Below are 225,667 nucleotides of genomic sequence, written 5' to 3'. Positions count from 1 at the left end.
ATCCAGGGCACCCGGGCCGTGGATGGCGGTGAGACCGCGGCGGTGAAAGGCCTCCAGCAGCACCGTCAGGTCGGAATAGCCGATCAGCGGCCGGCCCTTGCTGCTGGACAGCCGCGACCAGTCCAGCCAGGGCAGCAGTTGCGCGGATCCGTAACCGCCGCGCAGGCACCAGACCGCATCCACGTCCGCCTGGCTGAAAGCCCAGTGCAGATCCGCGGCACGCTCCTCGGCGGTACCGGCGAGATAGCGATGGCGCTTGAGCGCCTGTTCGCCCAGCACCGCTTCGATGCCGGCGGCCTGCAGTTGCTCGATCGCCGCCGTGACCAGCTCTTCCTTGACCGCACCCGCCGGACTGACCAGCGCCACACGCCGCACGGGATTCATTCCAGCACCTCCACCGGCATGCCGGCTTCGATGGTGCCGCGTCCCAGGGGGATGACGTTCATGCCGAACAGCATGCGATTGTCCTGGAAGCGGTATTCGCGCAAGGCCGTGAGCGGCTGTCGATCCGGATCCTTTTCACCGGTCAGCGGATCCTGGGTGATGACGATGCAGCGCGAGCAGGGACAGGCAACGGCGAAGTCCACCGCGCCGATGCGCAGGCGCTTCCAGCCGTCTTCGGCGTATGCGGGTGTACCCGCCACCACCAGATTTGGCCGGAAGCGCAGCATTTCCAGCGGCTTGCCTACCCGCGCCACCAGATCGGCCAGGGAGGCCTCGCTGGTCAGCAGCAAGGGAAAGCCGTCGGCGAAATGCACCTTTTGCCCCGGTTCCGCGAAATCGGTATTGATCTGCCGGGCATGGCTTTCGGCGATGTGTACCAGGCGGCAGCGGCGACCGAGGAAATCGCTCAGCCAGGCATCCGCCGCGGCGGCGACCGGCGCCTGCAGGGTGTCGCGCCAGATGGTCACGCCCAGCTGTTCGCTGGCGACATCCGGCACCGCTACGTCGAGCGGCGTCCGCCCTGGCGCGCTCAGGCGCAACCGATCGGCGGCCAGCCAGCGCGCCTCGATGTGATTCATCTGCGCCAGCTGGCGCAGGGTCAGGAAGCGACCGGTGTCGGCATCCACCACCATCCAGCGGCGGTCACCCACCAGGCCCAGGGCATCCACCTCGGCCTGGACGAGGGATTCCACGGCCGTCGACTTGACGGGATAACGATAGAGGGCACTGAGGTGCGACATGGGCGCGGCTTCCTGGCGGCGGACAAAGGCCGCCAGTGTAAGGGAGCCGCCGGAGCGGCGAAACCGCGAGGTCAGCCCTCGGCCAGCACCAGGCGGCGCCGGACTTCCTCGACCAGCTGATCGGGCTGGAACTTGGAGAGGAAGGCGTTGCAGCCGACCTTCTTCACCATGGCTTCGTTGAAGCTGCCCGACAGCGAGGTGTGCAGCACCACATAGAGGTCGGCGAGCCGCGGATCCTGGCGGATCTCGGTGGTCAGGCGATAGCCGTCCATTTCCGGCATCTCGGCATCGGTCAGCACCATCAGCAGCTTCTCGGTCAGCACCACGCCATCATCGGCCCAGGCCTTGAGCTTGCGCAGGGCCTGCAGGCCATCGGTGGCGACGTGGAATTTCAGATCCAGTTGCACCAGGGTGTCGCGCAGCTGGCCGATGGCGGTGCTGGAGTCGTCCACCAGCAGCACCTCGCGACCGCGAGCCTTGGCCAGCAGCGGATCGTCCAGGCGTTCCTGGGAAACCTTGACGTTGTAGGGGGCGATCTCGGCCAGCACCTTTTCCACGTCGATCACCTCCACCAGGCGGTCTTCGATGCGGGTGATGGCGGTCAGGTAGTGCTGGCGTCCGGCGCCACCGGGCGGGGCCTGGATGCTGTCCCAGTTGAGGTTGATGATGCGATCGACGCTGCCGACCAGAAAAGCCTGCACCGAGCGGTTGTACTCGGTGACGATGATGGTGCTGTTCTCGTCGGGCGTGATGGGTCGCATGCCGATGGCGGCGGCCAGGTCGATCACCGGCAGGGTCTGACCCCGCAGGTGGACCACGCCGCAGATCATCGGGTGGCGCTTGGGCATCTGGGTCAGGCGCGGCAGCTTGAGGACTTCCTGCACCTTGAACACGTTGATGGCGAACATCTGCCGGCTGGACAGCTGGAACATGAGAATTTCCAGACGATTCTCGCCAACCAGCTGGGTGCGTTGATCGACGGTGTCGAGAATGCCGGCCATGGGAAGTCCACTCCAAAGATAAGTCAGGTCACAGGCTATCGGCGGCAGCGGTCGATTCTTGAGGCCCGGAAACAGCGAAGCCGCCCAACAGGCGGCTTCGCTGGAACAGCTGCGGATCAGGCGCGTGGCAGGGTCACGCCGCGCTGGCCCTGGTACTTGCCACCGCGATCCTTGTAGGAGACCTCGCAGGCCTCGTCGGACTGCAGGAACAGCATCTGGGCCACGCCCTCGTTGGCGTAGATCTTGGCCGGCAGGGTCGTGGTGTTGGAGAACTCCAGGGTCACGTGGCCTTCCCACTCGGGCTCCAGCGGGGTGACGTTGACGATGATGCCGCAGCGGGCATAGGTGCTCTTGCCCAGGCAGATGGTCAGGACGTCGCGCGGGATGCGGAAGTATTCCACGGTGCGGGCCAGGGCGAAGGAGTTCGGCGGAATGATGCAGACGTCGCTGACCACGTCGACGAAGCTCTTGTCGTCGAAGTTCTTCGGGTCCACCACCGCCGAATGGATGTTGGTGAACACCTTGAATTCGTTGGCGCAGCGCACGTCGTAGCCGTAGCTGGACACCCCGTAGGAGATCACCCGGCTGTCGTCCGCGCCGCGCATCTGGCGCTCGACGAAGGGCTCGATCATGCCGTGTTCCTGGGCCATGCGGCGAATCCACTTGTCCGATTTGATGCTCATGGCAGGTCTGGCTCCGGGGCGAAAAAATTGACCGCGCATTCTAGAGGATCGCAGCGCGGTCTCAAAGGCGAACGGACGAAATCAGTCGTCGCTGACGGTGATGGTGGGCATGCCGCCGCCGGCCTGGCCGCCCTGGGCGATGCGGGCGCCGACCTTGCGTGCCAGTTCCTGGTAGATCAGCGCGATCTGGCTGTCGGGATCGGCGATGGCGGTGGGACGTCCGGCGTCGGCCTGCTCGCGGATGGCCATGGCCAGCGGCAAGGAAGCCAGGAGATCCACGCCGTATTGCTCGGCCAGCTTGCTGCCGCCGCCTTCGCCGAACAGGTGCTCGGCATGGCCGCAGTTGGAGCAGATGTGCACCGCCATGTTCTCCACCACCCCGAGCACCGGGATGTTGACCTTCTGGAACATCTCCACGCCCTTCCTGGCGTCGAGCAGGGCCAGATCCTGGGGTGTGGTGACGATCACCGCGCCGGCCACCGGCACCTTCTGCGCCAGGGTCAGCTGGATGTCGCCGGTGCCGGGCGGCATGTCAATCACCAGGTAGTCGAGGTCGTTCCAGGCGGTCTGGGTGATCAGCTGGATCAGGGCGCCGGAGACCATCGGGCCACGCCAGGCCACCGGGGTCTTGTCGTTGGTGAGAAAGGCCATGGACATGACCTCGACACCATGGGCCTGCAGCGGGATGAACCACTTCTCGTCGCGCACCTCGGGACGGGTGCCCTCGACGAAACCGAACATGATGCCCTGGCTGGGGCCATAGATGTCGGCGTCCAGCACGCCGACCCGGGCGCCTTCGCGGGCCAGCGCCAGGGCCAGGTTGGCGGCGGTGGTGGACTTGCCCACCCCGCCCTTGCCCGAGGCCACGGCAATGATGTTCTTGACGTTGCCCATGGCCTCCAGCTGCGGCTGGGCGGCGTGAGGCGCGATGATGCAATCGACCTGGATCTCGGCGGTCTCGACCCCGGGCACGTTCTCCAACGCGGTCTTGAGCACCTGGGCCAGGCCACCCTTGAACAGTCCGGCGGCATAGCCCAGTTCGAAACGGGCGCGCACCCGGCCGCCGTCCAGCGCGAGGTCGCGCAGGGCGCCGGCGCTGAGCAGGTCCTGTTCGAGATAGGGATCGTGATACTGGCGCAGCGCGGCCTCGATGGCCTCGCGAGTCGGAGCGGTCATGCAGACTCCCGGAAACAGCGGATAGGAAAGAGCAGCTGCGGCCTATGCTACCCACTGTCCTTGCTAAAGCCTATCCACGCGGCGCTACACTCCCGGCTTTCCTCTCGCCCGTGGAGTCCTGCGTGAACGCCTCTTCCCTGCACATCAGTTCCACCTTCGACAGCGGCGCCGTCGAGGTGCTGTCCTTGGCCGATCACGCGGACATCCGCCTGCGCATCCGCCCGGACAGCGCCTCGCCCTTCACCCAGTGGTTCCATTTTCGCCTCGAAGGCGCCCGCGGCCTGCCCTGCCAGCTGAGCTTCGACAATGCCGGCGAGTGCGCCTACCCAGAGGGTTGGCGCGACTACGGCGTGGTCGCCAGCTATTGCGGCCAGGAGTGGTTCCGCATTCCCAGCCGCTATGACGGCAAGACCCTGAGCTGGAACGTCACCCCGGAACACGACAGCCTGTTCTTCGCCTATTTCGAACCTTATCCGGAGAGCCGTCACCTGGCCTTCATGGGCGAGGCGCAACGCCATCCCGCCGTCCGTCTGGAAACCGTCGGCCGTTCGTTGCTGGGACGTTCGCTGGACCTGCTGCGCATCGGCACGCCGGGCGCTGGCAAGAAGAACATCTGGATCATCGCCCGCCAGCACCCCGGCGAGCCCATGGCCGAGTGGTTCGTCGAAGGCCTGCTGCGCCGCCTGCTCGGCCTGGGCGAACACCAGGGCGACCCGGTCGGTGCCAAGCTGCTGGAGCATGCGGTACTGCACGTGGTGCCCAACATGAATCCCGATGGTTCGGCGCTGGGCAATCTGAGAACCAACGCGGCCGGTGCCAACCTCAACCGGGAATGGCTGGAGCCGGACGAGGGACGCAGTCCCGAGGTGCTGGCGGTACGCCGTGCCATCGCCGCGAGCGGCTGCGACCTGTTTCTCGACATCCACGGCGACGAGGCCCTGCCCTATGTCTTCGTCGACGGCTGCAACGGTCTGCCCACCTTCGGCGAGCGCGAGGAAGCCGAGCAGCTGGCCTTCCTGCAGCGCTTTCAGCGCGCCAGCCCGGATTTCCAGACCCGGTATGGCTATCCCCGCGGTCATTTCGGCAGCGAAACCCTCAAGCTCGCCACCAAGTACGTCGGCTATACCCATGGCTGCCTGGCCCTGACCCTGGAGCTGCCATTCAAGGACAACGCCAACGATCCCCGCCCGGACGTCGGCTGGAACGGTGCCCGCAGCGCCGCCCTGGGCGCGGCCATGGTCAGCGCTCTTTACTGGCAACTGGCCGATCTCTAGGCCAGCTCCAGTCCCCGCCCATCCCCACGGATGAAACCGACCGGCCATTTCGCTATGATGGTCGGTCAATTTATCAGCGCCGCGATCCAGCCAAGACCATGACCGAGCCCCGCAAGATTCTCGTCACCAGCGCCCTGCCCTATGCCAACGGCTCCATCCATCTCGGCCACATGGTCGAGTACATCCAGACCGACATCTGGGCCCGCTTCCAGCGGCTGCGCGGCAACCAGTGCCTCTATGTCTGCGCCGACGATGCCCACGGCTCGGCCATCATGCTGCGCGCCGAGCGCGAGGGCATCACGCCCGAGCAGCTGATCGACAACGTCAAGCGCGAGCACAGTGCCGACTTCGCCGACTTCGGCGTGGCCTTCGACAACTTCCACTCCACTCACGCGGAAGAGAATCGCGAGCTGTCGCGCGCCATCTATCTGAAGCTGCGCGAGAACGGCCATATCGCCACCCGGCCGGTCACCCAGTATTTCGACCCGGACAAGCAGATGTTCCTGGCCGACCGCTTTATCAAGGGCACCTGCCCCAAGTGCGGCAGCGCCGACCAGTACGGCGACAACTGCGAGAAGTGCGGCGCCACCTATGCGCCCACCGAGCTGAAGGATCCCAAGTCGGCCATCTCCGGCGCGACCCCGGTGCTGCGTGAATCCGAGCACTTCTTCTTCAAGCTTCCCGACTTCGCCGAGATGCTCAAGGGCTGGACCCGCAGCGGTGCCCTGCAGGAATCGGTGGCCAACAAGATCGCCGAATGGCTGGACGCCGGGCTGCAGGAATGGGACATCTCCCGGGATGCACCCTACTTCGGCTTCGAGATCCCCGACGCTCCGGGCAAGTACTTCTATGTCTGGCTGGACGCCCCCATCGGCTACATGGCCAGCTTCAAGAATCTCTGCGATCGTCGCGACGACCTGGACTTCGACGCCTACTGGAACAAGGACAGCAGCGCCGAGCTGTACCACTTCATCGGCAAGGACATCGTCAACTTCCATGCGCTTTTCTGGCCGGCCATGCTCGAAGGCGCCGGCTACCGCAAGCCGACCGCGCTGAGCGTCCACGGCTTCCTCACCGTCGACGGCCAGAAGATGTCCAAGTCCCGCGGCACCTTCATCAAGGCGCGCACCTACCTGGATCACCTGAATCCCGAGTACCTGCGCTACTACTTCGCCGCCAAGCTCTCGCGCCATGTCGAGGACATCGACCTGAACCTCGAGGACTTCGTGCAGAAGGTCAATTCCGACCTGGTGGGCAAGGTGGTCAACATCGCCAGCCGCTGCGCCGGCTTCATCCACAAGGGCAATGCCGGTCTGCTGGTGGACGCCCAGGCCGCGCCCGAACTGGAAGCCGCCTTCCGCGCCGCCACGCCGAGCATCGCCGAGGCCTACGAGACCCGTGACTTCGGCCGTGCCATGCGCGAGATCATGGCCCTGGCCGACCGCGCCAACGCCTGGATCGCCGACCAGGCGCCCTGGAGCCTGGCCAAGCAGGACGGCAAGGCCGACGAGGTCCAGGCCATCTGCGCCCAGGGCATCGAATTGTTCCGTCAGCTGGCGATCCTGCTCAAGCCGGTACTGCCCAACCTGACCGCCGCCGCCGAGGCCTTCCTCAACGTCGCCCCCCTGACCTGGGCCGACCTCGACACCCGCCTGGCCAATCATCAGCTCAACGCCTTCCAGCCCCTGCTTACCCGCATCGAACCCGCCAAGGTGCAGACCATGATCGACGCTTCCAAGGAAGACCTGGCTGCGCAGGCCGCCCCCCAGCCCGCCGGCAATGGCGAACTGAGCAAGGCCCCGCTGGCCGAGACCATCGACTTCGATACCTTTTCCAAGGTCGACCTGCGCATCGCCCTGATCGAAAAGGCCGAATTCGTCGAAGGTGCCGACAAGTTGCTGCGCCTGACCCTGGACATCGGCGATGCCAAGCGCAACGTCTTCTCCGGCATCAAGAGCGCCTACCCGGAGCCAAGCCAGCTCGAAGGCCGCCTGACCCTGTACGTCGCCAACCTGGCGCCGCGCAAGATGAAGTTCGGCGTCTCCGAAGGCATGGTGTTGGCCGCCGGCCCCGGCGGCAGCGAGATCCACCTGCTCAGTCCCGACAGCGGCGCCAAGCCCGGCCAGCGGGTGATGTGACAGCGACGGCGCCGAGAGCCTGCGCAAAGCCGAGCGAGCTAGCGACAAACAAGGCGAACATGGCTGAGGAAGCGGAGTTTACAAAGCGTAAATGAGCATTCCGAAGCCATTTTCAACGCAGTTTGGCCGACGCACAGCCGACTTTGAGCAGGCTCTCAGGGCGCCGTTCTTCCGCTAATCATGACCATGAAAGCCCAAGCCCAGCTCATCACCGCCATCGACGCCCTGCTGCCGCAGACCCAGTGCGGTAAGTGCGGCCACCCCGGTTGCCAGCCCTATGCGGCGGGCATCGCCGCGGGTGAGGCGCACAACAAGTGCCCGCCCGGGGGCGCGGCCACCATCCTCGAGCTCTCGACCCTGCTCCAGCGCCCGACGCTGCCCCTGGACTCGCCTTATCCGGTCACACCCAGCCAGCGCGCGGTGATCCGCGAGGATGAATGCATCGGCTGCACCAAGTGCATCCAGGTCTGCCCCACCGATGCCATCCTCGGCGCGGCCAAGCTGATGCACACGGTGATCGAAAACGAATGCAGCGGTTGCGAGTTGTGCCTGGCGCCCTGCCCGGTGGACTGTATCGATCTGGTGCCCGTACCCGCGCCGGTCGACCGCCAGGCGGAGCGTCAGCGCGCGCAGTACTTTCGGCGCCGCTTCGACGCCCGCCAGTCCCGCCTGCAACGGGACCGCGAACGGCTGGACACCGAGCGCCAGCGCCGTCAGGTGCCACCTGCGACCGCCACGGCTGCGGAGCCCCTCGCCACGGCGGAATCCTCGCTCAAGCCGCTGAAGATCGCGGCCGCCATGGCGCGTGTCGCCTTGCAGAAGGCCGAACGGCAATTGGTCCAGTACGGTACGGCCGCGCTGGAAACCCAGGTGCAGCAGTTGCGTGAAGCGGCCCGGCAGGCGCAGACGGCCCTCGACAGGGCGCAGCAGGGGCCCGCCACTGCCAGCGCGCCGGCCCTGGCGCAGCCGTCCGCCGACCCCGCTGCGCTCAGGCAGGCGCGGATCGCTGCCACCCTGGCACGCGCCCAGCTGACCAAGGCCGAGCGGGCCTTCGGTAGCGAGCCCACACCCCCGCAGAGCGCCCAGCTGGAAACCCTGCGCAGCGCCGCTCAGCAGGCGGCTCACCACCTCACGGCCCTGGAAGAGCGAACCGACCGATGAATGCCGCCAAACGCCTGGAGATCTTTCGCCGGCTGCACGAGGACAACCCCGATCCCAGGACGGAACTGGCCTACGCCTCGCCGTTCGAGCTGCTGATCGCGGTAATCCTCTCGGCTCAGGCCACCGACGTCAGCGTCAACAAGGCCACCGCCCGCCTCTATCCGGTGGCCAACACGCCCCAGGCCATCCTGGACCTGGGCGTGGCGGGATTGTCGGAGTACATCAAGACCATCGGGCTCTACAACAGCAAGGCCAAGAACGTCATCGAGACCTGCCGGCTGCTGCTGGAGCGCCATGGCGGCGCGGTGCCCGAGACCCGCGAGGAACTGGAAGCCCTGCCCGGGGTGGGGCGCAAGACCGCCAATGTGGTGCTCAACACCGCCTTCCGCCAGCTCGCCATGGCGGTGGATACCCATATCTTCCGCGTCAGCAACAGAACCAATCTGGCACCGGGCAAGAACGTGGTGGAGGTGGAGCTCAAGCTGCTCAAGGTGGTGCCGAAGGATTTCCTGCTGGATGCCCACCACTGGCTGATCCTGCACGGCCGCTATGTCTGCCAGGCGCGCAAGCCCCGCTGCGGTAGCTGCCGCATCGAGGATCTCTGCGAATACAAGGCAAAAACCTCTGACGATTGAAAAAGGGCGCACCAAAGCCCTTTGGCGATTGAAAAAATCTTTTTTACCGGCCCCTGCTTTGTCGCTATAAGGTGCGCGAAAAGGTCCACAGCCCCGTCGATGACTGGCGTGTGACCCTGTCCAGCCTTGCAGGAGTTACCCATGGCCGAAGACAAAAGCGACATCGACGTAGACGAAGATTTCGAGACCGATGGCGAGACGCCTGAAACCGTCGAGCCCATCGTCATCAGCAAGACCAATCTGACCAAGCGGCGCCTGATCGACGACATGCTTGAAGAGCGTCGCCTGAAGCGGCAGATCTCCGAGTACGACTTCGATCTGTAGCCCATGAAAAACCCCAGCCAAGGCTGGGGTTTTGCGTTGCGCGGCGACCCTTACAGCAGGGTACGACCCTTGCCGGCAGCGATGCGCATGCGCAGGGCGTTGAGCTTGATGAAGCCCGCCGCGTCGGCCTGGTTGTAGGCGCCGCCGTCTTCTTCGAAGGTGGCGATGTTGGCATCGAACAGCGACTCGTCGGACTTGCGGCCGACAACGATGACGTTGCCCTTGTACAGCTTCAGGCGTACCACGCCGTTCACACTGGCCTGGGAGGCGTCGATCATCTTTTGCAGCATCAGCCGCTCGGGGCTCCACCAGTAGCCGGTGTAGATCAGGCTGGCGTACTTGGGCATCAGCTCGTCCTTGAGGTGAGCCACCTCGCGGTCGAGGGTGATGGACTCGATGGCGCGGTGGGCCTTGAGCATGATGGTGCCGCCGGGCGTCTCGTAGCAGCCACGGGACTTCATGCCGACGTAGCGGTTCTCGACGATGTCCAGGCGACCGATGCCGTTCTCGCCGCCAATGCGGTTCAGTTCGGCCAGCACGGTGGCCGGGCTCAGCTCCTGGCCGTCGATGGCGACGATGTCACCATTGCGGTAGGTCAGCTCGAGGTAGGTCGGGGTGTCCGGCGCGGCTTCCGGAGACTTGGTCCAGCGCCACATGTCTTCTTCGTGCTCGGTCCAGGTGTCTTCCAGCACGCCGCCCTCGTAGGAGATGTGCAGCAGGTTGGCGTCCATGGAGTACGGCGACTTCTTCTTGCCGTGGCGCTCGATCGGGATCTGGTGCTTTTCGGCGTAGTCCATCAGCTTCTCGCGGGACAGCAGGTCCCACTCGCGCCAGGGTGCGATCACCTTGACGCCCGGCTTGAGCGCATAGGCACCCAGCTCGAAACGCACCTGGTCGTTGCCCTTGCCGGTGGCGCCATGGGAGATGGCGTCGGCGCCGGTCTCGTTGGCGATCTCGATCAGGCGCTTGGCGATCAGCGGACGGGCAATGGAGGTACCCAGCAGGTACTCGCCTTCGTAGACGGTGTTGGCACGGAACATCGGGTAGACGAAGTCGCGGACGAACTCTTCGCGCAGGTCGTCGATGTAGATTTCCTTGACGCCCATGGCCTTGGCCTTGGCGCGTGCCGGTTCGACTTCCTCGCCCTGGCCGAGGTCAGCGGTGAAGGTCACCACTTCGCAGTTATAGGTATCCTGCAGCCACTTGAGGATCACCGAGGTGTCCAGGCCGCCGGAATACGCCAGGACTACCTTCTTCACATCCGCCATGCCGTTCGCTCCCGTGTGTTGCGTTGAGTCGGAAAGCGACAATTCTACTGGTCGCCTCGCTGCTTTTACAGGGGCGCGACGCACTCTGATGTCTGGGCGACATGCGGTCGGGGCGGATCAGCCCTTGGGCTTGGCCGGCGGTGCCGGGGTGGGCGCCGGCGGTTCGGCCGGATTGGCCGCGGTGCTGGTGGTTGCCGCAGCCGGGGGCTCGGCGCTCGGCGGCACCCGCGAGAACACCAGGGTCACCCGGCGATTGAGCGCGCGATTGGCCTTGCTGCTGTTGGGCGCCACGGGGTACTGCTCGCCAAAGAAGCGCAATTCGATCTGCTCCGCGGCGAAGCCCTTGCTCTTGAGGTACTCCATCACCGCGATGGCCCGCAGCCGGGACTCCTGGCGGTTATCCAGGCGCGTGCCCTGGTTGTCGCTGTAGCCCGAGACGATGACGTGATTGACCGTCGGATCGGCCTTCAGGTACTCGTCGATGAGATCGAGCTTGGCCTTGGCCAGATCGTCCAGGGTATCCCCGCCGCCCGGAAAATTGACCTGGGAATGGCGGATCTGCTCGAAATTGACCGCCAGCAGCTTCTGGGTACAGGCCTGGAACTGCTGGTAGGCCGGTTCGAAGCGCACCGGCAGCAGCCGGACCTCGACCCGGTCGTCCAGGGCGCCCGCGCGACTGACCTGGGGCATGCGCCCTTCCATCAACCCCGCCAGCAGCCGCTGCGCCTGCTGCGCGCTGGTGGCCAGCGCCTGCTCGCCCTCGACGACCTTGACCGAGCCGAGGCTGATATCGCCCAGCCCCGGCTTCCAGGGCACCGCCGCCGCCTTCAGGCTGGCACTGCCCGCCGGCAGCCACTGCCCATTGGGCCGTAGCTCGAACACCGTGGACTCGCCCGCGCGACGCAGGAAGCCGCCGCTGCCGAAACGAGGAATGGGCTGCAGCAGGCGACAGGCGAAGATGTCGCCCTCGACCTTCCATTCCACGCTCTCGAGCCGGCTCTGGAAGGTCATCCCCCAGGCCGGCACGGCAAGCAGCAAAGAGGAAAGGAAGAGGTAACGCGGGCGCACGTCGGACTCCGGAAAGAAAAAGTACCTGGGCTTCTTATCGGTCGCAGGCGCGGAAAACTTGAGTACGGTCCCGCCGCACGGATGCCGGCTACCCCCTTTTCCGGTAGCATTTCCCCACTTTCCCGCAGCCTGGAATCCCGCATGACCGACCGGATCACCCTTGCCCGTCCCGATGACTGGCACATTCACCTGCGCGACGGCGCCGCCCTGCCGCAGACCGTCGCCGACGCTGCCCGGGAATTCGGTCGCGCCATCGTCATGCCCAACCTGGTGCCACCGGTGCGCAATGCCGAGCAGGCCGCTGCCTACCGCGCGCGTATCCTGGCCGCGCGCCCGGCCGGCAGCCGCTTCGAGCCGCTGATGGTGCTCTATCTCACCGACCGCACCAGCCCGGAAGAGGTACGCAGCGCCAAGGCCAGCGGCTTCGTGCACGCCGCCAAGCTCTATCCGGCCGGCGCCACCACCAATTCCGATTCCGGCGTGACCTCGCTGGACAACCTCTTTCCCACCCTGGAAGCCATGGCCGAGATCGGCCTGCCGCTGCTGGTGCACGGCGAGGTCACCCATGCCGAGGTGGACGTCTTCGACCGCGAGAAGAAATTCATCGACGAGCATCTGGTGCGTATCGTCCAGCGCTTCCCGACGCTGAAGGTGGTGTTCGAGCACATCACCACCGGTGATGCCGCTGCCTTCGTCCGCGAGGCCCCGGCCAACGTCGGTGCCACCATCACCGTCCACCACCTACTGTACAACCGCAACCACATGCTGGTGGGCGGGATCCGGCCGCACTTCTATTGCCTGCCGATCCTCAAGCGCAACACCCACCAGAGCGCCCTGCTGGACGCCGCCACCAGCGGCAATCCCAAGTTTTTCCTGGGCACCGATTCGGCACCCCATGCCCGCCACGCCAAGGAAGCGGCCTGCGGCTGCGCCGGCTGCTACACCGCCTATGGCGCCCTGGAGCTCTATGCCGAGGCCTTCGAGAGCCGCAATGCCCTCGACCGTCTGGAAGGCTTCGCCAGCCATTTCGGCGCCGATTTCTACGGCCTGCCGCGCAATACCGAGACCGTCACCCTGGTTCGCGAGGACTGGCAGGCCCCCGCCTCCCTGCCCTTCGGTGACCACGAGGTCATTCCGTTGCGCGCCGGCGAGACGCTGCGCTGGCGTCTGGAGGTAGGCGCATGAGCATGGACGAGACCTTCAGCGACGACCTGGACGCCAGCCAGCCGATGTCCGACTCGCGCATCCCCATGGCGCGCCGCTTTCGCGGCTACCTGCCGGTGGTGGTGGATGTCGAGACCGGTGGCTTCAATGCCGCGACCGATGCCCTGCTGGAAATCGCCGCCACCACGGTGGCCATGGACGAGGACGGAGTGCTCTATCCGGATCACACCTACTTCTTCCGCGTCGAACCCTTCGCCGGCGCCAATATCGAGGCGGCGGCGCTGGAGTTCACCGGCATCAAGCTCGACCATCCGCTGCGCATGGCGGTGGGCGAAGAGCAGGCGCTCAGCGAGATCTTCAAGGGGGTGCGCAAGTCGCTCAAGGCCAACGGCTGCAAGAGAGCCATCCTGGTCGGCCACAACAGCAGCTTCGACCTGGGCTTTCTCAATGCCGCGGTGCTGCGCTGCGGCCTGAAGCGCAATCCCTTCCACCCCTTCTCCAGCTTCGATACCGCCACCCTGGCCGGTCTGGCCTATGGTCAGACGGTGCTGGCCAAGGCCTGCCAGGCCGCCGGTATCGAATTCGATAATCGCGAAGCCCACTCGGCCCGTTACGACACCGAGAAGACCGCCGAGCTGTTCTGCGGCATCGTCAATCGCTGGCGGGAGATGGGCGGCTGGGTTGATCTGGACTGACCGTCCGTCGCCCGCCCTGCCGTTAATGAGATTTTGCCGCCTACAACTTTGACAATCATTCTCATTGTCATTAGCTTTGGCGGCACTTCCACTCATACAGCAGGCGATCCATGTACGTGTGTCTTTGCCGTGGCGTGACCGACAAGCAGATTCGCGAAGCCATCTATGAGGGCTGCTGCAGCTATCGGGAAGTACGGGAAAGCACCGGTTGCGCCACCCAGTGCGGCAAGTGCGCCTGCCTCGCCAAGCAGGTGGTCAAGGAAACCCTCGGTGAGCTGCACGGCGCCCAGCAGCTCGCCTATGCGCTGGACGTGCCGCGCGCCTGAGCGATACCCCTGCAAAAAAAGCCGGACCTTGGGTCCGGCTTTTTTATTGTCTAATCAAACGCTTACGGAAAGGATGGAAAAGCTTTCGATTACCGTTCGATTTTCGTCGATTTTTCAACAACTTAAGCTTTTGACAAAGGGCCCTCCCACGCTCAGACTGCCGGCAATCCCACCCGATTTGCAGGTCCGGCCATGAAAGGCGATATCACCGTCATCCAGCATTTGAACAAGATCCTCGGCAACGAACTGGTGGCCATCAACCAGTATTTCCTGCACTCGCGGATGTACAACGACTGGGGTATCCGCAAACTCGGCCATCACGAGTACAAGGAATCCATCGACGAGATGAAGCACGCCGATCGCCTGATCGAGCGCATCCTGTTCCTGGAAGGCCTGCCCAATCTCCAGGACCTGGGCAAGCTGATGATCGGCGAAAACACCCAGGAGATGATCCAGTGCGACCTGCGCCTGGAAATCAGCGCCGTGGCCGACCTGCGTGAAGCCATCACCTACTGCGAAAGCGTGCGGGACTACGTGAGCCGCGACATGCTCAAGAGCATCCTCGAATCCGAAGAAGAGCATATCGACTGGCTGGAGACCCAGCTAAGCCTGATCGCCAGCGTCGGGATTGAGAACTACATCCAGTCGCAGATGCATGACGACGACGATTGATCGGGCAGCCGCCCATAAAAAAGCCCGCACGCTGCGGGCTTTTTTTATGGGCCAGGGACTCAGGCGTCCTTGGTTTCCACGGCTTGCTTGATCAGGGTCTGCAACTCGCCCTTCTCATAGAGCTCGGCCAGGATGTCACTGCCGCCGACCAGCTCACCGCCGACCCACAGCTGGGGGAAGGTCGGCCAGTTGGCGTACTTGGGCAGATTGGCGCGGATTTCCGGATTCTGCAGGATGTCGACATAGGCGAATTTTTCGCCACAGGCCATCAGCACCTGAGCGGCGCGGGAAGAGAAGCCGCACTGAGGCGCGTTCGGCGAACCCTTCATGTAGAGCAGCACGGGATTGTTGGCAATCTGGTCTTTGATGGTATCGATGATTTCCACGATGCACCTCGCTAATACGGTGGGACGATTGTAACGGAAAGGCCGGTGGAACGCCGGGATTTCCGCGACGTCCAGCCCATGACAGGCGCGGCTCGACCTGCAAATCGACCACGCTCCGGCACCACCGTTCGCCGCCACGACGACGATCCGGCGCGCCGCCGAGCAAACTTTGCGGACGTAGCCGTGGTCAGGTTAAGGGTAGGCGCCGCTCGGTGCGCCTGATCCAAGCCCCCCAGGAGAACTCCATGAGCCTGTTCAGCACCATCTTATCCAAGCTCGGCATTGGTGAAGCCCACGCGGACACCTCTGCCGCCGCGCCCACTACCGGCGCCACCGAGACCACCACGCCCGCCGGTAGCACCGCCCCCGCAGGTGCTGGCAGCCATATGAGCCAGGTGGACGTCGCCGCCAAGCTTGACGGTCTGGCTGCCCAGAAAGGCGAACAGCTCAACTGGAAGACCTCCATCGTCGACCTGCTCAAGCTCCTCGACCTGGACAGCAGCCTGACCGCACGCCAGGAACTGGCCAAGGAACTGAACTGCCCCGCCGACAAGCTGGGCGACTCCGCCCAGATGAACATGTGGCTGCACAAGGCCGTTCTGCAGAAGCTGGCCGACAACGGCGGCAACGTCCCCGCCGACCTGCTGTAAGGCGTCTCTCCTCCACTATCCCCGCCCAGGCTAGCCGCCCGAAACGAAGGGCCTAGCCTGGGACGGTGGTAAAATGCGACATGAACTTATACCATTTCGCCTTTGGTCTTTCCGCCGTTTGAAACGGCATGCTCTCAGGTTCGCCGCGTCCTCCGTGGACGGCCGTTACCGGGACGGGACGCTAGGGTAACGAAATGACGGTTCGCCACTTTCTCTCTTTCATGGACTGTTCCCCCGCGGAACTCCGGCAACTCATCGCACGCGGCATCGAGCTCAAGGCCCTGCGCAACGGGGGTGTGCTGCACGAGCCCCTGCGCAATCGCGTCCTGGGCATGATCTTCGAGAAGGCCTCGACCCGTACCCGCCTCTCCTTCGAGGCCGGCATGATCCAGCTCGGCGGCCAGGCGATCTTCCTCTCTTCCCGTGATACCCAACTTGGTCGCGGCGAACCTGTCCCGGACAGCGCCCGCGTCATGTCGAGCATGCTCGACGGCGTGATGATCCGTACCTATGCCCACGAGATGCTCACCACCTTCGCCGCCCATTCCAGGGTGCCGGTAATCAATGGCCTGTCGGATGATTTGCACCCCTGCCAGCTGCTCGCCGACATGCAGACCTTCTTCGAGCATCGGGGCGATATCCGCGGCAAGACCGTGGCCTGGATCGGCGATGGCAACAACATGTGCAACAGTTACATCGAGGCGGCCGAGCAGCTCGACTTCAGCCTGCGCATCGCCTGCCCGGAAGGCTTCGAGCCCAATCCGCGCTTCCTCGAACGCGCTGGCGACCGCGTGCAGCTGACCCGGGATCCACGTGAGGCGGTGGCCCAGGCCCATCTGGTCAGTACCGACGTCTGGACCTCCATGGGCCAGGAAGAGGAAACCCGTCTGCGCCTGGCGGCCTTCAAGCCCTACCAGGTCACCGCTCAACTGCTGGATGGCGCCGCGCCCGATGTGCTGTTCATGCACTGCCTGCCGGCCCACCGCGGGGAAGAGATCAGCCACACCCTGCTGGACGATGCCCGCGCCGTGGTCTGGGACGAAGCCGAAAATCGCCTGCATGCGCAGAAGGCACTGCTCGAATTCCTCATCAAGCCGCCGCTGCACGCCTGAACCCGGCAGAAGCCTCGCCTGCATCAGGCAGTCGAGGCGCTTGCGCTACAGCAACAGCTGACCACGCAGCACCGTCACCGCCCGCCCGGCGATACTGACCCGGTCGCCCTCCAGTCGACATCTGAGCTGCCCACCCCGGGCCGAAAGCTGCTGGGCGGTGAGCATCCGCTTGGCCAGCCGGCGCGACCAGTAGGGAATCAGGCTGCAATGCGCCGATCCGGTGACGGGATCTTCATCCACGCCCACCGCCGGGGCGAAGAAACGCGAAACGAAGTCCACCTCCTGCCCCCGCGCGGTCACGATGACGCCTTGCCAGGGGAGCCGGGCGATGGCCGCCATATCCGGTTTGCAGTCACGCACCGCCTGCTCCGACTCCAGCAGTACCAGCAGCTTGTCTGCCGCCAGGGCATCCACTGGCGAGACCCGCAGGGCGCGTTCCAGCTCGGGAGTGACGCCCTGCTCCGTGGGCACCAGCGCGGGGAAATCCAGCGCCAGCAGCCCATCGGCTTCGCGAAACACCCGCAGGGCACCCGACTGACTGATGAACTCCAGGCGATCACCCGCTTCGCCATAGACCTCGAACAGGATGTGCGCGGCAGCCAGGGTGGCATGACCGCACAGGGGCACCTCGGTCCGCGGGGTAAACCAGCGGATGCGCCAGGTATCCCCTTCCCACACCACGAAGGCAGTCTCCGAAAGATTGTGCTCGGTGGCGATCCGCTGCAGCAGCTCGTCGGCTGGCCAGCTGTCCAGGCGGTAGACGGCGGCGGGATTGCCACGGAAGGGCTGATCGGTGAAGGCATCGACCTGATGGAATTCTAGGGGCATGCGCGCTACCTGAGCAGAAGAAGGGAAACAGCAAGCATCGACGTCGCGCGGGTATCCGGCCTCTGCTGATCCCTGGCCACGACGGCCACATCTTGAGACCTGCCAATCGGCCGGTTGTCGCCAGAAGTCCTATGACCAAAATAGCAGGCGGCGTCGCATCGGCAATGAATTGTCGAACGTCGTCACTGTTTTTGCGCTCAGGAGCTTTGACAGTTTTCATATTTGAAATTAGATTTTCGGTTGCGAACAAATGGCTCTCCGGCCACCTATAAATACAACAACCACGAGGCTCCTCCATGAGTACTCTTCCGGCTCCAACGCTACGCGGTCAATGCATCGCCGAATTCCTCGGCACAGCCCTCCTCATCTTTTTCGGTACCGGTTGCGTGGCGGCCGCGAAGGTCGGCGGCGCTACTCTCGGCCTCTGGGAGATCAGTATCATCTGGGGCGTCGGCGTCAGCATGGCGGTCTACCTGTCCGCCGGCGTCTCCGGCGCGCATCTCAGTCCGGCCGTCACCATCGCCCTCTGGCTGTTCGGTGGCTTCGAAAGACGCAAGGTCCCGGCTTACATCCTGGCCCAGGTGGCCGGCGCCTTCTGCGGTGCGGCGCTGGTCTACGGCCTCTACAGCAGCCTGTTTTTCGATTATGAACAGGCCCATCACATGGTCCGCGGCAGCCAGGCGAGCCTGGAGCTGGCCGGCGTCTTCTCCACCTATCCCCATCCGTCCCTGTCGGTTGGCCAGGCCTTCCTGGTCGAGGCCGTCATCACCGCCATCCTGCTGGCCATGATCATGGCCCTCACCGACGACGGCAACGGTCTGCCCCGTGGCCCGCTCGCACCCCTGCTGATCGGCCTGCTGATCGCCGTGATCGGTGGCTCCATGGGTCCGCTGACCGGCTTCGCCATGAACCCGGCTCGCGATTTCGGACCCAAGCTGATGACCTTCTTTGCCGGCTGGGGCGAGATCGCCTTCACCGGTGGCCGTGACATCCCCTACTTCCTAGTGCCCATCTTCGGCCCCATCGTCGGTGCCTGCCTGGGCGCCGCCGGTTACAAGGCGCTGATCTGCCGCCATCTTCCCGGCCTGGCTTCGGGTGCCTGCGACGTCCCGGCCAAGGCCGAGGACAGTGCCCGTACCGAAGTGACCTCCGCCTCCAAAGCGTCCTGATCGCCGCGAATCACAATAAGGAACAAGACCATGACCGACCAGAACAAGCAGTACATCGTCGCGCTCGACCAGGGCACCACCAGCTCGCGCGCCATCGTGCTGGACCGCAATGCCAACGTGGTGACCATCGCCCAGCGCGAATTCGCGCAGATCTACCCGCAGGCCGGCTGGGTCGAGCATGATCCCATGGAGATCTGGGCCACCCAGAGCGCGGTGTTCGTCGAGGCGCTGGCCCAGGCCAGCATCAGCAACGAGCAGATCGCCGCCATCGGCATCACCAACCAGCGCGAAACCGCCATCGTCTGGGACAGGACCACCGGTCGTCCCATCTACAACGCCATCGTCTGGCAGAGCCGCCAGAGCACCGCGATCTGCGACCAGCTCAAGCGCGACGGCATGGAAGACCATATCCGCAAGACCACCGGCCTGGTGATCGACCCCTACTTCTCGGGCACCAAGATCAAGTGGATCCTCGATCATGTCGAAGGCAGCCGTGAGCGCGCCCGCCGCGGTGAGCTGCTGTTCGGCACCGTCGACACCTGGCTGATCTGGAAGATGACCCAGGGTCAGGCCCACGTGACCGACTACACCAACGCCTCGCGCACCCTGCTGTTCGATATCCACAAGCGCGAGTGGGACGCCACCATGCTCGAGGTGCTGGACATCCCGCGCGAGATGCTGCCGGAAGTGAAGTCCTCCTCCGAAGTCTATGGCCACGCGCACCTGGGCAGCGGCCAGACCACCGGGATCCCCATCGCCGGTATCGCCGGCGACCAGCAGGCGGCGCTGTTCGGCCAGATGTGCGTGGAACCCGGCCAGGCCAAGAACACCTATGGCACCGGTTGCTTCCTGCTGATGAACACCGGCGAGAAGGCGGTACAGTCCCAGCACGGCCTGCTGACCACCATCGCCTGCGGTCCGCGCGGCGAGGTCAACTACGCCCTGGAAGGCGCCATCTTCAACGGTGGCTCCACCGTCCAGTGGCTGCGCGACGAACTCAAGGTGATCAACGACTCCCTGGACTCCGAGTACTTCGCCACCAAGGTGACCGACAGCAACGGCGTCTACCTGGTCCCGGCCTTCACCGGCCTGGGCGCGCCCTACTGGGATCCCTATGCCCGCGGCGCGCTGTTCGGCCTGACCCGTGGCGTCAAGGTGGACCACATCATCCGCGCCACCCTGGAATCCATCGCCTTCCAGACCCGCGATGTGCTGGATGCCATGCAGCAGGATGCCGGCGAAGCCCTGAAGTCCCTGCGGGTGGACGGTGGCGCCACCGCCAACAACTTCCTCATGCAGTTCCAGTCGGACGTGCTCGGCACCCGGGTCGAGCGGCCGGTAATGAAGGAGACCACCGCCCTTGGCGCGGCCTACCTGGCCGGTCTGGCCACCGGTTTCTGGAGCAGCCTGGACGAGTTGCGCAGCAAGAGCACCATCGAACGGGTCTTCGAACCGGCCTGCGACCCGACCAAGAGAGACACCCTGTACAAGGGCTGGAAAAAGGCCGTCGAGCGTACCCGCGGCTGGGCCCTGGACTGAGTGACTCCGTTGCGGAAGCTGCCGGCGATTGCCCGGCGGCCTTCCGGACGGCTCCCCATGAGACCGGCGTCTTCCGACGCCGGTCTTGCTTTGCGCGACAAGCGCTTTCCACCCGGAAAGACCTACGGCATCCTCTGTGAATTTACTCGATCACCTCAAGGAAGCCGCAATGAGCCTGGCGCCTCGCCAACAGCAGATTCTCGAACTGGTCCGTGAGCGCGGCTACGTCAGCATCGAAGAGCTGGCCCAGCATTTCTCCGTTACCCCGCAGACGATCCGCCGCGACATCAACCAGCTTGCCGAGGCCGGCCTGCTGCGGCGCTACCATGGCGGCGCTGCCCACGACTCCAGCGTGGAAAACACCGAATACAGCATGAGGGCCGGCCAGATGCGCGAGGAAAAGCGCCTGATCGCCGAAGCCGTGGCCGCCGCCGTACCCGACCATGCCTCGCTGTTCATCAACATCGGCACCACCACCGAGGCCATCGCCCATGCCCTGCTCGGGCATCGCAGCCTCAAGGTCATTACCAACAACCTCCACGTGGCCAACATCCTCAGTGCCAAGGACGACTTCGACGTCCTGATCGCCAGCGGCAAGGTGCGCAGCGACGGCGGCGTGGTGGGCCAGGCGACCGCCGACTTCATCAAGCAGTTCAAGGTCGACTACGCCCTGGTCGGCATCAGTGGCATCGACGAGGACGGCACCCTGCTCGACTTCGACTACCAGGAGGTCTGCGTCTCCCAGGCCATCATCCATAACGCCCGCCAGGTGTTTCTCGCCGCCGATTCCAGCAAGTTCGGCCGCAACGCCATGATCCGCCTGGGCAGCCTGGAGCAGATCGACCAGCTCTTCACCGAGCGCGAGCCGTCACCCGCCTTCGCCCGCTGCCTGCAGGAATGGCAGGTCAAGGTGGAAGTGGCGCGCCCGCGCTGACCCTCCATGGCGACGACCATTCGTCGCCTGGCTTCGCTCTATATTCGTTTTTTTTCGTTTTAGTGGTCTGAAGACACAGACCTGGCTAGAACCTGAGTTTTTGCTGGGCTATTATGTTCGAAACCGAATAATTATGTTCGTTTCACAGGAGGCACCATGGCCCAGGCACCCACTGCAACTCCCCGGACTTACGATCTCGCCGTCATCGGCGGTGGCATCAACGGCGTAGGCATCGCGGCCGATGCCGCCGGTCGGGGTCTGTCGGTGTTTCTCTGTGAACGCGACGACCTGGCGAGCCATACCTCGTCTGCCAGCAGCAAGCTGATCCACGGCGGCCTGCGCTACCTGGAACATCACGAATTCCGCCTGGTGCGCGAAGCCCTCGCCGAGCGTGAGGTGCTGCTGGCCAAGGCACCCCATATCGTTAAGCCGATGCGCTTCGTCCTGCCCCACCGCCCGCACCTGCGCCCGGCGTGGATGATCCGCGCCGGTCTCTTCCTTTATGACCACCTTGGCAAGCGCGAAAAGCTGCCGGGTTCCCGTGGCCTGAAGTTCGATGCCCAGGGGCCGCTCAAGGCCGAGATCAAGCGCGGCTTCGAATATTCCGACTGCTGGGTGGACGATGCCCGCCTGGTGGTGCTCAACGCCATGCAGGCGCGTGACAAGGGCGCCGACATCGTGACCCGCACCCGCTGCGTCAGCGCCCGTCGCGTCGAGGGTCACTGGGAGGTGGAGGTCGAAGGTCCTCAGGGTCGCCAGCAGATCCGTGCCAAGGGCCTGGTCAACGCCGCCGGTCCCTGGGTTGCCAGCTTCATTCGCCAGGACCTGCAGCAGAAGTCGCCCTACGGGATCCGCCTGATCCAGGGCAGCCATGTCATCGTGCCCAAGCTGTACGAAGGCGAGCAGGCCTACATCATGCAGAACGAGGACCGCCGCATCGTCTTCGCCATTCCCTATCTCGGCCAGTACACCATGGTCGGCACCACGGATCGCGAGTACCAGGGCGATCCGGCCAAGGTGACCATCACCGACCAGGAAATCGACTACGTGCTGGGCGTGGCCAATGCCCACTTCCGCAAGCAGCTCAGCCGCGACGATGTCCTGCATACCTTCTCCGGCGTACGCCCGCTGTGCGACGACGAATCGGACAACCCTTCCGCCATCACCCGCGACTACACCCTGTCGCTGGCCGAGGAGCAGGGTGTCCCGCTGCTGTCGGTGTTCGGTGGCAAGCTGACCACCTACCGCAAGCTCGCCGAGTCGGCGATGGCGCAGTTGCAGCCCTTCTTCCCGCAGCTGGGCAACAGCTGGACCGCATCGGCACCGCTGCCCGGTGGCGAGAACATGACCACACCCCAGGCGCTGACCCGCGAGTTGCTGGACAAGGTCAGTGGTCTGACGCCGGCCCTCGCGCAACGTTGGGCAACCACCTATGGCAGCCGGGTCTGGACCCTGCTCGGTGACGGACGCTCGGTGGAGACGCTGGGCAAGGTGATAGGTGCCGACCTGTACGCGCGGGAAGTCGAGTACCTGCAACGATACGAGTGGGTCACCAGTGCCGATGACGTGCTCTGGCGGCGGACCAAGCTGGGCCTGGTATTCAGCGATGCCGAACGGGCTGCGCTGGAAGACTTCCTGGCGCATTCGGAACCAGCCCAGGACAGCAAGGACAGCAACGCCGCCTGAGTGGGGTTCTGGTCTGTCCCCGGGCGGGCAATCTGGTCGGGGGCACTCGATTTATCAATCGCACTGGATTTCGCAACAGCCGGCGTGACGGAAGATGGCCAGCACCATGAAAAGTCTTCATGATGCGGCTTTATCTCCAGCGCCAGCGCCATGTTCGAACTCCGTCACCTGAAAACCCTGCATGCTCTCCGCGAATCCTCCAGCCTGGTGGAAGCGGCGGAGCGGCTGCACCTGACCCAGTCCGCCCTTTCCCATCAGTTCAAGGAACTGGAAGAGCGCCTGGGTACCCCACTGTTCATCCGCAAGACCAAGCCCATCCGCTTCACCAGTGCCGGCCTGCGGCTGCTGCAGACCGCGGACGCAGTATTGCCCCACTTGCGCAGTGCCGAGCGGGACCTGGCACGGCTGGTGGGCGGGACCGCGGGACGGCTGCACATGGCCATCGAATGCCACAGCTGCTTCCAGTGGCTGATGCCCACCATCGACCAATTCCGTGATTCCTGGCCGGAAGTGGAGCTGGACCTGGCCTCCGGTTTCTCCTTCGCGCCCTTGCCAGCCCTGGCCCGTGGCGATCTGGATCTGGTGGTGACAGCCGATCCGGTGGGCCTTTCGGGCGTCACCTACGTGCCACTGTTCACCTACGAGGCCCTGCTGGCAGTGGCCAACCAGCATCCGCTGGCACATCGCCCTTTCATCGTGCCCAAGGATCTCGCTCAGGAGACCCAGATCACCTATCCGGTGGAACGCGATCGACTGGATATCTTCACCCGCTTTCTCGATCCGGCCGACGTCGAGCCGTTGTCGATACGCACGGCGGAGATGACAGTGATGATGCTGCAGCTGGTGGCGTCGGGTCGTGGCGTCTGCTGCCTGCCCAACTGGGCGATTCACGAGTACAGCTCACGCGGCTATGTCACCGCGCGCCGACTCGGTGAGAAAGGCCTGTATGCGACGCTCTATGCGGCGATCCGCGAAGACATGCTGGAGGCGCCCTTCATGCAGGATTTCCTGCTGACCGCCAAGGACACCTCCTTCGCCACCCTGGAAGGGGTCAGCAGCGCGCGCTGAGTCGGCGCGCTGCTCGCGAGGGGCTTACTTGCTGTTGCCACCCGGGAAGCCGGCGAACTTCTTGTTGAAGCTCGAGACACGACCCTCGACCTTCATCTGGCGCTGCTCGCCGGTGTAGATCGGGTGGGAGGCGCTGGATACGTCCAGACTGATGTAGGGATATGTCTCCCCTTCGTATTCCTGGGTCCGATCGCTCTCGGCGGTGGAGCGGATCAGGAAGTAGGTGTCCGAGGTGGTGTCGTGGAACAGCACGGGACGGTAGTTGGGATGGATACCGGGTCTCATGAGGCGTCTCCTGGTCTGGGGCGTCGACGACGACAGGTCATCGCTGGGCCCAATAAAGATACATTATAACATAAACAAGCCAGTTTGACAGCCGCACCTGTGACGGTGGCGGCAGCCACGGGCTTTTCGATGGAACCATCCGCCGTGCCTGGGGCTCGTAACCTGAGGCCCTGACCGGCGGCATCCTACCCTCTCTGAGACCTGCTGTCGGTCGCTGCGTGCGTTCAGACCTGGAGCGCCAGACAGACGACCTGTCCGCCCCACGTCTCCCGCGCGCACAGCGCCCCCGCATTGGCTTCTCAAGGATCGCGAGAAGTCCACACGCATTGGATGCGCACGCCGAGTTCGGGACTGAACTCACCGCGCCGCATCCCAAGGATTCAAGAGGCACAGCACCATGTGCGGCATCGCCGGAGAGCTTCGTTTCGATCAACAACCCGCAGCCATCAGCGTGGTGGAGCGTATTACCCACCGCCTTGAACAGCGCGGACCTGATGCCTGGGGCTTCCACAGCCAGGGACCGGTCGCCCTGGGCCATCGCCGGCTGAAGATCATGGATCTGGCGGAAGCTTCGGGCCAACCCATGATCGAGCCGGAACTGGGTCTGTCCATGGTGTTCAACGGCGCCATCTACAACTATCCGGAACTGCGTACCGAGCTGGAAGCCAAGGGTTATAGCTTTTATTCCGGGGGTGACACCGAGATCCTGCTCAAGGCCTATCACGCCTGGGGCAAGGACATGCTGCCCAAGCTCAATGGCATGTTCGCCTTCGCCATCTGGGAGCGTGACAGTGGCCGGCTGTTCATCGCCCGGGATCGCCTGGGGATCAAGCCGCTGTATCTCTCGTTCACCGACAAGCGCCTGAGATTCGCTTCCAGCCTGCCCGCCCTGCTGGAAGCCGGTGACATCGACACCCGTATCGATCCGGTCGCGCTCAACCACTACCTGAATTTCCATGCCGTGGTGCCAGCACCGCGTACCATCCTGCAAGGCGTGCAGAAGCTGCCGCCGGCGACCTGGATGACCGTGGATGCGTCCGGCCAGCAGCACCAGGAGACCTGGTGGAACCTGGACTACGGCCCCCGTGAAGACGAGCGCCGCTATACCCTGGACGACTGGGCCGAGCGGGTCCTGCATGGTCTCAAGGACGCCGTGGCGATTCGCCAGCGTGCGGCGCGCGAGGTCGGGGTACTGCTTTCCGGCGGGGTGGATTCCAGTCTGCTGGTGGGCCTGCTGCACGATTCGGGAGTCAAGGACCTGCTGACCTTCTCCATCGGCTTCGAGGATGCCGGTGGCGAGCGCGGCGACGAATTCCAGTATTCCGATCTGATCGCCAACCACTACGGCACTCGCCACCATCAACTGCGCATCGCCGAAGACGAGATCATCCAGCAGCTGCCGCGTGCCTTCTCGGCCATGAGCGAGCCGATGGTCAGTCACGACTGCATCGCCTTCTATCTACTCTCGCGTGAGGTCTCCAAGCACTGCAAGGTGGTGCAAAGCGGTCAGGGTGCGGACGAACTCTTCGCCGGCTACCACTGGTATCCCCAGGTACATGGCGCCGCCGATCCCTTCGCCGCCTACCGCGCCGCCTTCTTCGATCGTGACTACGCCCAGTACGCCGCCACCGTGCAGGCGGGTGTACGCCTGGAGGAAGACGCCGCCGAAGCCTTCGTCCGTCAGCACTTCGCCAAGCCGGGCGCCAGCGCCGGGGTCGACAAGGCCCTGCGCCTGGACAGCACCGTGATGCTGGTGGATGACCCGGTCAAGCGGGTCGACAACATGACCATGGCCTGGGGCCTGGAAGCCCGGGTGCCCTTCCTCGACTATCGCCTGGCCGAACTTTCGGCGCGCATTCCCGCCGAATTCAAATTGGGCGATGGCGGCAAGCAGGTACTCAAGGCTGCCGCGCGCAAGGTCATTCCTCAGGAGGTGATCGACCGACCCAAGGGCTATTTCCCGGTGCCGGGCCTCAAGCACCTGGAAGGCAACACCCTGACCTGGGTACGCGAGTTGCTGCTGGATCCCAGCCAGGATCGCGGCCTGTTCGACACCGCCGAGATCGATCGCCTGCTGACCAATCCGGCCGATCGCATCACGCCTCTGCGCGGTTCCAAGCTCTGGCAACTCGCCGCGCTCAACCTCTGGATGAGCGAACACGGACTGTGAGGGTGCAAGACGCATGAAAGCGACCAGCTACAACCAGCGCCTCCAGCGTGCCCAGACGCCCTCCTACGAACGGCTGCAGGCGCGCCTTGCGGAAGGCGACCATCCGACCTCCCAGCCGCTCTGCCTCCATTGCGGCTGGGGACGGCTGCTCGTCGGTCACACCTATCCTGACCCCGCCAGTCTGGCCAAGGAATTGCTCACCGAAACGCCCGGCGAGCGCGACATCGCCCTCTACGTGGCCGCTCCGCATCAGGTGCTGGCCCAGGCGCCACAACAGCTGTTTCTCGACCCCAGCGATACCCTGCGGGTCTGGTTCAGCGACTATCGCCCGGCACGCCGGATCTATCGCGGCTTTCGTATCCGCCGCGCCTGCTCCGCGCAGGACTGGAGCGAGATCAATCGGCTCTATCAGCAGCGCCATATGCTGCCCGTCGACACCGAGCGGCTGACGCCGCGGCACAAGGGTGGTCCGGTCTACTGGCTGGCGGAAGACGACGACAGCGGCGCCATCATCGGCTCGGTGATGGGCCTCAATCACGTCAAGGCCTTCCGGGATCCCGATGGCGGCTCCTCGCTGTGGTGCTTGGCGGTCTCGCCCGAGTGCAGCCGGCCCGGTGTCGGCGAGGCGCTGGTTCGCCACCTGATCGAGCACTATGCCAGCCGCGGCCTGGCCTACCTGGACCTGTCGGTGCTGCATGACAACCTGCAGGCCAAGCGACTCTACGACAAGCTGGGTTTCCGCCCGCTGCAGACCTTCGCCATCAAGTGCAAGAACGGCATCAACCAGACGCTGTTCCTCGGCCCCGGCCCTGCCGCCGAGCTGAATCCCTATGCACGGATCATCGTCGACGAAGCCTTGCGGCGTGGCATCGAGGTGCAGGTGGACGATGCCGAAGGGGGTCTTTTCACCCTTATCCAGGGCAACCGCCGCATCCGCTGCCGCGAATCCCTCACCGATCTCACCTCCGCCGTGACCATGACCCTCTGCGCCGACAAGGTGCTGACCAGTCGCACCCTGGCCCGTGCCGGGTTGAAGGTCCCCGAGCAGCAGCTGGCGGGCAGCGACGAAGACAACACCGCCTTTCTGGAGAAGCACGGTGCCCTGGTGGTCAAGCCGGTTAATGGCGAACAGGGCAAGGGCGTGGCCGTGGACATCCGCGACGCCGAGCACCTTGCCACCGCCATCCAGGCGGCGCAACGCCATGACGATCGCGTGCTGCTGGAAAGCTTTCACCAGGGCCTCGATCTGCGGGTGGTGGTCATTGGTCATGAGGTGGTGGCCGCGGCCATTCGCCGGCCGGCGGAAATCGTCGGCGATGGCCAGCACAGCGTCCGGGACCTGATCGAAGCCCAGAGCCGCCGCCGTCAGGCCGCTACCGGCGGCGAGTCGCGCATCCCGATGGACGAGGAAACCGAACGTGCCATCCGCGGCGCCGGTCACGACTGGGACAGCGTGCTGCCCGCCGGCACCCATCTGGCCGTGCGCAAGACCGCCAACCTGCACACCGGCGGCATCCTGGAGGACGTCACCGACAGTCTGCATCCGGTGCTCGCCGACGCGGCCATCCAGGCAGCGCGCGCACTGGACATTCCCGTCACCGGCATGGACCTGCTGGTCCCAGCCGCCGACTCACCCGACTACGTCATCATCGAAGCCAACGAGCGACCGGGCCTGGCCAACCACGAGCCGCGTCCCACCGCCGAACGCTTCATCGACCTGCTGTTCCCGCTGTCCCGGGAGGTTCCGCTATGAATCGCTTGCCCGAGCCCGATCTGGATTACCTGCGCAAGGTCCTGCTGGACATGCTGGCGATCCCCAGCCCCACGGGCTTCACCGACACCATCGTCATGTACGTCGCCGAACGGCTCAACGAACTGGACATCCCCTTCGAACTGACCCGCCGCGGCACCATCCGCGCCACCATCAAGGGCCACAAGGAGAGTCCGGATCGCGCCGTCTCCGCGCATCTGGACACCATTGGCGCCATCGTCCGCGAGATCAAGGACAACGGCCGCCTGGGCCTGGCGGCCGTGGGCCACTGGTCGAGCCGCTTCGCCGAAGGCAGCCGCGTCAGCCTGTTCACCGATGACGGAACCCTGAGAGGCAGCGTGCTGCCGCTGCTGGCCTCCGGCCACGCCTTCAACACCGAAATCGACAAGATGCCGGTGACCTGGGACCACATCGAGTTGCGCCTGGACGCCGTGACCAAGAGTCGCCACGAGACCGAGCAGCTGGGTGTGCAGGTCGGCGACTTCGTCGCCTTCGATCCGCTGCCGGAGTTCACCGACAGCGGCTACATCAGTTCGCGCCATCTGGACGACAAGGCCGGCGTCGCCGCCCTGCTCACCGCCTTGAAGATGCTCAAGGAAACCGGCCAGACCCCGCCGATCGATTGTCACCCGCTGTTCACCATCACCGAGGAGGTGGGCTCGGGCGCCGCCGGTGCCCTGCCCTGGGACGTCAGCGAATTCGTCGGCATCGACATCGCCCCCGTGGCGCCCGGCCAGCGCTCCGACGAGCACCGCGTCAGCGTGGCCATGCAGGATTCCGCCGGCCCCTACGACTATCACCTGTCACGGCACCTGCTGCGCCTGGCGCAACGCAACGACATCCCGGTGCGCCGCGACCTGTTCCGCTACTACTACAGCGACGCCCACTCGGCGATCAGCTCCGGCCAGGACGTGCGGGTCGCCCTGCTGGCCTTCGGCTGCGATGCCACCCACGGCTACGAGCGCACCCATATCGTCAGCCTGGCGGCGCTCAGCCAGCTGCTGACCGGCTACATGCTCAGCCCGCCGGTGTTCGACAGCGATGCGCAACCGGCCGACAGCTCGCTGGATCGCTTCGGTCATCAGCTGCTGCCGGAAGACACCCAGATGGACAACCAGACGCACCTGCCGCCGCTGGAGGAGGTCGTCGGCGACGGCAGCAAATAGCGTTCGAACCAAGCGCCTGGGGTATCCTGGGCGCCTTTTTCCAGGCACCTCTCGATGATCATCCCCTACGACCAGCTCGCTGCCGCCACCCTGGACAACCTGCTGGAAGACTTCGTTACCCGCGACGGCACCGACAACGGTGACGAGACACCCCTGGCGACCCGTACCCAGCGCGCTCGCCGCGCCCTGGAAACCGGCGAGGCCGTCATCCTCTTCGATCCGGACAGCGCGCTGTGCCAACTGGTACTGCGCCGCGACGTGCCGCCCGAACTGCTGAACGACTAGCGCGTTTCGCGCCTGTCAGGCACTGCCGCGCGGCGCCAGCAGGATCACCAGCGCCCCGGCCACGCACAGCAGACCGCCCGCCAGATCCGTCCAGGTCGGCCGGGTGCGCTCGACCAGCGCCAGCCAGCCCAGCGAGGCCACCACATAGATGCCGCCATAGGCCGCATAGGCGCGCCCGGCGTAGGCCGACTCGATACGGGTCAGCAACAGGGCGAAGAGCACCAGGCTGGCAAGCCCGGGCGCTATCCACCAGGGACTGCGATCCAGCCGTAGCCAGAGCCAGAAGGCATAGCAGCCGGCGATCTCGAACAGCGCCGCCAGCAGGAACCAGAGATAGTTCAGCATGGCGCCGCGCCGTCTTCCTGGCGATAGGGCAAGGCCTCGGCGGCCCGCCGCGCATAGGCCTGGACGCCGTCGCGCTCCTGGTCGAGAAACTCCGCCACGGCCGCTCTCAGGCCTGGATGCACCAGATAGTGCCAGGAACGGGTCAGGGTCGGTTCGAAGCCGCGAATCAGCTTGTGTTCGCCCTGGGCGCCGGCATCGAAGCGCTGCAGCCCTTCGGCGATGGCGTATTCGATGCCCTGGTAGAAACAGGTCTCGAAATGCAGCTGGTCGAATTCCTGCAGGCAACCCCAGTAACGGCCATAGAGGGTGTCACCGTCCTTGAGATAGAAGGCCATGGCCACCGGCCGACTGCCCTGGCGGACCACCACTACCCGAATCGCCTCAGGCAGCCGTTCGGCCAGCAGACTGAAGAAGGCGCGGGTCAGATAGGGATCCTGGCCACGCACCTCGTAGGTGTTGGCGTAGCAGGCATAGACGAAGTCCCACTCCGCCTCGCTCAGCTCATCGCCCTTACGCCACTCGAAACTCACCCCCAGGCCGGCGACCTGGTCACGTTCCTTGCGCAGCTGCTTGCGCTTGCGCGAGGTCAGGGCGGCGAGGAAGTCGCCATAGTCGCGATAGCCACGGTTATGCCAGTGGAACTGGCAGCCAAGCCGCGCCAGCCAGCCCTCGCGATCCTGGAACAGGGCATCGGCCTTGGGATCGGTAAAGTTCACATGCAGGCTGGAGAGCTCCAGATCGGCCAGGCTGTGCGTGGTGGCGTCGAGCAGGGTCGCGCAGGCAGCCGGATCGCCCAGCAGGCGCGCGCCCTGCACCGGTGAAAAGGGCACGGCGGCCAGCAGCTTGGGATAGTAGTCGATCCCGGCACGGCGGCAGGCATCGGCCCAGGCCCAGTCGAAGACGTATTCGCCATAGGAATGCATCTTCAGATAGGCCGGCATCGCGGCTCGCAGATGCCCCTGGTCATCCTTGAGGATCTGGTGCGCCGGCTGCCAGCCGGTCCCCTGCCCCAGGCTGCCGCTGTCTTCCAGAGTGGCAAGGAATTCATGCCGCAGAAAGGGCTGGTCGTCCACCAGCAGCGCGTTCCACGCGGCGGCAGGCACCTGGGCCAGGCTGTAGAGATACTCGACGATCATCCCACTCCCCTTGCTTGGACTCGGCCTACAGGTCTAACACAGATGACTACCCGGACGGGCACCTGTGAAAGACTCTGGCGGCGGGCTTTCGTGCGGACGAAAAAAAACCGCCGTGAGGCGGTTTCTTTCGAGTGTGGCGTCCCCTAGGGGACTCGAACCCCTGTTACCGCCGTGAAAGGGCGGTGTCCTAGGCCACTAGACGAAGGGGACGTTACCCTGCTGCGATCCTTGCGGATCACGAATTTGGTGGAGCTAGACGGGATCGAACCGTCGACCTCTTGCATGCCATGCAAGCGCTCTCCCAGCTGAGCTATAGCCCCAAGTACAGCATCTTGCCACGCCTGGGCTGCGTGACCGATATGGCGTCCCCTAGGGGACTCGAACCCCTGTTACCGCCGTGAAAGGGCGGTGTCCTAGGCCACTAGACGAAGGGGACGTTACCCTGGTGCGACCCTTGCGGATCACGAAATTGGTGGAGCTAGACGGGATCGAACCGTCGACCTCTTGCATGCCATGCAAGCGCTCTCCCAGCTGAGCTATAGCCCCGCGTACAACGTTCGCCACGTCTGGGATACGTGACTGATATGGCGTCCCCTAGGGGACTCGAACCCCTGTTACCGCCGTGAAAGGGCGGTGTCCTAGGCCACTAGACGAAGGGGACGAAACCTTCTACCGATTTCCCCCAAGGGCGAAACCGAGATTTGGTGGAGCTAGACGGGATCGAACCGTCGACCTCTTGCATGCCATGCAAGCGCTCTCCCAGCTGAGCTATAGCCCCGTCGGTCAGGACGGGGCGCATGTTAAGAGGCTCGGCCTCCCCTGTCAACACCAATAAGAAAAAACCTGCTAGTAACAGACACTTAAGCCGCAAAACGGCTAGATCGCCCGCGCCAGGGCGGCACGCTGGGCGCGGGCCGCCAGCAGGTAGGTGAACTTGCCGTCGCTGGCGGAGAGCTTGCGCAGGACCTTCTTGTCCAGGGCGCGATAGCCACCCATCTCCAGCGCCGTACGCCCCGAACTGCCGATCAGCATGCCGGGGTTGGCCACCATCAGACGGGCGGCTTGCTCCACGGCCTTGGCGTAGCTCTTGCGATCATCGAGATCGTAGCCCTGCAGGGGCAGTAGCATGCGCAGCCACTCGGCCCAGTAGAACTCGAGGAATTCCGACGGCAGCACCCGACCGGCCGGGGTACGCGGCTTGTCATAGCCGATCTGGCGGGTGAAATACACCAGGGCGCGGTAGGGATCGTCGGCCATGGCGGTGAGCCCCAGGGATTCGGGCAGCTGCTCGGGCAGGATCGGGCGGCCCTGGGGGTCCTTGAGCCAGGCCTTGCGCTCGTCGAGCAGGCGGATCCAGAACTCAGCCATGCTCGCCGCGCCACTGAAGTCGTCGGTGACCCTGACCCACACCGAGGTCTCGGGGCCACCGCCGGGGTGTTCCCAGAAGGCGGAAAAGGTGTGGTGACCATCGGTGAGGTAGAGCTGCTGTCCTGGGCCGATGACCACGGTCTTCATTTCGTCTGGATAGGTGCCGGGCGGCTTGACGCCCAAGGCGTCGCCGGCCGAGCGGAGACTGGTGCTCGACTGGACGCCGCCACTCAAGTGCTGGCCGTTGGCTTCGCAGTAGTCGTCGAACAGCTTGCGCCGGTCGCAGGCGTACTTGCCAAGCTTGTACAGCACCTGGTCATGGCCGATCGCGGGCTGGGTGGGGCGCAGCTGGCGCAATTGCACCCTGAGCAGGCTTCCTGGCGACACGGGGTCTTCCTTTCTCGAGAGGTCTTCCCAGGTCCGACAACGGTCCTCCCGGGAAGACTCCTGCCGTCGATCAGACCTTGCGCAGCACCACGCTGCCGATGGAGTAACCGGCGCCGAAGGAGCTGAGCACGCCCAGGCTGCCACTGGCCAGATCCTCGTGGTGCAGATGCAGGGCAATGACCGAGCCGGCCGAGCTGGTGTTGCCGTAGGTATCGAGGATGACCGGCGCCTCGCCAGGCTCGGGTTCGCGCCCTAGCAGGCGCTTGACGATGAGGTGGTTCATCGCCAGGTTGGCCTGGTGCAGCCAGAAGCGCGAGACCCGCTCGACAGGAATATCCAGCTCGGCGAGGTGATTGGCGATCAGCTCGGCCACCAGCGGGCAGACCTCCTTGAACACCTTGCGCCCTTCCTGGACGAACAGCTTGTCCGGGTGGGTCATGCCCTCCTCCGCCGCGCGGTTGAGAAAGCCGAAGTTGTTGCGGATGTTATTGGAGAACTGGGTGAACAGCCGGGTCCCGAGGATCTCGAAGCGATGCGCCGAGGTCGCCTGGTCGGCGCGCTCCACCACCAGGGCAGTGGCCGCATCGCCAAAGATGAAATGGCTGTCGCGGTCGCGGAAATTCAAATGGCCGGTGCAGATCTCCGGATCTATCACCAGTACCGCCCGCGCCTGGCCCAGTTGCACGGCGTTGGCCGCGGTCTGCAGACCGAAGGTCGCCGAGGAGCAGGCGACGTTCATGTCGAACCCGTAGCCCTGGATGCCCAGTGCGGCCTGGATCTCGATGGCTACCGCCGGATAGGGGCGCTGCAGGTTGGAACAGGCGACGATGACGCCGTCGATGTCGGCGGCCGTCCGCCCGGCCCGTTCCAGGGCCTCGCGCGCCGCGGCGACCCCCATCTCGCAGAGGATCGACGGCTCGTCGTTGGAACGCTCGGGAATGCGCGGCACCATGCGCGCCGGATCGAGGATACCGGCCTTGTCGACCACATGGCGGCTGCGGATGCCGGAGGCCTTCTCGATGAAGGCGGCGCTGGATTCCGGCTGGGGCGCCAAGCTGCCCTGGGCGATGGCGTCGGCATGCTCGGCATTCCACTGGCCAGCCCACTGATTGAAGGACGCAACCAGCTCGTCGTTGGAAATGCTTTCGGGCGGCGTATAGAGCCCACTACCGCTGATGACCGCGTGCTGCACGGCTATTCCTCTTGTTGTCAGGATGACGCCGTGCCAGTTTGCCGCAAATCCGGGGTGGACGCCCGTGCAATCTCAGCGCCGATTGGCGGCCTCGGCGGCGCGCAGGACGTCGCTGCCCACTTCGCTTTCGTACCGCTTGATCAGGGGCGCCACCGCCTCGCGCCAGGCATCGCGCTCGGCAGCCGTTGGCACCAGGATCTTGCTGGTATTGGCCGCCACCACCCGCTCGCGCGCCTTGGCGTTGATGGCTTCGGCATCGCGATTCACCCCTTGGGACACCTCTTCGAGGATGGCCTCCAGCTCGCTGCGGATCTCGAAGGGCAGGCCGTTCCAGAACGTGGTGTTGGTGATGAGCATATAGGTGAGGAAGCTGTGGTTGTCCTCGATGATATAGGGCTGCACGGTATTGATCTTCTGCCCCAGGAGATTCGACCAGGGATTCTCCGCGCCCTGCACCTTGCCGGTGCGCAGGGCGTCGTAGACCTGGGCGAAGGGCAGCTTGACCGCCTGGGCACCCAGTTGCTGGTAGTAGGCCGCCAGCACATCGGAGGATTCGACGCGGAAGGTCAGGCCCTTGAGGTCGGCGGGGACGTGGATTTCCCGTGTGGCCGAGAGCTGCCGGCCACCGTTGTTCCAGTAGGCCAGCCCGGTAATGCCGTGGGGGACCAGGCTGCCCAGCAGTTCGCGGCTCTTGTCGCGGCGCTGGAAACGCTTCACCGCCTCGATGTTGTCGAACAGAAAGGGCAGATCGTAGACCCTGAGCGGCTTGGCCAGGGCGTTGAGCTTGGACACCGAGGGCGCCAGCAGCTGGACCCGATTGCTGCGCAGGGCCTCCAGCTCGTCGGCATCGCCCACCAGGCTGGAGTTGGGATAGACCTCGATCCGGACCTTGCCGGCCAGCCGCTCCTGCACCAACTTCTGCACCTGCAGGGCTCCGCGGCCCTTGGGCGTATCGTCCGTCACCACATGGGCGAACTTGATGACGATGGGCTCGGCCACGGCAAAGGGCATGGCCAAGGCAAAGAGTGAGCCGGCCACGGTGGCGAAGAAGGTCTTGATCATGGGATTCCCTGCGTTGAACGATCCATCGGATCGCCCGTGCGACCCCGGTCGCGGTGCGTGCGCGACGCCATTACCTTAGCAGTCGCGGCGGGAAAGGCTGGTCAACGGCGGAAAACGGCACGACGAGTGTGCAAGAAAGGCGGATCAGGGGTAGGGTCAGCGCCGCCGAAGCGGCGCCAGGAAACCATCAGGGCGAAATGGGATCGCTTGCGGGGAAGGTTTCCTCGACGGATTCGTCGAGCTGTTCCTCGCTCACCTCGTCTTCATCGTCGGCGACGGGCGGATCGTTGGGCTGCTGCTGGGCATGGACGGCATTCATAGCAAGTCTCCGGACAGGGAAGGGTCTGCAGGGCTGAACGCTTCCAGCCCTGTAGCTTTAGTCATGACTGTGCAGACGGACGTTCAGTTCGTCGACGATCGGTGCCCAGTCGGCGTCGCCCATGATCTCGTCCTTGAGGAAGGCCTTCTGCGCCGGCGACCAGAAGTCGGCTTCGGATACCTTGACCGCGTCGGGCAGCGGGGAGTGGCTGGCGATGAAGTCATCGATGGCAGCCGGATCGGAGTCCAGGCCCAGTTGCTCGAAGAGGGTCGTCAGATCGTGAACGGGAAGTTCCATGGGGGTCTCCAGGCGGTTATCGGTCGTTACGCTCAGGTATCTAGAAAGACGCCAGCCTTGAGGGGTTCCCCTGCCTTAATAAATCCTTCAGCGACGAGCCTTAAGGTACGCCCACGTTCCGCCAACCAGGGCCTCTGCCATGTCGCTTCCCGTCTCTTCCATTCAATTCACCGCCGCGCCGCGCCGCATCCTCGTTACCGGTGCCACCGGCTTTCTCGGCGGTGCCGTCACCCTGCGTCTGCTGGAACTGGGCCATGTCGAAGGGCTGAGCTTCCTGGTCCGTGCCGCCACCCCAGCGGAAGGCCTGGAGCGCCTGCTGCAGAATCTGCGCGTCCATGACATCGACGAGCGCCTGGCAGCCCTGCTCAAGCCCGAACAGATTCTCTGTGGCGACCTGCTCGACACCCACTGGATCGACGCCGCCAAGCCGCTCCTGCAGACCCTGGACGAGGTCATCAACTGCGCGGCGGTGGCCTCCTTCTCGCGCAATCCGAAAATCTGGCCGGTCAACGTCGAAGGCACCTTCGCCCTGGCCGAGGCGTGCGCCCAGTCGCGGCGCCTGAAGCGCTTCCTGCACGTCAGCACCGCCATGGCCTGCGGCCCGCAGCGCCAATCGCCGGTCGCCGAAACCTGGGATTTCCCCGAACCGGACCAGCAACTGGTGGACTACACCGCCTCCAAGGCCGCCATCGAACTCAAGCTGCGCAACGAGTTGCCGCTGCTGCCGCTGGTGGTGGCGCGCCCCTCCATCGTGGTAGGTCATCGCCGTTCGGGCTGTAAGGCGTCGGGCAGCATCTTCTGGGTGTTCCGCATGGGCTTCGCTCTGGAACGCTTCACCTGCGGCCTCGATGAGCAGATCGATGTCATCCCGGTGGACTACTGCGCCGAAGCCCTGGTGGAGCTGGCGCTCAAGCCCAAGCTGAACTACAGCCTGTACCACATCTCCGCGGGCAACGCTGGCGCCTGCACCTTCGGCGAAATCGACGAGGCCTATGCCGGCGCCATGGGCGACGCCCCGGTCGGCGAGCGCTATCGCCAGGTGGACAGCGCCGACCTCAAGGAGCTGGCCGCCGACTTCAACGAGCGCATCGGCCCGGCCAATCCGCGCCTGGTGCTGCGGGCGCTCAAGCTGTACGGCGGATTCGCCGATCTGAACTACCTGTTCGACAACCAGCGTCTGCTCGACGAAGGCATCGCCGCTCCGCCACGCTTCACCGACTACCTGGATGTCTGCGTGCATTCCTCGCGGGACATCAGCATTCCGGCGCAGATGCAGTGGGATTTCAAATGAAGCGCGTGCCCGGTGCCGGCGACCGCCAAGGCACCGGGCACTGCTCAGACGGAATCCCGCTCCGGTGAAGTCAGCCGCGAATCCCGGACGATATCGCTGACCGAGGCGTAGCCCCCGCGCGCATCGCGCAACATGGTCCGCAGGTTGCCTTCGATGGTGTTGCAGATGGTGCCCATGGTGATCTGGTGCCGACTGCGCTGGAAGGGATTCTGCAGATCGGTACCGACCTTCTCCATGGCCAGGAAGATGAAGCCCACCACGGTGGAGGCCAGCGGTGTGTACCACTGCAGGCTTTCCACCAGACCGATGGGCATGAGCACGCAGAACAGGAAGATGAACAGCCGCGGGAAGTTCACGTAGGGATAGGGCAAGGGCGTGTTGGCGATGCGCTCCATGCCACCCTGCCAGTTGGACATGTCGACGAAGGTGGCTTCGAGTCGCTCCAGGCGGATGCTGTCCAGGCGGCCGGCGCGGTATTCCAGGGCGATCAGGCTGGAGGAGCCACTGAGGATGGCATTGGCGAAGTTGTTGGTCTCCTTGCGCATCGACCACTCCTCCTTGCCCAGGTAGGTACGCACCTCCTTGGGTAGGGGATCGCCGCTGAGCTGGCAGGCCAGGCAGCGCACATAGGCGAGATGGCGCTCGATGAGCACCGTCTTGATCGCATTGAAATGCTCGTCACCGTCGTCGATGAGCGTCAGCACCTGGCGAGTGAAGCTGCGCGAGCTGTTGACCATGCCGCCCCAGAGGGTGCGTGCCTCCCACCAACGCTGATAGGCACTAGTGTTGCGGAAGCTGGTCAGCACGATCAACGCCGAGCCGATCAGCGTCAGCGGAATGTTGGGCAACTGCGCCCGTTGCTCGACCAGCAGCATATAGTCAGCGGTAACGGCGATGTCCCACAGCAGCAGCCAGAAAACCGACCAGCCGACGTAGGTGAAGGTTTGCCGAAGGAATGTCAGGATGCGGTGGAAATAGCCCACGGTGATAGTCCTTAGCGCGTGAAAGAAGGGGTGCCGCTATAGGAACCTGGGGTCGGAAACAGGTTCAAGGCAAGCGTCTGGAGCGCGGATCGCCGCCCACTTCACGTAATTGACCGGTGGCAATTCCATTTCCAGATATGAAGAGCTGTCCGGTCGCAGGCTGCGGCTCTTCGCGACCACAGGAGCTGACCGGGTACCAGATTGCCCAGGGATATCGGCAGCTTTACCGAACATCTGCGCCCAGGTGCGGTCCGACGGACACCATGCCCTTCCGGAGCACTGCCATGACCGCCACCCCGCGCGTTCGTCTGGATGTCTGGAGCGATTACGTCTGCCCCTTCTGCTACCTGGAGCTGCCCCAGCTGGCGCGTCTGCAGGAGGAATTCGGCGACCAGCTGGCCATCGAGTGGCATGCCTTCGAATTGCGTCCCGAGCCCACCCCTACCCTCGAACCTGCCGGCGATTACCTGCGCCGGACCTGGGATCGCGCCGTCTATCCCATGGCGGCGGAGTACGGCATGGTGCTGCGCCTACCGCCGGTACAACCGCGCAGTCGCCTGGCGCTAGAGGCGGCGGAATTCGCCCGCGAGCACGATCGCTTCGACGCCTTCCATCTGGCGGTTTTCCAGGCCTTCTTCGAAGAGGGTCGGGATATCGGTGAGCTGGACGTGCTGCTGGAGCTGGCGCGGCGCACGGGTCTGGACAGCGAGGCGCTGAAAGCCAGTCTCGCCCGTGGCGATCACACCGATCTGGTGCTGCATGCCGAGGATCGCGCCGAAGCCCTGGGCATCACCGCCGTGCCGACGCTGCTGCTGCGCTCCGCCGGGGCGCCCGTCGAAGCGGCTCGGGCACTGGATGGCGCGGTGCCCTTCGCCCAATTGGCGGCGGCCGTCAGGGCGCAGCTGGAGACGGCCGGCGCCTAGCGCTGGGCGTCCGGCGTCAGCTCGGGGAACAGCACCTCGGTAAAGCCGAAACGGGCGAAATCCTGGATCCGCGAAGGATAGAGGCGGCCGATGAGGTGATCGTATTCGTGCAGGACCACCCGTGCGTGAAAACCCTCGGCTTCTTGGTCGACGGCGCGGCCATCGCCATCCACGCCGCGGTAGCGGATCCGCCGTGGCCGCGGCACCTCGCCGCGCAGTCCGGGGATCGACAGACAGCCTTCCCAGCCGAGTTCTTCGCGGGCGTCCAGCACCTCGATCCGCGGATTGATCAGCACCTGCAGCGGCACCGGCGCCGCCTCGGGATAGCGGGCATTGCGCTCGAAGCCAAAAACCATCAGCTGCAGATCCTCGCCGATCTGCGGCGCCGCGAGGCCCACGCCACCGGCGGTGGCCATGGTGTCGAACATATCCTGGATAAGGCCGTGCAGCTCGGCCGAGCCGAAGCGCTCTGCCGCTACCGGCGGCGCCACCCGCAGCAGGCGCGGATCGCCCATCTTCAAAATGTCACGAATCATGCGAGGATTCCTCCCTTTGGCCGGTCCAACCGCCGGCGTTTCGCCAGGAGCTTAAACCAGATGTCTTCCCTACTGCTCGCCAGCGCACTCGGCCTCGGCCTGAGTACAAACCTAGCCCAGGCCGAGGACGCCACCCTCGCCGCCCGCCTGGATCCGATCCTGGAACGCGCCGTCGCCCAGCAGCGCATCGTCGGCACGGTGGTCATGGTCGCCCGCCAAGGCCGGGTGGTGTACCAGCACGCGGCCGGTTTCGCCGATCGCGAAGCCCAGCGGCCGATGCGCGAAGACCAGCTGTTTCGCTTCGCCTCCCTGACCAAGCCGCTGGTGGCCGTGGCGGCCTTGCGCCTGGCGGACCAGGGTCGCCTGGATCTGCAGGCGCCGGTCAGTCGCTACCTGCCCTACTTCACCCCGCGGCTGGCCGACGGCACCCCGGCCGTACCCACCCTGGCGCAGCTCCTCAGTCATACCGCCGGCCTGCACTACGGCTTCGGCGAAGATTCGAACGGACCCTATCATCGCGCCGGGGTATCCGACGGCCTGGATGGGGCTCCGCTGACCCTGGAAGAGAATCTGCGGCGCCTGGCGGGTGTGCCGCTGGACTTCAAGCCGGGCACCCAGTGGCGCTACTCCCTCGGGCTGGACGTGATGGGCGGCGTGCTGGCGGCCGCGACCGGGCAGCCCCTGCCCGAGGTCGTCCAGCAGCAGGTGGCCGCACCGCTGGGCCTGCACGACCTGAGCTTCCACGTCAGCGACGCCGAGCGCCTGGCCACCGCCTATCGCGACGGCTATCCGCGCCCCGAACCCATGAGCGAGCCCTATCTGCTGCCGATGCCCAAGGGCGGCATCCTCTATTCGCCGGCGCGCGCCCTTTCGGCGCAGGCCTTCGCCTCGGGCGGCGGTGGCATGCAGGGCAGCGCGGGCGACTATCTCGCCTTTCTGGAGGCACTCCGCCAGGGCAGGCTGCTCACGCCGGCCAGCCAGCGCCTGATCATGGAAGACCAGATCCCGGGGCTGCAACGCGACGATGCGCCGGGCTGGGGTTTCAGCCTGGGCGCGGCGGTACTGCGCGATGCCCGGCTGGCCAGGACCCCGCAGGCGCCCGGCACCCTGCAGTGGGGCGGCGTCTACGGCAATGCCTGGTTCATCGATCCGGCGCGGGAGCTCAGCGTGGTGATCCTGACCAACACCGCGATCGCCGGCATGAGCGGGCCCTTCCCGGAGGCCATCCTCGCCGCCCTCTACCGCGACTGAGCGGACTCCAGGCGGGCCTGGAGCGCCTGCAACTGCTCCTGCAGCGCGGCATGCTCGTGCTGCAGGGCCTGGTAGCTGTCGGTCACGGCATCGGTATCGATGAACACCTGCTCGATGAATTCCTTTTCCACCAGAGTCCGCGACAGCTTCGCCCGTTCTGCTTCGAGGCTTTCGCGCAGGGTCTCCAGCTCCTCCTGCAGGTGCCCATCCAGTTCCGGCGAGGCCGCAACGGCCGGGGTCGTCGGCTGCTGTCGCAGCCGCAGCAGGTCTTCGCCGAGTCGCTGGACCGTCGCCTTGAGCTGATCGCGCTCGCGACGCATTTCCAGCAGGGTGCCCTGGACCCGGTCATGCTCGAGACTCAGGCGCTGCAGCTTCGCCTCGGCGCCGCGCATCTCGCGATTCTGCACGTGCAGATTGGTGACCAGCTTGTGCGCCCGGTCCAGTTTGGACTTGAGATCGTCCAGCTTGAATTCGAGATTCTCGCGGTGGGCCAGCAGGTCGTCGATATAGGGCTGGTTGGTCTTTTTCCAGTCCGGATAGTCGTCGCCCTCGACCCCGTCGAGACGGCCCACCAGGTCCAGGCTATCGCTCATGGCCTGACCCAGGGGCTCGACATCCGCCTGCCGCGCCGCGTCGATCAGGCCGGCCGCGGTCTCGGCCTGGCTGGTGAGCGACTGCGGCTCACCGGGCTCGGGAGTCTCGCTTTTCTCGCCAGCCGCTTCAGGGCGCGGAAAGAGCCGCTGCCAGAGCAGCGTCAGGACCAGGGCGATGAGCAGCACGTTGGACAGGGTGACCAGCAGGAAACCCCATTCGACGAAGCGCGAGTCGTTCATTCCCTAGCTCAACAGGAAGGCGATGAAACCGTCGCCGAGCCCGGGAAAGGACAGGCTGAAGTCGGCGCGCCCATTGTTCTGCCGCCAAAGGCTGTAGAGCTTTTCGAAGGGCTTCTGCACCAGGTGACTGGTGCTCAGCACCAGCGGCGCCCCGTCCTTGCCGGTGGAGATCATGCCGCTGAGGTCGGCGAGGAAGGCGGTGGCGTTCTCGTAGATCTCGCGGCTCAGGGTCGCACTGGCGATGGCCGCATGGATGGCGGCGGGCGAGAGCCCGGCCAGAGCGCCACCGAGAATGCAGGCCGCATTGAGGTCCAGCAGGCAGACGGCCTCCAGCGCCTTGCTCTGCGGATGGCCATAGATGCCGATGACATAGGGCAAGGCCAGACGATCGACCGGGATCGGCGCCATGGGCTCGATCTGGCAGACGATGGAGGACAGACCGAGCAACTGGCGAATACACTGTGGATCGGGATTGAAGCGGGTCGGGATCGGCAGGCTCTCGCGACCGGAGGATTCGATGGCCTGTTCGGCACTGGCGCCGTCCTGCAGCACAGTGAGCACCGCCTGCTGCAGGGTCTCCTGGACGAAGGGCTTGGTCACGACGAAGGCCGCGCCGTTGCGGTAGGCCGCCTCGATGTTGCGCGCCGAGGACTCGGTGGTGACAAAGCCCACATGGATATCGGCGCCCACCCGCTGGCGGATCGCCTGGAGCAATTCCAGACCGGTCATCCCGGGCATGTGCCAGTCGGTGAGCACCAGGTTGGGGGTCCAGCTCTCCAGCAGCGCCACGGCTTCCTCGCCGGTGGACGCCACGCGCAATTCGATATCCCTGTAGCCGGTATTCGCCAGAATCCGCTTGATGATGGTCTGGACCGCTCGACTGTCGTCTACCACGAGGAACTTCATGTTCCATCCCTGAATTATGAACGCCGCGTTATCCCTCGGCGATTACTCGCCTCGGGCGCCAGTATGGATCACACATCAGATATCACATGGCCAGTATCAGCTGAACGGCGACCTTTTTGCGACAGTTTGTCATCGGTAACTGAAAGGTATTCGTCCAACGCAGGATACGGCAATTCGAGCACCGTACAATATAACCTTAGCAGCTCTAGCTCGGAGGTTTGGACGCGCTCGTCCGCCTTGACCAGGCACAGCAGGCCCTCCAGCACCAGGGTGCGCGCCGCGATGCTCAGCAGGCCAAGTCGCGCCAGGGCGCCGTCCAGCGCCGGACGCCAGGGGTGCGGGGGCTCATAGGCACAATGCAGGCCGGGAAAGGTGCTGGCGACGGCCAGCAGAAAGGCCCGCCGAGCGGCCTGGACGTCCCGGTGATTCTGTTCGGCGGCCACCGCATAGAGGGTGAGCACCGCGACCCGGGCCTGGGCCAGCGTTCCCCGCCCCGACAGTCGCTGACGCCCGGGCGCCAGACTGCCGATCAGCTGGCGCTGGATGATGCGCGCCAGACAGTAGCGCGAGAGATCCAGCTCAGGCGTAGCGGCGAAGCCTGTCTTGAGGTCGACGAGCAGCTGGCGTAGGACCGGCCGCGGCAGTTGGCGGATGGCCGGAAAGGTCAGCTGGGCAACCGGCAGGCGCAGCGACGGATGCAGGCTGTCGGCCCAGCGCTGCCCTGCCCCGCCGTCGGCTGCCGACGGGCTGGCGGCCAGCGCCAGCAGCAGCTCCGCCGCCTGCCGGGGTTGCCGCACGAAAGCCTGCAGGGTCGCGGGAATGTCCCGCCAGGGCGCGGGGGTAGCTACCGCCGCGAGCGGGGGCGCGGCGGACACCGGCGGCGGCGCAGCGAATGCCGGATTACCCGCGACATGGGCAACGCCCATGGGCAGCAGGGCCTCGGCCCGGAGTCGCTCGAGCTGCCACTCGTCAAAGTCCGGTTCCAGCTGCTGGATACGCTCCAGCACCGGGGGATGGGTGGCGAACCAGGAGGCGCCCGAATCGCCCAGCACCATGTGGGCGACGCTACGTGCCCGGCGGTGATAGAGCCGCCCCTGCAGCGGATGGGCGGCGATCTTCTTCAGGGCATTGGCCAGTCCCTGGGGCTGGCGGGTGAACTGCACGGCGGAGGCATCCGCCAGGCGCTCGCGCGAGCGCGCCGCCGCGGCCTGGATCAGATTGGCGAAGAACAGTCCGCAGCCGCCGATCACCAGCAGCAGGGTGCCCAGCAACCCGCCCAGCAGGGGGCTGCCACTGCCCCGGCCGGTGGTCGAGCTGCGATCGAAGAACAGTTCCCGCCCCAGGTCGGCGATCAGGCTGATGCCATGCAGCCAGCCCAGCAGACGCAGATTCAGGCGCATGTCGCCATTGAGCAGATGACTGAATTCGTGGGCGACCACCCCCTGCAATTCATCGCGGGTCAGCTGGTGAAGGGCGCCGCGAGTCAGGCACAGGGTCGCATCGGCCGGTCCGTAGCCGCTGATGAAGGCATTGATGGCCGGTTCGTCCGGCAGCAGGTAGAGGCGCGGCACCGGGATGCCGGCGGCCAGGGCCATCTCTGCCACCACGTTGTGCAACTGGCGCGTCGTGGGGTCGGCCTGATCGTCCAGGGGCAGCGCGCCCAGCCGCCTGACCACGGCCTCTCCACCCAGGCGGGCGAGTTGCCGGACCTTCCAGCAGGAGGCCGCGGCGATGACGCCGGTGAACGTCAGGCCGGTCTTCACCAGCGTCGCCTCGCGCCCGCCCAGATAGTCGATCACCTTCCGCGGCAGGAACACCAGGGCCAGGCCGGCGCTGGCCAGCGCCATGACCAGCACCACCAGGGCCAGCAAGACGAGACAAAGCCGGGTGCGCCGGCGCGCCGCGGCCTGGTCCTCGAGGAAACGCACGCGCTCAGCTCAGGCTGATCCGCGGTGCCTGACGCGCGTCTGCGTCCGGCAGGGCCAGCGGCTGCGCCAGGCGGAAGCCGAAGCGCCTGGCGACCAGCGAGCCGGGAAAGGTCTCGCAGCGATTGTTGTAGTCCATCACCGCGTCGTTATGGGCCTGGCGCGCATAGGCCAGGCGATTCTCCGTGGAGCTCAGCTCTTCCATCAGCTGCAGGACGGTCTCGTTGGCCTTGAGCTCAGGATAGGCTTCGCTGACGGCGAACAGCCGTCCGAGGGCGCTGCCGAGGCGCTGCTCGCCCTGCTCCAAGGCGGCCCGCGCGACGGGATCCTCCGGTCGGGTCTTGGCCTGGTGCAGACCGGATTGCGCCTGCTGCCGCGCCGCCATCACCGCCTGCAGTGTCTCGCGCTCGTGCTGCAGATAGCCCTTCACCGCTTCCACCAGATTGGGGATGAGGTCGTATCGGCGATTGAGCTGGACATCGATCTGGGCGAAGGCGTTGCGATAGGCGTTGCGCGCCGTGATCAGGGCGTTGTAGAGGCTGATCGCGAACAGGCCGAGGGCGACCAGGGCAGCCAGCAGGAGCAGCAGTTTCATCGAATCGTCCTTGAAGGTGCTGAGAAGCCCCAGTCTAGGGGCACGCCACGCCAACGGTTGCGCAGCGCGACGGATGCGACGGTTGAGGGGATGGCTGGCGAATCAGGCGCCGCACACCACCGTTCAGGACGAGGAAGGCGCGCCCGTGTCGGTCGGATGCCGGGGTACCGAGTCCGCCTTGCGGCCGGGCTGTAGCTCGGCCAGCAGGGCGTCACGCTCCTGGCGCAGCTGGGCAAGGCTGGTCTGGGTGCGGGTCAGCTCTTCCTGCAGGCGCTGGGCGTGGGCCTCCGAAGCGCGCAGTTCGCGATTCTGCGCGCGCAGGCCGGTCACCACCTTGTGCGCCCGGGTCAGCCGCATGACCATGTTGTCCACCTTGAGCTCCAGGGCTTCGCGGTGCGACAGCAATTCCTCGACGTAGGGGTCGTCGCTCTTCTTCCACTCGGGATAGTTGGCGTCGTACACCTCTTCCGGGCCCTCGTCGAAGAGATCGACGTTACGGTTCACCGCCGGGCCGCTGCTGGCGGGGAGCGGCGGCGGCGGGGTATCGGCAGGCGGGCTCTCGAGCACTTCGGGAACCGGCAACGGCTGCTCCTCGCTGGCACCCTCGGCCTTGGCCGACGCGTCGCTGGCGACATAGCGCTGCCACAGGAGAAACACCACCAGGGCGATCAGCAGGATGTTGCACAGGGTTATCAGGACGAATCCCCAATCCATCAGCTGTGCATGACTCATCTGCCGCTCCGCTCTCTTCCGGTGATTAGGGCCTGGGTGCCGTTCGAAACACCCTGCCCACCCTGTCGGCGGCGGTGCCTCGTTCTGCAGCTGATTTGAATACAGCTGCCAGCCTAAAGCATTTCTATCAGCCCAGCGGCGCCAGAGCGGAGACGAGTTGCCGGGCACGGGCATGCGCTGCCGGTCCGCGGGCTGAGCCAGAAGCTTTGGCTGCGGAGAAAAGCTGGGCGAAAAAAAGCCTGACGCTGGGCGTCAGGCTTTGCAGAGGCGGGCGAGGTCGGGCTTCGCGGAGCTCAACCCAACCTGTGGATGGCCCTACGCCAGGCTCTTGCTCACCACCTCGTAGACGTCGCTGGACAGCTCGCCGCTGGCCAGAATCCGCTCCAGCTCGGCACGCATGAGGGCCTGGCGCGCGGGACCGTACTTCTTCCAGCGGGTCAGGGGCGTGAGCAGGCGCGAGGCGATCTGCGGATTGAGGCGGTTGAGGGTGATGATCTGGTCGGCCAGGAAGCGATAGCCGCTGCCGTCCTCGGCGTGGAAGTTGACCAGGTTGGCGTTGGCGAAGGCACCGATCAGCGCCCGCACCTTGTTGGGGTTCTTCAGGGTGAAGACCGGGTGCTGCATGAGTGCCTGGACGCGCGCCAGGCCGCCCGGCAAGGGACTGGAGGCCTGGACGCTGAGCCAGGTGTCCATCACCAGCGGATCGGCCTTGAATTCCTCGAAGAAGCGCGCCAGCACCTCGGCCTTTTCCTGCTCGAAGCCGGAATTGACCAGGGCGCTCAGTGCGGCCAGGCGCTCGGTCATGTTGTCGGCGTGCTCGAATTGCTCCAGGGCGGCATCGCGCGCCTCCGGCTCTTCCAGCAGCATCAGGTAGCCGAGGGCGGCGTTCTGCAGGCTGCGGCGGGCGATATGGTCGGCGCTGGCCTGGTAGGGCGTGGCGCGCGAGGCTTCACGGGCACTGCGGTAACGCTGCCAGAGCACGTCGCGCAGGGACTCGGCGATGGCCCGGCGCGCCTGGCGACGAGCACCATGGATGGCACCCGGATCGGCCTGCTCGGACAGCTCCACCAGATAGGCTTCGGACGGCAGCGACAGCATCTCGGCGACCATGGCCGGATCGAGGGACTCGTCCGCGGCCACGGTACGCAGGGCCTCCACCAGCCGGGTGTCCAGCGGCTCGCCAGCGATCATGCCCTGCAGCACCTGAACGGCCAGCTGCTGGCCGGCGTCCCAGCGATTGAAGCCGTCGCTGTCGTGCTGCATGAGGAAGGTCAGCTGCTCGCGACTGTAGGGGAAGCTGAGCTTGACCGGGGCGGAGAAGCCCCGCAGCAGCGAAGGCAGCGGTTGCTCGGGTACGTCGACGAAGGTGAAGGTCTGCTCGGCCTGGGTGACCGACAGCACCCGGTCGCTGCCCTGGGCCGCGCTCTCGCCTTCCAGGCGCAGCGGCAGGTCGCGGCCCTGGCCGTCCAGCAGCCCCAGCTGGACCGGGATGACGAAGGGTTCCTTGGTCGGTTGACCCGGGGTGGGCGGGCAGCTCTGGCGGAAGGTCAGCCGATAGGTCCTGGCCGCCGCATCGTACTGCTCGTTGACCGCCAGGCGTGGCGTGCCGGACTGGCTGTACCAGCGCTTGAACTGGCTGAAATCGGCGCCGTTGGCGTCTTCCAGGGCCCTGATGAAGTCGTCGCAGGTCACGGCCTGGCCATCGTGGCGCTCGAAGTATAGATCGGTGCCCTTGCGGAAGCCCTCCGGCCCCAGCAGGGTGTGCAGCATCCGCACCACCTCGGCGCCCTTCTCGTACACCGTCAGGGTGTAGAAGTTGGAGATCTCGATGAAGTGATCCGGGCGCACCGGGTGGGCCATGGGGCCGGCGTCCTCGGCGAACTGGTTGGTGCGCAGGAAGGCTACGTCCTCGATGCGCTTGACCGTGGGCGAATTCATGTCGGAGCTGAAGCCGGCGTCGCGGAACACGGTGAAGCCTTCCTTGAGCGACAGCTGGAACCAGTCGCGGCAGGTCACGCGGTTGCCCGACCAGTTGTGGAAGTACTCGTGGGCGACGATGGCCTCGACGCGCTGGTGAGCGGCGTCGGTGGCGGTGCGCGGACTGGCCAGCACGGCGCTGGAGTTGAAGATGTTGAGCCCCTTGTTCTCCATGGCGCCCATGTTGAAGTCGTTCACCGCCACGATCATGAAGATGTCCAGATCGTATTCGCGGCCGTAGACCTCCTCGTCCCAGCGCATGGACTTCTTCAGGCTGTCCATGGCGTGCTGCAGCTTGCCGATGTTTTCCGGTTCGACGTAGATGCGCAGGGTCACGTCGCGACCGCTGCCGGTGCGATAGCTGTCTTCCACGGACCGGAGGTCACCGGCCACCAGGGCGAACAGATAGGCCGGCTTGGGGAAGGGATCTTCCCAGGTGGCCCAGTGACGTCCGCCCTCGGCATCGCCACTGGCCACGGGATTGCCGTTGGAGAGCAGGATCGGGTACTTGCCCCTGTCGGCCTCCACCGTGGTGGTGAAGACGCTCATCACGTCCGGCCGGTCCAGGTAGTAGGTGATCTTGCGGAAGCCCTCGGCCTCGCACTGGGTGCAGAACATGGTGCCGGAGACGTACAGCCCTTCGAGGGCGGTATTGCTTTCCGGATGGATGCGCACCGAGGTCTTGAGCACGAAGGCCTCGCCCTGCGGCTGCAGGGTCAGGCTGCCCGCCTCGACCTGGTAGTCGCCAGCCGCCAGGGTCTGGTCGTCCAGCGCCACCGCCAGCAGTTCCAGTTCCTCCCCGTGCAACACCAGCGGCGGCAAGCCCGCGCCACGCGTCGGGTTGCGCTGCAGACGTAGCTCGGCATGCACCAGGGTCTGGTCGTCATGCAGCTCGAAGCGGAGGCGGGTTTCCTCGATGAGGTACTCGGGCGCCTGGTAGTCCTTCAGGTAGATGGTCTGGGGCTGGTCGGTGCGCATGGCTTACGTCCTTACATCTCTGCTGCGGAGGCGGACACGGCCAGCTGATAGGCCGTGTACTTGCGAATGTTGATCACGCCGGTGTCGAACATCAGGTATTGACCCTTGATGCCCAGCAGCGTGCCTTCCACCACGGGGGTCTTTTCCAGGTCGTGGCTGACCACCTTGGTGGGATAGACCGTGACCGGATAATGGATCTCGATGGGCGCCATGTCGACCACCGGCTGGATCGCCTGCAGGCCGAAGCGACCCTGGAGATCGTCCAGGCCCTGGGCGCAGGCATCGAAGATCCGCTCGCGCACAGCGACCAGGTCTTCCGGCGCGGCCACGCCCTTGAGCATGGCCCGCCAGTTGGTGCGATCCCCTACCTGGCTGCGCAGTACATCTTCCACCAGACCGGATTGCTGGCGGGTGGCGACCCTCAGGATCGGCAGCGCCTGGTAGGCGCCCTGGTCGATCCAGCGGGTGGGCAGCTGGGTGGCGCGGGTGATGCCGACCTTGAGGCCCGAGGAATTGGCCAGGTAGACGATGTGGGGCACCATGCAGTGGGCCTCGCCCCACTCCGGCTGGCGGCAGGTGCCGTGCTCGTAGTGGCACTTCTCGGGGCTGACGATGCAGCTGTCGCACTGGGCCAGGGCGGTGAAGCAGGGATAGCAGTAGCCCTGGCTGAAGCTCTTGCGGGTCTTGCGTCCGCAATGGGTGCAATGGATGGCGCCCAGGTACTCGAGCCGCACGCGACGGCCGATCAGCGGATTGACCGGCACCTCGCGCTCATCGAGGCGAAAGGCATAGTTGACGGGGTCGGCCAGGGTCACGGCCATCTTGCGCAGGGCGCCACGGCCCAATTCGGTCATCACGGTGATGCTTCTCGATTTCTAAGAGCCCACTCAACGTCTCGCGAGCTAGCGACAAACAAGGCCTAGGCGGCCCCACGAAAACGCCTGAGGAAGCGGATCGGACCCGCGCTCGGGTTTACGAATGGTAAATGAGCATTCCGACGGGGCTGGCCCTCCAGGGCCTTTTCAACGCCGTTTGGCCGACGCGCAGCAGACGTTGGGCGGGCTTTGATAAAGACGCGAGGTGCCTCTTCTGGCGAAGGGCACCTCGTCGGGTAAGGCGCGGACGATCAGTGAATGGCGTCGGACTTGAACAGGATGTTCTCGATGGGTACCGACTTGGAGGCGCACTCCTGGGGACCCATGTAGCCGGTCCGCTGGTCTTCGGGCAGGTGCTTGGCCTCGTAGGCGATCACTGCCTGAAGACAGAGCTCGACCTGGTCGCGACTGAGCTTGCGGCCGTCCGGCCATTTGCCGATCTCCACGGCCAGCTTCAGGCCCTCGTAGATATCGGGGGTGATGTTTTCCAGCATCTGGGCGAAGGATGTCGACATGGGTCGCTCCGGACTCTAGTGAACCGCCAGTTTACCGGGCTGCCGGCGACGGCGCACCTGGCCTGGCTCAATGGTGGCCATAGGTTGTGTTTGGCTCGAAGCCCAGAGTTGGCGATGCCGGATTGGGCTGTTGGGCTTCGCTGCGCTCAACCCAACCTACGCGGGTGCGTATCCCGCAGCGTGGAAAACGGCCTGGCCTTTTCCACTGAAGAATTCGGGTCAGGGTCGCCCTTCTCACCCAGGGAACGGGCGCTAGCCAACAGGCCTACCCTGCAACAGGGCTGAACCCTGACACCTGGCCGCCATCAGAGCAGGAAGCGCTTTCCGGAGACCCCATGCCTGCCTATCACTCCCTCATCCTCGCCGATGTCGAACTCTGGCTGCTCGCGGAAAAGGCCATCTATTGGCCGGCACGCCGGGCGTTGCTGGTGGCGGACATCCATTTCGGCAAGGCGGCGGCCTTCCGGGCCCTGGGCCAACCGGTACCCCACGGCACCACTGCGGGCAACATCGCCCGGCTGGACAGCCTGCTGGCGCGCTACGACTGCCAGGAGATCATCTTTCTCGGTGACTTCCTGCACGCCCCGGAGTCCCGCGCGCCCCTGACCCTGGACACCCTGGAGCGCTGGCGGGAACACCAGGCCCATCTGCGGCTGCTGTTGATCCGCGGCAACCACGATCGCCGGGCGGGAGATCCGCCCACCGCCCTGGGCATCGACGTGGTGGGCGAACCGCTGGAGCTGGATGGCCTGTCGTTGCAGCACGAACCCAATCCGCACCCGCGACTGCCGGTGTTGGCCGGGCATATCCATCCGGCCTTTCGCCTGCAGGGCCGTGGGCGCCAGGCGCTGCGCCTGCCCTGCTTCTGCCTGGAAAATGACGAGGTGCTGATCCTGCCGGCCTTCGGCGATTTCACCGGCGGGCATCTGCTGGCACCCGACCCGGCGCGGCGGATCTTCGTGGTGGGGGATGGCGGTATCTGGCCCCTGCGCTAGAGCCAGATACCCGGGAGATCAGCCTTCTTCGGTGATCCCGGTGATGGTGATACCGTGGCGCTCCAGCAGGGCCACCGTGGGTTCGTCGTAGTCCCGTGGCACCTCACTATCGTCGTACTCTTCCAGGGCATCGTCACGGACGATCTGGGCGACCCGCTCCATGTCCGGCTTTTGGTCAGCGTCGGTGGTGACCACCGAGGTATTGCCGTCAACGTTGCTATAAGCAATTTTCCACTTCGACATCTCAGGACTCCTCACACGGAAACAGGGTTATCGAGAGATTAGAGGGCCGTATGCCCAGTAATTCGCCCTAACGTGGACGAAAGACGATATCCAGCAGGGCGGCCAGAGCGCCCTCGGCGCAATCGGCCTGGGCCAGAGCCTCGCGGGCCTGCCTGAGGTGACTTTGTAACTGGCGTTGAGCATGATCGCGGCCGAGCAGGCTGACCAGCGTGGACTTGTCGCCATCCTTGCCGGCGTCCTTGCCCAGGCCCTTGCTGTCGTCCAGATCGTCGAGCAACTGGAAGGCCAGGCCGAGCTGGCAGGCGAACACCTGGAAGGCTTCGCGCTGCGTGGCGGTGGTGACCAGGGTGACACTGGCCATGCCCATGGCCGCGGAGAACAGCGCACCGGTCTTGAGCTGGTTGGTCAGGGCGATGGCATCGGCCGGACGCGTCTGGCGACCGCCGTGCAGGTCATGGTACTGGCCGCAGACCAGACCGGCGGTGCCGACCGCATCGGCCAGTTGACAGACCATCTGGGTACGGGTTTCCGCCGGTACGCCGGAGAGGCCCGCGACCAGGCGCAGGGCATGACTGAGCAGGGCCACCGCGGCCAGCATGGCGACGTCTTCGCCGAATTCGACGTGCAGCGTCGGCCGACCGCGACGCAGACGGGCATCGTCCATGCAGGGCATGTCATCGAGGAACAGCGAGGCGGCATGGACCATTTCCACGGCGCAGCCCAGATCGAGGACGGCTTCGTCGGACTGACCCAGATCCTCGGCGGCCAGCACCATCAGCAGCGGACGCAACCGCTTGCCCGGGGCCATGACCCCACTGCGGATGGCGGCGGCGACCGGATCGGTCCCGGCCGGCAATAGCTCTGCCAGACGCTCGTCGATACGGGTACGCTGCCATTGCAGCGAAGCGGCAAAATTGTCTGTCGCGTTCGGCACTAATACGGTCGCCATGAGTCGAGATACTCCATATGTGGAACCGACGAACGGTCGCACCTCGGTGGATTAGGTCTTCGCAAAGCGAACCCGTCGTCCCCTACCAGACCACAACGACCGACGAAAGGTCATTCAGGGCGGACTCTAGAAGACATGGTGGATTGGGAACTGGCAAGCCGCAAGAACGATCATCTGGACATCGTGCTGGATCCCCACAAGGCCCGTAGCGCCGTCACCACGGGCTTCGACGCCTATCGCTTCACGCACTGCGCCCTGCCCGAGCTCAATCTCGACGAGATCGACCTGGGCACCCGCCTGTTCGGTCGTCCCCTGGCCGCGCCGCTGCTGATCAGCTCCATGACCGGCGGGCCAGAGCGGGCCGCGCTGATCAATCGCCACCTCGCCGAGGCGGCCCAGACCCTGGGCATCGCCCTGGCGGTCGGCTCCCAGCGCATCGCCCTGCAGCAGGGTGGCGATCAGGGCCTGACCGGCGAATTGCGCCGCCTGGCGCCGGACGTGCCGCTGCTGGCCAATTTCGGCGCCGCGCAGCTGGTGGCCGGCTACGGCCTCGACGAGGCCCGGCGCGCGGTGGAGATGATCGAGGCAGACGCCCTGATCGTGCATCTCAATCCCTTGCAGGAAGCCGTGCAGGCCGGTGGCGATCGCCGCTGGCGCGGCATTCTGGCAGCCCTGGAAAATCTGGTTACACAACTGTCCGTGCCAGTGGTCGTCAAGGAAGTCGGCGCCGGCCTGTCGGGCCGGGTCGCCACGCAACTGCTGGAGGCTGGCGTGGCGGTGCTGGATGTCGCCGGAGCCGGTGGCACCAGTTGGGCGGCGGTGGAAGCCGAACGCGCCCGTGACGAGCAGCAGCGCGCCATCGCCCGCGCCTTCACCGACTGGGGCATCCCCACCGCCGAGAGCCTGCGCCAGGTGCGCGCCGCCTGCCCCCGGGCGACGGTGATCGCCTCGGGCGGCATCCGCGACGGTATCGACGTGGCCAAGGCCATCCGCCTTGGTGCGGACCTGGCCGGCCAGGCCGCTGCGGCCCTGCCTGGCGCCACTGAATCCACCGAGGCGGTGATCGCGCATTTCCGGGTGGTGATCGAACAGCTGCGCATCGCCTGCTTCTGTACCGGCTCGGCGGATCTGGCCGGCTTGCGCCAGGCCGAGCTGCTGGACGCCGCGCCGCGGCGGTGCCCATAGTGGCCGACACCCGACCGGACGCCGCCATGCATGTCGCCCTGATCTCGCCGCCGCTGCCGAGCCACCTGTCCACCCATCTGGTGCTGGGCGAGGCGCTGGTCGCACTCGGCCACCGGGTCACCCTGCTGCACCAGGTGGAAGTGGGCGATCGGGCGCTGCCGGCAGGCATCCAGTTCCAGGCCCTGGGCGCGACCAGCCATCCACGTGGCAGCCTGGCGCCCCTGCTGGCGCGTACCGCCAGCAGCAAGCCCTGGTCGGTATTCGGAGTGATCGCCGACATGGCGCGCAATACCGAACTGTTCTGTCGCGAAGGCCCGACCGTCCTGCGTGACCTCAGGGTCGACTGCCTGATCGCCGACCAGATGGAACCGGCCGGTGGATTGCTCGGCGACCACCTGGGCCTGCCCTATGCATCGCTGGCCTGCGCCGTGCCGATGAATCGCGAGCCCCACCTGCCGCTGCCCACCCTGCCCTTCGCCTATCCTGGCACCGAGCGGGAGCGGCAGATCGTCCAGGGCGCTACCCAGGTATTCGACCTGATGATGCGCGGCCAGGGCAAGGTCATCCAGCGCCAGGCCCAGGCCTTCGGCCTCGGCGAGCGACGGACCCTCGACGACTGCTTCTCGCCGTATCTGCAGTTGAGCCAATGCCTGCCGGGCTTCGACTTTCCACGTCATGCCCCGCCGCCGCACTTTCACGAGGTCGGGCCGCTGCGTTCGCCGGCAGTGCGTGAGCAACGGCTGGAACTGGAGATCGATCCGCGCCAGCCCTTCGTCTTCGCCTCCTTCGGCACCCTGCAGGGTGGCCGGCTACCGCTGTTCCGCCGCATCGCCCAGGCCTGTCGCCAACTCGGCGTCCAGGTGCTGATCGCCCACTGCGGACGTCTGGATGCCGATGCCGAACGCCGTTTGCTCGACGACGGCGCCACCTGGGTGACCGACTTCGCGCCCCAGGAGGCGGCCATCGCCCGCGCCGACGCGGTCATCACCCACGGCGGCTTCAATACCGTGCTGGACGCCCTGGCGGCTGGCAAACCCATGCTCGCCCTGCCCATGGTGTTCGACCAGCCGGGTATCGCCCGCCGCCTGGAACGGGTCGGCGCCGGCATCTGCCTGGCACCGCGCCTGGCCAGCAAGGCCCGCCTGACCCAGGCCCTGGGCGCCGTGCTGGCCGACCCGGCCTATCGCCGGGCGGCCGAACGCTTCGTGCCCATTACCCAGGCGGCCGGCGGTGTCGCGGCTGCCGCCCGCCTGGTGGACGGCCTGGCCCGACAAGGACTCGAACGTGCGTCCTGACCTGCTGATCGTCGGCGGCGGCCTGGCCGGCGGCCTGCTCGCTCTGCGCCTGGCGGAAACCCGTCCGGAGCTGGACTGGCGCCTAGTGGAAGCCGGTCCGCGGCTGGGCGGCAACCACACCTGGTCCTTTCACGAGCCGGACCTCACCGCGCCGCAGCATGCCTGGATCGAGCCCCTGGTCGCCCATCGCTGGCCGGGCTACGAGGTGCGCTTCCCCACGCGCCAGCGGCACCTCGGCAGCGGCTATGCCAGCATCAGCGCCGAACGCTTCCATGAGGTATTGAGCGCTCGGCTGCCGGCCGAGCGCCTGCTGCTGGGCCGCGAGGTGCTGCGCCTGCAGGACGATGGCGTGGTGTTCGCCGACGGCTACACCCTGGCCGCCGGCGCGGTGATCGACGCCCGCGGCCCGCGACCCGATCCGGCGCTCTGGCTCGGCTATCAGAAATTCCTCGGCCAGGAGGTGCGCCTGGTTCGCCCCCATGGCCTGGCCGAACCCATCGTGATGGACGCCACCGTCGATCAGCTGGACGGCTATCGGTTCGTCTACAGCCTGCCACTGACACCCGACCGGCTGCTGATCGAAGACACCTACTATGCGGACGGCGAAAGCCTTCCCGCGGAACGCCTGCGCCAGCACCTGGCCGACTATGCCCGACAGCAGGGCTGGGAAATCGCCGAGGTGCTGCGCGAGGAACAGGGCGTGCTGCCCATCATCCTGGGCGGCGATCTCGACCGCTATTGGGACAACGTCAGCGCCGGCGCGCCCATTGGCCTGGCCGCGGGGCTGTTCCACCCCACCACCGGTTACTCGTTGCCGGAGGCGGTGCGCCTGGCGGAGCACCTGGCCGCGCAACCCTTGACCTCCAGCGCCAGGCTGCGCGACTCCCTGCGGCAGTACGCCCAGGGACGCTGGCAGCAACAGGGCTTCTTTCGCCTGCTCAATCGCATGCTGTTTCTCGCTGGCCGCCCCGAGCACCGGGTGCGCGTCATGCAAAGGTTCTACGGCCTCGGCGAACCGCTGATCCAGCGTTTCTACGCCGGCCGCCTCACCGCCTTCGATCGGCTGCGCATCCTCTCCGGCAAACCGCCGGTGCCGCTGAAACCAGCCCTGGATGCCGCGCTGGCTCGTCCCCCTCAGTCCAAGGAAGCACCATGACCCAAGGTAACGGGCCCAAGCGGGCCATCGTCATCGGCGCCGGCTTCGGCGGTATCGCCCTGGCGATCCGCCTGCAGTCGGCCGGCATCGCCACCACCCTCATCGAGGGCCGCGACAAGCCCGGCGGCCGTGCCTACGTCTATGAGGAGGCGGGCTTCACCTTCGACGCCGGCCCCACCGTCCTCACCGATCCCTCGGCGCTGGAAGAGCTGTTCGCCCTGAGCGGCCGGCAGATGAGCGACTATGTGGAGCTCTTGCCGGTCAGCCCCTTCTACCAGCTGTGCTGGGAAGACGGCACCCGCTTCGACTACGTCAACGACCAGGCCCGGCTGGACGAGCAGATCCGCGCCCTGGAGCCGGACGACGTGGCCGGCTACCAGCGCTTCCTGGCCTATTCCCAGGCGGTGTTCGAAGAAGGCTACATCCGTCTCGGCGCCAAGCCCTTCCTCAAGGTCGGCGACATGCTCGCCGCGGGTCCCAAGCTGGCCAAGCTCACGGCCTGGCGCAGCGTCTACACCCAGGTGTCGCGCTTCGTGAAGAGCGAGAAACTGCGCCAGACGCTGTCCTTCCACACCCTGCTGGTGGGCGGCAATCCCTTCGCCACCTCCTCCATCTATGCGCTGATCCATGCGCTGGAGCGCAAGTGGGGCGTCTGGTTCGCCAAGGGTGGCACCCATCAGCTGGTCCTGGGCCTGCTGAAGCTCTTTACCGACCTCGGCGGCGAAGTGCGCCTGAACACGCCGGTGGAGCGCATCCTCACCGAAGGCAACAGGGCCACCGGCGTCTGCCTGGCCGATGGCAGCCAGCTCGAGGCGGACCTGGTGGCCTCCAACGCCGACGTGGTGCATACCTATCGCAAGCTGCTCGGTCACCACACCCATGGCGTGGTCGAGAGCAACCGCCTCAAGCGCAAGCGACACAGCATGTCGCTGTTCGTCATCCACTTCGGCCTGAGCCAGCCGCCGGTGGGCCTCGAACACCACATGGTCTGCTTCGGCCAGCGCTATCGCGGCCTGATCGACGAACTGTTCAAGGGCCCGGGCGTACCGGACGACTTCTCGCTCTACCTGCACTCGCCCTGCGTCACCGATCCGTCGCTGGCACCGCCCGGGCACAGTTCCCACTACGTGCTGGCACCGGTGCCGCACCTGGGCAATGCCGACGTCGACTGGAGCGTGGAGGGTCCGCGCCTGCGCGACAAGATCCTCGCCTACCTGGAAGAGCGCTACATGCCCGGCCTGCGCGAGCATCTGGTCACCTCGCGCATCTTCACCCCGGCCGATTTCCGCCAGGAGCTCAATGCCCACCTTGGCTCGGCCTTCTCCCTGGAGCCCATCCTCACCCAGAGCGCCTGGTTCCGGCCGCACAATCGCGATAGTGTCATCCCAAACCTCTACCTGGTCGGCGCGGGCACCCATCCCGGGGCCGGCGTCCCGGGCGTGGTCGGCTCGGCCAAGGCCACCGCCAGCGTCATCCTCGAGGAGCACGGTTAGCCATGCCAGCCACCCATGACGTCGTCGACCACGCCGAGCAGAGCATCGCCGTCGGTTCCAAGAGCTTTGCCGCAGCCGCCAAGCTGTTCGCTCCCGAGACCCGCGAGAGCGCCGTGCTGCTCTATGCCTGGTGCCGCCATTGCGACGACGTCATCGATGGCCAGGAACTGGGCCATGGCCAGGTCGACGGCGATCGCCGCGCCGGGCGCGAACGCCTGGCCGAACTGGAACGCCTGACCCGCGCCGCCTACGGCGATGAGCTGCTGCAGGATCCGGCCTTCGCCGCCTTCCAGCGGGTGGTCAGGCGCCATGGCATTCCCCTGGCGCTGCCGCTGGATCACCTCGCCGGCTTTCGCATGGATGTCGAGGAACGCATCTATGTGGAACTCGAAGACACCCTGGAGTACTGCTACCACGTCGCCGGGGTGGTCGGGGTGATGATGGCGCGCATCATGGGCGCCGAAGACGAGGAAACCCTGGATCGCGCCTGCGACCTGGGCATGGCCTTCCAGCTCACCAACATCGCCCGCGACATCGTCGAGGACGCCCGTATCGGGCGCATCTACCTGCCACGCCTGTGGCTCGACGAAGTCGGCGTGCCGGCGGGTGAACTGGCGGAGCCGCGCCATCGCGAAGCGGTCGCCCAACTGGCCGAGCGGCTGGTGCGCCTGGCCGAGCCCTACTATGACTCGGCACGCCAGGGCATCGCCGCCCTGCCCCTGCGCTCGGCCTGGGCCATCGCCACCGCCCGTGGCGTCTACCGCGAGATCGGCGTCCAGGTGCTGCAACTGGGCAGCCATGCCTGGGACCAGCGCGTCAGCACCAGCACCGCCGACAAGCTGCGCCTGGTCTGCCGCGGCGCCGCGCGCGCCATGCTCTCCCGTCACCAGCGCGACGAGCCACGCCCGACCGAGCTCTGGACCCGACCGCGGCGCTGACGCCAGTGATCGCGCCCCGGTCACATTTGCGTGCATCTCGGGGATGCCCAACAGCAAACTTTTATGCGATAAACGGGTCGGATTAAAGCGACCCCTCGCGGGCCGCGGATGGATGGATGTCTGAGCCAGAGCGCTGCATCCGGTAGTCAGCCTACGAGTATGGGATTTGCACATGCACAAGACGGAAACGGCTGTTTCACACGATCGCTTCGCTGCCTCCTCGTCACTACTTGCCCTTGGCCTTTCCGCTAACGCGCAGTCCGGTTACAAGCCCGAATTCTTCAACGCCATCCAGTGGCGTACCCTGGTCGCCCTTTGCGCGCACCTGCAGGCCGATAGCGAACAGGCCGATACCCGCCTGCCCGAATTCATCGATCGCCACATGCTGACTCCCTACGCCCACGGCGACCGTTCCAACATCGTCGATCCCTTCGACGAGCAGGCCCAGGTCCAGCAGGGTGCCAATCTGCGCGATCTGCTGCGTGACGGCCTGGCCGTGGTGAACAGCTACTGCACCGAGCGGCTGGGTGCCGGTTTCGCCGAACTGGCGGCTGGTGAACAGGCCCAGGTGGTCACCGCCGCCGAAGCGGGCACCCTGAACCCGCCGGCCAAGGAGTTCATCGATCTGCTGCGCAACGAGAGCGAGCGCAGCCAGTACGCTCATTCACTGTTCGCTGCCTACGACGACACTCCCGCTATCGCCTGATCCCGTCTAGCGCCTCCTTGGAGGCGCTTCCGCTCCCGCCTAGTCCACTTCTTCCGGTGCCTGATCCCGGGCCTTGCGTTCGCGTGAGGAATCCAGGGCGCCGCCGTGTATCTCGCGCAACTGCTGCTTGAGCTGCTGGGTGGTCGGTGCCAACAGGAAACCGAAGGACACGCAGCCGTCCTTGCCGTCCACCGCATGGTGCATGCGATGCGCCTGATAGAGCCGTTTCAGATAGCCGGTGCGCGGGATGTAGCGGAAGGGCCAGCGCTGATGCACCAGGCCATCGTGGGCGATGAAGTACAGCAGGCCGTAGAGGGTCATGCCGGCCCCTATCCACTGCAGGCGCCAGTAGCCGGTATTGCCCAGGGCGATCAGCAGGATGGCAAGGCCGGCGAAGACGACGGCATAGAGATCGTTCTTCTCGAACCAGCCCGTCCGGGCGCGGTGGTGGGACTCATGCCAGCCCCATCCCCAGCCGTGCATGATGTACTTGTGCGACCACCAGGCGAAGGCTTCCATGCCCGCCACGGTGGCCAGCACGATTCCCGCATTGATCAGTATTTCCAACGTAACCTCCGCAGCCACCTGATCAGAAGCTGCTCACGATCTGCTGCGCGTCGGCCAAACTGCGTTGAAGAGGCCCTGGAGGGCCAGCCCCGTCGGAATGCTCATTTACAACTCGTAAACTCCGCTTCCTCAGGCCTTTTCGCCTTGTTTGACTCTAGCTCGCGAGATCGTGAACACCTTCTTAGGACGTCGCCGCCGGTTCGGCCAGGGAGCCGGCGGTCGCGCCCAGCAGGGGCGAATCCACCGGTAGACAGACCTGCAGGATACCCGGACGCACCTCGAATCTCACCCGGTCTCGCTTGACCGGTTCACCGTCGAGGTTCATGTCCAGACCTTCGGCGGCTTCCAGCTCCACCCAGGGCAGCCGCGCGCGGATAAACATCTCTTCGGTGCTGAAGCCCTTGCTGAGGAATTCGCCCAGGGTGCCGAGCACGTCCTGGGACGCCGGCAGGATACCCACGTCGAGCAGGCCATCATTGACCACGGCGGTGGGACAGAGCACATGGCCACCGCCGGCCTGGCGACCGTTGCCGATGCCCAAGGCGAGGAATTCGCCTTCCCACTCGAAACCGGGACCGCGGAAGCGACCATGGGCCGAATGCACCTCGGCGAAACGGGTCAGGCCGGTGAGGAAGTAGGCCGCACCACCCAGCAGGCGCTTGAGTTCGCCGGGGGTATTGGCCGTGACCTGGGAACCGAAGCCGCCGGTAGCCATGTTGAGGAACAGCTGACCGTCCGCTTCGACCAGGTCGATGGTGCTGGTCGGGCCATCCAGCAGCGCCAGGGCCGCAGCGGGCTCCAGGGGTACCCCGGCGGCGTTGGCAAAGTCGTTGGCGGTCCCCAGCGGCAGCAAGCCTAGGCGTGCCTGGCTGTTATTCTGCGCCATGGCTTCGGCCACGGCGCGCAGGGTGCCGTCGCCACCGGCCGCCACCAGGGTGCCATAGCCTTCACGGGTCGCCTGCTCGACGAAGCGCGCGGCATCGTCTTCTTCCCAGGTCACCCGCACATCGATGCGATGACCGGCGGCACGCCGTTCGAGAATGGCCTCCCGAACGTCCTCGTTACCGGTTTCCTTGCCATTGAGAATGACCAGGGCTGCGTCAGCCAGGGTGCCTGTCGTCGTCATGTCTGTCGTCCAAGGTTGGCTCTGCGCGGCGAGATGCCGCGCCAGGTACCGGGCAGCGCCCGGCGAGCGAATCTGGAGACTAGGACTGTGGCCCAATGGCCACGTTCAGTCCTGACTGCCGGTTGGCTAGGCCTTGAGCAATTCGGCCAACGGGATGAAGCGCACCGGATCACCGACGGCGAAGGTACGATCCTCACGGATCTCCACCAGGCCATGGGCCCAGGCCGCCGTCTGCAGCACATTGGAGCCCTGGTTGCGATGGGGTACCGCCCGGCCATCTTCCAGCCGCGCCCGCTGGTATTCGCGGCGCGCACCGGCACGCGGCCAGTCGAACCCCGCCGGCACCTCGACGCTCAGCGGTGCCACGTCGATCTTGCCGGCCCGGCGCAGCAGATAGGGCCGTGCCAGCAGGCCGAAGGTCACCAGGGTGGACGCCGGATTGCCCGGCAGGCCGATCAGCGGAATGCCACGAAAGCGTCCGCAGGTGAGCGGCTTGCCCGGCTTGAGCGCCAGCTTCCACAGGGTCAGCTCGCCTTCTTCGCGCAGGGCCTGGCCCAGATAGTCGGCCTCACCCACGGAGACACCGCCCGTGGAAAGGATCAGATCGGCCTGCAGCGCGCCCAGCCGCCTGCGCGTCTCGGCGAGATCATCCGGCAGGATGCCCTGGTCCGACACCTCGCAACCCAGCCGCCGCAGCCAGCTGATGAGCAGGGCGCGATTGCTGTTGTAGATCTGCCCCGGACCGAGCGGCTGTCCGGGCGCCACGAGTTCATCGCCGGTGGACAGTACCGCGACCTTGAGGCGGCGAAAGACGTTCAGCTGGGCACGCCCGAGGGACGCGGCGACTCCCAGCTCCGCCGGCCCCAGAGCGGTACCGGCCGACAGCACCTCGTCACCCACCCGGACTTCGTTGCCGCGGCGACGGATGTTGCGCCCCGGTCGCAGCTGCTCGACGAAGCGCACCCGACCGTCATCCAGCACCTCGGTGTTCTCCTGCATCTCCACGCAGTCGGCACCCGCCGGAACGGGCGCGCCGGTGAAGATGCGCGCACAGGTGCCCGGCTCCAGGGGCGCCGGTGCCTGGCCGGCGAAGATGCGCTGGGAGACCCGCAGCGGCTCGCCCTGCCAGTCGTCCAGGCGCAGGGCATAGCCGTCCATGGCACTGTTGTCCCACGGCGGGAGATCCAGGTCGGCTACCAGGGGCGCGGCCAGGATACGCCCGTCGGCGTTTTCCAGGGCCACCTGCTCATGGGGCAAGGGACCGTCTTCGGCCGCCAGGGCCAGCAGCCGGGCCAGGGCCTCTTCCAGCGCCAGCAGGCTCATCCGCGCTGCCCGCAGGGCTCGGCCTGCTTGAGATGCGGCACGAAGTTGCAGGGGCGATGACGATTGTCCAGCTGTTCGGCGAGGATGCCGTCCCAGGCGGTACGGCAGGCGTTGGTCGAACCCGGCAGGCAGCAGACCAGGGTGCCATTGGCGAGGCCGGCCAGCGCCCGGGACTGCACGGTGGAGGTGCCGATGTCGGCCACGGAGATCTGGCGGAACAGTTCGCCGAAGCCATCCACCTGCTTGTCCAGCAGGCAGGCGACGGCCTCCGGGGTGCTATCGCGCCCGGTGAAGCCGGTCCCGCCGGTGATCAGCACCACCTGCACCTGGTCTTCGGCGATCCAGTGGGCCACCTGGGCGCGGATCTTGTAGAGGTCATCCTTGAGCAGCACCCGGTCGGCGAGGAAATGGCCGGCAGCCTCCAGGCGGTCGACGAACAGCTGACCCGAGGTATCGGTCTCGAAGGTGCGGGTGTCGCTGACCGTCAGGACAGCGATGTTCAGCGGTACGAAAACCGCCTCGGCTTTGTGGCTCATCTGGTTGGATTTCCGAAGAGTGCGAAGGAAAGGGTGCAGCGGAAGACCGCTGGACGGGCAGCGGGTTTCCCGAAGGGGGTGAGCATTGGACTGGCAGCGACCGGAAGGTGGCCGCTCCGACATTTAGGGTCGCTATCGACCCCGGTCGACGTGAAGGTCCGAAAAGGCTGCATCGTCACAGCCTAGAGGAAAAGCCGACGCCCCTTCAACCGAGAGGGCGCCGCTGGCGTGACCTAGCGCTGGCGTTGCTCGCCTTCGGCGTGAGTCTCCCACTTGATGGGACGCGGATCGGCGATGTCGTTGGCATCCTGACTGAAGCGACCGTATTGCGGAGCGATGTTCGGGTCCTCCTCCCAGGTCGCCTGCTGGGTGAAGGTGCCGGCCTTGCGATCGAACGTGAGGAAATGCCGGGCCGTCTTGCCGCCCCAGTCCGCGGAGGGCAGGGAGATGAAATCCACCTGGTACTTGTCGTCGGTCAGCTTGCCGTGCACCACGTAGACGCCATAGTGCTCTTCGCCGGGCGAGATGATCTTGTAGACGCCATTGCTGTAGTAATAGAGGGTGGCGTCGGGATAGGGCTTCTTCTCGTAGAGCTTCTCGTAGAACAGCTTCTGCCGGACGGTCGGCTGGCCAAAGGTGACCTTGATCGCAGGGGGTTCACCACCGCCGGCGCCAAAGGCGGGCAAGGCAGCCAGGGCCAAAGCGGAAAGCAGCATCGTCTTCATCGTTTGCAAACTCCCTCTGGGCAGGGACTCCCCGCCACCGCGCGGCAGGAATCAAAGGTGTCTAGCACGCCCCTTTGCACGGGACGCGCTCGAGTCTAGCCCAGCCGTCCCGCCCGGATAAAGCCTGCTCTGGTCAGCCGCCAGCGGTGAAACCGGGCTAGGATGGACACCCGTTTCCCGCGTCCGCAAGCCCGAGGCCTCCTGCATGCCACTGCTGCCCTCCTCCATCCTCATTCTGGCCGGCGGTCGCGGTCAGCGTATGGGTGGGCGCGACAAGGGCCTGGTGGAATGGCAGGGCCAGCCGCTGGTGGCCCAGGTGCAGGCCGCGGTGCGGGCACTGACCGATGATCTGGTCATCTCCTGCAACCGCAATGCGCCGCGTTATGCCCTGTGGGCTGACCAGCTGGTGGCCGATGAGCAACCGGACTTTCCCGGTCCCCTGGCCGGCATCCTCGCCGGGCTCGCCGTGGCGCGGCATGACTGGGTGCTGCTGCTGCCCTGCGATGCACCGCGAATCGATGCCGCCCTCGTCCTGCAGCTGCTCGCTGCGGCCCAGGCGAGCGCGGGCCCGGTGATGGCGCGTCAGGGTGGCTACTGGCAACCGCTGTTCAGCGCCCTGCCCCGGCGCCTGTTGCCGGCCTTGCGCCAGGCCTGGGCGGACGGCGAACGCAGTCCGCGGGGCGCCCTGCTGCCCCTGGGCCTGACTGCCGTGGAGTTCGCCGAAGACGATGTTCGCCTGGCCAATTTCAACGATCCCGCGGCCCTGGAAAACGGGGTCTGAACCCGGCGATCCACCAGGCCAGAGGGCGTGACCCAGCGGTTCCGGGACGAACTCGGCTCCGCACCCGCGGTCCTAAGCCCGCTTGGTTGCCAAGAAAGGAGACCGTCATATGAACAAGCACCTGCTCCCCGCCGCCCTGCTGGTCGTCGCCAGCGCCCTGCTCGCCGGCTGCTCCACCCCCAGCGTCATCACCCTGAACGATGGCCGCGAGATCCAGGCCACCGACACGCCGAAGTACGATGACGACTCGGGTTTCTATACGTTCAAGCAGCTCGACGGCAAGCCGACCCGCATCAACAAGGACCAGGTTCGCACCATCAAGGAGCTCTGATTCCTGCCCGGCGCGATTTTTTTACCTAACCCCTTGTGCTTGCATGAGTTTTAGGTAGAATGCGCGCCATCCATTACGGAGCGTAGCGCAGCTTGGTAGCGCGTCTCGTTCGGGACGAGAAGGTCGCTGGTTCGAATCCAGTCGCTCCGACCAATCTGATCCGCAAGGATCACCCCAAAGCCCGCCCAGTGCGGGCTTTGTTGTTTCTGACGTTTAGCTATTTGCTCTGGCGATGCTCGCCTCTTTTCTCTCCTGCATGACTGCTCCGGCAGGCACTCGTCTTGTTCTCCGGCATGCCAAACCGAGAAGCGGACGTCTCGGCGGTGGATTGTCCGCGCCCCAAGGGGGCGACGAGATCGCCTTGTCCGCCCCTGCCTGCACAGCGACAGACCGCCTACGGGCGGCCTGGCTTTTCCACGGCTTCAAGAGCCCCCTTGCTGTCAGCGGCGCAGCACGAAGCAGCCGGAGCGCGCTGGCCAGGCTCAACGATGACCGCTGGCGTCTTACCGCCGCCGCAGGAAGGCACCGGCGGCGCTTGCATCGGAGCGGCTTGCAGCTCCTGCACTGGCACTCCCTGTCCTTCCGAAGCAATACGCCACGCGCGGTAGGCTTCACGACTGACCTGCCAGGCCGAGTGCAGGAACAGCGCGGCGATGGCCAGACCGACCAGGACGTCTGGCCAGAGGCTGCCAGTGACAGCCACCAGGATGGCAGCCAGCACCACGCTGGTATTGGCGACCAGATCGTTCCGTGAACAGATCCAGGTGGACCTCATGTTCAGATCGTCCGCGCGATGGCTGTACAGCAGATAGAAGCAGTAGGTATTGGCGAGCAGTGCGACGAGTCCGACCGTGCCCATCCAGTCGGCCTGGGGCACCTCCTGCAGGATCACCTTGCGCACGGCGTCCGTGATCACCAGCACGCCGAACAGCAGCATGAAGCCGCCTTTCACCAGGGCAGCACCAGCGCGGGCTCTATCACTTCGATGCAGCACGAACAGCGTCAGCGCATAGACCGAGGCATCGCCGAACATGTCCAGGGAATCCCCGAGCAGCGCCGTCGAGCCGGCCAGCCAACCGGCCGCGAACTCCACCAGAAACATCGCCGCATTGATCGCCAGCACACTGTAGAGCACGCGACTTTGGCGACCTCGCAGCTGAGCCAGCTCGCTGGCCTTGTCTTCGCAGCAACTGTCCACGGCACTCTCTCGGCAACACTCAGGATTTGCCCTAGGCTGAAGGTTATAGTCGCTATAAGGTCAAGGCCATGAACGCTCCTACGTACACCATCGGTCAGCTGGCCAAGGCCACGGATACCAAGACCGTCACCATCCGCTACTACGAAAAGGAAGGCTTGCTGCCGTCCTCGACGCGCTCTGCGTCCGGCTACCGGCTGTACGGCCCGACCGAACGGGATCGGCTGCTCTTCGTCAGACGTGCCCGCATGCTGGGCTTCAGCCTAGATGAAGTCCGGGAGCTACTCGGCCTGGCGGATCGGCAGCAGGCGCCTTGCGCTGCCGTGGATAGCCTCGTGGCAGAACACCTGCGGCAGGTGCGGCAGGTGCGGCAGCGGCTTGCCGATCTGCAAGCCCTGGAGAGCGAATTGCAGCGGCTGTTGGCGTGCTGCCACGGCGGGACCATAGCGGAATGCAGGATCATCGAGTCGTTGGCTGGTACGTCGATGCCTGGAGGCGGGCGCTGCCTTGGCTAAAAGGGGCATCCACCTGCGCACTTGCACCCCAAGGCCCGCCAAATGCGGGCTTTGTCGTTTCTGGCGTCTGGCTTTGACGTCCTCTCGGAAGCGCCCCTCCCCCTCTCTACCGCCGACTCAGCGCCAGCTTTGCGGCGAACAGCAGGAAGACCACGCCCGTCATCCGATCCAGCCAGCGGATCACCGCGGCCTTGCGCAGGGCCTCGCCCAGGGTGCGGGTGGCGCCGATCAGGGTCAGGGACCAGAGCAGCCCCAGCGCCACATGGATGGCGACCAGGCCGAAGGTCCAAGCGATCAGGGGTTGGCCCTGGGGAATGAATTGGGGCAGGAAGGACACGTAGAAGATACCGACCTTGGGATTGAGGATATTGCCCAACATGCCTTTCACGAACCAGTTGGAGGCTGTGCCACCCTCGCCTGCCGTTGGCATGAGGGCCGTACGAGGGCGCAGCAGCAGGTTGAGGCCGAGCCAGCAGAGGTAGGCGGCCCCACAATACTTCAGCAGCGTATAGGCCAGTTCCGAGACCGCCAGCAGCGCGCCCAGGCCGAAGGCTACGGCGGCGCCCCAGAGCAGGCAGCCCGCGTTGATCCCCAGGGCCGCACGCCAGGCCTGGGCGCGTCCTTCGACGGCGGCGGTGCGCAGGATCAGCGCGGTATCGAGGCCTGGGGTGACGGTGAGCAGGGACGCGGCCAGGGTGAAGGCCAGCAGGTTATCGGCGAGGGCCATGACAGGGCTCGTTTCGGCTGGGAGCTTGGAAACGGTAGCACGGGGTCAGGACGGCGATCAGCCTGCTCTTGAATTGCCATGGCCGCCCGCAGGCGGCCATGGCGAGGCTCAGCCGGCAGCGCGGAAGGCCGGTTCCTGCTCGGCGATGTAGCGCGCGGCGGCGCGGCGGGCTTCCAGTCCGAAGGCCTGGGGATTGCGATCGACGATGCGCTCCAGGGTCCCGCGGGGAATGCCGTCGGCTTCGAAGTCGGTGCGGCACTGCAGGGCGCCGGCGTGGCAGACGTTGCGTTCGACCGCCTCGATCAGGCCACCGGCACGCAGGGTCTTGACGATGTTATGGGGCAGGCGCCGACTGCGGCGCAGGGCGGCCGTGGCCGTGGCCAGGACGTCGAGGATCTCGTTTTCCACCGGGGTGAAGGGGCCGTTGCCGAGCTTGCCCTTCTGCATCAGGTAGCGGCGCGAAAGCAGCCTGCCCTGGCGTTCGAGGGCTTCGCGTGCGGCCAGGTCGAGGCGACCGCGGCTTTCCAGGCTGCGCTCCAGCGCAATGAGAAATTCCCAATCGGTGATCTGAGAAATCTGGGTGATGACTGCGTCCATGAAGCGCTCCTTGCCAGTCGGGAATAGATGGCACATTGATAGCGTTCAGCGCTTTTGGTTCCCTGTAAAACAGGCATGCCGACGGACGTCATATCATTTGGCCAGTTGAAACGGGGTACTGCCGACGAGCGCGTCTATTCGGGGGACGAAAGGAGGCGTAACTAGACCAGGATGGCAGGCCGGCTCGGGCAGGTTGCGCCACCCTTGAAGCAGGCCCCTAGCGACGCGGCAGCAGGCTCTCGACCAGTTGGCTGAGGTCGGCCACGCTCCAGGGCTTGGGCAGGAAGGCCGCCCGGCGCGGCAGGATGGCGAGATCCTGGTCGATGTAGCCGGAGATGATGATGAAGGGGATCGTCGGCCAGCTCACGGCGGCAAGCTGGGCGAAGGCCAGGCCATCCAGCATGCCCGGTACGTTGACATCGGCGATGACCATCTTGGTATCGCTGCCACGGGTGTCCATGTGCGCCAAGGCCTCGTCACTGGAAGCGACCGCCACGACATCCAAGCCCTGTTCGGTGAGAATTTCGGTCAGCAGCTCGCGCTGGCCCGCATCATCTTCCAGAACAAGAATTTGTCTTTGTATTTCAAGGCTTCTCGGCTTCATGGCAGGTCAGACAGCGAAGGCTGAAGAGGTTCTCCCGAAACCTACCTAACGGTCACCTGAGGCAGGTGAGCGGTACACTGGCAAATGGCCGCCAAAGCCGCGCCACGCTTGGCTTTCAGCTCCTAAAAGGGCGATGCCAGACCGCCTCGTGAGGGGTGCGGATGAAGTTTTCTCGCCGCTTGGCTGTCTGAGGGCCAAGACGCCCAATTTTGCCTGCCAAGGATTCCGCCTCCGTGAGCCAGAAGCACCCACCCCGCAAGGCGCGGGTCGACAATTCCGCGACGAGCGATGTTTCGCACGAGGGCAAGAACATCTTCTTCGCCGCCGTGGAAACCACGCGGATGCCGATGCTGATCACCGACCCCAATCAGCCGGACAACCCGATCCTGTTTGCCAACAATGCCTTTACCGACATGACCGGTTACGGGGTGGACGAACTGCTGGGACGCAACTGCCGTTTCCTGCAGGGGCCGGAGACCGATCGCTCGGTGGTCGCCCAGATCCGCGAGGCGGTGGAGCAGGAACGCGAGATCTCGGTGGAGATCATCAACTATCGCAAGGACGGCTCGACCTTCTGGAACGCGCTGTTCGTCTCGCCGGTGTACAACGATGCGGGCGAGCTGACCTATTACTTCGCGTCCCAGCTGGATGTCAGCCGGCGGCGCGACGCCGAGGATGCCCTGCGCCAGGCGCAGAAGATGGAGGCGCTCGGCCAGCTCACCGGTGGTATCGCCCACGACTTCAACAACCTGCTGCAGGTGATGATGGGCTATATCGACATCATCCAGCGCACCGCGGAAAAGCCCAGCTTCGACCAGGAGCGCATCGTCCGCAGCGCCACCCATGCCAAGTCGGCGGCGGAACGGGCCAGTACCCTCACCCAGCAGCTGCTGGCCTTTTCGCGCAAGCAGAAGCTCGAAGGCCGGGTGCTCAATCTGAACAACCTGATCCGCACCTCCCACGAGTTGGCGGAGCGGACCCTGGGCGACGTGGAAATCCGCACCCGGCTGGAACCCGAACTGTGGAATTGCCGCATCGATCCGACCCAGGCCGAAGTGGCGCTGCTCAATATCCTGATCAATGCCCGGGATGCCCTGGCCGATCGCCCGCAGCCCAGCGTGGGCATCGAGACGCGCAACGTCGAGGTGCGCGAACTGGCGAACATGTCCTACGACGGCCTGATGCCCGGTCGCTATGTCAGCCTGGCGATCACCGACAACGGTCATGGCATGCCCGCCAGCATCCGCGACCGGGTGATGGACCCCTTCTTCACCACCAAGGAAGAAGGCAAGGGCTCGGGGCTGGGTCTGTCGATGGTCTATGGCTTCGCCAAGCAATCCGGCGGTACGGTACGCATTTATTCGGAAGAAGACGTCGGTACCACGCTGCGCCTGTATTTCCCGGTGGATGACAGCCTCGTCACCCATCAGCAAGCGGAGCAGCGTTCGGACCGCCGCAGTGGTACGGAGCGCATCCTGGTGGTGGAAGACCGCCCGGATGTCGCCGAACTGGCCAAGCTGGTAATGGAAGACTATGGCTACACCGCGCAGATCACCTTCAATGCCAGTGAGGCGCTGAGGGTGCTGCGCGAAAGCGAGCAGCCGTTCGACCTCCTGTTCACCGACCTGATCATGCCGGGCGGCATGAATGGCGTGATGCTGGCGCGGGAGGTGAAACGCCTGCACCCGGGGATGAAGATCCTGCTCACCACCGGCTACGCCGAAAACTCGCTGGAGCGCACCGATATCGGCGGCTCGGAGTTCGAGGTGATATCCAAGCCCTATATCCCCAACGATCTGGCGCGCAAGATTCGCCGGGTGCTGGATGGGCCGAACGGGATCGCCTGATCGCAACGGCTTGGCGAGGTTGCACTGTGTCGGAGTGGCCGGCGGCGGGCCAGGGTATTAGACTTACTATAATTCAGTGCGGCTCTGGTCTCCGCCGTCGACTCCCGGCGTGACATCATCACTGCCCGCACCTTGCCGTCGGATTCTCGGGCTTGCCCGGAGCTCAGGCTGGGCCGCGGCCATGCTGTCCCCTTCGCTTCCGCCACCTTGAGGTCCGGTCACCCATGAATTCCCCTAGCCCGTCAATTATCGCGACAGGCAATACCGGTCTGGACCAGGTGTTGCGCGGCGGCTTACCCCGCGATCGACTCTATCTGCTGGAGGGTACACCGGGGTCGGGCAAGACCACCCTGGGCCTGCAGTTTCTCTTTGAAGGGGTACGCCGGGGCGAGTCGGTGCTCTACATCACGCTATCGGAAACCAGCGAAGAGTTGCAGAGCGTGGCCGAGTCCCATGGCTGGAGCCTGGAGGGCGTGGAGCTGTTCGAGCTATCCGCCGCCGATGCGGTACTGGGCGGTGCTCAGGAGCAGACCATCCTGCACCCCTGGGAATCCGAACTGGGCGATACCATCGAGCTGATTCAGGCGCGGGTGGATGAACTCAAGCCGAGTCGGCTGGTGTTCGACAGCCTGTCGGAGATGCGTCTGCTGGCCCAGGATCCCCTGCGCTATCGGCGTCAGGTGCTGGCGCTCAAACAGTTCTTCGCCGGGCGCGGCATCACCGTGCTGCTGGTGGACGACCTGACCACCAGTCCAGGCGGGCGGGACAACCACCTGCACAGCCTCTGCCACGGGGTGCTGACCCTGGAGCGCCTGACCCTGGACTTCGGCGCTGCCCGCCGCCGCCTGCAGATCCAGAAGCTGCGTGGCCGAGATTTCGTCGCCGGCTATCACGACTTCACCATCCGCCGGGGCGGGCTGGAGATCTATCCGCGGATCATCGCTGCGGGGCACTACGAAGAATTCCTTGGCGCCGTCGTCCCCAGCAACATCCAGGACCTGGACGCGCTGCTGCACGGCGGGCCCTTGCGCGGTACCAGCACCCTGATCACCGGTCCGGCGGGGGCCGGCAAGACGACGCTCGCCCTGCAGTTCGTGATGGCGGCCTGCGCGCGCGGGGAAAGATGCGCCGTATACGAATTCGACGAACGTATCGGCACCCTGCTCAAGCGTGCGGAAAGCATGGGGATGCCGCTGCTGCGCTATATCGACGAAGGTCTGCTGGTGGTTCACCAGATTCATCCCGCCGAGTTGTCGCCCGGCGAATTCGCCTGGCGCGTGCGGCAGGACGTCGAGGAAAACAACTGCCGGATGCTGGTGCTGGACAGCCTCAATGGCTACCTGGCGGCCATGCCGCAGGAGCAGCAGCTGATTCTGCAGTTGCACGAATTGCTCTCCTACCTGAGCCAGTCCGGGGTGGTGACCTTCCTTATCAATCCCCAGCATGGCCTGGTCGGCTCCATGACCTCCAATCTGGATATTTCCTACATTGCCGATACGGTGGTGCTGGTGCGCTTCTTCGAAGCGCACGGCCGTCTGCGCAAGGCCATTTCCATCCTCAAGCACCGCGGCGGCGGGCATGAGGATGCGATACGGGAATTGCGCATCGATACCCAGGGCATCCGGGTGGGTCAGCCGCTGGTGGACTTCCGTGGTGTGCTGACCGGCACCCCGGAGTATTTCGGTGCCAGGCAGCCCCTGATGGAAGAGCGCGATTGACCGAGTCCAAGACGCCTGCCTGCGAACTGATCATCTGTGCCCCGCTTCGCGGTGACGCGGCCAACCTGCAGCGGCTTTTTACCCAGGGCTATCTCACCCGCTACGTTGCCAGCCTCGACGAGGTCGCGGCGGCCCTGGGCGACGACACTGGCATCATCGTCTTCACCGAGGAAGCCCTGCGCCAGGACCTGAGCGCCCTGGCAGAGGCTCTGGAGCGGCAGCCCACCTGGTCGGATATCCCGCTGGTACTGCTGGCTTCCGATGCCAAGCGCTCGGGGCGTGGCAACGATCTCCTGCGCCGACAGCTGCCGGCGGCGACCACCAACCTGGTCATCCTCGAACGGCCGCTGAGTGGCGCCTCGCTGCTGAGCAGCGTCGCGGCGGCCTGGCGGTCGCGCCTGCGTCAGTTCGAGATGCGCGACCGCCTCGCCGAACTCGCCCAGGAACGCGAGCGCCTGCAGACGCTGCTGGAGAATCTGCCGGTCGGGGTGTGCTTCATGGATGCCGAGGGTCGGACCCTGGTCAGCAACCCCTTCTATGAGCAGTACGTGCCGGGTCAGCACATTCCTTCCCGGCAGCCTGGGGAGGTGTCGCGCTGGACCGCGCTCGACGACAGTGGCCGACTGTTGCCACCCGAGCGCTTTCCGGGTGCTCGGGCACTGGCTGGCGAGCGGGTCAAGGGCCAGGATTTCTATCACACCAGTGCAGCCGGCGAGGAATCCTGGCTGCGAGTGAGCGCGGTGCCGCTGCACGACGCCGGCCGGCAGATCATCGGGGCGACCACGGTGATCGCCGATGTCAGCGACGAGAAGCGCGCCGAACTGGCGCTGCGTCGCTTCAACGAAGAACTGGAACTCCAGGTCGCGGAGCGCACCCGCACCCTGGCGCTTACCCTCAGCGAATTGCAGCGGGAAACCGCCGAGCGCAATCGCGCCGAAGAGCAGTTGCGCCAGTCGCTGAAGATGGAAGCGGTCGGCCAGCTCACCGGCGGCATCGCCCATGACTTCAACAACATGCTCACCGGGGTGCTGGGCGCCCTGGATCTGATGAAGATCAAGAACAAGGGACAGCTCGCCGGCCTGGAGCGGTACATGGAGGCCGCGCAGCACTCAGCGCACCGGGCGGCCGCCCTTACCCAGCGGTTGCTGGCCTTTTCCCGCCGGCAGTCGCTGGAATCCCGACCGATGTCCGCCAACGAGCTGATCCTGGCGCTGCAGGAGTTGTTGCAGCGCACCGTGAGCGAACAGATCTCGGTGGAGCTGGCGCTGGGCGAGGACCTGCCCTGGATCCTGGCCGATGCCAACCAGCTGGAAAATGCGCTGCTCAACTTGGTGATCAACGCCCGCGATGCCATGCCGGATGGCGGTGTCGTGACCCTGGCGACCTCGCTGCTGACGGTCACCGAGCCGGGGACCGACGACGAGGCCCTGGCCCCGGGCGACTATGTCTGCATCGAGGTGCGGGACAGCGGTACCGGTATCCCGGAGCGGCTGCTGGACAAGGTGCTCGAACCCTTCTTCACCACCAAGCCCCAGGGCCAGGGCACCGGCCTGGGGCTGTCGATGGTCTATGGCTTCGCCCGACAGAGCAATGGCCGTCTTACCCTCGCCAGCGATGCCAGCGGGACGCAGGTCTGCGTCTTCCTGCCGACGGCCGAGCAACGCCACGAACCGAAACGGAGCGACCCGGCGGAATTCACCCAGGGTGCCGGCGAGACCATTCTCCTGGTGGAGGACGACGTCGCGGTCCGGCTGGTCAATCAGGAGGCCCTGGAAGCCCTGGGTTATCAGGTGTGGAGCGCGGCCGAAGGCAAGGCCGCGTTGCGCCTGCTGGATCAGATTCCCCAGCTGGACCTGCTGGTGACCGATGTCGGTCTGCCAGGCCTCAACGGTCGCCAGCTGGCGGAGGTCATCCAGCAGCTCAGGCCGCGGCTGCCGGTGCTGTTCCTTACCGGCTACGCCGAAGGTGCGCTCAGTAGGAACGCCTTCCTGGGTGGTAACATGGAGTTGATGACCAAGCCCTTCACCCTGGACCAGCTGGCTGCGCAGGTCGCCGCCATGCTGGCCGGATCCGCCAATCGGGCAGTGGTGCCCTCCTGAGGTCGGCGCCGCCCCGCGACCAGACCAAGGCACCCATGACCACCCAGATCCGCCCCGCCCGCCGCGAAGACGCCACCCGCATCCACGAACTGATCGTCGAACTGGCCGACTATGAAAAGGCCGTTCACGAGGTACTGGCCAGCCCGTCCCAGATCGAGGCCACGCTGTTCGCCGCCGATACTCCGACCCGGGCATTGGTCGCCGAGCACGACGGCGCGGTGGTGGGCTATGCCGTGTATTTCTACAGCTATTCCACCTGGCTGGGCCGCAACGGCATCTACCTGGAAGACCTCTATGTGAGCCCCAGCGCCCGCGGCACCGGCCTGGGCAAGGGGCTGCTGCGCGAACTGGCTCGGGAGGCGGTGGCCAACGACTGCGGCCGCCTCGAATGGAGCGTGCTGGACTGGAACACCCCGGCCATCGACTTCTATGAAAGCCTGGGCGCCAAGGCGCAGCGCGAGTGGGTGCGCTATCGCCTGGACGGCGCGGCGCTACGGGATTTCGCGGAAAGCGGGCGGTAGGTTTTCGTAGGTTGGGTTGAGCGCCGGCGAAGCCCAACACCGCCAACGTTGGGCTTCGACGATGGAGCCATCTCAGCCCGACCTCCGATATACCGACAAGGTCACGATAGATGAGCCGTCGTAGGTTGGGTTGAGCGTAGCGAAGCCCAACGGGCCATACCTGGACCGTACCATACTGGGCCGGCAGATGAGCCTTACCGGGTAGGAGCCCTACCGTCTGACCTTTGTAGATGAAGCCCAGCCGCCTGTCCTTACAGCAAAGCCGAACATCCCCTGACTGTCAGGGTTGACCAAATTTTCACATCTTCATTGTCAGATTAATCCAAAAGCTCTGCCCGCCTCTCTCTCTGCAGCCAAGTGTTGCGGCAGTAGCCGATAGCGCATCGCCGCGTTTTTCGGAGGGTCGCTATAGCAGATTCCAACTAAAAAAGTATCGCGATAATTAATGACTGCCGGCGCCCTGCGCGGCGGCCGCTCGCTCGCCTTAAAAGCCCTCTGTCCAGGTAGTCCATATGCAACATAATGGCTGGAATTTTCTTAGTAACATCAGCGTTCGGGCCAAGCTCACGCTTGGCTTTTTCCTGCTCCTGGGCATGATCCTGCTGGTGGCCTATACCGGTTGGGAGGCCACTGACACTCTTCGTAATCGTAGTGAGCGAGCGAGCGACATCTCGGACTTCAGCACGATGGCGCGAGATATGCGCATCGAGCGCCTGCTGTACTTCGTCAAGGCCGATGACAATCAGGCTGGTAAGTGGCTCACGGCACTGGATAAGACGGAAAAGCAATTGCTGGCGATCAAGCCAAACTTCAAATCGCCCGTTAACGTCGCCCTGATTACGGATACGGAAGCTACCCTCAAAAGGTACCGTGAATTCTACAACCAGGCCGTTACCGCCACCCGCGCGCGGGAAGCCACGCGCAAGGTGGCGTCCGCTGCCGCCGAGGCCGCCAATGAGCAGCTCCTGGCACTGTCCAAAGCGGCCAGCGCGGAAAACGGTCGCTACGCGGATCGCCAGATAGTCACCGACCTGTTCCTCAGCGTGCAACGGATGCGCATGAACTTCCGCGGTTACGCCTCGCTGCCGAGCCCGGAGACCGAAGAGGCCGCGCGGACTGCTATCGCCGCGGTGCTGGCCCAGGTTAAAGGACTCGATTCGACTGAGCTGCCAAGCAACACCATCCAGGCGTTCTCCGGCGAGGTCAGCAACTATCAGCGCGAGCTGCAGCACCTGATTACAGGGCAGGCGGAGGTCGATAAGGCGCAGGGCGGTATCTCGACGTCCATCACGGCGATTCTGACCGTGGCCGACAAGATGACCGACATCCAGAATGACCTCCAGCTAGCCGATGCTGCCGGTGCCCGTCAGATGCTTCTGCTCTGGCTTGGCGTGGCCATTGTCCTGGGCCTGCTCAGTGCCTGGTTGATCACCCGCTCCATCGTGAGGCCGCTCAAGGAAACCGTGGCCTTGGCCGAGACCGTGGCCACTGGCGACTTCACTCATCAGCAGCAGGTCATCCGTAAAGACGAGTTGGGTGCGCTCCAGGCCAGCATGCAGCGGATGACCACCAATCTGCGTGGGTTGATCAGCGAGATGAAGGACGGCGTCGCGCAGGTGGCCAGCGCGGCCGAACAGTTGTCGGCCGTGACCGAGCAGACCAGCGCCGGCGTGCAGTCCCAGAAAGTCGAGACCGACCAGATCGCCACCGCGATGCAAGAAATGACGGCCACCACCCACGAGGTGGCACGCAATGCCGGCGAAGCCGCTAGATCGGCTCTGGAAGCCAGCCAGCAGGCCCTGCAGGGCGATGAGGCCGTCAGCAAGGCGGTCGCGCAGATCGAGCTATTGGCCAGCGAGATGGATTCGACCAAGACCGCCATGGCCACGCTGCGCGGTCATGCCGAAAGCATCGGCGGGGTGCTTGATGTGATCAAGGCCGTAGCCGAGCAGACCAACCTGCTGGCGCTGAATGCGGCCATTGAGGCAGCCCGAGCGGGCGAGGCGGGTCGCGGCTTCGCGGTAGTGGCCGACGAAGTCCGCGGGCTGGCCCAGCGCACCCGCTCTTCCACCGACGAGATCGCGCAGCTGATCACCGGCTTGGGTCAGAGTACCGACCGGATGGCGGTGGTGCTCGAGCAGAACATGCTGCTGACCGACAGCAGCGTAGGACTGTCGCGTGAGGCCGGTGAGATGCTCAAGCATATTACCCGGGCGGTGCGCGATATCGAATCCATGAACGAGCAGATTGCCTGCGCCGCAGAGCAGCAGAGCGCTGTGGGCGAAGAGATCAGCCGCGGCGTGACCAACGTGTGCGACATCTCCGATCAGACGGCCGCCGCCAGCGAGGAAACCGCCTCGTCGAGCATGGAACTGGCGCGCATTGGCGTTCGCCTGCAGGAAATGACCAGTCGCTTCAAGGTATAGGACAAGCAGGCGCGACCGGGTCGATCATGCATGAAACGCCGATGAGATCGACCCGCCATAACGCCAATGGACCGACCTGCCTGCTTTCGTGACTTCAGCGGCAGGAAGCCCTCTGCGCGCTTCGCGGAACAGCAACGCCAGGGGTTGGCGTGGAACGACTGCCCGTACCTGCACGACTACTTTTCCAACCCGGAACCACGCTCGTTTCCCCAAATAACAACCTATCTTCGCTTGACCTTGGTCCTGCAGGGGATGCACGTGGAAGATGCCCAGAAAGATAAAATGAAGCTGCTTGGCTGGGCACTCGCAATAATGGTAACGGGGCTAGCCTGCCTGTTCACAGTCGTCATGCTCGAGGTCTCTTGACCAGGCGCTTGGTCATGAGGCGATCTCGGAGGCCAGCACCTGTGCCTGAAGCACGGCGTTGGCGGTCCATCGATGCGGCCGCTCCGATACCCTGGCTCCCCGTAAGAGTGGCCCATGGCTGCGATCCGTGTCAGCCGTCACGTGGAAACGGCGCAGCCTTTTCCGCTGGGGCTTCGGCATGGGACTTGCCCTCACCCCAGCCCTCTCCCAGAGGGAGAGGGGGTTATTCGAGCGAGTGGCAGGTCTTTGTCGGTCCTGAAGAATCGCCAGCGACTGGCATGAGCCTGTCCGCATCGGCGGACCGCCCTGACCGCCACCCGTTACCGATCCGCCAACTCCACCTGCGCCGGGCGGCGCTGCATCAGCACCTTGCCGTTACGGATGGAATACAGCGGCAGGCCCTGGCTGCGGACCATCTCGTAGTCGCTGTCGGCGGACAGCACCAGCAGGTTGGCCGGTCTCCCCTCCTCCAGGCCATAGCGGTCGCCCAGGCACAGGGCCTTGGCACTGTTCACCGTGACCAGGTCCAGCGCCGATTGCAGGTTGCGATAGCCGAGCATGTGGCAGATGTGCAGCCCTGCTTCCAGCACGCGCAGGATGTTGCCGTTGCCCAGCGGATACCAGGGATCGACGATGGAGTCCTGGGCGAAGCAGACATTGAGGCCGGCCTCCAGCAACTCGTTGACTCGGGTCACGCCACGGCGCTTGGGAAAGCTGTCGAAGCGGCCCTGCAGGTGGATGCTCTCGGTCGGGCAGGAGATGAAGTTGATGCCGGCATGGGTCAGCAGGCGAAACAGCTTGGCGCAGTAGGCGTTGTCGTAGGAGCCCATGGCGGTGGTGTGGCTGGCGGTGACCCGCGACCCCATGCCGCGGCTGCGCGCCTCTTCGGCCAGCACCTCCAGGAAGCGCGAGTGGGGATCGTCGGTTTCGTCGCAATGGACGTCCACCAGGCAGCCGGTGCGCTCCGCCAGGTCCATGAGGAATTTCACCGAGCTCACCCCCTGGTCGCGGGTGTACTCGAAGTGCGGGATGCCGCCGACCACATCGGCGCCCAGGCGGATCGACTCCTCCATCAGCTCGCGCCCATTCTTGAAGGACTCGATGCCCTCCTGGGGAAAGGCGACGATCTGCAGATCGATCAGGTGCCGGGTTTCCTCGCGCACCTCCAGCATGGCCTTGAGCGCGGCCAGCGACGGATCGGTGACATCGACATGGGTGCGCACGTGCTGGATCCCGTGGGCGGCCAGGGCGCGGATGGTGCGCGTGGCGCGGGTTTTGGTGTCTTCCTGGGTGATGGTGGCCTTGCGCTCGCCCCAGCATTCGATGCCTTCGAACAGGGTGCCGCTCATGTTCCAGCGCGGCTCGCCGGCGGTCAGGGTGGCATCGAGGTGGATGTGCGGCTCGACGAAGGGCGGCACCACCAGGTTGCCGGCGGCGTCGAGGTCGTCCGGCCCTACCGCGGGAGGCATCAACTGCTCGGCGATGGCGGCGATGCGTCCGCCTTCGAGGCGGATGTCATGGAGGCCTTCGCGGTCACGCAGGCGGGCGTTGAGGATGCGCATGGTCGATCTCCTAGAGCGAAGCGGGGGCGGCGGTACGACGATCGCGACTCAGGCCATTGAACACGCCATAGCCGAGCGCCGCCACCCCGATGCCCACCAGGGGCGCGACCCAGGGTGAATTGAAGGCCGCCAGGGTGCCCAGCCCATAGGCGGCCAGACCCGGCCAGTTGTAGTGCGGCAGGCGGGCCTCGGCGAGCAGCGGATAGCGGCCGCGGTGGCGCAGCCAGAAGTCGGCGACGATCACCCCGCCGATGGGCGGGATCACCGTGCCGAGCAGCACCAGATAGGGCACCAGCAGGTCGTACATGCCTAGCAGCGCCAGGGCGGTGCCGATCAGGGCGCCGGCCAGGGTCACCGTCTTGCGGCGGCTGGTGCGCACCAGGTTGCAGCCGGCCACGGCGAAGTTGTAGATGGTGTTGTCCTGGGTGCTCCAGATGTTGAGCAGCAGCATGGCCAGGGCGGCGGTGGCGAAGCCCTGCAACATCAGCACCTCCACTACGTCCGGTTGCTGGTAGACGATGGCGCCATAGGCGCCGATCAGCACCATCAGGCCGTTGCCGAGGAAGAAGCCGATCAGGCTGGCCAGTACCGCCACCCTGGTGGAGCGGGCGAAGCGCGTCCAGTTGGTGGCCTGGGTGGCACCACTGACAAAGGTGCCGAACACCAGGGTGATGGCGGTGGACAGGTCCAGGCTGCTGCTGGGCTGGATCGCCAGCAGGCCGGCCAGGCCGCCGGCCTTGGCGGTGGTCACGCTCATGGACAGGATCAGCAGCAGCGCCATGGTCGGCACGGCGATCCAGGAGAGGATCTCCAGGCCCCGGTAGCCGATGTAGGCGGTGGCGCAGAAGCCCAGGCCGAACACCGCCATCAGCGCCAGCACCGCGCCCTGCTCCAGGCCGAAGTACTTGCCCAGCACCACCGCAGCGGTGGCCGTACCCCAGGCGTACCAGCCGATCTGGGTGAAGCCGAGGATGAGGTCGCACAGCTTGCTGCCGCGCTCGCCAAAGGCGAAGCGCCCCATCAGCACCGAGTTGAGGCCGCTGCGACAGGCGATATGGCCGAGGGCGGCGGCATAGAGACCCAGCAGCAGATTGCCGAGGGCGATGACCAGCAGCAGGTCGGCGAAACCGAAGGCCACCCCCAGCTTGCCACCGGCGAACATGGTGGCGGTGAAGAAGGTGAAGCCCAGCAGCACCATGGCCAGGGAGGCCAGACCCTTGCGGGCGTGGGGCGGCACTTCGCTCAGGGGATAGTCGTTGCCGGCGTTGCTCATAAGGGACTCCTCGGGATGGACGTGCCTGTCCTGTAGCAGTGCCCATGCCAGCCCCTGCCAAGGAGCGAGACAGAGCCCAGCGTCCCGCAACGAATCCATTACCGGGGCCCGCCTTTGGTGCAAGGCGGCGATCCGTGCCTTGGCCGGGGGCAGTCAAGTGTGAGACGGTTGCCGCGGCCGTCTCACAAGGAAAAGATCATGACCACGCCACGCCTCGCCGTCCTGGGTTCCGGTCTCATGGGCATCGGCATCGCCGTGCATCTGGCGCGCCACGGCCATGCCGTGCGGCTGCAGGACGTCGACCCCGTCCGCCTCGCCGAGGTGGCCGCCACCGCGCGCACCCTGCTCGCCGAGCTGGAAGAAGCCGACATCGCGGTGGACACCGAGGCGGTGATCGCCCGCCTGACCACCACCACCGACCTGGCCGATCTCGCCGATTGCGACCTGCTGTTCGAAGCCGTGCCCGAGCGCCTGGAGCTCAAGCACCGGCTCTACGCCCAGCTTGAAGCCGTGCTGCGCCCCGATGCCCTGATCGCCAGCAATACCAGCGGCCTGCCACCGGACGAGCTGGCCGCGCACCTGCACCATCCCGAGCGCCTGCTGATCGCCCACTTCTGGAATCCGCCGCACTTCATCCCGCTGGTGGAGCTGGTGCCCGGCACGGCCACCCTGCCCGCCCATCTGGAATCCGTGCGCCAGCTGTTGGAGACCGCCGACCTGGAGGCCGTGGTCTTGCAGCACGCCATTCCCGGCTTCGTCGGCAACCGCCTGCAATTCGCCCTGCTGCGCGAGGCCCTGCACATCGTGCAGAGCGGCGCGGCGGATGCCGAGACGGTGGACCGGGTGATGCGCGCCTCGCTGGGCCGGCGCTATGCCATGGTCGGTCCGCTGGAAGCGGCGGACATGGGCGGCCTGGACACCTTTCGCGACATCGCCAGCCACCTCTGGCCGACCCTGGCGCGAGACGAGGCGCCGCTGCAGCTGCTGGAAGACCAGGTGGCGGCCGGCCGCACCGGCCTGCGCAGTGGTGCGGGCTTTCACGAGTGGGACGCGGCGCGGCGCGAGCGTATCGTCCAGCGGCGGCTGCACCAGCTGCGCCATGCGCTGAAGCCATGAGTCGCCCCTCGCCCGGCCTGCCGGACCTGGAGGACTACGCCGAGATCCGCCAGCGGGCGATCCGCTCGCTGTTCGAGATCATCGAGCAGACCAGCAATGGCACCGTGATCGTCGACCGCGAGGCGCGCATCGTCTGGATCAACCAGAGATACGCCCAGCACTTCGGCCTGCCGGATGCCGCCGCCGCCATCGGTCAGCCGGTGGAACAGATCATTCCCCATAGCCTGTTGCGCGAGGTGGCGCGCAATGGCCAGCCGATCCTGCTGGACATGCTGGAGACCCGCAACGGACCGCTGGTAGTGATGCGTCTGCCGATCCATACCGACGAAGGCGAGTTGATCGGCGCCATCGGCTTCGCCCTGTTCGACCAGCTGCAGCAACTGGCGCCGCTGGTGACCCGCTACCTGCGCATCCAGGAAGAGCTGGCCACCACCCGGCGCTCGCTGCAACACGCCCGCACCGCCAAGTATGGCTTCGGCCACTTCGTCGGCAGCGGACCGGCCAGCCTGGAGGTCAAGCGTCGCGCCCGGCGCGCCGCCGCCAGCGAGGCCGCGGTGCTGCTGCTGGGCGAGACCGGCACCGGCAAGGAGTTGCTGGCCCACGCCATCCACGGCGCCTCGCCACGCGCCGGGCGGCCCTTTGTCAGCATCAATGCCGCGGCCATCCCGGAAAGCCTGCTGGAAGCGGAATTCTTCGGTACCGCGCCCGGCGCCTTCACTGGCGCCGAGCGACGGGCCCGCCCGGGCAAGCTGCAGATCGCCCAGGGCGGCACCCTGTTTCTCGACGAGATCGGCGACATGCCCCTGGCCTTGCAGGCCAAGTTGCTGCGGGTACTGCAGGAAAAGGAGTACGAGCCGCTGGGCTCCAACGAGGTGCTGGCCTGTGACGTGCGCATGATCGCCGCCACCTCGCGTGACCTGGAGGCGGCCGTGGCTGAGGGGCGCTTTCGCGCCGATCTCTATTACCGGCTCAATGTCCTGCCGATCCGCATTCCACCCCTGCGAGAACGCCTCGACGACCTGGGGGTGCTGGCCGAGGCCATCCTCGCTGACCTGCGCAAGCTGAACGGACAGCCAATGCCCGAATTCACCGCCGACGGCCTGGCGCTGCTGCAGCGCCAACCCTGGCCCGGCAACGTGCGCGAGTTGCGCAACGTGCTGGAACGCGCCGTGCTGCTGGGTGACGACAGCCAGCTGGATGCCGCGGCGCTGACGGCGGCCCTGGGCATCGCCCCCGCCCCCTCGACGACCGGCGAGTCGATCGGTTACCGGACCGGCGAAACCTACGCCGAAGCCCGCCAGCGCTTTGATCGCGAGCTGCTGCAGGGCGCCCTGGCCGCCTGCGGCGGCAAGGTGGACGAAGCCGCGCGCCGCCTGGGCCTGGGGCGGTCCACGCTGTACAAGAAGCTGGTGGCGCTGGGGCTGATGTCTCAAACATGAGACATGTCCAGATATAGAGACGCAGTCCGTAGGAGCGGCCCATGGCCGCGATAGATCGTTTATCGCGGCCATGGGCCGCTCCTACAGAGTCACGGCGTAGGCTGGTTTGAAACCGCTTTATCGTCGAAGGCCAACATTGCCGCACGTGGACTGATGTTGGGCTTCGCTTCGCTCAGCCCAACCTACGGGGTCTAGCTTTTGAGACAATCTATCGGTAGCGGGCAGAGATCAAAATAAAAGATTATACAAAACAACAACTTACAAAGCTGGCACGGTTCTGGCTCCTGCATTCGGGCGATTCCTGCATCGCCCTTATAACAACAAGAACCGCTTCGCCCCAGGCGAAGCTCTAGGAGAAGCCATGAGTGTCCTGATTGCACTCGCCGCCCTGGCGCTGCTGATGTTCGCCGCCTACCGGGGTTTCAGTGTCATCCTCTTTGCCCCCCTCGCCGCCCTCGGCGCCGTGCTGCTTACCGATCCGTCCGCCGTGGCGCCCGCCTTCACCGGGGTGTTCATGGACAAGATGGTGGGCTTTCTCAAACTCTATTTCCCGGTTTTCATGCTAGGCGCCCTGTTCGGCAAGCTGATCGAGCTGTCGGGCTTTTCCCGTGCCATCGTCGCCGCGGCTATCCACCTGCTCGGGCGCGAACGAGCCATCCCGGTGATCGTCGCGGTCTGCGCCCTGCTCACCTATGGCGGTGTGTCGCTGTTCGTGGTGGTCTTCGCCGTCTATCCCTTCGCAGCGGAGATGTTTCGCCAGAGCGACATCCCCAAGCGGCTGATTCCGGCGACCATCGCCCTGGGCGCCTTCTCCTTTACCATGGATGCCCTGCCCGGCACGCCGCAGATCCAGAACATCATCCCCACCAGCTTCTTCCAGACCACCGCCTGGGCCGCGCCCTGGCTGGGCCTGGCCGGTTCGCTGTTCGTCATCGCCGTTGGCCTGACCTACCTCGGCAGCGCCCGCCGCAAGGCCCGCAACAGCGGCGAAGGCTATGCCAGCGTGCCGCTGCGCAACGAACCCGAGACCGCCGCCGACCTGCCGCTGCCCAACCCCTGGCTGGCCCTGGCGCCGCTGGTGCTGGTAGGCGTGCTCAACCTGCTGCTGACCCGCTGGATTCCCGACTGGTATGGCGCCACCCATAACCTGGCCCTGCCCGGCATGGCCAAGCCGGTGACCCAGGAGGTGGCCAAGCTGACTGGTATCTGGGCGGTCGAAGGCGCGTTGTTGGCGGGCATCCTGCTGGTGCTGGCGACCGGCTTCGGCGCCATCCGCGGGCGCCTGGCGGAAGGCAGCAAGACCGCCGTCTCCGGCGCCCTGCTGGCCGGGATGAACACGGCGTCGGAATACGGCTTCGGCGCGGTGATCGCCGCCCTGCCCGGCTTCGTGCTGTTCGCCCAGGGCCTCAAGGCCATCCCCGATCCGCTGATCAACGAGGCGGTGAGCGTGACCCTGCTGGCCGGCATCACCGGTTCCGCCTCGGGCGGCATGAGCATCGCCCTGGCGGCCATGAGCGACACCTTCATCGCCGCCGCCAATGGCGCGGGCATTCCCCTGGAAGTCCTGCACCGGGTGGCGGCCATGGCCAGTGGCGGCATGGACACCCTGCCGCACAACGGCGCGGTGATCACCCTGCTGGCGGTGACCGGCCTGACCCACCGCGAAGCCTATGGCGGCGTGTTCAAGATCACCCTGATCAAGACCGTGGCGGTGTTCTTCGTCATCGCCCTCTACTACCTGACCGGCCTCGTCTAAGGAGACCACCATGGACCTCACCGGCAAGACCGCCCTGGTCACCGGCTCCACCAGCGGCATCGGCCTGGGCATCGCCCAGCGCCTGGCCGCCGCTGGCGCCACCCTCATCCTCAACGGCTTCGGCGATCCCGCTGTGGCCCAGGCCAGTCTCGCCGCCCGGAGTGGCTTCCACGGCGCCGACCTGTCCAGGCCGGAGGAGATCGAAGACCTCTTCGCCTACGCCAGACGCGACTTCGGCGGCGTGGACATCCTGGTCAACAACGCCGGCATCCAGCACGTGGCGCCGGTGGAGGACTTTCCGGTGGAGCGGTGGGACGCGGTGATCGCCCTCAATCTCTCGGCGGTGTTCCACACCACCCGTCTGGCGCTGCCGGGCATGCGCGAAGGCAACTGGGGCCGCATCGTCAACATCTCCTCGGTGCATGGCCTGGTGGCCTCCACCGGCAAGGCCGCCTATGTCGCCGCCAAGCATGGCGTGGTAGGCCTGACCAAGGTCACCGCCCTGGAAACCGCCCGCACCGGCATCACCTGCAACGCACTGTGCCCAGGCTTCGTGCTCACCCCGCTAATCCAGCAGCAACTGGACAGCCGTGGCAGCGATCCGGATCAGGCGCGTCGCGACCTGCTCAGCGAAAAGCAGCCGTCGCAGGATTTCGTCACCACCGACCAGTTGGGCGAGCTGGCGCTGTTCCTGTGCAGCGACGCCGCCGCCCAGGTGCGCGGCGCCGCCTGGACCGTGGACGGCGGCTGGACCGCTCAATAACGACAAGAGGATCTCCATCATGAACAAGCTCTATCCCAACGCCGCGGCCGCCCTCGACGGGCTGGTCGGCGACGGCATCACCCTGGCCGTGGGCGGCTTCGGCCTCTGCGGCATTCCCGAGGCGCTGATCGCCGCCCTGCGCGACACCGGCGCCCGCGAACTGACCGCCATCAGCAACAACGCCGGGGTGGACGGCTTCGGCCTCGGCCAACTGCTGGAGACCCGGCAGATCCGCAAGATGATTTCCTCCTACGTGGGCGAGAACAAGGAATTCGAGCGCCAGTATCTGGCCGGCGAACTGGAGCTGGAATTCACCCCCCAGGGCACCCTGGCCGAGAAGCTGCGCGCCGGTGGCTCGGGCATCCCGGCGTTCTACACCCGCACCGGCTACGGCACCCTGGTGGCCGAGGGCAAGGAGGTGCGCGACTTCAATGGCCAGCCGCATGTCATGGAACTGGCGCTGACCGCCGACGTGGCCCTGGTCAAGGCGCAACGCGCCGACAAGGCCGGCAATCTGGTATTCAACAAGACCGCGCGCAACTTCAATCCGCTGTGCGCCATGGCCGGTCGCGTCTGCGTCGCCGAGGTGGAAGAGCTGGTGGAAGTCGGCGAGCTGGACCCCGACCAGATCCACCTGCCCGGCATCTTCGTGCAGCGCCTGGTGGTCAACGCCAATCCCGAGAAACGCATCGAGAAACGCACCCTGAGCGAGGAGAAGTAAGATGGCCTGGACCCGCGAACAGATGGCGCAACGCGCCGCCCGGGAGCTGCAGGACGGCTTCTACGTCAACCTCGGCATCGGCTTGCCGACCCTCGTCGCCAACTACATTCCCGCCGGCATGGACGTCTGGCTGCAGTCGGAGAACGGCCTGCTCGGCATCGGCCCCTTCCCGACCGCCGAGACGGTCGACCCGGACCTGATCAACGCCGGCAAGCAGACCGTCACCGCCCTGCCCGGCAGCAGCTATTTCGACAGCGCCGCCAGCTTCGGCATGATCCGCGGCGGCCACGTCAACCTGGCCATCCTCGGCGCCATGCAGGTGTCGGCCCAGGGCGACCTGGCCAACTGGATGATCCCCGGCAAGATGGTCAAGGGCATGGGCGGCGCCATGGACCTGGTGGCTGGGGTGCAGCGCGTGGTGGTGCTGATGGAGCATACCGCCAAGGGCGCCCACAAGATCCTGCCGGCCTGCGACCTGCCGCTGACCGGGGTCGGCGTGGTCGACCTGATCATCACCGACCTGGCCGTGCTGGAGGTGACCGAGGGCGGTCTCCGGCTGGTGGAGCTGGCCGAAGGCGTCAGCCTCGATGAACTGCGCGCCGCCACCGGCGCCCCCATCCAGGCCTGAGGAGATCCCAGCCATGCAAGACGTCGTCATCGTCGCTGCCACCCGCACCGCGGTCGGCAGTTTCCAGGGCTCCCTGGCCAATGTGCCCGCCGTGGAGCTCGGCGCCACCGTCATCCGCGCCCTGCTGGAGCAGACCGGCGTGGCCCCGGCGCAGGTGGATGAAGTCATCCTCGGCCAGGTGCTCACCGCCGGCGCCGGCCAGAATCCGGCGCGCCAGGCAGCGGTCAAGGCCGGCCTGCCCCACGAGGTGCCGGCCCTGACCCTGAACAAGGTCTGCGGCTCCGGCCTCAATGCGGTGCAGCTGGCCGTCCAGGCGATCCGCTGCGGCGACGCCGAGATCGTCATCGCCGGCGGCATGGAGAACATGAGCCTGGCGCCCTATGTGCTGCCCAAGGTGCGCACCGGCCTGCGGCTGGGCCATGCCGAGCTGGTCGACTCCATGCTCAGCGATGGGCTGTGGGATGCCTTCAACGACTACCACATGGGCCAGACCGCGGAGAACCTGGTGCAGAAGTACCAGCTCAGCCGCGAGGCCCAGGACGCCTTTGCCGCGCGTTCCCAGCAGCGCGCCGCGGCAGCGGTGGAATCCGGCCGCTTCCGCGAGGAGATCACCCCGGTGGCCATTCCCCAGCGCAAGGGCGAGCCGCTGCTGTTCGATACCGACGAGGGCATCCGCGCCGATACCACCGCCGAGGGACTGGCGCGCCTGCGTCCGGCCTTCGCCAAGGACGGCAGCGTCACCGCCGGCAACGCCTCCAGCCTCAACGACGGCGCCGCCGCGGTGCTGGTGATGAGCGCGGCCAGGGCGGCCGCCCTGGGTCTGACACCGTTGGCGCATGTCGCCGCCTACGCCAGCGCCGGAGTGGACCCGGCGATCATGGGCATCGGCCCGGTCTCGGCCACCCGCAAGACCCTGGAAAAGGCCGGCTGGCAATTGGCCGACCTGGACCTGATCGAGGCCAACGAAGCCTTCGCCGCCCAGGCCCTGGCCGTGGGTCAGGAGCTGGGCTGGGATGACGAGAAGGTCAACGTCAACGGCGGCGCCATCGCCCTGGGCCATCCCATCGGTGCCTCGGGTTGCCGGGTGTTGGTGACCCTGCTGCACGAGTTGCGTCGGCGGGAGGGTCGGCGTGGCTTGGCGACCCTGTGCATCGGCGGTGGCCAGGGCGTGGCCCTGGCGGTGGAGCGGCGTTAAAGCCTATCGCGGCCATGGGCCGCTCCTACAGGTCCGGAGACCACCGTAGGAGCGGCCCATGGCCGCGATCAATGCATCACCGTCCCGCACTACATTCCCACAAAAAACAACAACAAAAGGATCCACCATGAGCTCAACCCCTTCCCGCGATTCGCGCAGCGCGCGGTTCGCCCTGGCCTGTTCCAATTGGGCCGAGCGCTGGTTTCCCGATTCCTGGGTGTTCGCCGTGCTCGCCGTGGCCGTGGTGGCCCTGGCCGCCCTCGGCATGGGCGCCCCCGCGGCCAAGACCGCCAAGGCCTTTGGCGACGGTTTCTGGAGTCTGATTCCCTTCACCATGCAGATGGCCTTCGTGGTCATCGGCGGCTATGTGGTGGCCAGTTCCGGTCCGGCCGGGCGCCTGATCGAGCGCCTGGCGCGGGTGCCCCGGACCGGCCGCGGCGCGGTGTGCTGGGTCGCCCTGGTGGCCATGCTCGCCTCCCTGCTCAACTGGGGCCTGAGCCTGGTGTTCGGCGGCCTGCTGGTGCGTGCCCTGGCCCGCCGCGAAGAACTCAAGATGGACTATCGCGCCGCTGGCGCCGCGGCCTACCTGGGCCTGGGCGCGGTCTGGGCGCTGGGCCTGTCGTCGTCGGCGGCCCAGCTGCAGGCCAATCCGGCCAGTCTGCCGCCATCGATCCTGGCCATCACCGGGGTGATCCCCTTCAGCCAGACACTGTTCCTCTGGCAATCCGGCGCCCTGCTGCTGGTGTTGCTGGTGGTCTCGGCGGTGATCGCCTATGTCACCGCGCCAGGACCGGACAGCGCGCGCGATGCCCGCGCCTGCGGTGTCGACGTCACCCCGGCGCCCAAGGCCGCAGACAAGCCGACCCGTCCGGGCGAATGGCTCGAATACAGTCCGATCCTGATCGTGCTGCTGGTCCTGCTGGCCGCCGGCTGGCTGGTACAGGAATTCGCCAGCAAGCCGGCCATCGAGGCCATCTCCGGGCTGAACACCTACAACCTGCTGTTCATCAGCGTGGGGGCCTTGCTGCACTGGCGGCCGCGGCACTTCCTCGACGCCGTGGCCCGCGCCGTGCCGGCCACCACCGGGGTGCTGATCCAGTTTCCGCTGTACGGCTCCATCGCCGCGATCCTGACCAAGGTCAACGGCGCCGATGGCCAGACCCTGGCGCACCATATCGCGGCATTCTTCACCCAGATCGCCACCCACGACACCTACGCCCTATTGATGGGCGTCTACTCGGCGCTGCTGGGGTTCTTCATCCCCTCGGGCGGAGGCAAGTGGATCATCGAGGCGCCCTATGTGATGCAGGTGGCCAACGACCTGCAATATCACCTGGGTTGGGCCGTGCAGATCTACAACGCCGCCGAGGCACTGCCGAATCTGATCAATCCCTTCTACATGCTGCCGCTACTGGGCGTGCTGGGGCTGAAGGCGCGCGACCTGGTCGGCTTTTCCTTCGTGCAGCTGCTGGTCCATGCACCCTTGGTGCTGGTGCTGCTGTGGCTGTTGGGGGGAACGTTGGCGTATCTGCCGCCGGTACACCCGTAGCTCGGGTGGGGCGCAGAAGGTAAGGCGGGAGGGGTAAAGCGGAAGCCGGCTGAATCTCAGCCGGCGATGGCCAGACGGGTACTGTCGATGATGGCCTGCAGGCGGCTCGGGGTGCTGTATTCGTCGCGGTAGATCCGGCGGGTGTGCTTGGCCACGCCATGCTCGTTGACGACGATGAAGGAAAAACCCCGCTTGCTAGGGGCGTCGATGACGCAGCTCATCGGCGCGAAAGCGGCGCTGAGGGCATGCATGGCGTTCTGGGCTTGGGCTTGTATGTTCATGACTTCAGTTGTAAACCTCACGTGTGACGCTGCTATGACAAAGGTCTTGACCGATAGTGCCTAGACTTTCCAGTTATTGTTAGCAATAGGCGTGCCGGAATGTAACAAGGCCTTTTCCGACACGCCCTGCCCTTACTTGCCGGCAGCCTGCTGGCGACGCTTGGCTCGCCGCGACAGCATGTTCAGGCCCTCGATCAGCGCCGAGAAGGCCATGGCCGCGTAGATGTAGCCCTTGGGCACATGGGCGCCGAAACCCTCGGCGATCAGGGTCATGCCGATCATGATCAGGAACCCCAACGCCAGCATCACGACGGTCGGGTTGCGGTCGATGAACTTGGCCAGGGGATCGGCCGCCAGCAACATGACGGTCACCGCCACCACCACCGCGATCACCATCACCGGCAGGTGCTCGGTCATGCCGACGGCGGTGATGATGCTGTCCACCGAGAACACCAGGTCCAGCAAGAGGATCTGCACGATGGCCGAGCCGAACGCCAGGGTCGCCGTCTCGCCGCCCTTGGTCAGGGCGCTGTCGGGCTCGGGATCGACGTTGTGGTGGATCTCCTTGGTCGCCTTCCACAGCAGGAACAGGCCACCGGCGATGAGGATCAGGTCCTTCCAGGAAAAGCTCTTGCCGAACACCTCGATGATGGGTTCGGTGAGCTGGACGATCCAGGCCACGGTGCCGAGCAGACCCAGGCGCAGGATCAGCGCCAGGCTGATGCCGATGCGACGGCCCTTCTGCTGCTGGTGAGTGGGCAGCTTGTTGGTCAGGATGGAGATGAAGATGAGGTTGTCGATGCCCAGCACCACCTCCATCACGATCAGGGTGGCCAGGGCAGCCCAGACGGTCGGGTCGGCGGCGAGTTGTAGCAGATAGTCCATTGCGGCACGGTTCCAGTGGGAAGAGAAAGGCCTGACAGGGTCAGGCCGCAGGTCTCACCATCAGAGCCTCGCGCCTGTGAAATGCTCGTGAAGGCCTCTGCCGCAATTGTTTCAAACTGTCGCAGCGGTACGCCGCTGGACGAAGCGCGCCACGTAGTCGTCGGCCGGCTGGCCGAGGATGTCCGCGGGGGTACCCACCTGCACCAGCCGACCGTCACGCAGGATGGCGATGCGATTGCCCAGGCGCAGTGCCTCGTCCAGGTCATGGGTGATGAAGACGATGGTCTTGTGCAGGCGCTGTTGCAGCTCCAGCAGTTGCTCCTGCATCTCGGCGCGGATCAGCGGATCGAGGGCGGAAAAGGCCTCGTCCATCAGGATGATCTCGGTATCCGCCGCCAGGGCACGGGCCAGGCCGACCCGCTGGCGCATGCCGCCGGAGAGCTGGTGTGGCCACTTGCGCTCGTAGCCGGCCAGGCCCACCACCTCGAGCCAGTGCAGCGCCCGTTCGCGACAGACCGCCTTGGGCTCGCCCCGCACCTTGAGGCCGTAGGCGACGTTGTCCAGCACCCGCCGATGGGGCAGCAGGCCGAAGCTCTGGAACACCATGCTGATGCGCTGGCGGCGTAATTCGCGCAGCGCCGGCAGCGGCAGCTGGAGGATGTCCTGGCCATCGATGAGGATGCGCCCGCTGCTCGGGTCGATCAGCCGATTGAAGTGGCGCACCAGGGTCGACTTGCCGGAACCGGAGAGGCCCATGATGACGAAGATCTCGCCTTCGGCGATTTCCAGGGACAGATCGTCCACCCCCACCACGCAACCCGTGCGGGCGAGGATGTCGGCCTTGTCGTGCCCCTCGCGGAGCAGGGCCAGGGCAGCTTGCTCGCGTTTGCCGAAGATCTTGGAGACCCGCTCGACGACGATCTTCATCGCTCCACCTCGTGGCGCTGGCGGCCATAGGCCTGGGTGATGCGGTCGATGACCACGGCGAGAATGACGATGGCCAGTCCCGCCTGCAGGCCCTTGCCCACGTCCAGGGTCTGGATGCCCACCAGCACCTCTTCACCAAGACCGCGGGCGCCGATCATGGAGGCGATCACCACCATGGACAGCGCCATCATGGTGGTCTGGTTGATGCCGGCCATGATGCTTGGCAGCGCCAGCGGCAGCTGCACGCCGAACAGCTGCTGCCAGCGACTGGCGCCAAAGGCGTTGACCGCTTCCATGACCTCGCGATCGACCTGGCGGATGCCCAGGTCGGTGAGGCGGATCAGCGGCGGCGCGGCATAGATCACCGTGGCGAAGATCGCCGGCACCTTGCCCAGGCCGAACAGCATCAGCACCGGGATCAGGTACACGAAGCTGGGCATGGTCTGCATGATGTCCAGTAGTGGCATCAGCACCAGACGCAGACGGGCGCTACGAGCGCAGAGAATGCCCAGAGGGATGCCGATGATCACCGCGATGGCGGTGGCCACCAGCACCAGGGCCAGGGTCTGCATCAGCTTGTCCCACAGCCCCAGGGCGCCGACCAGGAACAGCAGTCCGGTGATCAGCAGGGTCGGCAACACTCGTCGGGTGGCATGGGCGGCCAGGGCCGCGACGATCAGCAGCAGCGCCCACCAGGGGGTGCCGCGCAGCAGGCCTTCAAGCCAGACGATGGCCTGCAGCAGGGTGTCGGAGATGGTCCGGAAGACGTCGCCGTAGCGGGTCACCAGCCAGTCCACCCCTCGATTGACGGCGTCGGCGAAGGAAAAGGTCAGACCTTCGGGAAACATCCTAGAGTGCCGCCTGGATCTTGCTGCGCGCCGCGGCGTCGGTCACCCAGGCCTGCCACAGTTCGGGATGGGCCTTGAGCAGCGCCTTGGCCGCGGTGGGGGCGTCCTGCTTGGCTTCGGCCTGCTCGGCCAGGGTGCGGTTGAGCAGTTCGATGGGCACATTGACCCGACTCAGCACGGCCACCAGCTCGGGAGCGCCGTCATGGAAGGGCTTGGAGAGGCCGGCCTGCACCTGAATGCGCTTGGCTTCGCCGTCACGGGGCTTGAGCTGCACCATGTCGACTCGGCCCAGCAGCGGCGTCGGCGACCAGTAGTAGGTCAGGATCGGCTGCTTGCGCCGGGTGGCCGAGACGATGGCCGCATCCAGCGCCGGTCCAGTACCCGGGCGGAAGTTGGTGTATTTGTCGCTCAGGCCGTAGCTCTGCAGCATCTGGGTGTTTTCCAGTTCGCAGGTCCAGCCGGCCGGGCAATTGTAGAAGCGGCCCTTGCCCGGTTCTTCCGGATCACGGAACAGCTCGGCGTACTGACCCAGGTCGGCGATGCTCTTCAGGTTGGGGGCCTTGGCGCCCTCGCCTTCCACCAGATAGCGTGGCACGTACCAGCCTTCGGTGGCACCTTCTATAGGAGCGCCCACGCCGACCACCTTGCCAGCGGCGGCGGCCTTGTTCCAGGCCTCGCTGCGACCGATCCACTCCTCGGCGAACACCTGGATGTCGTTGTTGCCCAGGGCCTGCTCCAGGGTGATGGAGTTGCCGGGGATGCTGTCCACCTTGCAGTCATAGCCGTGCTGCAGGACGAAGCCCATCAATTCGGAGAGCAGCATGCCGCTCTCCCAGTTCACCCCGGCGAACTTCACCGGCTTGCTGGCGCACCAGCTGTCGGCCTGGGCGGTGCCGGCGGCGAGCAGGCCAAGGGAGAGGCCGGCGGCCAGGAGGGAACGGCGGGGAAAGGCTGTGGGCATGGGTGACTCCGTCTGCACTGGGAGGGCCAGGGCGGCAGAGCCGTTCCGCTGGCGATCCTACCTTGGTCAGCGCCGCGGGCTCAGGGTTCAGCCAGAGCGCTTGGGGTCGCCCCTGTGAGGCTCGCGGGCGCTGAACACAGCGTCGTGCTCTGGTCGATCAAGCGGCGCCACCCAGACCCGTCGACCTCTCCCTCGCCGCAATGACACTCGCGCGGACGACCGCTGCGCTCGAACTTTGCACGCGCTCGCCTCTTCTACCGGAGGTCACCCTCGCGGAGCCGATCATGCGTATCCATCACCTCAACTGCGGCTGCATGTGCCCCCTGGGCGGGGCACTGTACGACGGTTTCAGCCATGGCCTTGCCGCCCACCTCGCCTGTCATTGCCTGCTGGTGGAAACCGACCGGGACGGCCTGGTGCTCGTGGATACCGGCTTTGGCGAAGCCGATCTCAGGGAACGCGGCCGGCGGCTGAGTCCGTTCTTCCGGCTGATGAATCGCATCCAGTACGATCCCGAACTCAGCGCCCTGGCGCAGCTCCGCCGCCTGGGTTTTCGTCCGGGCGACGTCCGCCATATCGTGCTGACCCATCTGGATTTCGACCACGCCGGCGGCCTGGACGACTTTCCCCAGGCCCAGGTCCATGTCCTGCAGCGCGAGTGGGATGCGCAGCGGCAGCGCCATGGCTTCATCGGTCGACGCCGCTACCGTCCGGCACAGTGGCAAGGCATTCGCCACTGGCATTTCCATGAACCCCAGGGCGAGCGGTGGAATGGCTTCGCCAGCGTGCGTGACCTGCCTGGGCTGCCGCCGGAGATTCTGATGATCCCGCTGCCCGGCCATACCCCGGGTCATGCCGGTATTGCCATCCAGCACGACGGAGGCTGGTTGCTGCACGCCGGCGACGCCTATTTCTATCGCGACGAGATGCGCCAGCCCGAACGTCACTGCACACCGGGCCTGAGGTTCTACCAGCGCCTGATGGAAGCCGACCGCGCCAGCCGCCTGGACAACCAGGCGCGCCTGCGCGAACTTTCCCTGCGCCAGGACCTGGGGCTGACGCTGTTCTGCAGCCATGATCTAGTAGAGTTAAAGCGGTTGCAGGAGGGTGAGCGGGCATAGGCTGCGCTGAGCACGGCGAAGCCCAACAGGACCTAGGCCGAGCTCCTCGATGTTGGGCTTCGACGATAAAGCTGTCTCAACCCACCCTACGCCAGGGTCGGGACCCGTAGCGCAGCGAAGCCCAACAGGGCCAAGCCCCCCGTGTTGGGCTTCGACGGTAAAGCCGTCTCAACCCAACCTAGGCAATCACTGGGTAACCCTGCTCCACCGCCTCCCGGCGCCAATCCAGCAGGGGTAGATAAGTCGCCTCTTCCACGGCCGTGACACCGTCGAGCGCAAGGATGTCGGCCAACGCAGGATCGGCGGCCAGGCTGTCGTTCAGGGCCGTGCGCAAGGCCTGCACTTCCGCGTCCGAACGACTGGCGGCGGTGATGAAGGGCAGTGCCGGGCTGGTGCGAGTGCGTTGCAGCAGGCGCAGACCGGCGACCCGCGCGGGCTGGGCGCGTTGCAGATAGCCATAGGTCACGGCATCCACCGCGGCCACATCGGCGTGCCCCTGCTGCAACAGCGCCAGGCTGTTGGCGTGGCTTTCGCTGACGATCATCTCGCCGAAGAAGCGGGCACGCTCGGCCAGGGGCGCCACGGCGTGGCGCAGCAGATTCATGCCGGTATTGGAATCAAGGCCGTTGAGGGCGACACGCTTGCCGCGCAGATCGGCCAGGCTGGTCATCTCCAGCGTCTCGGGCACCAGGATGAAGGCGCAGTGCTCGGCCGCCTGGCAACCCTCGAAGCGATAACGCGGCGCCGCGACCAGGCGCACCTGGCCGCGCAGGCGGGTCGCCCAGGGATAGCCGCAGGTCTGGGCCAGCAGCAGCGCGGGATGCGTCCAGAGCGCCGGCAGCTCCTCGGGCGCAGGGTCGAGCGTCTCGCCCAGGCGCAGCGCCACGGCCTCGGCCAGCTGGCGATAGGCGTCGCGTACCTCGGCAGGCTCGACGTACATGGTGAGGGCGGCGACGGTCATGGGCGGCTCCAACACAGGAAACCGCCATTATCCCCTAATCACGGCGCCTAGAGCGCCGCCTTTACCCGCTCGGCGTTTTCCGCCGGCAGCCAGGACGTCCAGACCTCCGGATGCTCCTTGAGGAAACGCTTGGCCACGACCTGGGCGTCTTCGCGTTTCTCGGCCATGCCGGCGAGGATGCCGTTGAACTGGTCGAGGGGGAATTCGACCTTCTCGAAAAGCGCCACCAGGGCCGGCGCCTTGTCGTGCAGGTCGCGGGAGACGCCGATGGTGATCTTGGCCGGCAGGGAGCGTGACGGCAGCGGATCGTGACTCTTCGGATCCGACAGGGTATCCCAGGCCTTCTGGCTGAACGGCGGTTCTTCCAGCTGGACCAGCTTGTAGCGGCCCATCAGCGGGGTCGGCGACCAATAGTAGAAGAGCACCGGCTCGCCACGACGCATGGCGGTAGCGATGGCCGCGTCCAGTGCGGGGCCGGTGCCGGTGCGGAAGTTGGTGTAGCTGTCGGTCAGCTTGTAGGCCTTGAGCTTCTGGCTGTTGACGATCTCGCAGGTCCAGCCGGTCGGGCAGTTGAGGAAGCGACCCTTGCCGGGCTCTTCCGGATCGCGGAACAACTCCTTGTAGCGCGGCAGATCGGCGACGCTCTTCAGGTCCGGCGCCTTGGCCTGGATGCCCCGCGCGGGATCACCCTTGACCAGGTATTCCGGTACCCACCAGCCCTCGGTAGCGCCCTTGACCGTCTCGCCGACGGCAAAGACCTTGCCGGCCTTTTCCGCCGCGCGCCAGGCCGGACTGCGCCCGGCCCACTGCTCGCCCGTGACCTGGATGTCATTTTGCGCCAGGGCGTTTTCCAGGGTCACGGTGTTGCCCGGCACGCTGTCGGTCTGGCAGCCATAGCCCTTCTCCACCAGCAGGCGCAGCACCTCGGTGGTGAACATGCCGCTCTCCCAGTTAGGGCCGGCGAATTTCACCGTCTGCGGATAGGGACAGCCGCCGTCGGCGGCAAAGGCCAGCGGGGTGATGGCAAGGCTGGCAAGGGTCAGGGCGAGACGCAGGCGCATGGGCTAACTCTCCGACGAGGACGTGGGCCTTTCGACCCCCGGCACTGCCATTCGTCCCCGCGGGCCAGGGCTATTTCACAGCGGACCGCCCTCGGCGGTCTTGCGCAGGCCGGCGATCACCGTCTCGCCGGTTTCCCGGGCCAGCTCGGCGTACCAGGCCTGAGTAGCCAGGGGTTCGTGGCCGTGGGTGATCTCGCAACGCTTGCGCGCCCGCTCGACGATGCCGGCGACCCTTTCCAGCCGGGCCTGCTCGTAGGCCTGCAGGGCCACGCGCGGATCGGCCTCGGCGTCCAGGCAGCGTGCCAGCACCCAGGCATCCTCCATGGCCTGGCAACCGCCCTGCCCCAGGTCCGGGGCCATGGCATGGGCGGAATCGCCCAGGAGCGCCACCCGGCCCTGCACCAGGGTCGGCAATGGCCGGGTATCGTGGATCTCCACGCGGGCCACGCCCTGGGGATCCAGTCGTTCGATGAGGCGCTGCACCGGCGGCGCCCAGCCGGCGAAGTGCTCGGCCAGCTCCGCGCGGTAACGGCCGCGGTCGTTGGGTGTGCCCTTGGGCAGGGGTACGTCGAAAAAGAAATAGAATTCGTCGCCGCCCATGGGCATGAGGGAAACCCGCTGGTGCGCCCCGACGAATTGCGCCCAGTCGTGGGCCTCGGCCAGCTCCGGCACGATCCTCACCCGCCCGTTCCAGTTCACGTAGCCGCAATACTCACGGGTGATGGCCTGGCCCACCACCCGCTCCCGCAGGCGCGAGTGGGTGCCATCGGCGGCGATCAGCAGATCGGCCCGTTCGCGCCGACCGTCGCCAAGGAGCACGGTCACCCCGGTCGCATCCTGCTCGAAGCCGTCGCAACCGACACCCAGGGTCACCCGCTCGGCGCCCACGGCTTCCAGCAGCAGTCGCTGCAGGTGGGCACGGGCGATGGGACGTGCTGGCCGGCCCACGGCCGTATAAAGAGGCAGCAGGCTGAACTGGGTAAGCAACCGTCCCTCGTGGTCCCGGTAGCTCATGGTCTGCATGTCACCGCTGACCGCGGCGATAGCGGACCCGAGCCCCAGGTGTTCGAGTACCTTGACGCCGTTGGGCCAGATGGAAATGGCCGCACCGATGGGGGCGAGATCCTGCGCGCGCTCGAACAGGCGGACCCGGTGCCCGGCCTGCTGCAACGCCAGGGCGGCGGTTAGACCGCCCATGCCGGCGCCGGCGATGATGATGTCGAGAGATGGCATGACAGGCCTCGTTTGGCGGTAACAGATACCCTGAACAAGCAATTTCCTGTCCAAGTGGTCAAGTATTGCCTTCCGGGCGCCGGCCGGACAGCAGAGGCCAGGAAACGCACCAGCCTGGTGCTCTGTGCACCATTGGTCGCTTCGTCTGCAGGCAAGCTGCCCTTCGTCGGCTCGCATGACGCATTCCAGACCTCTCCTATACTCCTAAGGTAGTCGCCAGTCGCGTTTTACCTAGCGTTCGCCATCCATAGAGGCCCGCTTGCGGCGACCACAGCGGGTGAGGAGCAGGATCATGATCAATCATGTCTGGGGCCTGCTGGCCCATCCCGATCGCGAGTGGCAACAGATCCGTCGCGAAGGGGAAACGGTCGGGCACTTCTTCGCCCATCATGTCGCCTTCCTGGCGGCCATTCCCGTCGTCGCTTCCCTGGTAGGGACCACCACCTTCGGCTGGCGCTTCGGCGGTGGTGAAGCCCATGTGCTGGACATACCCACGGCGGTGGTCCTGGCGGTCATCAGCTATGCGCTGATCATGGCGGCCGTCGTAGCCATGGGGCATGTGATTCACTGGCTGGCGCGGCGCTATCCGGATCGGCCCAGTGCCAACCGCTGCATCCTGTTCGCCGGCTACGTGGCCACGCCCATGCTGCTGAGCGGTCTGGTGGGCTTCTATCCGCTGGTGTGGCTGTGCGCCATCGCCGGGATCGTCGGCCTGGCCTATTCGGCCTACCTGCTCTATACGGGTATCCCCTCCTTCCTCAATATCGACCAGCGGGAAGGCTTCATCATGTCCGGTTCCACCCTGGCCATCGGGGTGCTGGTGCTGGAGGTGCTGATGGCTACCACGGTTCTGATGTGGGGCTATGGTCCCAAGCTGTTCGGCTGATCGAACGTCATACTGCCGTTAGCAAAAAGCCCGGATGCGTTACCGCTCCGGGCTTTTTGTTGGCGAACGGCTAGTGACGGGAAAAGCCGTAGAGATCCATGGCCAGGATGCGATGGGCGATGCCGTCGTGATGGACGCTGAAGGTGCCCTCGGGGTCGGCCGCGCCCAGGGCGACGAACAGCGGCAACAGGTGCTCGTCGGTGGGATGGGCCTGGCGGGCCTGCGGCGCCTGACGTCGGTAATCGAGCAAGGCGTCCAGGTCCCGCTCGCGCAGGCGGGTCTGCATCCATTGCTGGAAGTCCCGCACATAGCTGGGGGAGTCGGCGCCTCCGCGGCGGAAATCACCGAGGTTGTGGGTCAGGCTGCCCGAGCCGATCAGCAGGGTGTCCGCCGGTAGCACCCTGGCCAGCGCCTGGCCCAGGGCATAGTGGTAGTCCGGTCCGCAGGCAGCGCTCATCGACAGCGGCACCACGGGGATCCGAGCGTCGGGATAGAGATAGCGCAGCGGCACCCAGGCGCCATGATCCAGTCCTTGCTCGCCCGTCTCGGCCTCCCAGCCCTGATCACGTAGCCCTTGCGCCAGCTGCTCGGCCAGGGCCGGAGCGCCAGGCGCGGGATAGTCCAGTTGATAGAGGGCCTCGGGAAAGCCATAGAAGTCATGGACGGTAGCCGGCCGCTTGGCGCTGCCGAACAGCGGAACCCGGGTATCGAAGTGCGCCGAGACCACAACGATGGCGGCCGGGGTCGGCAGCGACCGTCCCAGGTCGCGCCAGGCCGTTCCCGCCGCGCCGGCGTCGAGCGCCTCCATGGGCGAACCGTGAGAAACGAACAGGGTGGGAAGCGACATGGTGGCGACCTCTGAGCAGGGTTCAGGAACGCTTGCGGGCATCCCAGGAGAGCTGGCCAGCGCCCAGCAGTGCCAGGGCGGCGGCGGTCACGGCGAGAAAGACCGGATATTCCCAGCCGCCATGGGGATTGGAGAAGGACCAGCCGTTGCCGAAATGGACCGTCGCGGCCGCGAACAGTTGGACGGCGGCGACTGCCGCGACCGGACGCACCCAGGCGCCGAGGATCAGGAGTACGCCCGCGCCCAGCTCGAAGAAGGTGACCGGATAGGCCAGCCAGCCGGGAAAGCCCACCGAGGCGAAGAAACCCGCCGTGCCCGGCAGGGTGAACACCAGCAGCTTGGTCAGGCCGTGGGCCAGGAACATGGCGCCCAGGGCCAGGCGCAGCAACAGCGGGGCATAGGATGCAGTACGGTCGGTCATGCTGATTCTCGAACGGAGGAAGGATGACGCTATTGTCCTGTTTCCAGCACGCGAATAAAGGCGCACCCTGGGAATGAACTGTGCACGCTATGGAAACAATCCTTGGACACTCTGAGAGCCCTGCAGGCCTTCATCAAGATCGTCGAACTGGGCAGCCTGACCGCCGCGGCGGAGCGGCTGGAGCTGTCGCGCTCGGCGCTTACCAAGCACCTGGCGGCCCTGGAGCGCCACTACGGCACTCGGCTGCTGCAACGCACCACCCGCACCCTGAGCCTGACCGAGGCCGGGCGTACGCTGCATGAAGGACTGGTCCCGCTGCTCGGTGATCTGGAGGCCCTCGAGCAGCGCCTGCAGGAAGGCCACGAGCGGCCCCAGGGGCGGCTCAGGGTCAGTGCGCCCCTCACCTTTGGCGTACGTCACCTGGCGCCGCTGGTGAGTAGCTTCCTGCATGAATATCCCGAGGTCGCCATCGATCTGGAGCTGAGCGATCGCCAGGTGCGCCTAGTCGAGGAAGGCTTCGATCTGGCCGTGCGCATCGGCGACCTCAGCGACTCCAGTCTGGTGGCGCAGCCCCTGGGAGCGGTCGAGCTGTTCATCTGTGCCGCACCCGCCTATTTGCAGCGCCATGGTCGCCCCGAGCATCCCACCGCCTTGCGTGAGCATCGTTGCCTGCTCTACAGCTACGCCAGCGATGGCGATCTCTGGGAATTCCAGCGTGAGGGGGAGCGCCTGCAGGTCAAGGTCAGCGGTCCACTGCGCGCCAACAATGGCAGCGTCCTCCACCAGGCGGCGCTGGACGGCCACGGCATCATTCGCCAGCCGGATTTCCTGGTGGGCGATGACCTGGCGGCGGGTCGCCTGGAGCGACTGTTCGCCCCCTGGTACACCCAGGCCATCGCCATCCACGCCCTCTATCCCCATCGGCGCCTGGTGCCGGCCAAGGTGCGGCTGTTCATTGCCTGGCTGCAGCGACATCTGGTCACACCCGAGCACCTGAAAAGACTGCCGTAGGTCGCCGCCGAACGGTCGTTGGAGGGGGCTTCGCAGCCTCACGGGGCTTGCCTAGAATCCGTGCCTGTCCCGCCGGCCCTGCCGGTTCCTGCGATGGCTGTCGTCCATGTCGACCGAGAATCCCTGCCTCAGCTGTGGCGCCTGCTGCGCCCATTTTCGCGTGTCCTTCTATTGGGGCGAATGCCAGTCGGCAGGCGGCCTGGTGCCCGACTACCTGACCGTCGCAATCAGCCCGCACCTGGTGGCCATGCAGGGCACCGAGCAGAAGCCGGTACGCTGTGCGGCCCTGCTTGGCGAGGTGGGCTGCGGCACGCGCTGCACCGTCTATGAAAACCGTTCCAGCACCTGCCGCGAGTTCACCGCCGCCTGGGAGCATGGCGAAGCCAATCCGCACTGCGATGCCGCCCGTGCGGCCTATGGCCTGCCGCCCCTGACGCCACCGTTGCAGCCGCATATCTCGCCCGACCGCGTAGCTTAGGCACTGTACGAAAACTGCCTGCGCTCGGTGATGCTTCGTTGACAAACCTCTGGATCGCCAGCCCGGTCGGAATGCTCATTTACCACTCGTAAACTCCGCTTCCTCAAGGTTTTTCGCCTCGCCTCACCATCGCTCGGCGACTTTTCGTTCAGCGCCTAGAGGAAACCAAACGGCCATTGCCGCTGCCCAAAAAGGCGACGGTTGGGCTGTGAAGCGTGGAAAATGCAGTGCGGATCAGGTTTTCACGCCCCTGCCAGATCGAATACCCTATCGTTCTTTCGCCCGCTATGCGTATCCTGTAGCGCCGAACAACAAGGCTGCTTCAACCGGCCACGTAGAGGCTCACAAAGGCTCTACGCAAGGCAAAGCTGCCGCTATACTGCCTGGCCAATACTCACACATGGAGTTTTTACATGAATAAAGCTGAGCTGATCGACGCCATTGCCGCGTCTGCCGACCTGCCCAAGGCCACCGCTGCCAAAGCCCTGGACGCCTTCACCACTGCGGTGACCGACGCCCTGAAGCAAGGCGACAGCGTCAGCCTGGTCGGTTTCGGAACTTTCGCAGTAAAAGAGCGCGCTGCTCGCGAAGGCCGCAACCCGCAGACCGGTGCCACCATCAAGATCGCCGCTGCCAAGCTGCCCGGCTTCAAGCCCGGCAAAGGCCTCAAAGACGCCGTCAGCTAAGACTGCGTTGGTCGATTCTTGTCTTCCGGGCGCTTCAGAGCGCTTCGGAAGACAGTCCCCCGCTCCACCAGCCTCTCCCCCGCCTCACCTCTCCCTCAAGCCCTAGTGGAAATCCCGACTCGACACCATGAGTTCGTCGAGCAAAGGACTCAGGTCGGTCAAGCGACCGGCGATCAGGTGCTGCACCCCCGCTTCCCGTTCCAGATGCCCCTCGACCTGTAGCAATCGTGCCTGCAACAACGGTCGCCGCTGCTGTTCGCCCACCGCGCGCCAGACCACCACATTGAGCATGCCGTGCTCGTCTTCCAGGGTCACGAAGATCACCCCGCTGGCCGTGCCCGGTCGCTGTCGTCCGCGTACCAGTCCGGCCACCCGCACCAGGGCACCGGGTCTGATCTCGTCCAGCTCACGGAAATCCCGGCAGAGCCGGGCCTGGAGTTCACCGCGCAACAGGCTCAGCGGATGGGGTCCCAGGGTGGTGCCCAGCATGCGGTAGTCGGCATGCACGTCCTCCGCGACGCTGGGTGCGGGCAAGGCCGGGCGTTCCTCCAGGGCGCTGTCCGCCGATTCGAACAGCGGCAGCTGGCGCTCCACCCCGGCCATGGCCCAGCGTGCCTGATGGCGATCTCCGGCCAGCTCCGCCAGGGCGCCGGCCTCGGCCAGCTGTCCGCGCGCCCGGGCATCCAGCTCGGCCCGACGACAGAGGTCCTCGACGTCGCGAAAGGGCTGCGTACCCCGTGCCGCTACCAGGCGCTGGCCAGCCGCTTCCGCCAGCCCCTGTACCAGGCGCAGGCCCAGGCGGATCGCCGGCTGATGGCCGGCACTCGCCTCCAGCCGGCAATCCCAGTCGCTGGCCTGCACGGTCACCGCGCGCACCTCGATGCCGTGGCGCCGAGCGTCCTGCAACACCTGATCCGGACTGTAGAAACCCATCGGCCAGCTGTTGACCAGGGCACAGGCGAAGGCGGCCGGCTCGTGGCACTTGAGCCAGGAGCTGGCATAGGTCAGCAGGGCGAAGCTGGCGGCATGGGATTCGGGAAAGCCGTAGCTGCCGAAGCCCTTGATCTGCTCGAAGAGGCGCGCGGCGAATTCCGGGCGATAGCCGCGCTCGACCATGCGGCTGTGCAGCCGTTGGCGATGGGGTTCGAGGCCGCCGTGGCGCTTCCAGGCAGCCATGGAGCGGCGCAACTGATCGGCTTCGCCGGGCGTGTACTGGGCGGCGACCATGGCGATCTGCATCACCTGTTCCTGGAACAGCGGCACTCCCAGGGTGCGCTCCAGGGCTGGACGCAATTCGTCATGGGGATAGTCGGCCTCCTCTTCCCCGTTCCGGCGGCGCAGATAGGGATGCACCATGTCGCCCTGGATGGGGCCGGGACGGACGATGGCCACCTCGATCACCAGGTCGTAGAGGGTTTGCGGCCTGAGGCGCGGCAGCATGGCCATCTGGGCGCGGGATTCGATCTGGAACACCCCCACCGTATCGGCGCGGGAGATCATGGCATAGGTGGGCGGGTCTTCCTGGGGCAGGCTGGCCAGGGTCCAGCGCTGGCCGCGCCAGCCGGCGACCAGATCGAAGCAGCGGCGCAGGGCGCTGAGCATGCCCAGGGCGAGGATGTCGACCTTGAGCAGGCCCACGGCATCGAGGTCGTCCTTGTCCCACTGGATCAGGGTGCGTTCGGGCATGGCGGCGTTTTCCACCGGCACCAGCGTCGCAAGGGGCGCTGCGGAAATGACGAAGCCACCGGGATGCTGGGAGAGGTGCCGGGGAAAGCCGATCAGTTGGCCGGCGAGGATGAGCACTCGCTGCAGTAGCGGGCTGTCCGGGTCGAAACCCGCTTCGCGCAGACGCTGCGGACCGGGGATCTCGTCGGTCCAGCGCCCGGCGCACCCGGACAGGGCATCGAGCTGGTCGCCCGGCAGGCCCAGGGCCTTGCCGACATCGCGCAGGGCGCCGGCGGCGTGATAGGTGCTGACCACCGCGGTGAGCGCGGCCCGCTCGCGCCCATAGCGGCGAAAGACGTACTGGATGACCTCTTCGCGCCGCTCGTGCTCGAAGTCGACGTCGATGTCGGGCGGCTCGTCGCGCTCACGGGAGATGAAGCGCTCGAACAGCAGATTGCCGGTGAGCGGATTCAGCTCGGTGATGCCCAGTACATAGCAGACCACCGAGTTGGCCGCCGAACCGCGGCCCTGGCAGAGGATGTGCTGGCGGCGGGCGTAGTCGACGATGTCGTGCACGGTGAGGAAGTAGTTCTCGTAGCCCTTTTCGGCGATCAGCGCCAGCTCCCGGGCCACCTGGTCGGTGACCCTTTCCGGCGCGCCTTCCGGCCAGCGCCAGGCCAGGCCACGGCGGGTCAGCTCGGCCAGCCAGGCGCCGGCCGTCGCGCCGGCGGGTATCACCTCCTGGGGATAGCGATAGCGCAACTCGCCCAGATCGAAGCGACAGCGAGCGGCGATCCTCAGGGTCTCGGCGCGCAGTGCCGCGGGATAGAGACCCTCGAGCACCGTCAGCGGGCGCAGATGGCGCTCGCCGTTGGGATGCAGGCGATAGCCGGCTTCAGCCACCGGCAGGTGATGGCGGATGCCGGTGAGCACATCCTGCAGGGCTCGGCGCCCGCGGGTGTGCATGTGCACGTCGCCACAGGCCACTGCCGGCACGCCGAGTTGGGTGCCCAGTGCCTGCAACTGCAGGAGTCGGGCGGTATCGTCGGCGCCGCGCAGCAGTTCGACGCCGAGCCAGAGGCGCTCGGCGAAGACCTGCTTGAGCCAGGCGCCCTCCTCGGCCACAGGTTCTTCTCCCGGCAACCAGATCGCCAGCAGCCCGGGCAGTGGCGGCTGCAGATCCGCGCGAGCAAGCTGGTAGCGGCCCTTGGGCGCACGACGGCGCGCCCGGGTGATCAGGCCGCAGAGGGTCTCGTAACCCGGCAGATCCTCCACCAGCAGCACCAGCCGCAGGCCGTCGTCGAGGGTCAGCTCGCTGCCGACGATGAGCGGCAGCCCGACCTGGCGCGCCGCCTGCCAGGCACGGACGATGCCGCTCAGGGTGCCTTCGTCGGTGATGGCCAGCGCCGTGTAGCCCAGCGCCCTGGCCCGCTCGAACAACTCCAGGGCGCTGGAGGCGCCGCGCTGGAAACTGAAATTCGACAGGCAGTGCAGCTCGGCATAGCCGCTCATGCGAACCAGCCCTGGATCCACCAGGGCGTCTCCTCGCCATAGCGGCGAAAGGCCCAGGCCTGGCGTCCGTCGGCCACCTCGATGCGGTAGTAGTCGCGGCGCTGGTCGCCCCCGTCCCACCAGCCACTTTCGATGCGTTCAGGGCCCGCGAGGACCCGTCTTGGCTGACCGTCGAGGGGACGTGGTTCGCTCAGCAGCCAACCCGGACGCAGACCGGGCAGCGCGGTATCCAGGCGTCGTTCCGGGCGCCAGACCAGGGCGCGCTCGGGACGGTGATCCGACTGGATGCCGAGACCGAGTACCGCTGCTTCGCCCAACCGGGCACGCAGGCGCTCGCGCAATACCTCCCAGCCCACGGCCTGGGCCGGGCGTTCGTCGAACAGGCCATGGCGTTCCGGCACGAAGAGCGGCAATTCCTCGCTTTCCAGGCGCAGCGCCAGTACCGGCGCCACCACCTGCAGCTGTTCGAGACGACCGCGGGCGAATTCGAACAGCAGGGCGGCATCGCGCTCGGGCGCCAGCAGGCCGATGGTGAGGGCGGTGGCCGGACCCTGGCGATGCTCCAGCCAGAGCAGGAAGCGCTGCACGCCACGGTCGCGACTGGCCAGCCAGGCGGCCAGGTCGGCGGTGAGGCGGCGCAGCGGGAACAGCAGGGCCTGGTGGGATTCCACCTCGAAATTGAGCTCAACCCGCGTCACGAAACGATCGGGAGGCCGATAGAACTCCAGCGCCAGGCTGCGGCTGCCACCCAGCAGATCCAGCTGCTGCAGGAGCTCCGGGGTGAAGCGGCGGGCCAGGGCAGCCCTGGGCAGGGCCTTGAGCTGCGCCAGGCGGCGGATGCCCATGCGTGCCAGCGCCTGGGCCTGCTGGGGAGCGAAACCGGCCCGTTCCACCGGGAGCCGATCAAGCAGACGCGGCAGCTCATCGGCGGAGGCAGTCAGGCCGTCGGCGACATTGGTCAGCACCCGCGCCGCCACCGGATTGGGTGCCAGGGCCAGCCGATGGCGAAAACCCAGGCCCTGGAGCTCCTGGCGCAGACGCCGTTCCAACCGCGGCCAGGGCCCCAGCAGCGGCAGGCTGGACTGCACCTCCAGCAGCAGCGCCCGGGGATAGTGGCGGCTGACCTGGGAACTGAAGCCATAGCCCCAGGCCGCCAGCAGCGTCTCGGCCGTCTCGATGAGCGCCGGATCGTGTTCCTGCTGCTCGAAGTCGCGGGTCAGCGCCTGGGCGGCGGCCAGGGTCAGGCCCGGGCGCAGTCCCAGGGCTCGGGCGGCCGGATTGACCGCCTGCAGCAGACGCCGGTGCGGTGGTCCGGAGAGCAGCACCAGCGGCTGCTCCGGCTGCGGATGACGGCGCAGCACGGCATCCAGCGCCAGCTGCGGAAAGAGGATGCAGGCCCAGCGCATGGCCAGCTCAAGCGCCGCCGGCCAGATCGAGCACCCCGGGTTGCCCGCCCCGGCATTTGCGGATGTGCAGCCGCTCCAGGGGGGCCCGGAGTTCCAGGCGCAAGGCCGCTGGCGAGGGATTGTCCAGGGCAGCGGCCGGACGCAGGGCGAAGGCCAGGGTGCGACCGCTCTCGGCGGCGACCTGCAACCGGCGCAACTGGCGATCATCGGCGCGCTCGGGCCAGCAGAGCACCGCGCCAAAGCAACCCGAACGCAGGCATTGCTCGGCGGCCCAGAGCACCTCGGCGCCCTGGGCGCGGATCACCACCAGGGAATCCAGCGCCACCCCGGCCGCCTGCCAGGCCAGGGGATAGGGCAACAGCGGCGGCGCGATCAGGGCGATGCGCTCGGCGGCCTGGCTCAGGCGCGCCAGGGTCGGCCAGAGCAGCCGCAACTCGCCATGGCCGGGGCCGGCGAGCAACAATTCGGTGAGGGCCGCCTCGGGCCAGCCGGCGCCCGGCAGATGGGCATCCAGGGCAGCCACCCCGGTGGGTTGACCACTGCGCCGGGCTTCGGGACTGGTCTGCCCCTTCCACAGGCGCCGCTCCTCGAACAGCCGGGCCAGGCTGGCGCCGCCGCTCATGCCGCCAGACCTGCAGGGGTATTGTCCATGGCCATCGCCTCTATCTGTATATGCATACAGTATTAGAGGCGATTCGCATCGAGGTCAAGCCGAACCGCTGTCCACGTCGATGAAACGGCTGGTCAGATCCAGATCACCACGCCGAGCAGCGCGGCCAGTAACAACCATTGTTCGAGGTAGTAGCGGAAGCGGTTGCGCTTCTTCAGCGCCTTGCCGCGCTGACGGATGCGATAGAGGTGCCGGAAGGCGCGATTGAGGCCGCCAGTCTTGTCGCCGGTGTCATTGGGCGAGGCCGCAGAGGCCAGCAGGGTGCCACTGACCCAGCGATTGAAGGCGCTCGCCCAGCCATAGCGCAGCGGCCTTTCCACGTCGCAGAACAGGATGATGCGATCCTGGTCGGTGGTGTTCTCGGCGTAGTGGATGAAGGTTTCGTCGAACACCACTGCCTGGCCATCGCGCCAGTGATAGCGCTGGCCGTCCACCTCGATGAAGCAGCGCGGATCGTTGGGCGTGGCCAGGCCCAGGTGATAGCGCAGGGAGCCGCCATAGGGATCGCGATGGCGCACCAGTCGCGACCCGGGCGGCAACTCGGCGAACATGGCCGCCTTGACCGTGCCGATGCCGCGCAGCAATTCCGTGGTCCTGGGGCACAGCTGCAGGGCGGAGGGATGGCTGTCGCCGTACCACTTCAGATAGAAGCGCTTCCAGCCGCTCTTGAAAAAGGAGTTGAAGCCGGCATCGTTGTGCTCGGCGGATTTCTTGATCTGGCCGGCGCGCAGCAGGTCGAGGGCCTCGTCGCGAATGAGTTGCCAGTTTTCTTGCAGCACCTGGAGTTCAGGAAAGCGCTCCACGGCATGATAGGGGGCGTTGGGCACCCGCGAGGTGAGAAACATGAAGGTGTTCAACGGTGCCAGAAAGGTCGAATGGTCACTGAGCTGACGCAAAAAGCGATGGCGCACCCGGCCGCGCAGGTGCACGTACAAGACACAGAGAAGAAAACTGCCAATCACCAACCACTTCACGTGTCGCTGTCCTGGAAAGAATGTTTCAGAATGTTATACGCCTCACCAGGATCAGGCCTAGCTTTTAAGGTCTGACGATTAGCCGCAGGCTTGATCGGGAAAGCACGCCGCCCCCTGGGAGCCATGGCGGGCATCTTGTATCCTGCAGGTGACAATTCGAGTGCCCGGAGGGCCTCATCATGCGTTCGCTGCTCTATGGCCTACTGCTCGCCAGTGGCGTCGTGGCCGCTCAGGATGTCTACAAGTGCGTGGACAACCAGGGCCGGACGACCTATACCCAGGGCGCCTGCCCGACGAATAGTCAGATCACCACCATTCCGCTGCAGAGCCTGCCCGACAGCAACGGCTTCACGCCGCCGCCCAGGCCCACCGCGCCTCCGCCGGTCAGTGCGCCGCGCGAGGTCACTGTGGTACCCGCCCCCGCTTCCAGCCGCCAACGTCCGGTCGACGACGTCACCGTGGTCGGCGGCTCCTCGTCATCTTCCAGCTCGCGGCAGGAAACCGAGGTGCGCGGCTCCGGCATCATCTATCAGCCGGTGCCGGTCTACATCGACCGTCGGCCACGCAACGAGACCTGGCACATGGTGCCCCATCCCCAGGCCCAGCAGCCCCAGCCGCCGGCGCCTCCTCCACCGCCGAACCGGGGCATCCCCATCGATCGCTAGCGCTACAGCTTGTGCAGGAAGTTGACGACGAACTTGCGCCCTTCGGTGCGGTTCTCGGCGTCCTGCTCGAAGTAGCTGTTGACGGTGATCATATTCTCCCGGGAAAAGGCGTAGGTGAAACCCGGGCCCCAGGCCCAGACCTTTTCCCGCCGCCCGCTGACGTCATGGCCGTCCACCTGGGTGTCGGTGATCTGCCGGAGCCAGTAGCCGCTCAGGCCGACGCTGAGCCGATCGTTCAGCGCGTACTGGGTGGCGAAGTTGGCGTGCAGCGCCTGACCGGCCCGGGTATCGGACACATCGCCAAAGCTGCGTAGCGGCTGGTCGTTCTTGTCATTCCACAGGTACCAGAAGCGTCCGGTCACCGACCACTGCGGCGTCAGCCAGTAGGTGGTGGCGTAGTAGGGATTGAAGGACCAGAAGTTGCTGCCCGGATTGATCGCCCGGTCGCGGTCGTAGCGACCGGTAGGGGCGACGATCTCGGCCTCGATGCGCTGCGCCCAGCGCGGTCCGCCGTCGGGGCGGGTGGTGGTGGGCAGTTGCAGGAAGGCGCCCAGGGTCAGGTCCCCTACCCCTTCGAGGACGCTCAGCGCCTGGCCGCCGAGGCCGTCATCGACATCGGCATGGGCCAGCCAGGGCAGGATGGCGGTGAAGCCGGGCATGGCGCCATTGGCCAGGGGCTGGCCGACATAGATGATCTGGCTGACCGGGGCGAAGGTGGTCAGCTCCTGCTTGGGCAAGGGCAGCTTGCGCCCGTCCTGGTCGTTGAAGCGACTGGTCTTGCCGTAGATCAGGTACTCCTCCCAGTACCAGCCGGGGCCATCCGGCGCCGGCGCGCCATCGTAGAAGCTGGTGGAGCCGAGATTGAGGCCGGGCAGATCGTAGGCCTGGACCTGCAGGGAGGCGAGGCTGGCCGCGGCCAGCAGACCGAATCCGAAACGTGTGCGCATGACGTCGTCCTGAAGTTGTTCTTGTTGTGGGAAAACGCGATCACCGCGCCCGGGCAGGCGCGGCGATCCGGATCAGACGTAACTGGCGGCGAGACCGCCATCCACCGGCAGGTTGGCGCCGTTGATCCAGCGCGAGGCATCGCTGCAGAGGAAGGCAATGGCCTCGGCCACCTCGTCGGCCAGCGCCGGGCGCAGCATGCGCTGGCTGTCGCGAGCGACGCGCTCTTCGCCGAGCATGCTGACGAAGTCGCCGAGGATGGGGGTAAATACCGGCCCCGGCGCCACGCAATTCAGCCGCACGCCGAATTCGCGGAGCCAGGTCTGGGACTGCACGGAGCTCCAGACGATGAGCGCCTCCTTGAAGTACTGGTAGCAGGTGGCCTGGTCCACCGGATGGGCTTCCAGCCAGGCCTGGGCCTGGGCGAAGTCGGCGATCTGCGCCAGCGCGCGATGCTGTTCCAGGCGCTGCGGCCATTCGGCGCCGAGGATGGAGGCGACGTTGACGATGGCGCCACCCGGGCCCAGCCGCGCGATCAGTTGCTGGCTGAGCAGCCGCAGGCCGAGATAGTTGACTCGCGCCACGGCCTCCCGGGGCGCCGTGCCCGGCACCCCGGCGACATTGCACAGGCCGTGCAGACGCTCCGGCAGGCGGTTGACCAGGGCGGCGATGCTGTCAGGATCGCCCAGGTCGGCCTGGTGGAAGTCGTCCAGGCTGAGCTGGGGCTGATTGCGATCGACGCCGATCACATAGGCGCCGTGAAAGCGCGCCAGACGCGCCAGTTCGGCGCCGATGCCGGAAGCCACGCCGGTGACGACCAGGGTCTTGCCATACAGAGTCATGGGATTTTCCTCTTGTTGTTATTGGGGGTGAAACAGGGGCTTGGAGCCTGTTCAAAGGCTCGCGAGCTAGAGCCAAACAAGGCGAACATGGCTGAGGAAGCGGATCGGACCCGCGCTCGGGTTTACGGCTTGTAAATGAGCATTCCGATCGGACTGGCGACCCAGGTCATGTTCAACGCGGTTTGGCCGACGCGCAGCAGCCTTTGAGCAGGCTCTCAGAAGGGATAGCGTGGCGGCTCGATATGCTCGGTCACCCACTGCCACTGGCTGTAGTCGTCCCAGTTGCACAGGCCGCCGACGCTGCCGCCATTGCCGGACTGGCCACGCCCGCCGAAGGGATTGACCACCTCGTCGTTCACCGTCTGGTCGTTGAGGTGCAGCATTCCGCACTCCAGGCGTTCACCCAGGGCGCGGGCACGGGCCAGGGAGCCGGAGAGCACGCCGGCCGCCAGGCCGTAGGGGGTGCGATTGGCCAGGTCGACGGCTTCGGCCTCGCTGGCGAAGGTCACCACGCTGGCCACCGGACCAAAGATCTCTTCGTCGAAGGCGCGCATGCCGGGACGGACACCGCTCAGTACGGTCGGGGCATAGAACAGCCCTTCGTGCCGGCCGCCCTGCTCCAGCCGGGCACCGGCGGCGAGGCTGTCGGTGACGATGCCCTGTACCCGTTGCAGCTGCCGGGCGTTGATCAGCGGACCCAGCTGGGTCGTGGGCTCCAGCGGATCACCCAGGCGCAGGGCGGCGGCGCGGGCGACCAGGCGTTCGGTGAAGGCGGTGGCGAGGCGCTGGTGCACCAGGATCAGCCCGGTGGCCATGCAGATCTGGCCCTGGTGCAGGAAACTGCCCCAGGCGGCGCAGCCGACGGCGCGGTCGAGATCGGCGTCGTCGAGCACGATCAGCGGATTCTTGCCGCCCAGCTCCAGGGCCACCTTCTTCAGGTGGCGCCCGGCGCTTTCCGCCACCTGGCGCCCGGCCTGGGTCGAGCCGGTGAAGGCGATCATCCGCACCTGGGGATGGGCGCAGAGCGCCGCCCCGGCCTCGGCGCGACCGGGCAGCACCTGCAGCACGCCCTTGGGCAGGCCGATGGCCTCGAACAGTCGGGCGATCAGGATGCCGCCGCTCACCGGCGTCTGGTGATCCGGCTTGAGCACCACGGCATTGCCGCAGGCCAGCGCCGGCGCCACGGCGCGCAGCGAAAGGATCAGCGGGAAGTTGAAGGGCGAGATCACCCCCACCACGCCATGGGGCAGGCGGCGGGCATAGGACAGCGCCCCGCGCTCGCTGGGCAGGACCACGCCATGGGGCTGCAGCAACTGACCGGCGACCTGCTGCAGGATGACCCCGGCTTCGCGCAATTCCAGCTCGGCCTTGGGCAGGATGCCGCCGGTCTCGCGGGCGATCAGGGGTGCCAGTTCGGCGCGCTGCATTTCCAGCTGCGCGGCCGCGGCCAGGAACAGCCCGGCCTTTTGCCGGGCGGTCCAGCCGGCCCAGGCCGGTTGCGCCTGGGCCGCCTTGGCGCAGGCCTGGTCGATGTCGGCGACACTGGCCAGACCGGTGCGATGCAGGGGCTGGCCAGTGGCAGGTTCGATGACCTCCAGAGTGCCACCCTGGGCGGCGATCCAGTCACCATCGAAAATCAGTTCCTGCCAGGGGGCACCGTCCAGGAACGGCGTGGATGGTCTGTTCATAGCCTTCTCCTTGTTGTTATCGGGCCGCGGTGGGCACAGGCAAGAGAGCAAAGGCTGTGCCCAGCCTGGGCTGGTAACAAAAAGAGCAACGCAATCAGAGGTTTGTTGGCTTGGGCAGGCAAAGGCGGCAGGCCCAGCCGGCAAACGTCTTACTCAAAAGATAAAGTTATGAGGTATAACCTTTCTCTCGATTGCGCATTTGCGCAATGCCTCCGGGAGTCCTGCCATGGCCCTGTCCGAACGCCTGTCCCTCAACGCCTTGCAACAGGTCGCCCCGGGCCTGCACCGGGGCGACAGTGCCGCCTGGGACGGCAGCGCCAGCCCGACCCAGGCGGAACTGGCCGAGTGCCTGTTCTTCTCGCCCGGCGATGGCCGCATCTGGCTCAATGACCAACGCATGCTGCTGGTCCACGCCTCGTCCTTTGGTGCCCTGCGGCGCGAGTTGATCGGCGCCCTGGGTCAGGAACGCGCCCGCGGTCTGCTGACCCGGGTGGGCTATCTTTCCGGGGTGAGGGACGCCGAACTGGTGCGCAAGCGCTGGCCCCAGGCCGACGCCGCGGCCATTTTCGCGGCCGGTACCCGGCTGCATGGCCTGGAAGGTCTGGTGCGGGTCGAGCCGCTGCATTTCGAATTCGATGTCGACCAGGGGCGTTATGGCGGCGAATTTCTCTGGCATCACTCGGCCGAATGCGACGAGCACCAGATCGCCCACGGTCAGGGCAGCGACCCGGCCTGCTGGATGGAGATCGGCTATGCGATCGGCTATGTCAGCAGCCTGTTCGGCCGCCTGGTGATCTTTCGCGAGGTGGAATGCCGCGCCATGGGCCATCACGTCTGCCGGGTCGAAGGCCGCAATGCCGAACGCTGGCCCGATGTGGCGGAAGACCTGCGCTATCTCAATGCCGCTGGCGACGGCGCTCCCGAGCCAGCCGCCACGGAACGCCTGCCCGCGCCCCTGCCCCACGCCCCCGACGGCCAGCAACCGCTGGTGGGCGCCTCGGCAGCCTTCAACAGCGCCTTCCAGGCCCTGCAGCGGGTCGCCCCGACCCCGGCCACGGTGTTGCTCACCGGCGAATCGGGAGTGGGCAAGGAGTTGTTCGCCAGTCACCTGCACCGCCTCAGTCGCCGCGCCGACGGCCCCTTCGTCGCCCTCAACTGCGCGGCCATTCCCGAGAATCTCATCGAAGCCGAATTGTTCGGCGTGGAGCGCGGCGCCTACACCGGCGCCAACCAGTCCCGCGCCGGGCGCTTCGAACGCGCCCAGGGCGGCACCCTGTTTCTCGACGAGATCGCCTGCCTGAGTCTGCCCGGCCAGGGCAAGCTGCTGCGCGCGCTCCAGGAGCGCGAGATCGAGCGGGTCGGCGGCAGCCGCACCCTCAGGGTGGACGTGCGCGTGATCGCCGCCACCAATCTGGACCTGCGCGAGGCGGTACGCCGCGGCGACTTCCGCGAAGACCTCTTCTATCGGCTCAACGTCTATCCCATCGGCATCCCGCCCCTGCGGGACCGCCGCGACGACGTGCCGCTGCTGGTGGATCTGTTCCTGCGGCGCTTCTGCGCCGCCTACGAACGTCCGCCGGTGGGCCTGACCATGCGCGCCCTCAAGGCCCTGCTGCGCTACGACTTTCCCGGCAACGTGCGGGAATTGCAGAATCTGGTGGAGCGCGGGGTGATCGCCAGCGATCCGGGCGAACTCATCGACCTGCCCCACCTGTTTCGCGGCGAACCGCTGCCGGCCGACCTCCTGGAACCGGCGCCGCAGACAGCCAGCTGGCTGGAACGCCTGGGCGTGGACGGCAAACGCCCGCTGCACCTGGGACAGCTGGAAGCCGAGCTGCTCGACGAAGCCCTGGCGCACAGCCAGGGCAACGTGGCCGCCGCGGCGCGACTGCTCGGCCTGAGTCGTGCCCAGTTCGCCTATCGCCATCGCCGCGCGCGCCAGGATCTGGACTAGAATGACCCCTCGATACCCTCCTCTCGCCATCTCCGACGGAAGCCCTTCCCGCCGATGAGTTCCCCCGACGACGCCACGCCCCTGGACCCTGCCGCCACCCCTTGGCTGGACACCGCCGTAGGCTATGCCCTGCGCCGCGCCCAGATGAAGATGTTCCAGCACCTGGTGGACAGCCTGGCCACCTATGACCTGCGCCCCGCCCAGTTCACCGCCCTGGTGATCCTCGAACAGGAACCGGGCCTGATGCAGGCCGACCTGGCCCGGCGCCTGGCCATCGAGCCACCGCAACTGGTGCTGCTGCTGAACAAGCTGGAACGCCAGGGCCTGGCCGAGCGGGTGCGTGGCACCCAGGATCGCCGCGCCTACGCCCTGCACCTCACCGAGCAGGGCCGTGCCCTGGTGGGCGAACTCAAGGAGCGCGCCGCCGCCAGCGACCGCGCCGCCAGCGCGCCGCTGGAAGATGCCGAGCGGGCCGAGCTGTTGCGCCTGCTGCGCAAGCTCAATGGGGAATTGGGGTAGCGGGGCTGGTAAGGCGGGCGCTGAAAGAGGTAGCGGTTTTGTTGGGCTTCGCTGCGCTCAGCGCCAACCTAAGCTGTGACCACCACCCACAGCCCTGCCTTAGCGCCCCCTCTCCCACGGGGAGAGGGCTGGGGTGAGGGCCGCCGTCAGCCGCTGAGATACGGCCCTCAAAAGCCGTACAGACTGACCGGGTTATCGCGCAGGATGGCATTGCGTATCTGCTCATCCGGCGCCCAGTCGGCCAGCAGGTCGAAGATGAGGCCGTCGTCCGGCTTGTTGCCGGTCGCGACCGTGGGATGCGGCCAGTCGCTGCCCCACAGCAGCCGCTCCGGATGACGCCGCACCAGCTCCCGGGCCACCGCGCCCACGTCGGCATACTCCGGCGGGCCGCTGCGCGACCTGATGTAGGGACCCGACAGCTTCACCCAGGTACGCTCGCCGTCCAGCAGGCGGGTCACCACGGCGAAGGTCGCCGAATTCACCCCCTCCGGTTGCGGCACATGGCCCATGTGGTCGATCACCAACCGCGCCGGCAGCCGTTGCAGCCGACTCTCCAGCTCCGTCAGCTGATTGCCCGTGGCGACCACCTGGACATTCCAGCCCAGTTCGGCGACCCGCGCGGCCAGGGGCTCGAGGTCGGCCAGATCGGCGCCGCCGTAGCTGAGGTTGAAACGGATCCCGCGCACCCCGGCCTTGTGCAGCTCCTGCAACTCGGCATCGCTGATGCTTTGGTCGAGGACAGCTACACCGCGGGCCTGGCCCTGGCTGCGCGCCAGACCGTCGAGCATGCAGCGATTGTCGGTGCCGTAGGTGGACGGTGTGACGATGACCATCCGCTGCAATCCCAGTAGCGTCTGCAGCTGGTGATAGTCATCCAGGGAGGCATGGGGCGGAAGCAGCTTGGCGCCCGGCGCCGCTGGATAGCGGTCGTCATAGAGGTGCATGTGGCAGTCGACACTGCCGGCCGGCGCCTTGAGTCTCGGTGCCGTCTGTATCGCGGAGAAAGGGGTAGCGGCCTGGACGCCGAGGGCATCGAACAGGCACAGGGCGGCACTCGCCTGGGCACTCGCTTGCAGGAAGCGCCGACGACTGAACGTCATGGGGAAATCCTCGATAGGTTGCCGGCCGCCAAGGCCGGTAGTGAGCAGCGCTTGGCCGAGTCCTGAAGCCGCCGACATTTGGTCGGCGGCTTCGGGAACTCAGACCTAGCCGGCGTTGGTCGCTACGCTCTGGGCATCTGCCTTGGCGCGCGCGGCCTTGCGGCCCATGACCAGTACCAGCAGGCCGCTGATGGCGCACAGGGTAGCCAGCGGCAGTACCGCCAGGGCGTGGCTGTGGGTGGCGCCATGGATGGCGCCATAGACGTTGACCATCACCCCGCCGCCGATGAGGTTGGCCAGAGCGCCGATGGCGGCCAGACCTGCCGCCGCGGTAGAGGACGACAGCCAGCCCGAGGCCAGTGCCCAGAACGGCCCCTTCATCGAATAGGCACCGATCAGCACCAGACTTAGCAGGATCACCGTGGCCGCCAGGGACGAGGTGAACATGCCCGCCAGCAGGCCCACGGCGATCAACAGCATGGTGAGCGAGGTGTGCCAGCGACGTTCGCCGGTGCGATCCGAACTGCGACCCCAGAGGACCATCGCCACCGACGCCAGGCCATAGGGAATGGCATTGGTGAGGCCGACCTCCAGGTTGGACAGGCCAAAGGACTTGAGCAATTGCGGTGCCCAGACGCTCATGGTGCTACCGGCCGCCGAGGCGCCGGAATAGATCAGCGCCATCACCCAGATATCCTTGTGCTTGAGCAGCTGCCACAGCGAAATATGGCCGATGCTGGTCTTGCGATTGCGCTCCTCGGCCAGCTTGAGGGTCAGCCAGCTGCGCTGCTCGTCGCTCAGCCATTTGGCCTGCTCCGGGCGGTCGGTCAGCACGAACAGGCAGGCGATACCCAGCAGCACCGCCGGGATGCCTTCCAGGATGAACAGCCAGTGCCAGCCACGCATGCCCATCCAGCCGTCCAGGCTCAGTAGCAGGCCCGAAAGCGGCGAACCCAGGAAGTTGGCGCCCGGGATCGCCACCATGAAGATGGCGACCATGCGCGCTCTATAGTTGGAGGGCAGCCAGTAGGTGAGGTACAGCAGCACGCCGGGGAAAAAGCCGGCTTCGGCGGCGCCCAGCAGGAAGCGCATCACATAGAGCGAGTTGGCGCCCTGGACGAAGGCGGTGCCCGCTGAGATCAGGCCCCAGGTGATCATGATCCGGGCGATCCAGATGCGCGCGCCGAAGCGTTGCAGCGCCAGGTTGCTCGGCACCTCCACCAGGAAGTAGGAAAAGAAGAACAGGCTGCTGGCGAAGCCGAAGATCGCGGGCGTCAGGCCCAGATCCTGGTTCATCTGCAGCGAGGCCATGCCGATGTTGCCGCGGTCGATGATGGCGATGAGGTAGCAGACGATCAGGAACGGCAGGATGCGCCAGGCGACGCGGCGCATGGTCGCGCGTTCCAGTTCGCTGATTTCGGGCGTGGAAGAGGTCATGCAGGCTCTCCGTCTTATTGTTGTGGAGATAGACGTAGCGAGCGGCTCCGGGAAGGACACCGCTCGCCCTGACGCGAGGATCAGGCCGCGATCAGGTGACGATTGACCACGGCACGGGTTTCCACCGCCTTGCCGTTCCAGCGATCAAGTACCTGCTGCACCGCCACCAGCCCGACCCGGTCGCGGGCCTCGGTGGTGTTGGCGCCCACGTGGGGCGTGGCGACCAGGTTGGTCAGGCCCCATAGGGCGCTGTCGGCCGGCGGCGGCTCGGGGTGGAAGGTATCCAGGCCGGCACCGCCGATCTGGCCGTCGCGCAACGCTGCGACCAGCGCCTGGGTGTCGATCAACTCGCCGCGAGCGGTATTGATCAGCAGGCTGCCGGGACGCATCCGGGCGAACTGGGCGGCGCCGAACAGGTGGCGATTGGCCTCGGTGAGCGGGCAATGCAGGCTGATGACGTCGCACTCGGCCAACAGGTTATCGAAGCTCTCTTCCCGGCGCACGTGGTCACGCACGGGCAGGGTCTGGAGATAGGGATCATAGACCCGGACCTGCATCCGCAGCGGCGCCACCAGGTCCATCAGCACGCTGCCGATGGAACCCAGGCCCACCAGGCCGAGGGTCTTGCCAAACAGCTCGGTGCCATTGGCCTGGGCCTTGTCCCAGTGCCCGGCGTGCATTCGCGCATTCAGCCAGGGGGTCTGCCGGGCCACGCTGAACATCAGAGCGAAGGCATGTTCGGCCACCGATTGGGCGTTGGCGCCCAGGGCGATGGTGACCGGGATCCCCCGGTCGGCGGCGGCCTGCAGATCGATGGTGTCGTAGCCGACGCCGTGCTTGGCGATGATCTCGAGCCTGGCCGAGGCCTCGATCATCTCGCGGGTCAGCTTGCCCTGGCGGACGATGATGGCGTCGGGCTGCTCCCGGCGGATCAGCGCGACCAGCTCGTCATGGGGCATGTAGGGCTGGGTCGGTACCACGCGGATGCCGTGGGCGGCAGCCAGGGCCATGGCGTCGGGCGCGAGTTCAGGACCGGTGAGAAGCAGGGTGCGGGTCATGTGGGTTATCCCTTGTTGTTATGACGTCGTCCGTCGAGCGGACAGCCAGATGAGCAGGCCTTGACCTTAGCATAATGGAATAGCGTTGCAATACTGAACGCAACCTTGAATTACCTGCCACCCATCCGCCCGTTGAATGTTTAAAAAAGAAATGCCATTCTGAAATTCGACACCCGCTCCTGCGGCATCCAACAAAGCCCACAAGAGAAATGCCCATGACCATCGGATTCAGAGTTCTCAATGCCCAACGCAAGGTCGCAGCCGAATGGGTCGCGCGTTATCGTGAGGTTCCGGTCGCCAATGTCAGCGATTCGATGAACCGGATGACCGCCGGCGGCTCGCGCCTGCGTCCCATGCACCGCCAGGGCGTGCTGGCCGGCCCGGCACTGACCGTGAAGGCACGCCCGGGCGACAACCTCATGCTGCACTACGCCCTGGACATCGCCGAGCCGGGCGACGTCATCGTGGTGGATGCCGGCGGTGACCTGACCAATGCCCTGATCGGCGAGATGATGGTGGCCTATGCCCTCAAGCGCGGCGTGGCCGGCATCGTCATCAACGGCGCCATCCGCGATGCCGCCAACATCGGCTCGGGCGACTTCCCCCTGTTCGCTGCCGGCATCTCTCACCGCGGCCCCTACAAGGACGGTCCGGGCGAGATCAACGTGCCCATCGCCATCGACGGCATGGTCATCGAGCCGGGCGATCTGATCATCGGCGACGACGACGGCCTGCTCTGCGTGCCCTATGACCAGGTTGCCGAGGTCTATGACCGTGCCAGCGCCAAGCACGCCGCCGAAGAGAAGCAAATGCGGCAGATCGCCGAAGGCACCAACGACCGCAGCTGGGTCCTGGAATCGCTCAAGAAGAAGGGTTGCGCCCTGCCCTAGTCAGTGGCCCCAATGAAGAAAGGCAGCCTGGTGCTGCCTTTTTTATTGCGCATCGGGTCCATTGGCACCCGTCGAACTCGACCTGTCCCTTCTGGACGGACACGACAGGTCGCGCAGTAACCGGGAAAAGAGGGTCGCGCCTCGACGACTCAAGCCAACCAGCCTCGCGACGTGTCAGGAGCATAGGGCAAGGCGGCCAGCCCCCTGCTGCGAAGAGACGCGCCATCCAGCGGCGTCAACGTTCGGCGCGACCAGCTGCCGGCGTCCCGCCAGGGTATCTTGCTCAGCCCTATCCGGAGCGCCGGCCTCTCCCTCACGATCAGTCGACCGCAAAAGCAGAAGGCGGCTCATCGCCGCCCCCTTCGCCTGGCTCGCCCCTGAATCAGGTACGACCCGCAGGCTCCAACCCGGCCCCACCCACCGGCTTCACCGGCACCCGACGACTCGGGTCGCCCAGCCAGAGCATCATGACGACACCTAGCGCCAGTACCGAGGCCACCACATAGAAGGGTCCGGAGTAACTCTGGGTCGCATCCTTGACCAGGCCGATGGCGAAGGGCCCGACGAAGCCGCCGAGGTTGCCGATGGAGACGATCAGCGCCAGTCCGCCCGCTGCCGCCCGACCGGTCAGGAAGCTGGAGGGAATGGCCCAGAAGGTCGCCTGGAAGGACAGGATGCTGGCCACCGTCACGCTCAGGCAGCTCATGCGCAACAGCGGATCGGCCGAGAGCGCAGCGCCCACCAGGCCACAGGCGGCCAGCCCCAGAGCGCCGGCCACATAGGGCAGTCGGTGCGCACTCAGGTTGGCCTGCCGCGCCCAGAGGGTCATGGCGACGGCGCCGAGGATGTAGGGGATGGTCGCCACCAGCCCCACGGTGGTGTTCTGCATGCCCAGGCTCTTGATGATCTGCGGCATCCAGATGCCGATCCCCACGGAGCCGACGATGCCGCAAAAGTTGATGGCGGCCAGCACGAAGACCTTGGGATTGGTGAGGGCAGCGCGCAGGGTAGAGCCATGGGCCGCGCCTATCTCGCGCTGCTCGCGGGCCAGTCGTTCGGTCAGCCAGGTGCGCTCGCGGGTCGACAGCCAGCGCGCCTTGGCCGGCGAATCCACCAGCACGAACAGGCAGAGAATACCCAGCAGCACCGCCGGCAGGGCTTCCACCACCAGCAGGAATTGCCAGTTCTTCAACCCCATGAAGTCATGGATGTCCAGCAGGAAGCCCGACAGCGGCGAGCCGATGATGTTGGCGGTAGGGATGCCCAGCAGGAAGGCGGCGGTCGCCTTGGCACGCCATTTCCCCGGGAACCAGTAGGTGAAGTAGAGGTAGACCCCCGGGGTGAAGCCGGCCTCGGCCACCCCGAGCAGAAAGCGCAGGATGCTGAAGCTGACCGGGCCGGTGGCGAATGCCGTGGCCATGGAGATCAGGCCCCAGCTGATCATGATCCGGGCGATCCAGATCCGCGCGCCGAAGCGCTGCATGAGCAGGTTGCTGGGAATCTCGAAGATGAAATAACCGAAGAAGAACAGACCTGCTGCCCAGCCGAACATGGTCGCCGTCAGGCCCAGGTCCTTGTTCATGCTGATGGCGGCGAAGCCGACGTTGGTGCGATCCAGGTAGCTGATCACGTAGCAGGCGAAGATGAACGGCAGGATGCGCCACAGGGTACGCCCGAGCAGTTGTTCGCCTTCGGCATCGGTCAAGGGCGCCTGGGCGCCCAGCGGAGTCTGACTCATGGATTACCTCTGTTGTAATTATTGTGGTGCTGACAGGGGCGCCGGAGCGCTGTTTACAGGTGAGAGAACAGCGGCAGACCTCGTACGCTGGTCTCTACCCGCAGGATGCTGCCGGTCTCGGATTCGGTGATGAACAGGCTGCGCCCCTCGGGGCCGCCGAAGGCCAGGTTGGTGTTGCTGATGCCGGCACAGGACCGCAACCGCGCCAGCGGCTCGGCCACCTGCGACAGCTGCCAGACCGAGCCGAAACCGGTATGGGCGATATAGAGGTTGCTCTCTTCATCCAGCGCCAGGCCGTCCGGACCACCGAGGCCACCGTGGAGCTGGGCGAAGACCCCGACCTTGCCGATCAGCGAGCCGTTGCCCAGAGGAATACGCCAGATCTGCTGCGCCCGGGTCACCGCGATCAGCAGGTGGTTGAGCCGCGGATCGAAGACGATGCCATTGGGGCTGGGCACCGTGTTCAACAGACAGCTCAGTTGGCCGTCGGCCGCCAGGCGATAGACCCGCCCACTGGCGTCCTGCAAGCCGGTCTGGCCCTGGTCGGTGAAGTAGAGATCGCCGGCCGGCGAGAACACCAGGTCGTTGACCCCCTTGAAGCCTTCCGAGCCGGCGCTGCCCAGCAGCGTCTCCACCTCGCCACGCAGCGGATCGAGCAGCAGGATGCCGCGCCTGTAGTCGGCGATGAAGATGCGCCCGTCACGATGGATCTTCAGGCCGTTGGGCCAGCCGTCGTACTCGCAGACCAGTTCCCACTCGCCCCTGGGGTCGATGCGAAAGATGCGCCCATTGGGGATGTCGGTCACATAGAGATTGCCCTGGCGATCGAAGGAAGGGCCTTCCAGGAAGGAATCGATCGCCCTGCCCTGGCGATTGGCATCCGCCCAGGCCGTGCGCTTCGGCTGGCGATAGCGATCGGGCAGGCGGGTAAAGACGGAGGTTTGGATCGTCGGCGGCGCAGCGAAAAAGCTCATGACCAGGCACCTGAGAGAGGCCGAAGCCCCTCCGCACAGAGGAGCCTCGCAATTTTATTTTTAACGAAATGCCGTTGCAAAAATAAAACACTCAAGGCCAATTGCAAGCAAAAGTTTTCAGCTGACGAAGGCTGCATCCTCAAGGCTGCTTGACAGGCACGACTTTTCTAAATACTCATTAAAAGAAATGGCATTTCAAAAATAACAAGGAGAACGCCATGCTGCATCCGTCCGGCCGCTCGTCCCGTCCCGCCCTGCGCCAGCTCGCCCGCGTCCTGGGTCTGGTCGCCAGCCTCACCTTGGCTAGCGTCCTCCCCGCTCAGGCTCAGACCGAACAGACCCAGGTCACTCTGGCCATCCAGTACGGCTATGCCTATCTGCCGGTAACCCTGGCCGACAAGCTGGGCTTCTTTCGCGAGCAGGCCAAGGCCGCCGGCCAGCCCGACACCCAATTCGAGATCAAGCGCATCAGTGGCTCGCCCGCCATCAACGACGCCTTGATCAGCGGCAATATCGACATTGGCGGCTATGCGCTGCCGGGCACCCTGGTGGCTTGGCAGAAGACCAGGAAGTCCCTCGACATCCGCGCGCTCTGCGCCCTGGTGGCCGGCGACAATGCGCTGTTCGTCAACGATCCCTCGATCAAGTCGCTCAAGGACTTCAAACCCGACCAGAAGATTGCCGTCAGTTCCCCCACCGGCCAGCAGGCGCTGCTGCTGCAGATGGCCGCCGAGCGCACCTTCGGTCCCGGCCAGGCGCATCGGCTGGACAACCTGATGGTGGCCCTGCCCCATCCCGACGCCACCGCCAGCCTGCTCAACAAGGCCGGTATCACCGGCTACATCGGCCCCAACCCCTACAGCTATCTGCTGGCCAAGGACCCCAAGGTCACCAAGCTGTTCGACTTTTCCAAGGAGCTGGGCAGCCGCATGACCAGCGGGGTGCTGACCACCACTGGCAAATTCGTCAAGCGCAACCCGGGCCTCAGTGGCGCGGTGGTCGCCGCCATCGCCCAGGCCCAGGACTTCATCAAGGCCGAGCCACGCAAGGCCGCCGAACTCTTCCTGCAGTCGGAGCCCTCCAGCCTGAGCCTCGACCAGGTGGAGGACATGCTGCGCGGCGTCAGTGGCGAGTGGTCGGTGCAGCCCATCGGGGTCATGGCGCTGGCCAACTTCATGGTCGGCAGCGGTGCCCTGAAGGAAGCGCCCCAGCGCTGGCAGGAGGTCTTCTTCGAACCCGTGGCCAACGGCGAGGGCAACTGACATGAATGCCGTACCGACTTCCGCGCCTACCGCTGTCCCTGATAGTCCCGCCTGCCTGCTGCAGGTCGATAACGTGACCCTGCAATACAAGACCCGCGAGCAACTGATCACCGCCACCCACCAGGTGTCCTTCACGGTCCGCGAATACGATCGCTTCATCCTGCTCGGCCCCTCGGGCTGCGGCAAATCCAGCCTGCTCAAGAGCGTCGCGGGCTTTCTCGAACCGGCGGCGGGCCACATCCGCCTGCATGGCCAGGACGTCCGCGAACCCGGTCCGGATCGCATGATGGTGTTCCAGGAATTCGACCAGCTGATGCCCTGGAAGACCGTACTCGGCAATATCCTCTTCCCGCTCCAGGAAACCCGCCGCTTCCCCGCCGGCGAATTGCGTGACCGGGCCCGGGCCGCGGCGGTCAAGGTGGGCCTGGAGAAGTTCGTCGACGCCTATCCGCACCAGCTTTCCGGCGGCATGAAGCAACGCGTGGCCATTGCCCGCGCCCTGGCCATGGAGCCGGCCGTCCTGCTGATGGACGAACCCTTCGCCGCCCTCGACGCCCTCACCCGGCGGCGCATGCAGGAGGAACTGCTCGGGCTCTGGGAGCAGTCGCCCTTCACCCTGATGTTCGTCACCCACTCCATCGAAGAGGCCATCCTGCTCGGCTCGCGCATTCTGGTGCTCAGCCCTCATCCCGGCCAGGTCCGCGCCGAGCTCGATGCCAGCCAGTACGGCTTCCGTCAGCAGGGCGCCGCCGGCTTCACCGCCTTCCATAATCGCATCAGCCAGATGCTGTTCGGCCCCAACGCCAGCGAGACCGCCCATGACTAAGCCCGCCGTCGTCCTGCAACCGCGTCCGGACCTCGAATATACGCCCGTCGCCCCCGGCCAGGTCGGCGACATCGCCCGGCGCCTGGGCCTGGCCGAGCGCCTGTTCGCCCAGGCCGGTGTGCGCCGCACCCTGGTGCTGATCGCCCTGGCGCTGATCTGGGAGGTCTATGCCCGCTACCTGGACAACCCGCTGATGTTTCCGACCTTCAGCGACACCGTGGTGGCGCTGTGGACCGATCTGGTCAATGGCGCCCTGCCCCTGGCCGTACTCAGCTCGCTCAAGGTACTGATGGTGAGCTACGGCCTGGCCATCGCCCTGGCGATGCTGCTCACCACCCTGGCGGTATCCACCCGGGTGGGCACCGATATCCTCGCCACCCTCACCGCCATGTTCAATCCGCTGCCGGCCATCGCCATCCTGCCGCTGGCCATGCTCTGGTTCGGCCTCGGCGTCCAGAGTCTGATGCTGGTCATCGTCCATTCGGTGCTCTGGGCGGTGGCGCTCAACACCTACTCGGGCTTCCTCTCGGTCAGCCAGACCCAGCGCATGGCCGGGCGCAACTATGGGCTGCGCGGCATCCGCCTGGTGGCCAAGGTGCTGATCCCGGCGGCGGTGCCCTCAATCCTTGCCGGCCTGAAGATCGGCTGGGCCTTCGCCTGGCGTACCCTGATCGCCGCCGAGCTGGTGTTCGGCGTCTCCGGCAACTCGGGCGGCCTGGGCTGGTACGTCTTCCAGCACCGCAACGCCCTGGAGACCTCCAATGTGTTCGCCGGTCTGCTGATGGTGATCATCATCGGTCTGGTGGTGGAAGGCCTGGTGTTCCGCAGCATCGAGGTGCTCACGGTGCGTCGCTGGGGCATGCAGAATTGAGCCGCCGCTCACCGCCCAAGGGAAGCCCTCGGAGCCGTCGCCATGGCTGAGACACCGGCTTCCCCCCACGCCCAGGTCCGCGAGGCCTGGCTGGCCCAGGTCCAGGAACCGATCCTGGACCCCGAGCTGCCCATCATCGACGCCCATCACCACCTCTGGGACCGGCCCGGCCAACGCTACCTGCTGCCCAAGTACCTGGCGGACACCGCTAGCGGCCATCGCATCCTGGCCTCGGTCTATGTGCAGTGCCGGTCGATGTACAGCGCGGACCGGGCCGCGCCCTTCGACGCCGTGGGGGAAGTGGAATTCGCCGCCGGGATAGCGGCCCAGAGCGCCAGCGGTCTCTATGGCGAGAGCCGGCTGTGCGCCGCCATCGTCGCCGGCGCCGATCTGCGCCAGGGAGAGGGGGTCATTCCGGTCCTGGAAGAGATGCAGGCGCGCAGCGGCGGACGCCTGCGTGGCATCCGCAACGCCACCGCCTGGCATGCCGATCCGCGCCTGGTGTCCAATCCGCGGCCACCGCCGGCCAAGGTGCTCACGGACGAGCGCTTCCACGAAGGCGTGGCCTGCCTGGCCCGCCATGGTCTTTCGCTGGATATCTGGGCGTACCACACCCAGCTCGACGAGGTCCTGGCCCTCGCCCGCAGATTCCCCGACCAGTTGATCGTCCTCGATCATTGCGGTGGCCCACTCGGCGCCGGACCCTATGCGCACCAACGCCAGGCGGTGTTCCAGGCCTGGTCCCTGGCCATCCGGGAGCTGGCCAGCTGCAGCAACCTGCGCCTGAAGCTGGGCGGCCTGGGCATGAAGGTTGGCGGCTTCGCCTTCGACGAGCGAGCCACTCCGCCCACCTCGGCCGAACTGGCCGAGCGCTGGCGACCCTATGTGCTGACCTGCGTGGAAGCCTTCGGCGCCGAGCGCTGCCTGTTCGAAAGCAACTTTCCCGTGGACAAGGGCATGTTCTCCTACGGGGTGCTCTGGAACGCCTTCAAGCGCCTGACCCAGGGCTGGGGGCAGGCCGACCGTGAAGCCCTGTTCAGTGGCACGGCGATGGACACCTACCGCCTTTCGTTAACTAGCTGATGATCCTGAGGCTGTCGCGACGGACCGCGCCGGGACTCTGGATCCCCAGCAGCGCCATGTTGCGCGACAACTCGGTGGCCAGGATGCCGATCGCATGCTTGATGCCCGGCTGGCCGCCCACGGCGCCCGCGTAGTTCATCGGCCGGCCGATGAAGACGAAGGTCGCCCCCAGCGCGAGCGCCATGAGGATGTCACTGCCGCGGCGGAAGCCGCTGTCGATCATCACCGGGTAATCAGGCCCTACCGCCTTGACCACCTGCGGCAGGATGGCGAGGGGTGCGACACTGCCATCCATCTGGCGCCCGCCATGGTTGGAGACGATGAGGCCATCCGCACCGGATTCCCGGGCGTGCACGGCATCCGCCGGATCAAGGATGCCCTTGACCACCAGGGTGCCCGGCCAGTGACGGCGAATCAGCGCCAGGTGTCGCCAGCTCAGGTGATCGCGGGCGCCGAAATCGCGCATCACATTGGCCGACACGATGGGCGCGCCACGGCCGACGCCGGAATTCTCGAAGTGCGGCATGCCCCGCCGGAGCAGGGTGCGCAAGGCGGTACCCAGCAGCCAGCGCGGGTGGGTGATGCCCTCCCAGGCCAGGTGCAGATCCGGCTTCAACGGCGTGGCAAAGCGTGCGCGAATCAGATTCTCCCGATTGGCCGACACCGGTACGTCGGCGGTGACCACCAGCGTCTTGAAACCGGCGCGCTGCACGCGCTCGATGAGGGCGAGGATCTTGGCGTCTTCGCCCGGCACATAGGCCTGGAACCAGGCGTCCGGATTTTCCTGCACCACCGCCTCCATCGGCAGCAGGGAGGAGCCGCTCATGATCGCCGGGATATTGGCCTCCCTGGCCGCCCGGGTCTGGATGAGGTCACCCTCGAAGGCGGTGAGAACGCTGATGCCCATGGGCGCGATGCCGAAGGGCGCGCTGTAGCGCTGCCCCAGGAGAGTCGTTTCGAGGCTGCGCGCCGAGGTATCGGTGAAGACGCGCGGGACCCAGGCATAGCGATCGAATCCCGAGCGGTTCCCGTGCAGCGACTTTTCCTCTTCCGCGCCACCGCTGACGTAGGCGAACAGCGGCTTGGGCAGGTGGCGGCGAGCGGCCGCCTCGAAATCATCGAGGGACAGAATCGCCCGCAGGCGTCGGGTTATCCGGTAGCCGCCGCTGCCCTTGGGCAGGGTGTGGGACGCCAAGGGATAGTCTTGCAGTCTGCTCGTCTGGTTCATGCCGCTGGCCTGGTCGTTTTGGCCATCTTAGGCGCCCGAACAGCGAAGAAAAGTTATTCTTCGTCGATCCAAAGACGAGAAAAACTCATGAAGATCGAAGCCTTCCTGACCTTGCAGGCGGCAGTGGAGCGCGGCTCCTTCGCCGCGGCTGCGGAGGCGGTGAACCTGACCCCCAGCGCTGTCAGCCTGCAGATCAAGCAGCTCGAGGCCTACTTCGGCCAGTCGCTGTTCGATCGCTCGGGTCGGACGGTGCAAGCCACGGGGTTCGCCCGACAATTGATCGACACCATGGCCCGGCCGTTGGCCGATCTCGAGAAATTGCGCAATCAGCGCGCGCAGCCGCTGACCGGTCGCGTCCGTCTCGGGGTGACGGGTTCGGTCCTGACCACCCTGCTCCCCAAGGCGGTCGCCGAACTGCAGCAACGCGCTCCCGGCATCACCCTGCAACTGGAGCGGCACAATACGCCCGAATTGATCGCCGCCCTGAAAGCGGATCGCCTGGATGCCGCCATCCTGATCAGACCACCAGGCGGCGGCTCGGCGCGGCTGCATTGGCATGACCTGCTCCGCGAGCCGCTGGTACTGGTGGTGCCAGCGCAGCTCGCGCCCCTGGAGCCCGAAGCCTATCTGCGGCGCTACCCCTGGATCAGGCTGGATCGCAAGCTGGTGGTCGGTCGCCTGGCGGCGCGCTTCGTCGATGGCCTGGTGCCCCAGTGCGAGGCCCTGCTCGATGTCCCCAGCGCCGACGCCATCATCGCCATGGTCGGCCTGGGCCTGGGCGTCTCGGTGCTGCCGCGACTGCGCCCGGAACACCTGGGGCCCTATGAGATAAGGGAGGTCTCCCTCGGCACTGCCGCGCCCACTCGCCAACTCGCCATGGCGCGCCGCAAGCAGGACTCCGAAAGCGCCTTGCTCGACACCATCGCCCAGGCCTTCGACATCGCCTGCCGCTAGCACGCCGAGGGGGCGGCGAGCTCAGCCCGTTGCCCCCTCTCCGCTCAAGCCTCCTCCTCCTGGAAGGCCTCTTCCCGCTTCCGGCGAAACGCCGGCAACACCATCATCACCAGCAGGATGGCCGAGGCGGCGAACAGGGTGGCGCTGATCGGCCGCTGGACGAGCACGGACGGATCCCCCTGGGAAATCAGCAGGGCGCGTCTCAGGTTGGTCTCCAGCAAAGGGCCGAGGACGAAACCCAGCAGCAGCGGACCCGGCTCGCACTTGGCCTTGCGGAACAGATAGCCCAGCAGCCCGAAGATGATCACCAGGGCGACATCGAAGCCGCGGTTGTTGACGCTGTACACCCCGACGCAGCAGAACAGCAGGATGGCCGGGAACAGCAGCCGATACGGCACCTGCAGCAGCCGCACCCAGACGCCGATGAGCGGCAGGTTGATGACCAGCAGCATCAGGTTGCCGATCCACATGCTGGCGATCAGGCCCCAGAACAGCGCCGGCTGGTTGGTGATCACCGAGGGCCCCGGGGTGATGCCGTGGATCATCATGGCGCCGAGCATCATGGCCATGATCGAGTTGGACGGAATGCCAAGGGTCAGTAGCGGGATGAAGGACGACTGGGCGCCGGCGTTGTTGGCCGACTCCGGCGCGGCGACGCCTTCCACCATCCCGGTGCCGAATTGCTCCGGTGTCTTGGAGACCTTCTTTTCCAGCGAATAGGCGCTGAAGGCGCTCAGAGTCGCACCGCCGCCCGGAAGGACGCCGAGGAAGGTGCCCAACGCCGTGCCCCTCAGAGTAGCCGGCCAGGCCCTGCGGAAGTCCTCGCGGGTTGGCCACAGCCGGGTGATCTTGCCGGCCAGGGTGCCGCGGGCTTCGCGGGATTCGAGGTTGACGGCGATCTCGGCAATACCGAACAGGCCCACCGCGATCACCACGAAGTCGATGCCGTCGTAGAGGTCAGTGGAACCGAAGGTCAGGCGCGTGGTACCACTGCTGACATCCATGCCCACCATGCCGAGTAGCAGTCCCAGGCAGACCATGCCGACCGCCTTGATCACCGAGCCGCTGGCCAGGATGGTCGCCGCCAGCAGACCGAACACGGTCAGCGCCACGTATTCCGCCGGCCCGAAGGACAGGGCGAAACGCGACAGCACAGGACCGGCCACCGCCAGGGCCACGGTGGCGACGGTCCCGGCGAAGAAGGACGCCAGGGCGGCGGTGGCGAGCGCTGCCCCCGCCCGTCCGCGCTTGGCCATGGCATGGCCATCCAGCGCCGTGACCACCGCCGAGGCCTCGCCCGGCAGATTGACCAGGATCGCCGTGGTCGAGCCGCCGTATTGCGCACCGTAGAAGATGCCCGCGAGCATGATCAGGGCGGCCAGCGGTGGCAGGAAATAGGTGATCGGCAGCAGGATCGCCACGGTGGCCGTGGGCCCGATGCCGGGCAGCACGCCGATCAGGGTCCCGAGCAGGGCCCCGATCAGGCAGAACGCCAGGTTGGTCGGGCTCATGGCTTCGGAAAAGCCCAGGTAGAGCGCGTCGAAGATCTCCATCAGAAAGGCCCCACACGCATTTGGACATCCAGTCCATAGATGAAGACCAGCACGCCGAACAAGGTCAGCACCACGCTGGAGATCAGCACCTCGCGCAGCCGCCACTCGCGGTCGGCCATGCTGCCGAAGATCACCAGCCCGGCGGCCGCGACGATGAAGCCGGCATACTCGGCCGCCAGGGCGAAGCCGCCGACGGAAGCCAACAGGATCAATAAAGGCCTGAGCTGTACGGCGTCGATGGACTCCGCGTGCTGCCACAGGCCCAGCAGGCCGATGACGACGCCAAGGATGATCACCAGCGAGCCGACCAAGATCGGCAGATAGCCCGGCCCCATCATGGCCGCGCTGCCGAACGGCAGGTCCTTCGACGACCAGAGCACCAGCGCCCCCAGGCCGATGAAGATGGCACTGGCGAGAAAGTCAGGACGATTGCCGCGCGCCGTGCGCGTCACTGCACCCATGGCGAGACGCTCCACAGCTTCTGGTAACCCGCGAGCTGCGCCGGCATCTGGGCGGCCCAGTCCTCGCCGGACAGATAGGCCAGCGGCAGCGACAGATCCCCGGCCTGCTTGACGAAGGCCGGATCCTCGATGACCTCTTTCACCGCCTGCGCCATTCGCTGCTCGATGGCCTCGGGCACCCCGGACGGGGCGGCGATGCCCCGTTCGGAGGTCATGACCAGGTCGACGCCCTGCTCCCTGGCAGTGGGTAGATTGGGCTGCTGCGGCATGCGCTCGGCGGAGAATTGCGCCAGCACGCGGAAGTCGTCGTCCGCGTTCATCTCGCTGATGTTCTGCCCGGCCGCACTGATATGGCCGCCCATCAGGGCGGTGCGGGATTCGGAAGCGCCGCTGAAAGGCACGTGGGTGAGTTTGATGTCGGTCAGCTGTTGCAGCTCCACCATCATCAGGTGGTCATCCGTGCCGACGCCGGAGGTGCCGACCGAGAACTTGCCGGGTGCGGCCTTGGCGGCCGCGGTGAAGTCAGCCAGGGTCTTGTAGGAGGAATCCTTGGGGACCGCCAGCACCGTGGGATCGTCGACGATGCGTGCCACCGGGCGGATCTTCGCCGGGTCGTAGCCGACCTTACGCTGGACGCGGGTGCTCAGGAAGCCGGGGGTATTGATGAAGGCGAAGGTGTAGCCATCGGGTTTCGCCTTGCTCAGCATGGTGTAGGCGATCTCGCCCGCCGCGCCGGGGCGGTTGACGATGACGATCTTCGCGCCCAGGCGCTTCTCCAGATAGGGCTGCATCGCGCGAGCCATGACATCGGTGCTGCCACCGGGGGCATAGGCGACCAGGAATTCGATCGGCCGGTCTTCCGGCCAGGCGGCCTGCGCACTGAAGGAGCTGAGGGACAGCGCCAGGAAAGAGGCAAGCACAGCACTCGCGGTCTTGGTCATGGATAGCTCTCTATTGTTCTTGTTGGATTGACGTGACCAGGGGTCATGCGCGGCAGCGGCGTCCAGGACGACGCTGCCGGCTTGAGCTGATCACGGGATAGCGTTTCCGGCCACAAGAAAGACCTCTCGGCCGGCGGCCATGGGAGCAAGATAATGGAATGCCATTTCGTAAACGAGACAAGGCATTGCCCAGGCGGCCTAAAATTCGTAACCAAAAAAGTCTTATTGGGCTTCTTTCGACCTCACGATAAGCGTGATCCAGGTTCCTGAAGCCGCCGATAAGTAAAATTTGAAATTACATTTCTTTTTTAAAAGCTCGCTCATGAGTTCCCACAGCGTCACTCGCCAGCCCGGAACGTCCTTCCCACTTCAAAAAGGACTACAGGACCCCTGATGAGAGCCGCCGATCTGGTCGTTCGTTGCCTGCAAACGAGGCTGTGGGATACCTCTTCGGCATTCCCGGGGGAGAGAGCCTGGACTGCCCGGTGGACTACTTCGAGAACGACCGCCTCCTGCACCAGGAGATCAAGGAACGCAGCGCGGCGATCTGAGTGGTGGCGGCGCGAGCAAAGCAATGCCCTGATGGCACGATCGGGGCGTCTCTGGACGCTCACCTCGGGTCGGGCGGGCCATTGCCATTGAAATGTCTAGCTATCAATAAAGGCGGATAGCAGCGCCTGGACAGCTGACTGTGCGAGCGACTCACTAGGCGCACACCGGGCGCTCGCGGATAATGTGGCGATAGCTGCCCTTTAGGAACACTCGCTTGAACACTAACCGTCCTCGCCCAGGCGTTTCCGGCGTTGCCTCTGCTGATCGCGTCTTGACCGTTCTCACCGCCTTTCGCATCGGCGATGCCGCCCTGAGTCTCGCCGAACTGGCCCATCGCACCGGCCTGATCAAGAGCACCATCATGCGCCTGGTGGTGTCGCTGGAAAAATACGGTCTGGTGACCCGACTCGCCGATGGCAACTACATCCTGGCCAGCGAGGTCGTGCGCCTCAATGCCGTCTACCAGGACTCTCACGATGTCGGCCGCCACATCATGCCGCGGCTGCATCAGCTCACCGAAGAGAGTGGCGAAACCGCCTCCTTCTATGTACGACACGGCGCCTACCGGCTCTGCCAGTACCGGGTGAATTCCCCTCATCGCCTGCGTCTGCACCTCCAACCCGGCGACATGCGCCCCATGGACCAGGCGGCCGGTGCCCTGGCCCTGCAGACGCCCTATGCGGTGGCCAAAGCCGGGATCATCCCCTTCTACTCCTGCGGTGCCACCGATCCGCACGCCTCTTCCGTCGCCCTGCCCATCTATGACGCCCAGGAAGAGCTGCTGGGTGCTCTGGTGATCTCGGGGCCGGCCAATCGCCTCAGCCTGGAACGCGCCCAGACCCTGTACGAGGTCCTGCGCGAAGCCGCGGATGAACTGACCCGCAGTCTGGGCGGCAAGACCCTGTACGGCACAGATCAGGCGAAGCGCAAGCCGCGCAAGGATGAGTGATCGGGCACAGGGGCCGGCGGCCCCTGGCGCCAGTCTCGCGTAACGCCCCTCTCCCGCGGAAGAGGGCTGGGATGAGGGATGTCGTCAGCCACTCGCCCCCTTGTTGGGCTTCGCTACGCTCAACCGCAACCTACGAAGGTCGCGCAGTGGCACTGAACGCCCCCTCTCCCTCTGGGAGAGGGCTGGGGTGAGGGAAACCCCAGGCGCCAGACTACGCCCTGATCAACAGCGGCGCCGTTCCCCGGTAGCAGGCCTCCAGCCGTTCCGCGCGATGGGTCAGGACGCTGCGCTGGTTGAGCGAGCCCTTGTCGGTGATCTCGCCGCGTTCGGCGGATGGCGGCTCTTCCTGCAGAGCGATCCATTCCAGGCGACTGGCGTTGCCCGAAGCCTCGCGATTGAGGCGCTGGAGCCAGCCGGCGAACCAGTCCTGAACCGGGGCACTGGCCAGTACCGCGGTGGCATCGACGCCGTCGTCCAGCCCGGCCAGTTGCCGGCAATCCGCCAGGCGCGGAAAGACCAGCAGTCCCAGACACTCGCGATCCGGCGCCGCCACCACCACGTCCTGCACCAGCGGCGTGCCCTCCAGTACCGCGCGATTGCGCAGGGGACCGACGCTGACGAAGACCCCGGACGACAGCTTGAAGTCCTCGGCGATGCGGCCGTCGAACATCAGACCCAGCTGCGGATTGGCCGGATCGACCAGCTTGAGCGCATCGCCCGAGCAGTAGAAGCCTTCCTCGTCGAAGCAGGCGGCGGTCTGGGCGGTGTCGCGCCAATAGCCGGGCATGATGTGCGGACCACGGAAGCGCCCTTCCAGCTTGCCGTCCACCGGCACCAGCTTGAGTTCGCAGCCCGGCGCCGGCACCCCGACATAGCCGGCCACTGAAAGCGGTCCGGTGGTGAAGGTGCAACTGGGCGAGGCCTCGGTCATGCCCAGACCGGCCATCATGCGGATGCGTTCGCCGCAATGGGCCTCGGCGATGCGATCCAGGCGATCCCAGACGCTTTGCGACAGCCCCGCCGCGGCAAAGAAGAACAGCCGCATGCGGGCGAAGAAGCGCTCGCGCAATTCGGCGTCGCGCTCCAGGGCATTGGCCAGCTCTTCCCAGCCGCGCGGCACCGTCAGGTAGGCGGTGGGTGATACCTCGCGCAGGTTGCGCAGGGTCTCGCCGAAGCCCTGGGGGGTCGGCTTGCCTTCGTCGAGATAGAAGGTGCCGCCGTTGTAGAGCACGATCCCCAGGTTGTGACTGCCACCAAAGGTGTGGTTCCAGGGCAGCCAGTCCACCAGCACCGGCGGCTCTTCGCCAAACACCGGAAAGGTCTGCAAGAGCATCTGCTGGTTGGCGCAGAGCATGCGCTGGGTAGTGGTCACCGCCTTGGGCAGCTTGGTGGAACCGGAGGTGAAGAGAAACTTGGCGATGCTGTCCGACCCGGTGGCGGCGAAGGCACGCTCGGCGGCGGCCAGTTCACCACGGGCGAGCAGCGACTCGAAGGTCAGGGTATTGCGGCCCTGGACCTCGCCGCGGGTAGCAATAACCGGTACGTCGGCGGGCAGCACGGCATCCAGCGCCTTCTGGAACGCGGGGCCATCGCTGACGAACACCAGTCCCGGCTGCAGCAGGCCGCAGACATGGCGCAGCTTGGCGTGGTCCTGGGACAGCAGCGCGTAGCCGGGTGACACCGGGCAGAAGGGAATGCCGGCATAGAGGGCCGCCATGGCCAGCTGCAGATGCTCCGGGTCGTTGCCGGAGAGAATCGCCAAGGGTCGCTCGGCCGACAGGCCGAACTCCAGCAGCGCGGCGGCCAGTTGACGCACCCGTTGCAGCATCTCGCCATAGGAGAATTCGCGCCAGGCGCCGCCGGCTTCCCGCGCGGCGAAGAAGGTGCGGTCCGGGGTTACCGCGGCCCAGTGCAGCAGCCGGTCCAGCAGTCGCGGCGGCGGTGGGGTCAGGGCTTCCTGGGAGGCCATGTAGAGCAGTCCACCCCGCTCTTCCACGGTAACGCCGGGTTGTCCCAGGGTCACCGGGCGATAGCGCAGCGGCTGATCGGCGGGCGCGCGGGTATGCGTGACGTGACTCACCTTGAATTCTCCTCTGGGCTGGCGCCCGAGGGCGCCTCTTATTGTTGTTGCAACAGGAGCTAGGGACGGCGGACGCGGATCAGATCGGGTAGTGGCGTGGCCCCGTCTGCAGCGTCACCCAGCGCAACTGGGTGAAATGATCGATGGAGGCCCGTGAGCCGAAGCTGCCGTAGCCGCTGGACTTCACGCCGCCAAAGGGCATCTGCGCCTCGTCGTGCACCGTGGGGCCGTTGATGTGGCAGATACCGCTCTCCACCCGCTGGGCCAGCGCCAGGGCACGGGCGGTGTCGCGACTGAAGATGGCCGACGAGAGACCGAATTCGGAATCGTTGGCCAGGCGCAGCAGGGCCTCGTCACCCTCGGCACGGATCACCACCGCGACCGGGCCGAAGGATTCCTCGGCATAGAGCTGCATCTCGGCGGTGACGCCATCCAGCAGGGTCGGCTGGAGGATGCTGCCGTCGAGCTCGCCGCCACAGACCAACCGGGCGCCCTTGCCCACGGCGTCGTCGATCAGCGCCTTGATGCGGGTGCCGGCACTGGCGTCGATCAGGGAACCCAGGACCGAATCGGGCGCGCCTGGATCGCCGGCCTTGAGGGTGCGCACCTTGGCCGCCAGGCGCTCGACGAAGGCGTCGGCGATGCGACTGTCCACCAGCAGGCGCTCGGTGGACATGCAGATCTGCCCTTGGTTGAAATAGGCGCCAAAGGCCGCCGCAGCGACCGCGGCATCCAGGTCGGCGTCCTCCAGCACCAGCAGCGGTGCCTTGCCGCCCAGTTCCAGCACGGCCGGCTTGAGATGGCGCGCCGCCAGCTCGCCAACGATGCGACCCACCCGGGTGGAGCCGGTGAAGTTGACGCGCCGCACCGCCGGGTTGGCGATCAGCCGTTCGACGACGGCCGGGGCATCCTCCGGAGCATTGGTGAGGACATTGACCACACCGTCGCCCAGGCCGGCGTCCTGCAGCACCTGGCCGATCAGCCGGTGCACGCCCGGACTTTGTTCGGAGGCCTTGAGCACCACGGTGTTGCCGCAGGCCAGGGGCATGGCCAGGGCGCGGGTACCGAGGATCACCGGCGCGTTCCAGGGCGCGATGCCCAGCACCACACCACAGGGCTGCCGTAGCGCCATGGCGAAGCTGCCGGGCACGTCGGACGGTATGACCTCGCCCTGGATCTGGGTGGTCATGGCCGCCGCCTCGCGCAGCATGTTGGCCGCCAGGTGGACATTGAACCCGTACCAGTTGGCCATGGCCCCGGTCTCCCCGGCGAGGGCGACGAATTCGCTACTGCGCGCCGCCAGACCATCAGCGGCGGCCAGCAGACGGCGACGGCGCTCACCCGGTGGTAGCGCAGCCCAGGCGGGAAAGGCGGCCTGGGCCGCGGCGACGGCGGCGTCGGCATCCTCCAGGGTGGCGGCGGCCACCGTGGAGACCACCGCGCCGGTCACCGGATGGCAACGCTGATAGCTGCGACCGTCGCCGGCCGGGCGGCTGGCGCCGCCGATGAGCAGGGATACCTCGACCATGACGCTACCTCTTGTTGTTGTACGGGTGGGCGGTGGCGATCTAGCGCTTGTAGGTCTGCAGACCCGGCTTGATGCTCTTGTCGTCGAGGAACTGCTTCATGCCCTGTTCGCGACCGCCTTCCGGATCCTGCAGCCGCGACTGGTCGAGCTTGGCATAGAGGTAGTCCTCGTTCTGCTCCCAGGTCAGTTCGCGGCAGCGCTTGAAGCCGACCTTGGCGGCCCGCAGCACCACCGGATTCTTGTCCAGCAGCTCGCGGGCCAGGGCGGTGGTCACCTCGCGCAACCGGTCGCGCGGCACGCTCTGGTTGACCAGGCCCATGGCCGCCGCCTCGGGACCGCTGAAGGTCTTGCCGGTCATCACATAGTAGAGGGCGGTACGATGGCCCACGGTATCGGCCAGGGCCTTGCTCACCAGGTTGCCCGGGGGAATGCCCCAATTGATCTCGGACAGGCCGAAGGTGGCCTCGTCGGCGGTGATGGCCAGGTCGCAGGCCACCAGCGGGCTGAAGCCGCCGCCAAAGCACCAGCCGTTGACCATGGCGATGGTCGGCTTGGCGTACATGCGCAACAGCTTCCACTGCCACTGGGAGGCCTCGCGGCGAATCTTTTCCTGCAGGATCTCGGGGCCGGCGTCGGTCTCGCGGAAGTATTCCTTGAGGTCCATGCCCGCGGTCCAGGCATCGCCGGCACCGGTCAGCACCAGCACGCCGGCGCTGGCGTCCTGCTCCAGGGTCTCCAGCACCTCGACCATCTCGCGGTTGAGGGTGGGACTCATGGCGTTGCGTTTCTCGGGACGATTGAGCGTCACCCAGGCGATACCGTCCTCGATGTCCACTTTGACCGTCTGCCAGCGTCCGTCATAACTGCCCATGGCGTGTGCCTCTTGTTGTTGGGTGGGTATGGAGCTGAAGCTACGCCAGGGAATTAGTTAAGTCAATTAACTATTTTGCTGAGCATGCATGATGCCGGTGAACGATAGGGGAACCTGGGCAGACAGGATCCAATCGAGCGGCAACAGGTACAACAGCGGTAACGCCATTCGTCCTGACACGGGCCTCGCAGAGCGAATGCCATTGACAGGAATCGTTAACCGTCATAACCATTGGATCCAATAGACAACAACAAGAGGCCCCGCTCATGTACCCGAAGAATGCCTGGTACGTCGCCTGTACCCCCGACGAAGTCCAAGACAAGCCCCTGGGTCGCCAGATCTGTGGCGAACCCCTGGTCTTCTACCGTGACGCCAATGGCCAGGTGGTGGCCCTGGAAGACTTCTGCCCGCACCGCGGCGCGCCGCTGTCCCTGGGCTTCGTCCGCGACGGCACCCTGGTCTGCGGCTATCACGGCCTGGAGATGGGTTGCGGTGGCAAGACCCTGGGCATGCCGGGGCAGCGGGTCGGCGTCTTTCCCGCGGTGCGCCCCTATGCCGCCGTCGAGCGGCACGGCTTCATCTGGGTCTGGCCGGGCGACCAGGCCAAGGCCGATGCGGCGCTGATTCCCCACCTGGAGTGGGCCGAGAGTCCCGACTGGGCCTATGGCGGCGGCCTCTATCACATCCAGTGCGACTACCGGCTGATGATCGACAACCTCATGGATCTCACCCACGAGACCTATGTCCACGCCTCCAGCATCGGCCAGAAGGAGATCGACGAGGCGCCGCCGGCCACCCGTGTCGACGGTGACGAGGTCATCACCAGCCGGCACATGGAAAACATCTCCGCCCCGCCCTTCTGGCGCATGGCTCTGCGTGGCAATGGCCTGGCCGACGACGTCCCGGTGGATCGCTGGCAGATCTGCCGCTTCACCCCGCCCAGCCACGTGATGATCGAGGTGGGCGTGGCCCATGCCGGCCATGGCGGCTACGAGGCCCCGGTGGCGGTCAAGGCCGCCAGCGTGGTGGTGGACTTCATCACCCCCGAGACCGAGACCTCCATCTGGTACTTCTGGGGCATGGCGCGCAACTTCAAGCCGGACGATGCCGAGCTCACCGCCAGCATCCGCGAAGGCCAGGGCAAGATCTTCGGCGAAGACCTGGAGATGCTCGAACGCCAGCAGCAGAACCTGCTGCGCTATCCGGAGCGCGGCCTGCTCAAGCTCAACATCGATGCCGGCGGCGTGCAGTCGCGGCAGATCATCGACCGCCTGCTGGCCGCCGAACAGGCCGCCACCGGCATCCCGGTCCGGCAGATCGCCTAGGAGACCTCTCATGCTCGATCTGATCGTCACCGCCGTACAGCGCGAGGCCCCCACCATCCTGGCCTTCGACCTGGCCCGCGCCGACGGCGGCCCCCTGCCCGGCTTCGCCGCCGGCGCCCATCTGGAAATCACCCTGGGCGACGGCTTGGTGCGCCACTATTCGCTCTGTACCGCGCCGGAACCGGTACCGACCCGCTATCGCATCGCCGTGCTGCTCGTCCCCGACTCCCGCGGCGGCTCCCAGGCCATGCATAAACTGGAGGTGGGCGATCGCCTGCTGGCCAGCGAGCCGCGCAACCTGTTCGCCTTGGTCCCCAGCACGCGCCGCACCCAGCTGCTGGCCGGAGGTATCGGTATCACTCCGCTCCTGGCCATGGCCGAACAGCTCTATCAGCAGGGCGCGCACTTCACCCTGAGATACCTGGTACGCGACCGCGAACACGCGGCCTTCATCCCCTGGCTCAAGGCGCGGCCCTATGCCGAGCAGGTCAGGGTGCACTTCGACCAGCACGACCCGGCGCTGCGACCCAACTTCCAGCACCTGCTCGGTCCGGCGGCACCGGACGATCACCTCTATGTCTGCGGCCCGGCCGGCTTCATGGCCGCGGTGGTGGACGCCGCCCAGGCCCAGGGCTGGCAACCCGGCCAGATCCATCGGGAGTTCTTCGCCGCCGATCCCGCCGCCCAGGGCGAGCAAAGACCCTTCGAGGTGGAGCTGGCGCGCAGCGGTCGCCGCGTGCAGGTACCGGCCGAACGCAGCGTGGTCGAGGTTCTGGCTGACCTGGGTGTCGTCCTGCCGGTGTCCTGTGGCCAGGGTCTCTGCGGCACCTGCCTGACCCCGGTGCTGGCCGGCGAACCCGAGCACCGCGACCTCTTTCTCTCCGCAGCCGAGCACGCCGCCAACGACCGCTTCACCCCCTGCTGCTCCCGCGCCAAGGGCGAGCGGCTGGTGCTGGATCTCTGACGACCCCGAGCCCACTCTACTTCCCCCTCTCCCCCCGGGAGAGGGCCGGGGTGAGGGCCCCGCCCTACACCAGTACCTTCAGCGCCCCCGCCTCCCCCTCTTCCCCACCGAACCACCGTGCATACCCCAGCGTCGCCTGGGCATGCTCGCGCATGATGCCCTCGGCGCGGGCGCCCTGGCCGCGCACCAGGGCGTCGAACAGCGCATGGTGTTGCAGGTGGGCGAAGTTGAAGCGGCGGTATTCACGGTCGAGATTCCCGGCATCCACCGCCAGGGCGCTCACCGAGGCGAAGGGCAGATGCTCATGGCGCCCCAGCGCCAGGGCGATGGCCGAATTGCCGCTGGCGGCGACGATGGCCTGGTGAAAGGCCCGGTTGAGATCGTGGTAGTCCTCCAGATCCTCCAGCAGCACATGGCCCTTGGCGAACAGCCGATCACCCCGCCGCAGGCAGTCTTCCAGCGTAACGCGGGTGGCAGCGTCCAGGCCCCGTTCGGCGGCCTGGCGCGCGGCCAGGCCTTCCAGCACCCCGCGCACCTCCACCGCGCCCTCCAGATCGGCCCCGGTCAGGGCCCGCACCTGATAGCCGCGGGCACCACTGCGCTCCAGCAGACCTTCCTCGGCCAGGGTGCGCAGGGCCAGGCGCACCGGCATGCGCGACACGGCGAAGCGCTCGGCGGTGGGAAGCTCCGCCAGGCGTTCGCCCGCGCCCAGTTCGCCGGACAGGATCATCTGCCGCAGCGCGGCCAGCACCCGCTGTCCCGGCTTACTCATGGCTGTCCCTCTCCTTCGTTGATCTCGGCCAGCAGCCACTGCCGAAAGGCCTGCAGCGACGGTAGGCCCTTGTTGCGCGGCGGATAGACCAGGTAGTAGCTGCGCCGGCTGACCAATGCCGGTCCGCAGGCGAGCAGCTCGCCCTGGGCCAGTTCGTCTTCCACCAGCACCCGCGGCACCAGGCCGATGCCGATGCCGGCGCGCACCGCCTGGATCAGGTGCGAGGTCAGCTCGAAACTCGGCCCCGGCCGCATCGCCCGGTGCGGCAATTCATGATGCCGGAACCACTCGCCCCAGGCCTGGGGATTGTTGGCCACACCGAGCAGCAACTGACCGGCCAGGGTCGCGGGCGTGGTATCCGGCAAATCGGCCAGGGTCGTCGGACTGGCAATGACGACGAGCTGCTCGGCTTGCAGCGGATGGGCCCGTAGCCCCGGCCAGTCGCCGCTGCCGACGCTGATGGCGGCGTCGATCTCGCTGGCGGCGAAGTCCACCGCCTGGATGCGTGAATGCAGATGCACCAGCATCCCGGGGTGGGCGGTATAGAAGCTGCCCAGGCGCGGCAGCAGCCACTTGGAACCAAAGGTCGGCAGCACCGCCAGGCGCAGGGTGCCCTGCCCGGAGGCGAAGGCCATGGCCTGCAGGGTGGCGCTGCGGATCTGCCCGAGGGCCAGCCCCAGCTCGCGACTGTAGGCGCGCCCCACATCGGTGAGCACGATCTGCCGGCCCTCGCGACGAAACAGCGTCAGCCCCAGCAACTGTTCCAGCGCCTGCACCTGCCGGCCGACGGCGCTCTGGGTCAGCGACAGCTCCTCGGCCGCCCGGGTGTAGCTCTCATGCCGCGCCGCCGCCTCGAAGGCCAGCAGCAGCGACATGGAGGGCGTCAGGCGGCGGTGATTCATTCAGGATCTTCCGGCATAGGCGGCGGAATCTTCGGTTGTGGCGCCGCCGCGCTGTGGTGAGAATGCCTACTATAGCCACAAAAGGTCGACGCCATTCCTTCGCTCGCTGAAGGAGACGGCCGTCCGCCGCCAGAGAGCCCGCCTGATGAACATGATCGCCCGCCTGCCGGCCCCGGTGCCCCTCGCCGCCGCCTACACCGACTTCCTGACCACCCTCGCCGCCAGCGGCTTCCAGGGCGAGATCGCGCTGGACCATGCCAGCCGCACGGTCATGGCCACCGACAACTCCATCTACCAGCGCCTGCCCCAGGCAGCGGTCTTTCCCAAGGACAGCGCCGACGTCCAGTGCCTGGCCCGACTGATGGGCGAGGCGCGTTTCCAGGGCGTGGTCCTGACCCCGCGCGGTGGCGGTACCGGCACCAACGGCCAGTCCCTCACCGACGGCATCGTGGTCGACCTTTCCCGCCACCTGAACAGGATCCTGGAGATCAACGCCGCGGAGGGCTGGGTGCGGGTCCAGGCCGGCGTGGTCAAGGACCAGCTCAACGCCGCGCTCCGCCCCCACGGCCTGTTCTTCGCCCCGGAGCTGTCCACCTCCAACCGCGCCACCATCGGCGGCATGATCAACACCGACGCCAGCGGCCAGGGCAGCGTGACCTACGGCAAGACCCGCAACCACGTGCTGGAACTGGACGCCTACCTGATCGGCGGCGAACGCCTGGAAAGTCGCCCGGTGGATAACGTCGAACTGGACGCCCTCTGTGCCCGCGACGATCGCACCGGAGCCGTCTACCGTTGTGCGCGGGACATCGCCGAGCAGCAGGCAGAACTGATCGAAGCACGCTTTCCCAAGCTCAATCGCTGCCTGACCGGCTATGACCTGGCGCACCTGATCGAGGCGGACGGCCGCTTCAACCTCAACAGCGTGCTCTGCGGCGCCGAAGGCTCCCTGGCCTTCATCGCCGAGGCCAAGCTCAACGTCCTGCCGATTCCCAAGTACTCGGTGCTGGTCAACGTCCGCTACGCCAGCTTCATGGACGCCCTGCGCGACGCCCGCGCCCTGATCGAACTCAAGCCGTTGTCCATCGAGACGGTGGATTCCAAGGTGCTCCTGCTGGCCATGCAGGACATCGTCTGGCACAGCGTGGCGGAGTATTTCCCCGAGGATGTGGAGCGCCCCACCCTGGGCATCAACCTGGTGGAATTCAGCGGCGATGATCCCGAAGCGGTGGACGCCCGCGTCCAGGGCTTCCTCGACCACCTGCGCCAGGACACTACCGTCGAGCGCCTCGGCCACACCCTGGCCATCGGCCGCAACGCCGTGACCCGCGTCTACACCATGCGCAAGCGCGCCGTGGGCCTGCTGGGCAACGTCCAGGGCGAGATCCGCCCGCAGCCCTTCGTCGAAGACACCGCGGTCCCGCCCGAGCGCCTGGCCGACTTCATCGCAGAATTCCGCGCCCTGCTCGATGGCCATAACCTGCAATACGGCATGTTCGGCCACGTTGACGCCGGGGTGCTGCACGTGCGTCCGGCGCTGGATCTCAAGGACCCACGCCAGGCGGCGCTGGTGCGACCGATCTCCGACCAGGTGGCCGCCTTGACGCAGAAATACGGCGGCCTGCTCTGGGGCGAACACGGCAAGGGCGTGCGCTCGGAATATGCGCCGGCCTTCTTCGGCGACCTCTACCCATCGTTACAGGCGCTCAAGGGTGCCTTCGATCCGCACAACCAGCTCAATCCGGGCAAGATCGCCACCCCGCTCGCCAGCGGCGCCGAGTTGCTCAAGGTCGATGGCGTGACCCTCAGGGGCGAGTTGGACCGCACCCTCGACGAGCGCGTCTGGCAGAGCTACGGCACCGCCATGCACTGCAACGGCAATGGCGCCTGCTACAACTACGATCCCGACGACGCCATGTGCCCGTCCTGGAAGGCCACCCGCCAGCGCATCCACTCACCCAAGGGGCGCGCCGCCCTGATCCGTGAATGGCTGCGCCTGCAGGGCCAGGCCGGCATCGATGTCCTGGCCCCCGCGCCGCGTGGTGCCCGGAACTGGCTCAAGGCCCTGCCGCAACGCTGGCGCAATGGCCGCCAGGCCGAGGCGGACTTCTCCCACGAGGTCTATGACGCCATGGCCGGCTGCCTGGCGTGCAAGTCCTGCGCGGGCCAGTGCCCGATCAAGGTCAATGTGCCGGAATTTCGCTCGCGCTTTCTCGAGCTCTATCACCGTCGCTACCTGCGCCCCCTGCGCGACTACCTGATCGGTTCGCTGGAATTCAGCCTGCCGCTGTTCGCCCGCGCCCCCGGTCTCTACAACGCCGTCATGGGCGCCACACCCATTCAGCGGCTGTTCGCCGAGCGCATCGGCATGGTCGACAGTCCGCTGCTCAGCCGTTTCGACCTGGTGCCGGTCATGCATCAATGGCAGGTACAGATCGCCACCCCCGAGCGGCTGCTGGCCCTGAGCGATGAAGAACGCGCCAAGACCCTCGTGGTGGTGCAGGACGCCTTCACCCGCTATTTCGAGACCCCACTCACCGCCGCCTTCCTCGAACTGGCCGCGCGGCTCGGCCAGCGAGTGTTCCTCGCGCCCTATCGCGCCAATGGCAAGCCGTTGCAGGTGCAGGGTTTCCTCGGCGCCTTCGAACGCACGGCGCGGCGCAACGCGGCGGGGCTCGCCAGCCTGGCCGGCTTCGGCGTCAAACTGGTCGGCCTCGATCCGGCCATGACCCTGGTCTATCGCCAGGAATACCCCAAGGTCCCCGGCATCGCCCGGATGCCCGAGGTGCTGCTGCCCCAGGAGTGGCTGCTGCAGGTGTTGCCGAAAGAGCAGCAGGTGGTCGGTGACAAGGTCTATCGCCTGCTCGGCCACTGCACCGAAAAGACCAACGCCCCGGCCAGCGTCAGCCAGTGGCAGCAGGTGTTCGAGCGCCTGGGTCTCGGGCTCAAGCCGGAAAGCACCGGATGCTGTGGCATGTCCGGCACCTACGGCCACGAGGCGCGCAACCTGGCGACCTCCAGGGTGATCTACGACCAGTCCTGGGCCCGTGCCCTGGCGGTACCGGCGGAACAGGGCGAAGCCCTGGCCACCGGCTACTCCTGCCGCAGCCAGGTCAAGCGCATCGACGACCGCCGCCTGCGCCATCCGCTGGAAGCGGTGTTGGATGCGGTGCGGGCTTGAGTCCGCATCCCTGGCAGGTCCATGGCTGAGCGCCTGCACGGATAGCCCCCTCTCCCTCCGGGAGAGGGTTGGGGTGAGGGGCCCACGTCACCAAGCCCTGTCGCAGCCACGGGCCGCTCCTGCGCGTACGGTGACAGCCTGTAGGAGCGGCCGCATCGGCGGACCGCCATGGCCGCGATAAGCGTCCACCAGGTAGCCAGATAGCCAGATAGCGTGGAAAACCGCGCAGCGTCTTCCACACGCGACTGCTCAAGCCGAGGTACAAACACCCTCGCGCTGACAATTTACCTAAAGAAGGAAAACCCTGAGAAAGCCCGATCTGAAAAATCGCGCCCAAACGAAAAAGCGGCCACTAGGGCCGCTCTTCGATGGCTGCTGGCGTTCAGGACCAGACAACCCTTAAATGGCGCAGCGGACGGGACTCGAACCCGCGACCCCCGGCGTGACAGGCCGGTATTCTAACCGACTGAACTACCGCTGCGCATTACCTCGAGTGGTGGGTGATGACGGGATCGAACCGCCGACCCTCTGCTTGTAAGGCAGATGCTCTCCCAGCTGAGCTAATCACCCGTTTGCTCTCGAAGTGGGGCGCATTCTACGGAGGGGTTCCCGACCTGGCAACCCCTTTTTGAAAAAAAATTTTCCAGCACTTCCAAAGGCTTAGCGCCGCCCTCCGGCGCAACCGGAGAAAGCGCGCATTCCCGACGACCACCGCGATCCGGGGTTGGCCTCCGGGGCGGGCGACGCGGATAATGCGCGCTTCGTTTTTGGGAGTGACACCATGTGGTTCCGTAATCTGCTCGTCTACCGTCTCACCCAGGAAGTCGCCTTCGAGACCGAAGCCCTCGAAGCCGCCCTCGCCGCCAAGCCCGCCCGCCCCTGTGCCAGCCAGGAGCTGTCCACCTACGGATTCGTCGCGCCCTTCGGCAAGGGCCCGGACCTGCCGCTGGTCCACGAAAGCCAGGGCTTCTTCCTGATCGCCGCGCGCAAGGAAGAACGCATCCTGCCCAGCAGCGTGGTCAAGGAAGCCGTGCAGGAAAAGGTCGACGAGATCGAAAGCCAGCAGATGCGCAAGGTCTACAAGAAGGAGAAGGAGCAGATCAAGGACGAGATCGTCCAGGCCTTCCTGCCGCGCGCCTTCATCCGTCGCCAGACCACCTATGCCGCCATCGATCCCAAGCAGGGCTGGATCCTGGTGGACGCCTCCAGCGCCAAGCGCGCCGAGGACCTGCTCTCCACCCTGCGCGATGCCCTGGGCTCGCTGCCGGTCCGGCCGCTGGGCGTGAAGCAGGCGCCGATGGCCACCTTCACCGACTGGGTCAAGGCCGGTGACGCCACCCATGGCCTCTACATCCTCGACGAGTGCGAATTGCGCGATGCCGGTGAAGACGGCGGCGTGGTGCGCTGCAAGGGTCAGGACCTGACCAGCGAAGAGATCCAGAACCACCTGGGCGCCGGCAAGCTGGTCACCAAGCTGGCCCTGGCCTGGCAGGACAAGCTCGCCCTGGTGCTGGACGACAAGGTCACCATCAAGCGGCTGAAGTTCGAGGACCTGCTGCAGGACCAGGCCGAACAGGATGGCGGCGAAGACGCCCTCGGCCAGCAGGACGCCAGCTTCGTGCTGATGATGATGACCCTGGCGGAATTCCTGCCTCAGCTGATCGAGGCTCTGGGGGGTGAAGAATTGCCCCAGGGGCTCTAAGCTCGTTTCAAGGCCGGCGCAGACCGGCCTTTTTTCTGCCCTTTTGAAAAGGAGTTTGCCATGCGTGCCCTGGCCGCCTTCAGCCGCTTCGTCGGCAATACCTTCGCCTTCTGGGTGCTGCTCGCCGCCCTGCTGGCGTTCTTCGCCCCCGCGGTGTTCAAGCCGCTGAGCGTGGCCATCGTGCCGCTGCTGGGGGTGATCATGTTCGGCATGGGCCTGACCCTCGAGGTCGAGGATTTCGCCGCGGTCGGCCGTCACCCCTGGCGGGTGCTGCTGGGTGTGGTAGCCCACTTCGTCATCATGCCGGGCGTGGCCTGGGCGCTCTGCCAGCTGTTCCACCTGCCGCCGGAAATCGCCGTCGGCGTCATCCTGGTCGGCTGCTGCCCCAGCGGCACGGCGTCCAACGTCATGACCTGGCTGGCCAAGGGCGACCTGGCCCTGTCGGTCGCCATCGCCGCGGTGACCACCCTGCTCGCCCCTCTACTGACCCCGGCGCTGATCTGGCTGCTGGCCTCCACCTGGCTGCCGATCTCCTTTGGCGGGCTGTTCTGGTCGATCCTGCAGGTGGTGCTGCTGCCCATCGCCCTGGGCCTGATTGCCCAGCGCCTGCTCGGCCAGCGCGTCGGCGCCCTGGTCGAGGTGCTGCCGCTGGCCTCGGTGGTGAGCATCGTGGTGATCGTCGCCGCGGTGGTGGCCGCCAGCCAGGCGCGCATCGCCGAATCCGGGTTGCTGATCATGGCAGTGGTGATCCTGCACAACGGCTTCGGCTTCCTGCTCGGCTATCTCACCGGCAAGTTCTGCAAGCTGCCGGTGGCCCAGCGCAAGTCCCTGGCGCTGGAAGTGGGCATGCAGAACTCCGGACTCGGCGCCGCCCTGGCCACGGCGCATTTCTCGCCGCTGGCCGCGGTTCCCAGCGCCCTGTTCAGCGTCTGGCACAACATCTCCGGGGCGCTACTGGCGACCCTCTTCCGCCGTTTCAAGGACGACGACGCCCGTCCCTGAGGCCTCGCGCCACACCTGCCGGACCAGCGCCTGGCAGGTGTCCTCGGTGAAGGGCTGCGGCCGGGCGATGCCATAGCCCTGGGCATAGTCGACCCCCAGGGTGGCCAGCGCCGCTACCACCGCTGCATTTTCGGCGAATTCGGCGATGGTCTTCTTGCCGGTGAGATGGCCGAGCTGGTTGATCGCCTCGACCATGGCGCTGTCCACGGCGTCCTCCAGGAGATGGCGGACAAAGCTGCCGTCGATCTTCAGGTAGTCCACCGGCAGGTGCTTGAGATAGGTGAAGGACGACATCCCGGCGCCGAAGTCGTCCAGGGAGAATCTCACCCCCAGGCCGCGCAATTCGTCCATGAACAGCCGCGCCGCATCCAGATTGGCCACGGCGCTGGTCTCGGTGATCTCGAAGCAGATCCGCGCCGGCGCGATCTGCCAGCGCTGCAGTTGCTGCCTGACGAAATCCGCGAGACCTGCCTCGCCCAGAGAATGCCCGGACAGATTGATGGCCAGGGTGTCGAGCAGCCCGGCGGGCAGCTCGGCGAAACGGGCCAGCGCCGCGGCGATCACCCAGCGATCCAGGTCCGGCATCAGCCCATAGCGCTCGGCGGCCGGAATGAAGGCGCCCGGCGCGATCAGCCGCTCGCCCTCTTCCAGCCGCATCAGCACCTCCACGTGGCGATCCGCGGCGGTCTCCTGGCCCAGCCCCAGGATCGGCTGGACATACAGCCGGAAGCTGTCCTCGGCCAGCGCCCGGTGCAGCCGCTGCACCCAGGCCATCTCGCCATGGCGCTGGTCCAGCTCCACATCGCCCGGGGCGAAGACCTGGATGCGATTGCGGCCCTTGTCCTTGGCCGCGTAGCAGGCCAGGTCCGCCAGGCGCAGTGCCTCCTCGGGCGCCAGGGCCTGTCCCCCCAGGTGCACCACGCCGATGCTCAGACCGACCCGAAAGCCCTGCCCGGCCGCTTCGAATTGCAGGGTACCCACGCAGCAGCGCAGTCGCTCGGCAACCGCCTCGGCCTGGGCCGGCGTACGATTTTCCAGCAGCACGCCGAATTCGTCGCCACCCAGGCGCGCCAGGCAGTCGTCCTCGCCCAGCTGCTGGCCGAGCAATTCGCACAGCTGGCGCAGCAGGCGATCGCCATGGAAATGGCCGGAGGTGTCGTTGACGATCTTGAACTGATCCAGATCGATGAACAGCAGCGAGGCACAGGCCAGGTCCTCGCGCGCCAGCAGGCGCTCCAGACGGGTCTCGAATTCGCGGCGATTGAGCAGTCCGGTAAGGGCATCGTGACTGGCCTGCCAGGCCAGATCATGCAGGAAGGCGCGCTCGCGGGTCTGGTCGTGCATGACCAGCACCACCCCGGTGCCGGATTCGTCCCGCGGCAGCGTGGTCACCGTCAGGGCCACCGGCACCCGGGTGCCGTCGACGCGCACCAGCTGGTGCGCCAGGGGCTCGTCGCCCACCAGCCAGTCCTGGCTGCGCAAGCGCTCGGCCAGCGGTCGGGTCGACGCCGGCTGATCCTCGGTCTGGATGTCGAACAGGTGGGTGACGGGCGTGCCCGCGGCCAGCCCCGGCCGCGCCAGCAGGCGCTCCGCCGCCGGGTTGTGATAGAGCAGCCGCCCCTGGGCATTCAGCGCCAGTACCGCATCGCCGAGGGAAGCCAGGATGACCTGGATATGTTCCTTCTCGGCCTGCAGCGCCTGCTCGGAGCGCCAGCGCTGCTGTACCAGGCTGTGCATGCGCCAGAGCGCCAGGAGCACCAGCAGGGCGCCGACCAGGACGTTGGCGATGAACAAGGCCTCGACCAACTGGCGCGAGGCCGACCCGAGGCGCTCCGAGAAGGCCACCGTTTCCGGCATCATCCGGTCATGCAGATCCAGCAGCTGGCGTTTCAGCGGAATCAGCGCCGGTCCCGGTCCCTGCAGCTTGATCAATTCGAAGCCGGTGCGTGCCAGGGCCTGGAATTCGTCCATGTAGGGATCGGTGATCTGCCAGCGGGCGATCACCCCTTCGAAGGGCTCCACATGGCGAGCCATTTGAAAGAGGGCGATAAGGCCGTCGATATCGTCAGGGTGGTTGCCCGCCAGGCGCAGCAGGCGCGCCGCCTCGGCAGGATTGCCGTCGGTATCCAGCTCCTGCCGCGCCGCCCGGTCGAGATCGTTGACGCTGATGGACGCCAGATAATCCCGATAGGACTCCGAGCGCCCCTCATCCAGATAGGCGCCAAGCGACAGCATGGCGTTGCCGAGGCTCTTGCTCCACAGACTTTCCGCGGAAACGTAGGCACGCACTGTCGACAGCAGTTGCAGGCTGACGATGGCGACCAGTGCCTGGCAGGACAGGATGATGACGAAGGGCCAGACGACCCGCAGCGTACGCAGCGCAGAGGAAGGCGACAGTGAAGACATACAGCGATCCGCAAAAGGAGACAGGCGAATTCTTGCCATTGAGCAGGCATGTCGGCCGTTTCGCGGAAAACTGTTGGCATGGAAAACTGCTGCGCTGGATTACCGGCGCCAAACAAGCGACATAGACGGCCTCTGGCCATGCTGCCGCCAGAGGTTGCCGACGAACGGTAGGTCAGACGCCACCGCTAGTTAAAGGACGCCTCCAGCCGTGCCTTCACCTCGGGCCATTCGCGATCGGTGATGCTGTACATCACGGTGTCGTCGAGCCGGCCATCCGCCAGCCGGCGATGATGACGCAGCAGGCCTTCGCGAACCGCGCCCAACTTCTCGATGGCCGCCTGGGATCTGAGATTGGTCGCGGCCGTCTTGAGCTGCACGCGCACCAGCTGCCACTGCTCGAAGGCATGGCGCAGCATCAGGTACTTGATGTTGCCGTTGAGCCCGCTGCCATGCTGCTCGCTGTCGAGCCAGGTCCAGCCGATCTCGGCGGCGGGCAGTGCTGGCAGGAAGTCGGCGAAGCGGGTGGTGCCTACCAGCCGGTCGGCGATGCGCACGGCGAAGGGCAAGGCGCGCCCCTCGCGCTGCTCGGCCAGCGCCTGGCGATACCAGTCCGGACGCAGAGGACCGCTCAGGTAGTGCAGCGCTTCGCGATTGCGCTCGGCCAGGCTGACCAGCTCCAGCACGTCACCTTCCGCCAGGGGGTCCAGGCGCAGCGCACCACGTTGCAGGGAAATGGGCTGCGCTTGGAACATGACGGTCTCTCTCGCTTGAATCAGCCCGCAAACCTAACAGGGCCAGCCGTCCGGCTCAACCCACGGCGTCTCTCCACGTGCCGGAACTGACGTCTGGCAGCCCAAGGTGCGACACTTTGTCCGGGCGCGATGGGCGCCTGGAATGTCTGGAGTCGCCATGTCCCTGCCCAGCGGGCTGATCATCACCGTTACCCTCGGCTACCTGGCCCTGCTGTTCGCCATCGCCTTCTATGGCGATCGCCGGCCACCGCTCAAGCCGCGCCTGCGGGCCTGGGTCTACAGCCTGTCGCTGGCCGTCTACTGCACCAGCTGGACCTTCTTCGGTGCGGTCGGCCAGGCCGCCGATCAGCTCTGGTCCTTTCTGCCCATCTACCTGGGGCCCATCCTGTTCCTGCTGCTGGCGCCGCAACTGGTCAAGAAGATGGTGCTGATCAGCAAGAAGGAAAACATCACCTCCATCGCCGACTTCATCGCCTCCCGCTACGGCAAGTCGCAGACCCTGGCCATCGTCGTCGCGCTCATCTGCCTGGTCGGCGTCCTGCCCTACCTGGCGCTGCAGCTCAAGGGCATCGTCATCGGCGTCAACCTGCTGACCGGCATCAATGCCGAGTCCCTGAGCACCCGCGCCCAGGACACCGCGCTGTTCGTCTCCCTGGTGCTGGCGGTCTTCGCCATTCTCTTCGGCACCCGCAACCTGGACGTCACCGAGCACCATCGCGGCATGATGCTGGCGATCGCCTTCGAATCCCTGGTCAAGCTCGCCGCCTTCATCGCCGTCGGCCTCTGGGTCACCTATGGCCTGCACGACGGCTTCGCCGATCTGCTGACCCGGTCGCAGCAGGCGCCGCAATTGCAGGAATACTGGCGCGAGACGCTGGACTGGCCGGGCCTGCTGATCCAGACCGGCGTGGCCTTCATCGCCGTGATGTGCCTGCCGCGCCAGTTCCATGTCACGGTGGTGGAAAACACCGATACCCGGGACGTCAACCTGGCGCGCTGGGTGTTTCCGCTCTATCTGGCGCTGGCCGCCCTGTTCGTCATCCCCATCGCCCTGGCCGGCCAGCTGCACCTGCCCGGCGGCGTGCTGCCCGACTCCTTCGTCATCAGCCTGCCGCTGGCCCAGGAGCGTCCCTGGCTGGCCTTGCTGGCCTTCCTGGGCGGCGCCTCGGCCGCCACCGGCATGGTGATCGTCGCCTGCGTGGCCCTCTCCACCATGATCTCCAACGACATCGTCCTGCCCTGGCTGCTCAAGCGCCGGGGCCAGGTGGAGAGTCCCCATGCGGTGTTCAGCCACTGGATGCTCACGGTGCGCCGCGCCAGCATCGTGGTCATCCTGGTCCTGGCCTACTGCAGCTATCGGCTGCTGGGCTCCAATGCCAGCCTGGCCACCATCGGCCAGATCGCCTTCGCCGCCATCGCCCAGCTCGGACCGGCCATGGTCGGGGCGCTGTTCTGGAAGGCCGCCAATCGCCGGGGTGTCTTTGCCGGCCTTACCGCCGGGGCCCTGCTCTGGGGCTACCTGATGGTGCTGCCGGTGGTGGCCACCAGTCTGCAGTGGCCGTTGCACGCCTTTCCCGGCCTCGCCTGGTTCGAACAGCCCGCGGGGGAGCGGACGCTGCAACCAACTACGGTCGGTGCCCTGGTCTCCCTGGCCGGCAACTTCCTGCTGTTCGCCCTGGTGTCGCTGCTCTCACGGACCCGAGTATCGGAATACTGGCAAGCCGGGCGCTTCATCGCCCAGTACGCCCTGCCCCGACCGCGCAATCGCGCCCTGCTGGCGGTCAAGCTGGAGGACCTGCGGCTGCTCGCCGCCCGCTTCGTCGGCGACGAGCGCGCCCGCCTGAGCTTCAGCCGCTTCGCCGAGCAGAGCGGCCTGACCTATCACCCCGCGATGAATGCCAACAGCGAATGGATCGCCCAGACCGAGCGCCTGCTGGCCGGGGTGATCGGCGCCTCCTCGGCACGCGCCGTGGTCAAGGCCGCCATCGAAGGCCGCGACATGCAGGTCGACGACGTGGTGCGCATCGCCGACGAGGCCTCGGAGGTGCTGGAATTCAACCGGGCGCTCTTGCAGGGCGCCATCGAGAACATCTCTCAGGGCCTCAGCGTGGTCGACCAGTCGCTGCGGCTGGTGGCCTGGAACCAGCGCTACCTGGAGCTGTTCGACTATCCCGACGGCATGATCCAGGTCGGCCGGCCCATCGCCGAGATCATCCGCTACAACGCCCTGCGCGGCCTCTGCGGACCGGGCGATCCCGACGAGCACGTGGCCCGGCGGGTGGAGCGGATGCGCCAGGGCATCCCCCACACCTCGGAACGCACCTTTCCCAATGGCCGGGTGATCGAGCTGATCGGCAGTCCCATGCCCGGGCGCGGCTTCGTGATGAGCTTTACCGACATCACCGCCTTCCGCGAGGCCGAGCGCGCTCTGCGCGAAGCCAACGAGGGTCTGGAGCAGCGCGTCGAGGAACGCACCCGCGAACTGTCCCAGCTCAACCAGGCGCTGGAGGAAGCCAAGGCTCATGCGGAAGCGGCCAACCAGTCGAAGAGCCGCTTCCTCACCGCGGTCAGCCACGACCTCATGCAGCCGCTGAGCGCCGCCCGCCTGTTCACCGCCGCCCTCGCCCACCAGGACGGGCTGGCCCAGGAAGCCCAGGAACTGGTGCGCAACATGGACAGCGCCCTGAGATCCAGCGAAGACCTGATCGCCGACCTGCTGGACATCTCGCGACTGGAGAACGGTCGCATCCTGGCCACGCCGGCACCCTTTTCCCTGGCCACCCTGTTCGAGGCCCTAGGCGTGGAATTCAAGGCCCTGGCGCAGAACCAGGGCACCAACCTGCGCATCCGCAGCAGTCGGCTGGTGGTCAACAGCGACAGCAAGTTGCTGCGGCGGGTGCTGCAGAATTTTCTCACCAATGCCCTGAGATATGCCCATGGCCGGGTGCTGCTCGGGGTCCGCCGCCAGGGCCAGAACGTGAGCCTGGAGGTCTGGGACAGCGGCCCCGGCATCCCTGCGGACAAGCTGGAGCTGATCTTCGAGGAATTCAAGCGCCTGGACAGCCACCAGACCCGCGCGGAAAAGGGCCTGGGGCTCGGCCTGGCGATCGCCGATCGCCTTTGCCGGGTGCTGGGTCACGAACTCTCGGTGCGCTCCTGGCCGGGTCATGGCAGCGTCTTCAGCGTCAAGGTGCCCCTGGCACCCGCGCTGGCCATCCAGGCGGCGACCGCCAGCGAAACCGCCCAGCCCCTGGCCGGCGATCCGGTGCTGTGCATCGACAACGAAGACAGCATCCTGCTCGGGTTGCGCAGCCTGCTGGGCCGCTGGGGCTGCCAGGTCTGGACCGCACGCAGTCGCGAGGAATGTGCCGCCCTGCTCGCCCAGGGCGTGGTGCCGCGACTGCTCATCGTCGACTATCACCTGAGCGATGCCGACACCGGCCCGGATGTCGCCGAATGGATTCGCCAGGCCTTGGGACAGGACATCCCCGGTATCGTCATCAGTGCCGATGGCCGTCCGGAATGTCTGGAGCGGGTGCGTCAGGCGCGGCTGGATTTCCTGCCCAAACCGGTCAAACCAGCCTCGCTCCGCGCCTTGCTGAGTCGGCAACTGGCGCTGTCCGGTTGAGGGAACACACAGACGGTACGTCACGACGCCGAACGGCCTTTCGTTCAGCGTCGATTAAGGTTGCCAGAGGCCTGAGAGACAGAACAATCCACAGCTTCTGTTGATAACTTTGTTGAAAACATGGTGGAAAAGAACCCGGAGCCTTGCTCTGCGGGCTCCCCAAACAAGTTGGTCATTTTTTAATCACTTTAATAAGTTCAACATAATCAACAACTTAATTCAAAAGCAGGATTTTCGGCAGGGAAAACTCCAGGCCAGACAGGGCTTGACATGCGCTAGCACAACTTGTGCACAACTCTAGGTAAAAAAGACCAACGGACGCCTCGCAGCTGTCGCACAATTGTCAAGTATTCGTGAAACAAATTTTTTCGAGCCTTCCGGGAGGCCGTATCGGGAGGCGGGCCGCAGGCTAGAGCCGACAGCTGCGGCCGCACGCAGGCCAAAGGCTAGCCTTGTCCTCTGCCGGTCATCGGGTAGACTGCCTGCTTTTGCTCAGGGCTGTCGTGGCGACGCCCAACCTGTCAATCAGGCATGGACGCGCCAGCCCTTCTGGAATAGCTCAGTCACATGAACGTCTTCATCGCGGGTCAACACGGCCAACTTTCTCAGGCGCTGCAACAACTGCTGGCCGCCAAGGCCCGGATAACCGTCATCGGCCGGGCCCAGGTGGATTTCACCCAGCTGGAGGCACTCCATGAACGCGTCCTGGCCGCAAAGCCCGATGTCATCATCAATGCCGCCGCCTACACCGCCGTGGACGCCGCCGAGAGCGATCCCCAGACCGCTGCCCTGATCAACGAACGGGTGCCCGAGGTCTTCGCCCGGGCCGCACAGCAGCTCGGCATTCCGATGGTCCACTACTCCACCGACTATGTTTTCGGTGGCAGCAAGGAAGGCCGTTACCGGGAAGAAGATCCGACCTGCCCACTCAATGTCTATGGTCGGACCAAACTGGCCGGCGAGAACGCCGTGCGTGAACACGCCGAGCGCCACCTCATCCTGCGCACCAGCTGGGTCTATTCCTGGCAGGGCAACAATTTCCTGCGCACCATGGTGCGGCTGCTCAGCGAGCGCGACGAACTGAACATCGTCGACGACCAGATCGGCGCGCCCACCTGGACCCGCACCATCGCCGCCGCCACCGACCGGCTGCTCGCCCACAGCGACCAGGACGAACTCTGGGGTACCTATCACCTGACCGCCAACGGCACCACCTCCTGGTTCGGGTTCGCCGAGCAGATCGCCCGGCGCCTGCGCGAGACCGGCCAGCTGAAGGCCCGCCTCAATCCCATCCCCAGCAGTTCCTATCCCACCCCGGCCCATCGCCCCATCAATTCCCGCCTGTCCACTGAAAAGCTGGCGGCGGTGCTGGGTGAGCCGCTACCCGACTGGCAAGCGGCTTTCGCCCAGTGCTGGAGCGAGCGCGAACTTCAGGTGAGCGGCTGAAACGGGCCGTCGGTCATACTTCTGGGATCTGCTCCAGAACTACCCCAGCCTCTCGAAGTCAATGGCACTGACCCCGCTCACGCCAGCCAGGTACGTCATGGACAACCCTTTCCAACTCATCGCCGCGGCTTTCGAGCATGACTTCCGGGTCAATTTCCGCATCGAGCGCCTCGACGGCAGCGTCAGCCTGACGCTGTCCGACGACAGCGGCGTCAAGGTCAAGCGGTTGATCAGCAAGCAGCAATTGCATGACCACACCCGCCTCGCGCGATTGATCGACAGCATCCGCCTGGGTATCGCCATCGATGAAGGTCATGGCGTCACGGCCTTGCTGGCCGGCGGCAGTGGCACCGTGAATCGTCTGACCGTAGCGAACTGAGCAGGAAGCAGCACTATGCACACCATGGAAGGCATCAGCGACGGCCTGCTACAGGGCCCTAGCCCGGTAACCCTGCTCGATGGCCTGGAGACGGCAGCTGCGCTGCATACTCCACGCGCCTCGCTGTACCAGCTCACCTGCACACGTCTCGACGAGCAACTGGCGCCACTCAAGGTCTGGCCAACGCTGCCGGACCGGACCGGGCGCTTTTCCTTTACCTTGCTGGACCGCTGCGGACGCATCCTCTACCGCTCGCCGACCTTGCGTCAGGCGCTGTATCGGGAAGAGGAACTGCTCAATGGTGTGATCGCCAGTGCGCGGCTGGCTGCCGTGCAAGCCGGACAGGGCTTTCCGTCCTGGGGTGTAGTGGACGTCGCCTGCCCCATGTATGAGCTGCCTGTCACCCAACTGCCCTGTGCGGGATGCCGGCTGCTGAAGTGCAAGAGCTGAGAGAAGCGTTGCGGCTGAAACTCTGACGCTAACTACTTGTTTAGTATCTTTTTTAGCATCTTTGAATCTTCAACGTTCGAGACCAACGAATGCCAGGGCATCCGTACTGCAAGTCTCGCGCTGAAGCTTTCTGCGCCGAGTCGTTACTCGGAATATCTCAGCATGTTGGCGCCCGTGGCCCGCAGCACCGCCATGGATTGCGGCGCCAGCGCGCCGGCCCGCAGCGATACGTCCTTGCGAACCTCGTCGATTACCGTTTTCAGCAGCTGGCTCTCGCCCAGTTGCCGGGCGCTGACCACCCGGTTCACCCGCGCGTCGTCACACTGCTGATCCTGCACCGTCAGCACAATACTGCCATCAGGGCGAGGCGCCGTGACCGAGCATTTATAAGTACTGAAAGCGGCAGTCAGTCTATCTATGGCGTTTTCCATTCTTCCCCCTCTTATTTGTCTAGAAGTGCATGGACGATCAAATACGACGCAACTGACAGTGATAGAAACAGCAAAGTTCTTGCGCTCTACTTGAATAAGACCCGCAATGGCGCTAGTGCCCGATTTTGTGAGCCAGCTCTGCTAATCGGGTTTTGCTGCGGAACTTTCAGCAGAGCAAAATCGATAAGGTATGACCATTCGTCCGCCTTGCCGGTCGTTGGGCATCCTGCCTCCCGACCTTATAAAGGCGCCGGTAGAGCGCCATGGCGGTCCTGATCGGTGGAACCTTTGCTTCCGGCGCTCACTCGAAAGGGCTGAAACGGATACCCATCGCCTATCAGGAGCGCGCCATGAACGACAAAATCCCTCCCGTGATCAAAGACGAGCTTGCCGCTGACATCGATGAGCAGGCACACAAGCAGAACGCTGACCGGGTCCGTCGTCATCTGGGCGAGGCCGAGCAGGCACTGACCGACGAATTCCACACCCTGCTGGCAGATGCCGAGCAGTTGCTCAAGCACACCGCCAGCATGGCCGGTGAGCAGGCAGACGAACTGCGTGCCAAGTTGAGCTCCAGCCTGGAACGCTCCCGCAATGTGCTCAAGTCCAAGCAGGACGATCTCTATCGTCAGGGCGTCGCGGCCAAGGAAACCACCGAGGAATACGTGGTCGACAATCCCTTCAAGGCCCTCGGCATCGCTGCTGGCGTCGGCTTCCTGATTGGCCTGCTGGCCTCGCGCCGCTAAGCCTGGGGGACTGCCATGGACACCTCCTCTCCTCCACGGGAGCTGCCTGACGAGGCGCCCAAGCCATCGGTCAAGCGACTCGCCGGCGCAGTGGTCGGCCTGCTGCAGAGTCACCTGGAACTGCTGGGCATCGAGGTTCAGGAAGAGAAGGTCCGTACCTTCCAGCTGTTTCTCTTTACCGGCCTGAGCCTGATCTTTGGCTTGCTGGTACTGGTCGGCGTCTCGGCAGCGGTCATCATCGCCTTCTGGGATACCTACCGCATGGCCGCAACGCTGGGCCTGTGCGCCTTCTATGCGGTGGCACTGGTGATCTGCATCCTGCGGGCCCTGAGCCTGGTCAAGGGTGCGGCGCCCTTCCATGCCACCCTGGAAGAACTCAACCGCAACCGGGAGCGCCTACTGCCATGAACCAGCCGCTTACCTCTGCCACCAGCCAGGCAAAGCGCAAGGAACTGGTCCGGTTGCGCATGGAGATGTATCGCCAGCAGCTGATCTACAACGCCCAGCCCCTGCACAATCCCATCAGCCTCATCGGTGACCTGATGCGACCGAACCGGGACAAGGTGGCCAGCTCGGCGAAGAAGCCCTTGATGCTGGGTGCCACGGTGTTCCTGTCGCTGTTCGGCAAACGCCTGGGCGCCGTGGGTCGGCTGGCCCGCATCGGCCTGGCGCTCTACCCGATCGTCAACCGCTTGCAGAATCGCCATCGCGAGCAGGCTGACCAGCCGCTGCCGCCGCCCCGCTAGCGGTGTTATGAAGAATGGCTCCCTCGGGAGCCATTCTGTCATCTGGCACCCTTATCGCATGGCTAAGCTGAACGCTCCGCCCACGATAAGGATAGCCCTGTGTTTTCTGGCCAGCCCACTGCCTTCTTCCAACCCTTCATCGACACCGCGACCGGGCGTATCGCCGGCGTCGAAGCCCTGGGCCGTCTGCGTCAGGCCGATGGCCGCCACGCCTCCGTCGGCCCCCTGTTCGCCAATCCCGATACCCCGACCGCGGAGCTGCTGCAGCTCGACCGCACCCTCAGGGACGATGCGCTGCGGCGCTTCGCCGGCGCGCCGGAGGACTGGTTTCTCAGCCTCAACCTCTCGCCACGCTGGATCAGCCAGCTGGACGATGGCGTCGCCCTGCCCAGCCTGGCGCAATTGCAGCGTTCCGGTATCGACCCGACGCGGATCGTCTACGAGATCACCGAGGCGGCCGGCGATCTGCCGAGCCTGACCCAGGCCGTCGCCCGCTACCGCGAACTCGGCATCCGCATCGCCATCGACGATTTCGGTTCCGGCTATTCGCAACTGGATCGGGTGCTGGACCTGCAGCCGGATATACTCAAGCTGGACATGCGGCTATTCCAGGCCGCCGCGCGAGGTGGCCCCCGGGGTGACGCGGTCAAGGCACTGGCGCAGATGGCCGAAAAGACCGGCTGCTGGCTGATCGCCGAGGGCGTCGAGACCGAGACCGAACTCGACTTCGCCCTGGAATGCGGCGCCCGCTACGTGCAGGGCTTTCTCTTCGCCGAGGCCACCGCCGAACTGGGCGCGAGCGACAGCCATCAGCAACGCTTCGCCGCCCTGCGCAGCCGCTTCGTCGATGGCAAGCTGGCCCAGCAGACCCGGTTACTGGAACTGCGCCAGCAACTGGCCGAATTCGTCACCCGGCTCAGACCCTGGGCGGAACACGGCGGCCCCCTGAGCGCGCTGCCCGATCCCCAGGCCTTTCCCGGACTGCTGCGCATCTACCAGTGCGACCGCGCCGGCACCCAGATCACCCCGAATCTGGAATGGAACGGCATGTTCTGGCGCGAGAATCGCCGCTACCTCAATCACAACTGGTCCTGGCGCCCCTACTTCTACGCCCTGCTGGCCGAAGGCTGGAACGAGCGCCGCCTGGCGCTTTCGACGGTCTACCGCGACGCCACCACCAACCAGTACTGCCTGACCGCCAGCCAGTTCCTGGAAAGCGGTCAGCGCCTGCTGCTGATCGACCTGGACGCCAGTCAATTGCCAGGCTTTGCCAAGTAAGCGGTGATGATCGTATGTTGCCGAGGTCAGAACGCAGAAGCGCCGCACGGCAACCGCCGGCGCCCCCCTTATCGGTGATAGCTCGAGGACGGCCTTGGACTGGCAGACACTTCTTATCCGCGAACGGCTGGGCAAACCCCTGCACAGCCCGGATGAACTGGGGCGCAGCCCCTTTCACAAGGACCACGACCGCATCATCTTTTCCGGTGCCTTCCGCCGGCTGGGGCGCAAGACCCAGGTTCACCCCGTCACCAGCAACGATCACATCCACACCCGCCTGACCCACAGCCTGGAAGTCAGCTGCGTCGGGCGCTCGCTGGGCATGCGCGTGGGCGAAAGCCTGAGGGGGGCGCTGCCCGACTGGTGCGATCCAAGCGATCTCGGCATGGTGGTGCAGTCGGCCTGCCTCGCCCACGACATCGGCAATCCGCCCTTCGGCCATTCCGGCGAAGACGCCATCCGCTACTGGTTCACCCAGGCCGCCGGCCGCGGCTGGCTGGACGACATGAGCGAGGCGGAGCGCCAGGACTTCCTGCATTTCGAAGGCAACGCCCAGGGCTTCCGGGTGCTGACCCAGCTTGAATACCACCAGTTCGACGGCGGCACCCGCCTGACCTACGCCACCCTCGGCACCTATCTCAAGTATCCCTGGACCTCGCGCTATGCTGCGGCGCCCGGGTACAAGAAGCACAAGTTCGGCTGCTACCAGAGCGAGCTGCCGCTGCTGGAGCAGATCGCCGAGAAACTCGAACTGCCGCTGCTGGGCCCGGAGCGCTGGGCACGGCATCCCCTGGTCTACCTCATGGAGGCCGCCGATGACATCTGCTACGGGCTGATCGATCTGGAAGACGGCCTGGAGATGGAGCTGCTGGACTATGCCGAGGTCGAGGCGCTGCTGCTGGGCCTGGTCGGCGACGACCTACCGGAAACCTATCGGCAACTCGGCCCCAAGGATTCGCGGCGGCGCAAGCTGGCCATTCTGCGCGGCAAGGCCATCGAACACCTGACCAACGCCACCGCCCGCGCCTTCGTCGACCAGCAGGATGCCCTGCTCGCCGGCACCCTGGGCGATGACCTGGTCGAACACATGGCCGGCCCGGCCAAGCTCTGCGTGCAGCGCGCCAAGGCGCTGGCCCGGGAAAAGATCTTCCACGACAAGCGCAAAACCCTGCACGAGATCGGCGCCTACACCACCCTGGAGATCCTGCTCAACGCCTTCTGTGGCGCCGCCCTGGAGCAGCACCGCGGGCGCGAGCCGTCGTTCAAGAGCCGCCGCATCCTCGACCTGCTGGGCAACAGCGCGCCCGATCCTTCCTGGACCCTGCACCAGGCCTTCATGCGGGTGATCGATTTCATCGCCGGCATGACCGACAGCTACGCCACCGCCATGGCGGCCGAGATGACCGGGCGTTCGAACCCGGTCTAAGGAGCGCCACGATGGCCACCGTACCCCGCACGCGCAAGGGCCCTGGCAGTCGCTGGCTGGCCGCCCAGGGCTGGAAGGCCTTTCCCTTTCAGCGCGAGGTGGCCAAGGCCATCGCCGCCGGGGAGTCCGGCCTGCTGCACGCCACCACCGGCTCGGGCAAGACCTACGCGGTCTGGCTCGCTGCCCTGGATGCCTTCGTCGCGCCCAGGCCGGTCACCGCCAAGGGCCTGCCCAGCAAGCGCAAACAGGCGCCACCGCCGCTCACCGTGCTCTGGCTGACGCCCATGCGCGCCCTGGCGGCGGACACCCTGCGCGCCCTGGAGCGGCCGGTGCTCGACGAAGAACTGGAGTGGACCCTGGGCCTGCGCACCGGCGATACCGGCAGCAGCGAGCGCGCCCGGCAGAATCGCCGCCTGCCGACGGCCCTGGTCACCACGCCGGAGAGCCTATCGCTGTTGCTCTCCCGCGAGGACGCCCAGGAAGCCCTGGGCCAGGTCCGCCTGGTGGTCATCGACGAATGGCACGAATTGCTCGGCAACAAGCGCGGCACCCAGACGCAACTCGCCCTGGCCCGCCTGCGGCGCTGGAATCCCGGGCTGCAGACCTGGGGCCTGTCGGCCACCCTCGGCAATCAGGCCCATGCGCTGGACGTGCTGCTGGCCGGTGCCCCGGGCCAGCTCGTCCAGGGTCGTCAGGACAAGCGCCTGCAGGTGGACACCCTGCTGCCCGAAGGCGGCGTCGAACGCTTCGCCTGGGCCGGGCACCTGGGCATGCGGCTGCTGCAGCAGGTGATCCGCGAACTGGAAGACAGCCCCACCACCCTGGTCTTCACCAACACCCGCGCCCAGACCGAACTCTGGTACCAGGCCCTGTTGCAGGCGCGCCCGGACTGGGCCGGTCTGATCGCCCTGCACCATGGCTCCATCGAGAAGCAGGCCCGCGAATGGGTGGAGGCCGGTCTCAAGAATGGCCAGCTCAAGGCGGTGATCTGTACCTCCAGCCTCGACCTCGGGGTGGATTTCCTGCCGGTGGAGCGGGTGCTGCAGATCGGCTCGCCCAAGAGCATTGCCCGCCTGCTGCAACGCGCCGGCCGCAGTGGTCACGCCCCGGGCCGGGCCTCGCGGGCGACCCTGGTACCCACCTACAGCCTCGATCTGCTGGATGCGGCGGCCACTCGGCGTGCCATCGCCGCGGGCGAGATCGAGGCGCGCACCGCCCCGGTCAAGCCCCTGGACGTCCTGGTGCAGCATCTGGTGACCGTCGCCCTGGGCGGCGGCTTCGAACCGGACGACCTGCTACCGGAGATCCGCAGCGCCTGGGCCTATCGCCAGCTCAGCGAAGGCGAATGGATCTGGGCGCTGGCCTTCGTTCGCAACGGGGGCGCCTCGCTGTCGGCCTATCCGGACTATCGCCGTGCCGAGCCCGATGCCGAAGGCATCTGGCGGGTGCCTGACAAGCAACTGGCCAAGCGGCATCGGCTGGGCATCGGCACCATCGTCAGCGAGACCAGCCTCAATGTGCAGTTCTGGTCCAAGGGCGGCGGCGGCAATCGCCTGGGCAATATCGAGGAAGGCTTCATCGCCCGGCTGCGGCCCGGCGACCACTTTCTCTTCGCCGGTCGTACCCTGGAACTGGTACGGGTGGAAAACATGACGGTGTACGTGCGCCGTGCCAGCGGGCGCAAGGCCGCCATCCCGCGCTGGAGCGGCAGTCGCATGCCGCTCTCGGACACCCTCGCCCGGCACGTGCTGGCCCTGCTCGAAGATGCCGAGGTCCAGCGTTACGAAAGCCCGGAAATGCGCCTGCTGCAACCGCTGCTGGATATACAGCGGCAGTGGTCGGCGCTGCCCAGCGCCCATTACCTGCTCGCCGAGACCCTGGAATCCCGCGAAGGCTCGCACCTGTTCCTCTATCCCTTCGCCGGCCGCCATGCCCATCTGGGGCTGGCCAGCCTGCTGGCCTGGCGCCTGGCGCAACGGCGCCCCTGCACCTTTTCCATCGCCGTCAACGACTATGGCCTGGAACTGGTCTCGCCGGTCAGCCTGGACTGGCAGGACCTACTTGATGCCAGCCTCTTCACCACCGACAACCTGGTCAGCGACACCCTAGCCAGCCTCAACGCCGCCGAGCTCGCCCAGCGTCGCTTTCGCGAGATCGCCCGCATCTCGGGGCTGATCTTTTCCGGCTATCCGGGGGCGCACAAGAGCAACCGCCAGCTGCAGGCCAGCAGCAGTCTCTTCTACCAGGTCTTTCGCCAGTACGACCCGGACAACCTGCTGCTCGGCCAGGCCCAGACCGAAGTCCTGCGCCAGGAACTCGATGCCGATCGCCTGCAGCAGACCCTGACCCGGACCGGCGCCCTGCCCCTGCGCCTGGTGAACCTGGACCATCCCTCGCCCTTCGCGCTGCCCCTCATGGTCGAGCGCTTGCGCGAGAGTCTGAGTTCGGAAAAGCTGGCCGACCGCATCACCCGCCTGGTCGGCGATCTGGAACGCGAAGCCGGGCCCGACGAGCGAGCACGCGCCTTCGATCCCGAATCCCTGGTGCAACCCAGCCATGACAGCGATCTGACGCCCCGCCGTGGCGCTACTGCGCGGCGTCCTCGCGTACAGAAATCCGGTCGTCCTCGATAACGATCCGGCCCTGGCGATAGAGATGGCCGATGGCCTTCTTGAAATTGCCCTTGCTGACGCCGAACAGCTGGTGGATCAGGGCTGGCGGACTGCTGTCGCTGAGCTCCAGCACCCCGCCGCGCGCCTTGGCCAGGGCGATGATCTGCTCGGCGAGATCGGCGCCCGCCGCGGCTCCCTGGGCCTGCAGGGTCAGGCTGATCTTGCCGTCCGCTCGGATCTCGCGAATGAAGCCGCGCTCGCGCTGACCCAGGCGCAGCGGCTTGAAGGCCTCATTGCGATGCACCAAGCCCCAGTGCTTGTTGTCGACGATCACCTTGTAGCCGAGGTCGGTCTGCTCGACAACCAGCAACGGCACCGGCTGGCCGACCTTGTAGCGCGGCGGGTCGCGGTCCAGATAGCGATCCAGGCGTGCGGTGGCGACGATCCGCCGGGTGCGGGCGTCCAGATGCACATGCACCACGCAATGGTCGCCCACCTGCAGCGGACGCTTCTCTTCCGAATGCGGCAGCAGCAGGTCCTTGGGCAGGCCCCAGTCGAGGAAGATCCCTACCCGGCCGACCTCCACCACCCGCAGACTGGCAAAGCCGCCGACCTGCACCTTCGGCTTCTCGGTGGTGGCGATCAGGCGGTCTTCGCTGTCCAGATAAAGGAAGACGTTGAGCCAGTCGCCTTCGGCGCAGGGTTCGTCACGCGGCGCATAACGACGCGGCAGCAGCACCTCGCCGTCGTTGCCGGCATCCAGGAACAGACCGATGGGGGTGTTGCGCAAAATCTGCAAGCTGTTGAAGCGACCCAGCAAGGCCATGAATGGAGACTCCTGTAGAAAGCGGTCCATTTTACCGCGATCATCAAGGCCTCTGCTCGATCGCTAGCCTGCATCGTCGAAAAGGTCGCTCGGCGGCATGCGCAGCGCTGATGGTGGCAAGGCAGTGCTCGTGTGACGAACCTCGACCTGACCTGACTCCATCCCCGCATAGCTCGGCGCTATGAGTCGCCGAAGACACATCCGTAGGGCCGGAGCATCATGTTATTGGCGGCTGCTCGCGGCTTGGAACCGCAGGCTGAAGGGAAGCAGCCCACGCGCGAGGAGCGCGCCCACTGCTCCAGGTCGAATCCAGTGACCGCCTGACTCAGGCGGTCAGGCAGTCAGCTGCGAGTGGAATCTCTATGAAGAGACCGACCGTATCAGCCTCGACGCGCATTGCCGCCACGACCGTATTCAACAGGAACGGATTGGTAGCCTGCTCGTTGGTCACTATGCGCTGGGTCAGCTTGATCGCCTGGTGGGCGTGGTAAACCGCTATCAGTATCTCGTTGAGGTTCAGGCGACGAAGCTCGACGCGGTATCCGGCGAGGCCATGGCCCAGTGCGCGTCCTGCGCTTTCCAGTCCGTTCTTCACAGTAGATCCTTGGACCCTTGCGGTCCGGGGTAATAATTCGAACGAAATAATAGCACCTAGCCACCACCCGAATTGAGCAGGTCATCACCGTTTCGACACCACTAGCCTATGAGATCCGCCACGCCAGGCTAAGCCCTCGATCGCAACGGCTGGGCATGGCTCAGGCCGGCCACGGAATAGCTCTGCCTGGACGCCAACTGGCGACATCTCGGCGCGAGGACCAGGGTGCCGACCTGCAACGACGTTCAAAGGAGCCTGCAGGGGGCGCATAGGCTCCTGAAAAACCTGCAGAACCATCAGGTGCGCAATACGGCTTGCCGAGCTCGACGTACTGCCCTGCGTCTCGCTCCCCGGTACCCTCCGTTCAGGAAACGATTCAGCACGGATCGCTGCTCGCAGTCGACGGGGCGAGGCCCGGGACAGCGCTCGGCGCTCCCTCCGCCAACAGCCGTTTACCTGCTCCAGCTACCGCTTCGACCATGGTCGGTAAAGTCAACATCGGGCAGCTCAAAGGTCTTGTTTTGCGCAAGCCAGTCTGAGACCATCCATCGCTGTCAGGTGAGGCTGTCTCTACAAAGCGGCTCACCTGTCGAGAACCTGGAGTACATCAGGGCCAGCTTTCGCGGCATGGGTTTCTCCTCGTTTCAAAACTGTCGTCCTTTGGACAACAACGTCATCTTATTCAAGGAGAAATCCATGTCTACTCGCCAAACTGGCACCGTCAAGTGGTTCAACGACGAGAAAGGCTTCGGCTTCATCACCCCCCAGAGCGGTCCGGACGTGTTCGTTCACTACCGTTCCATTCAGGGTAACGGCTTCAAGAGCCTGCAAGAAGGCCAGGCTGTTTCCTTCCTGGTCGTGCAAGGCCAGAAAGGCCTGCAGGCCGATGAGGTGCAGGTGATCTAATCACCCGCCTTCTCGAAAAAGCCCAACCCCCGGTTGGGCTTTTTTTTGCCCGAACGTTGGCCCCTGCCAGCTTTCGCTATCGCCACCTAGGGATGAGGTGCGTTTCATGAAGACTCTCGCTGCCCTGCTCTGCCTGCTTCTGCTCGCCGGTTGCGCCGCCTTTCCCGGTGATGAACTCTCTTCCCAGCCATTCCGCACGTCCCTGAGCGCGCCACCACAGCGGCCCAATGTGCTGGTGGAATTCAATTTCTATCGTGGCACTGTCGAGGACGCCAAGGACGCGACGTCGATCGCCGTCGCCCGTGAAGGCCTGAAGCCCCGGCTGCGCGAGATCCTGGCAGGCTCCGGGCTGTTCGACCGCATCACCCTGGTGCCGGAACTCGGCAGACCCGACGACGCCCTGCTGCGCCTCAAGCTCTACAACAGCACCTCCTACGCCGCCGCCATCGCCAGTGGCCTGATCACCGGCGCCACCTTCTTTCTCGTCCCGGGAACCGCCAAGGACGACTATGTGCTGACCGCCGAATGGATCGCGCCGGGAAGCGGACCCTCCACCCGCGTGCGCAACGCCAGCTCGGTGCGCACCTGGATGGGGGTGTGGTTCCTGCCCCTAGCCGCCAGCCATCAGGCCGGGACCGCCATCGAGGAATCCTTCGCCCGCCAGGTCAACGAAGCCTTGCGCCAGCTGCAGAGCGCAGGCGTGTTCGCTGACCACTCCTCGCCCCAGGGGAACGGCGAAACGCCTGCGCCGGTCACACCTTGACCGGCAATCACGTAGACGAGGATCCCATGGCCGAAGAAAAGCGCAAAGCCGACGAACGCGAACTGCCCAAGGACGAAAAGCCCCTGCGCACCGAGCACGCCAAAACCGACGACGGGCGCGATCCGCCTTCGCCCAACAGTCCGGACCGTACCAAGGACGCCACCGGCTACAACTGATCCCGCCCTTTCCGGAAACGACCGCCGCGGCGGTCGTTTCTTTATCCGCGCCCTGCCCCCTTGGGGTTGGCTCGCCCCTCCCTCCTTACTGCATAATGCCCACACTCCGACGTCTATCGGCCCCTTTTCTCTTCAACTAGGCCGATACCCTGCCAAGGTGTGTGTCCCGATGCGAAAGACCTTCCGATCTCTGGGCCTGCTGCTGAGCTGCTGCGCCCTGGGCTTTTCCCTGCCCGTCAATGCCGATACCTCCTACCTGCCGCCGCGAATCGAAAAGGCGATGCAGACCAACAAGATTCCCGGCAGCGACCTGTCGCTGGTGATGCTGCCCCTCGATGGCCCGGGCGAGAACGACTACTACAATGCCGACGTCTCGGTGAATCCGGCTTCGACCATGAAGCTGATCACCACCTTTGCCGCCATGGAACTGCTGGGTCCCACCTATCAGTGGAAGACCGAGTTCTATACCGACGGCACGCTCAAGGACGGCATCCTCAACGGCAATCTCTACCTCAAGGGTGGCGGCGATCCCAAGCTGAACATGGAGCGGCTGTGGCTGCTCATGCGTGATCTGCGCGCCAATGGCGTGCTGGAAGTCACCGGTGACCTGGTGCTGGATCGGGGGCGCTTCGTGAAACCCAATCTGCCGGCCTTCAACGACGATGGCGAAGACGAGAACAAGACCTTCCTGGTCGGTCCGGACTCGCTGCTGGTCAATCTCAAGTCGGTGCGCATGGTGGTCCGCTCGGCCGATGGCCGGGTCAGCGTCTCCATGGATCCGCCGCTGACCAACGTCAACATCGACAACCAGATGCGCGCCACCGGCAAGAGCGGTTGCCCGGCCTGGCCCGAGGTGCGCTTCAATCCGGTGCCCCAGGCCGATGGCAGTACCAGCCTCATCGTCAGCGGCCAGTTGCCGGACGGCTGCAACGCCCAGAGCTATCTGTCGCTGCTCGATCACCCGGCCTATACCGCCGGCGCGGTGCGGGCCATCTGGCAGGAACTGGGTGGCAGCATCAAGGGCCGTACCCGCGAGGGCAGCGTGCCGCGCAATGCCGAGCTCCTCGCCCGGGCCTTCTCGCCCGATGTGGTGGAGATCATTCGCGACATCAACAAGTACAGCAACAACACCATGGCCCAGCAGCTGTTCCTCTCCATCGGGGCGCAATTCCGCACCTCGGCGGATGCCGACGACAGCAAGGCGGCACTGCGGGTCATCCGCTCGTGGCTGGCGCGCAAGGGCATCAATGCCAGTCACCTGATCATGGAGAACGGCTCCGGCCTGTCCCGGACCGAGCGGGTCAGTGCCCGGGAGATGGCGGAGATCCTGCGCGCCGCCTGGCAGAGTCCCTACGGCCCGGAGTTCATCTCTTCACTGCCGCTGGCCGGCATGGACGGCACCCTGCGCAAGCGCATGAAGAACTCGCCGCTGACCGGCCAGGCCCACATGAAGACCGGCACCCTGAACAATGTACGGGCCCTGGCGGGCTTCGTCCGGGACGCCAACGCGCGCAACTGGGTGGTGGTCGCCATCCTCAACAGCAGCCGCCCCTGGGGGGCTTCGTCGATCCTGGACGAGGTGGTGCTGGACCTCTATCAGCGCAGCCGCCAGGACGGCGCGGTCGCCAACTGACGCGCAAAACAAAACCGGCGTCTGCTCACGCAGACGCCGGTTTTGTTTACCACACTCGGCAAGGCAGGCCGGAAAGCCGACGTTACCGCGCTGCACCGCATTGGGCAAGAACTTTGTCCCACGCACCCTTGTGGGGCATTTTCAGGCCTTTGACAGGCTAGATCATGCCGAGCAAGAGCAGTACCAGCAGGACGACCAGGATGGCGCCCACGATACCGGACGGGCCATAGCCCCAGCTGCGCGAATGCGGGAATACCGGAAGTCCGCCGATGAGCAGGACCAGCAGCACCAGAACCAGGATGGTCGAGAGAGTCATCTGCCATTCTCCATGAAGGCCAGGGGTCGACCGTCGCCGTAACAGCTTGATACGGTGCAACGGGCCTATTCCATGGACCCGCGCCAGCGACGGAAAATCCCGACGTCGTCAGCTAACCCTGGCTACCCATGCCAAGTCGGCGTTTTCACGCCCAAAAGAAAGCCCGGATCAGGGATCCGGGCTTGGTCTTGTCGCAGATATCTATCAGTGCGAGACGGCGCCGCTGGCACCCAGACCGGTCTGGGATCTGACGAACTGCGGATAGAAGCGCGCGCGCTCTTCTTCGCCAGCCGCCGACTTGTCGGTGATGGAGAAGAACCAGATACCGATGAAGGCCACGGCGATGGAGAACAGCGCCGGGTATTCATAGGGGTAGATCGGCTTGGCATGACCGAGGATGGTCACCCAGATGGTCGGGCCGAGCACCATCAGGGCCACTGCGGTGATCAGGCCGAGCCAGCCACCGATCATGGCGCCACGAGTGGTCAGCCGCTTCCAGTACATCGAAAGCAGCAGGATGGGGAAGTTGCAGCTGGCGGCGATGGAGAACGCCAGGCCCACCATGAAGGCGATGTTCTGCTTCTCGAAGAGGATGCCCAGGGCGATGGCGACGACGCCCAGCGCCACGGTGGTCATCTTGGAGACGCGGATCTCGTCCTTCTCGTTGGCCTTGCCCTGCTTGATCACACTGGCGTAGAGGTCATGGGAGACCGCCGAAGCACCGGCCAGGGTCAGACCGGCGACCACCGCCAGGATGGTGGCAAAGGCCACCGCCGAGATGAAGCCCAGGAAGATGCTGCCACCCACGGCGTTGGCCAGGTGCACCGCGGCCATGTTGTTGCCACCCAGCAGGGCGCCGGCGGCGTCCTTGAAGGCCGGGTTGGTGCTGACCAGCAGGATGGCGCCAAAGCCGATGATGAAGGTCAGGATGTAGAAATAGCCGATGAAGCCGGTGGCGTAGAACACGCTCTTGCGGGCTTCCTTGGCGTCACTGACGGTGAAGAAGCGCATCAGGATGTGCGGCAGGCCGGCGGTGCCGAACATCAGCGCCAGACCCAGGGAGAAGGCCGAGATCGGATCCTTCACCAGACCGCCGGGACTCATGATGGCCTCGCCCTTCGGATGCACGGCGATGGCTTCGGCGAACAGGCGGTTGAAGTCGAAGCCGACGTGCTTCATCACCATGAAGGCCATGAAACTGGCACCGGACAGCAGCAGCACCGCCTTGATGATCTGTACCCAGGTGGTGGCCAGCATGCCGCCGAAGAGCACATAGAGCACCATGAGGATACCCACCAGCACCACGGCGATGCTGTAGTCCAGGCCGAACAGCAGCTGGATCAGCTTGCCGGCACCGACCATCTGGGCGATCAGGTAGAGGGCGACCACCACCAGCGACCCGCAGGCGGACAGGGTACGGATGTCCTTCTGCTTGAGGCGATAGGAGGCCACGTCGGCGAAGGTGTACTTGCCCAGGTTGCGCAGGCGCTCGGCGATCAGGAACAGGATGATCGGCCAGCCCACCAGGAAGCCGATGGAGTAGATCAGGCCGTCGTAGCCGGAGGTGAACACCAGGGCGGAAATGCCCAGGAAGGAGGCGGCCGACATGTAGTCACCGGCGATCGCCAGGCCGTTCTGGAAACCGGTGATGCGTCCGCCGGCGGCGTAGTAGTCCGCTGCGGAGCGATTGCGTTTCGAGGCCCAGTAGGTGATGCCCAGCGTGGCCCCGACGAAGGCCACGAACATCAGGATGGCGGAGACGTTCAGGGGTTGGCGCTGGACCGCGCCGCTGATGGCATCGGCGGCCCAGAGCGAAGGCGATAGGGCCAGCAGCGCGGCGGTCAGGGAAAGACGTCTCATGGCTGCACCTCCCGGAGGATTTCCGCGTTGAGCCGATCGAATTCGCCATTGGCCCGGCGTACATAGATACCGGTCAGGACGAACGCCGAAAGGATCAGACCGACGCCCAGGGGAATGCCCCAGGTCATGGCGGTCTCCGCATGGATACGGGTGCCGAGGACCTTGGGGGCGAAGGCGATCAGGAGGATGAAGGCGGAATAGAGTCCGAGCATGATGGCCGAAAGCGTCCAGGCGAATCGCCCGCGTTTCGCCACCAGTTCCTGGAAACGCGGACTGGCTTCAATCCGCCGGTAGGTGCTGTCATTCATTATTGTTGTTCCTTACAGCATGACGGGAGCGTCGAGCTCTACTCTAGGCCCGCCCGGTAAGGCTTCCAGACGACTTTAGTCGTACTGAAAAGTACCTGCGCTCGGCCATGCTGCGTTGGAAATTCGCCCGGAATGCTCATTTACCGCTCGTAAACTCGAGCGCGAGCCCGGTCCGCTTCCTCGCGAATTTCCGCCTTGCCTGGCCTTCGCTCGGCGACTTTTCAGCCAAATTCAAGGCTTTCAGTAATCCCAGAGCCGACGCCAGCCCTGCAGCGGGTGGTGACCCTCGCCATCGAGCACTGAAACGCTCGCTGTCATCCCCGCACTGAGGTGGATATCCGCCGGTACGTCGAGCAGTTCGATGCGCACCGGAATGCGCTGTGCCAGGCGTACCCAGTTGAAGGTCGGCTCGACAGTGGCCAGCAACTGGGCGTCGTTGGCCGCATTGCGATCGGTGATGCCGCTGCTGATGCTCGCCACCCGTCCCTGCAGCGGCGCTGCCTGATTCATCAGGCGCACCCGTACCGCGGCGCCAGGATGGATATGGGGGATCTTGGTTTCCTCGAAATAGGCCATGACGTAGAAGGAACGGGTATCCACCAGCGCCATCACCGCCTGGCCGGTCTGCACATAGTTGCCCTCGGCGAATCTGAGGTTGGTGATCCGCCCCTCCCGCGGCGCCAGCACCCGGCTACGATCCAGGTTGATCTGGGCCAGGTTCACGTCGCTCAGGGCTTCCTGGTACTGGCTGCGGGCGACGGCGACATTGACCTGTGCGGTCTCGCGGTCCTCCGCGCTGATGGCACTGGTACCCAGGCGTTGGCGCCGGGCCGCCTCGCTTTCGCGCAGACGCAGTTGCTGCTGGCGCGTATCGGCCACCGCCTTGGCATGGTCGAGATTGGCTTGATAGCGCTGCTGGTCGATCTGCAGGAGCAGATCGCCGCGCTTTACCAGCTGGTTGTCCACCACTGCCAGGCGGGTCACCCAGCCCGACACGTCGGGCGCCACCACCACCACGTCCGCCCGTACCCGCGCATCGCGGGTCCAGGGGGTGTAGAGATAGAAATGCCACAGCCAGGTACCGGCCAGGATGGCGAGCAGTACCACGCTCAGGGTTATCGCCACACGCAGGGTCTTGTGCATCGCCTTGGGGATCCTCTTGTCAGGGGCTCAGGTGGCCAGGACAGCGACGAGGCCGGCCAGCCAGAGCACGAACAGCGCACAGCCGAACAGGGCGCTGTGCCACAGATGGCGGCCGAGGCCGCTGCGCTGCAGCAGCCACAGCGACAGCGCCGTCAGCAGCAGCGCCAGAACGCCATAGATGAACAGCGGCCCCAGATAGACCCCGCCGATGGCCCATTCATGCAGATTCATCCGCGCCCTCCTCCGCTACCGCTTTCAGACAACAGCCACGCCAGGTCTGCTGGAGCTGGCCGATGGCGCCGCGCGCCAGGCGATGCGGTTCATCGTCAGGGGCCTGGCCCAGCGCCCGGCGCAGACGCTCCGCCGCCGTATCCAGCGCGTCCGGCCGCAGGTCATCGAAGCCGAGCGCCAGTTGCTCGGCGAAGCGCCCGAGAAAGGCATGCCGCGCCCGTGCCACTTCGCCCTGGGCACCTGCCAGGCAGGCGCGCAGGTGCAGCAGTTCATTGCCCAGATCAAGCGCCAGCAGGCCCCGCTCCCAACGGCCGCGTTCGCTGGCCGACAACTGCTCGATATGCCGCGCCAGCAGCAGCAGGCGATCCGCCATCCGCCCGCCGAACCAGGTCTCGGCATTGGCCAGGGGGACCGTGGTCAGCCGCTGCAGGTCGTAGGTGGTGGCTTCCAAGATGCGGCGACTGGTGCGCCGCGGCGTGCGCAGACTGATCAGGCGGAACATGAGCACGGCCGAACCGACGCCGATCAGCAGACTCTGCAGCTGGTTGAGCAAGGCGCCCATCTCCACCTGGCCGTGGTTGTTGGGCGAGACCAGCACCAGCAGATGGATGGCGAAGGCCGTCGCTGTCCCCACCACGCTGGGAGGCCCGGCCATCCCCAGGGCGGCCAAGAACAGCGGCACCCCCAGCACCAGGCACAGCAGCGGATAGCCGCTGATCTGCGGCAGCAGCACCTGGCTGATCAGGATGGCGACCGGCGCCGCATAGAGAATGCCCCGCAGGAAACCGAGGCCGATGGCGGCGGCGTTGTCGCGATTGGCGAACAGGCTGCAGATGACGCCGGCCATCAGCATGGCGCCTGGCGCTGACGGCCAGGCACTGGCCAGCCAGAACACCCCCACGGCCAGCAACGCACAGGCGCTGCGCAGGCCATAGAGCAGCGCCGTCTGGACATCGCGATGGCGCGCCAGCGCCGAGGGCGCTACGGCGCTGAGCTGGGCCGTATGGACGCTGTCCAGGGCGCGACCGGCCAGCAGGATCTTGTCCAGCAGGATGGCGAAACGGGCCAGCAGGTAGCGCTGATCGTTGTCCAGTTGCGGCGAGGTGCCGGCAGCCTCTCGCAGACGCTGCAGGAGGGCTTCCAGGGCCGGAGCCTGGGGGTCGGCCAGGGTCGTGAGCAGTTCGTCGCGCCAGGGCTGCAGGACGGCCCTCCGCGGCTCGTCCAGACCACGCCACTGGCGCATGGCACCGCGAGCGGTCCGCAACAGGCTGAGCAGGTCCCGCGACAGCAGCCGCAACGCCCTGGCGCGCTGCCGGCCGCGCTGGCCTTCGAACCAGGCGTGATCGCGCTGGGCATCCACCGCCACCACCTGACCGAGCATGGCCAGCAGTCCCCGGGTGGCATCCTGGGCCTCGGCCAGCTCCGCCCGGGCGGCAGCCACGCCCTGCTCCCAGGTGCGGCGTGCCTGGACGGCCAGATTCTGCTCCACCCGTTGCGGCCAGAACAGCGCACTCACCGCCGAGGCCACGACGATACCCAGGCAGATCTCGGTACAGCGGGCCACCGCCTGGTCGAACACCGTCAGCGGATGGGCGATGGCGGGCAGGCCGATGATGGCGACCGTATAGCCGGCCAGCACGAAGCCATAGGCGACGTGATTGCGCAGCAGCGTCGAGGCCGCCGTGCACAGCGCCATCCAGCCGGCCAGCGCGAGCAGGAACAGCCAGGGCGTCTGGGCGAAGAAGCCCATCAGCACCACCGCCATGCAGGTGCCGACGAGGGTACCGAGCAGGCGGAACAATCCCTTGGCCAGCACCATGCCGGACAGCGGCTGGGAGACGATCATCACCGTCATGCAGGCCCAGACCGGTTGTTCGAGACTGAAGCGAAAGGCCAGCCAGAGCGCCAGTCCGGCGGCGAACAAGGTCTTGCCGGCAAAGAGGAGCGCCGTCGGCGTGGGAGCGAGAAAGACCGTCCAGGGTAGACGCACGTCGACTCTTGGATTGCGGGGGGATGCAGCATAGGCCGCGCGGTCCAGGCGAAGTTCCAGCGGTTATGCCGGACGAAAAAAAGGCGACCCGGGGTCGCCTGAAGTGCCTTGCGTGCTCGAGCGACGACGCTCCGTCGTCACCACTCCCTGCAGACTAGCCGAGTTGCAGGCGCCGTTCTTGATCGAGATCAAGGTTTACCGGGTTTTGTCCGGTCATGCCGAGCAGGCGGTCGATCAGGGCGCAATCGGATTCGCGCCGCACCTGGGCGAACAGGGCCGCAGCCTCGGGATAGCTGCGCGTCAGCATGCCAAGCCACTGCTTGAGGCGTCCCGGGGCATAGCGCGGTGCCAGCTTGCGTTGCGCCATGCTCCAGAAGCGCTGCACCCGCGGCAGGATCTCGGCCCAGCTCTGCGGGACGGCCTCTTCTCCGCGTACGGCAGCGGCGATCTGCAGCGCCAGGTCCGGTCGCGAGACCAGACCGCGTCCCAGCATCACCGAGGCCTGGCCGCTGACGCTGCGACAGCGCCAGTAGTCGTCCAGGGTCCAGATCTCGCCATTGGCCAACACCGGCACGGACACCCGGTCAGCCACTCGCGCCACCCACTCCCAGTGCGCCGGCGGACGATAACCCTCGACCTTGGTCCGCGCATGGACCACCAGTTGCGCCGCGCCACCCTCCGCCAGCGCCTCGGCGCAGGCCAGGGCACCGTTCGGGCTGTCATAGCCCAGGCGCATCTTGGCGGTGACCGGAATGTGCGCCGGAACGGCCTGGCGCACGCTCTCGACAATGCGGTTGAGCAGCTCCGGCTCCTTGAGCAGCACCGCTCCGCCGCGGGACTTGTTGACGGTCTTGGCCGGGCAGCCGAAGTTGAGATCGATCACCGGCGCGCCCAGGGTGCAGGCAAAGGCCGCGTTGTCCGCCAGGCAGGCAGGATCCGAGCCCAGCAGTTGCACCCGCATCGGCGTACCGGATGGCGTGCGCGCGCCCTCCTCCAGCTCCGGTGCCAGCTTGGCGAAGGCCGCCGCCGGCAGCAGCCGATCGCAGACGCGGATGAATTCGCTCACGCACCAGTCGAGTCCACCCACCTCGGTCAGCAGTTCGCGCAGGATGTCGTCGACGAGACCCTCCATGGGCGCCAGGGCGATCTCCATGCTCAGAGGTCCTCGCCGGGGAGCGCCTGGCCATAGCCAACCAGGAATTCGGGTGGCATGCGCCTGGGTTTGCCGGAGGACAGCTCGATGCAGACGAAGGTCGTCCGGGCGCGCAGCAGGGTCACGCCATCGGCGGGGCGCTGCAGCTGGAATTGCCGGGTCATGCGCAGGCGTCGATCCCAGTCCACCAGCCAGGTGCCCAGCACCAGCTCATCATCCTGGTAGCCACTGCTGAGGTAGTCGATCTCGTGGCGCACCACGGCCATGGCGCGATCCAGGCGCTGGAAGGTGGCCAGATCCAGACCCAGGGCCGCCGAGTGCTGCCAGGCGCACTGTTCGAGCCAGCTGACGTAGACGGCGTTGTTGGCATGGCCCAGGCCGTCGATGTGCTCGGCGCCGATGCGCAGCGGCAGGAGATGGGGAGTCGGTCTGTCCCACTGCATGAAGAGACCCTCTCGCGGGGCAAGGTCGAAAGACGGGAAGCCGGACCGGATACGAAACCGGTCAGGTCATCGGTCGCGGATACTGGCACGAATCCACGGACAATAAAAAAGGGCCTGCATCGCTGCAGGCCCTTCTTCATGTTTGGCGCACTCGGGAGGATTCGAACCTCCGACCGCTCGGTTCGTAGCCGAGTACTCTATCCAGCTGAGCTACGAGTGCGTTTCGGTGAGTTTAACCAGAACACCGCTGGTACTGCTGAAGCCAGAGGCTTCGTCGATTTGGCGCACTCGGGAGGATTCGAACCTCCGACCGCTCGGTTCGTAGCCGAGTACTCTATCCAGCTGAGCTACGAGTGCGTTGAAGCTGCGTATTCTAGCTTCCGCTTCTGACGTGTCAAGCAAATTTGCTTGTTTATCAGGTACTTACCAATCGGTCAGTACAGCGGAGCCAGTTTGAAGCAAATGGCGGTGAGGGAGGGATTCGAACCCTCGACACCCTTTTGAGGTGTACTCCCTTAGCAGGGGAGCGCCTTCGGCCACTCGGCCACCTCACCGCAACGGGGCGAAACTATATCGAAGGTTTGCCCGTTTGCAAAGAGAAAAATTCAAAAAAAATCAGTGGTTTGGTTCTTGGTCCTTTTCCTTCTGGATGCGCTGATAGATTTCCTCGCGATGAACCGCGACTTCCTTGGGTGCATTGACGCCGATGCGGACCTGGTTGCCCTTGACTCCCAGTACCGTCACGGTGACTTCATCACCCACCATCAGGGTCTCACCAACCCGACGAGTCAAAATAAGCATTCCATTCTCCTTAAGCTTTTAACTCAGTCTGCACGTATGAACCGAAACGATCCCTGAATGGACCTTCTAGTCGCTATTGACCTCTGTCCATGCAAGTAAAGTTCCGTAGAACCCGCGTCAGATGAGGTCCCTGTGGCAGGGACCTCATCTGACCGGTCACTCGGCGCCGCGTGCGGGGGCGTCGAGCTCGAAAGCGGTATGCAGGGCACGGACGGCCAGTTCGAGGTATTTCTCCTCGATGACCACCGACACCTTGATCTCGGAGGTGGAGATCATCTGGATGTTGATGCTCTCCTTGGCGAGGGCTTCGAACATCTGGCTGGCCACACCGGCATGGGATCTCATGCCCACGCCGACGATGGAGACCTTGGCGATCTTGGTGTCGCCGACGGACTCCCGGGCACCGATCTCGACGCCGGTGCGCTTGAGGATCTCCAGGGCCGCCTGGTAGTCGTTGCGGTGCACGGTGAAGGTGAAGTCAGTGGTGTTATCGTGCGCGACGTTCTGCACGATCATGTCGACTTCGATGTTGGCCGCGCTGATCGGGCCGAGGATCTTGAAGGCCACGCCGGGGGTATCCGGCACACCGCGAATGGTCAGCTTGGCTTCGTCACGGTTGAAGGCGATGCCGGAGATGATCGGCTGTTCCATGGATTCCTCTTCATCAAGGGTAATGAGGGTGCCCGGACCCTCCTGAAAGCTGTGCAGCACGCGCAGCGGCACGTTGTACTTGCCGGCGAATTCCACCGAGCGGATCTGCAGCACCTTGGAGCCGAGGCTGGCCATTTCCAGCATTTCCTCGAAGGTGATCTTGTCCAGGCGCTGGGCCTGGGGCACCACGCGCGGATCGGTGGTGTAGACGCCGTCGACGTCGGTGTAGATCTGGCACTCGTCGGCCTTCAGCGCGGCCGCCAGGGCCACGCCGGTGGTGTCGGAGCCACCACGGCCCAGGGTGGTGATGTTGCCCTGCTCGTCGACGCCCTGGAAGCCGGCCACGACCACGACCTTGCGCGCCTTGAGGTCGGCGCGGATGCGGGCGTCGTCGATCTGCTGGATGCGTGCCTTGGTGTGCGCGCTGTCGGTGAGGATGCGCACCTGGCTGCCCGTGTAGGAAACCGCCTGGACGCCGCGCTTGAGCAGCGCCATGGTCAGCAGGCCGATGGTGACCTGCTCGCCGGTGGAAACCATGACATCCAGCTCGCGCGGATCGGGTTGCTCCATGATTTGCTTGGCGAGGCCGATCAGGCGATTGGTCTCGCCGCTCATGGCCGACACCACCACTACGATCTGGTCGCCCGCCTCATGGAAGCGTTTCACCTTGTCGGCGACCTGCTCGATACGCTCCACCGTACCCACCGAGGTACCGCCGAATTTCTGTACGATCAATGCCATTGCTTGCTGCCCGTCCGCAGAAAAATCTGATTCAAGTTGTTGAGGGAGGAAGCGGACCGCCCTCCCCGGCGACCCGAGCCCGTTCATAATCTGCTGCGCGTCGGCCAAACGACGTTGGAATTGCTTTCGGAATGCTCATTTACCATTCGTAAACTCGAACGCGAGTCCGATCCGCTTCCTCAAGCACTTCCGCCTTGTTTGGCTCCAGCTCGCGAGATCATGGCTCCTATAGGCTTTCCTCGGCGTACTGGCCGGCACAGGCCAGGGCCGCTTCGAGCTGGCTGGCATCGGTGCCGCCGCCCTGGGCCATGTCCGGACGACCGCCGCCCTTGCCACCGACCACGGCCGCGGCGCGCTTCATCAGCTCGCCGGCCTTGAGCCTGGCGGTCAGGTCGGCGGTGACGCCGGCCACCAGCACCACCTTGCCGTCGGCTTCGCCACCCAGCAGGATCATGCCGCTGCCGAGCTTGTTCTTGAGCTGGTCGACCAGCGCCAGCAGCGCCTTGCCGTCGAGACCGTCGAGGCGCGCGGTGAGCACCTTGGCGCCCTTGACGTCCTGCGCCTGGTCCAGCAGGTCACCGGCCGAGGCACTGGCGGCCTTGGCCTTGAGCTGCTCGATTTCCTTTTCCAGCTGACGATTGCGCTCGACCAGCGCGGCCAGCTTGTCCAGCACGTTGTCGCGACTGCCCTTGAGCAGGCTGGCAGCTTCGCGCAGCTGCTCCTCGGCGCCGTTGAGGTAGGCCAGGGCCGCGGTGCCGGTGATGGCTTCCACGCGGCGCACGCCGGAGGCCACGCCGCCTTCGCTGACCAGCTTGAGCAGGCCGATGTCGCCGGTCTGGGCCACATGGGTGCCGCCGCACAGCTCGACGGAGAATTCACCACCCATGCCGACCACGCGCACCACGTCGCCGTACTTCTCGCCGAACAGCGCCATGGCGCCGCGGGCCTTGGCTTCGTCGATGGACATGACCTCGGTGGTCACCGCGCTGTTCTTGCGGATCTCTTCGTTGACGATGGTCTCGATGCGCTTGAGCTCCTCGGGCTTGATGGCCTCGAAGTGGCTGAAGTCGAATCTCAGGCGCTGGTCGTTGACCAGGGAGCCCTTCTGGTGGACGTGATCGCCCAGCACCTGGCGCAGCGCAGCGTGCAGCAGGTGGGTACCGGAGTGGTTCAGGGCGATGCCCTGGCGACGGCTGGCGTCGACCTGGGCCATGAGCGCGGTGCCGACGTTGAGGCTGCCCCTGGTCACCACGCCATGGTGCAGGAAGGCACCCTGGGTCTTGGTGGTGTCGCGCACGGCAAAGCTGACGCCGGCGCTTTCCAGGGTACCGGTATCACCGACCTGGCCACCGGATTCACCGTAGAACGGCGTCTGGTCGAGGATGACCACGCCCTCCTCGCCTTCGGCCAGGCTGTCCACCGGCTGACCGGCACGGTACAGGGCGACGATGGTGCCCGAGGCGCTGGTGGTGTCGTAGCCGAGGAAGCGGGTTTCGCCCTCGACCTTGACCAGGCTGTTGTAATCCACGCCAAAGGCACTGGCGGAACGGGCGCGCTCGCGCTGGGCTTCCATCTCGCGCTCGAAACCGGCCTCGTCGAGGTTGAGGTTGCGCTCGCGGGCGATGTCGTTGGTCAGGTCGACCGGGAAGCCGTAGGTGTCATAGAGCTTGAACACCACGTCACCGGGGATGGTGTCGCCCTGCAGTTGTGCCAGATCCTGCTCGAGGATCTTCAGACCCTGCTCCAGGGTCTTGGCGAACTGCTCTTCCTCGGTGCGCAGCACGCGCTCGATGTGCGCCTGCTGCTGGACCAGCTCGGGATAGGCCTGGCCCATCTCGGCCACCAGGGCGGCGACGATCCTGTGGAAGAAGGTGCCCTTGGCGCCCAGCTTGTTGCCATGACGGCAGGCGCGGCGAATGATGCGCCGCAGCACGTAGCCGCGGCCTTCATTGGACGGCAGCACGCCGTCGGCGATCAGGAAGCTGCAGGAGCGGATGTGGTCGGCCACCACCTTGAGCGACGGGGCGTCGTCATTGGCGCAGCCGATGGCCTCGGCCGAGGCCGCCAGCAGTTGCTGGAACAGGTCGATCTCGTAGTTCGAATGCACGTGCTGCAGCACCGCGCTGACCCGCTCCAGGCCCATGCCGGTGTCGACGCTGGGCGCCGGCAGCGGATGCAGGACGCCATCGGCGGTGCGGTTGAACTGCATGAAGACGTTGTTCCAGATTTCGATGTAGCGATCGCCGTCTTCTTCCGGCGAGCCGGGCGGGCCGCCCCAGATCTCGGCACCGTGGTCGAAGAAGATCTCGGTGCAGGGACCGCAGGGACCGGTGTCGCCCATGGTCCAGAAGTTGTCCGAGGCATAGGGCGCGCCCTTGTTGTCGCCGATGCGCACCATCTGCGCCTCGGGCACTCCGACTTCCTTGGTCCAGATGTCGTAGGCCTCGTCATCGGTGGCATAGACGGTGACCCAGAGCTTTTCCCGGGGCAGACCCAGCCACTGGGGCGAGGTGAGGAATTCCCAGGCGAAGGTGATGGCGTCGCGCTTGAAGTAGTCGCCGAAGCTGAAGTTGCCCAGCATCTCGAAGAAGGTGTGGTGACGCGCCGTGTAGCCGACGTTCTCCAGGTCGTTGTGCTTGCCGCCCGCGCGCACGCACTTCTGGCTGGTGGCGGCGCGGGTGTAGCTGCGCTTTTCCATGCCGAGGAAGCAGTCCTTGAACTGGTTCATCCCGGCGTTGGTGAACAGCAGGGTCGGATCGTTCGCGGGGATCAGCGAACTGGAGGCGACCCGGGTGTGCCCCTTCTCTTCGAAGAAGCGGAGGAAGGCTTCACGGATTTCGGCGCTTTTCATATTCATTCCAGACAATGGGCTTTTCGACGCGCGTGACGGGCATCCGACTGGATCGCAGACGAGACGAACGGAGCGGGCGCCGCAGACGCGGCACGTGCGGAAAACGGACACGCATGTCTGGGAGTATATCGACGCCCGCGCCCCGGTGTCGCCCCGGTTGCGCAGGAAAAACGTCGTCGGAAGACTTAGCGGCGGCGGTAGGCGGAGAAAGCGGCGATGACCGCCTCGATATCGGCGGCGCTGACGTCCAGATGGGTGACCAGCCGCAGGCGTGCTGCCGGACTGATGCGGATGCCACGCTCGGCCAGGAAGGCATGCAGGGCGGGCGCCTCGTCGCCCAGGGCGAGATAGACCATGTTGGTCTGCACCGGCTCCACCTGATAGCCGAGCTCGGCCAGGGCGGTGCCGAGTTGCGCCGCGTGGGCGTGATCCTCGGCCAGCCGCTCGACCTGGTGATCGAGGACATGCAGACCGGCGGCCGCGAGGATGCCGGCCTGGCGCATGCCACCGCCCACCACCTTGCGCCAGCGCCGCGCCTTGGCGATGAGCGCGGCATCACCGCAGAGCACCGAACCCACCGGTGCGCCGAGGCCCTTGGACAGGCAGACCGACACCGAGTCGAAATGCTGGCTGATCTCGCGCACCGGTACGCCGAGCTTGACCGCGGCGTTGTACAGCCGCGCGCCATCCAGGTGCAGGGCCAGGCCGTGCTCCCGGGTGAAGGCCCGCGCCGCCGCTAGATAGGCCAGCGGCAGGACCTTGCCGTGCATGGTGTTTTCCAGCGCCAGCAGCCGGGTGCGGGCGAAATGGAAGTCTTCGGCCTTGATGTAGCTGCGCACCAGGTCGAGGTCGAGACTGCCGTCGGCGGCCATCTCGATGGGCTGCGGCTGGATGGAGCCGAGCACCGCGGCGCCGCCGCCCTCGTACTTGTAGGTGTGGGCCTGCTGGCCGACCAGGTATTCGTCGCCCCGCTCGCAGTGCGCCAGCAGGCCGAGCAGGTTGCTCATGGTGCCGCTGGGCACGAAGAGTCCGGCTTCCAGACCGAGATCGCCTGCCAGACGTTGCTCCAGGCGGGTGACCGTGGGGTCTTCGCCGTAGACGTCATCGCCGAGCTCGGCGGCCAGCATGGCCTGGCGCATGGCCGGCGTGGGCTGGGTGACGGTGTCGCTGCGCAGATCGATCAAGCGTTAGCTCCTTATGCCGGGACCACGATGAGTCCGGCCCGCAGGCCGACGGCGACCTTGGGATTGGGGAAGATGATGCGCGCCTCGGCCTCGTCGACGATCCAGCGCTCGCTGCCGTCTTCGGCCAGCAGCGAACCCTGGCGCAGCGGCGAGAAGTTGGCCACGTCGTCGGCCAGGTGCAACTGGAAGCGCGGACTGGACTTGTACACCTGGCGCGCCACACGGAATCTCAGCAACGAGGAATCCGGTGGCGGCAGCTCGGCTTCGCGGCCCTCGACCAGGGCTTCCAGCAGCAGGCGCAGGCGACTCAGGTCGAGTTCGCTGTTCTCGCCGAAGGGCCGTGCCTGGCCCAGCTCCAGGGTCAGGGCCTCGGCCTGGCATTCGGCGTAGGTATAGGCGCTGAAGGTGATGCCCGGCTTGTCGTAGAGCAGCACGGCCTCGATGCCGGCGGCTTCGAGGCGCTGCAGCTCGGCTTCCGAATGCTCGCGCCCGGCGCTCCAGGGATAGAGGGCGAAGCGCGGCAGCGCCGAGGCGCGCAGCGCGGTGTGCAGGTCGTAGTGCAGGCGCGCCCGATCGGGCTTGCTGAAGAACTGCGCGGACAGGCGTTCCAGGTCGTTGGCGCGTTGCGCCTCGGAGCCTTCGGCCTGGGCATGGCGGCCATTGAAGAGGCGATTCAGATCCTGCTCGACATAGCGGGTGCCCCGGCGCATGGCGTCGGGATTGCCGTACATGAACAGCAGACGGCAGGCGGGGCGCAGGGCGCCGCTGGCGATGCCGCTGAGCAACGCGTCGAGCAGCTCCATGGGCGCCGTCTCGTTGCCATGGATACCCGCGGAGAGCAGCAGGTCCATGCGGTTGTCGCGCGCCACCGGCGGGGTGACTTCCAGCACGCCTTCGGTCAGCCAGTGGAGACGGGTGCCGTCGGCAGTCAGTTGAATCTTCTCGGTCGGCTCGCGGCCGGCCAGGGTCAGGTCCAGCAGGCGGCCAAGCGCCAACCGATAACGTTCAGATGCAGCCATGCTCTACTCCGCTGAGCGACGTGTCGTCGGGCTAGATACTCAATGATCGTGGCCGCAACCGCAATCGGCGTCATGCACATGATTCTCATCGCCTTCGTCGGCGAAGGTCTCCAGGGCGATGGACAGGCCCAGGGCATTGAGGGCCTGGGGACGCAGCACCAGGACCGGGGTCTGCTCCTCATCATCCTGGGAGTCGGCGAAGATGTTGAGACCGCCGCTGCCATCGGCTTCCAGCCAGAGGTCGCGACCGGCCAGGCGGATGGCCAGGCGCTGGACCTGCAGCGTCTGCTGCTCGTCGGCGGTGGGTTCGAGGATGAGATCGAGAAGGTGGCTCATGGGGGCTCCGGAGGTCAGGGCAATTGAAAGGGATAGACCGAGCCGAGGCCCAGCAACTGGGTCAACTCGTCGAGGGCGGTGCGGACCTCGCCCAGCAACTGGGGATCGGCGAGATCCGCAGGTGTCAGGCGGTCGCGGTAGTGGCGATCCACCCAGCCGAGCAGTTGAGCGTGCAGCGCCGGGGTGAAGCGCACCCCCGGATTCACCGCGGCCAGCTCGTCGGCGGTGAGCGCCACGCGCAGGCGCAGGCAGGCGGGGCCACCGCCGTTCTGCATGCTCTGCTTGAGATCGAAGACCTTGACCTCATCCAGCGGGCCTGCGCTGCCGACCTGGGCCTGCAGATAGTCCCAGACCAGCGGATTCTGTCGGCACTCGTCGGGCACCACCAGCAATGCGCCCTGCCCCGGTCGATCCAGCAGCTGGCTGTTGAACAGATAGGAGCGCACGGCGTCGCCGACGCTGATCTCGCTGCGCCGCACGCAGAGGCGCTGCAAGGTGGCGCCGCGTCGGGCGAGCTTGGCTTGCAATTCGTCGAGTACGTGGTCGCTGTCGAGGAAGGCGTCTTCATGATGGAACAGCACCTGGGCATTGCCCACCGAGATGACGTCGTTGTGGAAGACGCCCTGGTCCACCACCGCCGGATTCTGCTGGGCGAACACCACGCCCTCCTCGCTCAGGCCATGCAGGCGGGCGATGGCCTGGGAGGCTTCCAGGGTCTGCCGGGCCGGATAGCGATGGGGCTCGGGATAGCGCGGATCGAAGGCGCTGCGACCGAAGACGAAGAATTCCACGCCCGGGGCGCCGTGGTCGCGACTGAAGCGGGTGTGGTTGGCCGCGCCCTCGTCGCCGAACTGGGCCACCGAGGGCAGCGGCGCATGGTGCTGGAAATGCGCGGGATCGCGAAACATCGCCTGGAGGATACGCGCCGTGGTGCTGGGTTCGAGGCTGCGGTGGAACTTGCAGGCCAGGTTGGCCGGGGTGAAATGCACGCGGCCGTCGCGGGTGTCGGCGCTGGGGCTGACGGTGGCGGCGTTGGCCGTCCACATGGCCGAGGCGGAACTGGCGGAGAGCAGCAGCGGCAAGGCTTCGCGCGCCGCACCCTCCAGCACCTGGGCATCGCTGCCGGCGAACCCGAGGCGGCGCAGCGAGGCGATGTCGGGTCTTTCGTGAGGGGCCAGCACACCCTGCTCGAAACCCAGCTCCATCAGCGCCTGCATCTTGGCCAGGCCCTGGCGCGCGGCCTCGCGTGGATTCGAGCACTGCTGCTTGCTGGCCTGGGAGGCCACGTTGCCGTAGGACAGGCCGGCATAGTTGTGGGTCGGACCGACCAGGCCGTCGAAATTGACCTCCCGCGCGGCTGGGGCGAGTTGACTCATAGCTGTAGTCCTGGAGGCAGTTGGCTAGGCAGGGTCAGGGCGTCGCTTTCCAGCGAGGCGACCGGGAAGGCGCAGTAGTCCGCGGCGTAATAGGCGCTGGGTCGATGATTGCCCGAGGCACCGACGCCGCCGAAGGGGGCGGCACTGGCCGCCCCGGTCAGGGGCCGATTCCAGTTGACGATGCCGGCGCGCACCCCTTGCCAGAAGCGTTCGTAGAGGGCCGAATCGTCGGCCAGCAGGCCGGCCGCCAGGCCAAAGCGAGTGGCGTTGGCAAGCGCCAGCGCCTCGTCGAAGTCGCCATAGCGCTGGACCTGCAACAGCGGCCCGAAGACCTCTTCATCGGGCAGGTCAGCGATCCCCGACACCTCGATGATCCCCGGCGTGAGCAACGCTCGCTGGGGCTCCGGCTGCCGCAACTCCAGCAGTGCCCGGCCACCCTGCGCCAGGCGTTGGGCCTGGGTCTGCAGCAGGGCCTGGGCAGCGGCAAGAGAGATGACGGTGCCCATGAAGGGCGCCGGATCGGCGTCGAAGGGACCGGTGCTGAGCCCGGCACTGACACTCACCAGGCGCGCCAGCAGGGCATCGCCCCAGGCCCCCTGGGGTACCAGCAGGCGACGGGCACAGGTGCAACGCTGCCCGGCGGAGAGGAACGCCGACTGGACGATGGTCACCACGGCGGCGTCCAGATCGGCCACCGGCGCCACCACCAGGGGATTGTTGCCGCCCATCTCCAGCGCCAGCAGTCGCTGCGGACGGTCCGCGTTGAGACGATGCAGCGCCGCACCAGTGGCGCTGGAGCCGGTGAAGAGGATGCCGTCCAGGCCCGGATGCGCGGCCAGGGCCTCGCCGGTGGTCCGACCGCCCTGCACGAGATTGAGCACCCCGGCCGGCAGCCCGGCGGCGATCCAGCATTCCAGGGTCAGGGCGGCGAAACGCGGCGTCAGCTCGCTGGGCTTGAACACCACCGTGTTGCCAGCCAGCAGCGCCGGGACGATATGGCCATTGGGCAGATGGCCGGGGAAATTGTAGGGACCGAAGACCGCCAGGACGCCGTGCGGTCGATGGCGCGTGACGCTGCGGGCGTCCGCCACGCTAGCCGAACGCTCGCCGCTACGGGCCGCTTCGGCCTGGGCCGAGATGGCCACCTTGGCGATCATGCTGCCGAGCTCGGTATCGGCCTCCCACAGCGGTTTGCCGGTTTCCTCGGCCAAGGCCCGGGTCAGCTCGGAGCGGCGTTGTTGCAGCGCCTGGGCGAAGGCCTGCAGGATCTCCAGGCGCGCGGCCTGGCCGCGCCTTTCCCAGGCGGGAAAGGCCTGGCGTGCCGCGGCGATCGCCTGGTCGACGTCCGCTGCGTCCGCGGCCGCGCCCTGCCACAGCGAGGTACCGGCGTAGGGGTCGAGCGAGGTGAAGGTCTCGCCGCGCCCGGGGCGCCACTGACCAGCGATATAGAGGCTATCCATGAGCGCTCCTCAGGGCATCAGGCGCACGGCGCGCACCTGGGCGCCGGCCATCAGCCGCAGTTCGCGGGCGGTGGCCAGATCGACCACCAGGGTGCCGGACGCCAGGCGCGCGCGAGCGCTGGTGATGCGGCAGTCCTGGCATTTGCGGTTGTGGATCAGATAGACCTCGGCATCGTCGCCCGGCGTGCCGACCGCCAGTACCAGGCGCTGGCTGTCGCGGATCGCGCGCACCTTGGCGGTCTCGGCCTCCACGGTCGGACCCGCATCGAAGATGTCGACATAGCCCTGGTAGTTGAAGCCCTCGGCCTCCAGCAGGCGGCGCGCGGCCTCGGTATCCGGGTGCACCCGGCCGATCACCTGGCGCGCTTCCGGCGACAGGAAGCAGGTGTACAGCGGAAAGCGCGGCATCAGCTCGGCGATGAAGCCGCGATTGCCGATGCCGGTGAGATAGTCCGCCTGGGAGAATTCCATCTTGAAGAAGTGCCGGCCCAGGGCTTCCCAGAAGGGTGACCGGCCCTGGTCATCGGACATGCCGCGCAATTCGGCGATGATGCGCTCGGCGAACAACTCGCGGAATTCGGCGATGAACAGGAAGCGGGACTTGGACAGCAGGCGCCCGGACGCACCACCGCGCCGATCGGCGCGCAGGAACAGCGAGCAGAGTTCGGAGCTGCCGGTCATGTCGTTGGCCAGGAATAGCGTGGGGATTTGCCGGTGGATGTCCAGCTCGCGCGAGGCGCTCACCGTCAGGCCGACCCGGTAGTTGTACCAGGGCTCACGCAGGCCCAGGGCGGCGGCGATCCCGGCGATGCCGATGACTTCGTCGTCCTCTTCCAGGACGAACAGATAGTCCGCATCGGCGGATCCGACCTGACGCAGAAAGCTGCGCTCGGCATTTTCCACCCGCTGCCCCAGGCGTTCTTCACTGGCCGGCAGGGTGGTGAGACCGGCGCCGGCCGCCTGCGCCAGCTGCAGCAGCGCGGGCACATCGGCACGGGTGACGGGACGGACGATCATCGGACCTCCAAAGACGCTAGGGTCGGCTACAGCACTACCAGACGAACCCGGTCGCCTTCGGCGATCTCCAGGGTGGCGATCTGCTCGGGGGAAAGGACGACGGCTTCGCCAGGCGTCCAGCGCAGCGGCGTGGCCAGCGCCCGGAAATTTTCCAGGCCGTCATTGGCGACCAGGAACCAGGGTGCCTCGTCGCCGGCCGGGGTACCTTCGCTCACTGGTGCCAGGCGGCTCTCGGCGATGGAGCGGATGGCCGTGGTGCGGGCGTGCAGGGTCGGACCGCCATCGAAGATGTCGATGTAGTTGTCGGTCTCGAAGCCTTCACGGCTAAGGATGTCGAAGGTGATCTGGGCACGGGGATGCACCTGGCCCATGGCTTCCTGGGCGCTGTCGGGCAGCAGGGGCACGTAGAGAGGATAGGTCGGCATCAGTTCGGCCAGAAAGGTACGACTCTTCTGCCCGGACAGGCGCTCGGCGGCGGCGTAGTCCATGTCGAAGAAGTTGCGCCCTACCCCGTTCCAGAACGGCGATTCGCCGTCGTCGTCCGCCAGCCCGACGATTTCCACCACCACCGTCTCGGCAAAGCGCGCCGGGTGGGCGGCCATGAACAGCAGGCGGGCGCGGGAATTGAGTTCGGCGTGGGGAGTGTCGAGCAGCGGACGCTGAACGTAGAAGCTGCTCAGCACGCTGTTGCCGGTCAGGTCGTGACAGAGCGACAGCACATGGACCTTGTTGTGGATCTTCAGCTCGCGCGAGGCGTGGATGAAGGTCTCGTTGCGAAAGCTGTAGAAGGGCTCGGAGAATCCGGCCGAGGCGACGATGGCCGAACAGCCCAGCAGCTCGCCGCTGCGGGTGTCTTCGAGCACGAAGAAATAGCTCTCCTCGCCATGGAAGCCCACCTCGGCCGCCAGCGATGACTCCGAGGTGCGGATCTTGTCGCGCAACCGCTCGGGGTTGTCGGGCAGCGAGGTGACGCCAACCGGGCTATCCGCGGCGAGCCGCTGGACCAGGGGCAGATCCGCCGCGCGCGCAGGGCGCATTACCAGCATGAGAACTCCTTGTGTACGGATCCATCCCTGGATGCCAGCGGTACGCGTCCCGCGTCCGGAGATTAGCCTTGGGTGAGGCGCGCCAGGGCGCGATCCAGGCGGGCCAGGCCTTCGTCGATATCGGTGTCGGCGATGATCAAGCTTGGCGCCATGCGCAGCACGTCCGGGCCGGCCTGCAGGATCATCAGGCCTTCCTCGTTGGCGGCGGTGACGATGTCCTTGGCGCGCCCCTTCCAGTTGTCGTTGAGCACCGCGCCGATCAGCAGGCCCAGGCCGCGGATCTGCTGGAACAGGTGGTAGCGGGCGTTGAGCTGCTCCAGACCGGCGACAAAGCGCTGATGGCGCGCGGCAACCCCGGCCAGGGTTTCCGGGGTGGCGACGATGTCCAGCAGCGCGGCGCCGACGGCGCAGCCCAGCGGGTTGCCACCATAGGTGCTGCCGTGCACGCCGGCGCTGAAGTGCTGGGCGACCTTCTCGGTGGTCAGCATGGCTGCCAGCGGGAAACCGCCGCCGATGCTCTTGGCGGTGGTGAGGATGTCCGGCACCACGCCATAGTGCTGGTAGGCGTAGAGATGACCGCTGCGACCGACCCCGCTCTGCACCTCGTCGAAGATCAGCAGGGCGCCATGGGCGTCGCACAGGCGACGGGCGCCTTCCAGGTAGGCCTGGTCGGCCGGCAGCACGCCGCCCTCGCCCTGGATGGGTTCGAGGATGACCGCGCAGGTCTTGTCCGAAACCACGGCCTCGAGGGCGGCCAGGTCGTTGTAGGGCACGTGGCGGATGCCTTCGATCTTGGGACCGAAGCCATCGGAATACTTCGGCTGCCCGCCGACGCTGACGGTGAACAGGGTTCGGCCGTGGAAGCTGTTGGTGGCGGCGACGATCTCGTAGCGACTGCCGCCGCTGACGTCGTGACCATAGCGACGGGCCAGCTTGCAGGCCGCCTCGTTGGCTTCGGCGCCGGAGTTGGCGAAGAACACCCGGTCGGCGAAGGTATGGTCCACCAGCTTGCGTGCCAGCCGCAGGGCAGGCTCGTTGGTGTAGATGTTGGATACATGCCAGAGCTTGCCGGCCTGCTCGGTCAGGGCCTTGATCAGCGCGGGATGGCCATGGCCCAGGGCACTGACGGCGATGCCGCCGGCGAAGTCGACGTATTCGCGATCGGCCTGATCCCAGACGCGGGAACCCTCTCCTCGCACCGGAATGAACGCGGCGGGGGCGTAGGTCGGGACCATCACCTCATCGAAGGCGGCGCGTTGCACATTGGGTTGAGAAGCGGACATCGGGATTTCTCCTGCCGATCACGGCGGTGACTGAGGGGGATTGTAGGACGACCTCCAGGCGCGGCATTGCGCCCAGGCGACAACTATTTACGGGCGAAAACGCAAACGGGCGTCCGACTCGCAGTCTAGCGATTCGGACACCCGCTCTGGAAGGGCAAGGACGTACCTTCGGGTACGTCCGGAAGATCAGTTGGGCGCGACGCGGCTGGTGCCGTTGACGGTCATGATGCGCACCCGCTCGCCAACGCGGAACATCTCGCCCTTGTTGACCGCCTGCACATAGGCGCGGGAGCCGCCGTCATCTTCCTTCACGGTGATCTCGACACCGCTGGCCTTGGTGAAGCCTTCTTCGGTGGCCGCACCCAGCAGGCCGCCGGCTACCGCGCCGATGATGGCGGTGACGAAGCTGCCACGCCCGCCGCCAATGGCGCTACCGCCAATGCCACCGACCACGGCACCGGCACCGGCGCCGACGGGCGACTTGGTGCCCTCGATGGTGACCGGACGCAGGGCGGTGATGGTACCGGTACGGACCGTCTGCACCTGCCGGGCCTCATCACGCGAATAGACATCGCCGGACTGATCGGAGGCGCAGCCGGCCAGCAGGGCGACGGCGGTCAGGGAAGCGGCGAGCTGAAGGACTCTGTTCATGGGGCAACTCCAGGGGCAGTTGAAAGACACTGGTCGTACCGGGCAGCGGTACGGGCGCAGATCGCTATTATCCTTGACCCAGGGCGTCCGGGGAGGTTTCCGGCGACTGTAATCTCGGCACCTTGCGAACGCCTTAAGGAGCCAGGCGCTGGCGCTGCCAGCCACCCTCTACGCGCTGGTAATCCAGCCGATCGTGGAGGCGGCTGGAGCGCCCCTGCCAGAATTCGATGCGCTGGGGCTTGAGGCGATAGCCACCCCAGAACGGCGGCCGGCTGGGATCACCGTCGGCGAAGCGCTGCTGCACCTCGGCCAGACGCTGCTCCAGCTCGTGACGATCGGCGATGGCCTGGCTCTGCGGCGAGGCCCAGGCACCCAGGCGACTGCCCAGTGGACGGACCCGGTAGTAGGCATCGGATTCCTCGGCGGACACCTGTTCCACCCGGCCCTCGATCCGAACCTGGCGCTCCAGTGCCGGCCAGAAGAAGGTCATGGCCGCCCGCGGTTGCGCGGCCATCTGCTGCCCCTTGGCGCTGTCGTAATTGGTATAGAAGACGAAGCCCTGGGCATCGACGCCCTTGAGCAACAGCACGCGGCAGTGGGGCTGGCCTTCGTCATCGACGGTGGCCAGCCAGCAGGCATTGGCTTCGACCGGAGGCTGCTCGGTACGCACCGCCTCTTCGAACCACTGCCCGAACAGGGCATAGGGATCGGCGGGCGCCTGGGCTTCGGTCAGGCCGTCGCGGGTGTAGTCGCGACGCATATCGGCGAGGGACGGTGACATGGAAGTCTCCTGCTAGGTCGGTATCGACCTAGCTTAACCAAGTCCCGCCCGGCTCGCCTGCTTCAGGACAAGCTTTGTAGCTAGCGCGCCGCCAGCGATTGCAGGCTGGCCAGCACGGTGGCGCGTGGCTGGATCAGTACCTCGACGCGGCGGTTGACGGCACGACCGGCGGCGGTGGTGTTGTCGGCACGCGGATGAGCGGCGGCCAGACCGCGCACGATCAGGCGATTGCCGCTGTAGCCGCTGAGACGGAAGATCGCCGCCACGGCCTGGGCGCGTTGCAGGCTGATCTTGTCGTTGAGCGCGGCGGCGCCGGTGCTGTCGCTGAAGCCGAGCACGATGACGGCGCTGTCTTCATCCACGCTCACCGACTTGGCCGAGCGGGACAGCGGGCCGAGCATCACCGGCAGCAGCATCTCGGCGCGATCCGGGTTGAAGGAGCTGTCCACCGGCGTGATCAGTACCAGGGCGTCGTCGCGACGCTCGACCTTGACATTGCTGCCGGCCACGGCGACGCGCAGCTTCTGCTCGTGTTCATCCAGCCAGGCCTTGCTGACCTTGACCGGTACCGGCTTGAGGACTTCCGCCTTGGCCAGGGGCTTCACGTCTTCGCTGCCGAAGGGCCACCACCAGCGACTGCCCTTCTCGCCTGCCGCGGCGGCCTGTTCGGACTTGGCGGCGGGCGCCTTCGCCGTGACCTTGGCTTCGGCCTTGGGCTCGGCCGCCTTGGCGACCGGCTTGGCCGGCGCGGCCGCCTGGTCGCCACCACCGAACGGCCACCACCAGTGGCTGCCGCTGGCGGCGGTGCTGGCCTGGGCATTGCCCGGCGTGGCAGGCGCGGCGGCCTGGTCGCCAGTGCCCTGGAAGGAGCTGCAGGCGGATACGCCCATGCAGAGAATGAGGGTGGTGGATTTGATCAGCTTCATGCAAAGTTTCCCATCGGCGAGCCGGAGGACAGAGTGAATCAATGCCCCAGCCAGAGCCGGCGGCATGAGTGAACTTAAAGTAGTTTCGAGATTGTGGCCGCAAACCTACGCCGGGCAAAGCGGTGGAGTCACGAAATTTGCGTCCGTGCCGACCAGTGGCAGTGCCACGGGCAGCGAGCGAAGGAAAATCCAGGCGAACCGCCGCCAGGGCGCTGCTGATAGGTTGGCGGCGAGCGGAGATTCTGTTCAAGGCATGGCTACTCGCCAGGAGGCTAGCGCATGGAAGGACTCATCGATGTCGCGACCCTGGAGCGTCTGGCCGCCAGCGCCGCAGCCATTACCCGGGATTGTCGCTGTCTGCGGCGGGATCTGGCGGGATGGGCGGCCTGGCCGGTGGGCTACCGGGAAACGGAGTTCGCGCAGATCGGCACCCTGGCGCGCTACGAGCCCGAAGACGCCATCATCGCGGAGTACCACCCGGCGGGTACGCACTACTGGTCCGCTGACGCCCCCATCGCGCTCCGCTTCTATCCCTACAACCAGAGCACGGTATGGCGGTGCCTGGGCTGCGAGCGTCTTTACCTGCGGCATGATGACGATGGCGCCTACCACGTGGCGCCGCGTATTCGCCTGCTGCAGAGCGCCCTGATCATCGATGCCCCCCATGCCAATGACGGGCGTGAAGCCGCGGCGACCTGACCACCGGCCTCCAGCGCCAGCGACCTGGCAGGGGTCGATCAGCCGGTCGGCTTTCGCCGTCCAGGGCCACTTTCGCGCCCGGGCGGACGCTCTAGATCGCGGCGTTTGCAATCCCCTCTCGTTACCTGAGGCGCAAACCGGGAATTAAGCCCACAATAGGCGCCGCGTATCCCGCGTATCCCGCGTGCGGGTGTGCGCCCATCAACGGTAAAAAAACCTGGTCCCAGCAATACGATGGCAACTACAACTCGAACGGGCGTCGCCTGGTTTGTCGACGGTGCCTATGCCCTGAGCGCCTGGAATGGTTCGGTCTATGGCGCGAAATTCGACTATCTCAAGCTACGGCTCTTCATTGAAGAGGATGCAGGCGAACCCATAGGCGACGCCTACTACTTCAACTGCGATAGCGACCCACCCACCATCGCCCAGACCGGCTTCAACAAGTTCTTGAGCTCGGCCCCACCGAAGGGCGCCGGTCTGAGGGTCAAGCTGTACTGGCTGCAGAGCAAGGCCCACGAATGGCCTGCCTCCGTGGGTGGCGGACCGATCCTGCATCCGGTAACCGGCGAGCAGTACACCACCAAGAGCCAGAAGGGTGTCGACGTCGGCCTGGCCTTCAATCTGATGCGCTCCCATGCCAAGCGCGGCTGGAAGAAGCTCTACCTGGTGGCGGGCGACGGCGATTTCCACGAGGTGGTGCAATACCTGGTGGAAAACGAAGGGGTCGAGGTCACGGTGATCGGCGCGCACTTCTCCATCAGCGGCGAGATCGCGCCCTATGTCCGGGTGATCGAATTCAAGGACATCGAGGCGGCCATCGCCCGCTAGCCGACCGCCCTAGAGGCACTCCCCCACCGCCCGCGCCAAGGCCTGGGCGCGTGGGTCCATCAGCACGTAGGGCCCCAGGGTATTGGTGACGAAGCCGAAGGCCACCTCGCGTTCCGGATCGGCGAAGCCGGTCGAGCCACCCGCCCCCGGATGACCGAAGGCCTGGGGGCCGAGGCCATAGGTGGCATTGGCCTGGTCCGGCTGGTCGAGCATGAAGCCCAGGCCGAAGCGCGTCGGCGTGAGCAAGGTCCGGTCCTCACCTTGACTGTGCTCCACCAGAGCCTCGCTCAAGGTCTCCCATTCCAGCAAATCGCCGGCCAGCAGGCCGGCATAGAAGCCTGCCAGGCTGCGTGCATGGCCGTGGCCGTTGGCCGCCGGCTGCTGGAAGCGGCGCCATTCGGCCTTGTTGGTGCTGGTGAGCACCCCGGATGGATTGCCAAAGGCCAGGGTCGGCAGGGCCACGGGGTCACTCAGGGTGGTCTTGAGCAGGCGCTGCGCGGCGGCATCGCCCAGCACGCCCTTGCCCCGCACGATATGGGCGACGCGCTCGTCTTCGCTGGCCGGCAGGCCGATGTGAAAATCCAGATCCAGGCGCCCGGCGGTCCGGGCCACGATGGCGTCGCCCGGGCCACGTCCGTCGGCGCGACGGATCAGTTCGCCCAGCAGCCAGCCAAAGGTGATGGGGGCATAGCCATGGGCGGCGCCGGGCGTCCACCAGGGTGCCTCGGCGGCAACCGCGGCGGTCATGGTGTCCCAGTCGTACAGGGCGTTACCCGCGAGGCGTTCGCGCAAGGCGGAGACGCCGGATCTGTGGCTGAGCAGCTGTCGCAGCGTAATGTCGGCCTTGCCGGCGGCGGCGAATTCCGGCCAGCGTTCGGCAACCGGGGCATCGAGGACCAGCTTGCCCTCCTCCACCAGCTGCAGTGCCGCCACCGCGGTGAAGGCCTTGGTGCAGGAGAACAGATTGAGCAGGGTATCGGTGTGCCAGGGCATCTGACCTTCCTTGTCGGCCAAGCCGCCCCAGAGATCCAGCACCGTTTCACCGCCGACCTGGACGCACAGCGCCGCACCGCGGGTCTGGCCAGCGGCCAACAACTCGGCGAAGGCCTCGCGGACGGATTCGAATCTCAGGTCGTGATAGCCGTGGACGGTCATGGGGATTTCCTTGCTGTGGTTCTTCGGTATCGCGGCCATGGGCCGCTCCTACAAGGTCCGATGTGTCTGTAGGAGCAGCCGCTTCGGCGGACCGCCATGGCCGCGATAAGGCAGTTGCACGTAATGTCACCTAGAAGCGGCCGCAACAGCGGACCGCCATGGCCGCAATCTCTTACTGGATTTCCCGCCGGAACGGCGGCAGCGCATTGAGGATGGCCTTGCCGTAGCGCTGGGTCACCAGACGGCGATCCAGCAGCGAGATGGTGCCGCTGTCCTGCTCGGTGCGCAGCAGCCGACCGCAGGCCTGGATCAGCCGCAAGGAAGCGTCGGGCACGGCGATCTCCATGAAGGGATTGCCGCCGCGCGCCTCGATCCACTCGGCCAGGGCGGCTTCAACCGGATCGTCGGGTACGGCGAAGGGAATCTTGGCGATGACCACATGCTCGCAATAGGCGCCGGGCAGGTCGACCCCCTCGGCGAAGCTGGCCAGGCCGAACAGCACGCTGGCCTCGCCATCGTCGACACGCTTCTTGTGCTTGTTCAGGGTCTCCTGCTTGGACAGGTTGCCCTGGATGAGCACCCGCTTGCGCCAGTCCCGTTCCAGGCCGTCGAAGACGTCCTGCATCTGCCGCCGCGAGGAAAACAGCACCAAGGCGCCACGCGCGCCTTCGAGCATCGCCGGCAATTCGCGGACGATGGCCGCGGTGTGCTCGGCGGCGTTGCGCGGATCGGCCTTGAGATCGGGTACCCGCAGCACCCCGGCCTCGGCGTGACGGAACGGACTGGGCACCACGGCGGTGGCCGCCGAGCGCGGCAGGCCGGATCTCATGCGAAAGCGGTCGAAGGTGCCCAGGGCGGTCAGGGTCGCCGAAGTCACCAGGGCGCCGAAGGCGACATTCCACAGGTGACGGCGCAGCATCTCGGCGGCGAGGATGGGGCTGGCATTGACCTCGATGTCGTACAGCGAACCCGTTTCAGCAAGGGTCATCCAGCGCGCCATGGGCGGGCTGTCTTCCGGGTCTTCGCAGGTAAAGGCCGTCCACAACTCCCAGTTGCCCTGGGCGCGCGCCAGCAGACTACCGAACAGCGGATACCACTCCTCGGCCTGGTAGCTGGCGAGGCCAATGCTGGATTCGCCGTCCATGGCCTGCTTGAGCATCTCGGTCAGGCGGGTGAAGAGGTCGGTAAGCTTGGCGAAGCCTTTCTTGAGTTCGATGCCCATCTCGCGCAGGTCTTCGGGGATCACCCCGCCAACGAATCTGTGCCGCGGCCGCTCGCGGCCTTCCATGTCCTCGCCCGCGCGAAAATCCGCCAGGGCTTCGCAGGCAGTGAACATGAACTGCTGCTGGGTGCGGATCTCCCGCGCCAGCTCCGGCACCTGCTCGACCAGGCGACCGAGATCACCCGGCAACGGATGCTGGGCCAGCAGCTTGGTGAGATTCTTGGCGATCTGCTCCAGCCACTCGGCGGTGGATCTCAGCCGGGTGAAATGGGCAAAGTGGCCGATGGCCTTGTCCGGCAGGTGGTGGCCTTCGTCGAACACATAAAGGGTGTCGCGGGGATCGGGCAGGATGGCGCCGCCACCCAGGGCCAGGTCGGCCAGTACCAGGTCATGGTTGGTGACGATGACATCGACCTTGGTCATGCCTTCGCGCGCCCGGTAGAAGGCGCACTGCTGGAAATTCGGGCAGTGACGATTGGTGCACTGGCTATGGTCGGTGGTGATGCGCGACCACTGGACGTCCTCGATGGCCTCCGGCCAGCTGTCACGATCACCGTCCCAGCGATTGCCGGCCAGGCGCTCGATCATCTTGCCGAACAGTTCGTTGGACGCCTCGTCCACATCGATCTTGAAGCCATCCTCGGCGAACAGCTGGGCGGTGGCGTTCTGCGCCTGACCCTCCTGCAGCAGCATGTCCAGCTTGGACAGGCACAGGTAACGCCCCCGGCCCTTGGCCAGCGCGAAGCTGAAGGACAGTCCGCTGTTGCGCAGGATGTCCGGCAGGTCCTTGTGCACGATCTGCTCCTGCAGCGCCACCGTCGCCGTGGCGATCACCAGCCGCTTGCCGGCCGCCTTGGCCACGGGAATGGCGGCCAGGGCATAGGCCACGGTCTTGCCGGTACCGGTACCCGCCTCCACCGCCACTACGGCGGGCTCGCCTTCGCGATGGCCCTCCTCGTCCTGGGCGATGCCACCCAGGCCCTTGGCGGTCTCCGCGATCATCAGGCGCTGGCCATAGCGTGGCTTGAGCGACTTGGCTTCGAGGAAACGCGTGTAGGCGCCCTGGATCTGGGTCTTGAGTTCGGTGCTGAGCATGCCTGGTTCCGGGCGATGGCAAAGCAGCGCCCCGTCCGGCGGACGAGCGCTGTATGCATCTACAGTAATGGATCTTGGGCGCTATGATAACGCGCCTGTCGTCAGGATGCGCCCGACGTTGAGGTCGCAGGCCGTTCAGGCGCCCGGCAGCTGGGGCGGCAGCCGATGAAAGGCGCCGAAGATCAGCAGGCTCAGACGATCGAGCCAGGGATGGCGGCGCAGGCGCAGGGCACGACGGCTGGCGAAGACTTCACCCAGGTGCAGCAGCAGCAGGGCCAGGGCGACCAGGGCGAGCAATTGGGGGAACGGGCGAGCGAGAGGCAGGGCGACAGCGGCGGCTGCGGCGAGCCAGAACAGCAGGAGGAGGACTTTGCCGGTGAGGGACAGGGTTTTCATGGATTCCAGCAGGAGGACGAGATGGATCGGACCATAACGCCTGGAGCCGGAAAAAGTAAAGGCGGCGGACCTAGGTCCGCCGCCGATGCATCACTCGCGGTCGATCTGGATTTCGACGCGGCGGTTGGTGGCACGGCCTTCAGCGGTCTCGTTGGTGGCGATCGGCTGACGCTCGCCCATGCCTTTCACGGAGACGATGCTGGCTGCCGGCACACCGGCCTGGACCAGGTAGTTGCTGACCGACTTGGCGCGACGCTCGGACAGACGCTGGTTGTAGGCGTCGGTACCCTTGCTGTCGGTATGGCCGGTGATCGACAGACGAGTGCTGGCGGCTTCGCCACGCAGACGACCGGCGATACCGTCGAGCTGAGCACGATCCTGCGGACTGACTTCGGCGGAATCGAAGGCGAAGTGCAGATCACGCGCGGTGATCACTTCCTGCTTCGGCAGCGGTGCCGGCGCGGGAGCCGGTGCGGGCGCCGGAGCCGGGGCCGGAGCGGGCTCCATGCGGGCGACCTGCTCATTGCCCTTGCCGTGCACCCAGCAATAGGCGCCAGCGGTGGTACCTATGCCCAGGGCCGCCATGCCGGCGACGTTACCGCTCTGGGTAGCGCCGGCCGCACCGCCGACCAGGGCGCCGACCGCAGCGCACACCGGCCAATCGGATTTCTGTACGCCGCCCGCGCAACCGGCCAGCACGGTGCTTGCCAGGATGAGGGGTAAAGCTGTCCTTGCGATGCTCTTGCTCATGAAGGGTCTCCTATAGACCAGGTACCGCGAGTTAGGCTCGTCTTTCGTTGTAGTGCGCTGTCAGACTAATGGTGGCGTACACATCTTGACAACGCTGGTTGCTTAGTCAATCGCGATTTGATTAGGGTTCCCTTAATGGCAAACATATTCTCGTCCCGTACCCCGCAACAGGCTCTGGCAAGCCTGCTCGACCATCATCGGCCGGCACGGCTGCTCTGCGTGGCGCGCGAGCCGCTACCGGCGCTGCAGGCCTATGCCGGGGCCCATCCCCACTGCCAGCTGGTGCAGGCCGCGGTCCCTCTGGACGAGCCGAGCCTACTGGCCGAACGCTACGATCTGGTGATCCTCGCCGATTGCCTGGAGCATCTGCCACTGCGAACGGGCCGCGAATTGCTCGGCGGCCTGCGCAACCTCAATACCTCGCGCCTGGCCGTGCTGGTGGACCTGGCCGCCAGCGAATGGCAACTGACGGATTTCTACGCCCTGGCCCTGCAGGCCAGCGAGCGCTTCGCCCGGGACGGCCAGGTGGTCACCCTGTTCAGCTATGATCTGCACGACTACAAGCAGGTCCCGGACTGGCTCAATGCCCGGTTCTGGGCCAATCCGCAGAATTTCGGCAAGTACTGGTGGTGAGATGCATTCCATGGCCCCCTGCCCCTGTGGCTCGGACCTGTCGCTCGGTGACTGTTGCGGCGCCTTTCATGTCGGCACGCCGGCGCCCGATGCCGAGCGCCTGATGCGTTCGCGCTACAGCGCCTATGTGCTGGGGCTGATCGACTATCTGGTGGCCACCACAGCCCCCGCGCAGCAGGCGCTGCTGGACAGGGAAGCCTTGACGGCCTGGAGTCTGGGCAGTCGCTGGCAGGGGTTGCAGGTACTGGAGCATCACCCCGAGCCCGGCGACCCTGACCATGCGCGGGTCAGCTTCGTGGCGCGCTGGGAGGATGGGCGCGGCGCTCATCGCCATGAAGAGCGCTCGGGTTTCGTCCAGCGCGAGGGGCGCTGGTACTTTCTCGATCCGACCGCCAGGCCGTTGCCGGGTCGCAACGACGCCTGCCTGTGCGGCAGCGGCGCCAAGTTCAAGAAGTGCTGCGCCGGCTTCCTGTAACGCCGGCTACGCTTATTCCCTGACCAGCGTCAGGTGATCGGTATCCGGCACCGCCACAGGTAGCGCCTCGGACGCCGGCCCCAGATCGCTGCCCACCGGGGCCAGGGTCAGGTGCGACAGATCGACCCGCGGCGGCGCCATTGGCGCGGCCTCATCCTGCAGATCGGCGCCGACCGGTGCCAGGCCGAAATCCGGCGCCTGGACATCGACGAAGGCGGCCATCACGGCATCCCGGGGCGCGACCGACAGCGACCCGCGCTCGGCGGCAGACGCCACGGTGGTCGCGGTGGCGGCTGGCTCCCGCGCCTCGACGGGCGCCGCAGTCGGCTCGCTCGTCTCGGCCATGGGCACCACCTCGACCCGCGCTCCGGCCTGGGCCAGGGTGGCGCGATAGCGCTCGGCGGTGGCGGCGTCGAGGCGATTCTTGATGATCATGCGGCGACCGGAGAAGAGCACGGCGATGCGCTGTTCATCCGCCTGAAACAGCCGCATCAGATTCTGTCGGGTCTGCTGCGCATCGGCGCCAGCGACCAGCTCGCCCTGGAAGGCGATTTCATAGAGCACGGCGGACATGACGACCTCCTCGGTCACGGCAAGAGCTGCAGGATGCAACGTCGCGCCGGAGTGGTCCAGCCCGCACGGTCGCCTGGCCCAGGCGTTTTTTTGTTAGCCTGTGCCGAAGCGGCCCCGACTTGTGCAGCAATCGGTGCTTGTTAAACTGCGCAGAAAACGGGAGTGCCGCATGCTTCGCCAGGCCTTGTTCATCACCCTGCTCGGCGTCCTGCTGAGCAGCCTTGGCGGTTGTACCTACTTCGGGCGCAACTATGAGGAGCCCCAGGTCGAACTGACCGGCGTGGAGCTGATCCGCGCACGGCTGTGGAGCCAGGACTTCGTGCTGCACTTCCGCGTCCAGAATCCCAACGACAGCACCCTGCCCGTGCGCAACCTGGCCTATACGGTCTACCTGAACGATCTGCTGCTGTCCCAGGGCACCGCCAACCTGCATTCGTCGGTCCCAGCCAATGGTCAGCGCAGCTTCTCGGTGCCAGTGCAGACCAATCTGTGGCGCTACGTGAAGGACGTCGGTCGCATGCTGGAAGACCCCAACCAGCCGATCAACTATCGGTTGCGCGGTCGGGTCAAGACCGGCTGGCTGTTCGGACGGAGTGTCCATTTTTCTCGCCAGGGGCAGTTCGTGCCTGGCGCCTACATCCCGGAGTTATGAGATGAACCAACACGTTCACGGTCCCGATTGCAATCACGACCATGACCACGATCATGGCCATGCGCATCATGTGCATGGACCGCACTGCAATCATGGCCCGGCCCAGGAGCCGGTGCGCAATCCGCTGAAGGAAGTGGGTCGCAACGATCCCTGCCCCTGCGGCAGCGAGAAAAAATTCAAGAAGTGCCACGGCGCCTGAGCCCGTTTCCGTAGGTTGGGCTGAGGCGGCTCTACCGTCGAAGCCCAACATAGCGGAGTCAGCCTGGACTGTTGGGCTTCGCTCCGCTCAACCCAACCTACCCCTCCGCGACCCTGGCGCGTTACCAGGGCTGTCCGCCGCGCTGCGACTCCAGCCGCCGGATGAATTCCTCCAGCACCAGGGCGTAGAGATCGTCCTTGAGCACCAGGTCCTCGACCCCGCAATCGATGTTGGGATTGTCGTTGACCTCGATCACCGCCAGCTTGTCGCCCGCCTGCTTGAGGTCCACGCCATAGAGACCATCGCCGATCAGGTTGGCGGTGCGCACCGCCAGCTCGACCACCGCATGGGGCGCGTCCTGCACCGCCAGGGTACGGAAATCGCCGCTGACCTCGGTGGCGCTGGCGCTGTGGTCGTAGATCTGCCAGTGCCCCTTGGACATGAAGTACTGGCAGGCGAAGATCGGCTCCTGGTTGAGCACGCCGATGCGCCAGTCGTATTCGGTGTAGAAGAACTCTTGGGCCAGCAGCAGCACCGAGCGCTCGAAGAGTTCGGCGCTGGCCTTGCGCAGCTGCGCCGCGTCCTCGACCTTGATGACGCCGCGGGAAAAGGAGCCGTCGGGGATCTTCAGCACCAGCGGGAAACCCAGGCGCTCGCCGAGGCCTTCGAGTTGACCGGGATTGTCCTTGTAGAGAATCTCGGTCGCCGGCATGTCCAGCTTGTGGCCGCGCAGGAGGTCCGCCAGGTAGACCTTGTTGGTGCATCTGAGGATGGAGCGTGGATCGTCCATCACCACCAGGCCCTCGCTTTCGGCCTTCTTGGCGAAGCGATAGGTGTGGTGGTCGATGGCGGTGGTCTCGCGGATGAACAGGGCGTCGAATTCACCCAACCGTGCGTAATCCTTTTTTTCGATCAGCTCCACGTCCAGCCCCAGGTGCTTGCCGACGCGCACGAAATTCTTCAGCGCCTTGGCATCTGACGGCGGAAAGGCTTCCTTGGGGTCGTGCAGGATGGCCAGGTCGAAACGGTATTTTTCGCGCCGCCCCGGCTTGAGCCAGACGCGGCGACTGAAGCCGTCGAGGGCGTTGGCGAATTGATCTTCCTGCTGTTCGTGCAGCTTGTGGATGCTGCCCAGCTTGAGGCCGCCGATGTGCCAGCCCGCGCGGTCGCGGCGGAATTCCACCAGCAGCAGTGGACAGGGAAAGGCCTCGAACACCTGGCGCGCCAGATCCTGCAGGGGCGCGATGTCGGTATTGCCGAAATAGAGCGTGAGGGTGAAGCCGTCGGCGCTGGCGTAGGGATGGCCGGCCAGCGCCTTGGTCAGCAGCTTGTCCAGGTCCTCCAGCGCCAGGCCATAGAGCGACTTGCGCGCCAGTTCGCTGATGGTACGCACCGAGGGGATGACCTTGTGCCCCCGGGCTTCGGCGAGCAGCGAGCAGTAGTAGCCGTGGCCGAGGTACTTCTGGCTGCGGCAGAGGTTGATCACCTGCACGCGTTTGCCATTGTCCTGTTCGTTGGATTGCTCCAGGTATTCCTGGGCGGTGATGACGTCTTCGCTGGGATAGTAGGACGACCAGTCTTCCTTGCGTTCCACGACGATATACAGCTTGCTCACTGGACCTCCTGATTGCGGGGCGTGGTCCCGGCGGAAACCCGGATGCCGCCGGACCACTCCAACTGTTGTAACGCGGGTGCTATTAACCGTTGCTTAACCATGCCAGGCTGCCCGCTCTGCTCCAGGAGAATCCTTCGCGATGAGTTTCACACTCAGGTCCGCCGGGCTGGACGATCTGGCGGCGCTGGTCGATCTGGAAGCGCGCTGCTTCAGCTATGACCGCCTTTCCCGGCGCAATTTCCACTACATGCTCACCCGGGCGAACGCCGTGCTGATCCTGGCGGAGAACGATCGCCAGGTGGCGGGCTACGCCCTGGTGCTGTTCCACCAGAACACCTCGCTGGCGCGTCTCTATTCGATCGCCGTCGATCCCGAGGCACGCGGCCATCGCCTGGGCCAGCGCCTGCTGGAGGCTGCCGAAGCCGAAGCGGTGGAGCGCGATTGCGCCTACCTGCGCCTGGAAGTCCGGCCGGACAATGCAACCGCCATCGCCCTCTATGAACGCAACGGCTATCTGCCCTTCGCCATGGTGGAGGACTACTACGAGGATCACAGCCAGGCGCTGCGCTTCGAGAAGCGCATCCGCCAGCCGCGCGAAGGCCAGGCCCGTCCGGTGCCCTTCTATCGCCAGACCACCGACTTCACCTGCGGTCCGGCCAGCCTGCTGATGGCCATGGGCGCCTTGCAGCCCGGCCGGCCGCTGGAGCGGCGCGAGGAACTGCGGCTGTGGCGCGAAGCCACCACCATCTACATGACCGCCGGGCACGGCGGCTGCGGCCCCCACGGCCTGGCCCTGGCCGCGCTGCGCCGGGGCTTCAGGGTCACGCTGCAGGTCAATACCCGGGGCCCTCTGTTCCTCGACGGCGTGCGCAGCGAAGAAAAGAAGGAAGTCATGCGCCTGGTGCACGAGGACTTCAGCGCCGAGATCAAGCAGTCGCCCATCGAGCGCCTCTACCGGACGCGCCTGGACATCGCCCACTGGGTCAACCAGGGCGCCTTTCCGCTGGTGCTGATCAGCTCCTTCCGGCTGACCAAGGCCAAGGGACCGCACTGGGTGCTGGTCACCGACTGTGACGAGGACTTCGTCTACCTGCATGATCCCGATGTCGACCACAGCCAGCACCGCCGCGAACTGGATTGCCAGCACATCCCGGTGTCCCACGCCGAGTTCGACAAGATGAGTCGCTTCGGCCGTGGCAAGCTGCGCGCGGCGGTGATCCTGCGGGTGGGCTGATGCGGGGTTGCGCGCCAGGGCGAACAGGGCCAGGATCAGGACCACCTCGATTGGCGGGTCGCCCATGAGTCAGTCCCTGCGCAAGCGCAATCCTTCCTATGAGTTGATGGAAGACCTGAGCGGTCACTCGGTGATCTATCGGGAGCATGGCTTTCCCTGCCCGCTGGTGCGCTGGCATTTCCACAAGGAATACGAGCTGCACCTGATCGTGGCCAGTTCGGGGACCGCCTTCATCGGCGACTACATCGGCAACTTCTACCCGGGCAGCCTGTTCCTTACCGGTCCGCACCTGCCGCACAACTGGATCAGCCGCGTCGCCGAGGGCGAGGTGGTGGCCAAGCGCGACATGCTGGTCAACTTCACCAACGAGACGGTGGACAACGCCACGGCGGTGTTTCCCGAACTCAGCGGCCTGGCGCCGCTGCTGGAGCGCGCCCGCTACGGCATCGAATTCCAGGATCCGCAGCTGATCGCCCGCGCCGAGGCACTGCTGCAACAGATTTCGGAGAGCGGCGGCGCCACCCGACTCGGCCATTTCCTGGTGCTGATGGAGGCGCTGGCCACCTCGGAGCGCTATCAGCTGCTGTCGGGCAGCGTCGAGCCGGCCACGGCCAGCGAACAGGCGGTGGATCGCACCAACCGGGCGCTGAATTTCATCTTCGATCACTACCAGCGTGATTTCACCCAGGAAGAAGTGGCCGAGCACCTGGGCATGACACCGACCTATTTCTCGCGTTTCTTCCGCCAGGCCACGGGTCGCACCTTCGTCGAATTCGTCAACAGCCTGCGCATCAGTAAGGCCTGCGAGATGCTCTCCCACAGCAGCATGCCGGTCACCGACATCTGCTTCGAGGCCGGCTTCAACAACATCTCCAACTTTAATCGACGCTTCCACCAGCTCAAGGGCATGACCCCGCGCCAGTACCGCACCCTGACGGTACAGCGCCTGACCGAACAGAACGCCTGAGCGGCGATCCTGGATCCGGTTTGTTGCCAGCGTGAGCACCATTGAACAGACCTGGCGCAAAGTTCGGTTATGATCGAACTACCCATCCGTGCCGACCGAGGACAGAGCCATCATGAGCGAACCCTACACGCCCCCACCCGTCTGGACCCCCACCACCTCCGGCGGCAACTTCGCCAGCATCAACCGCCCCATCGCCGGGCCGACCCACGACAGGGAACTGCCGGTCGGCGAGCATCCCTTCCAGCTGTATTCGCTGGGCACGCCCAACGGCATGAAGGTGACCATCCTGCTGGAGGAATTGCTGGCGGCCGGACATGGCGACGCCGAATACGATGCTTGGCTGATCCGCATCAGCGAGGGCGAGCAATTTTCCAGCGGCTTCGTCGAGATCAATCCGAATTCCAAGATCCCGGCCCTGGTGGATCGTCGCGGCGCCGAGCCGCTGCGCGTCTTCGAGTCCGGCGCCATCCTGCTCTATCTCGCCGGCAGCTTTGGCGCCTTCATCCCGAAGGATCACGCCGGTCGCACCGAGACGCTGAACTGGCTGTTCTGGCAGATGGGCTCGGCGCCCTTCCTCGGCGGCGGCTTCGGGCATTTCTATGCCTATGCGCCGGAAAAGCTCGAATACCCCATCAACCGCTACGCCATGGAAGCCAAGCGCCAACTCGATGTGCTCGACCGCCTGCTGGCCGAGCGCAGCTACGTGGCCGGCGAGGACTACGGCATCGCCGACATCGCCATCTGGAGCTGGTACGGCAACCTGGTGCTGGGCCAGTTGTACAACGCCGCGGAATTCCTCGCGGTGCAGGACTATACCCACGTGCAGCGCTGGGCCCAGGCCATCGCCGCCCGGCCGGCGGTGCAGCGCGGTCGGCGGGTCAATCGCACCTGGGGTGAACCCGGCGAGCAGGTGGCCGAGCGGCATTCGGCGGCCGACCTGGATTGACGCGGGGTAGACGTCAGCGGAGCCGTTGGGCTTCGCTGCGCTCGGCCGCAACCTACCTGGGCGGCTGAACCTCCTTTCCATATTTCCTGCACATTTGCCCAGCAGCCTGACTTCCATCTCAGTCAGGTCTGGCAGGCATGAGCAGGAAATCCCGCATTCTCGTCGTCGTTGTCTTGGTCGGTGCCGCCGTGGCGCTGGGGCTGGTGCTGCACGGGCGTTCGACCGATGCCGGCAGCGCTGCGCATGGCAGCCAGGGTGGCCGGGCCTGGGGCGCGGCCGCGGGACAGGGCCAGCCGATCACCGTGGCGGTGGGCCAGGCCGGGCATGCCGATGTGCCGGTCACCCTCACCGCCCTGGGCACCGTGGTGGCCAACGCCAGCGTCACGGTGACCACCCGGGTGGCCGGTCAGCTGGAGCAGGTGTTCTTCACCGAAGGTCAGCGGGTGAAGAAGGGCCAGCTCCTGGCACAGATCGATCCGCGGCCCTACCAGGCCACCCTCGATCAATATCGCGGTGACCTGGCACAGAACCAGGCGCAGCTCAAGAGTGCACAGCTGACCCTGGAGCGCTACCGCCGGCTGGTGGCCAAGGATTCCCTGGCCAAACAGGAGCTGGATACCCAGGTCGCCACCGTGGGCCAGTACCAGGGCGCGGTGCAGGCGGACCAGGCGCAGATCGCCGCCGCCCAGCTGAATCTGCAGTACGCCCGCATCACGGCACCGCTGGAGGGCTATGTCGGCCTGCGCCTGGTGGACCCGGGCAACTACCTGGCGGCCGGCGACACCACCGGCCTCGTCAGCATCACCCAGACCGATCCCATCGCCGTGACCTTCAGCCTGCCCCAGGCGACGCTTGCCAGCCTGCTGCCCAAGGTCCGCCAGGGCCAGGCGCTGCCGGTCACCGCGCTCGGCCAGCTGGACGGTACGACGCTGGCGAAGGGCGCGCTGAAGTTCATCAGCAACGAGATCGATACCAGCACCGGCAGCCTCAAGCTCAAGGCAGTGTTCGCCAACCCGGACGAAAAGCTCTACCCCAACCAGTTCGTCAACGTGCGCCTGCAGACCGACACCCTGAAGAACGCCGTGGTGGTCTCCGCCGCCGCGGTGCAGCTGGGCAGCGACGGCAGCTTCGTCTATGTGGTGGGCGCCGATGACAGGGTGCAAAGACGCAGCGTGACCACCGGACCGGCGCTGGGCGAGCGGCTGGCCATCACCCAGGGACTCGCGGGCGATGAGCGGGTGGTCATCCGTGGCATCGACCACCTGCGCGACGGCGCCCAGGTCCGCGTGGAAGGCGCGCCGACGGCGGATACCCGCCGATGAATCCGTCACGGCTGTTCATCCAGCGACCGGTGGCCACGGTGCTACTGATGGTGGCGGTGCTGTTCGCCGGCCTCCTCGGCTATCGCCTGCTGCCGATCTCGGCGCTGCCGGAGGTCGACTATCCCATCATCCAGGTGACCACCCTCTATCCCGGCGCCAGCGCCAAGGTGCTGGCCACCGCCGTGACCGCGCCGCTGGAGCGCCAGCTGGGGCAGATGGCCGGCCTGGCGCAGCAGTACTCCACCAGCTCGGCGGGCGCCTCGGTTATTACCCTAAAATTCGACCTCAGCCTGTCGCTGGACGTCGCCGAACAGGAGGTGCAGGCCGCGATCAACGCTGCCAACAGCTATCTGCCGGACGACCTGCCCAATCCGCCCACCTACAAGAAGGTCAATCCCGCCGACGCCCCGGTGCTGACCCTGGCCGCCACCTCCGACAGCCTGCCGCTGACCCGGGTGCAGGACCTGGTCAACACCCGCCTGGCGCTGAAGCTGTCGCAGATCTCCGGGGTCGGCCTGGTGAGCCTGGCCGGCGGCCAGCAGCCGGCGGTGCGCATCGATGTCGACCCCAAGGCCCTGGCCGCCCACGGCCTGACCCTGGAAGACGTCTACACGGTGGTCAACGCCGCCAACGTCAACGGTTCCAAGGGCGGCTTCGACGGCCCCGACCACTCCATCACCATCGACGCCAACGACCAGTTGCGCAGCGCCGCCGAGTACGGCGAGCTGGTGCTCAGCTACGCGCACGGCGCCGCCCTGCACCTCAAGGACGTGGCCACGGTCGAGGAGGCACCGGAAAACGCCTATCTGCAGGCCACCGCCAACGGTCGTCCGGCCATCGTCATCAACATCCAGCGCCAACCGGGGGCGAACGTCATCGGCGTGGTCGACGCCATCCAGAAACAGTTGCCCAGGCTCCGGGCCGCCCTGCCCGACAACGTGCAGCTGACGGTGCTGGCCGACCGCACCCAGACCATCCGCGCCTCGCTTGCCGACGTGCAGTTCGAGTTGCTGCTGTCCATTGCCCTGGTGGTGATGGTGACCTTCCTGTTCCTGCGCAACCTCACCGCGACCCTGATTCCCAGCCTGGCGGTGCCGCTGTCGCTGGTGGGCACCTTCGGCGTCTTGTACCTGGCCGGTTTCTCGCTGAACAACCTGACGTTGATGGCGCTGACCATCGCCACCGGTTTCGTCATCGACGACGCCATCGTGGTGGTGGAGAACATCGCCCGCCACCTGGAAGACGGCGAGCCGCCGCTGCAGGCGGCGTTGCGCGGTTCGCGGGAGATCGGCTTCACCATCATTTCCCTGACCTTCTCGCTGATCGCCGTGCTGATCCCGCTGCTGTTCATGGGCGACGTGGTGGGACGGCTGTTCCGCGAATTCGCCATCACCCTGGCGGTGGCCATCCTGGTCTCCATGTTCGTCTCCCTGACGCTCACCCCGATGCTTTGCAGCCGGCTGCTGCAGCACGTGCCGCCGGAGCGCCAGAGCCGCTTCGCGCGCTGGGGCGAGCGGCAATTCGGGCGTCTGGTGGCGGGTTACGACCGCACCCTGAGCGTGGTGCTGGATCACCAGCGGCTGACCCTGCTGGTGGCCGTGGCCACCGTGGCGCTGACCGCCCTGCTCTATCTGCTGGTGCCCAAGGGCTTCTTTCCCAGCGAAGACACTGGACTGATCGTCGGTTTCACCCGTGCCTCCCAGGATGTCTCCTTCGATGCCATGGCCCGCCGCCAGCAGGCGCTGGTGCAAAGGGTGCTGGCCGATCCGGCGGTGGCCACGGTGACCTCGACCCTCGGCGTCGACGGCAGCAATGCCACCCTCAACCAGGGCCGCCTGCAGATCCAGCTCAAGCCCTTCGACGAACGCAGCGAGCGGGCGCCGGCCATTATCCAGCGCCTCAGGCAGGCCGCCGCAGGCGTTGCCGGCATTCGCCTGGACCTGGTGGCCAACCAGGAGCTGACGGTGGACGACCAGCTCACGCCCAGCCAGTACCAGTTCACCCTCGACGATGCCGACGGCACCCGGCTGGCCGCCCTGCTGCCGCGGCTGATGCTGCGTCTGCAGGCACGGCCGGAGCTGCGCGACGTGCTCGACGACTTGGAAGACCAGGGCCTCACCGCCCAGGTGGAACTGGACCGCGCCGCCGCCGCGCGCTTCGGCATCACCGCCGCCGACGTGGACACCGCGCTCTACAACGCCTTCGGCCAGCGCCTGATCTCCACCATCTTCACCCAGGCCAACCAGTACCGGGTGGTGCTACAGGTGCCTGGTGCCTTCCGGCAGACCCCGGCGGCCTTCGGCGACATCTATCTGGCGCCGGCGACCACCGCCACGGCCAGCGGCACCAGCACCAGCAGCACAAGCAGTAGCAGCAGTACGACAACTACCGGCAGCAGCCCCACGGGCCTGGTGCGCCTCACCGACATCGCCCGTATCGAGCAGCGCCCCGGCGCCCTGGCGCTGACGCGCCTGGGGCAATTCCCGGCGGTGACGCTGTCCTTCAACCTGGCCGACGGCTATTCCCTGGAGCAGGCGCAACAGGCCATCGCCCAGTGCCTGAGCGAGGCCCAGGCACCGAGCAGCGTCACCCTGAGGTACCAGGGCGCGGCCCAGGCCTTCCAGCAGGCGGCCGGCAACACCCTGTGGCTGATCCTGGCCGCGGTAGTGGTGATGTACATCGTGCTGGGGGTACTCTACGAGAGCTTCATCCACCCGGTGACCATCCTCTCCACACTGCCCTCGGCGGCCATCGGCGCCCTGCTGCTGTTGTTGCTGACCGGCACCGAGTTCTCCCTGATCGCCCTGATCGGGGTGGTGCTGCTGATCGGCATCGTCAAGAAGAACGCCATCATGATGGTGGACTTCGCCCTGGAGGGGCGCCAGCAACTGCACCTGGCGCCGCGGGCGGCCATCCACCGCGCCTGCCTGCTGCGCCTGAGACCCATCCTGATGACCACCCTGGCCGCCCTGCTCGGCGCCCTGCCGCTGATGTTCGCCAGCGGCTCCGGCGCCGAGCTGCGCCGGCCGCTGGGGCTGGTGATCGTCGGCGGGCTGCTGGTCAGCCAGGTGCTGACGCTCTACACCACGCCGGTGATCTACCTGGTCTTCGATAGCCTCGGCGAGCGGCTGGGACGGCGTTGGCAGCGGAGCGGCGGACGATGAATCCCATCCGCCTGTTCGTGCTCAAGCCGATCGCCACCCTGTTGCTGAGTCTGGCGGTGCTGCTGCTCGGCCTGCTCGGCTACGCCCGCTTGCCGGTGGCGCCGCTGCCCAAGGTGGACTTCCCCACCATCGTGGTAAGCGCCAGCCTACCCGGCGCCAGTCCCGAGACCATGGCCGCCACCGTGGCCACGCCGCTGGAGCGCAGTCTCGGCCAGATCGCCGGAGTCACCGAGCTGACCTCCAGCAGCAGTCAGGGCTCCACCACCCTGATCCTGCAATTCGACCTGTCGCGCAACATCGACGGCGCCGCCCGTGACGTCCAAGCCGGCATCAACGCCGCCCGCAGCCTGCTGCCCAGCGGCATGCCCAGCCTGCCTACCTATCGCAAGGCCAATCCCACGGAATCGCCGATCCTGATGCTGGCGCTCACCTCCAAGACGCGCAGCCCCGGCGAACTCTATGACCTGGCGTCGAGCATCCTGCAGCAGAAGATCGCCCAGGTGCAGGGCGTCGGCCAGGTGTCGATCCGCGGCAGTTCGCTGCCGGCGATCCGCATCGACCTGCAGCCCCAGCAACTGGCCCATGCCGGCATCGCCCTGGACAGCGTGCGCACGGCCATCGCCAATGCCACCACCCATGGCGCCAAGGGCGTGCTGCACGCCGCGGGCCAGACCTGGTCCATCGAGAGCAACGGCCAGCTGGAGCAGGCGGCGGACTATGCGCAGCTGATCGTCGGCTACCAGCAGGGCGCCGCGGTGCGGCTGAGCGACGTGGCGCGGGTCTATGCCACGGTCGAGGACGTCTACGTCAGCGGCTCGCTGAACGGCCAGCCCTCGGTGACCCTCGGCGTCACCCGCCAGGCCGGCGCCAACATGCTGCAGACCCTGGACGCCATCAAGGCCCAGCTGCCGGTCCTGCAGGCCCTGGTGCCGGGCGACGTGGACCTGGTCCCGGTGATTGACCGCTCCGCCAGCATCCGCGCCTCGCTGCACTCCACCGAGGAGACCCTGCTGGTGGCAGTGCTGCTGGTGATCGCGGTGGTGTTCCTGTTCCTGCGCGACCTGCGGGCCACCCTGGTACCCGCCGTCGCCCTGCCACTGTCGCTGATCGGCACCTGCGCGGTCATGTACCTGCTCGACTACAGCCTGGACAACCTGTCGCTGATGGCGCTGATCATCGCCACCGGCTTCGTGGTGGACGACGCCATCGTGGTGCTGGAGAACGTCACCCGCCACCGCGAGCTGGGCCGCGGGCCGCTGCGCGCGGCGCTGATCGGCGGTCGCGAGGTGGCCTTTACCGTGCTGTCGATGACGCTGTCGCTGATCGCCGTGTTCATCCCGCTGCTGCTCATGGGCGGCATCGTCGGCCGGCTGTTCCGCGAATTCGCCGTGACCCTCAGCGTGGCCCTGGTCATTTCCATGCTGCTGTCGCTGACCCTTACCCCCATGCTCTGCGCGCGGGTGCTGCGCGAGCGCTCGCCCACGGCGCCGGTGCCAGCGCTCTATCGATGGATCGAGCACGGTCTGGCGCACCTGCAAGGCGGCTATCTGCGCGGTCTGGACTGGGTCCTGCGGCACCCGCTGCTGACCCTGGCGAGCCTGGCGCTGACCGTGGTGCTCAACGTCTATCTCTATGTGGTGGTGCCCAAGGGCTTCTTTCCGGATCAGGACACCGGGGTGGTGCTCGGCGCCATCCGCGCCGACCAGAGCATCTCCTACCAGGCCCTGGCGCCCTATGTGAAGGAAATCGCCGCCGGGTTGCGTCGCGATCCGGACGTGGCGGCGGTGATGGCCTCCACCGGCGGCGGCATGTTCGGCTCGCGCAACTCGGCGCAATTCTTCATCCGCCTCAAGGACTACGGCGAGCGCCAGGACAGCGCCCAGCAGATCGCCAATCGCCTCAGCCAGCTCGGCAGCCGCCACGCCGGCATCCAGCTGTTCCTCATGCCGGCCCAGGATCTGCGCGTCGGTGGGCGCAGCGCCAATGCCACCTACCAGTTCAGCCTGCAGGCCGACGACCTCGACCAATTGCGCACCTGGACGCCCAGGGTGGAAGCCGCCTTCAAGACCCTGCCGGAACTCACCGGGGTGGATTCCGATGCGCAGAACGGTGGCCAGGAAGTCCGTCTGGAGATCGACCGCGCCGCGGCCATCCGCCTGGGGGTGACCGTCAAGGAACTCGATACCTTCCTCGACAACGCCTTCAGCCAGCGCCAGGTCGCTACCCTCTATCGCACCCTCAACCAGTACCACGTGGTGCTGGGGCTGGCACCGGCCTACACCCAGGACCCGGAGGTGCTCAAGCAGCTGTACGTGGTCACCGGCAGCGGCGCCCAGGTCCCGCTCGCCGCCTTTGCCCGCTTCACCGGCGGCAACGCCCCCCTGGCGGTGGCGCACCAGGGCCAGATGGCTACCAGCACTCTGGCCTTCAACCTGGCCGACGGGGTCTCCCTGGAGCAGGCCCAGGCGGCGATCCAGGCGGCGCTGATCAAGGTCGGCCTGCCGCGGGAGATCCAGTCCGGCTTCCAGGGCACCGCCCAGGCCTTCGCCACCCTGGTCGCGCAGATTCCCTGGCTGGTGGCCGCGGCCCTGGCGGCCATCTACCTGGTGCTGGGCATGCTCTACGAGAGCTACATCCATCCGCTGACCATTCTCTCCACCCTGCCCTCGGCCGGGGTCGGCGCGCTGTTGCTGCTGCTGGCGACCGGCACCCAGCTGACCCTCATTGCCCTGATCGGCATCCTGCTGCTGATCGGTATCGTCAAGAAGAACGCCATCCTGCTGGTGGACTTCGCCCTGGTGGCCGAGCGCGACCGCGGCCTCTCGCCCGAGGCCGCCATCCGCGAGGCCTGCCGGCTGAGATTCCGGCCGATCCTGATGACCACCCTGGCGGCCTTCTTCGGCGCCCTGCCGCTGGCGCTGGGCAGCGGCGGCGACGACGCCCTGCGCCAGCCCCTGGGCCTGACCATCGTTGGCGGCCTGGCCCTGAGCCAGGTGCTGACCCTCTTCACCACCCCGGTGGTGTTCCTCTGTCTCGACCGCCTCAGCCGCGCCAGCCGCCGGTTCTGGCGTCAGCATCTGCGCCGCGCCGCGGCCTGAAGGTAACGATCATGCCGCTCCCGCGCCTCCTGCCCCCGCTGCTCCTGCTGACCCTGCTCACCGGCTGCACCGTCGGCCCCGACTACCAGCGGCCCAGCGCCCCCGTTTCGACGCAGTTCAAGGAGGCGGCCGGCTGGAAGGCCGCCAGTCCGCGCGACGACCTGGCCAAGGGCAGCTGGTGGCAACGCTACGACGATCCCCAGCTCGATGCCCTGCTGAGCCAGGTGGCGGTCTCCAACCAGAACGTCGCCCAGTACCAGGCGCTCTATCGACAGGCTCGCGCCCTGGTCCGCGAAAGCCGCGCCGAGACTCTGCCCAGCGCCACCCTGGATGCCAAGACCACCCGCAGCGAGAACGCCAGCAGCAGCGACAGCGGCAGTACCGGTGCCAGCGGCGCCACGGTCAGGAACGTCGACAGCCTGACCCTCGGCCTGAGCTGGGACCTGGACCTCTGGGGCAGGCTGCGCCGCACCCTGGAAGAAGACCGCGCCAGTGCCCAGGCCAGCGCCGCCGAGCTGGCCAATGCCACCCTCAGCGCCCAGGCGGAGCTGGCCCAGGACTACTTCCAGCTGCGCGTGCTGGATCGGCGCCTGGCGCTCTATGAACAGACCCTGGCCGATTACCGGCGCTATCTCGCGGTCATCCAGAACAAGTACGACGAACAGCTCGCCTCCCGTGCCGATCTGGCCCAGGCGCGCACCCAGCTGGAGAGCGCCGACGCCAATCGGCTGGCCCTGACCACCCAGCGCGCCCAGTTGGAACACGCCATCGCCCTGCTGTTGGGCAAGCCGCCGGCGGACTTCGCCCTGGCCGTCGATTCCCAGTGGCAGGCGCGGCTGCCGGAGATTCCCGCCGGCCTGCCCACCGCCCTGCTGGAGCGCCGCCCGGACATCGCCCAGGCCGAACGCCAGATGGCCGCCGCCAATGCCGCCATCGGCGTGGCCACCGCCGCCTACTACCCGGACCTCACCCTGAGCGCCAGCGGCGGCTACCAGAGCAGTCTGCTCGGCGAGCTGTTCAAGACGCCGAGTCGTTTCTGGTCGCTGGGGCCGACGCTCTCCGGCACCCTGTTCGACTTCGGTGCCACCCGCGCGAGCGTCGACCAGGCCCGCGCCGCCTACGACGCCAAGGTGGCCAGTTACCGCCAGACGGTACTCACCGCCCTGGGCGAGGTGGAAGACGACCTGGTGGCGCTGCACGTGCTCGGCCCCGAACTCGCCGCCCAGCGCCGCGCCGTGGCCGCCGCCCGCGATTCGGCCAGCGTGACCCTCGACCAGTACGAGGCCGGCATCATCGACTACCTGGACGTGGCCACCACCCAGGCGACCCAGCTGAGCCAGGAGCAGAGCCTACTGCAACTGGAATCCAGTCAGTTGGTGACCAGTGTCCAGCTGCAGATGGCGCTGGGCGGCGACTGGCAGGTCGCGCGCCTGGCCGACGCCCCCTGACAGCCACCCGTGGAGCTGCTAGCGTGCCCCTACCTTCCGCCGTCGAGATCCGCATGGGCCTGCTTCGCCTGTCCCTCTCCGCCAAGGTCTTCCTCGCCGCCCTGGCGCTCTGCGCCTTCGCCGTGCTGGGCATGGCCTGGGCTTCTTACCTGAGTTTCTCGCGGGACTTCCTCGGCTATCTCAACGGCCAGGCCGAACAGCGGCTGGACGCCCTGGTGCCGCGCTTCGAGCACGCCTATGCCGAGCACGGCAACTGGAATTTCCTGCTCAACCAGCACCCGCCCGAGGCCTGGATCCAGCTGCTGCGCCCGGAATTGCCCGCCAATACCAGCGTCCGCCCCTCCCCGCCGGTGTCGGATCTCACCGGCGCCTTTCTGCGCTTCTCGCTGCTGGATACCGAGCATCGCTACCTGATCGGCTTTCGCGACCTGCCGCCCGTCCCGCTGTTGCGGGCCATCCACTGGCAGGGCCAGGTGGTCGGCTGGCTGGCCCTGACGCCCTTCGAGGCCGTCATCAGCGACGGCGACCGCCGCTTCCAGCAGAGCCAGATCCGCTCCAGCCTGGTGATCGCCTTCGTCTGCCTGCTGCTGGCCGCCGCCCTGGCCTGGTGGATCGCCCGCACCCTGCTGCGTCCGATCCGCACCGTGGCCGCCGCCACCCATCGCCTGGCGGCCGGCGACTACGGCATCCAGCTGCCCATCCGCTCCGCCGACGAGGCCGGCCAGCTGGCCCAGGACTTCAACCGCCTGGCCCGCGTCCTGGCCAGCAACGAGCTGCAGCGCCGCGCCTTCATGGCCGACATCTCCCATGAATTGCGGACGCCCCTGGCGGTGCTCAGGGGTGAACTGGAAGCCATGGAGGACGGGATCCGCCCGCTGGATGTCAGCGGGCTGAAGTCGCTGCAGACCGAGGTCGGCTCGCTGAACAAGCTGGTGGACGATCTCTTCGAATTGTCGCTGGCCGAAGTGGGCGGCCCCACCTACCGCCACGAACCGCTGGACCTGGCGACCCTGCTGGCGCTGACCGCCGATGCCTGGCGCCCGCGCTATCGCCAGGCCGGCCTGGAACTGCGGCTGGAGCTGCCGGACACCCCGCTGCTGACCCGCGGCGATGAGGCGCGCCTGGGCCAGCTGTTCTACAACCTGCTGGAGAACAGCCTGAGGTACACCGAAGCCCCCGGCCAGGTGCACCTCGCCGCGCGCCAGGTCGGCAACCGGCTGCAGGTGGATCTGCAGGACTCCGCGCCCGGCGTTCCCGCGGCCGACCGCGAGCGGCTGTTCGAGCGCTTCTACCGCGTCGAAGGCTCGCGCAGTCGCCGCAGTGGCGGTGCCGGCCTGGGCCTGGCCATCTGCCGCGGCATCGCCGAGGTCCACGGCGGTCAGCTGCAGGCCCGGGCCTCGGCGCTTGGCGGCCTCTGGCTCGAACTGCGGTTGCCCGCCCTCGCTGACCGGAGCCCGGCATGAGCCAGACCATCCTGCTGGTGGAAGACGAACCCAAGCTCGCCGCCCTGCTGGGCGACTACCTCAAGGCCGCCGGCTTCAGTTGCGACTGGCACGCCGACGGCGAACGGGCCCTGGCCGCCCTCCGCGCCACACCGCCCGACCTGCTGCTGCTCGACCTGATGCTGCCCGGCCTCGACGGCCTCGAGATCTGCCGCGCGGTACGCACCTTCAGCGCCCTGCCGATCATCATGGTCACCGCCCGGGTCGACGAGATCGACCGCCTGCTCGGCCTGGAACTGGGCGCCGACGACTACATCTGCAAACCCTTCAGCCCGCGCGAGGTGGTGGCCCGGGTCAAGGCCGTGCTGCGCCGCAGCAGCGTGCCAGGCGGCCCGCCCGCGCCCGGCGGCCTGCAGCTGGACGCCGAGACCTACCAGGCCAGCTTCAACGGCCAGCCCCTGGAGCTGACCCCGGTGGAATTCCGTCTGCTGGCCACCCTCGCCCGGCACCCCGGCAAGGTGCTCTCCCGCGACCAGTTGCTCAACCACCTGCACACCGACTACCGCATCATCACCGACCGCACCGTCGACAGCCACGTGCGCAACGTCCGCCGCAAACTGCACCGCCTCGATCCGGACTGCGAGCTGATCCGCTCCATCTATGGCGTGGGCTATTGCCTGGAGGCCTGACCCGCTCAGCCTGCCGTCGACCAGGCCGCACTCGCCGACCCCAGCCGCGTAGCCGGCCGCTGCCAGTGCAGGCGCAGGTCACCGATCTGCAGCGGGGGGCGTAACCGCAGCCCTGGCCCCCAGGCGGTGGGCTCGGGTGCGGTGTCGTAGTCGGCCTCCCGCACGCCGGTATAAAGCGGCTCGCAGGCCACAGCGGGATACTCGGTCAGCAGGCAGGCGGTGCGCGCCAGCGACAGGCGCGCACTCAGCGTACGGCCCTCGCGCAGGCGGCCAGTGAGGCCGCGGATGACCGCGGCCGCCATCAGGTAGCCGGTAGCGTGGTCGAGGGCCTGGACCGGCAAAGGCACCGGTTGCTCACTGTGCTGCCAATCGCGCCCGGCCGCGGCGATGCCGCAGGACATCTGCACCAGGCTGTCGTAGCCGCGCCGCAGGGCCCAGGGCCCGGTCCAGCCGTAGGCGCACAGGGACACGTCGATCAGCGCCGGATTCAACGCCCGGCGCTCGGCGCTGGCATAGCCGAGCCGCTCTAGAGCGTCGGCGCGATAGCCATGCACCAGGACATCCGCGTCCCCCAACAAGGCTTCGAATACCCGGCGGTCGGCCGGCCGGCGCAGGTCCAGTCGCGCGCAGCGCTTGCCCAGGGTCACCTCGGGTGCCTGGGGCGGTTCGTCCCAGTCGGGCGGATCGATCCGCAGCACCTCGGCGCCCAGCCCGGCCAGCAGGCGGGTGGCGATCGGCCCGGCGAGAATGCGGGTCAGGTCGAGGACGCGGATGCCCTGCAACGGACGTTGTGGATCGGGTTGCCAACGGCTGGCGATATCCGCGGCTGTCCATTCCTGGGCGATCAGGGGCTCGGCGCGAACGGCCTGCCCCTGGGGATGCGCCTGCCACTCCGCCTGGGTGCGCAGCTTTGCCGCGCAGCCGCCCGCCGCGACGATGGCCGCCTCCAGCGCTTCGCCCAGGCCGCCCGCCATGGCCCGTACCACGGCGTCATGGCTATTGGCGCAGCCCAGCACGGCAAGGGCCCGCTCCCGGTGATGAGGCGCATTGGCATGCAACCGTAGCCAGCCGTCGCGGGTACGGTAGTCGCCGGTAACCGCATCCCAGACGGCGGGCAATTCCCAGCCCAGGGGACGCAGGGACGTCTTGAACCAGGCCGCGGCCAGGTGCCGGTCCACCTGCACCGGCAATCCGGGTGCCCCTTCGGCCAGCAGATCGGCGGCGGCTAGGCCGGCGACTCCGATCGCCGCCGTGGCGAGGTCGCTGACCGGAAAGCAGGAGGCCAGGCTGTCGTTGCCCCGAACCTGCACATTGGCCGCCTGGGCGGCGGGCAGATCCAGGGCGGTGACGAGTTCGTTCAGCAAGGACGGGAAGGCGTCAGGCGTACGGGATGGATGGTTCAAGGGTCGATCCTCCACGGCAGCAGCAGGCAGTGTTGCCACAGTAGCCCTGCTGGTGCCAGCAGGACACCAGCGTTCGTCCGGCTACCGTCCAGCCCGATACGGGGACAAATCGCCCGGCGCCAGGGTCTTCCCTTCATTGACCCTCACCAGATCCGATCGGGAGACCCCATGACCGAACGTCAGCTGCTCATCGCCGGTGCCAGCGGCATCATTGGCCAGGCCGTGCTGGAAGCCTTCACCCAAGCTGGCTGGTCCATCACTACCATCGGCCGCTCGCAACAGGCGCCCAGTTGCTTTCCGCACCTGACCGCCGACCTGCTGGACCGGGATAGCCTGGCCGCGGCCAAGGCCGACCTCGCCGGCGTGACCCATCTCTTCTACAGCGCCCTCAAGCCCAACCCCGACCCGGGCGTCGAGGCAGACGAAAATGCCGCCATGCTGGAGAATCTGGTCGCCGCGGTACGGGATGCCGGCGCCCCCCTGGACCGCATCACCTTCGTGCAGGGCGGCAAGATCTATGGCGCCCATCTGGGGGTGTACAAGACCCCAGCCCGCGAGGACGACAGCCGCCACTTCGCGCCCAACCTCTATTTCCGCCATGAAGACTTCGTGCGCAGCCTCGAAGCCGACGGCATTCGCTGGACCGCCCTGCGCCCCGACATCGTCATCGGCCACTCGCTGGGCTCAGCCATGAACCTCGGCAACCTGATCGGCCTCTACGGCGCCCTGTGCAAGGCGACCGGCACCGCCATGCAATTCCCCGGAACGGAGCAGGCCTATCGCAGTGCCCTGGTCAATGTCACCGCCGCACCGCTGCTGGGCGAAGCCGCGGTCTGGGCCGCCGAAGAGGAGCGCGATGGCGCCTTCAACCTCACCAATGGCGATGTCTTTCGCTGGAGTCACGTCTGGCCGCAGCTGGCCGACTGGTTCGGGCTGGATGTGGGCGAGCCGCAACCCATCTCCCTGGCCCAGCGCCTGACGGCGCTGAAGCCGGTCTGGCAGGTGCTGGCGCAACGCGAAGGACTGGCCGAGGCCGATCCCAAGCGGATCGCGCCCGGGGCCTTCGGCGATTTCATCTTCCATGTCGAGAAGGACGCCATCTTCGATGTGACCAAGGCACGGCAGGCCGGCTTCGGGCAGATGATGCTGAGATCGGACGAGGTCCTGCTCGCGCACCTGGAGGACATGCGTCGGCGGCGGCTGATTCCCTGAGGCATCCCGCTTCGTCCCGGGTGCAGGAAAACGCCCGGGACGGCGTGCAGTCTCAACCCCATCGCCTCGCCATTGGAGTCCTGCCTTGTACACCGACACCCTCACCTGGGGCCATGGCCCCCGTACCTTCGAAGTCTTTCTCGAGCCCACCTGCCCCTTTTCGGTCAAGGCCTTCAACAAGCTCGACGACCTGCTGGCCCAGGCCGGCCCCGAGCGGATCACCCTGAAGATCCGCCTGCAATCCCAGCCCTGGCACCTGTTCTCCGGCGTCGTGGTGCGCTGCGTGCTGGCCGCCGCCACCCTCGAAGGCGGCAAGGAAAGCGCCAAGGCGGTGCTGGCAGCGGTGGCGGCCCATCTCGAGGAATTCGAGTTCAAGGATCACGCCACCGGGCCCAATCGCGACGCCACACCCAATGACATCATCGCGCGCCTGGAAGGCTACAGCGGCCTGGCCCTGGCCGATGCCTTCGCCAATCCGGAGCTACAGCACGCCATCAAGTGGCACTGCAAGTACGCCCGGCAGAACGGTATCCACGTCTCGCCGACCTTCATGATCGATGGTCTGGTGCAGCCCGACATCAGCAGCGGGGATTCGGTCGCGGACTGGCTCGCCTGGCTGGAGTGAGCACCGGGGCTCAGGGTCGCAAGAAGGCATAGTCCGGTCCCTCGCGCTATGCTCCGCGGCTTCCCCTCGACCCGAGACAGCCTCGTCATGGCCTGCCCTGCTGGAGCTCCATCCTGGAAGCCCTGAGCGTCTACCTGGGCCTGACCGCCCTCGCCTTTGGCGCGGCCACCCTGTTGCCCCTGCAATCGGAAGCGGCCCTCGCCGGGCTGCTGCTCACCGAACGCTATGCCACGCCACTCCTGCTGCTGGCCGCGACGCTGGGCAATGTCGCCGGCTCGACGCTGAACTGGTGGCTGGGTACCCATCTCGAACGCTTTCGCCAACGCCGCTGGTTTCCAGTGTCGGCGGAGGGCCTTGCGCGTATCCAAGCGGCCTATCAGCGCTGGGGCTGGTGGTCGCTGCTGCTCAGCTGGACGCCCGTGATCGGCGATCCCCTGACCCTGGTGGCCGGGGTGATGCGCGAACCGCTGTGGCGCTTTCTAGTGGTGGTGACCCTGGCCAAGGCCACGCGCTACGCCGTGGTCTGGGGTCTTACCCTGGGCTGGCGCTGAACCGGCGCCCCACGTTGGCTTCCTGCGCATCCTGAAAGCATCCGTTGCCGCTGGCCACGGCACGGACTGGCCGGTGTGGAATTTTCGACGGAATGCCGTGGCGCCTTAAGGCCTGCCGTAGACCTGCACAAGCGAGGCCCAGTGGGAGCCCAGCCGTATCAGCCCATGCACCTTGCGGCGGGTAGGAAGTCTGATGACTCTCAACAGCCTTCAGGAGCAGCTTTCCATGAGCGACAACATCCAAGACAAGGTCGTAGTCATTACGGGGGCCAGCAGCGGCCTGGGTGAGGCCACCGCCCGCATGCTGGCCCAGCACGGCGCGCATCTGGTACTGGGCGCTCGCCGGCTTGAACGTCTGGAGGCGCTGGCAACCGAGCTGCGGGCCACGGGCGCCCAGGTCGAGGTCAAGGCCACCGACGTGACCCGGGCCGAGCAGATCCAGGCCCTGGTCGATCTGGCACTGGACCGCCATGGTCGCGTGGACGTCATGCTCAACAACGCCGGGCTGATGCCGCATTCGCCACTGGATCGGCGGCGCCTGGAAGACTGGGACCAGATGATCGACGTCAACATCAAGGGCGTGCTCTACGGCATCGCTGCGGTACTGCCGACCATGCAAACGCAGAAGAGCGGCCACATCATCAATGTCGCCTCGGTTGCCGGCCATAAGGTCCGCGCCGGCAGCACCGTCTATTCGGCCACCAAGCACGCGGTACGGATCATCTCCGAAGGCCTGCGCCAGGAGGTCAAGCCCTATGGCCTGCGCACCACCATCCTCTCGCCCGGGGCGGTGGCCACGGAGTTGCCCAACACCATCACTGAAGCGGATATCGCGGAAAATGTCCGCAAGCTCTACGAGCTGGCCATCTCGGCCGACGCCTTTGCCCGGGCAGTCATCTACGCCCTGAGTCAGCCGGACGACGTGGATATCAACGAAATCCTCTTCCGCCCGACGCGGCAGGAATACTGACGCTTCTTCGTCAACCGGCCTGACGGGGCCGCTGGCCCAGCCAGGCCGCCTCGACGGCGGCCAGATCGGCCCGTGGGATGAGCTGCGCAGGAATGCAGCTGCAGCGCGACAGGTTAAAGACCTGGCGGCCCGCGGCGGTCATGACGTCCTGCATGACCTTGAGCCCGGGCAGGATACGGTTGTGCAGATGCTCGTCCAGACCACAGGGCGATCTTGCGTCCGTGCTGCCTTCGTAGAAGCGTGGGGCCCGGGCATTGAGGTCGACGCCGGCCAGATAGATTTCGGTAAAGCCCAGGTGATAGGCCAGTTGCAGGGCGATGAAGGCAACCGTCCGGACATCGAAGATGCCGTAGTCCATGTCCCGGCTGAAGCCGATGTCGCGGGCTCGGCGACTGAGCAGGCTGAGCGTGCGTTCGGCCTGGTCGCGCTCCAGCCCCAGGTAGTGTTCCAGCCGGGTACTGGGCGCTCGTCGCAACGCGTGAGCCTTGGCCTGCCGGCTTCCGGCCAGCCGTTCGATCGCCGCAGGCCACAAGGCCAGCCGTTGCGCCTGCTCGATTCCGCGCGCGTAGAGATCAGGTTGCTGCTCGGCAAAGCTCAGGTCGCTGCAGACGTAGAAGAGCGGGCGGATGTCGGTCCCCCTAAGCTTGGCGATGGCGCCGTTCATGGTGATGATCGGCACGTCCTGCCAGGCGTCCAGGCAGAGTTCGGCAGCCGAAGGTCCGGAGGCCAGCAGCAGCACCGGGCCGCGTTGGCTGTTGCGCAGGGGCGCGAAGTCCTGGCTCACAGCGGCGAGCCATCTGGACGCGCGTCATCAAGGCCCTTGGACAGGCGGTTTGAAAGCTGCTCGAGTGGCATACCACCAGCTCCCTGTACGGCAATGACGAAGGTTATTAGTCATACATATTTAACGGCGCCGATAAAAAAGTAACCGGGCACTCTCATGAATGACGCTACCAACGCTACGTTTTGCCGCTTAGGACTCACTTAAGGTGGCTGTACCGAATGTGGTGCCCATAGCAATAAAAAGACTTATCTGTGAGCCAGCACGAGCCGAGGCAGTCCATGGCCTGGAATGATCCGGAGATCCGCCTTGCCGCCCACTAGCATCGCGCCGCTCATGGCGACCGCATGGTCCTCAGAAGAGCTCTTAGTGGGTAGATAGGGATACCCCGGCGATCAGCGATATCGCGCGTCCAGGCGCCATCCACGCAGGGCCGCGGCCCTGCGTGGATGGCCCTCACACAACATGGCAGACTCCTGAGCCCGGAGGATCCGCACCCTGCCAACCGCGCTGTGCCTGCACAAGCGCGGTGGACAGGCGCGAGGACTATCGCCTCGCCGGCGAGCTAGGAACCGCGATAGGTGCTGAAGCCGTAGGGGCTGAGCAACAGCGGGATATGGTAGTGCTGCTCCGGCTGGGTGACGTCGAACACCACGGGGATTTCGGGGAAGAAGGCGCTGCGGCCCTGCTGGCGATAGTAATCGCCGGTCTTGAAGACCACCCGGTATTCACCCTTCTCGAAGGTCTTTTCCTTGGGAAACAGCGCCGGCACCCGGCCCTGCTCGTTGGTGACCTCTTCCGCCAGCGGCTGCCATCCCTGCCCTACCTGGCGCTCCAGGGTCACGTGCACTCCCGCCGACGGCTTGCCGTCTTCAAGGTTGAGCACATGGACACTCAGGGGGTTGGGCGCGGCGACCGCGAAGCCGGACAGGGCCAGGCCAGACAACAGCACGAACGTTTTCATGAAAATCTCCTTCAAGGATGAGAGGTGAGGTTGAGGTGTTCCGCGGCCGCCAGCGCACAGCGCTCGTCCGCCCCGCCACCGCCGGCACCGGCGATGCCCAGGGCGCCGACCAGCTGGTCGCCTTCGTAGAGCGGGATGCCACCGCCCAGCAGCAGCAATTCGGGCAGGGTGACGAGATTGGCCGCATCCGGGTTTTGCCGGGCACGCTCGGCCAGCGCCTGCGACGGGGTGCGGGTAGACAGGGCGGTAAAGGCCTTGCGCCGCGCCGCCTCGGCGTTGTGCGGTCCGACGCGGGTATCGCGTTGCAGGAGGATCAGTTGACCGCTGCGGTCGAGTACCGCGAGCGCGGCGCTGCAGGGCGCGGCCTTCGCCAGACGATGCGCGGCATCAAGGTCGAGATCGGGGTGCTGCGGCAGCGCCGCCTGCACCTGGCCGAGCAAGGCAGCGCCCAGCAGCGTGACGGTAAGGGAAGAAAGAAAGCGCGACATGATTCGAGGTCCAGAAGATGACCTCGCCAAATTATCTTGATCGTTCGGTCAGGAACGGGTACTGCGGGATGACAATTTTGTCAGAAGGATCAGCGGGATAGCTGTCCTGACCCGGCAAGTACCACTCCTTACCCGCGGCTTGAACATTCTTCCCTTGCGGCGCGTGAAGGCGGCACGCCGAGGCTCCCGTTGCGTTTATCCGTCTCTATTGCCGAGCAGCTTGAGTCGACAGTCGCCTCGCGAATGGCCCGTTGCCTTTAGAGGTGCACAGGCTCATCGAGCGCGCAAAATCATCGGACCACTATTGATCGATTAGATCAAAACATGCTTTATTGTGATCAGAACAATCACAAGGTAGGCATGACCATGAAATTCCGCGGCATCGTTCCCGCCCTCGTTACCCCTTTTGACGCCCAGCAACGGGTCGATGAAAACGCTTTGCGCGGTTTGATCGAAAACCTGATCGGTGCCGGCGTCCACGGCCTGTTCGTACTGGGCACCAATGGCGAGTTCTTCGCGCTCTCCGAAGCCGAAAAGCTGCGTATCGCCGAGCTCACCGTGGACGCCGCGGGCGGCCGGGTCCCGGTGGTGGCCGGTACCGGTGCCTTCGCCACGCATGAAGTGATTGAACTGAACAAAAAGATGGCGGATCGCGGCGTCGATGCCCTGTCGGTGATCACGCCCTACTTCAATGCCGTCAGCCAGAAAGAGCTGATCAAGCATTACGAAGCCATTGGCGACGCCTCCCCGCTGCCGCTCATGCTCTACAACATTCCGGCCAAGACCGGCATGTCGATCGGTATCGGCGCCGTGGCCGCCTTGAGCCAGCACCCGCAGATCAAAGGGATCAAGGACAGCGCCGGCAACTTCGACGCCCTGGTGCAGATGCTGAAGTACCGCAGCGATGACTTCGCCGTCTTCGCCGGTACCGACTCCCTCATCTACTGGAACCTGCTGGCCGGCGGCGATGGCGCGGTGGCGGCCACGGCCAACGCGGTACCCCATGTGGTCATGACCATCTGGAACGCCTTCCAGGCCGGTGACCACACCACCGCCCGCGCCGCCCAGGAAAAGCTGCGGCCGCTGCGCGATGCCTTTGCCCTGGGCACCATGCCGTCGGTGCTGAAGAAGGCCGCCGACCTGCTCAACGTTCCGGTCGGCCCCTGCCGGGCCCCGGTCGCGCCGCTGGACGAAGCCACGGTGCACAAGCTCGAAGACCTGCTGGCCATCTACCGCGACTGATCCGGAGCGCCCATGTCCCTCTATCATTTCCAGACCGTCAAACACCTGGTTCACGGCGCTGGCGCCCTGGATCAGCTCGGCGACAAGCTCGCCCTCCTCGACGTCCCGCTGCGCCGCGTGGTGCTGGTCACCCAGAACGCCATGCATGGCCTGGGCGTGACCGAGCGCGTCAAGGCGCAACTGGCCGCCCGCGACATCGACGTGGCGGTGATCGACAACGTCGAGATCGAGCCGACCCTTGAGAACATCGAGCAGGTCTTTCGCGAGCAGGTCGCGCCGCGCCAACCGGACGCCCTGTTGGCCATCGGCGGCGGCTCGGTGCTGGACGCCGCCAAGCTGTTCGCGGTCATGCTCACCAACGAGCAGTCGCTCAGGTCCATGCTCGGCATCGACCAGGTGGCCCGCGCCGGGCTGCCCACCGTGCTGGTCCCCACCACTGCCGGCACCGGCTCGGAAGTGACGCCCAATGCCATCGTCACCCTGCCCGACGAAGAGCTGAAAGTGGGCGTGGTCAGCCGCCACCTGCTGCCCGCTCTGGTGCTGCTCGATCCACTGCTGACCCTGAGCCTGCCCAAGGCCATCACTGCGGCTACCGGGATGGACGCCTTCACCCACTCCCTGGAGTCCTTCATCTCCAACAAGGCCAACCCGGTCAGCGATACCTTCGCCCTGGAGTCCATGCGCCTGATCGCCGGTAGCATCGTCGAGGCCTACCAGCAGCCGGATTCGGTACGCGCCCGCAGCGACATGCTGCTCGGCTCCACCTATGGCGGCGTGGCCCTGACCGCCGCCGGCACGGCCGCTGTCCATGCCCTGGCCTATCCCCTGGGCGGCAAGTTCCACGTCACCCATGGCGTGGCCAATGCCATGCTGCTGCCCCATGTCATGGCCTTCAACCTGGACAGTTGCGCGCCGCGCCTGAAGCGCGCCGCCCTGGTCTGCGGCCTGGCCCGCGAGGAAGACAGCGACGAAGCCGCCGCACACAAGTTGATCGAACAGATCGCCGCCTGGACCGCCACCCTGGAGATTCCGCAGGACCTGGCCGCCTTTGGTGTCCGCGAGGAACACCTGCCAGAGATGGCCGTGGCGGCGTCCAAGGTCACCCGACTGATGGTCAACAATCCCAAGCCGCTGAGCCTGGACGACATCCAGCCGCTCTATCGGCGGCTGCTGCCATGACCCGCCTGCTGATCCTGGCCGAC

210 protein-coding genes and 12 tRNA genes (2 of these 222 cut by a window edge) are annotated in these 225,667 nt (G+C 66.2%); 103 read left to right on the top strand and 119 right to left on the bottom strand.

What is annotated here, in order from left to right:
* From AABM56_RS08870 to apbC, 5 genes are all read right to left on the bottom strand, one after another.
* A protein-coding gene (locus tag AABM56_RS08870) for an LD-carboxypeptidase (protein WP_133859410.1) crosses the window boundary here: on the bottom strand, window positions 1-384 show its start. The gene continues 513 nt to the left of window position 1, outside the view; only the first 384 of its 897 coding nucleotides appear in the window; it begins with the start codon at window positions 382-384; its stop codon lies beyond the left edge, outside the window.
* Window positions 381-1,184, bottom strand: a complete 804-nt coding sequence (locus AABM56_RS08865) for an MOSC domain-containing protein (RefSeq protein ID WP_133859411.1) — start codon at window positions 1,182-1,184, stop codon at window positions 381-383. The genes AABM56_RS08870 and AABM56_RS08865 overlap by 4 nt, the downstream gene beginning before the upstream one ends.
* 71 nt (window positions 1,185-1,255) lie before the next feature.
* On the bottom strand, window positions 1,256-2,185 hold the full coding sequence (locus AABM56_RS08860; RefSeq protein WP_133859412.1) for a chemotaxis protein CheV: 930 nt from the start codon (window positions 2,183-2,185) through the stop codon (window positions 1,256-1,258).
* 116 nt (window positions 2,186-2,301) lie between these two features.
* Entirely contained in the window at window positions 2,302-2,868 is a 567-nt protein-coding gene (dcd, locus tag AABM56_RS08855; RefSeq protein ID WP_007162761.1) for a dCTP deaminase, read from the bottom strand.
* Between the two features lie 81 nt (window positions 2,869-2,949).
* Complete coding sequence (apbC, locus tag AABM56_RS08850) at window positions 2,950-4,044, bottom strand: iron-sulfur cluster carrier protein ApbC (RefSeq protein WP_133859413.1); 1,095 nt, start codon at window positions 4,042-4,044, stop codon at window positions 2,950-2,952.
* Window positions 4,045-4,166: 122 nt separating this feature from the next.
* On the opposite strand from apbC, the gene AABM56_RS08845 reads away from it, so the two are divergent.
* From AABM56_RS08845 to AABM56_RS08825, 5 genes are all read left to right on the top strand, one after another.
* Complete coding sequence (locus tag AABM56_RS08845) at window positions 4,167-5,318, top strand: M14-type cytosolic carboxypeptidase (protein ID WP_263258696.1); 1,152 nt, start codon at window positions 4,167-4,169, stop codon at window positions 5,316-5,318.
* A gap of 98 nt (window positions 5,319-5,416) precedes the next feature.
* Window positions 5,417-7,456, top strand: coding sequence for a methionine--tRNA ligase (gene metG / locus AABM56_RS08840; RefSeq protein ID WP_133859415.1), 2,040 nt, complete (start codon window positions 5,417-5,419; stop codon window positions 7,454-7,456).
* 186 nt (window positions 7,457-7,642) lie between these two features.
* On the top strand, window positions 7,643-8,617 hold the full coding sequence (locus AABM56_RS08835) for an RnfABCDGE type electron transport complex subunit B (RefSeq protein ID WP_133859416.1): 975 nt from the start codon (window positions 7,643-7,645) through the stop codon (window positions 8,615-8,617).
* Complete coding sequence (nth, locus tag AABM56_RS08830) at window positions 8,614-9,252, top strand: endonuclease III (protein WP_133859417.1); 639 nt, start codon at window positions 8,614-8,616, stop codon at window positions 9,250-9,252. Before AABM56_RS08835 ends, nth begins: the two co-directional genes overlap by 4 nt.
* 141 nt (window positions 9,253-9,393) lie before the next feature.
* Window positions 9,394-9,576, top strand: coding sequence for a PA3496 family putative envelope integrity protein (locus tag AABM56_RS08825; RefSeq protein ID WP_064307213.1), 183 nt, complete (start codon window positions 9,394-9,396; stop codon window positions 9,574-9,576).
* Between the two features lie 50 nt (window positions 9,577-9,626).
* On the opposite strand, the gene AABM56_RS08820 is transcribed toward AABM56_RS08825, so the two are convergent.
* Both AABM56_RS08820 and AABM56_RS08815 read right to left on the bottom strand, forming a co-directional pair.
* Entirely contained in the window at window positions 9,627-10,844 is a 1,218-nt protein-coding gene (locus AABM56_RS08820; RefSeq protein WP_133859418.1) for an argininosuccinate synthase, read from the bottom strand.
* 117 nt (window positions 10,845-10,961) lie between these two features.
* On the bottom strand, window positions 10,962-11,912 hold the full coding sequence (locus AABM56_RS08815; RefSeq protein WP_133859419.1) for an OmpA family protein: 951 nt from the start codon (window positions 11,910-11,912) through the stop codon (window positions 10,962-10,964).
* Between the two features lie 141 nt (window positions 11,913-12,053).
* Here AABM56_RS08815 and pyrC point away from each other — a divergent pair, with 141 nt between their 5' ends.
* The 4 genes from pyrC (at window position 12,054) to bfr (ending at window position 14,769) form a co-directional block, all read left to right on the top strand.
* Complete coding sequence (pyrC, locus tag AABM56_RS08810) at window positions 12,054-13,097, top strand: dihydroorotase (protein ID WP_133859420.1); 1,044 nt, start codon at window positions 12,054-12,056, stop codon at window positions 13,095-13,097.
* Window positions 13,094-13,771, top strand: a complete 678-nt coding sequence (gene rnt / locus AABM56_RS08805) for a ribonuclease T (RefSeq protein WP_133859421.1) — start codon at window positions 13,094-13,096, stop codon at window positions 13,769-13,771. Before pyrC ends, rnt begins: the two co-directional genes overlap by 4 nt.
* A 110-nt stretch (window positions 13,772-13,881) precedes the next feature.
* The gene (locus AABM56_RS08800) at window positions 13,882-14,097 is read left to right on the top strand and encodes a bacterioferritin-associated ferredoxin (protein ID WP_007162750.1); all 216 of its coding nucleotides are present in this window, start codon (window positions 13,882-13,884) and stop codon (window positions 14,095-14,097) included.
* A gap of 192 nt (window positions 14,098-14,289) precedes the next feature.
* Window positions 14,290-14,769 carry a bacterioferritin gene (gene bfr / locus AABM56_RS08795; RefSeq protein ID WP_133859422.1) on the top strand — a complete coding sequence of 160 codons (480 nt, stop codon included), beginning with the start codon at window positions 14,290-14,292 and terminating at the stop codon, window positions 14,767-14,769.
* Between the two features lie 59 nt (window positions 14,770-14,828).
* Here the strand turns inward: bfr and grxD are convergent, their stop codons facing one another.
* Window positions 14,829-15,155 (bottom strand): Grx4 family monothiol glutaredoxin, encoded by a 327-nt coding sequence (grxD, locus tag AABM56_RS08790; RefSeq protein WP_017640308.1) that lies wholly within the window; start codon window positions 15,153-15,155, stop codon window positions 14,829-14,831.
* Between the two features lie 245 nt (window positions 15,156-15,400).
* On the opposite strand from grxD, the gene AABM56_RS08785 reads away from it, so the two are divergent.
* The gene (locus AABM56_RS08785) at window positions 15,401-15,805 is read left to right on the top strand and encodes a DUF3597 domain-containing protein (RefSeq protein WP_133859423.1); all 405 of its coding nucleotides are present in this window, start codon (window positions 15,401-15,403) and stop codon (window positions 15,803-15,805) included.
* A gap of 194 nt (window positions 15,806-15,999) precedes the next feature.
* On the top strand, window positions 16,000-16,917 hold the full coding sequence (gene argF / locus AABM56_RS08780) for an ornithine carbamoyltransferase (RefSeq protein ID WP_133859424.1): 918 nt from the start codon (window positions 16,000-16,002) through the stop codon (window positions 16,915-16,917).
* A gap of 45 nt (window positions 16,918-16,962) precedes the next feature.
* Here the strand turns inward: argF and AABM56_RS08775 are convergent, their stop codons facing one another.
* Window positions 16,963-17,745 (bottom strand): PhzF family phenazine biosynthesis protein, encoded by a 783-nt coding sequence (locus tag AABM56_RS08775; RefSeq protein ID WP_133859425.1) that lies wholly within the window; start codon window positions 17,743-17,745, stop codon window positions 16,963-16,965.
* Window positions 17,746-18,041: 296 nt separating this feature from the next.
* Between AABM56_RS08775 and AABM56_RS08770 the strand changes: the two genes are divergently transcribed.
* The 5 genes from AABM56_RS08770 (at window position 18,042) to metR (ending at window position 24,141) form a co-directional block, all read left to right on the top strand.
* On the top strand, window positions 18,042-18,914 hold the full coding sequence (locus tag AABM56_RS08770; RefSeq protein WP_133859426.1) for an MIP/aquaporin family protein: 873 nt from the start codon (window positions 18,042-18,044) through the stop codon (window positions 18,912-18,914).
* 30 nt (window positions 18,915-18,944) lie between these two features.
* Window positions 18,945-20,453 carry a glycerol kinase GlpK gene (glpK, locus tag AABM56_RS08765; RefSeq protein WP_133859427.1) on the top strand — a complete coding sequence of 503 codons (1,509 nt, stop codon included), beginning with the start codon at window positions 18,945-18,947 and terminating at the stop codon, window positions 20,451-20,453.
* Window positions 20,454-20,622: 169 nt separating this feature from the next.
* A complete protein-coding gene (locus AABM56_RS08760) occupies window positions 20,623-21,387 on the top strand; it encodes a DeoR/GlpR family DNA-binding transcription regulator (RefSeq protein WP_133859428.1) in 765 nt (254 codons plus the stop codon).
* 156 nt (window positions 21,388-21,543) lie between these two features.
* Window positions 21,544-23,073 carry a glycerol-3-phosphate dehydrogenase gene (gene glpD / locus AABM56_RS08755; protein WP_133859429.1) on the top strand — a complete coding sequence of 510 codons (1,530 nt, stop codon included), beginning with the start codon at window positions 21,544-21,546 and terminating at the stop codon, window positions 23,071-23,073.
* 150 nt (window positions 23,074-23,223) lie between these two features.
* Entirely contained in the window at window positions 23,224-24,141 is a 918-nt protein-coding gene (metR, locus tag AABM56_RS08750) for a transcriptional regulator MetR (RefSeq protein WP_133859430.1), read from the top strand.
* 24 nt (window positions 24,142-24,165) lie between these two features.
* Here metR and AABM56_RS08745 read toward each other — a convergent pair whose 3' ends face one another.
* Window positions 24,166-24,426 (bottom strand): type B 50S ribosomal protein L31, encoded by a 261-nt coding sequence (locus AABM56_RS08745; RefSeq protein ID WP_133859431.1) that lies wholly within the window; start codon window positions 24,424-24,426, stop codon window positions 24,166-24,168.
* A gap of 397 nt (window positions 24,427-24,823) precedes the next feature.
* Between AABM56_RS08745 and AABM56_RS08740 the strand changes: the two genes are divergently transcribed.
* From AABM56_RS08740 to AABM56_RS08725, 4 genes are read left to right on the top strand one after another with little or no spacing between them, the layout of a single operon-like run.
* Window positions 24,824-26,596, top strand: coding sequence for an N-acetylglutaminylglutamine amidotransferase (locus AABM56_RS08740; RefSeq protein ID WP_133859432.1), 1,773 nt, complete (start codon window positions 24,824-24,826; stop codon window positions 26,594-26,596).
* A 13-nt stretch (window positions 26,597-26,609) separates the two neighbouring features.
* Complete coding sequence (gene ngg, locus AABM56_RS08735) at window positions 26,610-28,349, top strand: N-acetylglutaminylglutamine synthetase (RefSeq protein WP_133859433.1); 1,740 nt, start codon at window positions 26,610-26,612, stop codon at window positions 28,347-28,349.
* Window positions 28,346-29,533, top strand: a complete 1,188-nt coding sequence (locus tag AABM56_RS08730; protein WP_017640298.1) for an osmoprotectant NAGGN system M42 family peptidase — start codon at window positions 28,346-28,348, stop codon at window positions 29,531-29,533. The genes ngg and AABM56_RS08730 overlap by 4 nt, the downstream gene beginning before the upstream one ends.
* A 54-nt stretch (window positions 29,534-29,587) precedes the next feature.
* Window positions 29,588-29,818, top strand: coding sequence for a YheU family protein (locus tag AABM56_RS08725; protein ID WP_133859434.1), 231 nt, complete (start codon window positions 29,588-29,590; stop codon window positions 29,816-29,818).
* Window positions 29,819-29,833: 15 nt separating this feature from the next.
* On the opposite strand, the gene AABM56_RS08720 is transcribed toward AABM56_RS08725, so the two are convergent.
* The 13 genes from AABM56_RS08720 to AABM56_RS08660 form a co-directional block, all read right to left on the bottom strand.
* Complete coding sequence (locus AABM56_RS08720; protein ID WP_133859435.1) at window positions 29,834-30,163, bottom strand: YnfA family protein; 330 nt, start codon at window positions 30,161-30,163, stop codon at window positions 29,834-29,836.
* Entirely contained in the window at window positions 30,157-31,299 is a 1,143-nt protein-coding gene (locus AABM56_RS08715; protein WP_133859436.1) for a GNAT family N-acetyltransferase, read from the bottom strand. Before AABM56_RS08715 ends, AABM56_RS08720 begins: the two co-directional genes overlap by 7 nt.
* A gap of 134 nt (window positions 31,300-31,433) precedes the next feature.
* A tRNA-Glu gene (locus tag AABM56_RS08710) sits at window positions 31,434-31,509 on the bottom strand.
* A gap of 34 nt (window positions 31,510-31,543) precedes the next feature.
* Window positions 31,544-31,619 (bottom strand) — tRNA-Ala (locus tag AABM56_RS08705).
* Between the two features lie 40 nt (window positions 31,620-31,659).
* Window positions 31,660-31,735 (bottom strand) — tRNA-Glu (locus tag AABM56_RS08700).
* A 34-nt stretch (window positions 31,736-31,769) separates the two neighbouring features.
* A tRNA-Ala gene (locus tag AABM56_RS08695) sits at window positions 31,770-31,845 on the bottom strand.
* A 39-nt stretch (window positions 31,846-31,884) separates the two neighbouring features.
* Window positions 31,885-31,960, bottom strand: a tRNA-Glu gene (locus AABM56_RS08690).
* Between the two features lie 41 nt (window positions 31,961-32,001).
* Window positions 32,002-32,077, bottom strand: a tRNA-Ala gene (locus AABM56_RS08685).
* Window positions 32,078-32,175: 98 nt separating this feature from the next.
* Window positions 32,176-33,054 (bottom strand): ParB/Srx family N-terminal domain-containing protein, encoded by an 879-nt coding sequence (locus AABM56_RS08680; protein WP_166655855.1) that lies wholly within the window; start codon window positions 33,052-33,054, stop codon window positions 32,176-32,178.
* 70 nt (window positions 33,055-33,124) lie between these two features.
* Window positions 33,125-34,246, bottom strand: coding sequence for a beta-ketoacyl-ACP synthase III (locus tag AABM56_RS08675; protein ID WP_133859437.1), 1,122 nt, complete (start codon window positions 34,244-34,246; stop codon window positions 33,125-33,127).
* Window positions 34,247-34,318: 72 nt separating this feature from the next.
* Window positions 34,319-35,308, bottom strand: coding sequence for a DctP family TRAP transporter solute-binding subunit (locus AABM56_RS08670; RefSeq protein ID WP_133859438.1), 990 nt, complete (start codon window positions 35,306-35,308; stop codon window positions 34,319-34,321).
* A gap of 187 nt (window positions 35,309-35,495) precedes the next feature.
* Entirely contained in the window at window positions 35,496-35,627 is a 132-nt protein-coding gene (locus AABM56_RS08665) for a hypothetical protein (protein ID WP_007162893.1), read from the bottom strand.
* A gap of 57 nt (window positions 35,628-35,684) precedes the next feature.
* On the bottom strand, window positions 35,685-35,924 hold the full coding sequence (locus tag AABM56_RS08660) for a DUF2789 domain-containing protein (RefSeq protein WP_133859439.1): 240 nt from the start codon (window positions 35,922-35,924) through the stop codon (window positions 35,685-35,687).
* Window positions 35,925-36,063: 139 nt separating this feature from the next.
* On the opposite strand from AABM56_RS08660, the gene cprA reads away from it, so the two are divergent.
* Complete coding sequence (cprA, locus tag AABM56_RS08655) at window positions 36,064-37,215, top strand: cationic peptide resistance protein CprA (RefSeq protein ID WP_133859440.1); 1,152 nt, start codon at window positions 36,064-36,066, stop codon at window positions 37,213-37,215.
* 44 nt (window positions 37,216-37,259) lie between these two features.
* On the opposite strand, the gene AABM56_RS08650 is transcribed toward cprA, so the two are convergent.
* Complete coding sequence (locus AABM56_RS08650; protein WP_133859441.1) at window positions 37,260-38,198, bottom strand: bestrophin family protein; 939 nt, start codon at window positions 38,196-38,198, stop codon at window positions 37,260-37,262.
* Between the two features lie 284 nt (window positions 38,199-38,482).
* On the opposite strand from AABM56_RS08650, the gene AABM56_RS08645 reads away from it, so the two are divergent.
* Window positions 38,483-39,121, top strand: coding sequence for a DsbA family protein (locus AABM56_RS08645; RefSeq protein ID WP_133859442.1), 639 nt, complete (start codon window positions 38,483-38,485; stop codon window positions 39,119-39,121).
* Here the strand turns inward: AABM56_RS08645 and def are convergent.
* Complete coding sequence (def, locus tag AABM56_RS08640) at window positions 39,118-39,657, bottom strand: peptide deformylase (protein ID WP_133859443.1); 540 nt, start codon at window positions 39,655-39,657, stop codon at window positions 39,118-39,120. The two genes, AABM56_RS08645 and def, sit on opposite strands and share 4 nt — an antisense overlap.
* A 60-nt stretch (window positions 39,658-39,717) precedes the next feature.
* Here def and AABM56_RS08635 point away from each other — a divergent pair, with 60 nt between their 5' ends.
* Complete coding sequence (locus tag AABM56_RS08635) at window positions 39,718-40,908, top strand: serine hydrolase (RefSeq protein WP_263258699.1); 1,191 nt, start codon at window positions 39,718-39,720, stop codon at window positions 40,906-40,908.
* On the opposite strand, the gene AABM56_RS08630 is transcribed toward AABM56_RS08635, so the two are convergent.
* The 8 genes from AABM56_RS08630 to AABM56_RS08595 form a co-directional block, all read right to left on the bottom strand.
* Window positions 40,896-41,741: a hypothetical protein gene (locus AABM56_RS08630; protein ID WP_133859445.1), complete on the bottom strand. Its 846-nt coding sequence runs from the start codon at window positions 41,739-41,741 to the stop codon at window positions 40,896-40,898. The two genes, AABM56_RS08635 and AABM56_RS08630, sit on opposite strands and share 13 nt — an antisense overlap.
* Window positions 41,742-41,744: 3 nt before the next feature.
* Window positions 41,745-42,647: a response regulator gene (locus tag AABM56_RS08625; RefSeq protein WP_133859446.1), complete on the bottom strand. Its 903-nt coding sequence runs from the start codon at window positions 42,645-42,647 to the stop codon at window positions 41,745-41,747.
* A gap of 68 nt (window positions 42,648-42,715) precedes the next feature.
* Window positions 42,716-44,575: a M48 family metalloprotease gene (locus tag AABM56_RS08620; RefSeq protein ID WP_133859447.1), complete on the bottom strand. Its 1,860-nt coding sequence runs from the start codon at window positions 44,573-44,575 to the stop codon at window positions 42,716-42,718.
* Window positions 44,576-44,579: 4 nt separating this feature from the next.
* Window positions 44,580-45,167, bottom strand: coding sequence for a LemA family protein (locus tag AABM56_RS08615; protein ID WP_133859448.1), 588 nt, complete (start codon window positions 45,165-45,167; stop codon window positions 44,580-44,582).
* A 123-nt stretch (window positions 45,168-45,290) separates the two neighbouring features.
* Complete coding sequence (locus AABM56_RS08610) at window positions 45,291-45,899, bottom strand: hypothetical protein (RefSeq protein ID WP_133859449.1); 609 nt, start codon at window positions 45,897-45,899, stop codon at window positions 45,291-45,293.
* Window positions 45,900-46,214: 315 nt separating this feature from the next.
* Window positions 46,215-48,854: an aminopeptidase N gene (gene pepN, locus AABM56_RS08605; protein ID WP_133859450.1), complete on the bottom strand. Its 2,640-nt coding sequence runs from the start codon at window positions 48,852-48,854 to the stop codon at window positions 46,215-46,217.
* Window positions 48,855-48,865: 11 nt separating this feature from the next.
* The gene (locus tag AABM56_RS08600; RefSeq protein ID WP_133859983.1) at window positions 48,866-49,708 is read right to left on the bottom strand and encodes a DUF2797 domain-containing protein; all 843 of its coding nucleotides are present in this window, start codon (window positions 49,706-49,708) and stop codon (window positions 48,866-48,868) included.
* A 272-nt stretch (window positions 49,709-49,980) separates the two neighbouring features.
* Window positions 49,981-50,244 (bottom strand): YeaC family protein, encoded by a 264-nt coding sequence (locus AABM56_RS08595; protein ID WP_007162881.1) that lies wholly within the window; start codon window positions 50,242-50,244, stop codon window positions 49,981-49,983.
* 335 nt (window positions 50,245-50,579) lie between these two features.
* Between AABM56_RS08595 and pdeM the strand changes: the two genes are divergently transcribed.
* Complete coding sequence (gene pdeM / locus AABM56_RS08590; RefSeq protein WP_133859451.1) at window positions 50,580-51,239, top strand: ligase-associated DNA damage response endonuclease PdeM; 660 nt, start codon at window positions 50,580-50,582, stop codon at window positions 51,237-51,239.
* An 18-nt stretch (window positions 51,240-51,257) separates the two neighbouring features.
* On the opposite strand, the gene AABM56_RS08585 is transcribed toward pdeM, so the two are convergent.
* Both AABM56_RS08585 and AABM56_RS08580 read right to left on the bottom strand, forming a co-directional pair.
* Window positions 51,258-51,482, bottom strand: a complete 225-nt coding sequence (locus AABM56_RS08585; protein WP_027602825.1) for a hypothetical protein — start codon at window positions 51,480-51,482, stop codon at window positions 51,258-51,260.
* Between the two features lie 67 nt (window positions 51,483-51,549).
* On the bottom strand, window positions 51,550-52,431 hold the full coding sequence (locus AABM56_RS08580; RefSeq protein ID WP_133859452.1) for a polyprenyl synthetase family protein: 882 nt from the start codon (window positions 52,429-52,431) through the stop codon (window positions 51,550-51,552).
* Window positions 52,432-52,566: 135 nt separating this feature from the next.
* Here AABM56_RS08580 and fni point away from each other — a divergent pair, with 135 nt between their 5' ends.
* The 6 genes from fni (at window position 52,567) to AABM56_RS08550 (ending at window position 59,204) form a co-directional block, all read left to right on the top strand.
* Window positions 52,567-53,616 (top strand): type 2 isopentenyl-diphosphate Delta-isomerase, encoded by a 1,050-nt coding sequence (fni, locus tag AABM56_RS08575; protein WP_133859453.1) that lies wholly within the window; start codon window positions 52,567-52,569, stop codon window positions 53,614-53,616.
* A complete protein-coding gene (locus AABM56_RS08570) occupies window positions 53,616-54,911 on the top strand; it encodes a glycosyltransferase (RefSeq protein WP_133859454.1) in 1,296 nt (431 codons plus the stop codon). Before fni ends, AABM56_RS08570 begins: the two co-directional genes overlap by 1 nt.
* Complete coding sequence (gene crtY, locus AABM56_RS08565) at window positions 54,901-56,067, top strand: lycopene beta-cyclase CrtY (protein ID WP_263258700.1); 1,167 nt, start codon at window positions 54,901-54,903, stop codon at window positions 56,065-56,067. Before AABM56_RS08570 ends, crtY begins: the two co-directional genes overlap by 11 nt.
* Window positions 56,064-57,560: a phytoene desaturase gene (locus tag AABM56_RS08560; protein ID WP_263258701.1), complete on the top strand. Its 1,497-nt coding sequence runs from the start codon at window positions 56,064-56,066 to the stop codon at window positions 57,558-57,560. The genes crtY and AABM56_RS08560 overlap by 4 nt, the downstream gene beginning before the upstream one ends.
* Window positions 57,561-57,562: 2 nt before the next feature.
* On the top strand, window positions 57,563-58,498 hold the full coding sequence (locus tag AABM56_RS08555; RefSeq protein WP_263258702.1) for a phytoene/squalene synthase family protein: 936 nt from the start codon (window positions 57,563-57,565) through the stop codon (window positions 58,496-58,498).
* Between the two features lie 172 nt (window positions 58,499-58,670).
* Complete coding sequence (locus tag AABM56_RS08550) at window positions 58,671-59,204, top strand: gluconate 2-dehydrogenase subunit 3 family protein (protein ID WP_187978946.1); 534 nt, start codon at window positions 58,671-58,673, stop codon at window positions 59,202-59,204.
* 39 nt (window positions 59,205-59,243) lie between these two features.
* Here AABM56_RS08550 and AABM56_RS08545 read toward each other — a convergent pair whose 3' ends face one another.
* The 5 genes from AABM56_RS08545 to AABM56_RS08525 all read right to left on the bottom strand — a co-directional run bounded on the left by AABM56_RS08545 (window position 59,244) and on the right by AABM56_RS08525 (window position 63,481).
* Window positions 59,244-59,723: a sterol desaturase family protein gene (locus tag AABM56_RS08545; RefSeq protein ID WP_347884121.1), complete on the bottom strand. Its 480-nt coding sequence runs from the start codon at window positions 59,721-59,723 to the stop codon at window positions 59,244-59,246.
* Window positions 59,724-59,952: 229 nt separating this feature from the next.
* Window positions 59,953-60,897, bottom strand: a complete 945-nt coding sequence (gene yegS, locus AABM56_RS08540; RefSeq protein WP_263258703.1) for a lipid kinase YegS — start codon at window positions 60,895-60,897, stop codon at window positions 59,953-59,955.
* A gap of 126 nt (window positions 60,898-61,023) precedes the next feature.
* On the bottom strand, window positions 61,024-62,220 hold the full coding sequence (glp, locus tag AABM56_RS08535; protein WP_263258704.1) for a gephyrin-like molybdotransferase Glp: 1,197 nt from the start codon (window positions 62,218-62,220) through the stop codon (window positions 61,024-61,026).
* On the bottom strand, window positions 62,217-62,756 hold the full coding sequence (gene moaB / locus AABM56_RS08530) for a molybdenum cofactor biosynthesis protein B (RefSeq protein WP_263258705.1): 540 nt from the start codon (window positions 62,754-62,756) through the stop codon (window positions 62,217-62,219). Before moaB ends, glp begins: the two co-directional genes overlap by 4 nt.
* A gap of 233 nt (window positions 62,757-62,989) precedes the next feature.
* Window positions 62,990-63,481 carry a hypothetical protein gene (locus AABM56_RS08525; protein ID WP_263258706.1) on the bottom strand — a complete coding sequence of 164 codons (492 nt, stop codon included), beginning with the start codon at window positions 63,479-63,481 and terminating at the stop codon, window positions 62,990-62,992.
* Between the two features lie 205 nt (window positions 63,482-63,686).
* Here AABM56_RS08525 and mobA point away from each other — a divergent pair, with 205 nt between their 5' ends.
* From mobA to AABM56_RS08510, 3 genes are all read left to right on the top strand, one after another.
* Window positions 63,687-64,262: a molybdenum cofactor guanylyltransferase MobA gene (gene mobA, locus AABM56_RS08520; protein ID WP_263258707.1), complete on the top strand. Its 576-nt coding sequence runs from the start codon at window positions 63,687-63,689 to the stop codon at window positions 64,260-64,262.
* 109 nt (window positions 64,263-64,371) lie between these two features.
* On the top strand, window positions 64,372-64,593 hold the full coding sequence (locus AABM56_RS08515) for a YgdI/YgdR family lipoprotein (RefSeq protein ID WP_059314378.1): 222 nt from the start codon (window positions 64,372-64,374) through the stop codon (window positions 64,591-64,593).
* Window positions 64,594-64,669: 76 nt separating this feature from the next.
* A tRNA-Pro gene (locus AABM56_RS08510) sits at window positions 64,670-64,746 on the top strand.
* A 241-nt stretch (window positions 64,747-64,987) separates the two neighbouring features.
* Here the strand turns inward: AABM56_RS08510 and AABM56_RS08505 are convergent.
* Window positions 64,988-65,791 (bottom strand): cation transporter, encoded by an 804-nt coding sequence (locus tag AABM56_RS08505; protein WP_263258708.1) that lies wholly within the window; start codon window positions 65,789-65,791, stop codon window positions 64,988-64,990.
* A gap of 68 nt (window positions 65,792-65,859) precedes the next feature.
* On the opposite strand from AABM56_RS08505, the gene AABM56_RS08500 reads away from it, so the two are divergent.
* Complete coding sequence (locus tag AABM56_RS08500; protein ID WP_347884010.1) at window positions 65,860-66,303, top strand: helix-turn-helix domain-containing protein; 444 nt, start codon at window positions 65,860-65,862, stop codon at window positions 66,301-66,303.
* Window positions 66,304-66,409: 106 nt separating this feature from the next.
* Here the strand turns inward: AABM56_RS08500 and AABM56_RS08495 are convergent, their stop codons facing one another.
* The 3 genes from AABM56_RS08495 to AABM56_RS08485 form a co-directional block, all read right to left on the bottom strand.
* Window positions 66,410-67,030 (bottom strand): LysE family translocator, encoded by a 621-nt coding sequence (locus AABM56_RS08495; RefSeq protein WP_263258710.1) that lies wholly within the window; start codon window positions 67,028-67,030, stop codon window positions 66,410-66,412.
* 108 nt (window positions 67,031-67,138) lie between these two features.
* On the bottom strand, window positions 67,139-67,627 hold the full coding sequence (locus tag AABM56_RS08490) for a hypothetical protein (protein WP_133859468.1): 489 nt from the start codon (window positions 67,625-67,627) through the stop codon (window positions 67,139-67,141).
* A 217-nt stretch (window positions 67,628-67,844) separates the two neighbouring features.
* Window positions 67,845-68,231 carry a response regulator gene (locus AABM56_RS08485; RefSeq protein ID WP_187978937.1) on the bottom strand — a complete coding sequence of 129 codons (387 nt, stop codon included), beginning with the start codon at window positions 68,229-68,231 and terminating at the stop codon, window positions 67,845-67,847.
* A gap of 233 nt (window positions 68,232-68,464) precedes the next feature.
* Here AABM56_RS08485 and AABM56_RS08480 point away from each other — a divergent pair, with 233 nt between their 5' ends.
* The 5 genes from AABM56_RS08480 to AABM56_RS08460 all read left to right on the top strand — a co-directional run bounded on the left by AABM56_RS08480 (window position 68,465) and on the right by AABM56_RS08460 (window position 76,842).
* The gene (locus AABM56_RS08480) at window positions 68,465-70,078 is read left to right on the top strand and encodes a histidine kinase famiy protein (RefSeq protein WP_187978936.1); all 1,614 of its coding nucleotides are present in this window, start codon (window positions 68,465-68,467) and stop codon (window positions 70,076-70,078) included.
* A 224-nt stretch (window positions 70,079-70,302) separates the two neighbouring features.
* Complete coding sequence (locus AABM56_RS08475; RefSeq protein ID WP_187978935.1) at window positions 70,303-71,796, top strand: ATPase domain-containing protein; 1,494 nt, start codon at window positions 70,303-70,305, stop codon at window positions 71,794-71,796.
* Entirely contained in the window at window positions 71,793-73,895 is a 2,103-nt protein-coding gene (locus AABM56_RS08470; RefSeq protein ID WP_263258711.1) for a response regulator, read from the top strand. Before AABM56_RS08475 ends, AABM56_RS08470 begins: the two co-directional genes overlap by 4 nt.
* A gap of 35 nt (window positions 73,896-73,930) precedes the next feature.
* A complete protein-coding gene (locus tag AABM56_RS08465; RefSeq protein WP_263258712.1) occupies window positions 73,931-74,416 on the top strand; it encodes a GNAT family N-acetyltransferase in 486 nt (161 codons plus the stop codon).
* Between the two features lie 512 nt (window positions 74,417-74,928).
* The gene (locus tag AABM56_RS08460) at window positions 74,929-76,842 is read left to right on the top strand and encodes a methyl-accepting chemotaxis protein (protein ID WP_347884009.1); all 1,914 of its coding nucleotides are present in this window, start codon (window positions 74,929-74,931) and stop codon (window positions 76,840-76,842) included.
* Between the two features lie 686 nt (window positions 76,843-77,528).
* On the opposite strand, the gene codA is transcribed toward AABM56_RS08460, so the two are convergent.
* Window positions 77,529-78,770 (bottom strand): cytosine deaminase, encoded by a 1,242-nt coding sequence (gene codA, locus AABM56_RS08455; RefSeq protein ID WP_208694716.1) that lies wholly within the window; start codon window positions 78,768-78,770, stop codon window positions 77,529-77,531.
* Between the two features lie 10 nt (window positions 78,771-78,780).
* On the bottom strand, window positions 78,781-80,043 hold the full coding sequence (gene codB, locus AABM56_RS08450; RefSeq protein ID WP_263258714.1) for a cytosine permease: 1,263 nt from the start codon (window positions 80,041-80,043) through the stop codon (window positions 78,781-78,783).
* Between the two features lie 198 nt (window positions 80,044-80,241).
* Between codB and AABM56_RS08445 the strand changes: the two genes are divergently transcribed.
* The 8 genes from AABM56_RS08445 (at window position 80,242) to AABM56_RS08410 (ending at window position 89,210) form a co-directional block, all read left to right on the top strand.
* Complete coding sequence (locus tag AABM56_RS08445; RefSeq protein ID WP_263258715.1) at window positions 80,242-81,159, top strand: 3-hydroxyacyl-CoA dehydrogenase family protein; 918 nt, start codon at window positions 80,242-80,244, stop codon at window positions 81,157-81,159.
* The gene (locus AABM56_RS08440; RefSeq protein ID WP_263258716.1) at window positions 81,156-82,598 is read left to right on the top strand and encodes a sigma-54-dependent Fis family transcriptional regulator; all 1,443 of its coding nucleotides are present in this window, start codon (window positions 81,156-81,158) and stop codon (window positions 82,596-82,598) included. The genes AABM56_RS08445 and AABM56_RS08440 overlap by 4 nt, the downstream gene beginning before the upstream one ends.
* A 361-nt stretch (window positions 82,599-82,959) precedes the next feature.
* Window positions 82,960-84,354 (top strand): GntP family permease, encoded by a 1,395-nt coding sequence (locus AABM56_RS08435; RefSeq protein WP_133859478.1) that lies wholly within the window; start codon window positions 82,960-82,962, stop codon window positions 84,352-84,354.
* A gap of 10 nt (window positions 84,355-84,364) precedes the next feature.
* A complete protein-coding gene (locus AABM56_RS08430; RefSeq protein ID WP_133859479.1) occupies window positions 84,365-85,117 on the top strand; it encodes a 3-hydroxybutyrate dehydrogenase in 753 nt (250 codons plus the stop codon).
* Between the two features lie 19 nt (window positions 85,118-85,136).
* Entirely contained in the window at window positions 85,137-85,838 is a 702-nt protein-coding gene (locus AABM56_RS08425) for a CoA transferase subunit A (protein WP_263258717.1), read from the top strand.
* A gap of 1 nt (window position 85,839) precedes the next feature.
* The gene (locus tag AABM56_RS08420; protein ID WP_133859481.1) at window positions 85,840-86,466 is read left to right on the top strand and encodes a CoA transferase subunit B; all 627 of its coding nucleotides are present in this window, start codon (window positions 85,840-85,842) and stop codon (window positions 86,464-86,466) included.
* 13 nt (window positions 86,467-86,479) lie between these two features.
* Window positions 86,480-87,661: an acetyl-CoA C-acetyltransferase gene (locus AABM56_RS08415; protein ID WP_133859482.1), complete on the top strand. Its 1,182-nt coding sequence runs from the start codon at window positions 86,480-86,482 to the stop codon at window positions 87,659-87,661.
* Between the two features lie 127 nt (window positions 87,662-87,788).
* Complete coding sequence (locus tag AABM56_RS08410) at window positions 87,789-89,210, top strand: short-chain fatty acid transporter (RefSeq protein ID WP_133859483.1); 1,422 nt, start codon at window positions 87,789-87,791, stop codon at window positions 89,208-89,210.
* A 56-nt stretch (window positions 89,211-89,266) separates the two neighbouring features.
* On the opposite strand, the gene AABM56_RS08405 is transcribed toward AABM56_RS08410, so the two are convergent.
* From AABM56_RS08405 to AABM56_RS08385, 5 genes are all read right to left on the bottom strand, one after another.
* The gene (locus tag AABM56_RS08405; RefSeq protein ID WP_059314350.1) at window positions 89,267-89,491 is read right to left on the bottom strand and encodes a hypothetical protein; all 225 of its coding nucleotides are present in this window, start codon (window positions 89,489-89,491) and stop codon (window positions 89,267-89,269) included.
* A 132-nt stretch (window positions 89,492-89,623) separates the two neighbouring features.
* Entirely contained in the window at window positions 89,624-90,376 is a 753-nt protein-coding gene (locus AABM56_RS08400) for a TerC family protein (protein WP_133859484.1), read from the bottom strand.
* Between the two features lie 111 nt (window positions 90,377-90,487).
* Complete coding sequence (locus AABM56_RS08395) at window positions 90,488-91,303, bottom strand: glycine betaine/L-proline ABC transporter ATP-binding protein (protein WP_133859485.1); 816 nt, start codon at window positions 91,301-91,303, stop codon at window positions 90,488-90,490.
* On the bottom strand, window positions 91,300-92,151 hold the full coding sequence (locus AABM56_RS08390) for a proline/glycine betaine ABC transporter permease (protein WP_133859486.1): 852 nt from the start codon (window positions 92,149-92,151) through the stop codon (window positions 91,300-91,302). The genes AABM56_RS08395 and AABM56_RS08390 overlap by 4 nt, the downstream gene beginning before the upstream one ends.
* 1 nt (window position 92,152) lies before the next feature.
* Window positions 92,153-93,112 carry an ABC transporter substrate-binding protein gene (locus AABM56_RS08385; protein ID WP_263258718.1) on the bottom strand — a complete coding sequence of 320 codons (960 nt, stop codon included), beginning with the start codon at window positions 93,110-93,112 and terminating at the stop codon, window positions 92,153-92,155.
* 284 nt (window positions 93,113-93,396) lie between these two features.
* Between AABM56_RS08385 and AABM56_RS08380 the strand changes: the two genes are divergently transcribed.
* On the top strand, window positions 93,397-94,233 hold the full coding sequence (locus AABM56_RS08380; protein ID WP_133859488.1) for an MBL fold metallo-hydrolase: 837 nt from the start codon (window positions 93,397-93,399) through the stop codon (window positions 94,231-94,233).
* 178 nt (window positions 94,234-94,411) lie between these two features.
* Here the strand turns inward: AABM56_RS08380 and AABM56_RS08375 are convergent, their stop codons facing one another.
* From AABM56_RS08375 to hpxO, 3 genes are all read right to left on the bottom strand, one after another.
* Window positions 94,412-95,194: a phosphate/phosphite/phosphonate ABC transporter substrate-binding protein gene (locus tag AABM56_RS08375; protein WP_133859489.1), complete on the bottom strand. Its 783-nt coding sequence runs from the start codon at window positions 95,192-95,194 to the stop codon at window positions 94,412-94,414.
* A 47-nt stretch (window positions 95,195-95,241) separates the two neighbouring features.
* Window positions 95,242-96,255, bottom strand: coding sequence for an ABC transporter substrate-binding protein (locus AABM56_RS08370; protein ID WP_263258719.1), 1,014 nt, complete (start codon window positions 96,253-96,255; stop codon window positions 95,242-95,244).
* 75 nt (window positions 96,256-96,330) lie between these two features.
* On the bottom strand, window positions 96,331-97,488 hold the full coding sequence (hpxO, locus tag AABM56_RS08365; RefSeq protein WP_263258720.1) for an FAD-dependent urate hydroxylase HpxO: 1,158 nt from the start codon (window positions 97,486-97,488) through the stop codon (window positions 96,331-96,333).
* A 292-nt stretch (window positions 97,489-97,780) separates the two neighbouring features.
* Here hpxO and AABM56_RS08360 point away from each other — a divergent pair, with 292 nt between their 5' ends.
* Window positions 97,781-98,374, top strand: coding sequence for a Yip1 family protein (locus AABM56_RS08360; protein ID WP_187978921.1), 594 nt, complete (start codon window positions 97,781-97,783; stop codon window positions 98,372-98,374).
* Window positions 98,375-98,444: 70 nt separating this feature from the next.
* Here the strand turns inward: AABM56_RS08360 and AABM56_RS08355 are convergent, their stop codons facing one another.
* Window positions 98,445-99,221, bottom strand: coding sequence for a class III extradiol ring-cleavage dioxygenase (locus AABM56_RS08355; protein ID WP_263258721.1), 777 nt, complete (start codon window positions 99,219-99,221; stop codon window positions 98,445-98,447).
* Window positions 99,222-99,243: 22 nt separating this feature from the next.
* Window positions 99,244-99,642 carry a DoxX family protein gene (locus AABM56_RS08350; RefSeq protein ID WP_263258722.1) on the bottom strand — a complete coding sequence of 133 codons (399 nt, stop codon included), beginning with the start codon at window positions 99,640-99,642 and terminating at the stop codon, window positions 99,244-99,246.
* 102 nt (window positions 99,643-99,744) lie between these two features.
* Between AABM56_RS08350 and AABM56_RS08345 the strand changes: the two genes are divergently transcribed.
* The 3 genes from AABM56_RS08345 (at window position 99,745) to AABM56_RS08335 (ending at window position 101,817) form a co-directional block, all read left to right on the top strand.
* On the top strand, window positions 99,745-100,653 hold the full coding sequence (locus AABM56_RS08345; protein ID WP_187978918.1) for a LysR family transcriptional regulator: 909 nt from the start codon (window positions 99,745-99,747) through the stop codon (window positions 100,651-100,653).
* 106 nt (window positions 100,654-100,759) lie between these two features.
* Window positions 100,760-101,131: a YkgJ family cysteine cluster protein gene (locus AABM56_RS08340; protein ID WP_187978917.1), complete on the top strand. Its 372-nt coding sequence runs from the start codon at window positions 100,760-100,762 to the stop codon at window positions 101,129-101,131.
* A 413-nt stretch (window positions 101,132-101,544) separates the two neighbouring features.
* Window positions 101,545-101,817 (top strand): HU family DNA-binding protein, encoded by a 273-nt coding sequence (locus AABM56_RS08335; protein ID WP_007159052.1) that lies wholly within the window; start codon window positions 101,545-101,547, stop codon window positions 101,815-101,817.
* Between the two features lie 102 nt (window positions 101,818-101,919).
* On the opposite strand, the gene AABM56_RS08330 is transcribed toward AABM56_RS08335, so the two are convergent.
* The 4 genes from AABM56_RS08330 to lpxO form a co-directional block, all read right to left on the bottom strand.
* A complete protein-coding gene (locus AABM56_RS08330; RefSeq protein ID WP_317630261.1) occupies window positions 101,920-104,994 on the bottom strand; it encodes an error-prone DNA polymerase in 3,075 nt (1,024 codons plus the stop codon).
* Complete coding sequence (locus AABM56_RS08325; RefSeq protein WP_263258724.1) at window positions 104,991-106,400, bottom strand: DNA polymerase Y family protein; 1,410 nt, start codon at window positions 106,398-106,400, stop codon at window positions 104,991-104,993. Before AABM56_RS08325 ends, AABM56_RS08330 begins: the two co-directional genes overlap by 4 nt.
* Before the next feature lie 7 nt (window positions 106,401-106,407).
* Window positions 106,408-107,022, bottom strand: a complete 615-nt coding sequence (gene imuA, locus AABM56_RS08320; protein WP_263258725.1) for a translesion DNA synthesis-associated protein ImuA — start codon at window positions 107,020-107,022, stop codon at window positions 106,408-106,410.
* A gap of 122 nt (window positions 107,023-107,144) precedes the next feature.
* The gene (gene lpxO / locus AABM56_RS08315; protein ID WP_347884008.1) at window positions 107,145-108,044 is read right to left on the bottom strand and encodes a lipid A hydroxylase LpxO; all 900 of its coding nucleotides are present in this window, start codon (window positions 108,042-108,044) and stop codon (window positions 107,145-107,147) included.
* Between the two features lie 179 nt (window positions 108,045-108,223).
* Here lpxO and AABM56_RS08310 point away from each other — a divergent pair, with 179 nt between their 5' ends.
* Window positions 108,224-108,709, top strand: a complete 486-nt coding sequence (locus tag AABM56_RS08310) for a DUF4124 domain-containing protein (RefSeq protein ID WP_263258727.1) — start codon at window positions 108,224-108,226, stop codon at window positions 108,707-108,709.
* A 2-nt stretch (window positions 108,710-108,711) separates the two neighbouring features.
* On the opposite strand, the gene AABM56_RS08305 is transcribed toward AABM56_RS08310, so the two are convergent.
* The 3 genes from AABM56_RS08305 to AABM56_RS08295 form a co-directional block, all read right to left on the bottom strand.
* Complete coding sequence (locus AABM56_RS08305; protein ID WP_347884007.1) at window positions 108,712-109,656, bottom strand: transporter; 945 nt, start codon at window positions 109,654-109,656, stop codon at window positions 108,712-108,714.
* Between the two features lie 72 nt (window positions 109,657-109,728).
* On the bottom strand, window positions 109,729-110,496 hold the full coding sequence (locus tag AABM56_RS08300; RefSeq protein ID WP_263258729.1) for a coniferyl-alcohol dehydrogenase: 768 nt from the start codon (window positions 110,494-110,496) through the stop codon (window positions 109,729-109,731).
* Between the two features lie 215 nt (window positions 110,497-110,711).
* Window positions 110,712-112,184, bottom strand: a complete 1,473-nt coding sequence (locus AABM56_RS08295; RefSeq protein WP_263258730.1) for a benzaldehyde dehydrogenase — start codon at window positions 112,182-112,184, stop codon at window positions 110,712-110,714.
* Window positions 112,185-112,410: 226 nt separating this feature from the next.
* Here AABM56_RS08295 and AABM56_RS08290 point away from each other — a divergent pair, with 226 nt between their 5' ends.
* Window positions 112,411-114,138: a sigma 54-interacting transcriptional regulator gene (locus AABM56_RS08290; protein WP_347884006.1), complete on the top strand. Its 1,728-nt coding sequence runs from the start codon at window positions 112,411-112,413 to the stop codon at window positions 114,136-114,138.
* Window positions 114,139-114,192: 54 nt separating this feature from the next.
* Complete coding sequence (locus tag AABM56_RS08285) at window positions 114,193-114,657, top strand: MarR family winged helix-turn-helix transcriptional regulator (RefSeq protein WP_133859504.1); 465 nt, start codon at window positions 114,193-114,195, stop codon at window positions 114,655-114,657.
* A 167-nt stretch (window positions 114,658-114,824) separates the two neighbouring features.
* Here AABM56_RS08285 and AABM56_RS08280 read toward each other — a convergent pair whose 3' ends face one another.
* The 3 genes from AABM56_RS08280 to AABM56_RS08270 all read right to left on the bottom strand — a co-directional run bounded on the left by AABM56_RS08280 (window position 114,825) and on the right by AABM56_RS08270 (window position 118,252).
* Entirely contained in the window at window positions 114,825-115,757 is a 933-nt protein-coding gene (locus AABM56_RS08280) for an amidohydrolase family protein (protein WP_347884005.1), read from the bottom strand.
* A 105-nt stretch (window positions 115,758-115,862) separates the two neighbouring features.
* The gene (locus AABM56_RS08275) at window positions 115,863-117,194 is read right to left on the bottom strand and encodes an MFS transporter (RefSeq protein ID WP_133859506.1); all 1,332 of its coding nucleotides are present in this window, start codon (window positions 117,192-117,194) and stop codon (window positions 115,863-115,865) included.
* Between the two features lie 80 nt (window positions 117,195-117,274).
* Window positions 117,275-118,252: a hydroxyacid dehydrogenase gene (locus tag AABM56_RS08270; protein ID WP_133859507.1), complete on the bottom strand. Its 978-nt coding sequence runs from the start codon at window positions 118,250-118,252 to the stop codon at window positions 117,275-117,277.
* A gap of 215 nt (window positions 118,253-118,467) precedes the next feature.
* On the opposite strand from AABM56_RS08270, the gene AABM56_RS08265 reads away from it, so the two are divergent.
* Window positions 118,468-119,142, top strand: a complete 675-nt coding sequence (locus AABM56_RS08265) for an RraA family protein (protein WP_133859508.1) — start codon at window positions 118,468-118,470, stop codon at window positions 119,140-119,142.
* 382 nt (window positions 119,143-119,524) lie between these two features.
* Here AABM56_RS08265 and AABM56_RS08260 read toward each other — a convergent pair whose 3' ends face one another.
* Window positions 119,525-120,880 (bottom strand): MFS transporter, encoded by a 1,356-nt coding sequence (locus AABM56_RS08260; RefSeq protein WP_133859509.1) that lies wholly within the window; start codon window positions 120,878-120,880, stop codon window positions 119,525-119,527.
* A gap of 53 nt (window positions 120,881-120,933) precedes the next feature.
* Window positions 120,934-121,854, bottom strand: a complete 921-nt coding sequence (locus AABM56_RS08255; RefSeq protein ID WP_133859510.1) for an SMP-30/gluconolactonase/LRE family protein — start codon at window positions 121,852-121,854, stop codon at window positions 120,934-120,936.
* Window positions 121,855-122,072: 218 nt separating this feature from the next.
* Between AABM56_RS08255 and AABM56_RS08250 the strand changes: the two genes are divergently transcribed.
* The 4 genes from AABM56_RS08250 to AABM56_RS08235 are packed head-to-tail and all read left to right on the top strand — an operon-like array spanning window position 122,073 to window position 125,896.
* Window positions 122,073-123,116, top strand: coding sequence for an ABC transporter substrate-binding protein (locus AABM56_RS08250; RefSeq protein ID WP_133859511.1), 1,044 nt, complete (start codon window positions 122,073-122,075; stop codon window positions 123,114-123,116).
* Between the two features lies 1 nt (window position 123,117).
* On the top strand, window positions 123,118-123,942 hold the full coding sequence (locus tag AABM56_RS08245) for an ABC transporter ATP-binding protein (protein ID WP_133859512.1): 825 nt from the start codon (window positions 123,118-123,120) through the stop codon (window positions 123,940-123,942).
* Window positions 123,935-124,813, top strand: a complete 879-nt coding sequence (locus AABM56_RS08240) for an ABC transporter permease (protein WP_133859513.1) — start codon at window positions 123,935-123,937, stop codon at window positions 124,811-124,813. The genes AABM56_RS08245 and AABM56_RS08240 overlap by 8 nt, the downstream gene beginning before the upstream one ends.
* A gap of 42 nt (window positions 124,814-124,855) precedes the next feature.
* Window positions 124,856-125,896 carry an amidohydrolase gene (locus AABM56_RS08235; RefSeq protein WP_133859514.1) on the top strand — a complete coding sequence of 347 codons (1,041 nt, stop codon included), beginning with the start codon at window positions 124,856-124,858 and terminating at the stop codon, window positions 125,894-125,896.
* Here AABM56_RS08235 and AABM56_RS08230 read toward each other — a convergent pair.
* Window positions 125,889-127,091: an alpha-hydroxy acid oxidase gene (locus AABM56_RS08230; RefSeq protein WP_347884004.1), complete on the bottom strand. Its 1,203-nt coding sequence runs from the start codon at window positions 127,089-127,091 to the stop codon at window positions 125,889-125,891. The genes AABM56_RS08235 and AABM56_RS08230 overlap by 8 nt on opposite strands.
* Window positions 127,092-127,211: 120 nt before the next feature.
* Between AABM56_RS08230 and AABM56_RS08225 the strand changes: the two genes are divergently transcribed.
* A complete protein-coding gene (locus tag AABM56_RS08225) occupies window positions 127,212-128,078 on the top strand; it encodes a LysR family transcriptional regulator (protein ID WP_133859516.1) in 867 nt (288 codons plus the stop codon).
* Window positions 128,079-128,122: 44 nt separating this feature from the next.
* Here the strand turns inward: AABM56_RS08225 and AABM56_RS08220 are convergent, their stop codons facing one another.
* The 3 genes from AABM56_RS08220 to AABM56_RS08210 are packed head-to-tail and all read right to left on the bottom strand — an operon-like array spanning window position 128,123 to window position 131,033.
* The gene (locus AABM56_RS08220) at window positions 128,123-129,631 is read right to left on the bottom strand and encodes a tripartite tricarboxylate transporter permease (protein WP_027596832.1); all 1,509 of its coding nucleotides are present in this window, start codon (window positions 129,629-129,631) and stop codon (window positions 128,123-128,125) included.
* On the bottom strand, window positions 129,631-130,092 hold the full coding sequence (locus tag AABM56_RS08215; protein WP_133859517.1) for a tripartite tricarboxylate transporter TctB family protein: 462 nt from the start codon (window positions 130,090-130,092) through the stop codon (window positions 129,631-129,633). The genes AABM56_RS08220 and AABM56_RS08215 overlap by 1 nt, the downstream gene beginning before the upstream one ends.
* Window positions 130,080-131,033, bottom strand: coding sequence for a tripartite tricarboxylate transporter substrate binding protein (locus tag AABM56_RS08210; protein WP_051399074.1), 954 nt, complete (start codon window positions 131,031-131,033; stop codon window positions 130,080-130,082). Before AABM56_RS08210 ends, AABM56_RS08215 begins: the two co-directional genes overlap by 13 nt.
* A 766-nt stretch (window positions 131,034-131,799) precedes the next feature.
* Here AABM56_RS08210 and AABM56_RS08205 point away from each other — a divergent pair.
* The gene (locus AABM56_RS08205) at window positions 131,800-132,534 is read left to right on the top strand and encodes an IclR family transcriptional regulator (RefSeq protein WP_133859518.1); all 735 of its coding nucleotides are present in this window, start codon (window positions 131,800-131,802) and stop codon (window positions 132,532-132,534) included.
* Between the two features lie 211 nt (window positions 132,535-132,745).
* On the opposite strand, the gene AABM56_RS08200 is transcribed toward AABM56_RS08205, so the two are convergent.
* The 3 genes from AABM56_RS08200 to AABM56_RS08190 all read right to left on the bottom strand — a co-directional run bounded on the left by AABM56_RS08200 (window position 132,746) and on the right by AABM56_RS08190 (window position 137,013).
* Window positions 132,746-134,614: a feruloyl-CoA synthase gene (locus tag AABM56_RS08200; protein WP_133859519.1), complete on the bottom strand. Its 1,869-nt coding sequence runs from the start codon at window positions 134,612-134,614 to the stop codon at window positions 132,746-132,748.
* A gap of 79 nt (window positions 134,615-134,693) precedes the next feature.
* Window positions 134,694-136,142 (bottom strand): aldehyde dehydrogenase, encoded by a 1,449-nt coding sequence (locus AABM56_RS08195; protein WP_133859520.1) that lies wholly within the window; start codon window positions 136,140-136,142, stop codon window positions 134,694-134,696.
* Between the two features lie 40 nt (window positions 136,143-136,182).
* Complete coding sequence (locus AABM56_RS08190) at window positions 136,183-137,013, bottom strand: p-hydroxycinnamoyl CoA hydratase/lyase (RefSeq protein ID WP_133859521.1); 831 nt, start codon at window positions 137,011-137,013, stop codon at window positions 136,183-136,185.
* A 266-nt stretch (window positions 137,014-137,279) separates the two neighbouring features.
* Between AABM56_RS08190 and AABM56_RS08185 the strand changes: the two genes are divergently transcribed.
* Both AABM56_RS08185 and AABM56_RS08180 read left to right on the top strand, forming a co-directional pair.
* Window positions 137,280-138,338, top strand: a complete 1,059-nt coding sequence (locus tag AABM56_RS08185) for an aromatic ring-hydroxylating dioxygenase subunit alpha (RefSeq protein ID WP_133859522.1) — start codon at window positions 137,280-137,282, stop codon at window positions 138,336-138,338.
* A gap of 10 nt (window positions 138,339-138,348) precedes the next feature.
* Window positions 138,349-139,302 (top strand): PDR/VanB family oxidoreductase, encoded by a 954-nt coding sequence (locus AABM56_RS08180; RefSeq protein ID WP_347884003.1) that lies wholly within the window; start codon window positions 138,349-138,351, stop codon window positions 139,300-139,302.
* A gap of 64 nt (window positions 139,303-139,366) precedes the next feature.
* Here AABM56_RS08180 and AABM56_RS08175 read toward each other — a convergent pair whose 3' ends face one another.
* Together AABM56_RS08175 and AABM56_RS08170 are read right to left on the bottom strand one after the other, a co-directional pair.
* Window positions 139,367-140,074 carry a GntR family transcriptional regulator gene (locus tag AABM56_RS08175; RefSeq protein ID WP_133859524.1) on the bottom strand — a complete coding sequence of 236 codons (708 nt, stop codon included), beginning with the start codon at window positions 140,072-140,074 and terminating at the stop codon, window positions 139,367-139,369.
* The gene (locus AABM56_RS08170; protein ID WP_133859525.1) at window positions 140,071-140,976 is read right to left on the bottom strand and encodes a LysR substrate-binding domain-containing protein; all 906 of its coding nucleotides are present in this window, start codon (window positions 140,974-140,976) and stop codon (window positions 140,071-140,073) included. The genes AABM56_RS08175 and AABM56_RS08170 overlap by 4 nt, the downstream gene beginning before the upstream one ends.
* Before the next feature lie 151 nt (window positions 140,977-141,127).
* Here AABM56_RS08170 and AABM56_RS08165 point away from each other — a divergent pair, with 151 nt between their 5' ends.
* The gene (locus tag AABM56_RS08165; protein WP_133859985.1) at window positions 141,128-144,157 is read left to right on the top strand and encodes an FAD-binding and (Fe-S)-binding domain-containing protein; all 3,030 of its coding nucleotides are present in this window, start codon (window positions 141,128-141,130) and stop codon (window positions 144,155-144,157) included.
* Window positions 144,158-144,561: 404 nt separating this feature from the next.
* Here AABM56_RS08165 and AABM56_RS08160 read toward each other — a convergent pair.
* Both AABM56_RS08160 and AABM56_RS08155 read right to left on the bottom strand, forming a co-directional pair.
* Window positions 144,562-144,638: transfer RNA gene (locus tag AABM56_RS08160), tRNA-Asp, on the bottom strand.
* A 13-nt stretch (window positions 144,639-144,651) separates the two neighbouring features.
* Window positions 144,652-144,727 (bottom strand) — tRNA-Val (locus AABM56_RS08155).
* 211 nt (window positions 144,728-144,938) lie between these two features.
* Between AABM56_RS08155 and rdgC the strand changes: the two genes are divergently transcribed.
* A complete protein-coding gene (gene rdgC, locus AABM56_RS08150) occupies window positions 144,939-145,859 on the top strand; it encodes a recombination-associated protein RdgC (protein WP_133859526.1) in 921 nt (306 codons plus the stop codon).
* Window positions 145,860-145,919: 60 nt separating this feature from the next.
* Window positions 145,920-146,861: a bile acid:sodium symporter family protein gene (locus AABM56_RS08145; RefSeq protein ID WP_347884002.1), complete on the top strand. Its 942-nt coding sequence runs from the start codon at window positions 145,920-145,922 to the stop codon at window positions 146,859-146,861.
* On the opposite strand, the gene AABM56_RS08140 is transcribed toward AABM56_RS08145, so the two are convergent.
* Both AABM56_RS08140 and AABM56_RS08135 read right to left on the bottom strand, forming a co-directional pair.
* Entirely contained in the window at window positions 146,811-149,267 is a 2,457-nt protein-coding gene (locus tag AABM56_RS08140) for a bifunctional diguanylate cyclase/phosphodiesterase (RefSeq protein WP_133859528.1), read from the bottom strand. The genes AABM56_RS08145 and AABM56_RS08140 overlap by 51 nt on opposite strands.
* A gap of 185 nt (window positions 149,268-149,452) precedes the next feature.
* On the bottom strand, window positions 149,453-150,019 hold the full coding sequence (locus AABM56_RS08135) for a GNAT family N-acetyltransferase (protein WP_133859529.1): 567 nt from the start codon (window positions 150,017-150,019) through the stop codon (window positions 149,453-149,455).
* 157 nt (window positions 150,020-150,176) lie between these two features.
* Between AABM56_RS08135 and AABM56_RS08130 the strand changes: the two genes are divergently transcribed.
* The 4 genes from AABM56_RS08130 (at window position 150,177) to AABM56_RS08115 (ending at window position 155,922) form a co-directional block, all read left to right on the top strand.
* The gene (locus AABM56_RS08130) at window positions 150,177-153,647 is read left to right on the top strand and encodes a NahK/ErcS family hybrid sensor histidine kinase/response regulator (RefSeq protein ID WP_133859530.1); all 3,471 of its coding nucleotides are present in this window, start codon (window positions 150,177-150,179) and stop codon (window positions 153,645-153,647) included.
* A gap of 567 nt (window positions 153,648-154,214) precedes the next feature.
* Window positions 154,215-155,093: a dTDP-4-dehydrorhamnose reductase gene (rfbD, locus tag AABM56_RS08125; protein ID WP_133859531.1), complete on the top strand. Its 879-nt coding sequence runs from the start codon at window positions 154,215-154,217 to the stop codon at window positions 155,091-155,093.
* A 97-nt stretch (window positions 155,094-155,190) separates the two neighbouring features.
* On the top strand, window positions 155,191-155,472 hold the full coding sequence (locus AABM56_RS08120; RefSeq protein WP_064306571.1) for a DUF3509 domain-containing protein: 282 nt from the start codon (window positions 155,191-155,193) through the stop codon (window positions 155,470-155,472).
* Window positions 155,473-155,487: 15 nt separating this feature from the next.
* The gene (locus AABM56_RS08115; RefSeq protein WP_133859532.1) at window positions 155,488-155,922 is read left to right on the top strand and encodes a hypothetical protein; all 435 of its coding nucleotides are present in this window, start codon (window positions 155,488-155,490) and stop codon (window positions 155,920-155,922) included.
* Window positions 155,923-156,065: 143 nt separating this feature from the next.
* Here AABM56_RS08115 and AABM56_RS08110 read toward each other — a convergent pair whose 3' ends face one another.
* Window positions 156,066-156,353 (bottom strand): DUF3509 domain-containing protein, encoded by a 288-nt coding sequence (locus AABM56_RS08110; protein ID WP_007159080.1) that lies wholly within the window; start codon window positions 156,351-156,353, stop codon window positions 156,066-156,068.
* Between the two features lie 350 nt (window positions 156,354-156,703).
* Here AABM56_RS08110 and AABM56_RS08105 point away from each other — a divergent pair, with 350 nt between their 5' ends.
* From AABM56_RS08105 to AABM56_RS08080, 6 genes are all read left to right on the top strand, one after another.
* Complete coding sequence (locus AABM56_RS08105) at window positions 156,704-157,099, top strand: YqjD family protein (protein WP_133859533.1); 396 nt, start codon at window positions 156,704-156,706, stop codon at window positions 157,097-157,099.
* Window positions 157,100-157,114: 15 nt separating this feature from the next.
* The gene (locus AABM56_RS08100; protein WP_133859534.1) at window positions 157,115-157,507 is read left to right on the top strand and encodes a phage holin family protein; all 393 of its coding nucleotides are present in this window, start codon (window positions 157,115-157,117) and stop codon (window positions 157,505-157,507) included.
* Window positions 157,504-157,845, top strand: a complete 342-nt coding sequence (locus tag AABM56_RS08095; protein ID WP_133859535.1) for a hypothetical protein — start codon at window positions 157,504-157,506, stop codon at window positions 157,843-157,845. The genes AABM56_RS08100 and AABM56_RS08095 overlap by 4 nt, the downstream gene beginning before the upstream one ends.
* A gap of 99 nt (window positions 157,846-157,944) precedes the next feature.
* Window positions 157,945-159,123, top strand: coding sequence for an EAL domain-containing protein (locus AABM56_RS08090; RefSeq protein WP_133859536.1), 1,179 nt, complete (start codon window positions 157,945-157,947; stop codon window positions 159,121-159,123).
* A gap of 94 nt (window positions 159,124-159,217) precedes the next feature.
* Window positions 159,218-160,549: a deoxyguanosinetriphosphate triphosphohydrolase gene (locus AABM56_RS08085; protein WP_007159085.1), complete on the top strand. Its 1,332-nt coding sequence runs from the start codon at window positions 159,218-159,220 to the stop codon at window positions 160,547-160,549.
* Between the two features lie 11 nt (window positions 160,550-160,560).
* On the top strand, window positions 160,561-163,182 hold the full coding sequence (locus AABM56_RS08080; protein ID WP_133859537.1) for a ligase-associated DNA damage response DEXH box helicase: 2,622 nt from the start codon (window positions 160,561-160,563) through the stop codon (window positions 163,180-163,182).
* Here AABM56_RS08080 and AABM56_RS08075 read toward each other — a convergent pair.
* Window positions 163,136-163,987: a S1 RNA-binding domain-containing protein gene (locus AABM56_RS08075; RefSeq protein WP_133859538.1), complete on the bottom strand. Its 852-nt coding sequence runs from the start codon at window positions 163,985-163,987 to the stop codon at window positions 163,136-163,138. The two genes, AABM56_RS08080 and AABM56_RS08075, sit on opposite strands and share 47 nt — an antisense overlap.
* Before the next feature lie 325 nt (window positions 163,988-164,312).
* Entirely contained in the window at window positions 164,313-164,582 is a 270-nt protein-coding gene (locus AABM56_RS08070) for a hypothetical protein (protein ID WP_252977097.1), read from the bottom strand.
* A gap of 696 nt (window positions 164,583-165,278) precedes the next feature.
* On the opposite strand from AABM56_RS08070, the gene AABM56_RS08065 reads away from it, so the two are divergent.
* From AABM56_RS08065 to dacB, 4 genes are all read left to right on the top strand, one after another.
* Window positions 165,279-165,488, top strand: coding sequence for a cold-shock protein (locus tag AABM56_RS08065; protein ID WP_007159089.1), 210 nt, complete (start codon window positions 165,279-165,281; stop codon window positions 165,486-165,488).
* 106 nt (window positions 165,489-165,594) lie between these two features.
* The gene (locus tag AABM56_RS08060) at window positions 165,595-166,251 is read left to right on the top strand and encodes a hypothetical protein (protein WP_133859539.1); all 657 of its coding nucleotides are present in this window, start codon (window positions 165,595-165,597) and stop codon (window positions 166,249-166,251) included.
* A gap of 26 nt (window positions 166,252-166,277) precedes the next feature.
* Window positions 166,278-166,427, top strand: a complete 150-nt coding sequence (locus AABM56_RS08055) for a hypothetical protein (RefSeq protein ID WP_017639713.1) — start codon at window positions 166,278-166,280, stop codon at window positions 166,425-166,427.
* A 169-nt stretch (window positions 166,428-166,596) separates the two neighbouring features.
* Window positions 166,597-168,060: a D-alanyl-D-alanine carboxypeptidase/D-alanyl-D-alanine-endopeptidase gene (gene dacB / locus AABM56_RS08050; RefSeq protein ID WP_347884001.1), complete on the top strand. Its 1,464-nt coding sequence runs from the start codon at window positions 166,597-166,599 to the stop codon at window positions 168,058-168,060.
* A 157-nt stretch (window positions 168,061-168,217) separates the two neighbouring features.
* Here dacB and AABM56_RS08045 read toward each other — a convergent pair whose 3' ends face one another.
* The 25 genes from AABM56_RS08045 to AABM56_RS07925 form a co-directional block, all read right to left on the bottom strand.
* Window positions 168,218-168,376 (bottom strand): DUF3309 family protein, encoded by a 159-nt coding sequence (locus AABM56_RS08045; protein WP_007159093.1) that lies wholly within the window; start codon window positions 168,374-168,376, stop codon window positions 168,218-168,220.
* A 204-nt stretch (window positions 168,377-168,580) separates the two neighbouring features.
* Window positions 168,581-170,236, bottom strand: a complete 1,656-nt coding sequence (locus tag AABM56_RS08040) for a cation acetate symporter (RefSeq protein WP_133859541.1) — start codon at window positions 170,234-170,236, stop codon at window positions 168,581-168,583.
* Complete coding sequence (locus AABM56_RS08035) at window positions 170,233-170,544, bottom strand: DUF485 domain-containing protein (protein ID WP_133859542.1); 312 nt, start codon at window positions 170,542-170,544, stop codon at window positions 170,233-170,235. The genes AABM56_RS08040 and AABM56_RS08035 overlap by 4 nt, the downstream gene beginning before the upstream one ends.
* Before the next feature lie 240 nt (window positions 170,545-170,784).
* On the bottom strand, window positions 170,785-171,687 hold the full coding sequence (locus AABM56_RS08030) for an HlyD family secretion protein (protein ID WP_133859543.1): 903 nt from the start codon (window positions 171,685-171,687) through the stop codon (window positions 170,785-170,787).
* Window positions 171,688-171,714: 27 nt separating this feature from the next.
* Complete coding sequence (locus tag AABM56_RS08025) at window positions 171,715-171,918, bottom strand: DUF1656 domain-containing protein (RefSeq protein WP_133859544.1); 204 nt, start codon at window positions 171,916-171,918, stop codon at window positions 171,715-171,717.
* On the bottom strand, window positions 171,905-173,908 hold the full coding sequence (locus AABM56_RS08020) for an FUSC family protein (protein WP_347884000.1): 2,004 nt from the start codon (window positions 173,906-173,908) through the stop codon (window positions 171,905-171,907). The genes AABM56_RS08025 and AABM56_RS08020 overlap by 14 nt, the downstream gene beginning before the upstream one ends.
* 154 nt (window positions 173,909-174,062) lie before the next feature.
* Window positions 174,063-175,061 (bottom strand): tRNA-dihydrouridine synthase, encoded by a 999-nt coding sequence (locus AABM56_RS08015; RefSeq protein ID WP_133859546.1) that lies wholly within the window; start codon window positions 175,059-175,061, stop codon window positions 174,063-174,065.
* Between the two features lie 2 nt (window positions 175,062-175,063).
* Window positions 175,064-175,504, bottom strand: a complete 441-nt coding sequence (locus AABM56_RS08010; RefSeq protein WP_158893939.1) for a thioesterase family protein — start codon at window positions 175,502-175,504, stop codon at window positions 175,064-175,066.
* A gap of 143 nt (window positions 175,505-175,647) precedes the next feature.
* Window positions 175,648-175,724, bottom strand: a tRNA-Arg gene (locus AABM56_RS08005).
* Between the two features lie 60 nt (window positions 175,725-175,784).
* Window positions 175,785-175,861, bottom strand: a tRNA-Arg gene (locus tag AABM56_RS08000).
* A gap of 106 nt (window positions 175,862-175,967) precedes the next feature.
* A tRNA-Ser gene (locus AABM56_RS07995) sits at window positions 175,968-176,058 on the bottom strand.
* A gap of 61 nt (window positions 176,059-176,119) precedes the next feature.
* The gene (gene csrA / locus AABM56_RS07990) at window positions 176,120-176,305 is read right to left on the bottom strand and encodes a carbon storage regulator CsrA (protein ID WP_007159101.1); all 186 of its coding nucleotides are present in this window, start codon (window positions 176,303-176,305) and stop codon (window positions 176,120-176,122) included.
* 156 nt (window positions 176,306-176,461) lie between these two features.
* The gene (locus AABM56_RS07985) at window positions 176,462-177,697 is read right to left on the bottom strand and encodes an aspartate kinase (RefSeq protein ID WP_133859548.1); all 1,236 of its coding nucleotides are present in this window, start codon (window positions 177,695-177,697) and stop codon (window positions 176,462-176,464) included.
* 226 nt (window positions 177,698-177,923) lie between these two features.
* A complete protein-coding gene (gene alaS, locus AABM56_RS07980) occupies window positions 177,924-180,548 on the bottom strand; it encodes an alanine--tRNA ligase (protein WP_347883999.1) in 2,625 nt (874 codons plus the stop codon).
* A gap of 185 nt (window positions 180,549-180,733) precedes the next feature.
* Complete coding sequence (gene ltaE, locus AABM56_RS07975) at window positions 180,734-181,732, bottom strand: low-specificity L-threonine aldolase (RefSeq protein ID WP_133859550.1); 999 nt, start codon at window positions 181,730-181,732, stop codon at window positions 180,734-180,736.
* Window positions 181,733-181,743: 11 nt separating this feature from the next.
* Window positions 181,744-182,751, bottom strand: coding sequence for a succinylglutamate desuccinylase (gene astE / locus AABM56_RS07970; protein WP_133859551.1), 1,008 nt, complete (start codon window positions 182,749-182,751; stop codon window positions 181,744-181,746).
* Window positions 182,752-182,790: 39 nt separating this feature from the next.
* A complete protein-coding gene (locus AABM56_RS07965; protein WP_133859552.1) occupies window positions 182,791-183,087 on the bottom strand; it encodes a GTPase in 297 nt (98 codons plus the stop codon).
* Between the two features lie 14 nt (window positions 183,088-183,101).
* The gene (gene astB, locus AABM56_RS07960) at window positions 183,102-184,463 is read right to left on the bottom strand and encodes an N-succinylarginine dihydrolase (RefSeq protein ID WP_133859553.1); all 1,362 of its coding nucleotides are present in this window, start codon (window positions 184,461-184,463) and stop codon (window positions 183,102-183,104) included.
* A complete protein-coding gene (gene astD, locus AABM56_RS07955; RefSeq protein WP_347883998.1) occupies window positions 184,460-185,923 on the bottom strand; it encodes a succinylglutamate-semialdehyde dehydrogenase in 1,464 nt (487 codons plus the stop codon). The genes astB and astD overlap by 4 nt, the downstream gene beginning before the upstream one ends.
* A 9-nt stretch (window positions 185,924-185,932) precedes the next feature.
* Entirely contained in the window at window positions 185,933-186,940 is a 1,008-nt protein-coding gene (astA, locus tag AABM56_RS07950) for an arginine N-succinyltransferase (RefSeq protein ID WP_347883997.1), read from the bottom strand.
* Between the two features lie 26 nt (window positions 186,941-186,966).
* Window positions 186,967-187,986 (bottom strand): arginine/ornithine succinyltransferase subunit alpha, encoded by a 1,020-nt coding sequence (gene aruF, locus AABM56_RS07945; RefSeq protein WP_347883996.1) that lies wholly within the window; start codon window positions 187,984-187,986, stop codon window positions 186,967-186,969.
* Between the two features lie 62 nt (window positions 187,987-188,048).
* A complete protein-coding gene (locus AABM56_RS07940; protein ID WP_347883995.1) occupies window positions 188,049-189,269 on the bottom strand; it encodes an aspartate aminotransferase family protein in 1,221 nt (406 codons plus the stop codon).
* A 186-nt stretch (window positions 189,270-189,455) separates the two neighbouring features.
* Window positions 189,456-189,920, bottom strand: coding sequence for a hypothetical protein (locus AABM56_RS07935; protein ID WP_133859558.1), 465 nt, complete (start codon window positions 189,918-189,920; stop codon window positions 189,456-189,458).
* Between the two features lie 133 nt (window positions 189,921-190,053).
* Window positions 190,054-190,701 (bottom strand): pyridoxamine 5'-phosphate oxidase, encoded by a 648-nt coding sequence (pdxH, locus tag AABM56_RS07930; protein WP_133859559.1) that lies wholly within the window; start codon window positions 190,699-190,701, stop codon window positions 190,054-190,056.
* A gap of 80 nt (window positions 190,702-190,781) precedes the next feature.
* Window positions 190,782-191,627, bottom strand: coding sequence for an OmpA family protein (locus AABM56_RS07925; protein WP_347883994.1), 846 nt, complete (start codon window positions 191,625-191,627; stop codon window positions 190,782-190,784).
* A 279-nt stretch (window positions 191,628-191,906) separates the two neighbouring features.
* On the opposite strand from AABM56_RS07925, the gene AABM56_RS07920 reads away from it, so the two are divergent.
* Complete coding sequence (locus tag AABM56_RS07920; protein WP_347883993.1) at window positions 191,907-192,326, top strand: hypothetical protein; 420 nt, start codon at window positions 191,907-191,909, stop codon at window positions 192,324-192,326.
* Between the two features lie 234 nt (window positions 192,327-192,560).
* Complete coding sequence (locus AABM56_RS07915) at window positions 192,561-193,154, top strand: NYN domain-containing protein (RefSeq protein ID WP_133859562.1); 594 nt, start codon at window positions 192,561-192,563, stop codon at window positions 193,152-193,154.
* A 9-nt stretch (window positions 193,155-193,163) separates the two neighbouring features.
* On the opposite strand, the gene AABM56_RS07910 is transcribed toward AABM56_RS07915, so the two are convergent.
* The 4 genes from AABM56_RS07910 to AABM56_RS07895 form a co-directional block, all read right to left on the bottom strand.
* Entirely contained in the window at window positions 193,164-194,309 is a 1,146-nt protein-coding gene (locus AABM56_RS07910) for a serine hydrolase domain-containing protein (protein ID WP_347884120.1), read from the bottom strand.
* A gap of 172 nt (window positions 194,310-194,481) precedes the next feature.
* A complete protein-coding gene (dinG, locus tag AABM56_RS07905) occupies window positions 194,482-196,626 on the bottom strand; it encodes an ATP-dependent DNA helicase DinG (protein ID WP_208694648.1) in 2,145 nt (714 codons plus the stop codon).
* 135 nt (window positions 196,627-196,761) lie between these two features.
* Window positions 196,762-197,022: a DUF1145 domain-containing protein gene (locus tag AABM56_RS07900; RefSeq protein WP_133859564.1), complete on the bottom strand. Its 261-nt coding sequence runs from the start codon at window positions 197,020-197,022 to the stop codon at window positions 196,762-196,764.
* A gap of 90 nt (window positions 197,023-197,112) precedes the next feature.
* Window positions 197,113-197,772, bottom strand: a complete 660-nt coding sequence (locus AABM56_RS07895; RefSeq protein WP_187978869.1) for an OmpA family protein — start codon at window positions 197,770-197,772, stop codon at window positions 197,113-197,115.
* Between the two features lie 135 nt (window positions 197,773-197,907).
* Here AABM56_RS07895 and AABM56_RS07890 point away from each other — a divergent pair, with 135 nt between their 5' ends.
* Entirely contained in the window at window positions 197,908-198,405 is a 498-nt protein-coding gene (locus AABM56_RS07890) for a DUF6231 family protein (protein ID WP_133859566.1), read from the top strand.
* 1 nt (window position 198,406) lies between these two features.
* The gene (locus tag AABM56_RS07885) at window positions 198,407-198,880 is read left to right on the top strand and encodes a YchJ family protein (protein ID WP_133859567.1); all 474 of its coding nucleotides are present in this window, start codon (window positions 198,407-198,409) and stop codon (window positions 198,878-198,880) included.
* A 12-nt stretch (window positions 198,881-198,892) separates the two neighbouring features.
* Here the strand turns inward: AABM56_RS07885 and AABM56_RS07880 are convergent, their stop codons facing one another.
* Window positions 198,893-199,453, bottom strand: a complete 561-nt coding sequence (locus AABM56_RS07880) for a hypothetical protein (RefSeq protein WP_347883992.1) — start codon at window positions 199,451-199,453, stop codon at window positions 198,893-198,895.
* Between the two features lie 169 nt (window positions 199,454-199,622).
* Here AABM56_RS07880 and AABM56_RS07875 point away from each other — a divergent pair, with 169 nt between their 5' ends.
* On the top strand, window positions 199,623-200,105 hold the full coding sequence (locus AABM56_RS07875) for an LEA type 2 family protein (protein WP_133859569.1): 483 nt from the start codon (window positions 199,623-199,625) through the stop codon (window positions 200,103-200,105).
* A gap of 1 nt (window position 200,106) precedes the next feature.
* On the top strand, window positions 200,107-200,304 hold the full coding sequence (locus AABM56_RS07870) for an SEC-C metal-binding domain-containing protein (protein WP_007159125.1): 198 nt from the start codon (window positions 200,107-200,109) through the stop codon (window positions 200,302-200,304).
* A gap of 121 nt (window positions 200,305-200,425) precedes the next feature.
* On the opposite strand, the gene AABM56_RS07865 is transcribed toward AABM56_RS07870, so the two are convergent.
* A complete protein-coding gene (locus tag AABM56_RS07865; RefSeq protein ID WP_133859570.1) occupies window positions 200,426-201,919 on the bottom strand; it encodes a RimK family protein in 1,494 nt (497 codons plus the stop codon).
* Window positions 201,920-202,058: 139 nt separating this feature from the next.
* Here AABM56_RS07865 and AABM56_RS07860 point away from each other — a divergent pair, with 139 nt between their 5' ends.
* The 9 genes from AABM56_RS07860 (at window position 202,059) to AABM56_RS07820 (ending at window position 216,229) form a co-directional block, all read left to right on the top strand.
* Complete coding sequence (locus AABM56_RS07860) at window positions 202,059-203,153, top strand: GNAT family N-acetyltransferase/peptidase C39 family protein (RefSeq protein ID WP_347883991.1); 1,095 nt, start codon at window positions 202,059-202,061, stop codon at window positions 203,151-203,153.
* A gap of 64 nt (window positions 203,154-203,217) precedes the next feature.
* Window positions 203,218-204,120, top strand: a complete 903-nt coding sequence (locus tag AABM56_RS07855) for an AraC family transcriptional regulator (protein WP_027596884.1) — start codon at window positions 203,218-203,220, stop codon at window positions 204,118-204,120.
* A gap of 112 nt (window positions 204,121-204,232) precedes the next feature.
* The gene (yghU, locus tag AABM56_RS07850) at window positions 204,233-205,066 is read left to right on the top strand and encodes a glutathione-dependent disulfide-bond oxidoreductase (protein WP_347883989.1); all 834 of its coding nucleotides are present in this window, start codon (window positions 204,233-204,235) and stop codon (window positions 205,064-205,066) included.
* A 137-nt stretch (window positions 205,067-205,203) separates the two neighbouring features.
* Window positions 205,204-206,388 carry an efflux RND transporter periplasmic adaptor subunit gene (locus AABM56_RS07845; RefSeq protein WP_347883988.1) on the top strand — a complete coding sequence of 395 codons (1,185 nt, stop codon included), beginning with the start codon at window positions 205,204-205,206 and terminating at the stop codon, window positions 206,386-206,388.
* On the top strand, window positions 206,385-209,552 hold the full coding sequence (locus AABM56_RS07840) for an efflux RND transporter permease subunit (protein WP_347883987.1): 3,168 nt from the start codon (window positions 206,385-206,387) through the stop codon (window positions 209,550-209,552). The genes AABM56_RS07845 and AABM56_RS07840 overlap by 4 nt, the downstream gene beginning before the upstream one ends.
* A complete protein-coding gene (locus AABM56_RS07835) occupies window positions 209,549-212,650 on the top strand; it encodes an efflux RND transporter permease subunit (RefSeq protein ID WP_347883986.1) in 3,102 nt (1,033 codons plus the stop codon). The genes AABM56_RS07840 and AABM56_RS07835 overlap by 4 nt, the downstream gene beginning before the upstream one ends.
* Before the next feature lie 11 nt (window positions 212,651-212,661).
* Window positions 212,662-214,098, top strand: a complete 1,437-nt coding sequence (locus AABM56_RS07830; RefSeq protein ID WP_347883985.1) for an efflux transporter outer membrane subunit — start codon at window positions 212,662-212,664, stop codon at window positions 214,096-214,098.
* A gap of 53 nt (window positions 214,099-214,151) precedes the next feature.
* Window positions 214,152-215,561, top strand: coding sequence for an ATP-binding protein (locus AABM56_RS07825; protein WP_347884119.1), 1,410 nt, complete (start codon window positions 214,152-214,154; stop codon window positions 215,559-215,561).
* The gene (locus tag AABM56_RS07820) at window positions 215,558-216,229 is read left to right on the top strand and encodes a response regulator (RefSeq protein ID WP_347883984.1); all 672 of its coding nucleotides are present in this window, start codon (window positions 215,558-215,560) and stop codon (window positions 216,227-216,229) included. The genes AABM56_RS07825 and AABM56_RS07820 overlap by 4 nt, the downstream gene beginning before the upstream one ends.
* Window positions 216,230-216,234: 5 nt before the next feature.
* Here the strand turns inward: AABM56_RS07820 and AABM56_RS07815 are convergent, their stop codons facing one another.
* Complete coding sequence (locus tag AABM56_RS07815; protein ID WP_347883983.1) at window positions 216,235-217,632, bottom strand: CoA transferase; 1,398 nt, start codon at window positions 217,630-217,632, stop codon at window positions 216,235-216,237.
* A 168-nt stretch (window positions 217,633-217,800) separates the two neighbouring features.
* On the opposite strand from AABM56_RS07815, the gene AABM56_RS07810 reads away from it, so the two are divergent.
* The 4 genes from AABM56_RS07810 to AABM56_RS07795 all read left to right on the top strand — a co-directional run bounded on the left by AABM56_RS07810 (window position 217,801) and on the right by AABM56_RS07795 (window position 220,990).
* Window positions 217,801-218,844 carry an NAD-dependent epimerase/dehydratase family protein gene (locus AABM56_RS07810; protein ID WP_347883982.1) on the top strand — a complete coding sequence of 348 codons (1,044 nt, stop codon included), beginning with the start codon at window positions 217,801-217,803 and terminating at the stop codon, window positions 218,842-218,844.
* 85 nt (window positions 218,845-218,929) lie between these two features.
* Window positions 218,930-219,469, top strand: a complete 540-nt coding sequence (locus tag AABM56_RS07805) for a thioredoxin (RefSeq protein ID WP_347883981.1) — start codon at window positions 218,930-218,932, stop codon at window positions 219,467-219,469.
* A 113-nt stretch (window positions 219,470-219,582) separates the two neighbouring features.
* Complete coding sequence (locus AABM56_RS07800; protein ID WP_347884118.1) at window positions 219,583-220,020, top strand: YqaA family protein; 438 nt, start codon at window positions 219,583-219,585, stop codon at window positions 220,018-220,020.
* 226 nt (window positions 220,021-220,246) lie between these two features.
* Window positions 220,247-220,990 carry an SDR family oxidoreductase gene (locus tag AABM56_RS07795; RefSeq protein WP_347883980.1) on the top strand — a complete coding sequence of 248 codons (744 nt, stop codon included), beginning with the start codon at window positions 220,247-220,249 and terminating at the stop codon, window positions 220,988-220,990.
* 10 nt (window positions 220,991-221,000) lie between these two features.
* On the opposite strand, the gene AABM56_RS07790 is transcribed toward AABM56_RS07795, so the two are convergent.
* From AABM56_RS07790 to AABM56_RS07780, 3 genes are all read right to left on the bottom strand, one after another.
* On the bottom strand, window positions 221,001-221,774 hold the full coding sequence (locus tag AABM56_RS07790) for a lipopolysaccharide biosynthesis protein (protein ID WP_347883979.1): 774 nt from the start codon (window positions 221,772-221,774) through the stop codon (window positions 221,001-221,003).
* A gap of 562 nt (window positions 221,775-222,336) precedes the next feature.
* Window positions 222,337-222,735: a hydroxyisourate hydrolase gene (gene uraH, locus AABM56_RS07785; RefSeq protein ID WP_027602718.1), complete on the bottom strand. Its 399-nt coding sequence runs from the start codon at window positions 222,733-222,735 to the stop codon at window positions 222,337-222,339.
* Between the two features lie 11 nt (window positions 222,736-222,746).
* Window positions 222,747-223,223, bottom strand: coding sequence for a heme-binding protein (locus AABM56_RS07780; protein ID WP_347883978.1), 477 nt, complete (start codon window positions 223,221-223,223; stop codon window positions 222,747-222,749).
* A 366-nt stretch (window positions 223,224-223,589) separates the two neighbouring features.
* Here AABM56_RS07780 and dapA point away from each other — a divergent pair, with 366 nt between their 5' ends.
* The 3 genes in view from dapA to AABM56_RS07765 are tightly spaced (at most 12 nt apart) and all read left to right on the top strand, a layout consistent with a single transcriptional unit that may run on beyond the window.
* The gene (gene dapA, locus AABM56_RS07775; protein ID WP_347884117.1) at window positions 223,590-224,465 is read left to right on the top strand and encodes a 4-hydroxy-tetrahydrodipicolinate synthase; all 876 of its coding nucleotides are present in this window, start codon (window positions 223,590-223,592) and stop codon (window positions 224,463-224,465) included.
* 12 nt (window positions 224,466-224,477) lie between these two features.
* The gene (locus AABM56_RS07770; protein ID WP_347883977.1) at window positions 224,478-225,644 is read left to right on the top strand and encodes an iron-containing alcohol dehydrogenase; all 1,167 of its coding nucleotides are present in this window, start codon (window positions 224,478-224,480) and stop codon (window positions 225,642-225,644) included.
* Window positions 225,641-225,667 carry the beginning of a four-carbon acid sugar kinase family protein gene (locus AABM56_RS07765; protein ID WP_347883976.1) on the top strand. 1,227 nt of this gene lie beyond the right edge of the window, so 27 of the gene's 1,254 nt are visible here — the first part of the coding sequence; its start codon is at window positions 225,641-225,643; its stop codon lies beyond the right edge, outside the window. Before AABM56_RS07770 ends, AABM56_RS07765 begins: the two co-directional genes overlap by 4 nt.

The sequence above is a fragment of the Pseudomonas aestiva genome (genome assembly GCF_039908605.1).
GTDB classification, from domain to species: domain Bacteria; phylum Pseudomonadota; class Gammaproteobacteria; order Pseudomonadales; family Pseudomonadaceae; genus Chryseomonas; species Chryseomonas aestiva.
Note: the sequence above shows the minus strand (reverse complement) of the source record. Positions and strands in the feature narration are given on the sequence as shown.

Coding starts and splice junctions, on each gene's coding strand:
- AABM56_RS08115 (WP_133859532.1), top strand. CDS start 155,488: ATGCACACCATGGAAGGCATCAGCGACGGCCTGCTACAGGGCCCTAGC.
- csrA (WP_007159101.1), bottom strand. CDS start 176,305: ATGCTTATTTTGACTCGTCGGGTTGGTGAGACCCTGATGGTGGGTGAT.
- cprA (WP_133859440.1), top strand. CDS start 36,064: ATGTCGCTTCCCGTCTCTTCCATTCAATTCACCGCCGCGCCGCGCCGC.
- AABM56_RS08460 (WP_347884009.1), top strand. CDS start 74,929: ATGCAACATAATGGCTGGAATTTTCTTAGTAACATCAGCGTTCGGGCC.
- AABM56_RS08835 (WP_133859416.1), top strand. CDS start 7,643: ATGAAAGCCCAAGCCCAGCTCATCACCGCCATCGACGCCCTGCTGCCG.
- AABM56_RS07860 (WP_347883991.1), top strand. CDS start 202,059: ATGAGTTTCACACTCAGGTCCGCCGGGCTGGACGATCTGGCGGCGCTG.
- apbC (WP_133859413.1), bottom strand. CDS start 4,044: ATGACCGCTCCGACTCGCGAGGCCATCGAGGCCGCGCTGCGCCAGTAT.
- AABM56_RS08255 (WP_133859510.1), bottom strand. CDS start 121,854: ATGAGCTTTTTCGCTGCGCCGCCGACGATCCAAACCTCCGTCTTTACC.
- AABM56_RS08495 (WP_263258710.1), bottom strand. CDS start 67,030: ATGGCCCTCGCCGATAACCTGCTGGCCTTCACCCTGGCCGCGTCCCTG.
- AABM56_RS08245 (WP_133859512.1), top strand. CDS start 123,118: ATGAATGCCGTACCGACTTCCGCGCCTACCGCTGTCCCTGATAGTCCC.
- pyrC (WP_133859420.1), top strand. CDS start 12,054: ATGACCGACCGGATCACCCTTGCCCGTCCCGATGACTGGCACATTCAC.
- AABM56_RS08130 (WP_133859530.1), top strand. CDS start 150,177: ATGTCCCTGCCCAGCGGGCTGATCATCACCGTTACCCTCGGCTACCTG.
- def (WP_133859443.1), bottom strand. CDS start 39,657: ATGATTCGTGACATTTTGAAGATGGGCGATCCGCGCCTGCTGCGGGTG.
- AABM56_RS08525 (WP_263258706.1), bottom strand. CDS start 63,481: ATGAAGACGATGCTGCTTTCCGCTTTGGCCCTGGCTGCCTTGCCCGCC.
- AABM56_RS08580 (WP_133859452.1), bottom strand. CDS start 52,431: ATGGCGACCGTATTAGTGCCGAACGCGACAGACAATTTTGCCGCTTCG.
- hpxO (WP_263258720.1), bottom strand. CDS start 97,488: ATGCCATCTCTCGACATCATCATCGCCGGCGCCGGCATGGGCGGTCTA.
- AABM56_RS08380 (WP_133859488.1), top strand. CDS start 93,397: ATGCGTATCCATCACCTCAACTGCGGCTGCATGTGCCCCCTGGGCGGG.
- astD (WP_347883998.1), bottom strand. CDS start 185,923: ATGGATAGCCTCTATATCGCTGGTCAGTGGCGCCCCGGGCGCGGCGAG.
- AABM56_RS08105 (WP_133859533.1), top strand. CDS start 156,704: ATGAACGACAAAATCCCTCCCGTGATCAAAGACGAGCTTGCCGCTGAC.
- AABM56_RS08335 (WP_007159052.1), top strand. CDS start 101,545: ATGAATAAAGCTGAGCTGATCGACGCCATTGCCGCGTCTGCCGACCTG.
- dinG (WP_208694648.1), bottom strand. CDS start 196,626: ATGCTCAGCACCGAACTCAAGACCCAGATCCAGGGCGCCTACACGCGT.
- AABM56_RS08545 (WP_347884121.1), bottom strand. CDS start 59,723: ATGGAAGCCTTCGCCTGGTGGTCGCACAAGTACATCATGCACGGCTGG.
- AABM56_RS07770 (WP_347883977.1), top strand. CDS start 224,478: ATGTCCCTCTATCATTTCCAGACCGTCAAACACCTGGTTCACGGCGCT.
- AABM56_RS08185 (WP_133859522.1), top strand. CDS start 137,280: ATGTACCCGAAGAATGCCTGGTACGTCGCCTGTACCCCCGACGAAGTC.
- AABM56_RS08225 (WP_133859516.1), top strand. CDS start 127,212: ATGAAGATCGAAGCCTTCCTGACCTTGCAGGCGGCAGTGGAGCGCGGC.
- AABM56_RS08390 (WP_133859486.1), bottom strand. CDS start 92,151: ATGTTTCCCGAAGGTCTGACCTTTTCCTTCGCCGACGCCGTCAATCGA.
- metG (WP_133859415.1), top strand. CDS start 5,417: ATGACCGAGCCCCGCAAGATTCTCGTCACCAGCGCCCTGCCCTATGCC.
- AABM56_RS08720 (WP_133859435.1), bottom strand. CDS start 30,163: ATGCTGAACTATCTCTGGTTCCTGCTGGCGGCGCTGTTCGAGATCGCC.
- AABM56_RS08615 (WP_133859448.1), bottom strand. CDS start 45,167: ATGAAACTGCTGCTCCTGCTGGCTGCCCTGGTCGCCCTCGGCCTGTTC.
- AABM56_RS08645 (WP_133859442.1), top strand. CDS start 38,483: ATGACCGCCACCCCGCGCGTTCGTCTGGATGTCTGGAGCGATTACGTC.
- AABM56_RS07910 (WP_347884120.1), bottom strand. CDS start 194,309: ATGACCGTCCACGGCTATCACGACCTGAGATTCGAATCCGTCCGCGAG.
- AABM56_RS08095 (WP_133859535.1), top strand. CDS start 157,504: ATGAACCAGCCGCTTACCTCTGCCACCAGCCAGGCAAAGCGCAAGGAA.
- AABM56_RS07820 (WP_347883984.1), top strand. CDS start 215,558: ATGAGCCAGACCATCCTGCTGGTGGAAGACGAACCCAAGCTCGCCGCC.
- AABM56_RS08485 (WP_187978937.1), bottom strand. CDS start 68,231: ATGAAGCCGAGAAGCCTTGAAATACAAAGACAAATTCTTGTTCTGGAA.
- AABM56_RS07940 (WP_347883995.1), bottom strand. CDS start 189,269: ATGTCCGCTTCTCAACCCAATGTGCAACGCGCCGCCTTCGATGAGGTG.
- AABM56_RS08370 (WP_263258719.1), bottom strand. CDS start 96,255: ATGCGCCTGCGTCTCGCCCTGACCCTTGCCAGCCTTGCCATCACCCCG.
- AABM56_RS08355 (WP_263258721.1), bottom strand. CDS start 99,221: ATGTCGCTTCCCACCCTGTTCGTTTCTCACGGTTCGCCCATGGAGGCG.
- AABM56_RS08190 (WP_133859521.1), bottom strand. CDS start 137,013: ATGGGCAGTTATGACGGACGCTGGCAGACGGTCAAAGTGGACATCGAG.
- AABM56_RS08120 (WP_064306571.1), top strand. CDS start 155,191: ATGGACAACCCTTTCCAACTCATCGCCGCGGCTTTCGAGCATGACTTC.
- rdgC (WP_133859526.1), top strand. CDS start 144,939: ATGTGGTTCCGTAATCTGCTCGTCTACCGTCTCACCCAGGAAGTCGCC.
- metR (WP_133859430.1), top strand. CDS start 23,224: ATGTTCGAACTCCGTCACCTGAAAACCCTGCATGCTCTCCGCGAATCC.
- AABM56_RS07830 (WP_347883985.1), top strand. CDS start 212,662: ATGCCGCTCCCGCGCCTCCTGCCCCCGCTGCTCCTGCTGACCCTGCTC.
- AABM56_RS08325 (WP_263258724.1), bottom strand. CDS start 106,400: ATGCGCTGGGCCTGCATCCTCTTTCCGCAGCTGGCGCTGGATGCCGTG.
- AABM56_RS08360 (WP_187978921.1), top strand. CDS start 97,781: ATGATCAATCATGTCTGGGGCCTGCTGGCCCATCCCGATCGCGAGTGG.
- AABM56_RS08775 (WP_133859425.1), bottom strand. CDS start 17,745: ATGCCCCTAGAATTCCATCAGGTCGATGCCTTCACCGATCAGCCCTTC.
- AABM56_RS08400 (WP_133859484.1), bottom strand. CDS start 90,376: ATGGACTATCTGCTACAACTCGCCGCCGACCCGACCGTCTGGGCTGCC.
- AABM56_RS08595 (WP_007162881.1), bottom strand. CDS start 50,244: ATGTCGACATCCTTCGCCCAGATGCTGGAAAACATCACCCCCGATATC.
- AABM56_RS07875 (WP_133859569.1), top strand. CDS start 199,623: ATGCTTCGCCAGGCCTTGTTCATCACCCTGCTCGGCGTCCTGCTGAGC.
- AABM56_RS08670 (WP_133859438.1), bottom strand. CDS start 35,308: ATGATCAAGACCTTCTTCGCCACCGTGGCCGGCTCACTCTTTGCCTTG.
- AABM56_RS07795 (WP_347883980.1), top strand. CDS start 220,247: ATGAGCGACAACATCCAAGACAAGGTCGTAGTCATTACGGGGGCCAGC.
- glp (WP_263258704.1), bottom strand. CDS start 62,220: ATGAGCCTGCTGGCGCTGGAAGAGGCCCTGGCCCGGCTGCTGGCCCTG.
- AABM56_RS08065 (WP_007159089.1), top strand. CDS start 165,279: ATGTCTACTCGCCAAACTGGCACCGTCAAGTGGTTCAACGACGAGAAA.
- AABM56_RS08170 (WP_133859525.1), bottom strand. CDS start 140,976: ATGAATCACCGCCGCCTGACGCCCTCCATGTCGCTGCTGCTGGCCTTC.
- codA (WP_208694716.1), bottom strand. CDS start 78,770: ATGCGCATCCTCAACGCCCGCCTGCGTGACCGCGAAGGCCTCCATGAC.
- AABM56_RS08550 (WP_187978946.1), top strand. CDS start 58,671: ATGCACAAGACGGAAACGGCTGTTTCACACGATCGCTTCGCTGCCTCC.
- AABM56_RS08215 (WP_133859517.1), bottom strand. CDS start 130,092: ATGGGTGCAGTGACGCGCACGGCGCGCGGCAATCGTCCTGACTTTCTC.
- AABM56_RS08210 (WP_051399074.1), bottom strand. CDS start 131,033: ATGACCAAGACCGCGAGTGCTGTGCTTGCCTCTTTCCTGGCGCTGTCC.
- AABM56_RS08725 (WP_133859434.1), top strand. CDS start 29,588: ATGATCATCCCCTACGACCAGCTCGCTGCCGCCACCCTGGACAACCTG.
- AABM56_RS08785 (WP_133859423.1), top strand. CDS start 15,401: ATGAGCCTGTTCAGCACCATCTTATCCAAGCTCGGCATTGGTGAAGCC.
- AABM56_RS08275 (WP_133859506.1), bottom strand. CDS start 117,194: ATGACCTCTTCCACGCCCGAAATCAGCGAACTGGAACGCGCGACCATG.
- fni (WP_133859453.1), top strand. CDS start 52,567: ATGGTGGATTGGGAACTGGCAAGCCGCAAGAACGATCATCTGGACATC.
- nth (WP_133859417.1), top strand. CDS start 8,614: ATGAATGCCGCCAAACGCCTGGAGATCTTTCGCCGGCTGCACGAGGAC.
- AABM56_RS08665 (WP_007162893.1), bottom strand. CDS start 35,627: ATGAATGCCGTCCATGCCCAGCAGCAGCCCAACGATCCGCCCGTCGCC.
- AABM56_RS07920 (WP_347883993.1), top strand. CDS start 191,907: ATGGAAGGACTCATCGATGTCGCGACCCTGGAGCGTCTGGCCGCCAGC.
- yghU (WP_347883989.1), top strand. CDS start 204,233: ATGAGCGAACCCTACACGCCCCCACCCGTCTGGACCCCCACCACCTCC.
- AABM56_RS08440 (WP_263258716.1), top strand. CDS start 81,156: ATGAGTCGCCCCTCGCCCGGCCTGCCGGACCTGGAGGACTACGCCGAG.
- AABM56_RS07780 (WP_347883978.1), bottom strand. CDS start 223,223: ATGTCGCGCTTTCTTTCTTCCCTTACCGTCACGCTGCTGGGCGCTGCC.
- rnt (WP_133859421.1), top strand. CDS start 13,094: ATGAGCATGGACGAGACCTTCAGCGACGACCTGGACGCCAGCCAGCCG.
- AABM56_RS08300 (WP_263258729.1), bottom strand. CDS start 110,496: ATGACTCTGTATGGCAAGACCCTGGTCGTCACCGGCGTGGCTTCCGGC.
- astA (WP_347883997.1), bottom strand. CDS start 186,940: ATGATCGTCCGTCCCGTCACCCGTGCCGATGTGCCCGCGCTGCTGCAG.
- AABM56_RS08330 (WP_317630261.1), bottom strand. CDS start 104,994: ATGAGCGGCTATGCCGAGCTGCACTGCCTGTCGAATTTCAGTTTCCAG.
- AABM56_RS08180 (WP_347884003.1), top strand. CDS start 138,349: ATGCTCGATCTGATCGTCACCGCCGTACAGCGCGAGGCCCCCACCATC.
- AABM56_RS08515 (WP_059314378.1), top strand. CDS start 64,372: ATGAACAAGCACCTGCTCCCCGCCGCCCTGCTGGTCGTCGCCAGCGCC.
- AABM56_RS07855 (WP_027596884.1), top strand. CDS start 203,218: ATGAGTCAGTCCCTGCGCAAGCGCAATCCTTCCTATGAGTTGATGGAA.
- AABM56_RS08030 (WP_133859543.1), bottom strand. CDS start 171,687: ATGCACAAGACCCTGCGTGTGGCGATAACCCTGAGCGTGGTACTGCTC.
- AABM56_RS08015 (WP_133859546.1), bottom strand. CDS start 175,061: ATGGAGATCGCCCTGGCGCCCATGGAGGGTCTCGTCGACGACATCCTG.
- AABM56_RS08060 (WP_133859539.1), top strand. CDS start 165,595: ATGAAGACTCTCGCTGCCCTGCTCTGCCTGCTTCTGCTCGCCGGTTGC.
- AABM56_RS08465 (WP_263258712.1), top strand. CDS start 73,931: ATGACCACCCAGATCCGCCCCGCCCGCCGCGAAGACGCCACCCGCATC.
- AABM56_RS08135 (WP_133859529.1), bottom strand. CDS start 150,019: ATGTTCCAAGCGCAGCCCATTTCCCTGCAACGTGGTGCGCTGCGCCTG.
- AABM56_RS08860 (WP_133859412.1), bottom strand. CDS start 2,185: ATGGCCGGCATTCTCGACACCGTCGATCAACGCACCCAGCTGGTTGGC.
- AABM56_RS07810 (WP_347883982.1), top strand. CDS start 217,801: ATGACCGAACGTCAGCTGCTCATCGCCGGTGCCAGCGGCATCATTGGC.
- AABM56_RS08730 (WP_017640298.1), top strand. CDS start 28,346: ATGAATCGCTTGCCCGAGCCCGATCTGGATTACCTGCGCAAGGTCCTG.
- bfr (WP_133859422.1), top strand. CDS start 14,290: ATGAAAGGCGATATCACCGTCATCCAGCATTTGAACAAGATCCTCGGC.
- AABM56_RS08220 (WP_027596832.1), bottom strand. CDS start 129,631: ATGGAGATCTTCGACGCGCTCTACCTGGGCTTTTCCGAAGCCATGAGC.
- AABM56_RS08240 (WP_133859513.1), top strand. CDS start 123,935: ATGACTAAGCCCGCCGTCGTCCTGCAACCGCGTCCGGACCTCGAATAT.
- AABM56_RS08100 (WP_133859534.1), top strand. CDS start 157,115: ATGGACACCTCCTCTCCTCCACGGGAGCTGCCTGACGAGGCGCCCAAG.
- AABM56_RS08740 (WP_133859432.1), top strand. CDS start 24,824: ATGTGCGGCATCGCCGGAGAGCTTCGTTTCGATCAACAACCCGCAGCC.
- AABM56_RS08280 (WP_347884005.1), bottom strand. CDS start 115,757: ATGACGTTCAGTCGTCGGCGCTTCCTGCAAGCGAGTGCCCAGGCGAGT.
- argF (WP_133859424.1), top strand. CDS start 16,000: ATGACGGTTCGCCACTTTCTCTCTTTCATGGACTGTTCCCCCGCGGAA.
- AABM56_RS07845 (WP_347883988.1), top strand. CDS start 205,204: ATGAGCAGGAAATCCCGCATTCTCGTCGTCGTTGTCTTGGTCGGTGCC.
- AABM56_RS07985 (WP_133859548.1), bottom strand. CDS start 177,697: ATGGCATTGATCGTACAGAAATTCGGCGGTACCTCGGTGGGTACGGTG.
- ngg (WP_133859433.1), top strand. CDS start 26,610: ATGAAAGCGACCAGCTACAACCAGCGCCTCCAGCGTGCCCAGACGCCC.
- AABM56_RS08560 (WP_263258701.1), top strand. CDS start 56,064: ATGACCCAAGGTAACGGGCCCAAGCGGGCCATCGTCATCGGCGCCGGC.
- AABM56_RS08430 (WP_133859479.1), top strand. CDS start 84,365: ATGGACCTCACCGGCAAGACCGCCCTGGTCACCGGCTCCACCAGCGGC.
- AABM56_RS08270 (WP_133859507.1), bottom strand. CDS start 118,252: ATGACCCGCACCCTGCTTCTCACCGGTCCTGAACTCGCGCCCGACGCC.
- pdeM (WP_133859451.1), top strand. CDS start 50,580: ATGCCTGCCTATCACTCCCTCATCCTCGCCGATGTCGAACTCTGGCTG.
- AABM56_RS07900 (WP_133859564.1), bottom strand. CDS start 197,022: ATGAAAACCCTGTCCCTCACCGGCAAAGTCCTCCTCCTGCTGTTCTGG.
- AABM56_RS07825 (WP_347884119.1), top strand. CDS start 214,152: ATGGGCCTGCTTCGCCTGTCCCTCTCCGCCAAGGTCTTCCTCGCCGCC.
- AABM56_RS08025 (WP_133859544.1), bottom strand. CDS start 171,918: ATGAATCTGCATGAATGGGCCATCGGCGGGGTCTATCTGGGGCCGCTG.
- AABM56_RS08165 (WP_133859985.1), top strand. CDS start 141,128: ATGATCGCCCGCCTGCCGGCCCCGGTGCCCCTCGCCGCCGCCTACACC.
- AABM56_RS07915 (WP_133859562.1), top strand. CDS start 192,561: ATGGCAACTACAACTCGAACGGGCGTCGCCTGGTTTGTCGACGGTGCC.
- rfbD (WP_133859531.1), top strand. CDS start 154,215: ATGAACGTCTTCATCGCGGGTCAACACGGCCAACTTTCTCAGGCGCTG.
- AABM56_RS08035 (WP_133859542.1), bottom strand. CDS start 170,544: ATGAATGACAGCACCTACCGGCGGATTGAAGCCAGTCCGCGTTTCCAG.
- AABM56_RS08475 (WP_187978935.1), top strand. CDS start 70,303: ATGAATTCCCCTAGCCCGTCAATTATCGCGACAGGCAATACCGGTCTG.
- glpK (WP_133859427.1), top strand. CDS start 18,945: ATGACCGACCAGAACAAGCAGTACATCGTCGCGCTCGACCAGGGCACC.
- AABM56_RS08490 (WP_133859468.1), bottom strand. CDS start 67,627: ATGGACGCAGTCATCACCCAGATTTCTCAGATCACCGATTGGGAATTT.
- AABM56_RS08630 (WP_133859445.1), bottom strand. CDS start 41,741: ATGAACGACTCGCGCTTCGTCGAATGGGGTTTCCTGCTGGTCACCCTG.
- AABM56_RS08385 (WP_263258718.1), bottom strand. CDS start 93,112: ATGCCCACAGCCTTTCCCCGCCGTTCCCTCCTGGCCGCCGGCCTCTCC.
- AABM56_RS07835 (WP_347883986.1), top strand. CDS start 209,549: ATGAATCCCATCCGCCTGTTCGTGCTCAAGCCGATCGCCACCCTGTTG.
- AABM56_RS08425 (WP_263258717.1), top strand. CDS start 85,137: ATGAACAAGCTCTATCCCAACGCCGCGGCCGCCCTCGACGGGCTGGTC.
- AABM56_RS08410 (WP_133859483.1), top strand. CDS start 87,789: ATGAGCTCAACCCCTTCCCGCGATTCGCGCAGCGCGCGGTTCGCCCTG.
- AABM56_RS08340 (WP_187978917.1), top strand. CDS start 100,760: ATGTCGACCGAGAATCCCTGCCTCAGCTGTGGCGCCTGCTGCGCCCAT.
- AABM56_RS08600 (WP_133859983.1), bottom strand. CDS start 49,708: ATGACCGAATTGGGCCGTGGCGCCCTGCGCAAGATGGCCGTGACCCTG.
- imuA (WP_263258725.1), bottom strand. CDS start 107,022: ATGAGCGGCGGCGCCAGCCTGGCCCGGCTGTTCGAGGAGCGGCGCCTG.
- AABM56_RS08265 (WP_133859508.1), top strand. CDS start 118,468: ATGACCATCGGATTCAGAGTTCTCAATGCCCAACGCAAGGTCGCAGCC.
- alaS (WP_347883999.1), bottom strand. CDS start 180,548: ATGAAAAGCGCCGAAATCCGTGAAGCCTTCCTCCGCTTCTTCGAAGAG.
- dcd (WP_007162761.1), bottom strand. CDS start 2,868: ATGAGCATCAAATCGGACAAGTGGATTCGCCGCATGGCCCAGGAACAC.
- AABM56_RS08290 (WP_347884006.1), top strand. CDS start 112,411: ATGGCCCTGTCCGAACGCCTGTCCCTCAACGCCTTGCAACAGGTCGCC.
- AABM56_RS08420 (WP_133859481.1), top strand. CDS start 85,840: ATGGCCTGGACCCGCGAACAGATGGCGCAACGCGCCGCCCGGGAGCTG.
- AABM56_RS08175 (WP_133859524.1), bottom strand. CDS start 140,074: ATGAGTAAGCCGGGACAGCGGGTGCTGGCCGCGCTGCGGCAGATGATC.
- AABM56_RS08350 (WP_263258722.1), bottom strand. CDS start 99,642: ATGACCGACCGTACTGCATCCTATGCCCCGCTGTTGCTGCGCCTGGCC.
- AABM56_RS08435 (WP_133859478.1), top strand. CDS start 82,960: ATGAGTGTCCTGATTGCACTCGCCGCCCTGGCGCTGCTGATGTTCGCC.
- uraH (WP_027602718.1), bottom strand. CDS start 222,735: ATGAAAACGTTCGTGCTGTTGTCTGGCCTGGCCCTGTCCGGCTTCGCG.
- AABM56_RS08055 (WP_017639713.1), top strand. CDS start 166,278: ATGGCCGAAGAAAAGCGCAAAGCCGACGAACGCGAACTGCCCAAGGAC.
- AABM56_RS08625 (WP_133859446.1), bottom strand. CDS start 42,647: ATGAAGTTCCTCGTGGTAGACGACAGTCGAGCGGTCCAGACCATCATC.
- astE (WP_133859551.1), bottom strand. CDS start 182,751: ATGGCTGCATCTGAACGTTATCGGTTGGCGCTTGGCCGCCTGCTGGAC.
- astB (WP_133859553.1), bottom strand. CDS start 184,463: ATGAGTCAACTCGCCCCAGCCGCGCGGGAGGTCAATTTCGACGGCCTG.
- aruF (WP_347883996.1), bottom strand. CDS start 187,986: ATGCTGGTAATGCGCCCTGCGCGCGCGGCGGATCTGCCCCTGGTCCAG.
- AABM56_RS08040 (WP_133859541.1), bottom strand. CDS start 170,236: ATGAGACGTCTTTCCCTGACCGCCGCGCTGCTGGCCCTATCGCCTTCG.
- AABM56_RS08825 (WP_064307213.1), top strand. CDS start 9,394: ATGGCCGAAGACAAAAGCGACATCGACGTAGACGAAGATTTCGAGACC.
- AABM56_RS08635 (WP_263258699.1), top strand. CDS start 39,718: ATGTCTTCCCTACTGCTCGCCAGCGCACTCGGCCTCGGCCTGAGTACA.
- AABM56_RS07880 (WP_347883992.1), bottom strand. CDS start 199,453: ATGTCCGCCGTGCTCTATGAAATCGCCTTCCAGGGCGAGCTGGTCGCT.
- pdxH (WP_133859559.1), bottom strand. CDS start 190,701: ATGTCACCGTCCCTCGCCGATATGCGTCGCGACTACACCCGCGACGGC.
- AABM56_RS08800 (WP_007162750.1), top strand. CDS start 13,882: ATGTACGTGTGTCTTTGCCGTGGCGTGACCGACAAGCAGATTCGCGAA.
- AABM56_RS08445 (WP_263258715.1), top strand. CDS start 80,242: ATGACCACGCCACGCCTCGCCGTCCTGGGTTCCGGTCTCATGGGCATC.
- AABM56_RS08405 (WP_059314350.1), bottom strand. CDS start 89,491: ATGAACATACAAGCCCAAGCCCAGAACGCCATGCATGCCCTCAGCGCC.
- AABM56_RS08075 (WP_133859538.1), bottom strand. CDS start 163,987: ATGGCCTTGCTGGGTCGCTTCAACAGCTTGCAGATTTTGCGCAACACC.
- AABM56_RS08110 (WP_007159080.1), bottom strand. CDS start 156,353: ATGGAAAACGCCATAGATAGACTGACTGCCGCTTTCAGTACTTATAAA.
- moaB (WP_263258705.1), bottom strand. CDS start 62,756: ATGAGCCACAAAGCCGAGGCGGTTTTCGTACCGCTGAACATCGCTGTC.
- mobA (WP_263258707.1), top strand. CDS start 63,687: ATGCCACTGCTGCCCTCCTCCATCCTCATTCTGGCCGGCGGTCGCGGT.
- yegS (WP_263258703.1), bottom strand. CDS start 60,897: ATGACGACGACAGGCACCCTGGCTGACGCAGCCCTGGTCATTCTCAAT.
- AABM56_RS08555 (WP_263258702.1), top strand. CDS start 57,563: ATGCCAGCCACCCATGACGTCGTCGACCACGCCGAGCAGAGCATCGCC.
- dacB (WP_347884001.1), top strand. CDS start 166,597: ATGCGAAAGACCTTCCGATCTCTGGGCCTGCTGCTGAGCTGCTGCGCC.
- AABM56_RS07925 (WP_347883994.1), bottom strand. CDS start 191,627: ATGAAGCTGATCAAATCCACCACCCTCATTCTCTGCATGGGCGTATCC.
- AABM56_RS08585 (WP_027602825.1), bottom strand. CDS start 51,482: ATGTCGAAGTGGAAAATTGCTTATAGCAACGTTGACGGCAATACCTCG.
- AABM56_RS07965 (WP_133859552.1), bottom strand. CDS start 183,087: ATGAGCCACCTTCTCGATCTCATCCTCGAACCCACCGCCGACGAGCAG.
- AABM56_RS08145 (WP_347884002.1), top strand. CDS start 145,920: ATGCGTGCCCTGGCCGCCTTCAGCCGCTTCGTCGGCAATACCTTCGCC.
- AABM56_RS08715 (WP_133859436.1), bottom strand. CDS start 31,299: ATGATCGTCGAGTATCTCTACAGCCTGGCCCAGGTGCCTGCCGCCGCG.
- AABM56_RS08415 (WP_133859482.1), top strand. CDS start 86,480: ATGCAAGACGTCGTCATCGTCGCTGCCACCCGCACCGCGGTCGGCAGT.
- glpD (WP_133859429.1), top strand. CDS start 21,544: ATGGCCCAGGCACCCACTGCAACTCCCCGGACTTACGATCTCGCCGTC.
- AABM56_RS08610 (WP_133859449.1), bottom strand. CDS start 45,899: ATGAGTCATGCACAGCTGATGGATTGGGGATTCGTCCTGATAACCCTG.
- AABM56_RS08045 (WP_007159093.1), bottom strand. CDS start 168,376: ATGACTCTCTCGACCATCCTGGTTCTGGTGCTGCTGGTCCTGCTCATC.
- AABM56_RS08260 (WP_133859509.1), bottom strand. CDS start 120,880: ATGAGTCAGACTCCGCTGGGCGCCCAGGCGCCCTTGACCGATGCCGAA.
- AABM56_RS08865 (WP_133859411.1), bottom strand. CDS start 1,184: ATGTCGCACCTCAGTGCCCTCTATCGTTATCCCGTCAAGTCGACGGCC.
- AABM56_RS08080 (WP_133859537.1), top strand. CDS start 160,561: ATGGCCACCGTACCCCGCACGCGCAAGGGCCCTGGCAGTCGCTGGCTG.
- AABM56_RS08760 (WP_133859428.1), top strand. CDS start 20,623: ATGAGCCTGGCGCCTCGCCAACAGCAGATTCTCGAACTGGTCCGTGAG.
- AABM56_RS08195 (WP_133859520.1), bottom strand. CDS start 136,142: ATGGTCGAGGTATCCCTGCTCATCGGCGGCGCCAGCCGCCCGGCCGGC.
- AABM56_RS08235 (WP_133859514.1), top strand. CDS start 124,856: ATGGCTGAGACACCGGCTTCCCCCCACGCCCAGGTCCGCGAGGCCTGG.
- AABM56_RS07840 (WP_347883987.1), top strand. CDS start 206,385: ATGAATCCGTCACGGCTGTTCATCCAGCGACCGGTGGCCACGGTGCTA.
- AABM56_RS07885 (WP_133859567.1), top strand. CDS start 198,407: ATGCATTCCATGGCCCCCTGCCCCTGTGGCTCGGACCTGTCGCTCGGT.
- AABM56_RS08500 (WP_347884010.1), top strand. CDS start 65,860: ATGAACGCTCCTACGTACACCATCGGTCAGCTGGCCAAGGCCACGGAT.
- pepN (WP_133859450.1), bottom strand. CDS start 48,854: ATGCGCACCGACCAGCCCCAGACCATCTACCTGAAGGACTACCAGGCG.
- AABM56_RS08745 (WP_133859431.1), bottom strand. CDS start 24,426: ATGAGACCCGGTATCCATCCCAACTACCGTCCCGTGCTGTTCCACGAC.
- AABM56_RS08250 (WP_133859511.1), top strand. CDS start 122,073: ATGCTGCATCCGTCCGGCCGCTCGTCCCGTCCCGCCCTGCGCCAGCTC.
- AABM56_RS08140 (WP_133859528.1), bottom strand. CDS start 149,267: ATGTCTTCACTGTCGCCTTCCTCTGCGCTGCGTACGCTGCGGGTCGTC.
- AABM56_RS07870 (WP_007159125.1), top strand. CDS start 200,107: ATGAACCAACACGTTCACGGTCCCGATTGCAATCACGACCATGACCAC.
- AABM56_RS07890 (WP_133859566.1), top strand. CDS start 197,908: ATGGCAAACATATTCTCGTCCCGTACCCCGCAACAGGCTCTGGCAAGC.
- AABM56_RS08305 (WP_347884007.1), bottom strand. CDS start 109,656: ATGCGCACACGTTTCGGATTCGGTCTGCTGGCCGCGGCCAGCCTCGCC.
- AABM56_RS07895 (WP_187978869.1), bottom strand. CDS start 197,772: ATGAGCAAGAGCATCGCAAGGACAGCTTTACCCCTCATCCTGGCAAGC.
- AABM56_RS08310 (WP_263258727.1), top strand. CDS start 108,224: ATGCGTTCGCTGCTCTATGGCCTACTGCTCGCCAGTGGCGTCGTGGCC.
- AABM56_RS08770 (WP_133859426.1), top strand. CDS start 18,042: ATGAGTACTCTTCCGGCTCCAACGCTACGCGGTCAATGCATCGCCGAA.
- AABM56_RS08395 (WP_133859485.1), bottom strand. CDS start 91,303: ATGAAGATCGTCGTCGAGCGGGTCTCCAAGATCTTCGGCAAACGCGAG.
- AABM56_RS08660 (WP_133859439.1), bottom strand. CDS start 35,924: ATGGAACTTCCCGTTCACGATCTGACGACCCTCTTCGAGCAACTGGGC.
- AABM56_RS08285 (WP_133859504.1), top strand. CDS start 114,193: ATGAGTTCCCCCGACGACGCCACGCCCCTGGACCCTGCCGCCACCCCT.
- codB (WP_263258714.1), bottom strand. CDS start 80,043: ATGAGCAACGCCGGCAACGACTATCCCCTGAGCGAAGTGCCGCCCCAC.
- AABM56_RS08375 (WP_133859489.1), bottom strand. CDS start 95,194: ATGACCGTCGCCGCCCTCACCATGTACGTCGAGCCTGCCGAGGTACGC.
- dapA (WP_347884117.1), top strand. CDS start 223,590: ATGAAATTCCGCGGCATCGTTCCCGCCCTCGTTACCCCTTTTGACGCC.
- AABM56_RS08820 (WP_133859418.1), bottom strand. CDS start 10,844: ATGGCGGATGTGAAGAAGGTAGTCCTGGCGTATTCCGGCGGCCTGGAC.
- AABM56_RS08295 (WP_263258730.1), bottom strand. CDS start 112,184: ATGAACAGACCATCCACGCCGTTCCTGGACGGTGCCCCCTGGCAGGAA.
- AABM56_RS07935 (WP_133859558.1), bottom strand. CDS start 189,920: ATGAACAGAGTCCTTCAGCTCGCCGCTTCCCTGACCGCCGTCGCCCTG.
- AABM56_RS08010 (WP_158893939.1), bottom strand. CDS start 175,504: ATGCAGTGGGACAGACCGACTCCCCATCTCCTGCCGCTGCGCATCGGC.